This window comes from Lysobacter sp. 5GHs7-4, from assembly GCF_021284765.1.
Taxonomy (GTDB): Bacteria; Pseudomonadota; Gammaproteobacteria; order Xanthomonadales; family Xanthomonadaceae; genus Lysobacter.
The window spans coordinates 3410336-3639745 of the sequence record NZ_CP089924.1 but is presented as its reverse complement, the minus strand read 5'-3'; the positions used below and the strand labels follow the sequence as shown (position 1 = coordinate 3639745).

Sequence of the window (229410 nt, the reverse complement as noted above, 5' to 3'; positions counted from 1 at the left end):
TAGTCGATCGCGTTGACCTGGAACACGTCGTTGGCGCCGGCGGTGCGCAGGGTCATGCGCGTGCCGACCGTCAGGCGGAAGCGCGGCAGTTGCCGGCCCTGCAGCATCGCGGGCAGGCGCGGGCGCGAGCTGCCCAGGCTCCAGCGCACGCGCGCGTTCGCGCTTTCGGCGGCTTCCACGCGGGCCAGGAACACACGGCCGTCGGCCAGCGTCGCCGCGGCCGGATGCGCGACCGCGGCATCGTCGCCAGGGCGCGTGGCCAACAGCCGCGTGGCGCCGCGCCACTGGCCGGCGTCCCAGGTCTTGCAGACCAGGCCGCCGTAGGGCGCGCGTTCGCCCTCGCGCTGGTCGGGATCGGGCGCCGATGCGGCGTCGCTGGCGAACACGCGCACGCGTCCCAGCGCATCGGCCGCGGCGGCGATGCGATCGGCGCCGGCGGCATCCAAGGTCAGCGCTTCGCTCTCGCGCGCGCCGACGCTGATCTGCGCGTCCGGCCCGACGCTGCGCGTGCGCAGGCGCACCTGGCCGCCGACGGCGTCGGCGACGATGTCGCTGGCGACCGCGGCGATCGCCGCCGCGACTTCGGCCGCGGTGGCCGCGGCCGGATTGGCGAAGCTGGCTGCGCCCAGGCGCACGCGGAACGCCGCGCCGCCATCGACGGCGATGCTGAGCTCGGCACCGGCAAAGATCGCATACGGGCCGGCGATGTTGCCGACCAGGGTCGCGGGGGCCGGACCGATGCCGAAGGCCTCGTCGTTGCCGGCGCCGAAGCCGAGCAGCGCGGCGGCATCCAGCGGCGAGCGCCAGCCCGCGCCGGCCGGCACGCTGACATGCAGTTGATAGCGCGGCGCATGATTGCTGCGCGCCAGGTGCTGCACGAATTCGGCGGTGCGCGTGGTCCAGCCGGTGTAGCGCGTGACCAGGGCGCCGACCGCGGTCACCGTGCCCACCGATTCGTACAAACGCGGTGTGGCCTTGAGTTCGTTGCGCGCCAGCGGCAGCGCGTCGGCATCGCCCAGGCGCCAGCCCAGCCAACCGGCGAGCTGCGGCAGACGGCGGCCGTCGACGCGGTCGATGTCGTGCAGGTCCCACAAGTTCTCGGCCGAACTGCGCGCGCTGTCCATGGCCGAGCCGTAGACGTCCAGCAGGCGCCGCAGCTGGCCCGAGCGCGCGGCCATTTCCGGAATCGCGTCGGAGCCCGGCGTGGTCGGACGCAGGTTGACGTCGAACTGGCGATGCACCGCCGGCAGCAGGTCGTACATGCTGCGGTTGAGGCCGTGCGGCGCGGCCGGCGTGGCGATCGCGCGATGGCGCTGCGCCTCGACCGGGTCGAAGGCGGCGCTGAACAATTGGTAGTAGCAGGCGTCGCCCGGCGTCAGCGACAGCGGCGCGTCGCCGCCATCGACGATCTCGATCTGGCGCCGCAACGGCTGGCCGTCGCTGCCGTAGTAAGTGGCGACGATGCGGCGCATGCGCTCCAGCGGTTGGCCGCCGACGTCCTGGGCGACGCTGATCGCTTCGTAGACGATGCGTTCGGCGCCGTCGCGCTCTTCCCACGGCGGCAGGTCGATCACGCTGATGCCGCCGCCGGGGATCGGCGGGAACGCGGCGCTGTCGTAGACCAGGTACGGGTCCGGCGCCAGCGGAGGTTGCGGGAATTCGAAGTCGCGCGTCTTGCGCCGCAGGGTCTGCCGCGGCGCGTCGGCCAGCGTCTCGCCCGGTCCCGGCGTCAACGTCCAGGCCACCCGCACGCGGCGGGCGACCAGGTCGGATTCTGCGTTGAAGCGGTCGATGATCACGCCGGTCTCCTCAACCTATCTGCAGGCTGAGTTCGAGCTGCGACAGCACCGGCAGCTCGTAAGGACCGACATCGACGCGGCTGGCGACCGCGCTGCGCGAGATCAGCGCGTTGCGGATGAAGTCGGGCAGCTCGGCCATCGACGGCAGGTCGTAACGGCGCAGGTCCTCGTCCAGGGTGGAGGCCGGCTGGTCGGCGCGGTTGAAGCGGTAGATGTCCAGCGACAGCACGCCGGGTATGGCTTCGATCAGCGCGAACAGATCGCTGGGGTACAGCGCCTGGCCAAAGTCGACGGCGTCGTAGGCGAGGTAGCGCGCGACGGTGTCGGCGATCTGCTGGCGCAGCGGATCGGCCTGGTAGCGCGCGTCGTAGCGCACCGTCATGGCGATCGCCACCGGTGCCGGGCTGGCGTCGAGCACGCGCAGCTGCGTGCCGGCCATGCGCTTGTCCTCGAAGTAGGCCAGCAAGGCGGTGCGCAGCGCTTCGGGCACCGGCCGCCAGCTGTCGCCCTGCGGGGCGACGATCAAGTCGATCTGGTTCCAGTTGCGGCTGCGCGCGCGCGCCTTGGCCACGCCGCCGGCGTGATGGGCCAGCGCGACGCAGTCGTCGGGCGTGACCGCGCGGCGGCCGCTGCGGTAGACCATGGGCCCGTTGCGCACCGCGATCTCGCTGCTCTCCGCCTCGCTGCCGCCCGCGGCCGGGGCCGGGTTGGTCACCGCCAGCAGGTTGGGCAGCACCGTCACCGCGCGGGTGATGGTGTTGGCGCCGACGTTTGCGCGCACGCCGCCGCCGACACGGCAGGTGGCGCGCACGTTGTTGGTTCCGCGCGGCGGCACGCGTCCGAACACGTTGTCGCCGAACAAGATGCTGCAGGCGTCGTTCTCGTCGAACTGGCAGATGTAGTCGCGCGAGTCGCGCGTGGACAGCAGGGTGCGGCCGTCGGGGCCGGTGCTGTAGAGGAAGTTGTCGCGCCGGTCCCAACGCACCCAGCCCGCGCCTTCGTCGACTTCGACGATCAGGCTTTCCAGGATCGGCGGCTTGTGCGGCAGGCGGAAGCTCTGGTTGGGCTCGCCGCTGGACGAGCCCAGCAAGGTCGGCGGCAGGCTGCGGCTGTGCGACACCGGCAGCACGAACTGGGCCTGGCCCGCGACCGCGCCGGGCAGCACCTGATCCGAGTGCAGATCGATCGACAGCGCCGGGCCGAGGTATTCGAAGGTCGGCGGATCGTCGCTGGGCTGGCTGGCGATGAACTGCGCGCCGCTGGGGATCACGATCACCGCCGGGCCCACCGGCACCGAGAAGGTCAGCAGCAGATCGGCGCGCGCCGGCAGCGGCGGCGTCGGGTCGTAGCCGACCAGACGCAGCAGCTGCAGCACGCTGCGGCGTTCGCGCGCGGTGCCCGGAAACAGTTCGCTGGCGATGCGGTCCTGGTAGTACAGGATCACGTCGCCGACATAGGCGACCATGTCGGTGAGCACCACGCCCAGGTCGGACGGCGTGTGGTCGGTCCATTCCGGCAGGCGCAGGCGCGCCAGGTCGAGCATGGCGCGACGCAGCGATGCGTAGTCCTTGTTGGTGTAGTCGATCGCCGGGGGCGAGGGATCGGTGACGGCCATGATCGGACGCTCCTTGCTCAGGCCAGCGGAACCAGCAGGGAATCCGTGCTGGGTTCGCTGGTGTGGGTGTAGTCGAGGCGCACGTACAGCTCGGCCTCGCGGCGTTCGAAGGAAACGTTGGTGACCAGCACGCGCGGTTCCCAGGCCAGCAGGCATTCCTGCAACTGGCGCTTGACCAGGGTGGCCATGACCTCGTCGTTGGGGTCGTGCACCAGCGAATGGATGCGGGTGCCGTATTCGCGCAACATCACGCGCTCGCCGAAACGCGTGGCCAGCAGCGCGCGGATGTTCTGGCGGATCTTGTCCTGGCCGTTGGCGCGCTGCACGCCGCCATCGCTCAGGGCGAAAGGAAAAGCGAAACCCATGACGTTGTCCATGTCGTCGATGCTCCTCAGCTCAGTCCGACATCGCCGGTCTGGGTGGCGGTTCCTATGACCGCGTTGCCGTTATCACGTACTTGCGAAGCCACACCGGTCACGCGCGCGGCGCTGACGTAGGCGTGCACCACATCGGCGATCGCCTTGGCCATCGCGTTGGCGGCGTCGTCGCCGCTCCATTCCTCGTTCACGCCCTTTTGGAAATTGGTGCGCAGCGTGGCGGCCAGCGTCGATTCCAGCGTGTTGCGGTCCAGGGCCATGGCGTCAGTCCAGGGGGCAGGGCGGCAGGGTGGGCAGGGCCGGCAGCGCAGGCAGCGCGGGCGGAATCGGCAACGGCGGCAACGGCGGCAAAGTGATCGCGATCGGCAGCGTCGGCAGGGTCAGGCCCGGCAGATCGGGCAAGGCCGGCAGTTCCGGCAGCGACGGCAGCGACGGCGGCACCGGCAACGGCGGCAGCGGCGGCAAGCTGATCGCGATCGGCAGCGTCGGCAGGGTCAGGCCCGGCAACGACGGCAAGGCCGGCAGCGCGGGCATGCTCGGCAGCGACGGCGGCACCGGCAGCGGCGGCAACGGCGGCAGCGACAGCGGGATCGGCAGCTCGGGGAAGGTGCAACGGCTCATGCGTGCGCGCTCCTCACTTCACCAGCACCGAAGCGCTGAAGTGCTGCTGCGGCACCAGCAAGGCCGGCGGCGTGGCCGGACCGGTCGGGCCCATCGCCGAAGGGTGGGTGTGGAACATGAACTGCTTCCACAGGATGTCGAACTGCTTGGCCAGCAAGGTCGGTTCGCTGGCGCCGCTGCCCACCGACACCGTGGTGCCTTCCAGCAGGATGTTGGCGGCGGTGATGCGCACGGTGTCGCCGGTGAGGTCGAGGCTGGCGCCGTCCTTGTTCATCAGCACCACGCCGTCGGCGTTCATCGCCAGCACGTGGCCCTGCTCGGACATCAGCGAGGCCTCGCCCTTGTCGGCGTTGAGGTAGAGCGTCGAACCGCTCTTGTTGGACACCACCACGCTGCCCTTGTCGTCGATGGCGAGGAAGGAGTTGTCCTTGTGGCGGATCACCACGCGCGCTTTGTCGTCGGTGTCGTTGAGCTCGATGGTGTGGCCGCTGGCGGTCTGGATCACGCGGTTGTCCGGCGGCGACACGCGGCTCTCCTGCGGCGTCGCCGTCTTCGGGTACCAGGTGCCGACCCAGATCGGAAACTCGGGGTCGCCGCCTTCGAACTCGACCCACACCTTGGCCCCCACCGGCGGCACGAAGAAGTGGCCGTACGGGAAGCAGGGCCGCGCCTTGACCGCCAGTTCGGCGCCGAAAATGCTGGGCACCGTGACCATGACGCAGCCTTGCTGGTCGTCGTCTTCGTTGGCGGTGACGGTGCCGCTGTACTTGCCGTACCAGCGTTCGGCGTGGCGGTGAATGGCGTTCATGCGGGTCCTAACGGGTGAGCTCGAATTCGGAGGTGTAGCCCGGCGACATGCCGCCGCCGGACGAGGTGCGCACCGTGTGCTTGACCTTGCGCACGTACCAGCGGCCCGCGCCCCAGCCGCTGATGCCGGTGACGTCGACCGCGCCCTTGGCGCGCAACATCACCGTGCCCACGCAGGCGCCGCGGGCAGTGAAGCCCAGCGCCATGGTCGGGTCCTGGGCGGCGTCGCTGGTGGCGCGCGCGGCGCTGGAGGGCGTGCCGGGGGTGAAGGTTTCCGGGCGCTGGCTCTGCGGCGTTTCGGTGGCTTCGGCGGCGACGCTCAAGGCGCTGTCCAGCGGCGCGCCGCCGGCTTCGGCCACGGTCTCGCTGGGCGCGTGCGCGGGTTCGGCGGGCGCCGGCGGCGCGGTGGTGGTGACGGTGTCGCCGGTCAGCGGGTCCACCGCCGCGGTGGTGCGTCGCGGCGAGGCCGAGCTGGCGGTGCGCTCGTAGGAGAAGCGGGTGATGCGCCCGGCCATGCCGGTGGCGGCCAGGGTGCCCATGGCCTCGCCCTCGGTAAGGCGCGCGATCGGAATGAAGTAGAACTTGGACGCACCGCCGTTGTACTCGACGAAGGCGCGGCAGTTGTAGCGCCGCGCCAGCAGCACGATGAAATCCCAGTCGTTCTGCGTGGTCTGGCGCAACGGCGCGGCCTCGGTGAACTCCGGGTCCGGGCTGGGTTCGATCTGGCCTACGGCGATGCCGGTGGTGGGCTCGCGGGTGACGATGGTGCGCAGGATCGAGCTCAGCGAGCCGACGTGATGGGTGGCGCGGAACGGACGCTTGCGGATCCGGTACGACAGGTCCAGCGCGGTGATGGTCAGCTGCTTGGGATTGCAGCCGGCGGCCGCGTTGGCGATCTGGGTGACCTCGCCCTCGAACATGACCGCGTGATTCTCGCCCCAGCCCAGGTCCACCAGCAGCGTGTTGCCCTCGCGCGGCGCTTCGCTGCCGCTGCCGTTGGGGTCGTTGAGCACCACCACCGCCTTGTCGATCAGGCGATCGTTGTCCTCGACCTCGGCACTGCGCACGTTGGCGCTGATGTCGATGCCCTGCAGGTGCACGCGCTTGTACGGCTGGCGGCTGTCGCTCATGACCGGTCCTCAGAAGCGACGGTCGCGTTCGACCAGGCCCGGCGCGCTGCCGCCGGAAGCGACGTCGAGCTTGTCGCCCGGGCGCCATTCCAGCGGGAAGCGCAGCGGATTGGCGTCGGCCAGACGCCACCAGCCTTCGCTGGAGCCCTGGTAACGCCAGGCCAGGTATTCCAGCGATTCGGCGCCGGTGACCAGGTGCGCGTAACGCGCCGAACTGGCCGGCACGCCCTCGTGGCGGCGGATCGGCAGCGCGGTGCGCGGCTCGCCGTCGGCGTCGGGGGCCTGCATCGGCGCCATTCGGGCGTAACGCGATCGTGCGGAAACGGGCATGCGCGCTTGCTCCTCAGAGATCGAAGATGTGTTTGATGACGGACGCGCCCGGCAGCACGTTGACGTAGTCCATGCCGTAGCCGGAGCGGCCCATGGTGCGGGCGACGTTGACGTAGCGTTCGATGGTTTCCACCAGCGGCGAGATCGCCTTGGTCTGCTGCTTGAGGCTGACGCTGATCTCCGCGCGCGCCGGCGAGGTGTCGGCGTTGAAGCGGGTGATCTTGATGCTGAGGTTTTCCATCACGCAGTCGGTGTTGATGCCGCCGTAGATCAGCGTGCACAGCGGCGGCGAGAAGGTTTTCTCGAAGCCGCTGCTGATCCATTCGACCAGGCTGCCCACGTCCACGCCGGGATTGACGAAGGAGCGCAGCAGGGCCAGATCGGGCGAGATGTCGCCGTCGTAAAGGTTGCCCACGTCGGAGGTCGCGCCTTCCGGGCGCACCGCGCCGTCGAGCACGAAGTCCAGGGCGAAGGTGCGCGGCTCGCCGCAGCCGGCTTCCAGCGGATGCGTGCGCACCAGCTGCGGACCGAATTCCTTCAAGTCCTCCAATGCGCCGGCCGGCGCGGTGGCCAGCTTCACGTACCAGGGTTGGCTGGCGCTGAGCGCGGCCGAGGTCTTGTCGAAGGCCCAGTTGCCGAAGTTTTCGACGTCGGTGTACTTGTAGCCGCGCTTCTCGGTCAGCGACTCGGGATTGAACTGGAAGCGGAACACCAGCGGCGGCAGGCTGTTCCAGCAGGCGAGGTATCCGTAGGCCATGGCGCGTCTCCGGTTCCGTGGGCTCAGGCGGTGATCAGGGCGGGGTCGTCGGAGCCGCGCTGGGCCAGCTCGCGCTGGTAGGCCAGCAACTGCGCGTACAGCACTTCCGGCGCGGGCAGCGCCGCGACCGCGTCGTCGCCGGTGGCGACGGTGGCGGCGGTCAGGTCGATGATCACTTCCTGGATTTCGATCGAGGCGCGCGGGCGGTCGACCGCCTCGCCGACGATGCGGCCGGGGATCGAGTCGCCGGCGGTGGCCGCGGTGGAGGAGAACTGCGCGGTGATCTGGTCCAGCAGGGTGCGCAAACCGCTGCCGGCGAGCCATTGCTCGTACGCGGTCGCGATCGCCTCCATGCCGGTTTCGGGGCGTTCGCGCACCGCGCGTTCGGCTTCGGCGAAGGCGGCGGCGAACTCGGTCGAGCGCGCGCGCACCGCTTCCAGGTTGGCGGCGTAGTCGCTGCGGCTGCGGTCCAGCTCGGTGGAGATCATCGAGTCGAAGCGCGCCGACAAGGCGGCGAAACCGGTGGCGACGCTGCCGGTGAGCGCCTGCACGCCGTCCAGCAGGCCGGTGCGCAGGTCGTTCATCTGCGCGCGCAAGGTCGCCAGCGCCGCCGGCGGCGCGACCAGCGCGGCCGGATCGGGCATGGCCGGCAGCAGCGACGAAGGCAGCGCCGTGGACGCGGTGACCGGTGGCGGCAGCGGCAAGCGCGCGGCGGCGCTGAGGTCGGACAACTGGGTGGAGGTAAGCGGCGCGCTGATCGGCGAGCCGGTGGCGGGGTCGATGTCCTTGTTGCGCAGCAGTTCGTACAGCGGCGGCAGCACCGCCGGCATCACCTGGATCAGGTGGGTGATCAGGCGGAACACGCGCAGGTCGCCGAAGCGCGCCAGGGCGATGAACAAGGTGTCCACCAGCCAGCGCAGCATGCCGTTGACGACGCGTTGCAGGCCGCCGGCGAGGAACTGGAACACCGCCAGCGCGCCCTCCAGCACCGTGCCGGCGATGTCGAACAGGCTGGTCAGAATGCCCTGCAGCATTTCGCCTATGACCTGGGCCAGACCCGCGGCCAGGCGCGCGACCACGCCCAGCAGGTCGAACACCGTCACCAGCACCACGCCGCGCAACAGCAATACGTTGCGCACCAGGAACTGCAGGATCTCGACGATGGCCAGCTTGAACGTATCCAGCTTGTCGAACAGCAGCGCCAGGCTGCCCACCACCATCGGCACCAGGATGATCAGGCCGTTGACGATGCGGGTGACGCCGCCGACGATGTTCTCGACCGAGCGCAGCAGCGCCATCCAGCGCTCCTGCTGCGGAGTCAGCGAGGCTTGCAGGCGTTCCTGGGCGCGCGTGCCGCCGCCGCCGCCGCCGCTGCCCGCGGCTTCGAACAGGCCGGTCAGCAGGTCCAGGATGTCGCGCAGTTCGCCGATCTGATCGGTGAGCGGCGCGCCGGCGACCGTCGCGGTAGGGTCGGGTTCGCTGACGGCTTCGGTCGGCGTGGTCGCCTTGCCTTTGCCTTTCTTGCCCGTGTCGGGTTTTTTCCCGCCTATGCCCAGCCGGACCAGGATGTCCTGCAGCTTGGAGACGATGGATTCGATCTTCCAGATCATCAGCGGCAGCGTCACGCCGGCGATGGTGCCGCCGATCAATCCTCCGAACAGGCCGCCGAAGAAGCGGCCGATGCCGCCCAGCAGGCCTTCGAAGAAGCCGCCGATGCCGCTGCTGGCGACCAGGTCGCGCAAGTTGCTGACGTGCACCAGCAAGGCGCCGCCGCGCATCGGCGGCGCGCCGAAGCGGCCGCCGGGCGTGAACGCTTCGGCGAACGCGAAGCCGGCGTAGCGCGTGGTCGCCTGGGCGACCTGATCCAGCGTGCCGCGCAGGCCCTTCATCTGGGTCAGCATCAGGCCCATCTGGGTCACGATCTCGTCGCGGACGTCGTCGTCGGCCATGGCTCAGTGCGCTCCCGCCGCGATCTGGTCGAACTGGCGCCGGCCTTCGGCGTAGGCCTCGCCCACCGCTTCGCGGAAACGCTGGGCCAGTTCGCGCACCAGCGGTTCGTCGTGGGCGCGGCCCTGCGCGTGCAGGGTCAGGCGCGGCACGCGCACGCGGCCCAGGCGCGCGCGGCGCGCCAGAATGTGCGGCGAGGTCGGGGTGAATTCCACGTAGTTCTCTTCGCCGGCCATGGCGCGATCGCGCCACCACTGCCGCATCTGCGCGACGTACATCGGGATCGCCGCGCCGATCAGCTGGAAGCCGTTGCCGGCCAGCCAGCGCTCCCAGGCGCCGATCGGCGTGACGCGGACGCGGTCGCCCAGCGCGCGCAGCTGGCCGTCGTACAGTCCGTTGGCCAGTTCGGCCGATTCGCGCGCGAAGCGGCGCATGCGTCCGGCCGGTCCGGTGCGAGCGAAATCGGTGGCGGTGCGCGAGAACACCTCGCCCAGATGCGCCAGCGTGCGCGAGATGTTCTCGAACAGGCCGCGCACGTTCAATCCCAGGGCGCGGCCGAAACTGCCCATTTCCCGGCCCAGTTCGCCCGGCCGCACGCCGATCAGCATGTCGTAGAAGTTGGGCATGCGCGGAATGCGCGGGCGCGCGGTCTCCCGCATGGGGCCGCCGGTGTTGCGGAACAGCGCGTCGACGATTTCCTCGATCAGCCCCAGGTTGTGCAGCAGGCTCGCGCGCAGCGCATCGAGCTTGGAGCCGACCCAAGGCAGGTCGTTGATCACCGGCAGGAAATCGCTGGACACGATGGTGCCGCGCGCGGCCAGGATGGCGGCCTTGAGCGACAGGTACAGCGCCGTGTTGAGGGCCGCGCCGGTCAGATCCAGCACCTGCCTGACCGGCAGCTTGATCCCGATCATGTCGATCAGCATCGCGGTCGGGCCCAGGAAGGGCTTGATCAGCTCCAGCAGATCGAAGTTCATGATCGCGTCGATCGCGGCGAGCACGTAGTCGATGATGATGATGACTTCGTTGACCTGGCGCTGCAGGTCACGCAGGAACACGGTCAGCGAGAACAGCACCGTTTCCAGGTAGATGCGCGCGATCGCCGAGAAATAGTTGATGCTCCATTGCAGCATCGTGCCCAGCGCGCCGACCAGCGCCGGCACTTCGCGCAACATCGTCGGCAGCGTCTCGAAGAAGAACGACAGCACCTCGCGGCGCGCCCGGAACACCCGCGCCTCGATCCTGCGCAGCACCTCCACCACGGTCAGGCGCAGGCGCAGCCACAGCGCGGTGGCGAGGGTGCGAATCCAGCCGGGAATGATCGGCAGCACCAGCATCGCCGCGGTCATGCCGCGCAACACCAGGTCCATCGGGTCGCTGCCGAAGCCCGGGCCGGCGGTGTCGGCGCGGGTCGCCACGGCCTCGGCGGGCGTGGCCGGCGCGGCCGGGCCGTCGTGGGCGGCCGCCGGCGTCGCGAACAGCGCCATCGCCTTGCCCATGTCGCCGACCATGATGCGCAACTGGCCGGTGCTGGTGGTCAGGCCGCGCCAGGCCATGGCCAGCAGGCCGAACAGATCGCCGGCGCGCGCGTTGCGCGGATCGAAGCTGGTCGGCCGCGGCTCGATCAGGCGCTCGATCGAGCCGGCGATGCCGGACACGATGTTCTCGACCATGCCGATCAGGTTCGGCAGCACCATCTCGTCCTCGACCGCCTGCGGTATGCGGGTGAAGCCGCGGCCGAAGGCGACGAACGGCGCCGCCCAGGCCTGGCCGGCGTTGCGGTAGGGGCGCAGCGCGCCGTGCTGCTGCGGGTCGATGGCCAGCGACAGCGCGCGGCCTTCGAAGGCGAAGATCGGGAACGCGCGGGTGCGCCGCTCGAGTTCGCTCATGCGGCTCAGGCGTTCGGTCAGCCAGCGTTGCAACGCCGCCGACAGCCCGCCGATGCGGCGGCGCTGGTTGTCGAAATCGGCGAACCAGTCGGAGGTGATGGGCAGGAAGTCGATCGGCATGTCCGTCACTCCGCCGGCGCCAGGTAGGTCTGCTCGCGCAGCAGGCGGGTCAGATCGTTGGCGATGTTGCGCACCGACACGGGATCGGCGCCGGGCGCGCGCACGGTGATCCGCCGCACCACCGGGCGCAGGCGGCCGTTGTCGGGCAGGTCGCGCACCGGGAATTCGGGGTCGCGCGTGGGCACGTCGCGGCCGTAGATATGGCGGTCCAGCGCGTCGAACGCATCCAGCAGCATCGGGATGCGGATCTGGATTTCCGGCGGCAGGATGCGCGCGGCCACGGTGTAGATCACATCGCGATAGCGCAGCTCGTCGGTGCGCAGCCGGTCGAACGCGGCGTCGGGCGTGTCCACGCCGAACTCGGCCACCATCATTGGGATTTCGCCGCGGAACACGCTGGGCGGCTCGGCCATCAGTTGCTGTGCGAGCGCGTCGGTGGCCGGGTCCAGCGCGAACGGCGCGGCCATGTCGGTGTCGAAGTCCGGGCCCCAGGGATTCTCGACGACGGTGCCGCCACGCGCGGTGTCGACCATGCGGCGGGCCAGGTCCAGGCTGGGCGTGGGCGGGACCACCAGCAGGCTGGTGAGCGCGCGGCCGCGGCCCACGCCGGTGCTGACCGCGCCGCCCAGACCGCCGCCCGAGGACGGCGGCGGCGCCGCCGGCGGCGTCGACGACCCGATGCCCGAGGACGCGAAGATGCCGCGCACCACCGTCACCATCCGCGCGGTCGCGCGGAACATCCGGATCATCGGCAGATCTTCGATCAGCGAACGCGCCATGGACACGGTCGTCTCGATCTCGGCCCGGGTACGGTCGGCGATCGAGCCGAAGCCGTACTTCAGCGAGACCACCATCTCCGACAACATCGCGCCGGCGATCTCGATCAGGCGGCGGGCGACGGCCATGACGTGATCGATCAGGCGCATCAGGATCGCCAGCGGCGACGCTTCCGGATCGGCGCCTTGCAGTGCGGCCAGGGTGCCCTGGCCGATGCGGTCGACCACGTCCCAGATCGCCTTGGCGAAATCGATCAGGGCGCGGAACTGCATCGCCGTGGGCAACAGCATCCTGCCGAAGCGGGTCACCAGCCAGGCCGCGGCGCCGACCAGCTGCGCGAACAGTGCGGCGATGCGGTCGACCAGTTCGAGGATGCCCCGCAACAGCGGATTGCGGATCGCCTCACGCGGGCCCATCAGCAGGTTGATGAAGCGGGTCAGCGCCTGGATGGCGCGGGTGGCGTCGCCGAGCAGTTCGTAGGCCAGCACCATCGAGCTGTTCGGCCCGGAGGCCGCGGCGACGATGCCGGCGACGAAGCCGCCGATCAGCACCAGCGGGAACGCGACCGCGGCCACCGCGGTGCCCAGGCCGGTGATCTCGGCCAGGAAGATCGGGCTGTACAGAATGGTGAGCAGGCTGGAGACGATCGCGCCGGCGGATTCGCGCAGGCAGGTGTACAGATACATCAGCGAGCCGCTGGGGCTGATGAACATGCCCACCGCCATGCCGGCCATGCCGGCCAGCGGTTCGAGCAGATTGGGGCCGGTCTGGCCCCCCTTGGATTGCGCGCGCGCCTCGCGATACCGCTCGCCCAGCGCGACGATGTTGCTGATCACCACGCGCAGGCGGCTGTCCAGACGCGGCAGCCGTGCACCGAACCACTCCACCAGGAACGCACCGCGCGCGCGGTCGATCACCACGGCTTCCAGCCGCAGCACCGCGTTCCATCGCTCGAACGCCGTGGCCATGCCGGCCAACGGCGTCGACAGCGATGTCAGTAGCAGCCCGATGGGCATTCAACCGCTCCTGGTTGCGAAGGCAGGGGTCAGCGACCCCTGGACGATTCGATTTCGGCGTTTTCCCGCTCGATCTGCTCGATCAGCAGACGCGCGAAGCTGCGTCGGTCCTCGGTGGGCATATCCATCAACTCGGCGTGCGGCCAGTGAAGGTGGTACGCCAGAAAGAACACCTCGCGACGCAAATCCTCGAGCGTCAGTCCAATGCCAAAAAATGGGACAGATCCAGGCTGGCCTTGAACTCGTGGCCGCAGGCCGGGCATTCCAGCGCGCGGATCAGGTCGACGCCGGGCGCGGCCGAGTTGAGCGCCCGGTCGATCAGGCGCCGGTCGGTCATGGTCAGCTCGGCCAGCAGCTTCGGCCCGATCGCGTTGAGCCGGTGCTGCGGTACGTCGCCCAGCGACTTCAGGCAGCGCGCGAGCAATGCGTTCTTGCCCAGCGAGGCGTTCTTGCGCATCTGCGGCGCCACCGCCGATTCGTCGGCGCCGGTCGGCAGGCGCATCACCATCGCGTGGTGCGCGACGCCCTGGTTGTCGATGTAGCCGTCCTCCAGGCGGATGCGGATCTCGCCGGCCGACTCCTCTTCGCCCATGCGCCGCACCGGCAGCGCGTCGAGCTCCTCGGTGACCTCGTGGCTGTGGCCGCAGGACGGGCACTTGTAGGTCGCCTGCAGCTCGTTGCCGAAAGTCGCGCCGCGCAGGCGCAACAGCAGGTAGTTGCGGTCGGCCGAGTACATCTCCGAGACCACGCCCGGGCCGGTGGACTTGAGTTCGCCCAGGCCGACGATGCAGCTGGCCAGCAGTTCGGTGACCAGCTTGCCGCCGTTACGCTGGTTCTGCGGATCGGCCAGGATCGCCTCGTCGCGTCCGGTCATCTTGCGCAGCATGCCGTGACGGTGCAGGCGGCCCTCGTCGTCGTAGACGCCGATCGGAAGTTCGAACTCGTAGGTGCGGTGGGTCGTGCTCGGCGGCGGCGCCAGCGGGACCTCGCGCAGTGCGGTGGCTTGGTTGCTCATTCGACACGCTCCAGTCCTTCGTGCTCGAGGACGATGGTTTGCTTGAAGTGGTTGGTGGACCCGGCTTCCAGGTCGGTGAACTTCGACGACTTCACCCAGGCGCCGTAGAAGGCGAAGGTCAGCACGTCGGCGCCGTTATGGCGCTTGACGATCATTCCGTCGCGGCGCGGCACCGAGCCGCCCTGGTCGTCGCGATTGAGCTTGAAGCACTCCTGGAACCAGTCCTTGAAACGCTGGTCCTCCGGACTGCCGTCGACGTAGCGCTCGATCGTGAGCGAGTCGAACTTGACCTTCGCGCCGGCGGTCTTGAACACGCGGAACGAACCGCCGTGCGGTTGCTCCACGGTCTCGATCTCGCCTTCGCTGAGTCCGCCGATCTTGCTCACGCCGGGGCTTTCGCGCCCGTCGATCACCAGTACGAACTCGCTTGCGCGGTAACTTTCCCAAATGTCTCCGACTTGTGGCATGACGCCCTCCTGCGTGCGCTAGTGATGAATTCAGCCTTCGGACGCCGACGCCCCGGAGGGCTGCTGGCCGACGGTGATGACGATGGTTTCCGCCGGCTTGGACGGATAGAAATAGACCTCGACGTTGAGCAGGCCCTGATCGACCTGGTCCGGCGGGTTGTTGGAGGCGTCGCAGATGACGGTGAACACCTCTTCCGGCGAACCGGTGCCGAACGCGCCCTGTCGCCACAGGCCCAGCAGGAACGGGTTCACGGCGTTGAACTTGACCGCGTTCCACAGCGACTGGCGGTTGGGTTCCTGACGGACCCAGCGCAGGCCGTTCTTCAGGCTGCTCTTGACGAAGTTGAAGAGCAGGCGCACGCCGACGTACATCCAGCGCGGATCGGTGCTCAGCGTGCGCGAGGAATCGATGACGATGCCGGCGCGCGGAATCGCGCGGATGCCGTTGACGCTGCCGTCCTTGACCAGTTGCGTGTGCTCGGCGTCGGTGAGGCGGTAGGTCACGTCGAGCACGCCGGCCAGGTTGGCCTCGTCGCCCGCGGGCGCCTTCCACACGCCGCGCGTGCGTTCCACGCGCGCGTACACGCCCAGCACGTGGCCGACCGGCGGGATGTTGCGGCGCGGGTTGTCGCCGACGCCGGCCGGATCGGCGATGGTGATCCACGGCGCGTACAGCGCGCCATAGGCCTTCTTGGCCTGGAACGACTGGCCGTAGGCGACCGCCTGACCGGCCTCGGTGAAGCCCTCCGGCACCGCGCCCACGTACATGCAGTCGCCGCGGTTCTCGCAGTAGGCCAGGGCCGCGGCGACGATCGCCGGATCGGTGCGCTCGCAGGTCAGCAGCTGCACGTCGTGCGGATCGAAGGCGAACAAGCCGCTGCGCTGCGCCGGATCGCCGTTGAAGTGCGCCGACGTCGGCGTGCCGTCGCGGCCGGCCGCCAGCGGCGTCCAGGCCAGCACCGCCGGACGATCGGCGCCGACCGCGCTGGCGCTGAGCAGATCTTCGGCGACGATGTAGCGCGAACCGCGGATGGCGTCGTTGATGCGTGCCGGCGCGTAGTTCGGGGTGTCGGCTTCCATCGACAGGTCCGACCAGGTCTCGCGCACGTTCTCGGCCTCGGTGCCGCCCTCGGCGACGGTCACGCTGAAGCGCAGGTTGCGCACGCGGATGTTCTGCGCGGTCCAGGCGGCGATGCCGGCGATCGGCGGGCCCCAGGTGACCGCGCCGGTCAGCGGGTTGCGCGACAGCAGCTTGACCATGGCGGTGTTGGCCGGCACGGTCGGGTCGAACACTTCGATCGCGTCGCCGAGGTCGAAGTCCTCGGTGCGGCGCAGGGTGGCGCCGTTGGTGGCGACCGCGCTGGCGGTGCCCGGCACCGCCGCGGCGATCGCGAAGCCCAGGGTGGCGTTGGCGGCGATCACCTGGATCGAGGTCCAGCCGTCGCTCATGCGCGCGACTTCGCCGGTCGAGGTCAGCACCAGGTTGCCGGGGCCGGTCAGCGAGGCGACCACGCGGCTCTGACGGCCGTTGATCGCGTCGCGGATCTGCGCCGGCGTGGCGTTGGCCGCGCCGCCCGGGAAATCCGCGGGCAGGAAGGTGATCACGGTGTTGTCCAGCGAGCCGTCGACGCGGATGGTCAGGCTGGGCAGCGTGCTCATGTCGACGGGCGCGACCAGCGCCACGGTGCCGGTGATGGTGGCCGCGGCGGCTTCGCGCAGACGCGTGGTGGTCGGCGTGGAACGCGCGACCTGCACCTGCAAGCCGTTGCCCCAACTGCCCGGATCCTCGTTGCCGCGGAAGCCGGCCGAGATCCGCAGCGTGTCGGCGGGACTGGTGTCGCGCAGCGCCAGCGTGCCCGGCGCATGGCCGGTGGCGGGATCGTCGGAGACCACCCGGTTGACGTAGGCGACCTGGCCGCCGTTGTCGAAATAGCCCTTGACGAGGTACGCGCCCAGGCCTCCCGGGAAATAGCCGCCGAACCGCTCGACGAAGCGAGCGTAGGAATCGACCATCACGGCCTGATTCGGCGTGCCGCGCCGGGTCAGGATGTTGAAGCCCGCGATGGAGGTGGGCGCGGCGGCCAGTACCGGCGCGCCCGTTCCGTCGACTTCCCGCACATTGATGCCGATGAAGCTCATGATCCTTTCTTCCTCTTGGGTGGTTGCGGGGGCCGCGCGGTTCCTTCGGCGGCTCCCTGGCCGCGCTTGCGCGGAGTGGTTGCGATAGCGGCGGCCTGATCGGCCTCCGAGGGCGTTGCGCTGCGTACCGCCAGCGCCTTACGAGCGAGCAGGTGGGCCAGCTGCGGCGACGCCAGCGCGGCGGTGTCGAGCTCGACGCTCTGTCCCGACGCGAGCACGTGCACCGACGAGCCCAGGTGCAGCTCGACCGGCTGCGAACGCGTGTTGATCAGGCGCACGCGTTCGCTCGCCTTGTCTTCAGCCATGGCCGGACTCCTTCCAATCGACGTGGTTGACCAGGCCTTCCACCGGCTGCACGGACGCCGGCGCGTCCTGGTCCTGCCACGCGTAGACGCGGCAGTACAGCCGCTGGCGCGGCGCGGGGTTGAGGTTGGGGTTGAACTCGTAGGCGGGCGGCGTCTGGGTCTCGAACGACCAGGCGTGCGCGGCCACGCGCAACATGCCGCGCGGGGCGATCTCGCGCAGCAGGAAATCCATCAGCGCGCCTTGATCGGCGCGGTCGGCGGCGACCGCCTCGATGGCATAGCAGGCCTCGTACGCGGTCGGCGCCGTGCGCACGCGATAACCGTCGGCGACGAAGTCGCAGCGCTGCGCGCCGCCTACGCTGCGCTCGGGCAGGTTGCGCACGTCCATCGGCACGATCGCGATGCAGGGCGTGGTCGCGGGCCAGGCGCCGCCGGCCGTCACCAGCTCGGCCGGCACCAAGGCGCCGGACAGGCTGGTGCGCTCGTGCAGGCGCGCGAGCAACGATTGCTCCAGGTCGGCGAGCATGCTCGGCCGCACCGCCAGCGCTTCGTCGATGACGATGGCGTAGCCCTGACTGGCATCGATGCACTGCAGCTGCGCGACCGTGACCGCGCCGCGCACCGCCGGCGGAAGGTCGGCCAGCGAGAACCGCACCACGTCCCAGCCCGCGCCGCCGCTCACCGGCACGCGACGGTGCCAGCTGTTGCCGGGCGCGCCGATCGGCAGCGCGACGCTGCCCAGGCGCAGTTCCAGGTAGAACCCCGCCGCGGAGCTGCGCTCGCCGCGCAGCACCAGCCGTAGCTCGTCGTAGTCGTCCAGGTCGGTCGCGGCCAGCGGGCGGCGCGCGATGTGGTCCAGCGACGCGTTCGAATAGGTCAGCGTCAGGCTGCGGCTGTCGCCGCTGGGCGTGGCGCCCAGCAGATCCTCGGCGATCGCGATCGCCGCCGACGGCGTCACGCCGTCGGCCTGCAGCGCCTGCCAGCCGGCGGGTTGGGTGAAGGCGGCGAGCGTCAGCGACGGCACGGGCGTTCCTCCAGCGTCCTTGCGTGGGCGCGCGTCATGTCAGGCGGCGCCTCGACAGCTCATGCAGCACGCCGTCCAGCTCGTCGGCGCTGGCGATGCAGCGGTAGCGTTCGCCGGTGCTGTTGGCGCTGAGCATTTCGACCAGGCCGCGTGCGCGCATCCAATCCAGTGCGTCGAGCAGCGCGCGTCCGTCCACCACGGTCTGCTCGCGGAACCACCACGTGGCGATTCCTTCCGCGGTATCGGAACTGTTCGGGTTCGCCCGCAGGTAGCGGGCGAGCGCTCTGACCATCGCTAGCATTTCGGGGTAGTCGTCCATGCGTCCCAGCCTTGGACTGAAGAGCGCAAGTCGCGTGCCAAGTCGTTCGCACGCGCAAGTGATTGATTCCGTTCGCGCCGACAGCGGCGACTGCGATCGCTGCGGTTGCGCTTTGTCCTGCGTGCCTGGGGTCGCGATGCAGCGAAACCGCGCTGCGACGGGCTGCGCGCGATAGGGCGTTTTTGTCCTGGCGAGCGGACGATTCGGTCCGCGCGCGACGCGCGTGGCAGTGTCCGGCGCACGCACGACGGCGGTCGCGTCGAATGCGTGGCGCAGCGCGTTGCCGGCGCTGGGCGCCGTGGCGGTCGGATCGGGCTTCATCAGGAGGCGTCGTTGAAGCGGCGCGTGTCGATGTGGTGCTTGCGCACCAGTTCGAAGAACGCGCGCCGGTTTTTCTTGGCCGCTTGCGCGGCATGGGTGAGGTTGCCGTGGTGCAGGGCCAGCAGGGTCTCGATGTATTGGCGTTCGAAACGCTCGACCACGCGCTTCTTGGCCGATTGGAAGGATTCGCCGGCGATGCCGTCGGGCGGCGCGTCCGCTCCGGAATCGGCGTCGAGATCGGCATCGATGGCGATATCGTCGGCGTCGATGCGCTCGCCCGCGGCCAGCAGCACCGAGCGTTCGATCACGTGGCGCAGCTCGCGCACGTTGCCGGGCCAGTCGTAGGCCAGCAGCTTCTGCAGCGCTTCGGAGGTGAGCCTGCGGCCACGTCCGCCATGGGCCTGATCGAACAGTTGCACGAAATGGCCGGCCAGCAGGGCGATGTCCTCGCGGCGCTCGCGCAGCGGCGGCAAGGCGATCGGCAGCACGTTGAGGCGGAAATACAAGTCCTGACGGAAGCTGTTCTGCCGCACCATCAAGCGCAGGTCGCGATTGCTGGCCGCGATCACGCGCACGTCGGAGCGCTGCATGGCGTTGCAGCCGACCGGGCGGTACTCCTGCTGCTGCAGGAAGCGCAGCAGCTTGCCCTGCGCCAGCAACGGCAGGCAGTCGATGTCGTCGAGGAACATGGTGCCGCCCTCGGCCTCCTTGACCAGGCCGTGGCGGGAATTGTGGGCGGTGGTGAACGCGCCTTTGACGTGACCGAACAGCTCGCTTTCGATCAGTTCCACCGGCACCGCGGCGCAATTGACCGCGACCCAGGGCCCGGCCGAACGCCGCGACAGATAGTGCAGCGCCTGCGCGCAGATCTCCTTGCCGGTGCCGGTCTCGCCGACGATCAGTACGCTGGAATCGCTGCCCGCGATCACCGGCAAACGCTCCGCGACCTTCGCGCAGGCATCGCTGGCGTAGAGGAATCCGCGAATGTGGGGCGATCGTCCTAGCGTTTCGCCGTAAGGCATACATCACTCCTTCCCTGGGTCGCCGAACCCGTACAGCGTGGTCGCTGCCGGCCTGCCTGGCCGTCGGTGGTTCGGGGTACTGGGAAGAGAACGGCGATGGAACGCGCGACCGGACAAAGATTTTCTTCGTACGTGCGCGTCCTGCATCGCATCGGTCTTACGTACGCGCGCAACGTGCGCGTACGACCGCGCGATGATGCGTCGCGTTCCCTTGGGATGCGCTGCGACGATGCCGCTAACGTGTTAGCGCGCATGCGCGCAAGCGCAGTCGCGAGCGACATCGCGGCGCGAGGGCGATCGTCGCGCGAGTCGCGGCGACGCGTGAGCCGGTGTGCGTCGTCGCGTCCCGGTGGTTCGCGAGGTCGTGTTTGAAGCCGTGTTCGCGAGCGCATCGTCGGCAACCGCGCGGTGCGTCCAGTCGCCGTTATCGAACCGGTGGCCGCGGGTCGGAGAAGCCGGCGGGGCGGGCGAGAAGGGGTTGCGGCGCGAGCGTGGGTCGCGCCTGGGACGGCGCGCCCCGGCCCGGCGACGCTCGCCGGCGCGGGTATCGGTGGTGCGGAAGGAAGGCCGCCGGAGACGGGGCGGGCCGGGCGGCATTGACCGGGTCGGCGGGCTCCGGATCGGAGCCTGAACGCCCCAAAGCGCGCCACAGCGGCCTTTCAGGCGGCGCCGACGGCCCCGGCCTACCCCTGGGTGCGGCATTTTCCGACACGGCCCTGAGCCACCGGCCGACGGTCAGGGGCCGGCGGGTATACTTAACTATCTATCGCCCGCTTTCGGCGACAACTAAAGAAGGACCCGCATCCTCATGGCACGTGGCATCAATAAGGTCATCCTGGTCGGCAACCTCGGCAACGACCCCGAAACCAAGTACACCCAGGGCGGCATGGCCGTGACCACGCTCAGCCTGGCCACCACCAGCGTCCGCAAGGACAAGGACGGCAACACCCAGGAGCGCACCGAGTGGCACCGGGTCAAGCTGTTCGGCAAGCTCGGCGAGATCGCCGGCGAGTACCTGCGCAAGGGCCGTCAGGTCTATATCGAAGGCTCGATCCGTTACGACAAGTTCACCGGTCAGGACGGCGTCGAGAAGTATTTCACCGACATCGTCGCCGACGACATGCAGATGCTGGGCGGTCCGGGCGGTGAAGGCGGCGGTGGCGGCGGTGGCGGTCGCGAATTCCGCGGCGGTGGTGGTGGCGGCGATCGCGCCCCGCGTCAATCCGGCGGCGGTGGCGGCGGCGGGTACAGCGGCGGTGGCCGTCAGGACTCGGGCCCGCGTCGCGATGCGCCGCCGGCCAAGTCCAACGACTTCGGCAGCGATTTCGCCGACGACGACATCCCGTTCTGATTCGCCGCGCGGCTCGCGCGGTACGCTAGTCGAGATGGCAGGGGCCTGCGGGTTCCCTGCCATTTTTTTTTGCGACGAGGTTCGGCGGTCGGGACGCGCACGGTTCGGGCAGGCGCGCCCTGTGGCTTGCCGCTGCAAGTCGGACGTAGCCAGCTGGCATCGATACGTACCCGGCCGCGTTCCTTGCGCGACCGCGGCGATGCCGATTTATCGTTGCCCGACGCGCTCGATGTAAGCCAGGAACATGTCGGACATGGCATCCGCATACGCCTTGATCTCCGGCGCGGTGCGCGGCGATTCCGAGAACTGCTTACCCACGCTGCTCAGGGTCGTGCCGATCAGGTCGCCGGCCCGCTGACGGGCGGCCCTGGGCGTATGCGGCAGCACTTCGCGCATGAACGCCTGCAATGTGCGTTCACCGTTGGCGCGCGCTTGCTTCGCCTCCGGCGCATCGCGATACAGCGGCGCCGCGTCGTTGAGCGCGACCCGCATCTGCGCTTCGTCGCACTCGGAACGCACGAAGGCGTGGACCAAGGTGCGCAAGCGCTCATGCGGCGGCTTGGCGGTGTCTTTCAGGATCGCGCTGAGCAGGTCGGTGGTCTGCCGCCATTCGTCGCTCTGCAGCCGGAACAGGATGGCCGCCTTGTTGGGGAAGTACTGGTACAGCGAGCCCACGCTGACGCCGGCCCGCTCGGCCACGCGCGCGGTGGTGAAGCGCTGCGCGCCTTCCTTGGCCAAAACCTGAGCAGCCGCTTCCAAAACCGCGCTCACGAGCTGATTCGAGCGTGCCTGTTTGGGCTGTTTTCGCGAGGAAATCCTGGGTGTTTTGCGAGTCGTCATGGGGCGCTCCGCCAATGCGAATACGAAATATGACGAATTATTCGTATTGTGTCGACACGCGATTCACGTACGCGACCCCACCCACTCGAGGCATGCATATGAACACCCTTACCATCGAACCCTTGGCGTCCCTGATCGGCCGCCTCTTCGACGAAGCCGACGCGGCGACCAGCCCCGCCCTGGCCGAAATGCCCGGCGACGAGCGCTTGCGGCTGATGACCAGCAAGACCGAGTACCGGGAGTTTTACGAGCGTGCGAAAGACCTGTGGCTGCCGGTCTCGCGCGAGACGGGCCGTCTGCTCTACCTGCTCGCGCGTTCGTCGTCGGCGCGCACGGTCGTCGAATTCGGCACCTCGTTCGGCATTTCGACGCTGCATCTGGCCGCGGCGGTTCGCGACAACGGTGGCGGCCGCATCATCACCACCGAGTTCGAACCGGCCAAGGTCGTGCGCGCCAGGCAGCACATCGCCGAAGGCGGGCTGCTCGACCTGGTGGAGGTGAGGGCCGGAGACGCGCTGCAGACCCTGGCCTCGGATCTGCCCGAATCGATCGACCTGCTGTTGCTGGACGGCGCCAAATCGCTCTATCCCGAGGTGCTGGCGCTGGTCGAGGGCCGCTTGCGGCCGGGCGCGTTGATCGTGGCCGACAACGCCGACTACAGCCCCGACTACCTCGCGCGGGTGCGCGCGCCGGGATCGGGCTATCTGTCCGTGCCTTTTGCCGACGATGTAGAGCTGTCGATGCGGATCGGCTGAGTCCGGCGTTCGACCCAAGGCCGCGGCAGGATCGTCGTGCCGCGGCCGTTCATTCCTTGGCGTCGTTCGTCGTCGCGGCGCGCTCGCGCCCCGCCACCACGCCCGTCGCCGCGATATCGCCGGTGACATTGCCCAAGGTCGCGAACACGTCCGGAATGGTGTCGACCGCCAGCAGCAGGCCCATCGGTTCCACCGGCAAGCCGGCGGCCTGCACCACCGGCATGTTGGTCGCCATGAAACTGACCTGCCCGGGCAGGCCCACCGAGCCCAGGCTGATCACCACCGCCAACGCGGCGCAACCGGCCAGCTGCGCCGCGCTCAGGTCGACGCCGTAGATCCAGGCCACGAACGCCGTCACGCCGATGTACTGGATCGGGCTGGTCATGCGGAACAGCGAAACCGCCATCGGCAGCACCAGCGAGGCGATCTCCAGGGGATAGCCCAGGCGTACGCGCGCGCTGTCGACCATCGCCGGCAGGGAGGCCAGCGAGGATTGGGTGCTGGCGGCGATGGTCTGCGCCGGCAGCACGCCGGCGGCGAAGCGCCGCAGCGGTGTGCCCGAGGCGGCCGCGACCAGATACAGCATCAAGGTCACCGAGATGTACAACGTGCATTGCAGGGCGATGTAGTAGCCGACCGCGCCCAGCATGCCCACGCCGACATGCGCGCAGACGGCGAACATCAGCGCGAACACGCCCACCGGCGCGATCCACAGCAGCCAGCGCACGATCACGATCATGGTGTCGGCGATGGCCTGAAACAGTTCGACCAGGCGCGCGCGCCGGGCCGGCTCGATACGCGTCAGGGCGAAGCCGAAGAACAGCGCGAACACCACCAGCGGCAGCATCGCGCTGGCCGCGGCGGCGGCGATCACGTTGCTGGGGATCACCGCCGCGAACCAGTCGCCCAAGGCCGGCGGCGTGGTGGCCGGCGCCGAGGTCGCGGTGCGGAACGCATCGACCAGGGCCGCGTCGCGCGGCAGCAGCGACAGCAGCGCCGGCGCGGCGATCGCGGCGAAGGCCGCACCCAGGCTCAGCAGCACGATGAACACCACCATCGCGCGCCGCGCCGTGCGCCCGGAGGCGGCGGCGTCGCTGGCCGAGGTCACGCCGATCACCACCAGCGACACCACCAACGGCACCACCGTCATCTGCAGCGCGTTGAGCCAGAGCTTGCCGATCGGCTGCATCACCGCCGCGGCGCTGTGGGCGGCGTCGGGCGCCAGCGCGACCAGGATCAGGCCGGCAGCGGCGCCCGCGATCAGGGCGAGCAGGACGCGGGTGGTCATCGACATGCGGACGGGACTCTGTGCGTGAAGTGCGGACAGCGTGGATCAGGGCGCCGGCAGATGCCAGTCGCGGCCCAGGCGGCGCAGTTCGGCCTCGGGCAACAGCACGAACACCGGATGCCGCGCTGGGCTCAGCCAGGCCAGCAATTGCTCCATGGCCGGATCGGCCATCGCGGTGCAGCCCGCGGTCGGCTCGCCCGGCGCCTTCCACAGATGGGCGAAGATGCAGCTGCCCGCGCCCGGACGGCGTTGCGGGTTGTGCTCGATCACCAGGCCCAGCCGGTAGCGCTGGTCGCCGCCCGCGTGCAGGTCGCGGCGCATGGGCTCGGTGGAGCCGGCCACCGCGGCCTGGCCGACGGCGCCGGCATCGACGATGCGGTTGTACAGCGGCGATTCGTTGACGTCGATGCAATAGTCGTCCGCGCCCATGGACTGGTAGGGCATGGGCGTGGCCGCGCTGGCCCCGTAGCCGAACGCAGTGCCCAGCGCGAACACGCCGGCCGGCGCGCGGCCGTCGCCTTCGCGCTTCTGCGGCCCGTCGTTCTGGTCCGGGTGCAGGCCCAGGCCCCAGGCGCTGCCGTTACGTCCCACGGTCACCGACGTCGCCGTGCCGACCTCGCGCCAGCCGCCGCCGTCGCGCTCGTAGCGGCGCAGGCGGCCCTGGCTCGCATCCCAGCCGTCGGTGGTCACCAGCACCAGCTGGCGCGCATTGCTCCAGGGCACGGCGGCGGTCGGCGGCCGACTGGCGCAGGCGGCCAGGGCGAGCAGGGCGGTGATCAGCAGGGCGGTGCGGAGTGGCGTGCGCATGCGGCCTCGAAATCAGCTGTCGAGCAGATCCTGCATGCGCTCGAGGTTGTGGTCGAGCTGGCGGCGCCGGTGGTCGCTGGCGTCGCACAGCAGTACGAAGATCAGGTCCAGCAGGTGCTGCAGCGCCGACTGGTACAGCAACGGCTCGATATGCCGGCGCTCGTCGTGCGCCGACACCACCAGCGCGGTGTCGGCGTGCGCGCGCAGCGGGTTGGGCGTGTGGCGGGTCACGGTGATGACTTGGCCGACGCGCTCGCGGAAACGTCGGCCGATCTGGCACAGCGCCGGCTGCCGGCCGTGCTCGGAGAACACCAGCAGCACGTCGCCGGCGGCGGCGCTGGAGATGCCGGCCTGCATCAGCATCGCATCGACGTAATGCACGGTGACGATGCCCAGCATCGACAGCCGCGTCGCGAACGCGCGCGCCGGAATGCCGTCCTCGCCCAGGCCGATGATGTAGACCTTGCCCGCGCGTTCGATGGTGGCGGCGATCGCGTCGATGCGGTCGGCCGGATTGATCAGCCGCGTTTCGGCTTCGGCCAGGGCCTTGAGATGCCACAGGTCTTCGGCCAGCGCGGTGTGCGGATCGTCGGCGCCGGCCGCGGTGGGCGCATGGTCCTCGCCATTGCCGTTGCCGCGCGCGACCGCCTCGCCGATCGAGTACTTGAGGTCGGGATAGCCCTTGAAACCGAGCTTCTGGCTGAACTTGACCACGCTGGACTGGCTGATGCCCAGCGCATTGGCCAACTGCTGCGACGAGTAGTCGCGCAGCAGGTGGGCGTTGTCGAGCAGGAAATCGGCGATGCGGCGCTCGATCGCCGACATGCGGTCGCGCTCGGCGCGGATTTTCAACAACGGCGACATGGGCGGGGCGGTCCTGGGCTCAGCCGGGCAGGGGTTCGAGGCCGCGGATCTCGCGGATCCCCAGGCCGGGCGCGTCGGTGATCGAGATCTCCGACTCGTTGAAGTTGACGCCGCCGTCGACCGGATCGAACGCGCACAGCGACGGCCCGTCCAGGTCGACCTTGGTGATCACGCTGGCCTTGGCCACCGCCACGTGCACGGCCGCGGCCACGCTGATGCTGGTCTCTATCATGCAGCCGATCATGCACTCGACCCCGTACAGCGAGGCGATGTCGGCGATGCGGATGGCGTTGGAAATGCCGCCGGTCTTCATCAGTTTGATGTTGATGATGTCGGCGGCGCGCATGCGGATCAGATCGATGACCTCGGTGGGGCCGAACACGCTCTCGTCGGCCATGATCGGAGTATGCACGCGCTCGGTCACGTACTTCATGCCGTCCAGGTCCTGGGCCTTGACCGGCTGCTCGACCAGCTCCAGGCGCACCCCGGCGTCCTCCAGCTGCTGGATCGCGTACACCGCCTGCTTGGCGGTCCAGCCCTGATTGGCGTCCAGGCGCAGCAGGGCGCGGCCCTCGACCGCGGCGTAGATGGCCTTGACCCGTTCGATGTCGACGCCGATGTCCTTGCCGACCTTGATCTTCAGCGATTCGAAGCCGCGTTCGACCGCGCTCATCGAGTCGGCCACCATCTTGTCGATGTAGTCCACGCTGATGGTGATGTCGGTGGTGATGACCGGGTCGCCGCCGCCCAGCATCTTGTACAGCGGCGCGCCATAGAGTTGCCCCCACAGGTCGTAGAGGGCGATCTCGACCGCGGCCTTGGCGCTGGTGTTCTTCTCCAGCGCGCCCTGCACCAGCTGGGTCAGGCGGTTGAGGTCGGCGATGTCCTCGCCGATCAGGCGCGGGGCGATGAACTTGCGTACCGCCTCGATGATGGAGCCGTGGGTGTCGCCGGTGATCACCGCGGTGGCCGCGGCCTCGCCGTAGCCGACGTTGCCGCTGTCGGTGTGCACGGACACGACGATGTCCTCGACCGTGTCGACGGTGCGCAGCGCGGTCTTGAACGGCGTCTTCAACGGAACGCGCAGCATGCCGAACCGGATATCGGTGATTTTCATGGAGGTCCGATGGCTAGAAGGGAAGGGCGCTCAGGGGCGGATGCGTTGGATGTTGGTGATGCGGTCGACGTAGCTGTGGGCCTCGTCGAACAGCAGCGGCGTCAGCGGCGACACCGAGACCGCGTTGAGGTGGGCGCGCGTCATGCGGCCCTGGGCGTCGCGGTAGCTGATGCCCAGGGTGTCGTGGATCACGTAGGGCTCGCCGTCGCGTTCGCCTATGACCATCATCACGTGGCCGGGGATGTAGATCAGGTCGCCGACCTGCAGCTCGCGCACTACTTTCATGCGCGCCGCGCGGTCGTCCTGTTCGCCAAAAGCGATGCGATTCAGCGCCGGGCTCACCGCCTGATCGCGCGTGTTGCGCGGCAGTTGCACGCCGAAGCTGCGGTACACGTCCGACACGAAGCCGCTGCAGTCGCGCGCGTTGTAGGAGTGGCCCCAGCCGTAGCGCTCGCCGAGGAACTTGAAGCTCTGGCGCAGCAGGTTGGCCTTGGTCAGCGGCAGATAGGCCGGCGCGGTGTCCTGGGTCTTGGGCAACAGCGCCGGTGCGAAGCTCAGGCGGCCGTCGTCGCCGCGCATCGGCAGTTCGACCACGTTCGCGGTGTAGGGGTGCTGGCCGTTGACCGGACGGTCCGCCGGCCAGTCGCTCAGCAGGGGCACGCGCACGCCCATGTCCAGCTGCAGCTGCGACAGGCGCGGTTGTTCCGGCGTGTACACGGTGCGTGCGGTGGCGCCGGTGACGATCAGTTGCGGCGTGCGCCGGCCGTAGCCGAACACCGCCGCGGCGTCGCCCTCGGCGACGTAGCGTTTCTCGACCCACGCCGTGTAGGCCGGGCTGACCACGAACCACCATTGACGGTCGCGGCTTTCGTGCGCGATCACGACCGGGTCGCCGGGAAACAGGCCGCTCTCCTGGAAACGGTCGATGTCGTGGTCGTCGGGCGAGTTGAACACGCGCAGCCGGGTCGGGAATGCGCGCAGGTCGGCGCGCTGCACGATCAGGCCGTAGCGCAGCGGCTGTTGCGCCGGTATCGCGTCCAGATCCAGCGTGGTCGGCAAGGCGTCCAGCACGCTGGCCGCGATGGCTTGGCCGCGCTCGTCGTACAGCGCCTGGGCGGGACGTTCGGACACCGAGGCTATCCACTCGCGGACCTGTTCGCGCGTGGCCGTCTTCGGCAGCGCTTCCAGATCGTGCACCGAGGGGTCGAGTTCGCGCAGCTTGAGGTTCTGCGCCGCGATCGCGGCGCCGTTCAACACCACGCGATCCGCGCGCGCCTGCCGGTCGATCCAGTAATCCGCATTCAATTGGCGTTCCTCCACGCCGATCACGCCATGGGCGGGGATGGGAAACGCGGCGGGCGGCGCCGCCGCCAGCGGCTGCGACGCCGCGGCGAGCAGGGCGGCCGCGGTAAGCAGGAGGTGGAGCGCGCGCATCGGATCAGACTCCCGTGGGCGAAAGGCCGGACAGCACGCCGGCCATGAACAGTCCGATGCCGGTGCCCAGCACCAGGCCCAGCATCGCCAACAACACCGCCGCCGGCACCAACGCGCGCGAGTAGGTCGCCGCCAACACCGGCGCGGTCGCCATGCCGCCGATCTGCGCCAGCGAGGAAATCCCGCACAGGTACAGATCGAAACGGAACAGCCGCGCGGCCAGCGCGAACAGGCCCACGTGCAGCACCAGCACGGTGAAGCCCACCAGCACGAACAGCGGCGCGGCCGACATGCCGGCGAAGTTGCTCTGCGATGCCAGCACCGCGACCAGGCAGGCCAGCAAGGCGCCGGCCAGCGGCGCCGGCACCGGCGAAGCCGCCAGCGGCGTGCGCGCCAGCACCAAACCAACGACGGTCGCGATCAGCACCGTCCAGGCGGTGACGGTGAGAAAGCCCTGCGCCGGCAGCCAGGCCGCCAAGGCCATCGCGCCGTTGCCGACCAGCAGGGCGACGCCCAGCCACAGCAGCACACCGCCGGCGCTGGATTCGCCGCCGGCCTGCGGCGCAGCGGCGACGGGCAGGGCGCGTTCGTCGGCGCGGGTCCAGCGATTGAACGCGGGCGCGAAGCGTACCGCCGAGAACAACAGCACCACCCACACCGAATAGCACAGCGCGTCGGCCAGCAGCACCGGCGGCAACAGCGCGTCGGGCAGGCCGATCGATTGCTGCACCGCGACCAGGTTGGCCGAACCGCCGGTCCAGGTCGCGCTGAGCGCGGCCAGCATCTTCCAGCCGTCGGCGGGCAGCGCGTTGCGGTAGATCAGGTAGGCCAGCACGATCGCGGCGAGGATGCTGGCCATCGCGCAGGCGAACACCGCCAGCATGCGCGGGCCCAGGGCGAGGATCGCGCGCAGGTCGCAGCCGACCATCAGCAGGAACAGCAGGGCGGGCAGCAGTTGCGTGGTGAGCTGACGCTGCGCGTTGGCGATCTCGGGCGTGGCGCGCCACAGGCCGCCCACCGCCAGCGCGGTGACGAACAGATAGGTCAGCACGATCGGCGGCAGCACCGAGAACAGGCGCCAGCGGTAGCGCCGCTCCAGCGACGGGAACAGGCCGGCCGCCAGCAACACCACCGCCAGATAAGGCCAGACCGTTTCGATCATCGCGTCCCCTCGTGGGCGCCGCTCGCGTCGCGACCGGCTCAGTGGGAATACATACTTCACAAACGGAATTTGTCAAGAATAAATTATTGACCAGCCCGTCCGGCCATGTTACACAGCCGTGACTGGGTCCTTAGAGGGTCGGCTGCGACGTGGAACGTTCGGTGCTTGCGCTCGATTCGACGACGCCCGCGGCCCGTGCCCCGCGCAGAGCTGTGCCAGCGTTGTGCCTGGCTGCTTTGTTGTTTGTGCCGGCTGCGGCCGTGGCCGGTTACGACCGCGGTCCCGCCCCGATCGTGGCGCTGATCGACGCCGGACGCTTTCGCGAAGCCGCGGATGCTATCGATGCCGCATTGAAGCAGCCGGCCCTGAGCGGAGAGGCGCGCGCGGCGTTGGAGTTCCAGCGCGAGCGCATGCGCCGCATCCGTCTGGACTTCCCGCTCAGCGAGGCCGACGCCCGCAGCAAGCTCGCCGAACTGGTGCCGGACTTGCGCGACGAGGATTTCGCCGCCTGGAAGCGCGCCAACGTGCTCGAACATCTGGATATCGACGGCCAGTCGCGTTACTTCACGCGCGCCGTGTCCAACCTGTTCCTGCTCGATCCCGCGGCCGACGCGCGCCGTCGTCCGCAGCGCACGCCCAACAGCGGCCCGATGGAAAGCGCCAACGCCTATCACGACGAAGCCTTGCGCGAAGCGCGCGCCACCGGCAAGAGCAGCGTCGCCCCGCGCCGCGTGCGCGTGACCCAGTCCATCGTGGTCGATGCCGACGCCGTACCCAGCGGCGAAACCGTGCGCGCGTGGATCCCGTACCCGCGCCTGCGGCCCGGCCAGCAGGAAGATCTCGTGCTCCTGCGCAGTGCGCCCGCCGCGCACCGGGTCGCACCCGAATCCACCTTGCAGCGTACGGTCTATCTGGAGCAGGTCGCAAAGGCGGGCCAGCCGACCACGTTCTCGATCGACTACGAACTCACCGTCTACGGCCAGGTGCACCGCCTCGATCCGGAGAAAGTCCAGGCGCTGGGCGAGCGGCCGGAGCTGGCGCCCTACCTGGGCGAGCGAGCGCCGCACATCGTCTACACGCAGGCCCTGCGCCGCTACTCGCGCGACGTCGTCGGCGACGAGACCAACCCCGCACGCATCGCGCAGAAACTTTTTACGGCCGTCGACCGCATCCCCTGGGCCGGCGCGCGCGAGTACTCCACGCTGTCCAACATCAGCGATTACGCGCTGCACGCCGGCCACGCCGATTGCGGCCAGCAGACGCTGCTGCTGATGGCCTTGCTGCGTTTGAACGGCATCCCCGCGCGCTGGCAGTCGGGCATGGTTTATTCCGACGGCGCCTACGACAACCTGCACGACTGGGGCTGGCTGTACCTGGCGCCCTACGGCTGGGTGCCGATGGACGTGACCACCGGACGCTTCGCGGGCGCCAAGGATCCGGGCGTGGAGTGGTTCTATTTCGGCGGACTCGATGCCTACCGCATCGCGTTCAACGACGACTACGGGACCGAGCTGGTCCCGGCCAAACGGCACTTCCGTTCGGAAACCGTGGATTCGCAACGCGGCGAAGTGGAGTGGGCAGGGGGCAACCTCTACTTCGACCAGTGGGACTACCGATTCAACGCACAGGTACTGCCGCTGTCCGGCGACAAGCCGTAGCGGCAGCTCACTCGGCCATGCTCTAGGGGAAAGGGAAACATGCGCGCAACAACGATGAGGAAGACCGCGCTCTGCATCGCGATGGGGCTTTGCTTCGGCACGATGGCCATGAGCGCGTCGGCGGCCAATAACGACGGTTCGCTGGCCGGCCGCACCACGCCCGGCGCCGATGTCACGATCCGCAGCCCGGACACCGGCTTCACCCGCACCATCAAGGCCGACGAACAGGGCAACTACCGCTTCCCGTTCCTGCCGGTGGGCCGCTACACGCTGCAGACCACGAGCGACGGCGCGGCCAGCGAGCCGACGCCGGTCACGGTCTCGCTGGGCACCACCACCAACGTCAACGTCGGCGCCCAGGCGGCGACGGATTTGGCCGCGGTGCAGGTGGTGGGGACGCGAGGGATCAGTCCGGTGGATGTGTCTTCGACGGAGATCGCGACCAATATCACCCGTGAGCAGATCGACGTGCTGCCGGTCGAGCGTGACGTGGTGTCGGTGGCGCTGCTGGCCCCGGGCGTGGTCAAGGGCAAAGGTTCCCTGGGCGGGCAGGGGCTGTCTTTCGGCGGCTCGTCGGTGGCGGAGAACACCGTCTACATCAACGGTCTCAACGTCACCGACTTCTACAACCGGGTCGGGTTCTCGTCGGTACCTTTCAATTTCTACAAGGAATTCCAGGTCAAGACCGGCGGCTACTCGGTCGAGTTCGGTCGCAGCACCGGCGGCGTGATCAACGCCGTGACGCGCTCGGGAGGCAACGAGTTCCGCGCAGGCGTTGAGCTGAACTTCGAGCCGCGAGCCTGGCAGTCTTCGTCCAAGAACCGTTTTGGGATCGACGGCGAGCGTTACCTGGCCGCCAGCGAGGACGACTACAGCCGCACCACGCTCAATGCGTTTGCCTCCGGTGCCCTGATCAAGGATCGTTTGTTCTTCTTCGGCATGTACGAGGCGCGCGACTATACGCCTCGCAACACTAACGATGCGGGCACCTTCTACAACACGGGCAAGGCTGACGATCCGTTCTGGGGCGGGAAGCTGGACTGGCAGATCAACGACGATCATTTGTTGTCAGTATTCGGGTTTTCGGACAAGAGCCGGACCACAACAGACGTCTACGAATACGTGTTCGAGACCCGTAGCCGCGGAGATCGAACGAACCAGATATACAACGACAGCGGCGGCACCAACTGGGCGGCTTCGTACTCAGGCTATCTGAGCGATAGCTTCTCGATGAAGCTGCTCTACGGCGAGAATGAACGCGAGCGCGCGCAGAGCAGTCTCAACGACATCACCTGCAATCGAGTGTTCGAGAACCGCTCGCTGGCGCAGGGAGTTCCCGTCAATATGCAAGGAGATCGCGGCTGCACATCCAGCTCTTTGATCGAGAACGCGATTGACAATCGTAAAGCCGCGCGCGCGGATTTCGAGTGGCAGATCGGGGATCATCGGCTGCGATTCGGCATGGATCGCGAGGAAAACACTTCCGACTATCAGCGCTACTACCCCGGGCCCAGTGGCTACAGGTACGACGTGTATTACCGGAATCCAGGCACATCGCTGAACGGCGGAGTGGTCCCGGCCAGCGGGCTGGTGGTCCGCACGCGCCGACTTGAAGTGGATGGAAGCTTTGAAACTCTTAACACAGCCTACTACCTCGAGGACAACTGGTCCGTCACCCCCAACCTTCTGTTGAACCTCGGCGTGCGCCTGGAGGCGTTCGACAACAAAGGCGCCGACGGAGGGAGCTACATCAAGATCGACGACATGCTCGCCCCCCGCTTCGGCTTCTCATGGGATATGAAGGGCGACGGCACCACCAAGCTGTTCGGCAATGTCGGCCGCTACTTCCTGCCCGTGGCCAATGTCATCAATATCAAGCAGGCAGGCGGATTTCTCGACGAGCGCACTTGGTACGAATTCCTTGGCTATGGAGCGGGTCCGGGGAATATTCCGATTTTGGGTGGTCAGATCGGGCCGGTGGATAACTCACAGGGCGACGGTACGGTGCCGGACCTAAAGGCCGAAGTGAATCGTGATATGGAGCCGGTCTATCAGGATGAGGCCATTCTTGGCTTTCAACAGATGCTCGGAGACCATTGGTCATGGGGCGTCACCGGTACCTATCGCAAGTTGCACGATGCGATCGATGACATGAACATCACGGCGACTGGGCGCTGCGGGCCGATTGATGGCGTTTGGATCATGGGCAACCCCGGTAGGGTCAATACGGTGTGGGGCGACACCGATTGCGACGGCAGCAATGACGGCTGGATCGATATCGACACCTCGCGCGAGGGCTGGGCGATGTACGACAGCCTGGGTAATTACCTGGGACAGAGAGGCTGGGTGAAGCCGCGTCGTACTTACAAAGCTGTGGAGTTGCAACTGGATCGCGCTTGGGACGGGAAATGGGCGTTCAACGCGTCTTACACCTATTCCAAGAACGAAGGCAATGCAGAGGGGCCGGTGAACTCGGATACGGATTTTGCCGATAGTGGGCGCACCGAGAATTTCGACAATCCGTGGGTCAATTACAACGGGTTTGGATACCTGGCGAACGATAGGCGACACCAGCTGAAGCTGCGTGGCGCCTATGCCGTCGGCGATCATTGGCTATTCGGTGCGACGCTCGACGTGAAGTCGGGCTCGCCGATTACCGGCTTCGGTGCGGGAAATCCGTTTGATGAGACCGACTTCCACAGCTACTACATTTGCGTGCAGAACTGCAAAGGAATTTCGTCTCAACGGGTGTACGTACTGTCGCCGCGCGGTGGTTACGGACGCACCGATTGGACCTACGACCTCAGCGCGAGCGTGACTTACCAAGCCAAGATGGGGCGTGCTGACCTCAAAGTTAAGTTCGCGCTATACAACCTCTTCAATCAACAGCGTGAACTGGCAGTCGATCAAGATCTCGAGCCGCAGGACAGCATCGGCACGCCCGGGGAGCGGTTCGGCTTGGGTACCAGCTTCCAGGAACCCAGGCATGCGCAGCTGACGGTCTCGTTGAACTTCTAAGTCCCCTCGCCGGCGGTCCGCGCTCGCGCGTACCGCCGGATCTTTCCCGCGGTCCTCTACGGATCGTTCGGACACCTGATGATCGATACTCCCCCGCGCCTCGACGGCGTCGACCTCCATGCGCTCGCCGCTCAGGTTGGAACGCCGACCTACGTCTATTCGGCCAGCGCGATTCGCGACCGTATCCAGGCCTTGCAGCACGCGCTGAAGGGCCTGGATACCCGAGTCTGCTACGCCGTGAAAGCCAACGCCAACCTCGCCGTGCTGCAGCTGATGGCCGAGCAGGGCGTGGGGGCGGATATCGTTTCCGTGGGCGAGCTGCGCCGCGCCTTGCGCGCCGGCATCCCCGCATCGCGCATCGTGTACTCGGGCGTGGGCAAGACCGCCGACGAGATCGCCGAAGCCATCGGCATGGGCGTGTGGCGCTACAACGTCGAATCCCATGACGAGCTGCGAACTTTGCAGGCGGTGGCTGCGGGGCGGGGCGCCACGGTGCGGGCGTCGGCGCGGATCAACCCGGATGTAGACGCGGGAACGCACGCCAAGATTTCCACCGGCAAATCGGAGAATAAGTTCGGCGTGTCCATCGACGAGGCCAGACACTGGTTCGCCGAGGCCGCGCAGTACCCCAACGTTCGGCTGGACGGCCTGCATGCGCATATCGGCTCGCAGATTCTGAGCATCAAGCCGTTCCGGCTGGCGCTGCAGCGCGTGGCCGCCTTCGCGCGGGAGCTGGCCGGCCAGGGGCGGGAGTTGAACTGCATCGATGTGGGCGGCGGCTTGGGCGTGCGCTATCGGCAGGATCAAGCCCCGCCGCTGACCCCGGACCAGTACGCGGCGATGCTGCGCGAGACCTTCGCCGACTTCCATGGTCGCCTGATTCTGGAACCCGGCCGCTATCTGGTCGCCGAAGCCGGCTGGCTGTTGACGCGCGTGATCCGGGTCAAGCCGGGGCAGCAGCGCGCGTTCCTGGTCGTCGATGCGGCCATGAACGACCTGCTGCGCCCCGCGTTGTACGACGCCTGGCACGACATCGTGCCCTTGCACGGGCGCGACGCGGAGACGGTCGAGTACGACGTGGTCGGCCCGGTCTGCGAGACCGGCGACACCTTCGCGGTGCGCCGGCCGATGCCGGCCTGCCGCGCCGGCGACCTGATCGCGATCGCGGGCGCGGGTGCGTACGGCGCCGCGATGGCGTCGACTTACAACTCGCGCCCCTTGCCTGCCGAGGTGCTGCTGGATCGCGACCGCTACGCGGTAGTGCGGCGCCGTCAGGACTACGATGCGATGATCGCCGACGAATGTCCCGTCCAGGAGTGGTCGACCGCATGAAGCGCATCGGGCTCGCCTTGCTCGCGGCGATCGCCGCCTTGCCTGCATTCGCGCAGACGCCCACGGTGGCGCCGGCGGAGCTGGACGCCATCGTCGACGACGTGGTCGCGCGCTACCGGCTGCCGGGGCTTGCGATCGGCGTGGTCGAGCACGGCCAGGTGGTGTACCGCCGCAGCTTGGGCGAGCGCGTCGCGGGCGGCGGCGAACCCGTTACGCCGCAGACGCTGTTCAAGATCGCCTCCAACAGCAAATCCATGACCACCGCCCTGCTGGCGCGCCTGGTCGATGCCGGCAAGCTGCGCTGGGACGATCCTGTCGTCAAACATTTGCCGCAGTTCCGCATGCACGACGATTGGGTCACACGCCAGATGCAGGTACGCGACCTGCTGATCCACAACAGCGGCCTGCGCGCCGGCGCCGGCGATCTGATGCTGTGGCCGGAGCCGAACTCCTACACCCGCGCCGATGTCATCCACGGCCTGCGCTATCTCAAGCCCGTGCACAGCTTCCGCTCGCGCTACGACTACGACAATCTGATGTACATCGTCGCCGGCGAAGTCGCGGCCGCGGCCGGCGGGGCACCTTACGAAACCCTGCTGCGCCGCGAAGTGTTCGAGCCGTTGGGGCTGGCGCGCTGCCAGATCGGCGAGTGGAGCCGCGACCGCGTCGGCAACGTCGCCCAACCGCATCGGCGCGAGGACGGGCGCAATGTTCCCGTGCGCGAAGACGGCGCCATGATCGCCAATACCACCATGGCCGCGGCCGGCGGCGTGCGCTGCAGCCTGGACGATATGCTGACTTGGGTCGGCACCTGGCTGCAGCCCGACGGCTCCGTCGCGTCCTGGCTGTCGCCCGAGCAGCGCCGCGCGCTGTGGTCGCCGCAGATGCCGATGCCGGTCTCGCAGCGCCAGCGCGACTGGGACGGCAGCCGTTTCAGCGCCTACGGCTACGGCTGGCGATTGGCCGATGTCGACGGCGAGTTCAAGGTCTCGCATACCGGCACCCTGATGGGCATGTACTCGGTGGTGACGATGCTGCCCGAGCGCGAAGTCGGCTTCGTGGTTTTGATCAACGGCGAGGCCGACGAAGCGCGCACGGTGCTGAACCAGGTCCTGGTCAAACGCTACACCGCGCCCGAGCCGCGCCGCGACGTCGCGTACTACGCGCAGGCGCTGCAGCGCGAGCGGGCGGGGACGCCGCCCGCGCAGCGTGCGCCCGACACTTCGGCGCGCGCGCCGGCCAGGGCCGAGGACCTGCGGGCTTGGCTGGGGCGGTACCGCGATCCCTGGTTCGGCGACGTGTCGCTGTGCGACCGGGCCGGGCAGGTGCGTTTTGTCGCGCAGAAGTCGCCGTTGCTGAGCGGCACCGTGCAGCGCGTCGGCGAACGCTGGCTGGTGGACTGGGACGACGCCAGCGTGGATGCCGAGGCCTGGCTGGAGTTCGCGGCACGTCCCGCGCCCGGCGGCGCCGGCTTGCGCATGGCCAAGGTCGATCCCGAAGCCGATTTCAGCTACGACTTTGAGGACTTGGCGTTCGCGCGCACCGCCGCTTGCGATTGAGCACTGCGCAAAAAAACGGCCGGCCGATGCGTCGATCCGGCCGACCGTGGGGTAGTGGGGGAGGCTAGTACGGCGGCCGGCCGCGGTCTGAACGCTCAGGTGTGCTTGGGCTTGTCCGGCGCGGGATTGATTCGGCCACGCGCCTCCAACGCTATCGCGATCAGCGAAAATGCCAGCACCAGCGCCATGAGGACTTTCATGGTGCGGTCGCTGTGCGGCGCCATCAGCACCGGGCCGCTGACCAGCACCCATAGCATCGCGGCGCAGACCAGCAGGGTCAGGGTGGACTCGGCGTGGCGCAGCAGTGGAGACCAGCGGCCGCGGATGGCGACGAAAGCGAGCAGCGGCAGGTACAGAGCGAGCAATCCGAACAGCCAGGGCGCCGGGCCGTGCCGGAACGCGTCGGTGTAGGTCATCGCCTGATATGCGGCCGGTGCCGCACGGCCGCCGAACGCCAAGTCCAGTACGCGCGTGGGCTCCATCAGCGCCCAAAGCCCGCAGGCGATGGCGACCGTGGCCATCGCCATGCCGAGGCGGCCGCCGTGGATGCGATCGGCCGAACGCGGCGTCCATTGCGCGGCCCGCGGCCTGCGCCGGCGCACCCAGCCTGCGATGGCGTAGCTCACCACCAACACGCCAGGCCACCACAGCGAGGGCAGGACGGCGCCGGTCCACCATTGCGCCAGTGCGCGCATCGGGGTCGAGCCGGGGGCGGTGGCCGCTTCCAGCAAGCCCAGGATCCAGATGATCGCCATGCCGAACGCGGTCGCGCGCAGGAACGCGTGCCCGTCGGCGGGATCGATGATGCTCAGCTGCGGGCGGTAGCGCGCGGCCACTTCGTCGGGCCGGCCGAACTGGCGCAGGAAGGCGACGGCCATGTCGGCATCGGCCGCGCGGCCGGCCTCTTCGGCGCGGTCCTGCAGGCCTTCGTCGATCAGGGCGCGCAGCTCGTAGGCGACGTCGTTGCGCTGCCTGCGCGGCAGCCGCGTCGCCACGTCGGCGACATAGGATTCGATCACGTCGTTGGCATTCATGCTTCAGTCCTCCCGCAGCAGTCGATGCATGGCGTCGTTCATCCCCTGCCATGAGTCGGTGAGTTTTACGAGCAACTTGCGGCCGTTCGCGTTGAGCGAGTAATAGCGCCGCGGCGGTCCGTCCTCGGTACGCCATTCGCTTTGCAGCAGGCCCTGGGTTTCCAGGCGGCGCAGCAGGGGATAGAGCGTCCCTTCCTCGATCGGCATGCCTTTTTCGGCCAGCGCCTGGCGCAGCTCGTAGCCGTAACGCGGCGCGCGCAGCTGCGACAGGGTGGCCAGGACGACCACGCCGCGGCGCAGTTCCAGTTCGAGCTTGCCGAAGGCGTCTGTGTCGACCATGTGGCGCACAGTACTGTGCGTTACACAGTAAGTCAAGCGCTACGCTTCGCAGCACCCTCCGGGCCTGGAATACGAAACAAAACCTATCGTTTGAACATGCCTGGGCTGTGCGCTCGCTATCTTTGCCTTGGCGCACACTGCCGGCCATGACTCAGACCACCCAGGTGCCGCCGGCGCATGCGTAGCAAACTGTTCGTGCCCGGAACGCGGCCGGAATTGTTCGCCAAGGCCTTGGCCGGCGACGCCGATGCGCTGTCGTTCGACCTGGAGGACGCGGTCGCGGCCGAGCGCAAAGATGCCGCGCGCGCCGCGGTCGCCGAGTTCGTCGGCTCCGACGCGCTGGCCGCCAGCACCAAGCTGGCGATCGTGCGCGTCAACGCGCCGGATTCGCCCTGGTTCGCGGCCGATCTGGCCGCGATCGCACGCCCGGGCGTGAACCTGATCAATCTGCCGAAAATCGAATCGGCGCCGGCTTTGCTGGCCGCCGTGGCCCAGCTCGAAGCGGCCGAGGCCGGCAACGGCGTCGGCCAGCCGATCGGCCTGCTGGTCAATATCGAAACCCCGCGCGCGCTCGCGGCCGCGGCGCAGATCGCGGCCGCGCATCCGCGCGTGGCCGGTTTGCAGCTGGGCCTAGGCGATCTGTTCGAACCCGAAGGCGTGGACCGGCGCGATCGCGCCAACGTGCACGCGGCGATGTTCGCCTTGCGCATGGCGGCGGCGCAGGCGGGCGTGTTCGCGCTCGACGGCGCCTATGCCGACCTGCAGGACGAGGCGGGGTATCGCGCCGAGGCGGAGATGGCGCGGCGCCTGGGCTTCCTGGGCAAGACCTGCGTGCATCCGCGCCAGATCGCGCTGGCCAACGCGGCCTTCGCCGCGACCGAGGCGGAACTGGAGGCGGCGCGGCGTATCGTCGAGGCGGCGGCGCAGGCGCCCGAGCGCGGTGTATTCGTGGTCGATGGCCGCATGGTCGATCTGCCATTCTTGAAACGCGCACAGGCGCTGCTGGCTGCTAAGGGGCGTCCATGAGCGCGCAGGCGATGCAATGGTCCGATAAGGCTGCGTGGGCACGGATGTCGTGGCGCGCGGTTGTGCTGTGTTTGCTGCTGATCGTGGTCGGTCCGCTGCACGCGGAGGCGCTGACGCCGATGCGCGCGGCGCCGTTGCCTAGCCTGAAGACGCAGTCGCCGCTGATCGGCATCGCGCGCGTGCAGGGGCGCGCGATCGCGCTCACGCAGGACACTGTCTGGTCGCTGGAGGAAGGTGCGCGCGCCTGGTCGCCGCTGGCTTGGCCCGAACAGGCGAAGTCCTCCGACGTCGTGTCGGTGGTGCAGGACGGCGAGCGCGCCTATCTGCTGTTGGGGCAGGGCGCGCAGCGCATGGCGACGCAAGTGGTGCAGCTGAACCTGCGCGACGGCGCGATCGCCCTGCAGCCGCTGGCGTCGTTGCCGGTCGCCTTGCGCGACGCGCGCGGCGCTTTGTCCGCGGAGGCCTTCTATGTGGCCGGCACCGCGGGCGACGGCACGCCGCGCCTGTTGCAATTGCGCTTCGAGGACGAGCGTCCGCATTGGGCGCCATTGACGCCCTGGCCCGGCGGCGGTGCGGCGAGTTCGCTGGTCGCGCAGACCAAGGCGCTGTTCGTGGTGGTGCCGTCCGCCAGCGGCGGCGACCGCGTGCTGCGCTGGTCGGCCGAGCCGGGCTGGACCGAACCCAGCCGCGCGCCCGGTCGCGTCGTGGCCGGCTCCGGCCGCGCCATCGGCCAGGCCCACATCCTATATCTGGTGGAAGAGGCCGCCGCGACCGGCGCCGCCAAGATCGCAACCTACCAGACCATCACCGCGAGCTGGGCGACCCTGCCCGGCGCGCAGGCCGCCCGCAGCATCGCCACGGCGGCTTGGCCCGACGGTCTGATCTGGGCGCAGGCCGGCGCGGACGGTCGCGAGATCGCGTTCGCCAGCGCCCAGGTGCAGTCCAGCAAGCTGCGCCTGCACTGGCTGGACTGGCTGGTGATCGTGGTCTACCTGATCGGCATGATCGGCATCGGCCTGTACTTCTACCTGCGCGAGAAGCGCAGCTCGACCTCCAACTTCTTCGTCGGCGGCCGCACCATTCCGTTCTGGGCCGCCGGCATCAGCCTGTACGCGGCCAACACCAGCTCGATCAGCTTCATCGCGATACCGGCCAAGGCCTTCGAGACCAATTGGCAGTACATGGCCAACAACGTCATCGCGGTGTTCGGCCTGATGTTCGTGGCGGTGTGGATCGTGCCGCTGCTGCGGCGCCTGGACCTGATGTCGGTGTTCTCCTACTTGGAAACCCGTTTCCACCCCTCGATCCGCATGCTCGCCAGCGCGCTGTGCGTGTTCGTGCAGATCGGCAGCCGCATGAGCGTGATCCTGTTCCTGCCCGCGCTGGCGATCGCCACCATCACCGGCATCAGCGTGTTCTGGAGCGTGATCCTGATGGGCGGCTTTACCATCATCTACACGGCGATGGGCGGCATGAAGGCGGTGATCTGGACCGACTTCGTGCAGGTGATCGTGAAGATGGGCGGTGCGGTTTTCGCCATCGGCTTCATGATCTGGAGTCTGCGCGGCGGTTTCGGCGAGTTCTGGTCGGCGGCGATGGCCGAGAACAAGATGCACACCTTCGATTTCAGCTTCGACCTGACCAAAGCCACGGTCTGGGGCTTCATCTTCCTGGTGCTGTTCGAAGTGGTGCTGACCTTCCCCAAGGACCAGGTGCTGATGCAGCGCACCCTGTCGACCAAGTCCGATCGCGAAGCCGGGCGGTCGATCTGGGCATTCGCGGCGATCATGATCCCGGGCGGCATCATCTTCTACACCATCGGCACGGCTCTGTTCGTCTACTACAAGGCCAACCCGGAGCGAATGAACCCGCTGCTGCCCATCGACGCGACCTTCCCGATGTTCATCGCCGCCGAATTGCCGGTGGGCGTGACCGGGCTGATCATCGCCGGCATCTTCGCCGCGGCCATGGCGACCTTGTCGGGCATCATGAACTCGGTCGCGACCCTAATATCGGTCGACTTCTACGAGAAGCTGGCCAAGAACCGCACGCCCAAGCAGAGCGTGTTCTTCGCCGAGATCATGACCGTGGTGGTGGGCCTGGTCGGCATCGCCACCGCGCTGGTGCTGTCGCGCTTCGACATCCATTCGCTGTTCGACGTCTCGATCGAGCTGGCCGGTCTGCTCGGCGGCGGCTTCGCGGGCGCTTACACCCTGGGCATGTTCACCCGGCGCGCCAACTCGCCGGGCGTGGCGATCGGCATAGGCGCCAGCATCGTGCTGACCCTGGTGATCTGGTCATTCGACATGGTGCACCCGTACTTCTATCTGGCGATCTCGATCCTGCTATGCATCGTGATCGGCTACCTCGCCAGCCTGTTCTTCCCGGCGCCGACGCGCTCGCTGGAGGGGCTGACGATCTATCGCAGCAGGACCGAGCCGACCGCGGCCGCCGAAGCCGCGCCGCCCTGAGCGCGCTCGCGCCCGTGCGAGCCCTCGTGTAGCCTGCCGGACAGCAGCAGCGAGCCGACGTGGAAACCCAGTTCCTCCATACCTTCGTAACCGTCGTCGACCAGGGCTCCATGGCCGCTGCGGCGCGCGTGCTGGGCATCACCCCGGCCGCGGTCGCGCAGCAGATCCGCACCCTGGAGCGTGAGATCGGCGCGCCGCTGATCGCGCGCGTGGGCCGCACCGTCAGCGTCACCGAGGAGGGGTCGCGCATCCTGCAGCGCACCCGCGAATTGCTGCGCAACGTCGCCGACCTGCGCAGCGTGGCCAACGAGAGCGGCGTATCGGGCGAGTTGCGCCTGGGCGCCTGTCCGACCGCGCTGGCCGGCATGCTGCCGGACGTGCTGGCGCGCATGGTCGAGACCTTTCCGCAGATCAACGTGTTCATCAAGCCGGGGTACTCGGCCGATCTGTACCACGCGGTGGAGAAGGGCGACCTGGACGCCGCGGTGGTGCTGCAGGCGCCGTTTCCGCTGCCCAAGACCTGCGAATGGCAGCTGCTGCGCGAGGAGCCGCTGATCGTGCTGGCGCCGCAGAGCATGGCCGGCCGCGACCCGCACGAGTTGTTGTCGACCCAGCCGCTGATCCGCTACGACCGTCACCAATGGGGCGGGCGCCAGGCCGACGAATACCTGCGCGCGGCCAACATCGTTCCGCGCGAACGTTTCGAGCTCAACGCGCTCAATGCCATCGCGGTGATGGTCGATCGCGGCCTGGGCGTGTCGCTGGTTCCGGACTGGGCCAAGCCCTGGCCGGAAGGCCTGAAACTGGTGCGCATCGCGCTGCCCGACGCCTCGGCCACGCGCCGCATCGGCATCGTCTGGTCGCGATCCAGCGTGCGCGTGCGTTTGGTGACGGTGTTTCTGCAGGAAAGCCGCAAGGCCATGCAGGCCGCACAGCAGGCCTGAGCGATCGGCCGCGCACTGCCGCGGCCGATCGAATGCTGCGATGCGTCATTTTTCCTGCGCACTCAAGCAACAAAACCTAGTCTCTGAACATAGCCCGCGGCGGTTCTATGCCCGCGGCGAAGCGCATACGCTCGCCTGAAACATCCACCAGCCGGGGCGTCGGGGAGCGCCGCCAGAGCGTAGCGCGCACACCGCGCGGTTCCACCCAGCATCGATCACGCAGCGTGCCGCGACGGCGCGGTGCGCCATCCGAACCCATCACGAGACACGACATGGTCAAGCCACTCAGCGCCGCGATCAGCAGCATCCTGCTGCTCTCCGTCATCTCCGGAAATGCCCGCGCGCAGGATGCCGAAGCGGTTGCCGACAGCGAAACCAAGGACAGCGCCGCGGTCGATCTGGACAACGTGGTCGTCACCGGCACGCGCAGCCCGAAGGCGGTGGACAAGATCCCCGGCGCGATCACCCTGGTGTCGAAGGAAGAAGTGCAGCGCAGCCTGGTGCTGACCGAGGACGCGACCGCCGTGTTGGCGCGCTCGGTGCCCGGCTATGCCGAATCCTCGCAGGCGATGAGCAACACCGGCGAGAACCTGCGCGGCCGCGTCGCGCTGCGTTTGTTCGACGGCGTGCCGCAGGGCTCGCCGCTACGCGAGGGCACCCGCAACGCCACCTTCACCGACATGGGCATCGTCGGCCGCATCGAGGTCATCAACGGCCCCTCGGCCTCCGAGGGCATCGGCGCGGCGGGCGGCATCATCAACTACCTGTCCGCGGCGCCGACCAAGGAAGGCAACGAGGTCACCCTGATCACGCGCTATTCCACCCAGTTCGCCGACGACAGCGACGGCTGGAAGCTGGGCCTGAACTTCGCCCGCAAGGACGGCGATTTCGACATGCTGGCCAGCGCCTCGATCATCGACCGCGGCATCAGCTACGACGCCGACGGGCGCCGGGTCGGCATGAACACCAGCGGCTCGGTGGCCGATTCCGAGGCGCGCAACCTGTTCCTCAAGGCCGGCTACAACTTCGGCACCGACGGCAGCCAGCGCATCGAAGGTTCGGTCAGCCATTTCAAGATCGAGGGCAAGGCCAACTACATCCAGGTGCTGGGCTGCCGTCCGGAAGAATTCGCGATCTGCGGCGAGACCCGCACCAACACCTCCGAGCGCGGGCAGATCTTCGGCTCCAAGGCCGCGTTCAACGATTTCAAGCAGTACCAGCTGACCTACAGCCACTTCGATTTCTTCGGCGGCACGCTGGTGGTCAACGGCTACAAGGCCGATCAGGCCATGCGCTATCTGGTGGAGAATTCCTCCGACCGCCAGGACCCGCTGATCGCGCCGATCGGCACCATCTACGACCAGTCCGAAATCCTCACCGACAAGCAGGGCCTGCGCACCTCGTGGACGCGACCCTCGCTGTTCTCGGTGGAAGGGCTGGAGCTGCGCGCCGGCCTGGACCTGGTGAAGGACACCGCCGAGCAGCGCCTGGCCCTGACCAACCGGGTCTGGGTGCCGCCGATGGAGTACAAGAGCCGGGCGCCGTGGCTGCAGCTGTCCTGGGACGTGGGCCCGCTGACCTTCAGCGGCGGCATCCGCCGCGAGGACGGCGAACTGCACGTGGACGATTACACCACCACCTGGTTCCGCGACCGCCGCTTCGTGCAAGGCGGCACGCTCGACTACCAGGAGAACCTGGTCAATGCCGGCGTGGTCTGGCGCATCAACGAAGGCTTCTCGGTGTTCGGTTCCTACGGCGAGGGCTTCACCCTGGCCAACGTCGGCATCCCGCTGCGCAATATTCAGTGCTCCAACGACAGCCCGGAAGGCACCCAGCCCGACGGCTGCCCGAACGATCCGCAGATCAGCGTCGGCGACCTCCTCGACCTCAACGCGATCGTGGTCGACAACACCGAGTTCGGCTTCACCTGGCGCGGCAGCCGCGGCTCGCTGAGCGGCTCGCACTACGACTCCAAGTCCGACTTCGGCCAGTCGCTGTCGATCGATCCGGCCACCAACGACTTCGTGCTGCTGCGCGCGCCGGTGCGGATCAAGGGGTACGAATTGTCCGGCGACTACCGCTTCTCGGAGAAGTGGAAGGCCAGCGCAGTCTACTCGCACACCCGCGGCAAGACCTCGTTCTGGTCCGCGGATGCGGCCGGCCGCTATCCGGCCGGCGGGCTCAACCGTCCCATGGGCGTGCTGGACATCAATCCCGACAAGTTCGCCTGGTCGGTGACCTGGAACTTCGTGCCGCGCGGCGACATCACCCTGGGCGCGACCACGCTGTTCTCGCGCAAGCTCTCGGGCACCGACGTGCGCGCCTTCGACGGCCAGCGCTTCAGCTTCACCGAGCAGACCCACGGCTACACCTTGGTCGATCTGGGCGTGAACTACGAGACCGAGCGCTGGGGCCGTTTCTCGCTGGGCATCGAGAACCTGCTGGACAAGCAGTACATCCTGAGCTGGTCGCAGCCGCCCGGCGGCTTCCAGAACTACTGGGCCGGCCGTGGCCGCATGGTTTCGCTTACCCACACCATCAAGTTCTGATTCGAAAAAGTGGCGCGTAACTCCCGAACTGCCGCCGCCGGTCCCGTGGCCCGCGGCGGCGCCTTTTTCTTCGCCGTTCGCGGACGCGCATGGCGATGCGGCTTGCTTGCGGGCTGTCTGCAGCTGGCGGCCGTGGCGGGAGAACCGCCGCTGCCGACGTCGGCGCCGTCCGAACAAGGCTATTCGGCGGCGCGCCTGCAACGCCTGCACGATTTCATGGGCAAGACCACGGACGCGCACGGCTACCTGGGCGGTGTGACGCTGATCGCGCGCAACGGCCGCATCGTCGACTGGCGCGCCTATGGCTATCGGGATCTGGCACGCAGCCGGCCCCTGCAACGCGACGACATTTTCCGCATCTACTCCATGAGCAAGACGGTCACCTCGGTGGCGGTGCTGATGCTGATGGAGGAGGGGCGGTTCGCACTGGACGATCCGATTTCGCGTTATCTGCCCGGCTTCGAGGCTCAGCAGGTGGTGGCCGGCGGCAGCGTCGACCGGCCGCAACTGCGCGCGCCGGCGCGGCCGATCACCATCCGTCACCTGCTGACCCACACCGCCGGCTTCGCCGCGGGGCGCCCCGGCGACGAGGTTGCGCTGGCGTTGCTGCAACGCGCCGATCCGCATGCCGCCACCGACTTGCGCGGCTTCGTGCAGCGCCTGAGCGCGGTGCCGCTGGCGGCGGACCCGGGCACCCGCTTCGGCTACGACGGCGCGGCGCTGGAAACCCTGGCGCGGCTGGTCGAAGTCGGCAGCGGCCTGAGTTTCGACGAGTTCCTGCAGCGACGCGTGTTCGCGCCGCTGCGCATGCGCGACACCGGATTCAGCGTGCCGGCCGCGCAACGCGAGCGCGTGGTCGACATCACCGTCATGGGCGCGGACGGCCGCCTGCACCTGGACGACGGCCCCAGCGCGAGCGAGCCCGGCGCGCCGCTCAATGCCTATCCCAGCGGCGCGGGCGGCCTGTATTCGACCGCCGGCGACTACGCGCGCTTTTGCCAGATGCTGCTCAACGGCGGCAGCCTGGACGGCGAGACCCTGCTGGGCCGCAAGACCGTCGAGCTGATGCTGCGCAATCATCTGACCATGCTGAGTCCGCCCGTGACCCAGTTCAGCGATGCCGAGGGTTTCGGGCTGGGCGGTTACGTGGTGCTGGATCCGGCGCTGCGCGGACAGCCCGGATCGGTGGGTCAGTTCGGCTGGTCGGGCGCGGCGTCCACCAGCTACACCATCGACCCGCAGGAGCGCCTGCTCGCGATCCTGCTGCTGCAGCACTTGCCGCGCGAGGATCGCGCCGACCTGCCGCGCGTCTCGCGACCGTTCTACGGCTTGGTCTACCAGGGCCTGACGCCATGAGCGCGCGTATCGGAACCGTGCTGGTGGCCGGCTCGGCCAACCTGGATTTCGTGGTCCGCGCCGCGCGTGTGCCGGCGCCGGGCGAAACCGTGCTCGGACGCGGGCTGGCGACCTATCCCGGCGGCAAGGGCGCCAATCAGGCGGTCGCCTGCGCCCGCGCCGGCGCGCCCACGCGCCTGCTGGCGGCGTTCGGCGACGATGCCTACGCCGCGCCCATCGAGGCTTCGCTGCGCACGGCCGGCGTCGACGTGCAGGCGCTGCGGGTCGCCGATCGCGCGACCGGCACCGCCTTCATCTGCGTGTCGGACGACGGCGAGAACGCCATCACCGTCGCGCCCGGCGCGAACGCCGCGCTGCGCGCCGAGCATTTGCCGGACTTGAGCGGCGTGGCCTGCCTGCTGCTGCAGTTGGAAACGCCGTTGGCGACGGTCGAGGCCTGGGCAAAGGCCGCGCGCGCGGCGGGCGTCAGAGTGCTGTTGAACGCCGCGCCCGCGCACGTGCTGTCGCCCTGTCTTTTGGGCGCGGTCGATGTGCTGATCGTCAATGAGGGCGAACTGGCCGCCATCACCGGCGTGCACGGCGACCTGGTCACGGCCCTGGCGAACCTGCAGCAGGTGCCCTGGGTGATCGTGACCCTGGGCGCGCGCGGGTGCTGCGCGCGCATCGACGGCGAGCTGCTGCATCAGGCCGCGTATCCGGTCGCGGCCATCGACACCACCGCCGCCGGCGACACGTTCTGCGGCACACTGGCGGCGGCCCTGGCCGCGGGCGAGGGCGCCGCGGCCGCGTTGCGCCGTGCCAGCGCGGCATCGGCGCTGGCCTGCACCCGGCCGGGCGCGCAATCCAGCGTGCCGGCGCGCGCCGAGGTCGATGCGTTGCTGGCCGGCGCTCACGCGCGCGACGCGCAAGTCGCGCCATCCTGAGCCTGCGACGGCGTCCTTTCCCCCTTCCGATCTCCCCTGCGATCCGATTCCGATGACTTCCAGCTCCGACCCCAACACCCCCGATCCCGCCGACGCCGACGAACGCCGTCCGGTACGCAACGAGTACAAGTTCTCGCACGTCACCACCCAGCGCTATCTGCCGGTGCCGGGCAAATCGCCGGGGTGGCCGTTCGCCGAGATCGGGCACTGGAAGATGGACGTGGACGGCAGCCTCGACGACTGGATCGCCGAGCTGGTCGATTGGCGCCGCGAGCACCTGACCCGCATCGGCTACGACGACGCCAATTACCGCCGGCCCGAGCTGCAATGGGCGCAGCGCAACTTCGTGCACGCGCAGATGATGGCCGAGGACCGTTACTTCTACGATCCGGTCGAGGGGCGCTATACCGTCGCGCGCTATCTGGACGATCTCAAGCAACGCTACGGCGGCATCGACAGCGTGCTGATCTGGCATGTGTATCCGAACATCGGCATCGACGACCGCAACCAGTTCGATCTGGCCGGCGACCTGCCGGGCGGACTGGACGGCTTGCGCGAGGCGATCGCCGAGTTCCACCGCCACGGCGTGCGCGTGCTGCTGCCGACCATGCCCTGGGACAACGGCACCCGCGACGACGGCCGCAGCGATTGGGAATCGATGGCCGAACTGGTCAAGGCGACGGGCGCGGACGGCATCAACGGCGATACCTACAACGGCGTGCCGCGCGCGTTCTTCGATGCCTGCGATGCACTCTGCCATCCGGTGGTGCTGCAGCCGGAGTCCACCATCAGCGCCGAGGAAGCGCTGATCTGGAACGTGCAAAGCTGGGGCAAGAAGGCGCCGAACGAACCGGTGCCGCCGGTGGCCAAGTTCAAGTGGCTGGAACCGCGCCACATGATCAACTACGAGAACCGCTGGGGCCGCGACCGCAACCACGACCTGCAGTACATCTTCTTCAACGGCGTCGGCTACAACGCCTGGGAAAACATCTGGGGCCTGTGGAACCAACTCACGCCGCGCGACGCCGAGAGCCTGCGCCGCATCGCCGCGATCGAGCGCCGCTACGCCGCGTGCATGGTCAGCCAGGATTGGCGCCCGTACGAGCGCACCTTGCAGGCCGGCGTGTTCGCCAGCCGGTTCCCGCATGCGGGCACGACGCTGTGGACGCTGGTCAACCGCAACGAGTACGAGGTGGCGGGCGAGCAGTTCGCGGTGCCGCATCGGGATGGGCGCCGCTATTTCGATGTCTGGAACGGCGTCGCGCTGGAGCCGCGCCTGCACGACGGACGCGCCGTGTTCGAGTTCGCCCTGGAAGGCCGGGGGTTCGGCGCGATCGCGGCGGTCGATGCGGGCGTCGAAGACGAGGGGTTCGACGCGTTCCTGGCCGGCATGGCCGAGCGCGCGGCCACGCCGCTGGGCGAGTACTCCAGCCGCTGGCGCGCGCTGACGCAGGAACTGGTGGCGATCGAGGCCACCGCGCCGGTATCGGCGGCGCCGGAGGGCATGATCGCGATCCCGGGCGGCGACTTCGATTTCGTCGTCGGCGGCGTGCAGATCGAGGGCCAGACCTGGGAAGGCGCGGACGTGCAGTATCCCTGGGAATCCAGCGCGCGCCGCAGTCACCGTCGGCGCATGCGCATGCGTGCGTTCCATATCGACCGCACGCCGGTCACCAACGCGCAATACCTGGAGTTCGTGCGGGCCAGCGGCTATCGGCCGCGCGACGACCACAACTATCTGCGCGACTGGATCGACGGCGCGCCGCCGCCGGGCTGGGGGCGCAAGCCGGTGACCTGGGTCGGGCTGGAGGACGCACGCGCTTACGCGCAGTGGGCAGGCAAGCGCCTGCCGCGCGAATGGGAGTGGCAGTACGCCGCGCAGGGCAGCGACGGCCGCCGCTATCCCTGGGGCGACGACTGGCGCGACGACGCCGTGCCTGCGACCCATCGCGGGCGCCGCCTGCGCGCGCCCGACGATGTCGACGCGCACCCGGCCGGCGCCAGCCCCTTCGGCGTGTTGGACCTGGTCGGCAACGTCTGGCAGTGGACCGACGAGTACCGCGACGAGCACACGCGCGCCGCGATCCTGCGCGGCGGCAGCTACTACCAGCCGCAAACCTCGCACTGGTATTTCCCGCAGGCGCACCGGCTGGACCAACACGGCAAGTATTTGCTGATGGCGCCGTGCAAGGACCGCTCCGGCTGCGTCGGTTTCCGCTGCGTCGTCGATGCGGTCTGACGCCATGACGAGCTCATCCGCCTCGGCCTCGGTGCGCTTGCAGGGCTTGCTGGGCGAGGCGCTGGACGCCAATCTGGCCGGCCGCCTGTCGCACTTCATCGTCGACGAGCGCAGCCCGGCGATCGCGATCTTCGCGCCCGAGGCGCGCGCCGGGAATCAAGAGGGCGATTGGTACGGCGAGCACGCCGGCAAGTGGCTGGTGGCCGCGGCCAAGGCTGCCGCGCGCTCGGGCGACGCCGAGCTGTTGGCGCGTGTGCGTCGCGTCTGCGATTTCCTGGTCGCCAGCCAGGAGGCCGACGGCTACCTGGGCACCTACGCGCCCGAGCGCCGCTTCATGCGCAAGCAGGCGCCCAAGCCGTTGAGCTGGGACGGCGCGCCCAGCCTGCGCACCTGGGACATCTGGACCCACGCTTATCTGATCCTGGGCTTGCTCGAAGTCCATCGCCATTTCCCCGAGCCGCGCTACCTGCAGGCCGCGCGCCGCATCGGCGACCTGTGCGCGCAGACGCTGGGCGAGGGCGGCATCGACATCACCGACCTGGGCAACCATCACGGCATGTCGGCGACGGTGCTGATGGACCCCGCGGTCGAGCTGTACTTCGCCACCGGCGAGCGCCGTTACCTGGATCTGGCCACGACCGTGCTGGAGCAGGCCGACCGGCATCCCGAACTCGCGCTGCTCAGCCGCGCTCTGGCGGGCGCGGACGCCGCCGAGATCGCCACCGGCAAGGCCTATCAGCTGTGCTGGAACCTGGTCGGCCTGGCCAAGCTGCATCGCGCCACCGGCGTCGCCGCGTACCGCGACGCGGTCGAGCGCCTGTGGCGCAGCATCCGCGACCATCACCTCAGCCTGGGCGGCGGCCCCTGGGGCGGCGTCGCCCACCGTTCGCGCGAAGTGTTCAACGCGCCCGGCGCGTTCAGCCCGCACGGCTACGTCGAAACCTGCTCCACGCTGGCCTGGATCCAGCTCAACCGCGAGCTGCTGGCGATCAGCGGCGAGGCGCGTTACGCCGAGGAGATCGAACGCTCGGCCTACAACGACCTGCTCGGCGCGCAGGCGCCCAACGGCGAGGACTGGTGCTACTACGTTTACCCGAACGGCCGCCGCGTGCACACCACCTACTGGCGCTGCTGCAAGTCCAGCGGCGCGATGGCGTTGGAGGAGCTGCCCGCGATCGCCTACCGGCACGACGGCGAGTCCGCCGTCGCGGTGAACCTGTACGGGCCGGGCCAGGCCGAGATCGCGCTGGGCGCGGCCGGCACGGTGCGCCTGCAGCAGATCACCGGCTATCCGTTCGAAGGCGAAGTGCGTCTGCGCGTGGGAGTGGAGCGCGAAGCGCGGTTCGCCTTGAAGTTGCGCCTGCCGTCCTGGACCGAAGGCGCGACCGTGCGCGTCAACGGCGACACGGTCGGCGCCGTGGTCGAGCACGGCGGTTACGCCGTGCTCGACCGCGTCTGGCGCGACGGCGACGAGGTCGCGGCGACGTTCCCGATGCGCCCGCACGGACACCGTGCGCTCAACCGCAACGTGCAGGAGTCGCGCGCGCCCGATGGCAGTCCGGTGCGCCAGGAAGTGCTGCGTCAGGAGTACCTGGGCATCACCTACGGGCCGCTGGTGTATGCCTGCGGCCTGATCGACGGATTCAAGACCGAGGAGACCCTGCGCCTGCCGATCGCGCCGCAGAGCGACTGGCTGCTGCCGGCGCTGGGGTCGGACGGCACGCCGGTCGTCGAGCTGCGCCTGGGCTACCGTTCGCCGCTGTTGTTCGAGCCGTACTACCGTGCCGGCGGCCGCGTCGACGGCGCCTGGCGCCTGACCTGGATGTCCTTGACGCCGGAGCCCGCGGCATGAGCGCGCGTGCCGCCGCCAAGCAATATTTTGTGGCGCCAGAACATATGCGGCCTGCCTGTTTCTTTTCGCGCGCAGCGCGCACAGTGCAGCGCACATCACGCCAGGAGCTACATGGACGCGCAGCGTATGGACGCATTCCGACCTGACCCCGGCGCCGGCCGCGCGACGCCCTCGGGTCCGCTGGCCGGCGTGCGCGTGCTCGATCTGAGCGCCTACATCGCCGGCCCCTACGGCTGCGCGCTGCTCGCCGACCAGGGCGCGGACGTGATCAAGATCGAGCCGCCCGACGGCGACAATCTGCGTCAATACCCGTCGACCCTGCCCAGCGAGAGCCGCGCCTTTCTCGGCGTGAACCGCAGCAAGCGCGGCATCGTGCTGGATCTCAAGCAGGCCGCCGATCACGCTGCGTTGTTGCGCCTGGTGCGCGAGGCCGACGTGCTGGTGCACAACTTCCGGCCCAGCGTGCCGCAGCGGCTGGGTATCGACTTCGAGCGCCTGAGCCTGATCAACCCGCGCCTGATCTACTGCGCGGTGACCGGCTACGGCGAGACCGGGCCGATGAAGGACAAGGCCGGTTACGACCAGGTACTGCAGACGATGACCGGCATGTGCGCGCTGCAGGGCCGGCGCGGCGGCCCGCCCGAGATCATCTACGGCTCGGTGGTCGACTACTACACCGCCGCCCTGTTGGCCGCGGGCGTGTCCTCGGCGCTGTACGAGCGCGAGCGCAGCGGCCTGGGCCAGTTCGTCGGCGTGTCGCTGCTGCGCAGCGCCCTGACCATGCAGTCGGCGCGCATGATCTGGGCCGAGGGCGAGTCGCTGGACATCGGCCGCGACATGCGCTCCGGCGGCGTCACCGGCATCCATCCCACCCGCGACGGCCACATCTACATTTCCGCGAACACGCCGCGGTTCTGGAAGGCCTTGTGCGAGAAAACCGGCCTGGACGACCTGGCCGCGCAACCGCGCTACGACAGCGTGCGCAAGCGCGCCGAGCATGCGGCCGAGATCGTGCCGCGCCTGCACGAGGCGCTAGGCCGGCGCGGCGCGATGGAATGGGAGACGCTGTTCGGCGACGAGGTGCCGTGCGCGGCCGCGCGCCGCATCGAAGACATGTTCGAGCATCCGCAGGTGCAGGCCGAAGGCATCGTCGGCACCCTGGAGCACCCGCGTGTGGGCCGCTATCGCGCGGTCGCGCAGTCGATCAAGTTCGGCCGCACGCCGGGCCCGGTGCCGTTCGCGGCGCCGATGCTGGGCCAGCACACCGAGGCGGTGCGGGCCGCGATCGAATCGGACGCGGACGCCGACTGAGCGCGATCCTGCGCGGCCTGGACGTCACTGCCCCGCCGACCGGGAGTACGAACCGCGATGGCCGTCGCGGTTTGATGGCCGTGCCGATGGCTCATCGAGCCGCCCACGAGGCCGCGCCCGCCGAGATTTGATGCGCCCAGCCCCGTTTGCGCTGTCGTCGCGGCCCGCAAACCGGCCCGCACGAACGCCGTGCGTGCGGCGCAGGTCATTGGCGGGAAAGGGATTGCCCCAAGCACCCTGCCTGAACGGGCCCGTCCGGCCGTCCTGAAGCCCCGCCCGTGGGCCGCCCTCGGCAAAGAACGTATTAGAATCATCCGCTTGCATAGCTTCGGCGGCGTCCGATGCCAGCCGGCGGCGCGGGCGTGAGTGTCCCTTCAGCTCGCCTCCCGTATGGTGCGGGCGGCTCCGATATCCGGTTCGACCGGCTCGGGGCCGGTCTGGGTCATCGGATTGGCGACGGCGTGCGGTTTACTTTCTTCATCAGGGAGTGTCTGAGTGTCTACTTGGTTGGTGACCGGCGGCGCCGGTTTCATTGGCGGTAATTTCGTACTCGAAGCGGTGCAGCGCGGTATCAAGGTGATCAACCTCGACGCGCTGACCTATGCCGGCAACCTGGACACCCTGAGCCCGCTGGACGGCGACGAACGCCACGTGTTCGCGCAGGGCGACATCGGCGATGCGCAGCTGGTCGCGCGCTTGCTCGCCGAACACCGCCCCGACGCGGTGATCAACTTCGCCGCCGAAAGCCACGTCGATCGCTCGATCGACGGCCCGGCGGCGTTCGTGCATACCAACGTGGTCGGCACCCTGAGCCTGCTCGAACAAAGCCGCGATTACTGGAAGTCGCTGGACGCGGCCGGCCGCGATGCGTTCCGCTTCCTGCACGTGTCCACCGACGAGGTCTACGGCAGCCTCGGCGACAGCGGCAAGTTCAGCGAAACCACGCCCTACGCGCCGAACTCGCCTTACTCGGCGTCCAAGGCGGCATCCGACCATCTGGTGCGCGCGTTCCACCACACCTACGGGCTGCCGGTGCTGACCACCAACTGCTCGAACAATTACGGCCCGTACCAGTTCCCGGAAAAGCTGATCCCGCTGATCATCGCCAAGGCGCTGGCCGGCGAACCGTTGCCGGTCTACGGCGACGGCCTCAACGTGCGCGACTGGCTGTACGTCGGCGACCACTGCGCAGCGATCCGGCGCGTGCTCGAAGCCGGCCGCCTGGGCGAGACCTACAACGTCGGCGGCGACGCCGAACGCCAGAACATCGTCGTGGTCAAGACGATCTGCGCGCTGCTCGATCAGCGCCGTCCGCTCGCCGACGGCCGCGCTCGCGAATCGCTGATCACCTACGTCAAGGACCGCCCCGGCCACGACCGCCGTTACGCCATCGACGCCTCCAAGCTGCAGGGCGAACTGGGCTGGGCGCCGACGGTGACCTTCGAGGAAGGCATGGCGCGCACGGTCGACTGGTACCTGCAGCATCAGCCGTGGGTGCAGCGCGTGCTGGACGGCAGCTATCGCTTGGAACGCATCGGCCAGGCTTGAGGACGACCATGAATCGCAAAGGCATCATCCTCGCCGGCGGCTCCGGCACCCGGCTGTATCCGATCACCCAGGCGATCAGCAAGCAGCTGTTGCCGGTGTACGACAAGCCGATGATCTACTACCCGCTCAGCGTGCTGATGCTGGCGGGCATCCGCGACGTGCTGATCATCAATACGCCGCACGAGCAGGCGCTGTTCCGCCACCTGCTGGGCGACGGTTCGCGCTGGGGCATGAACATCGAGTACGCGGCGCAGCCCAGTCCGGACGGCCTGGCCCAGGCGTTCCTGATCGGACGCGAATTCCTCGCCGGCGGCCCCAGCTGCCTGGTGCTGGGCGACAACATCTTCCACGGCCCCGGCCTGACCGCGATGCTCAAGCGCGCCGGCCAGCGCGAGCAGGGCGCCACCGTGTTCGGCTACTGGGTCAACGATCCGGAACGCTACGGCGTGGCCGAGTTCGACGGCGAGGGCCGGGTGATCGGCTTGGAAGAGAAGCCCGCGCAACCGCGCTCCAACTACGCCGTCACCGGCCTGTACTTCTACGACGGCCGCGCCAGCGACTTCGCCGCCGAGCTCAAGCCGTCGCCGCGCGGCGAGTTGGAGATCACCGATCTCAATCGCCGCTACCTGGACGAAGGTTCGCTGCATCTGGAACAGCTCGGTCGCGGCTATGCCTGGCTCGACACCGGCACCCATCAGTCGCTGCTGGAAGCGTCCAACTTCATCGAGACCATCGAGGCGCGCCAGGGCCTGCGCATCTGCTGCCCCGAGGAAATCGCCTGGAACAACGGCTGGATCGACGGCGACCGCCTGACCGAACTGGCCGCGCCGCTGGCCAAGAACGGTTATGGCCAGTATCTGCTGGGCCTGGCCAAGCGGGGGTTCGTGCCGTGAAGCTAATCGAGACCGATCTGCCGGGTTGCGTGGTGATCGAGCCGCAGGTGTTCGGCGACGCGCGCGGCTACTTCTTCGAGTCCTTCAACCGCGACAAGCTCGCGGCGCACGGACTGACGCCCAACTTCGTCCAGGGCAACGTGTCTTCCTCGGCGCGCGGCGTGCTGCGCGGCCTGCACTACCAATGGCCCAATCCGCAGGGCAAGTACGTGTCGGTGATCGAAGGCGAGGTCTGGGACGTGGCCGTGGACATCCGCCGCGGCTCGCCGCACTACGGCCGCTGGACCGCGGTGCTGCTCAGCGCCGAGAACAAGCGCCATTTCTGGATACCGGAAGGGTTCGCGCACGGCTTCTGCGTGCTCAGCGAACGGGCGGTGTTCACCTATCTGTGCACCGAAACCTACGACGCCAAGGCCGACGCCGGCATCCGCTGGGACGACCCCGCGCTGGCGATCGACTGGCCGCTGAGCGAGCCCTCGCTGTCCGACAAGGACGCGCGCGCGCCGCTGCTGGCCGAGGTGGCCGAAGAGCGGTTGCCCCTCTACACGGCATGAGTTCGCAGGGATGAAGATTCTGCTGCTGGGCGCCAACGGCCAGGTCGGCCAGGAACTGCGGCGCAGCCTGGCGCCGCTGGGCGAGGTCGTCGCGACCACGCGCACGGGCGCGCTGCCGGATGGCGGACGCTGCGAGGCGCTGGACGTGAACGACCTGGATGCGATCGCGCCGTTGGTCGAGCGCGTCCGGGCCGACGTGATCGTCAACGCCACCGCGCACACCGCCGTGGACCGCGCCGAGGACGAGCCGGAAGCGGCGTTCCGCGCCAATGCGCAAGCGCCCGGGCGGCTGGCCGAAGCCTGCGCCGCGCAGGGCGCGACCCTGCTGCATTACTCGACCGACTACGTCTTCGACGGCAGCGGCACGCGTCCGTATCGCGAAGACGATCCGACCGCGCCGTTGGGCGTGTACGGCGCCAGCAAGCTCGCCGGCGAGCAGGCCATCGCGGCCAGCGGCGCGCGCCATCTGATCCTGCGCACGGCCTGGGTCTACGCCACCCACGGCGCCAATTTCCTGCGCACCATGCTGCGCGTGGGCGCCGAGCGCGACGAGTTGCGGGTGGTGGCCGATCAGGTCGGTTGCCCGACGCCGGCGTGGCTGATCGCCGACGTCAGCGCCGAAATCCTGCGCCAGGGCATCGCCGAATCGGGCGTGCGCCATCTGGTCGCCGCTGGCGAAACCACCTGGCATGGCTTCGCCGAAGCGATCTTCGAGCGCGCGTACGCGCTGGACTTGATCGCGCGCAAACCGTTAGTGCACCCGATCGCGACCGCGGACTACCCCACACGCGCGCGCCGCCCGGCGTACTCGGTGCTGGACACGACGCGCCTGCGTGGAGAATTCGGGGTGACGCTACCGGACTGGCGCAGCGCGCTGGACAGCACCCTGACGACCGATTCGGCAAAGTCGCAAGCCTGATCCGGCCACGGGTAGGGGCCTGTATGCCCTTACCCGTTGGATGGGTTAGGCTAGGCGCGAGCCGTTTTTTCGCGTCGCTTTAGGGGATAACCGAAATGAAAAAGCTGCACCTCGCGGTGCTGGGCCTGGCGCTGTGCGCGGCCTCAGCGCAAGCCGCCGATGCGCCGTCCGGCGCGCCTTCGATCGCCGACTTCGTGCGCCATCCGACCTACAGCGGCGCCAAGATCTCGCCTAGCGGCGAGTATCTGGCGATGACGGTCGATCGTGGCGATCAGGACGTGCTGACCGTGCTGCGCACCAAGGACCTGAGCGTGGTCAAGGTCAATCAGCTGCCCGACGAGAAGAGCGTCGGCCAGTTCGAATGGGTCAGCCCGGAACGGCTGATCTTCAATTCCGTACGTAAGCTCGGCCGCTACGCGCAGCCCTTCGGCACCGGCGAATGGTACGGCGTCAACGCCGACGGCACGCAGCCGCGCCCGCTGGTGTTCTACGGCACCCGCGATGCCACTCAGCGCGGCAAGCAGGTCGGCAACGAGCGCTTCCAACTGCTCGACACGCTGCCCGACGACGACGTCAACGTGATCATGACCGTGACCTCGCCGCGCTCCAGCGAAGGCGTGGGCACCGAGCTGGTCCTGTTCGACACCCTGACGGGCCGTCGCAAGTCGCTGGCGCGCGCGCCGCGCGAGAATTGCGAGATCGCGCTCGATGCCGCCAAGGCGCCGCGCTTCGCGATCTGCTACGACGACGAAGACGCGCAGGGCAACTTCGACAGCCAGAACGAACTCTACCGCCGCGGCGACGACGGCAAGTGGACCCTGGTCAACAGCTCCAAGAGCTCGGGTAAGCACCTGAGCGTGATCGGCACGTCCACCGACGGCCTGATCTACGCCAACCAGAGCGACGGCAAGAAGCCCGAGGCGCTGGGCACCATCGATCCGACCACCGGCGCGTTCAAGACCCTGTTCGAAGATGCGGTGTCCGATCCGGCCGGTTACATCACCTCGGCCGACGGCGACACCATCCTGGGCGTGATCACCGAGGCCGGTGCGCCGCGCGTGACCATGGTCGACGAGAAGCACGCCGATGCCGAGATCTACGCCTCGCTCGCGGGTGCGTTCCCGGGCCAGCTGGTGCGCTTCTCCAGCGCCACCAAGGACGGCAAGAAGATCGTCGTCTCGGTGGTCAGCGACAAGAACCCGGGCGAGCTGTACTTGTACGACCGCGACACCGGCAAGGCGCGCTTCCTGATGCAGGGCCGCAAGTGGCTGGACCCGAAGAAGATGGCCAGCGTCAAGCCGTTCTCGATGACCACCCGCGACGGTCTCAAGATTTACGGCTACCTGACCATTCCTAACGGTTCCGACGGCAAGAACCTGCCGATGATCGTCAACGTGCACGGCGGCCCGATGGGCCCGCGCGACGACTGGGCGTTCAATTGGGAAACCCAGCTGCTGGCCAGCCGCGGCTACCTGGTGATGCAGATCAACTACCGCGGTTCGGGCGGCTTCGGCAAGGAATTCCAGGACAAGGGCTACGGCACCTGGGCCACCGGCATCATGAACGACATCATCGATGCCACGAAGTGGACCATCAACCAGGGCTACGCCGACGGAGACCGCGTCTGCATTTACGGCGGCAGCTTCGGCGGCTACGCCTCGCTGATGGCGCCGACCATCGACCAGAAGCTGTTCAAGTGTGCGTTCGGCTATGTCGGCGCCTACGACATCGACGTGCAGCTGACCAAGAGCGACACCTCCGAGCGCGAGTCCGGCCGTCGCTACATGGCGCGCGCCTTCGGCAAGACCAAGGCCGAGCAGGACGCCATGTCGCCGGTCAAGCATGCCGACAAGTTCAAGATTCCGGTCTACCTGGCTGCCGGCGCACGCGATCCGCGCTGCCCGCCGGAGAACACCGAGTCGATGAACAAGGCGCTGATCGCGGCCGGCAATCCGCCGGAGGGCATGATCATCCAGTCCGGCGAGATGCACGGCTTCTACAAGGAGGAGAACAACCAGCGCCTGTACGGCGAGATGCTGGGCTTCTTCGACCGCCACATCGGCGGCAAGGTCAACGTGGGCGGGGCATCGAAAGCGAACTGAGTTTCGCCCGTCCCAGGTAAGCGGTAATCTGCGGCCACCTTCGGGTGGCCGCAGCTGTTTTGGGGGCAAGGTGCCATCGGGCACCAGAAATATCGGATTCAGGGGGAAGCATGAAGAAGTGGGTATGCACCGCGGCCCTGGCCGTGGGGTTGGTGCTGGCCGTGCCGGCCTTGGCCGCGGTCAATGTGGACCTGTTCGTACGGCGGGACCGCTTCAACGAGATCAAGCTGTCGCCCAATGGCGAGTACCTGGCGGCGACCGTCCCCATGGAGGACCACACGCTACTGGTGGTGATACGGCGCTCCGACGGCAAGATCACGGCGGATTTCCGCTTGCAGAAGAACACGCATGTCTACGATTTCTGGTGGGTGAACGCCGATCGGGTGTTGCTGACCATGACCCGGACGCACGGCGATATCGATACGCCGGCCCGGGACGGCAACCTGTTCGCGATCAATGCCGACGGATCGGAGGCGGAGTTGCTGGTGGGGCAATCGGTCAAGGGGGAGGGGCTCAGGACGCGAATTCAGCCGAAGAAGGTCGAGGCCGTGATGGCGGAACTCACCGACGACCTGCGCCAGGACGATAAGAACGTCATTGTTTCGGTGTCGCATTTCGGCTACGACACTTACGCGCGAGCCGAGAAAATGGACGTTTATACAGGGCGTCGCGTTCCGATGGCGCGTGCGCCGATCAACAATGCGCACTTCGTGACGGACAATCGCGGCGTCGTGCGGTTTGCCTACGGTTTCGACACCGACAATCAGCGCAAGCTGTTTTATCGTGCCGAGCAGGATGGTGCCTGGAAGCAGATCGGCGACGAGCAGGGCCCCGAGGGGGCGGAACAGCCGCTCGGGTTTTCGCAGGACGACAAGCTCGCCTACTTTCTGGCGGAGCGTAAGGAGGGTCCGGACGCGATCGTGTCCTACGATCCGGCGACCGGACAGCGCGAGCAGGTCCTGCGCGATGCGGCGCTGGACCCGGATGAAATCATCTATCAGCAGGGAACGATTCCGGTAGGTGCGTTCTTCGTGGGTGCCAGGCGCGAAGCCAGGTTCTTCGTACCCGGAACGCTCGAGGCGGAGATCTATCGAGTCTTGAGCCCATCGTTCGCAGACGACTCCATACGCATCACCTCGATGACCGACGATCGCAAGCTCGCGCTGGTCGAGGTCGGCGGCGGGCGAAATCCCGGCGATTTCTACCTCTACGATGTCGCGGCCAAGAAGGCCGATCATGTGATGAGTCGTAGGAGCTGGTTCGATCCCGCGCAAATGGCCGAGAAGCGCGAGATCGCGCTCAAGGCCCGCGACGGATTGGAACTGCGCGGCTACCTGACGCTCCCCAGGGGCAGCTCCGGCAAAAGCCTGCCAATGGTGGTGCTGCCCCATGGCGGCCCGTTCGGGGTTAAGACGCCTTGGGGCTTCGATGCTGAGCCGCAGATGCTGGCTTCGGCCGGTTATGCCGTGCTCCAGGTCGATTTTCGCGGATCCGGCGGCTACGGCCGCGCCTTCGAATGGGCCGGCGCGCGCGAGTGGGGCGGCAAGATGCAGGACGATGTGACCGATGCCACCCGCTGGGCGATGCAACAAGGAATCGCCGATCCCGCGAGGATCTGCATCTACGGCACCAGCTACGGCGCATACGCCGCCCTGATGGGCGCGGCCAAGGAGCCGGGGTTGTACAAATGCGCGGCCGGCTACGCCGGCGTGTACGATCTGCCGGCCTTGCACGTCTCGGGCGCCATCCAACGGCGCGAATCCGGCGAGGCTTACCTGCGCGACTGGGTGGGCCCGCGCGATGCGCTCGCCTCCGTATCGCCGATCCATATGGCCGATCGGATCAAGGTGCCGGTGTTCCTGGCCGCGGGCGGCCGAGACATGCTGGCACCGATCGAACACAGCATCGCCATGGAAGGCGCGCTCAAGAGGGCGGGCGTACCGGTCGAAACGCTGTACTACGACATGGAAGGCCATGGGTTCTATACGGCGGAACATAGGTTGGAGTACTACACGAAGCTGCTGGCGTTCTTGGCCCGCAATCTCGGCGGCGAGGTCGCGATGCCGGCGCCAAAGAAGAAGTGATGTGAAATGAAAGATCGAATTCGGTTGTTCTTAACAGCGTTACACAGGGGATCATGATGATGAGGCGGAGTTTCGGAGTAATGGTGCTGTGCGCGGCCGCGTTCGCTGCGCCGACGGCAGTGCCGGCGGCGGTCAACGTCGACGCCTATATCAAGAAAGACCAGTTCGAAGACGTGAAGCTGTCGCCCAACGGCGATTACCTGGCGGCGACGGTGCCGTTCGAGGACAAGACCGCGCTGGTGATCCTGCGTCGCTCGGACAACAAGGTCACCGCCAATTTCCGGCTCGAGAAGAACACCCACGTCGCGGGCTTTTGGTGGGTCGGTCCGGAACGCGTGGTGATCAGCATGTCGCGCAAGTTCGGGTCGCTGGACGAGCCGCTGCTGGACGGCAACCTTTATGCGATCAACGCTGACGGCACCCAAGCGGGTCTGTTGGTTGGGCAGAGCGTGCAGGGCGCAGGCCTAGGAACCAAGATCCAACCTAAGAAGGTCGAGCAAATCGCCGCTTTCCTTGTGGACGATCTGCCGGCGGACGACAAGAACGTGATTATCTCGGTCTCGCCGTTCAGCCAGGATCCCTATACCCGTGCCGAGAGGCTCGACGTTTTCACCGGTCGCCGTGCGCAGTTGGCGCGTGCACCCGTGCGCAATGCGGATTTCATCACCGATAACCAGGGAGTTGTTCGCTTCGCCACCGGTGTGGGAGCGGATAACGTTCGGAAGCTCTACTACCGAACCGGCGATGGCACGGAGTGGAAGCTGATCAGCGACGAATTGGTTGCGGACGGCGTTGAATGGCCGATCGGATTCTCTGCCGACGACAAAATCGCCTACTTGCAGGTCGATCACAAGGAAGGCCCCGATGCGATCGTTTCATTCGATATTGCGTCGGAGACACGTAAGGAAGTAGTGCGCGACAAGGTGGTTGATCCCGATTCGATCATCTACCAAGGCGCGACATCGATCCCCGTTGGCGTGATGTTCGCCGACGGTAAGCCGCGCAGTGTGTTCTTCGATACGGCTGCACCGGAGGCGAGGCTGTACCGCAGTCTGGAGGCGGCATTCGGAGGGGATGTCGTCCATATCACTTCAAAGACCTCGGATGGGCGACTGTTGCTGGTGCAGGTATGGAGCGACCGAAATCCAGGCGATTTCTACCTATTCGACACCGTGGCGAAGAAGGCCGAGCATCTGTTGAGCCGACGTGACTGGTTCGATCCGGCGGGAATGTCCGAGATGCGTCCGATCAAGTACACGGCACGCGATGGATTGGAGATCCATGGGCTTCTGACCGTGCCGCATGGATCGAGCGGTAAGCAATTGCCCCTGATCGTAATGCCGCATGGCGGGCCTTTCGGCATCAAGGACGAATGGGGCTTTCAGACCGATTCGCAGATTTTGGCGGCCGCAGGTTACGCCGTGCTGCAGGTCAACTATCGCGGCTCCGGTGGGTATGGCCGCGCCTTCCAGGTAGCGGGCGCCAAACAGTGGGGCGGCACGATGCAGGACGACCTGACCGACGCCACGCGCTGGGCGATCAAGGAGGGTGCAGCTGATCCGTCCAGGATCTGCCTGTATGGCGCCAGCTACGGTGCCTACGCTTCGCTGATGGGCGTGGCCAAGGAGCCGACTTTGTATAGGTGCGCGGTCGGCTACGTCGGCGTTTACGACTTGCCGGCGATGATCAAGGAGGATACCCCGGGCGGTACTGACCGTAACAAGATCTGGTCCGCCGAATGGGTGGGCGATGATCCCGCCAAGCTCGCGGCCGTTTCGCCGAACCGCATCGCGGAGCGCATCAAGGTTCCCGTGTTTTTGGTTGCCGGCGGCGAAGATAAGGTTGCGCCGATAGAGCACAGCAAAATGATGGAGCGAGCCCTTGTGAAGGCAGGAGCTTCAGTCGAAACGCTGTACTACGACACCGAGGGCCACGGCTTCTACACCCAGCAGCATCGGCGCGAGTACTACACGCGCTTGCTGGCCTTCCTGTCGCGTCACCTCGGCGGGCAAGCCGCTGCGGCGCCGGCAGCAGCCGGCGGCAAGTAAAGCCGTTCTGTTGCGCGGCCACGTGCCGCCTCAGCGGGAAAAGAAACGGCGCCGAAAGGCGCCGTTTCTTCTTGAGCGACACGGGGCCTCACTTCACCCCGTGCATCCACTTGCGCAGCAGCGGCGACAGCACGAAGTACAGCACGCCCGAGCCGATGCCGATCCACATCATCAGCTGGAACAGCTCGCCGTACTTGGCGCTGGCGGCGGCGAAGTCGACCGCGGCGCCCTCCGGCAGGTCCAGCGAGGCCAGCTTGCCGAACTGCGCGGCCAGCACTTCCGAGTACGCCGTCGCCAGCCAGAAGCCGCCCATCATCAGGCCGACCACGCGCGCCACCGACAGCTGGGTGACCGCGGACAGGCCGATCGGCGACAGGCACATCTCGCCGACTTCGAGCACGAAGTAGGCCAGCACCAGCCACCACACGCTGGCCATGGTGCCGCCGGCGGTGGCCTGCGCGGCCATCATCAGCGGCACGAACGCCAGGCCGGCCACGATCAGGCCGATGGCGATCTTGGCCGGCTTGCTCGGGTTGAGGCCGCGCCGCTCCAGCCACGGCCACAGCCAGGCGAAGATCGGCGACAACACGATGATGAAGAACGCGCCCAGGAAGGTCAGCGAACCGGCGGTCTGCGGTTTCAGCACCACGTCGTGGAAGCAGGCCACCGCCAGCCCCAGGCCCAGCAGGCCGACCATGGTCTTGGCCAGGCCGGCATTGCCGCGGTCGCTGGCCTTGAGCGCCGCGATCATCAGGAACGGGCTGGCCGCCAGCAGGAACAGCGACCACGGCAGCGCACCGCTGCTGAAACCGCTGAGGCTGGGGAACATGTCCTTGGTCAGCAAGCGGTCGCTGAAGGTGATCCAGCTGCCGTAGGTCTGCTCGTACAGGGTGAAGAACACCAGCACGCCGACGATCATCAACAGCAGCGAGATCATCTGCTCACGTTGCACCTTGGTGCATTGCGTGACCAGGAAGTAGACGAACCACAGGCCGAAACCGGCCGCGATCAGGTGCATGGCGCCATGCACGGTCTCGGTGCGCTGGATCAGCTGCCACACCACGGCCACGCCGGCGAACGAGCCGATGTAGATCCACCACTCGCGCGGCAGGCCGGCGACGCGTTCGCGCAGTACGGCGGGATTGGAGGGATCGGCATGGCCGTACAGGTATTTCTGGCCCCAGATGAACATGATCAGGCCGGCCACCATGCCGACGCCGGCGGCGCCGAAGCCGTACTTCCAGCCGTAGGTTTCGCCCAGGAAGGCGCAGATCAGGCTGGCGAACATCGCGCCGACGTTGATGCCGGCGTAGAACAGGGTGAAGCCGGAATCGCGGCGCGGATCGTTCTCGGGATAGAGCTTGCCGACGATGGTGGAGATGTTGGGCTTGAGAAAGCCCACGCCCATGATGATCAGCGACAGCGAGAGGTAGAACACCTGCAGCGCGCCCTGGTCGCGCTGGATCGTGCCGTCGGCCAGGCGGGTGGCCGCATGGCCCTCGTAGGCCATGCCCATGTGGCCCAGCACCAGCAGCACGCCGCCCAGTACCACCGCCTTGCGCATGCCCAGGTAGCGGTCGGCCAGCAGGCCGCCGATCACCGGCATGGCGTAGACCAGGCCGCCGTAGGCGCCCAGCAGGTCGTAGCCGGCGTCGTCGGTGAACAGGTGGTACTTCAGCAGGTACAGCAGCAGCAGCGCCTTCATGCCGTAGAAGGAGAAGCGCTCCCACATCTCGGTGAAGAAGCACACGTACAGGCCCTTGGGATGGCCGAAGAACTCGCCGTTGGCCGGCGTCGATGCGGTTGCGGGTACGGTCACAACGGGCTCCGTAGGGAGGGCATTCGGGACAATCGGGGGAGTATAGCGGCGTCGGCCCGGGCGGCCGGCCCGGGCCGGAGCGGGCCGGGGCGGACCTTGGGCCTTTGCGGCCCCCGGCCCGGACCCCTACCATCGGCGTTTTGGTCCCGCCCGGAGTTGCCATGAACCTGCGTCACGCCGTCCTGCCGCTGCTGATCGCGGCCGCGTTGCCCGCCACCGCCACCGCCGCGCCGCGCGGTTTCGAGGTGCGCGACATGGCCACCATGGACCGCGTGTCCTCGCCGACCGTGTCGCCGGACGGGCGCCGGCTGGTGTTCGCCAAGCGCAAGGTCGACTTCGCCGGCAACAAATCCAGCACCGGCCTGTTCGTGGAGGATCTGTTCGCGCGCGATGCGGCGCCGCCGCAGCCGCTCACGCCCGCCGGCTGGAGCGTGAACTCGCCGGCGTTCTCGCCCGACGGCCGCACCGTCTACTTCCTGAGCGCCAAGTCCGGCAGCCAGCAGCTGTATTCGATCGCGGCCAGCGGCGGCACGCCCAAGCAACTGACCGCGTTCGCGGCCGATGTCGGCAGCTACCAGCTCTCGCCCGACGGCAAGCGCGTGGCGTTCAGCGCCGAGACCTATGTGGATTGCGCTTCCGATCTCAACTGCAGCAAGAAGCGCGTCGACGAGCGCGCCGCCAGCAAGGCCAGCGGCGTGGTCTTCGACCGCATGTTCGTGCGCCATTGGGACGCCTGGAACGACGGCCGCCTGAACCGTCTGTTCGTGACCGCCTTGCCGGTGGCGAATAAGCAGGGCGCGATCAAGCCCGTCGCCAGCGCGACCCTGGTCGGCGGCGACGTGATCGGCGACGTGCCCTCGCGTCCGTTCGGCGACAGCGGCGAGTACACCTGGGCGCCGGACGGTCAGTCGCTGGTGCTGAGCGCGCGTCAGGCCGATGCCAAGGAGCCGTGGTCGACCAACTTCGATCTGTACCGCGTCAGCGCCGACGGCAGCGGCACGGCGCGCAACCTCACGCCCGACAATCCGGCCTGGGACACCGGCCCGGTGTTCAGCGACGACGGCAACACGCTGTACTACCGCGCGATGAAGCGTCCGGGCTTCGAAGCCGACCGCTTCGGCCTGATGGCGTTGGACCTGGGCAGCGGCCAGCGCCGCGAGATCGCGGCGAAGTGGGACCGTTCGGCCGATGGCATCGTGCTGTCCGCCGACGGCAAGACGATCTACACCACTGCGCAGGACATGGGCCAGCTGCCGGTGTTCGGCGTGGACATCGCCAACGGCAGCGCCACCCGCCTGATCGGCGACGGCAGCGTGTCCTCGCTGGTGCGTGGCGGCCCGACGTTCGCCTTCACCCGCAACAGCCTCAAGAGCGGCGACCAGGTCTTCGTCGGCGGCATCGACGGCGCGCCGGTGCGCGCGATCACGCCCAGCGCCAGCGAAATGCTCAAGGACGTGAGCTTCGGCGACTACGAGCAGTTCGAGTTCAAGGGTTGGAACGGCGACACCGTGCGCGGCTACGTGGTCAAGCCCTGGAACTATCAGGAAGGCCAGCGCTATCCGGTCGCGTTCCTGATCCACGGCGGCCCGCAGGGCAGCTTCGGCGACGGCTGGAGCTACCGCTGGAATCCGCAGACCTACGCCGGCCAGGGCTATGCGGTGGTCATGATCGACTTCCACGGTTCCACCGGCTACGGCCAGGCCTTCACCGACGCGATCAGCCAGCATTGGGGCGACCGTCCGCTGGAGGATCTGCAGAAGGGCTGGGCGGCGGCGCAGAAGAAGTACAGCTTCCTCAACGGCGACAAGGCCTGCGCGCTGGGCGCGTCCTACGGCGGCTTCATGGTCAACTGGATCGCCGGCAACTGGAACCAGCCGTGGAAGTGCCTGGTCAATCACGACGGCGTGTTCGATCAGCGCATGATGGGTTACGCCACCGAGGAGCTGTGGTTCACCGAGTGGGAGCAGGGCGGCACGCCGTACGAGGTGCCGAAGAACTACGAGCGCTTCAACCCGGTCAATCACGTCGACAAGTGGCGCGTGCCGATGCTGGTGGTGCACGGCCAGCAGGACTTCCGCATCCCGGTCGAGCAGGGCCTGGCCGCGTTCACCGCGCTGCAGCGTCAGGGCATCGCGTCCAAGTTCCTGTATTTCCCCAACGAGAACCATTGGGTGCTCAAGCCGCAGAACAGCGTGCTGTGGCACGACACGGTCAACGGCTGGCTGAAGCAGCATATCGGTCAGTGAGGCGTCGGGCCGCGCGCGCGGCGATGCTGCGTAGCAGGCAAAGGCCGCCTTCGGGCGGCCTTTTTTGTCGGCTCCCTCCTTTGAAAAAGAAGGGTTGGGGAGGATTCGCTTTCGACCTCAGGCGATGCGGATGGCAAAGCGAATCCCCCTCAGTCCCCCTTTTCCAAAGGGGGAGGCGGAAGCCCAAGCGGCCGTAGAATTCGGTAAGCCGTAGGCGCACCGCATCATGCGCGTCACCGAGCATGGCAATGATGCGGTTGTCACCGCACCCTACGAAAGAAAAAGGCCGCCCTTGGCGGCCTTTGTTTAGTGCATTAGGCTTCAACAACAACGCGAACGCCCCTTGCCGTAGCGCGCCATCATGCGTTCGTGGAAGAAAGCGTCGCGCGACATCGGCTCCAGCCCCGGATGCGCGCGCTGCATGTGCTCGACGTAGTAATCGTAGTCCGGTATCCCGATCGCCAGGCGCGCGGTCTGCGCCGCCGTGCGCCACCAGCGCAGCAGCAGCGACGCGGCCAATGCGCCGCCGTCAACGAGCCAGCGTGTCCAGCGCGACATAGTCGCTCTCCTTGGCCGTGGCCGTGTTGGCGCGACGCGCGGCGAAGGCCGCGCGCAGACCGAAGAACACCGTCGCGATCACCACCGCCACGAACAGCGCGGTCAGCCCGGCGTCGAGGTAGTTGTTGAACACCACCCGCTGCATCTCCTCGACCGACTTGGCCGGCGCCAGCACCTCGCCGCGCGCGGCGGCCTCGGCGAACTTGCGGGCGTTGGCGATGAAGCCGATCTTGGGATTGGGATCGAACAGCTTCTGCCAGCCCGCGGTGAGCGTGCAGATCAGCAGCCAGACGGTGGGAATCAGCGGAATCCACAGATACTTCTCGCGCTTCATCTTCACCATCACCACGCAGCAGAACACCAGTGCCAGGCCCGCGAGCATCTGGTTGGCGATGCCGAACAGCGGCCACAGCGTGTTGATGCCGCCCAAGGGATCGACCACGCCCTGGTAGAGGAAGTAGCCCCACATCGACACCGCGAGCAGAGTACTGGCGATGTTGGCGGCCCAGCTGTCGGTGCGCTGGAACGGCGTGTAAGCCAGGCCGATCAACTCCTGGATCATGAAGCGCGCCACGCGCGTGCCGGCATCGATGGTGGTCAGGATGAACAGCGCTTCGAACAGGATCGCGTAGTGGTACCAGAACGCCATCATGCCTTCGCCCGGAATCAGCCCGTGCAGGATCTGCGCCATGCCCACGGCCAGGGTCGGCGCGCCGCCGGTGCGGGACAGGATGGTGCTCTCGCCGATTTCCTTGGCGGTGGCGGTCAACACGTCGGGCGTGATCACGAAGCCCCAGTTGGAGATCGCGGCGGCGGCCGATTCGGCGGTGGTGCCGATCAGCGCGCCGGGTGCGTTCATCGCGAAGTACACGCCCGGCTGCAACACGCAGGCGGCGATCAGGGCCATGATCGCGACAAAGGCCTCCATCAGCATGCCGCCGTAGCCGACCAGGCGCACATCGCCTTCGTTGGAGATCATCTTGGGCGTGGTGCCCGAGGAGATCAGCGCATGGAAGCCGGACACCGCGCCGCAGGCGATGGTGATGAACAGGAATGGGAACAGCTTGCCGGAGAACACCGGTCCGGTGCCGTCGACGAATTGGGTCATCGCCGGCATCTGCAGTTGCGGCGCCGCGATCACGATCGCCAGCGCCAGCACCAGCACGGTGCCGATCTTGAGGAAGGTCGACAGGTAATCGCGCGGCGCCAGCAGGAACCACACCGGCAGCACCGAGGCGATGAAGCCGTAACCGATCATCAGCCAGGCCAGGGTGGTGCCCTTGAGGTGGAACATCTCGCCCCAGGTCGGATGCGCGGCGACCTGGCCGCCCAGCCAGATCGCCAGCAGCAGCAGGACGAAGCCGATCACCGACACTTCCAGGATGCGGCCCGGGCGGAAGTAGCGCAGGTACACGCCCATGAGGATCGCGATGGGGATGGTCATGGCGACGGTGAAGGTGCCCCAGGGGCTTTCCGCCAGCGCCTTGACCACCACCAGCGCCAGCACCGCCAGCAGAATCACCATGATCATCAGGATGCCGATCATCGAGATCACGCCCGCGGCCGGGCCCATCTCGGCGCGGATCATTTCGCCCAGCGAGCGGCCGTCGCGGCGGGTGGAGAAGAACAGCACCAGCATGTCCTGCACCGCGCCGGCCAGGACCACGCCGAACAGGATCCACAAGGTGCCGGGCAGGTAACCCATCTGCGCGGCCAGCACCGGACCGACCAGCGGGCCGGCGCCGGCGATGGCGGCGAAGTGGTGGCCGAACACGACGCTCTTTTCGGTCGGTACGTAGTCCAGGCCGTCGTTGCGGCGCCAGGCCGGGGTCGCGCGGCTGGGGTCGACGCCCAACGCGCGCTGGGCGATGTAGCGGCCGTAGAAACGGTAGGCGATGGTGAACGTGGAGACCGCCGCCACCACCAGCCACATCGCGCTGATGGATTCGCCGCGGTGCAGGGCCACGGTGCCCAGGCAGAACGCCGCCAGCACCGCCAACAGGCCCCAGCCGAGCCAGGACAAACCTTTCATATCGCGCCTCCGAATGGACCTGAGCAGCGTCGCCCCTGGGTCCGCCCGGGGTCAATGCGCAGTGCGGCATCGGGGCTAGTACTTTGGTCTAAGGGCCGGTGTCGGCGGCTGTTCATGGTTGCGACGCGGTCGTGGCGGCGCCGGGCTGGTCGTCGCGCCGTCGTGTCGGAGGAAGCGAGATCAAAATGGGTTCCGGCGTTCGCCGGAATGACGGGTGTGGGGATCCGGCGACGAGCGTCGCCGACACGCGCGGCTTTGGGGTAGGAGCGGCGTGAGCCGCGACCGCGTCGTGGCCGGAGCTGCGTGGTCGCGGCTTGCGCCGCTCCTGCCCCGAAGCGGTTAGAGCCCCGCCGCTATAGCCACTTCGCGCGTCGCAGGAACCCGAACAGCACGATGCAGATCACCACCGTCACACCGATCAGGATCCAGTAGCTGTGTTCGCCGGCCAGTTCCGGCATGTGCACGAAGTTCATGCCGTACCAGCTGGCGATCAGGGTCGGCGCGGCCAGCAGCGAGGCCCAGCCGGCCAGGCGCTTGACGATCTCGCCCTGGCGGATGGTCACCAGCGACAGGTTGACGCTCATCGCCGCGGTCAGCATCTCGCGCAAGGTGTCGGTGGTTTCGTTGATGCGCACCGCATGGTCGAGCACGTCGCGGAAATAGAGCTGGCTTTCCTCGTCGATCAGCGCGCTGCGCGAGCGTGCGAGCTGGCCGAGAATGTCCTGCAGCGGCGCCACCGCCATGCGCAGGCGGGTCAGCTCGCGCTTGAGGTCGTAGAGTTTTTCGACCGTGCCCTTGCGGAAGTCGTCGGCGAAGACGTCCTTCTCCAGCTCGTTGAGCTCCTGGCTGAACTCGTCGACGATGGGCGTGAAGTTGTCGACCACCATGTCCAGCACCACGTACAGCGCCGAGGCCGGCCCGTGGCGCAGTTCCTCGGATTCGCGCTCCAGCCGCAGGCGCGCGGCGGCGTAGCTGCTGGAGGCGCCGTGGCGCACGGTGACCAGGTAGCGCGGGCCCACGAACAGGTGGGTCTCGCCGAAACGGATATGGCTGTCCACGCTCTGCGCGGTGTGCACGACGATGAACAGCGAATTGCCGTAGGTTTCGATCTTGGGGCGCTGGTGCGCGTTGTGCGCGTCCTCGATGGCCAGATCGTGCAGGCAGAATTCTTCCTGCAGTTTTTCCAGGATGCCTTCGTCGGGCTCGTACAGGCCGACCCAGACGAAACTGCCGTCGTCCACCGCCAGCACGTCGCTGATGCGGTCCAGGCTGATGTCTGTGCGCACGCCTTCGCGGCTGTAGGCCGCGCAGTTGATCACGCATTGGGGCAGGTTAGGGTCTTTCATCGCTCGCATCGTGCCCGTGCGCGGCTTGGCGGGCAAGCCGCGCGCGCGTGCTCAGCGCCCGCGGAATCCCAGCCAAAGGCCCAGGTGCAGCGGCAGCAGCAGGCTGATCCAGTGCACGTTGCGCTGCGGCTGCACCGGCAGCCAGTGCGCGAACAGCGCCAGCACCGCGCAGGCCACCACCACGCCCAGCAAACGCCCGAACCAGGGGCCGGCCTCGCGCCCGCGCAGCACGCGCCAGCCGCCCAGCCACAGCAGCCAGCACAGCGGATTGAACAGCAGCAGGTTCTGGTTGGCCCAGCCGTAGGTGTGTTGGGTGCCGAACCAGATGAACAGCATCAGCGCCGACAGCACGCCGCACAGCGTCCACAGCGGCAGCGCGATCGCCGCCAACACGCGTGGACGGCGGCGGCCCAGCCAGGCCAGGGCCAGGCCCAGCACGATGCCCGACAAGGCCCACGGCACCCAGTTGATCGGCATGTCCGGCGGCTCGGGCGCGATCCGATGCGGCAGGATCTGCTGCTCGGACAGCACCAGCGGCCGGCCCTGGGTGTTCTTGCTCTCGCGCAGGGCCGCGGCCAGGCGCATCGGCACGTACGACTCCTTCCACACCGGCAGCGGCAGGTCGGCCGACGGCCCCAGGCCGATGTCGAAACCCAGCCACATCCACGGCGCCGGCGAGGCCAGCCGCACCGCTTCGCTGCGGAACGTACTGCCGTGCGAGCGGCTCTCGATCTGGCGCCGCAAGGCGCCGCCGAGCGCGCGGTCGATGGCGTCGCGTACGCGGGTGGCGCAGTTGTCGTCGAAGTACTGGTAGCGGTAGTAGGCGTTCTCGGGCTTGGCGTTCTCGGCCAGGGTCGCGGCCAGCGTGCGCGCCTGGTCGTCGTCCAGGTCCAGCCACTGGATCGATACGCCGCGGCCTTCCTCGCGGTATAGCGCCAGGTCCTGCTCCAGCGGCAACGCGGCCAGGCGGTAGCGCATGTCGTTGCGCACGAAGCGGGCGATGAAGTCCGGCGCTTCCGGATCGAAGAAGCCGAAGTTGTACGAGGTCGCCGCGCCGGTGACGGGGTCCAGGACCACGATCGAGTCGTGGCCGAAGCGCTCCCAGAAAATCTCGCCGGGCTGCATGGTGGCCATGCCGATGCGCGGCGGTGCCGCGGCGTGAACGGTCGCGGCGGGCGTCGGCGTCGCGGTGTCCAGCGGTGCGGGTCCGGTCGCGTCCAGGGCTTGCGCGTACGCGGCGGCGATGCACAGCCACAGCGCGGCAGTGGCGGACAAGCGGAGCAGGGCGCGGCGTATCGAATTCAAGGCAGGCAGCCGGTCGTCGGGTCGGGCCATTCTAAGCGGCGACGTCCGTGCGGATATGACCGAATCGGTGGGCGAGTCGGCCCGACCGCGAGCGGGCGACGCCGCGAGCGGCACCCGCCGTGCTCAATCCTTGCCCAGCACGCCGACGTGGAAGGCGTGCACGCGGCGCGCATCGGCGCTGGCGACGCGGAACACGAAGCGACCCAGCGTGAGTTCCTCGCCGGCCTCGGGCAGGTGTCCGATCGCGGCCGTGACCAGGCCGCCGATGGTGTCGTACTCGTCGTCGTCGAAATCGGCGCCGAAACGTTCGTTGAAATCGGCGATCGGCGTCAGCGCGTCGACCACGTACTGGCCGTCGGCCTGGGCCGCGATCAGTGCGTTGGGATCTTCGGCGTCGTCGTGCTCGTCGTCGATCTCGCCGACGATCTGTTCCAGCACGTCCTCGATGGTCAGCAGGCCGGCGACGCCGCCGTGCTCGTCGATCACGATCGCCATGTGGTTGCGCGACTGGCGGAACTCGCGCAGCAGCACGTCCAGGCGCTTGGACTCGGGTATCAGCACCGCCGGACGCAGCAGCTCGTGGATGCTGCCGGGTCCGTTGTCGGCGACCACGCCGCGCAACAGGTCCTTGGCCAACAGCACGCCGAGGATCTCGTCCTTGTCGTCGCCGTGCACCGGGAAGCGCGAGTGGCCGGATTCGACCACCTGCTTCATCAGGTCCAGGAACTTACCGTCGGCCGGCAGCACCACCATCTGCGAGCGCGGAATCATCACGTCGCCCACGGTGAGGTCGGACACGGCGATCGCGCCTTCCATCATGCGCAGGGTATCGGCGGCGATCAGCCCATCGGCCTGGGCGTCGCGCAGCAGCTCGACCAGGTCTTCACGAGTGGTAGGTTCGCCGGACAGCGCCGAGCTGATCCGCTCCAGCCAGGAGCGTCGTTTCTCCGGATGTTCGCTGTGTTGACTACTGTCGTCCTCGGACATGCGATGCGTGCATTAGGCCCTTGGGGGCAGGGCGAGACCGTCAGTCTAACCCGGATACCCGGCCGCGGCTCGGGAGGCGACTGGCGGGCGGGCCCCCAGGCCCCCAGGCGATGAGCGCTGTGGGGCGGGGTTCCGAGGCACTCTCCGGTCCGGCTTGGCGGGCTGGGCTCCGGACCGCCGTTACGGACAGGGGCGGCCCAGCGGCTCGTCATGCTCGGCGAAGCGGAATCGGCCCGCATTGGACAGGACCAGTACGCCGATTTCGCCGATATCGGGCGAACAGACCGTGAAGGAGGCGTTGCTGCCCTCGTTGCCGCCGTCGGTCTGAAACACCAGGCGGTCCCGGCCCTGCGTGCTGTACAGGCGCAGGCCTCCGGTGGGCGGCGAGGCGCGATGGACCACCGTATCCGGGCCGCCGTGGCGGCGATCGCCGTCTATGTCCGCGTACACCAGCCAGCCGCGGCTCCAGTCCGTGCCTTCCTGGCAGTCGCCGCGTTCGGTCACCGGGCATACCACCATGGCGCTGCCGGTGGTCACCGCCAGCCGGGTCGAGGTGAGGAAGGTTTCGGTCATGGACGCGGCGACATCGCCCATGCGTACGCGGGCGCTCGCTCGCACGACGGTGGGGACGGTCAGGGCAAGTACTAACGAAAGAACGATGAGCCCGAGTATCGCGTCGATAAGGGTGAATCCTTGCGAACGGTGCATGCGCCGTATTCCTGGAAAGGGATGCTTAGTGTTTCCCGCGACCGCGCAGTCGCGCCGTCGGGAAACGACGCGATGCCGAGTAGGAATTCGGCTCGATCGAATGGAGGCGGTGGCTTACGGCTTCAAGGCATTTTGTAAGTGCCTTCGTGGTGAGTGTTTGATTCAAATAGTGCGCAAAACTGCGAAAAAAAGCGCTCTTGTGGCTATTTATCACCAGTTTTACGCAATGGTTTTGTAGTGCTGGTGGAGCGGTCGCCGTTCGCTCCCCGCGGCATGCCTTTGGTCGCAAAAAGCTTCGTGGTGCATGCGCTTGGCTGGATAGGATCGCGCCGGATTCGGGCTGCGCATGTCCGGGCGGGGAAGGGTATGGCTACGACGCGATCGGATGGCTTCACCTTGATGGAACTGATGATCGCCATCGCCATCCTGGGCATATTGCTGGCGTTGGCCTGGCCCTCGTTCTCGGCCGCTTTGGCCTCCAACCGCCTGGCTGCGGCCTCCAACTCGATGATCGCCGGGGTCAATCTGGCGCGCAGCGAGGGCGTTCGCAGTAAACGCGCCGGTGGCATGTGCCCAAGCGCGGACGGTACCGTCTGCGGCGGCGATTGGAGCGCCGGCTGGCTGGTGTGGAACGACGCCAACCAGGACGGCGCCAAGGGCGACGACGAGCCGGCGATCCGCTACTTTCAGGGCAACCCGGCGCAACTGCGCGTGACCGCCGCGGCAGCGGTGCCGGTCATCGTCTTCGATCGCCGCGGCCGCATGACCGCGCCGGCCGTCAACGCGCAATTCAGCGCCCATGCCGCCGATTGCGCGGCCGGTGCCGCGGGCAGGCAACGCAATCTCACCGTCACGCGTGCCGGTCAGGTACGCGTGCAGAAGGCGGATTGCGCATGAGCCGGTCGATTTCGCGGCTCCGGCAGCCGATGGCGCGCTCCGTCGCCGGCTTTTCCCTGATCGAGGTGCTGATCGCGCTGTTGGTGCTGGCCTTCGGCCTGCTCGGACTGGCTTTCCTGCAGACGCTCAACATCCGCTATACGCAGAGCGCCAACCATCGCACCACGGCCGTCGATCTGTCGCATCAGGTGCTGGACATGATGCGCACCCATCGCGTGGTCGCCCGGCAGTACGCCACGCTGACGTTCGATAGTTTCCCCGCCAGCGCCAACAAGAACGGCTGCGCGCGCGCCGCGACGATCGACTACAAGGCCAGCATGGATCTGTGGCGCTGCGAAGTGAGCACCGGCCTTCCGGGCGGGCAGGGCCAAGTGACCTTCAACGGCGATGAGGTCACGGTGACGCTGCGCTGGAGCGACGACCTCAACCCCGCGACCCGCGGCTCCGGCCAATCCATCTACGCGGTGACCAGCCAGCTATGAACGCACGAGCACGCAAGCATGGGCAGGCGCAGCGCGGCCTGTCGCTGGTGGAACTGATGGTCGCGCTTGCGATCGGCATGCTGCTGATGCTGGGCCTGGTGCAGGTCATGTCGGCATCGCGCGCGGCCTATCGTCTGGCCGAAGGCATCGGGCGCGCGCAGGAGAACGCACGCTTCGCGATGGACTCGCTGGAGCGCGACCTGCGCATGGCGGGACACCTGGGCTGCGTCAGCGATTCGGCGCTGCTGCTGTCGCCGGGTCCGGCCGAGGCCGGTCTGAACCTGCTGTTTCTGAGCCAGGCCAACCGCGTGGCCGGCAACTTCGCCGCGGCGCCTTATCCGTTGCGCTTCGACGTCGGTTTGCAGGGCTTCGAGGCGCTGGGTACTACGCCGGGCAGCACCGTCACGCTGGCCCAAGGCGAGCCCGCGCTAGGCAACGCCAACCAGTGGAGTCCTTCCTTGCCGGCCGAATTGGTCGCGCTGCAGCCGGTCCAGAACAGCGACATCGTCGTGATGCGCTACTTCGCGCCGGACAGCACCGGCATCACCGCGTTCAATACCGGGTCCGGTGCCGGCTCGATCGCTCCGGCCCGGAAGCAGACGGTCACCGATACGGCGGCCAGCGGTCTGTTCGGCCTGTCCGACTGCCTGCGCGCCAGCGTGTTTGCCGGCACCGTGGATGCCGGCAGCGGCACCGTCACGGTCGCTTCGGGCGGTGGCCAGCTCAATCAGTCCGATTTCATGGGCGACCGGGACCTTTACGACCTCCACCGCACCATGCTCTACCGCGCCGAAGTGGTGGTGTATTACGTCGGTCGCGGCGAGGGCAGCGGCGCCACCGGCGTCCGTGCGCCCTCGTTGTTCCGCGCCCGTTTCGTGCGCGGATCGACCGGCGCATTGGACACCGTGCGGGAGGAACTCGTCGAAGGCGTCGAGTCCCTGCAACTGCTGTATGGGCAGGACCGGGTGACCGCGGCCGGTCAGCCGCCGTCGGGCTACATCACCACCAGTTGGACCGGCAATGAGATCGGTGGTGGCGTGGTCAACCCCAGCGCCGCCAACGCCGCGCTGTGGCGCCGCGTGGGCCTGGCTCAGATCGGACTGGTGATGCGCAGCTCCGAAGGCGCCGTGTCGGCGCAGCGCGATCCGGCGATCCAGCAATTGTCGGTGCTGGGAACGCAGGTGAATCCGCAGAACGACGGCTACTACCGGTCGGTCTACGAAACCAGCGTGGCCCAGCGCAACCGCCTGTTCGAGAACTGAGGAGACAGGCCATGAATCGTTCCGGCTTCCACGGTCCACGCAAGCAACGAGGCGCGGCCCTCTACGTGGCGCTGATCTTCCTGGTCATCATGGCCCTGCTAGGCGTCACCGGCATGCAGATCGCTGCGATGCAGGAGCGCATGTCCAGCAGCTATCAAGCCACCAACGCGGCTTTTCAGCGCGCGGAAGCGGCGGCCAGGCAGGCCGAAGCCGCCATTCGCAGCGATCCCGCCTCGGTGCACCCTGACGACGAGTGCGGCAACTACGATCCGGTCGGCTTCGGCGCGCAGGCCGCCATTGCGAGCGAGCGATCCGACGCGAAGGATCCGCTGCCGCGCATCGTCAACATCGATGCCTGCGTGCCCGCGAACGACATCGGCGTCTACGGCGGCGCACCCGCCAGCGAGAAAGTGTTCTCGAATTTTCGCGTCACGGTCTATCGCGGGGATCGCGCCGGTCAGCCCAATTCCGATGCCGTCGTCGACACCATTTTCATCCTGCCTTGAGCGGCCCGGCCATGAATACCTACCGCATACTGTTTACCGTCGTCGCGACCGGTCTGGTCGCACTCGGCCTGCGGGCCCCCTTGTCCGGCGCCAATGTCGACACGCAGGGGGCGGGCGTTCTCGCGCAGGCGCCCTTGAGCTTAGGCGGCGAGGGCGTTCCGCCCGCGTTCGTGATGACGGTGGACGATTCGCGATCCATGGCATTCCAGACGTTGTTCCCGGGGCCGGACGGAGCCGTGTGCTTCGGTTCGGACGATGGCAGGACCTTCGGCATTTTCTCGTCGGCCGCCACGCCCCGCACCACCGGCGCTTGCGACTACTACTACGTAATGGCGGGCAACCGTGCCCGCGACGCGAGCGGCGTCGTAGTGAGCGCGTGGCGCCTCCTGCCGCCGCTCGACTCGTTCGGCGCGGCTCGCTCGCCGGACTTCAATCCGGCCTATTTCGATCCCAATGTGACCTACGAGCCTTGGTTGGCGGCGAGCGTGCCGCCGGCCAAGCTGCCGTACGACTACAGCCTGCTCAATCCCGAAGGAAACGCTTCGGTCTCTTCGACCAAAATGGATCCGCGCAACGCGGACACAGTGAACCTGGCGGCGGACCGATACAGCACCGCGGACATCTTCACGGTGCGCGATGGCATGTTTCTTCCTGCAGGAACCAAGGTCCGCCGCGTAGGCGCCGCCAGCGATGTCGCCATCGGTCCGGGCGGTATGACTTGGAGCGGCGGCGGCGCCGAAGTCTATATGCAGTACTACCCGGCCACGTTTTACATGCGTACCACCACTGCGGCCGCGAGACAGCCGCAGGGCTACAAGACGAGTGCGCGGCAGGTCGTCGCCAATGCCTGCGGGACCGGCTGCGACCTGTGGAAGTACACCATCGCGTCGGACAACTTCAACTCGGCGGCCAACTACAACGCGATGCTGCAGAACTTCGCCAACTGGTTCAGCTACTACGGGAATCGCAACCGCGCGATGATCGCGGGCATGACTCGGGCGATGGCCGATGTGCGCAACCTTCGCATCGGGTACTTCACCATCAATTCCTTCGCCAGCTATGACGATCCGGCTACGGAGCGTGTCGCCATGCGCGACATGTCCGTGCTGGACGACAGGCGCGCCTTGTATACGAGCATGCTGTCCTTGCAGGCCAGCGATACCGCTCAGGGCACGCCGAATCTGCAGGCGGTGAGCGCGGCCGCGGGTCAGTTCGTGCGCACCGATGCCGCCACCGGAAATAGCCGCGGCGCGCCGGTGCAGCGCGCATGCCAAAAAAATGCGGTCCTGCTGTTCACCGATGGGTATACCAACATCAGCACCACCACGCCGGCGACGCCCGGCAATGTGGATGGCAAGATGGGGGCGCCGTTTCAGGACGGCTACTCGAACACCATGGCCGATATCGTCAGTCGCTACTACCTCGATGTCGCCAGCGGCGGAGTGGTGCCGCTGCGCTCTGACGGCGGCTTCGCGCTGGCTGGCGGCGCGGGCCAGGTGCCCGTGCCGGAAGAGTGCGCCAGCGCTTCGCCGAGCAAGAAATTGGATTGCGAGCGCAGGCTGCATCTGAACTTCTACGGCATCACACTGGGCGCGCGCGGTACTCTTTTCGATCCCAATCAGCCGAAGGATCCGTTCGTGGAAAGTCCCGCCTGGGCGGGTTGGCAGGACGGTACGCCCAGCACGGTCGACGACATCTGGCATGCCACCATCAACACCCGGGGCGAATACGTCAATGCCAAGGCGCCCGCCGACATAACCGCGGCGTTGCGTCGCGTGTTGGCGGCGGTGTCCACAGGCGCCAGTCCTTCCGGCAGTGCGGGTTTGAGCGGTGCGCGTATTTCCAGCAACTCGCTGTCGGTCGAGCCGTTCTTCGAGTCCAGGAACAACGGCACCGATTGGTATGGGCGTTTGCGGGGCTCCACGGTCGGTGTGGACAAGGACGGGCAGGTCGTCTTGACGCGCAAATGGGACGTCGGCGAAAGCTTGCCCCGGACCGGACGCAACCTTCTGTTCGCCGCCAGTGCCGGCGGCAGCGTGAATCCTACGGTCCGCGCATTCACCGCGGGCAATCTGAAAAACGTGTTCGCCCGGCTCTGCAGCGATGCTTTGGCCGTCTGCAGCGAGCTGTCGGCGACGCTGCTGGGTGTGAGCGAGGCCGAAGCCGTGGCCTACCTGGCGGGCCAGGATTCCGGCGAGAAGAAAAACGGCGGCAAATTGCGCGACCGGACCACCCGGCTGGGCGATATCGTCAATTCTTCGCCGGTGGTTTCGTCGCCCACGGACAATTATGGATTCACCAGCCTGCGCGGCGCCAAGTCCAGCGACTACGATCCCTACGATTACGCGGCGTACCTGAAGCAGAAAAGCGCGCGCCCGACGATGGTCTATGTGGGGGCCAACGACGGCATGCTGCACGGTTTTCGCGGCGACAGCGGCGCCGAGACCTTCGGTTTCATCCCCGATACCTCGCTCGGGCATATGGGCAACTTGCTGTTTCCATACGATCCGGATCGCAAGGGCGACCAGATCTTCCAGCATCGCTACTACGTGGACGGCCCCGTGACCGTCTCCGACGCCTACGCCGGCAGCGCATGGAAGACGGTGTTGGTCGGCACGGCCGGGGCCGGCGGCCGGGGGGCCTTCGCCTTGGATGTGACGGACCCGACCTCGTTCAGCAGCGGTAGCGTGCTGTGGGAGCTCAACGACAAGGTCAGCGGTGCGGTCGGCGAGCAAATCGGTCACGTGCTGGGCAAGCCCCTGATCGCGCCGGTACGCACGGCTGCGGGCACGCAATGGAAAGCGATCTTCGGCAACGGCTACGGCAGCAAGAACGGCAAGGCGTCCTTGTTCGTGGTGGACCTGGCGACGGGCGCTGCCTCCACCATCGAGGTGGCCGAGACGGCGGGCACCGGCGTGCCGACGGATTCCAACGGATTGGGCAATGTGGTTCTGCTGGACCGCTACAGTTATGACGGCAGCAAGTTCGTCGCCGGCAGCGACGGCTACGTCGATACCGTGTACGGCGGCGATCTGCATGGCAACATCTGGAAGTTCGACCTGCGCACGAATACGCCGGCCCTGGGTGCGAACCAGCCGCTGTTCACGGCCAAGGACGCTGCGGGTAAGCGCCAGCCGATCACCGGCGCGTTGAATGCGGTGGCGGGGCCCTCCAACGGTGTGATGATCCTGTTCGGCACCGGCAGCTATTCCTTCGGCGGCGACGCCGAGAACAAGGACATGCAATCCGCCTACGGCGTGGTCGACCGTGGCGTTCGCATCACTGGGGCGCGCGACACCGTCCTGCAGCAGCAGGTGCTGAGCAACGACAACAGCGACGGTGTTCGTGAAGTCACCCAGAACTCGGTCAACTTCACCGGGAAATCCGGCTGGTTCCTCGACCTGGCGGTGAAGACCGGGACGGCGGCGCCGGTGCAGGCCGGCGAGCGGATGGTCGGTCGTCCGCGCGTTCAGGGCGGCACCTTCTTCTTCCCCACATTCGAGCCGACCATGGCCGGTTCCAAGAACCAGGCGCTGGCCGGTTGCGCCATGGGCGGAACCAATTGGCTGTACGGCCTAAGCGCGCTCAGCGGTAGCGCCTACATGGACAGCGTGCGTGCCGGCTCGCCCACGGCCACGCCTAGCCCCGCCGGTTCCGGTGCGTTCGAGCTCAAGACGGACAGCAAGGGGCCGGTCACCGATGTCGACGTCATGAGCGCGCCGCCCCTTTCGCCGTTGGGCGAAGACGCGACCGAGGACGACATCAAGGCGCGGCTTGCCGCGCAGGGCCAGCAATGCATGCGCATCATCAAGGCCGCGGGCGGTCCCCCGCTGTACAAGGGCGGCATGTGCGGCCGTCAGTCGTGGCGTCAGGTTCGTTGATCGCATTGAGGAGTGTTCGAAATCATGAGCCGCACCGAAGCACGAGGATTCACCTTGATCGAGTTGATGATCGCGGTCGCGATCGCAGGCATTCTGGTCGCCGTTGCCGTGCCGGCTTATCAGGACAGCGTTCGGAAAGCGCGGCGCGGCCAGGCCAAAGCCGACCTGATGGAAATCTCTCAACAGGCCGAGCGCTTCCGCACCGTCAACGGAACCTATGTGGGGTTCGACATCCCGACCGGGATGGGGGTGTCGCCCCGACAAGGCACGGCGTATTACACGATCGCCATCGAGAATCGCACGGTCAACGGATACACGCTCACTGCGACGCCGCAAGGTTCGCAGGTGCAGGACAGCTTGTGCGGAGCCTTGGGGTTGAATGCCGCGGGCACGAAGAGCGCAGCCAGCTCCGATATCTCGCGCTGCTGGTAGGCGGTTGCGCTGAACTGCCCGCCGCGTGCAAGCCGACTCGTCAACAAAGCCAGGTCGACTGCGGGCGAGACATTGGGGTCTGGGATTTGCACTACGAATCTTTGGGATAAATCCGACAAGACATCGGCCAGTACACCGATAACGACGGGGCCGGCGCTTGGTTAGCGTGGTGATGCCCCGGTTGGCGGGGTCGCTATTCAAGGAGGAATGTCTATGCGCGGTTTGTCGAAGCGCTTGGCCGTACGCAGGATCGTGGCTTCGATCGTTGTGGCGGCGTCTACGTCCGTCTGCACCACGGCGGCGGCCGCCGCCGAGTACGTGGATGCCGGCAGCTACCTGCGCAGCGACGCGGAGTACGAGGCCTGGTATCGCGTGGTGCACGGTCTGCGGCGGGATTTCGACGAAATCTGCGGCGACACCTTCTGCGAGGGCGAGTACAGCAACCTGGAATCGCTGCGCTTCGTGTGTTCGGTGGAGCGCGTGAGCGGCGTCATCGCCCAGTGCGTCTGGGTGTTCGCCGGCAGCCAGGAGGAGATCGATCCGGCTACCGGTAGGGTGCAGGTGCAGGCGCGCTCGTGGCGCTGCAAGGCGCCGCTGGCGCCGCGCACCACGATCGAGGCCCTGCTGGCGGCGCTGGACGGCGATACGCCCTTGCGTGCGCCGCTGCCCGCGACGCAGCGCAGCATTTACGACGGCCTGGCCGATTGTCTGTAAGGGTGAACCGGCCGAGGCGCGACGGCGCGCGCAGGCGCGGTCTTCCCGCCTGCGCGAGGCCGGTCGGATCGCTACGGCCGGCTTCAGATCTCTTCGGCTGATGGACTTCGGGGTACCCCTTGGCCGCTGCGATAGGTGCCGGTGACCACGTCCGTGGTCGCGATGTTGTTGGCCGTCGCGTAGGCGGCGATCGCGTCGGTGGTGAACTGGCCGGATTCGCTGTGGCTGACGTGCGGCTTCGATTGCTTGCGGTAGTACATGATGACGGGCAGAGTCCCCGAACTCATGCTTTGGGTCATGTAAGGCATGCGTGTCTCCTGGTCGTTGGGCGACGTAGGCCGCGTCGCCTCGCGTTCGCACTTGGTTCAACGCTCGCAGGGCCGGGGTGTGAAGGAGGGCGCGCGCCTGCCGAATCGCAACGGCAGCGGTCCGCGTAAAGGGCGTGCAACCGGGCTTGCGGGGGCGATCCATCGTGCCGGGCGGGGATGTGCCGGGCTGGGCTGGGCGCGGGCACCGACCCGCCGTGGCGGCCCGGGGTTCGATCCGGCGGGCGGTGCGTCCAAACTGGCAGGTCCAGCATGGCCCGGCCCGGTTCCGCGGCTCGTGTCGCCTCGTTGCCCGTGGCGCAACCGCGGCGGCGAGGGTCGTAGCCCGAGGTTCGCGCCGCGGTCCTACCCGTGCCCTTTGGCCCAGGACGCCCCGCCGGGGCGCTGCTAGCGTGCGCTTGGGGAACTCTCGGGCAGGGTGCAGGCGCGATGGCGCGGGCGACTGCGTGCGGGGCCCTATCCCGTTCGCTGCCACCGGTACCGACCATGCGCCGATCTCCGATCCTGTTCCTGCTGATGGCCGCCCTGGCGGCTCCCGCTGCGTGGGCCGCCGCGCCGACCGTGCCCGACGTAGACAGCCTGCGCATCAAGCACGAACGCATCGTGCTGCCCAACGGCCTGACCGTGCTGGTGCACGAGGATCACAGCGTGCCGCTGGTCGCGGTCAACGTCTGGTACCACGTGGGTTCGCGCGACGAACGCCGCGGGCGCACCGGCTTCGCGCATCTGTTCGAGCACTTCTTCTTCAATGGCAGCCAGAACTATCCGCACGGCTTCCGCGAAGCGATGGACGATTTGGGCGCCAACAACCGCAACGGCACCACCAACACCGATCGCACCAACTTCTTCGAGGACGTGCCGGTCTCGGGCCTGGAGCGCACCTTGTACCTGGAGGCCGACCGCATGGGCTTCCTGGCCGGCAACATCAATCAGGAAATGTTGGAGCGCGAGCGCGGCGTGGTCCAGAACGAGAAGCGCCAGGGCGAGAACCAGCCCTACGGCCGCGTGTTCGACCGCATGGTGCAGTTGATCTATCCGTATTCGCACCCCTACAGCTGGCCGACCATCGGCAGCATGGAAGACCTGCAGGCGGCCAAGCTCGACGACATCAAGCAGTGGTACGCCACCTACTATGGTCCGAGCAACGCGGTGCTGGCGCTGGCCGGCGACATCACCGTCGAGCAGGCGCGCGCGCTGGCGACCAAATACTTCGGCGCGATTCCGCCCGGCCCGCCGCTGCCGCGCCTGCAGGCCTGGGTGCCGGTGCTGGAGCAGGACCTGCGCGACAGCGTGCAGGACCGCGTGCCGCAGCATCGCATCTACCGCGCCTGGCATCTGCCGCCGATGGGCGAGCGCGACACTCACGCCATGGAACTCTTCGCCAGCGTGCTGGCCGGCAGCGAGAGCGCGCCGCTGAGCCGCCGCCTGGTGTTCGACCGCAAGCTGGCCACCGACGTGTCGGCCTCGGTGTGGGACAAGCAGCTGACCAGCACCTTCATCGTCACCGTCGACGTCAAGCCGGGCGTGGACCCGGCCGAGGCTGAGCGCGAACTCGACGCGGTGCTGGCGCGCGCGCTCGCGCAGGCGCCGGCCGCGCCCGACCTGCAGCGCGCGCGCAGCCGCTACCTGGCCGACTTCGCGCGCAATAGCCAGCGCCTGGGCGGCTTCGGCGGACGCTCGGACGTGCTGGCCGAAAGCGAGACCTACTTCGGCGATCCGGAAGCCTATCTGCGCCGCCTGCGCGACCTGTCCACGCTGACGCCGGCGCAGGTGCAGGCCAGCGCGCGCGAGTGGCTGGGCCGCCACCACGCCACCCTGACCGTGGCGCCGGCACCGGAGCTGCGCGCGGGCAAGGACGAGTTCGATCGCAAGCTGCTGCCGGCGCTGGGCGCGCCGCCGCAGGTCGATTTCCCGAAGCTGCAACGCACCACGCTGTCCAACGGCCTCAAGGTGATGCTGCTGGAGCGCCACTCCGCGCCGCTGGTCAGCGTGGCCCTGGCGGTCGATGCCGGCGTGAGCGCCGATCCGGCCGACGCGCCGGGCACCTCGCGCTTCGCTCTGGACCTGTTGCTCAAGGGCACGGCCACGCGCGACGCGTTCCGCCTGGCCGACGAGCGCGACGCCCTCGGCGCGACCTTGAACGTCGGCAATTCGCTGGACCAATCCCTGGTCTACCTGACCGCGCTGCGCCCGAACCTGGGCGGTTCGCTGGATCTGCTGGCGGACGTGGCGCGCAATCCGGCCTTCCCCGAGGACATGGTCGAGATCCAGCGCAAGCAGCAGCTGGCCGCGATCGAGCAGCAGCGCGCCAGCCCGACCGGCGCCGCCACGCGCACCCTGCCGCCGCTGCTGTACGGGCCCGGCCACGCCTACGGCAATGCCGGCGGCAGCCTGGGCCGCGAGACGACCATTTCGGCGCTGCCGCGCTCGGCGCTGCAGGCCTGGCATGCGCGTTGGTTCGTGCCCGGCAACGCCACCCTGATCGTCGCCGGCGACGTCACGCTGGACGCGCTCAAACCCGAACTGGAACGCGCATTCGGCGGCTGGGCAGGCGGCACCGCGCCCAGCAAACGCCTGAGCGCGCCGAGCTCGCCCGGACGCGGCAAGGTGGTGCTGATCGACCGGCCGGACGCGCCGCAGTCGGTGATCCTGGCCGCGCACCTGGGGCCCACCGGCGCCAGCGACGACGATCTGGCGCTGGAAACGGTGATGCGCAATTTCGGCGGCATGGCCACCTCGCGCCTCAATCGCAACCTGCGTCTGGAAAAGCATTGGTCCTACGGCACCTCGGGCGGCCTGTCCGGCGCGCGTGGCCCGCGCAGCTTCGTGGTGGTGGCGCCGGTGCAGACCGACAAGACCAAGGAGTCCATGGTCGAGGTGCTCAAGGAAATCCGCGGCGTCGCCGGTGCGCGGCCGCTGGTGGGCGAGGAGTACGAGAGCATCATGCGCAGCCAGGTCGCGCGCCTGCCGGGACGCTTCGAGACCCTGGATTCGCTGGTCGCCGCCGCGACCGACATCGCCAACACCGGTCGCGCGCCCGAGTACTACTACGACTACGCCCAGCGCCTGCGCGCGTTGGATGCCGACGCGCTGGCGCGCGCCGGCAAGACGGTCAAGCCCGACGAGCTGGTGTGGATCGTGGTCGGCGACCTGAAGAAGATCGAAGCCGGCGTGCGCGAGCTCAACTACGGCGAGGTCGTGAAAGCGCAAGCGGACTGAGCGAGTCCGGCCGTAGGATGCGGTGAGCCAAAGGCGAACCGCATTCTGCGGGTGCTTCGCGGGTTCAAACGCGCGACGGATTGGTCGAGCCAACACCCCGCGTAGGATGTGGTGAGCCAAAGGCGAGCCGCATCGTCGCGACGATCCGAGCCCGCGCGACGATGCGGTTGTCACCGCACCCTGCGGCGGCGTCTTCGACGCCGACGAAGCCGCGTACTCAGGCGACCTCAATCCTCAAGATAAGGATCGGCGATCCCCAGGCCCGCGAGGATCTCGCGCTCCAGCTGTTCCATGCACTCGGCCTCGCGCTCGTCCTCGTGATCCCAGCCCAGCAGGTGCAGCGCGCCGTGGACGGTGAGATGGGCGTAGTGCGCGGCCAGCGGCTTCTTCTGCTCGCGCGCCTCGCGCGCGACCACGGGTGCGCAGATCACCAGGTCGCCCAGCAGCGGGAATTTGACGCCCTTGGGCAGGCCTTCGGGCACTTCGGCCGGGAAGCTGAGCACGTTGGTCGCGTAGTCGCGGCCGCGGTAGTGGCGGTTGAGCGCGCGGCCTTCCTTGGTGCCGACGATGCGGATCGCCAGGTCGGCTTCGCGGATGCGGCTGTCCAGCGCGGCCGCGACCCAGCGGCGGAAGCTCACCGCGGCCGGTATGCCGGTGCGCGGCACCGCATAGCTGATCGCGACATCGAGACGGACGGGGCCTTTGGTCATCGGGGCGTCGGAATAAGGTTAGGGCGGGTCAGGCGGAGGGGCCGGTCTGGACGTCCTGCGCGTCGCGGGCGTCGTAGGCGCTGACGATGCGCGAGACCAGCGGATGGCGGACCACGTCGCGCGCCTCGAAGAAGGTGAAGCTGATGCCGTCGACGTTGCGCAGCACGTCCAGCGCATCGCGCAGCCCGGACTTCACATGCTTGGGCAGGTCGATCTGGGTGAGGTCGCCGGTGACCACGGCGGTGCTGCCATAGCCGATGCGGGTCAGGAACATCTTCATCTGCTCGATCGTGGTGTTCTGCGCCTCGTCGAGGATCACATAGGCATCGTTAAGCGTGCGTCCGCGCATGTAGGCCAGTGGCGCGATCTCGATCACATTCTTTTCCAACAGCTTGACCACCTTCTCCACGCCCAGCATTTCGTAGAGCGCGTCGTAGAGCGGGCGCAGGTAGGGGTCGACCTTCTGGCTCAGGTCGCCGGGCAGGAAGCCGAGCTTCTCGCCGGCCTCCACCGCGGGGCGCACCAGGATCAGGCGCTGCACGCGCGCCTCGTTCAAGGCCTCGACCGCGCTGGCCACGGCCAGGAAGGTCTTGCCGGTGCCGGCCGGGCCGATGCCGAAATTGATGTCGTGGCCGGCGATCGCGTGCAGGTACTTGGCCTGGTTGGCGCCGCGGCCGCGGATGGTGCCGCGCTTGACCCGGATCGCGACTTCCTGCGGTTCGATGTCGTCGTTGACCAGCTGTTCGGCGTCGAACTCGGTCAGGGCGAGGTGGATCGCGCCGTCGTCCAGGGTTTCCTCGGCGGCGTCGCGCCACAGTCGCCGCAACAGGCGTTCGGCCTTGCCGACCGCGAGCTGCGGGCCGACCACGCGGAACACGTTGCCGCGGTTGGCGATCTCCACACCCAGGCGCAGTTCGATCTGGCGCAGGTGGCCGTCGAACGGGCCGCTGAGGTTGGCTAGGCGTTCGGTGTCGGCCGGTTCGAGTACGAATTCGGAGGCGGTACGGGCTTGCATCGGGGGAGGGATCTTCCATGGACCGCGCGCACGATCGCGCGCCGGGTGTGTCAGCTTGCGCCCGACGGCGCGGTTTCGCAAAGGCGGGCGAGGGCGGCGTTCAGTCGTCGACGCGCTCGCGCATCGACCGCGCCGCGCGCACGACCACGACCGCGCCCGCGAGCAGGATCAGCGCCGAGCCGATCAGCCACACCCAGGTGACGGCGTCGGCGGCGAAGGGGCCGTGACGGAACGCGCGCATCGCGCCGCGCAGCAAGCCCAGCGCACCCAGGCCCAGAAACCAGAAGCCGACGGCGCCGCGCGAAAGCAGGCTGGATGTGGGAGCGGTGGGCATCGCGGCGCCTTCGGGTGCGTTGGCGCGCAGCTTAGCCCGCGCGGGATCGGCGCGACGTGCGGAGTCGGGCGTCGTCGATGGGATTCGGTCGCGGGCGCTGACGCGTTCGCGACGGGGCCGATGGCAATACGTTTCCTAACGGCCGGTTGCTCAGGCGCGATACGCGTCACCGACGGGCGGCGCCGGGCGCCGTCGGCGGCTCGGCGCGCACTCCGTCGCGGGCGGATCCGGCGGGCAAGCCACGCCGGCTTTCCTCATGTCGGCGCGGCTCCGTCTGTCGCGCACCGGCCGTTCGTCGGATCGTGCTTGCGAACTAATTAAATGTTGAATTAAATAAGCGTATGAGCATCGATCCGCCTTCCGGCGCGCCCCGCCGCCCCCGCAAAACCGCCGCCACCCGTCGCGCCCCGGGGCGCCCGGCCGCGGACGGTCCCGATCTGCGCTCGCGCCTGCTGGACGCGGCCATCGTCTGCTACACCCGCCAGGGCATCGCCGCCACCGCGCTGCGCAGCATCGCGATCGAGGCGGGTGTGAATCCGGCGCTGCTGCACTACTACTTCGGCGACCGCGAGCAGCTGCAGGCGGCGGTGATCCAGGAGCGGGTGATGCCGGCCATCGCCAGCCTCGCCGGCCATCTGCAGGCCGCCGGCGACGACAGCGCGCGGCTGATCGCCGCCTTCGTGCGCGGCGTCGGCGACACCGTGGCGCAGTACCCGTGGTTCCCGTCGCTGTGGGTGCGCGAGGTGCTGTGCGAGGGCGGCGCGCTGCGCGATCTGCTGGTGGACCAGATCGGTCCGCAACTGCCGCAGATGCTGGCGCAGCGGTTCGCGCTGGCGCAGCGCGACGGCCGCCTCAACGCCGATCTCGATCCGCGCCTGCTGGTGGTGTCCCTGGTCGGTCTGACGCTGTTCCCGATCGCCGGCGCACCGGTCTGGCAACGCGTATTCGGCATCGAGACGTTCGACAACCAGGCCCTGCGCGAACACACCATCGCCTTGCTCGACCGCGGCCTGGCCTGCGGCTGATTCCGCCCTACCTGATCCCGCCACTTCCACATCCAGTGTTTCCGGAGCAATCCGATGAGCCGTCCCTCCCCATCGCTTTCCCGCTGGACCGCGCCGCTGCTGCTGGCGCTGGCCGTGTCCGCCTGCGGCGACGATCGTCCGCAGGCCCTGGGCACCTTGGAATGGGACCGCATCAGCCTGCCGGCGCCCGCCGCGGAGAAAGTGCTGCGCATCGACGTGCGCGAAGGCGAGCGCGTCGCCGCCGGCGCGCAGCTGCTGCAACTGGAGCCCGACCGCACCCAGTCGCAACTGGCGGCCTTGCAGGCGCAAGCACGCCAGGCCGGCGAGGCCCTGGCCGAACTGCAGGCCGGGCCGCGCAGCGAGGCGATCGCGCAGGCGCGCGCGAACCTGGCTGCAACGCAGGCGCAGGCGGCCGACGCGCGCGCCTACTACACGCGCCTGCAGCCGCTGGGCCGGCAGAAGCTGGTCGCCGCCTCCGATGTCGATCGCGCGCGCGCGGCCGCCGGCAACGCCGAGGCGCAGGTGCGCGCGGCGCAGGCCGCCTTGCTGGAGCTGGAACACGGCACCCGCAGCGAGCAGATCGCGCAGGGCCGGTCCGCGCTGGCCGCGGCCCAAGCCCAGGCCGCCGCACAGCAGGTGAGCCTGCAGAAACTGGACGTGGTCGCGCCGCGCGCGGGTGTGGTCGACAGCCTGCCGTACCGGCTCGGCGACCAGGCGCCGGTGGGCGCGCCGCTGGCGGTGATGCTAGTCGGCGACGCGCCGTACGCGCGCGTCTACGTGCCCGAGACGATCCGCGCCAACGTCCGCGTCGGCCAGGGCGCACGCGTCTACATCGACGGTCGAGAACAGGCCCTGGGCGGGCGCGTGCGCGCGATCCGCAGCGATCCCAACTTCACGCCGTACTACGCGTTGACCGGCGACGACGCCGCGCGCCTGAGCTATCTGGCCGAAGTGGAGCTGACCGACAAGACCGCCGCGCAGTTGCCTGCGGGCCTGCCGGTGCGGGTGGAGTTCGATGAGGCGCAGCCGTGAACGCCGACGCCCATGCGTTGCGCGCCCGCCCTGAGGCGGCGGCCGCCGAACCCGCGATCCGCGCGCGCGGCCTGAGCAAACAGTTCGGCGCCCTGACGGCGGTAGATCGTGTCGACCTCACCGTACCGCGCGCCCACGTCTACGGATTCCTTGGGCCCAACGGCTCGGGCAAGTCCACGACCATCCGCATGCTCTGCGGCCTGCTCACGCCCAGCGCCGGCGAGATCGAGGTGCTGGGACTGCGCATCCCGGAGCAGGCCGAGGAACTGCGCAAGCGCATCGGCTACATGACCCAGAAGTTCTCGCTGTTTGAAGACCTCACGGTGCGCGAGAACCTGGAATTCCTGGCTGCGGTGCAGGACATCCCGCGCAACGAGGCGCGCAAGCGCATCGACGAGCTGGTCGAGCAATACCATTTCCAGGACCGCCAGCAGCAGTTGGCCGGCACCATGAGCGGCGGCCAGAAGCAGCGCCTGGCGCTGGCCGGCGCGGTGATCCAGAAGCCCGAGCTGCTGTTCCTGGACGAACCCACCAGCGCGGTCGATCCCGAATCGCGCCGCGACTTCTGGGAGAAATTGTTCGACCTGGCCGACGCCGGCACCACCTTGCTGGTGTCCACCCACTACATGGACGAGGCCGAGCGCTGCCATCGCATCGCCATCCTCGACCGCGGCGTGCTGGTGGCCGACGGCACGCCGCTGGAACTCACCGGCGAGTTGGCCGGGCGCACGGTGGAAGTGCTGGCGCCGCAGCCGCGGCGCGCGCAGCAGGCGCTGGTGGCGGTGCCCGGCGTGCTCAGCGTGGCGCAGATCGGCAACAGCCTGCGCGTGCTGGCCGACGCCGACGGCGACACCGCCGGGCGCCTGCGCGGCGTGCTCGCCCAGGCCGGCATCGATGCCCAGGTCGAGCCTTCGCAGCCCAATCTGGAAGACGTGTTCGTCTCGGCCACGCGCGGCCGCGACGACGCGGCGCTCAAGGAGCGTGCCGCATGAACCTGCGCCGCCTGTTCGCGATCGTGCTGAAGGAACTGCGGCAGATGCGCCGCGACCGCGTGACGCTGGCCATGATCGTCGGCATCCCGGTGATGCAGCTGGTGCTGTTCGGCTATGCGATCAATCTCAATCTGCGCGGCCTGCAGACCGGCGTCGCCGACCAGGCCAATACCGCCGCCTCGCGCGCGCTGGTGATGGACATGGTCGCGACCGGTGTGATCGACCCGAGCGTCGCCGCGCGCACGCCCGAGGAGCTGATGCAGCGCCTGCGCCGCGGCGAGATCAGCGTGGGCGTGGTGATCCCGCCCGATTTCGAGCGTCGCCGCTACGAAGGCCGCGAGGCGGTGCAGGTGCTGGTGGACGGCAGCGACACCTCGGTGCAGGCCGCGGCCGCGCAGCTGGCGCAACTGCCCTTGAACACGGCGCCCACCGCCAACGACCGGCCGTTGCGCGCGGGTCCGGGGCAGGGCGGCGGCCAGATCGGCGTGGTCGCGTTCTACAACCCCGAGCGGCGCTCGGCGGTGAACATCGTGCCCGGGCTGATCGGCATCATCCTGACCATGACCATGGTGATGTTCACCGCGGTGGCGGTGGTGCGCGAACGCGAGCGCGGCAACATGGAGCTGCTGATCGCCACGCCGCTGAGCCGCAGCGAGCTGATGGTCGGCAAGGTACTGCCCTATGCCGGCATCGGCCTGATCCAGACCACCCTGGTGATCCTGCTGGGGCTGTGGCTGTTCGAGGTGCCGATCCGCGGCAGCGTGTTCGACGTCTATTGGGCGGCGGTGCTGCTGATCATCGCCAACCTCAGCCTGGGCCTGCTGATCTCGACCAAGGCGCAGTCGCAGTTCCAGGCCATGCAGATGACTTTCTTCATCTTCCTGCCCTCGATCCTGCTGTCGGGCTTCATGTTCCCGTTCGCGGGCATGCCCAAGCTGGTGCAGTGGCTGGCCGAGGTCTTGCCGCTGACCCATTTCCTGCGCCTGATCCGCGGCGTCATGCTGCGTGGCGCGTCCCTGTGGGAACTGTGGCCGGACGTGCTGGCGCTGCTGGGCTTCATCGCGGTGATGATGACGCTGGCGATCGCGCGCTTCCGCAAACGGCTGGATTGAGCCTGTCATACCGGTGCGCCGACGCGGCGCGCCGTGGCGACGTGGCACCGTAACGATGAACATCGCGGCGACAAGCATCGCAGCGACAAACATCGTAGCCCGACCACCCACTTGCCGCGTACCCCCAGAGCCGTCATCCCCGCGCAGGCGGGGATCCAGTGACTTCAGCGTCATCCCCCTTTGGCCCGCGCACCGTCCCTGCGTTGACGATCGATTCCAGGCTGCGGACGATCAACAACACACCATCGATAGCGTTCCCGATGCGGTCGCGCCGCCCACGAGCGGACGCCGCGCCCGACGTCCGCTCGCATCGGCGCGATCGCCGGTCACTTCTTGCGGCGAGGCTGGTCGGCGCTCAGACCTTTCTCGCTGATGCTCTTGGACGCCGGCTCGACCGCGGCACCGACGCCGCTGTCCGGTTTGGCGGCGCGTACGCCCTGCTCGCTGATGCTCTTGTCCGCCGGTTCGGCCGCGGTCTCGACACGGTGCTGCGCCCCGGACGCGCGGACGCCCTTCTCGCTGATGCTCCGGGATGCGGGTTCTGCCGCGGCGTCGACCGTGCGCCCCGGCTTGGTGGAGCTGACGCCCTTGGTGCTGATGCTCTTGGCCGCGGCTTCGTCCACGGCGCCGGGTTCGGCGGCGGTCTTGGCGTCGAAGGCGGCGCCGGCATAGTCGTTGGCGCGCGACGCCTCCTGCTGCTGGGCCCAGGCCGTACCGCTCGCGAGGGCCAGCGACACCGCGATCGACAGCATTGCGTTCCTGCTCATGGCGTTCTTCCTTAACACTGCGGAGGGTGTGGGGTGGACGTGTTCTAGCACCCTCGCGCGCCGCAACATGGAGTGGCCGCAGATCTTGTTAATTTATAGTTAACGGCGCGGACAGCCTGGGTTCACCCTGGAGGCGATGCGGCTATGCGTTTTGTTGGCGTGGGCGTTGAACATTCTTGGCTTCGGTCGCAGCGATCGAAGCGACGACTCCGGCAGCGTCTTGGCGCGACGCGTTTCCTCGCATCGCTATCGCGACCGTCGTCGCCAATCAAGTCGATCTCTCTCGAACGCGCATCGATTAATGTGCGTGCTATCAAAATTCTGCGCATTCAGGCGCGTTAGCATCACCGCCGATCGAGGAGCAGGGGCGGCTGCATGAGATGGATCGCGTTGCGCGCGGGATGGGCGACCGTCTGGCCGCGCTTGTTGGTGCTGTTGTTGGTGTTGGGCATGGTGTCGGTACCCGATCGCTGGTGGCGCGCCTTGTCGCCGCCGTCCGCGCCGAAGGCGGTCGCCAACGCAGCCAAGCCGGCGCCGCCCAAATCGAAACCGTTGCCGGCGCAGCTCGTGATCGACGACGCGGCCGCCGCGAACTTCCTCGCGCAGGCGACCTTCGGCCCGACCTGGGACGACATCGCCCGCGTCCAGCAACTGGGTTACACCGGCTGGATAGACGAGCAGGTCGCCGCGCCGCTGTCTTCGCAGCTGCGTTTCGTGCATGCGGCCAGCGCTGCCAGCGGCGGCGACATGCGCCGCGAATGGCGCATAGACGCGTGGTTCCTGCACGCCATGGGCGGTCGCGATCCGTTCGACCCGCAAGTGGTGCACCGCGACCAGCTGCGCCAGCGCGTGGCGTTCGCGCTCAGCGAGATCCTGGTGATCTCCGACGCCAACTCCGACCTGCTAGGCAACGCGCCGCATTCGGTCACCGATTACTACGACACGCTCGCGCGCGGCGCCTTCGGCAACTTCCGCCAGCTGCTGCAGGACGTGACCCTGCACCCGTCGATGGGCCTGTACCTGTCGATGATGCAGAACCAGAAGCCCGACCCGGTGCGCAACATCCGACCGGACGAAAACTACGCGCGCGAAGTGCTGCAGTTGTTCAGCGTGGGCCTGCTGCGGCTGAATCCCGACGGCACGCCGCTGCTGGAAAACGGCCGCACCGTGCCGACCTACAGCCAGGAAACGGTGAAGGGCTTCGCCCATGTGTTCACCGGCTGGACCTTCGACGGCTGCCGCGAGTTCGACTGCTACTACTACGATTCCGACGCGCCGGCGTGGGTCAAGCCGATGCAGAACCACGCGGCCTACCACGCCTCGGCGCAGGCCAAGCAGTTGCTGGACTATCCGGGCGTGGCCCTGGCAGGCGGCGTGCTGCCGGCCGGCGGCGACGGTCCCTCGGATCTGCGCGCCGCGCTGGACAACATATTCCAGCACCCCAACGTCGGCCCCTACATCGGCCGGCAGCTGATCCAGCGCCTGGTGACCAGCAATCCTAGCCCGGCCTACGTCGGTCGCGTCTCCGCGCGCTTCAACAACAACGGCCAGGGCGTGCGCGGCGACATGAAGGCGGTGGTCAGCGCGATCCTGCTCGACCCCGAGGCGCGCGACGCCGGGCAGCGGCCCGCGCATTTCGGCAAGGTGCGCGAGCCCTTGCTGCGCCTGACCCATCTGTGGCGCGCGCTGAAGGCACGCTCGGAGTCGGGCTTCATGGACGAGTTCTGGACCATCGGCTACGGCATGGGCCAGGCGCCGCTGTACTCGCCGTCGGTGTTCAACTTCTTCAGCCCGACCTACTCGCCGGTCGGCGAGCCCGCGCAGCAGGGGCTGGCCGCGCCGGAGCTGCAACTGGCGACCGACTACATGCTGCCGGGCAACGAGGGCTACCTGGGCACCAAGATCTACGAGATCTTCGTCGGCGTGCCTGACCTGAGCCCGCACGAGGTCGCGATCGACCTCAGCAGCGAACTGCCCTACGCCACGCGCCCGGCCGACCTGATCCAGCGCCTCAACATCCTGTTCCTGTCGGGGCAGATGTCCTCGCGCATGCGCACCGTGCTGGTGCAGCGCTTGAACGGCATGCCCGCCGACACCGCCGAGGAACGCCGCGTGCGGGTGCAGGAGGCGCTGTACATCATTTTCAACTCGCCCGAATACGTGGTGCAGAAATGAACCTCCGAGGAGACGGCCTTGAAGCGTCGTGATTTCCTGAGCCGCGCCATCCTCGCTGGCCTCGGCGGCGCCGGGCTGTATTCGGCGCGCGGCAATCTGCGTCTGCTGGAATCGGCGACGCGCGCCTACGGGCCCAACGCGTTTTCCGATTACAAGGCGCTGGTGTGCGTGTTCCTGTTCGGCGGCAACGACGGCCTGAACATGGTGGTGCCGCGCAGCGCCACGCATTACCAGCGCTACGCGCAGGCGCGCGCGACCCTGGCGGTGCCGCAGGCGCGGCTGCTGGCGCTGACGCCGCAGGCCGGCGGCGGCGCGTCGGACGGCGCCGACTACGGCTTGCAGGCCTCGACCCAGGGCACCGACACGATCGGCATGAGCGGCCTGCAAGGGCTGTTCAACAGCGGGCGTGCCGCGATCCTGGGCAACGTCGGCACGCTGGTGCGGCCGGTGACCCGGGCGCAGTACCAGGCCGGCGGGGCGGACGTGCCGCCGCAGTTGTTCTCGCACAACGACCAGCAGTCGTACTGGCAGGTCTCGCGCGCCAACGACGGCAGCGGGCTAGGCTGGGGCGGGCGCATCGCCGATCTGCTGCACGACGCCAATCCCGGCGCTTTCATTCCGATGAGCATCGCCCTGAATTTCGAGAGCGTGCTCAACCGCAGTCAGAACGGCAGCCAGTACGTGATCGGCAGCGACGGCCCGCGCCGGTTCAGTTATTTCGAATGGGACGGCGACACCCGCCAGGCGGTGCTGGAGCTGGCGCGGCAGGGCACGCAGAGCCACGTGTTCGAGCGCAGCTACGCCGATGCCTTGCGGCGCGCGCGCGAGAACGCCGAGGCCGTGTCCACCGCGCTGGAAAGCTCGACGCCGCTGACCACCACGTTCCCCGACAACGATCTGGCGCGGCAATTGAAGATGGTCGCGCGGCTGATCAAGGTACGCAGCGTGCTGGGCCTGAAGCGTCAGGTGTACTTCGTGTCGATGGGCGGTTTCGACCACCACGACCGCCTGCTGGCCGAGCAGCCGGTGCTGCTGTCGCAGATGTCGCAGGCGCTGACCGCGTTCTACCAGTCCACGGTGGAGCTGGGCGTGGCCAACAACGTCACCGCCTTCACCGCCTCGGACTTCGGCCGCACCCTGTCGTCCAACGGCGACGGTTCCGATCACGGCTGGGGCAGCCACCACTTCGCGATCGGCGGCGCGGTGCGCGGCGGGCGTTTCGTCGGCACCATGCCGGCCCTGCAGAACGACGGGCCGGACGACGCCGGCTGGGGCCAGATCATTCCCAGCACTTCGGTGGATCAGTACGGCGCGACGCTGGCGCGCTGGTTCGGCGTGGCCGATACCGAGCTGGACCTGATCTTCCCGAACCTGCGCAACTTCCCGGCGCGCGATCTGGGCTTCATGACCTGACGCGCGCCGTCGCGATGGCGCGCGTTACAGCATGCGGTGCATCACGTACACGTCCACCAGGCCCAGGTGGACGTGGCGGAACGCGCCGGGGATCTGGCCGACGATCTGGAAGCCGTGCTTGAGCCACAGGTGCACGGCCGGCGCGTTGCTGCTGACGACGTAGTTGAACTGCATGGCCTGGTAGCCGGCCTGGCTGGCCTGGGCCAGCGAGTGTTCGCACAGCGCCGAGCCCACGCCCTGGCCCCAGTAGCGCTCGGCGACCATGTAGCTGGCGTTGGCGATGTGGTCGCCGCGGCCGGCGTAGTTGGGGCCCAGTTTGTAGGCGCCCAGGATCTCGCCGTCGTCGCCCTCGGCGATGAAGCAGCGGTAGGGCGGGGAGGTCCACATCTCCTGCGCGCGCTCCAGCGACAGTTCGGCGGGGTAGTTGTAGCTTTCGCCGCGCGCCAGCACCTCGTGGAAGATCGGCCAGACCCGTTCGAACTCGTCGGGGCCGATCTCGCGGATGTTGAAGTCGCGGTCCATGCGTGGGCGGTTCCTGTCAGACGTCTGGGGTCGGGTCGGTCTGCACGCGACCGCGCAGGGAGTTGGACAGAGCCTGGGTGATGACCACGTCGACGAACTGTCCGATCAGGCGCTTGGGCGCCGGAAAATTCACTGAGCGCATGTTCTCGGTCTTGCCGGTGAGCTCGTTGGGATCCTTGCGCGAGGGGCCTTCCACCAGCACCGTCTGCACGCTGCCGACCATGGCTTCGGAAATGCGCATCGCGTTGGCGTTGATGGTCGCCTGCAGGCGCGACAGGCGCGCGTGCTTCTCGTCGTCGCCGACGCTGTCCTCCAGGTCGGCGGCGGGCGTGCCCGGGCGGCGCGAATAGATGAAGGAGAACGACTGGTCGAAGCCGACGTCCTCGATCAGCTTCATGGTCTTCTCGAAATCGGCCTCGGTCTCGCCGGGGAAGCCGACGATGAAGTCGGAAGAGATCGAGATGTCCGGGCGCACCGCGCGCAGCTTGCGGATCTTCTGCTTGAACTCCAGCGCGGTGTAGCCGCGCTTCATCGCCGCCAGCACGCGGTCGCTGCCGGCCTGCACCGGCAGGTGCAGGTAGTTGGCCAGCTGCGGCACGTCGCGATAGGCCTCGACCAGCGAGTCGCTGAACTCCAGCGGGTGCGAGGTGGTGAAGCGGATGCGGTCGATGCCGTCGATCTCGGCGATGGTGCGGATCAGCAGGCCCAGGTCGGCGACTTCGCCGTCCTCGCCGTAGGGTCCGCGATAGGCATTCACGTTCTGCCCCAGCAGATTGACCTCACGCACGCCCTGGGCGGCGAGTTGGGCGACCTCGACCAGCACGTCCTCGAACGGGCGGCTGACTTCCTCGCCGCGGGTGTAGGGCACCACGCAGAACGAGCAGTACTTGCTGCAGCCTTCCATGATCGAGACGAAGGCGCTGGGGCCCTCGGCTCGCGGCTCGGGCAGGCGGTCGAACTTCTCGATCTCGGGGAAGCTGATATCGACCTGCGGCTGGCCGGTGGCGCGCTTGGCCGCGATCAGTTCGGGCAGGCGGTGCAGGGTCTGCGGGCCGAACACCAGGTCGACGTAGGGCGCGCGCTTGACGATGGCCGCGCCTTCCTGCGAGGCGACGCAGCCGCCGACGCCGATGATCACCGGTCGGTCGCCCTGCTTGTGCTGCTTCCAGCGGCCGAGCTGGCTGAACACCTTCTCCTGGGCCTTCTCGCGGATCGAGCAGGTGTTGATCAGGATGACGTCGGCCTGGGCCGCATCGGTGGTGAGTTCCAGGCCTTCGCTGGCGGCGAGCACGTCGGCCATCTTGGCCGAGTCGTACTCGTTCATCTGGCAGCCGTGGGTCTCGATGAAGAGCTTGCCGCGTGGGGTCACGGCGGCGGGCGCCTGCGCGTCGGGCAGGGCGGGGGTGGCGATGTCGGTCATGGCGGTCTGGCTGTGTCCGGGGAGGGCGGCGGTTAATCCGCGCCGGAAGGGGCGCCAGTTTAGCGCCCCCGAGGCCGGTCGCGGGCAGCCGTCACGTTTTCGAATCAAGGACTTGGCAACCTGAGCGCGAAGGGGGACACTCGCCGCCATGAGGGGGGGCTCGCTACTGCTGGGGATCGTCTGCCTGTGGGCCACCGCGCCTGCGCAGGCCGGCACCGTGTACCGCTGCGACGGCGCGGGCGGCGAACGCAGCTACGTGAGCAAGCGCGTGCCCGGCGCCAAGTGCACCGTGGTCAGCCAGTTCCGGCCCAGCCGGGCAGCGCCGTACGTGCCCGCGCGCGCGCCGGCCGGCGCAGGCAGCGCCACGCCGGCCAACCCGGTCGCCGGCTCGCCGGCGTCCATCCATTCCAACCCGCCGGCGACCTTCATGGGCACGCCGGCGGTCGCCGCGCCCACCGCGGCCGCGACCGAGCTAGCGGCGCCCGCCCCGGTCGTGCAGACGCCGGCCGCGCCTTCGGCACCGGCCTCGCGCCTGGTCCAGGGCCAGGTCTACTCCTATATCAAGGACGGCGTCCGCCACTACACCAGCAAGCGTCCCAAGGGCCTGGCCAACGCCACGGCGGTGCGGACGATCAAGTACAGCTTCATGGAGACCTGCTACGCCTGCTCGGCGCGGCCGGGGGTCAATTTCGGCTCGATCCGCCTGAACATGGACGCCTACCGCGACGAGATCGCGGCCGCGGCGCGCCAGCACGGGGTCGAGGAGGCGATCGTGCGCGCGATCATCCACGCCGAGTCGGCCTACAACCCCAACGCCCTGTCGCGGGTGGGCGCGCAAGGCCTGATGCAGCTGATGCCGGCCACCGCGCGCCGCTTCGGCGTGTCCAACGCCTTCGATGCCAGCCAGAACATCCAGGGCGGGGTGCAATACCTGGCCTGGCTGCTCAAGCGCTTCAACGGCGACCTGACCCTGGCCGCGGCCGGCTACAACGCCGGCGAGGGCGCGGTCGACAAGTACAAGGGCGTGCCGCCCTACAGCGAAACCCAGCGCTACGTGCAGCGCGTGGCCCTGCTGGCGCAGCGTTACCGCGCCGGCCCCGTGGTGCGCTGATCCCCGTCCCCAATGCGGTTGCGGTGCCGATCGCGGCGCGATCGGCGCGGTGTCCCTGCGCGCGCGCCGCACCCGGACGGGCGGCTCGGGATGTGCCGGGGGCCCGGTTTCGCGGCGCTGGCGGATTGTCGGGCCGTTAACCGTTCCGTTACACTTCCCCGTCTTTTGAGCCGCGAGCCGTCGCCAGTGGCGGCGTGCTGTGCGGCGTAACTTCGAATTGCAGCTTTGCGGAGTGAGTGCCGGATGGCCAACCAAGGGGTCAACGATCCTATCAATACGGGCCGCCGTCGGTTCCTGACGGCGACCACGGCAGTGGTCGGCGCAGTCGGGGCCGGTTTTGCGGCGGTGCCTTTCATCAAGTCCTGGAACCCCAGCGCGCGCGCCAAGCTCGCCGGCGCTCCGGTGACCGCCGACATCAGCGCCTTGGAAGAAGGTCAGCGCCTGGTTTACGAATGGCGCGGTCAGCCGATCTGGATCGTTAAGCGCTCCGCGGCCGTGCTGGCGGCGCTGCCGACCCTGGACAGCCACCTGCGCGATCCCAAGTCGGACAACAAGGACCAGCAGCCGTCCTACATCAGCGGCGAAGGCCGCTCGATCAAGAAGGACATCTCGGTCCTGGTCGGCCTGTGCACCCATCTGGGCTGCTCGCCGGAAATGAAGGCCGAGATCCGCCCCGAGCCGTTCGATCCGGAGTGGAAGGGCGGTTACTTCTGCCCCTGCCACAAGTCGCGCTTCGACATGGCCGGCCGCGTGTTCCAGGGCGTCCCGGCGCCGACCAACCTGCTGGTGCCGCCGCACCACTACGAAAACGACACGACGATCATCATCGGCGTGGATCCGAAGGGAGCGGCGTAAGTCATGTCCAACATCATTACCCGCACCGCCAACGGCGTCTGGGATTGGGTCAACGCGCGCGCGCCCGGCATGATGCCGGTCTACCGCAAGCACATGACCGAGTACTACGCGCCGAAGAATTTCAATGTCTGGTACTACTTCGGTTCGCTGGCGCTGCTGGTGCTGGTCAACCAGATCCTGACCGGCATCTTCCTGACGATGCACTTCAAGCCGTCCGCGGCCGAAGCGTTCTCGTCGGTCGAATACATCATGCGCGACGTGGAGTGGGGCTGGCTGATCCGCTACATGCACAGCACCGGCGCCTCGCTGTTCTTCATCGTCGTGTACCTGCACATGTTCCGCGGCCTGCTGTACGGCTCGTATCAGAAGCCGCGCGAGCTGGTGTGGATCCTGGGCATGCTGATCTACCTGGTGCTGATGGCCGAAGCCTTCATGGGCTACGTGCTGCCGTGGGGCCAGATGTCGTTCTGGGGCGCCAAGGTGATCATCTCGCTGTTCGGCGCGATCCCGGTGATCGGCAACGGCCTGACCGAGTGGATCATGGGCGACTACCTGCCCGGCGACGCCACCCTCAATCGCTTCTTCGCCCTGCACGTGATCGCGCTGCCGCTGGTGCTGCTGCTGCTGGTCGTGCTGCACCTGGGCGCGCTGCACGAGGTCGGTTCCAACAACCCCGACGGCGTGGACATCAAGAAGGGTCCCAAGGGCAACCGTTGGGATGCCAACAAGCCCAAGGACGGCATTCCGTTCCACCCGTACTACACGGTCAAGGATCTGGTGGGCGTCGGCTTCTTCCTGATCGTGGCCGCGTTCATCATCTTCTTCGCGCCGGCGTTCGGCGGCTGGTTCCTGGAGCACGACAACTTCACCGAGGCCAACCGCCTGGTGACGCCGGAGCACATCAAGCCGGTGTGGTACTACACGCCGTACTACGCGATGTTGCGCGTGATCCCGCACAAGCTGTCGGGCGTGCTGGTGATGTTCGGCGCGATCGCGATCCTGTTCCTGGTGCCGTGGCTGGACCGCGCCAAGGTCAAGTCCTACCGCTACCGCGGCCTGCTGTCCAAGCTGCTGCTGGGCGTGTTCGCGCTGAGCTTCGTGTGGCTGGGCAAGATCGGCGCCGGTCCGGGTACCGACCCGGTCGAGACCATCGTCGGCCGCGTGTTGACCTTCCTGTACTTCGCCTTCTTCATCACCATGCCGCTGTGGACCAAGTTCGACAAGACCAAGCCGGTGCCGGAACGGGTGACGATGCATGACTAAGACCAGCCAGCCTCGGATGAAGAACCGACTCGTGAAGAAGCTCGCCACTCTCGCCGCCGGTCTGCTCGTGTCGGCCTCCGCCTTCGCTTCCGGCGGCGGCAACCTGATGCAGGCGGGTACCGACCTGGGCGACCGCGCGTCGCTGCAGCGCGGCGCCCAGCTGTACATGAACTACTGCTCGGGCTGCCACTCGCTGAAGTACCTGCGTTACTCGCGCATCGCCGAGGACCTGGGCCTGAGCGAAGACGAGGTGATGAACAACCTCAACTTCACCGGCGCCAAGTTCGGCGAGCAGATCCAGGTCAGCCTGACCCCGGAACACGCCAACCAGTGGTTCGGCAAGATGCCGCCGGACCTGAGCGTGATCGCGCGCGTGCGCGGCAGCGATTGGATCTACACCTACCTCAAGTCCTTCTACCTGGACGAGGCGCGTCCGCTGGGCTGGAACAACGCCCTGTTCCCGAACGCGTCCATGCCCAACCCGCTGTGGCAGATGCAGGGCACGCAGACGCCGCAGTTCACCGACAAGAAGCCGGCGCACGGCATGTTCGGTGAGAAGAAGGACGAGAAGGGCAAGCCGATCATGGAATGCCCGCACGGTACCAGCGAGATCGACGGCAAGTGCTTCACCAAGTTCGAGGCCGGCGCCGCCGGCACGCTCGAGCCGGAGCAGTTCAACCAGTCGGTGCGCGATATCACCGCTTTCCTCGAGTACGCCGGCGAACCGGCCGCCCTCAAGCGCCAGAGCCTGGGCGTGTGGGTGATCCTGTTCCTGGCCGTGTTCACCTTCCTGGCCTACTTGCTCAAGAGCGAGTACTGGCGAGACGTCGAGCACTAAGCGATTTCCCCGAACGGCCCGCGCAGCGATGCGCGGGCCTTCTTCGTAAGGCCGGCCGGGATGCCGGAGTCTTTCGCGGAAGGGGGGAAACCGCATACGCTCGGGGACCGTGACGACCGCCCACACGGGGTGGGGGGCGTCTTGCGACCGGCGGATTCCGGTCGTTGGAGAGGTCGATGATGGCGGCGAGTCCACGTATGCGTAATGCCCTGACCCTGTTTTCCTCCACCGACTGCGTGCTGTGCCATCGCGTGCGGCTGGTGCTGGCGGCCAAGGGCGTCACCTACGATCTGATCGCGGTCGACCCGCAGAATCCCCCCGAAGATCTGGTCGACCTCAACCCTTACCACTCGGTGCCGACCCTGGTCGAGCGCGACCTGGTGCTGTACGCGGCCAGCGTGGTCAGCGAATACCTGGACGAGCGCTATCCGCATCCGCCGCTGATGCCGGTCGATCCGCTCTCCCGCGCGCGCCTGCGCCTGGCCACGCTGCGTCTGGAGCACGACTGGGTGCCGCAGGTGCAGGCGATCCAGCTGGGCAACAAGGCCCAGGCCGAGGCCGCGCGCAAGCGCCTGAAGGAGCTGCTGACCGCGTCGGTGCCGCTGTTCAAGGCCAGCAAGTTCTTCCTGAACCCGGAAATGAGCTTGGCCGACTGCGCGATGGCGCCGATCATCTGGCGCCTGGAATCGCTGGGCGTGCCGCTGCCCAAGGACGGCAAGGCGATCGAGGATTACGGCAACCGCATCTTCCGCAATCCGGGCTTCACCCGCAGCCTGACTGACCAGGAACGCAAGCTGCGCGAGATGCCGGCGTAAGCGGGCATCGCGGCCCTGCGCGGTCCGGCGTGGCCGGATCGCGGACGGCTGGCACGTCAGGATCGCCGGCCAGGCGCTAAACTGCCGGGCATGAGTGATGAGAACGCCTCCAGCATGACCAGCCACCGCCCGTACCTGCTGCGGGCGCTGTACGAGTGGATCGCCGACAACGGCATGACCCCGCACCTGCTGGTCGACGCCACCCGGCCGCAGGTCCAGGTGCCGACCCATGCGGTGAAGGACGGCAAGATCGTGCTCAACGTGGCCGAGCGCGCGGTGTCGCGCCTGGAGATGGGCAACGACACCATCCGTTTCAGCGCGCGTTTCGGCGGCGTCAGCCATCCGGTCTCGGTGCCAGTGGGCGCGGTGCTGGCGATCTACGCCCGCGAAACCGGCCAGGGCATGGCCCTGCCGGACGAGGCGACCACCACCGAGGGCGGTCACGACGACCCGGCCGAGGACTTCGACGAGCCGATGTCGCCGACCCACGCGCCGCTGAGCGCGGTGCCCAGCGAACCGCTGCCCGACGGCGACGACGACGGCCCGGGTTCGCACACGCCCACGCCGCGCCGCGGCGGGCATCTGCGGGTGGTGAAGTAAGGTCCTGCGGTTCGGCGCCCGCCGCCGCGCCCAGGCTTTGGGGTAGGAGCGGCGTAAGCCGCGACCGCGTCACCGCGCCTGCGTCGCGCGTCCGATTCCGATGGCCGCTCGGCGACGACGCCACCCGCCGCCTTCTGTGGGAGCGGCATGAGCCGCGATTGCTCCACCCGGGCAGCGCCGCCGCACGCATTGACGCGGTCGCGGCTTACGCTGCTCCTACAGGAGCATCGCCTCGGCAACCTGAGGCTCTGCCTTGGGGTAGGAGCGGCGTAAGCCGCGACCGCTCAACCGCGCTTGCGTCGTGCGTCTGATTCCGATGGCCGCTCGCCGACGTCGCCGCCCGCCGCCTTCTGTGGGAGCGGCGTGAGCCGCGATTGCTCCATCGAGTCGGCGCCGCCGCAGGCATGGACGCGGTCGCGGCTTACGTCGTTCTGCAGGACCGGTCGCTGCAACAGGGCTTGTTCGCCCTTCAGTGCAACTGCGTGGGCTCCCGCGTCACCGGCCCGCTGAACGCGATCAGGCGCTCGCCGCGCAGCACCATGCGGCCGATATGGCGGTCCTCGCCGTCCAGCGAATAGTCGAAGCGGAAGGTCCGTTCCAGCCCCAGCCAGCCGTTGTCGTGGCGGCACAGGCGCATGCCGGTGGCGTGCACGCTCTGGTCCAGCCACTGCACGCCGGCGGCGCGGCAGGCGTCGCGGCCGAGGGCCTCGGCGCGCTCGGCGGCGGCACGCCCGGCGCTCCAGAACGAGAACGCGGCGGCACCCAGGATCATTAACAGAATCAAAGTAGGCATGGATTTAATGTGGCCTCGGTATGCCCAACTCGCAAGGGTTATGCCCTACGCTGTCGCGCATCAGGGGAAAACGCACATTCTATGAAACTGGTCTTTCCGGATGGCGAGCATCCGCAGGTATTGCTGGGCCACGGCATCAACCGGGTCGGTTCCGATCCCGAATCCACCATCGTGCTCGACCGCCCCGGGGTCATGCCCCAGCACTGCCAGCTGCACGTAAGCGCGCAGGGCGTGATGCTGGACGTGCCGCCCGGCGCGCAGGTGCGCGTCAACGGCCGCCAGGTCGCGGCCGGCCTGATCGCCTTGCGCCCTGGCGACGACGTCAGTTTCGACGAGGTGCGCGCGCGCCTGGCGGCGATCGGGCCGTCGGCGGTGCGCCACCAGGGCGGCGTCGCCGGCGTGCTGCCGCCGTCGGCCAACGACGACCCCGGCGTGACCGCGGTGCGGCCGGTGCTGCCGCGCTACGTGTTGCGCGGGGTGTCTGGCGACCTGTTCGGACGCAGCTTTCCGCTGCTGGCGGCGACCGTGGTGGGGCGCGCGCCCGACTGCGGCCTGCAGCTGGACCAGACCGGCCTGTCGCGCCAGCACGCGCGTTTGATCCCGACCCACGACGGCCTGCAGATCGAGGATCTGGGTTCGACCAACGGCACCACCGTCAACGGCCGCCGCGTGCTGCGCGCGATCGCCCAGCCCGGCGACGAGATCGGTTTCGACCAACTGCGTTTCCGCTTGACCGGGTCGATGCAGGAGGCGCCGGTGGTGGAGGGCGAGGCGGCGACGCCGCCGGTCGGTCCGCCGATCAGGCTCGGCCGGCCGGCCTGGCCTTGGTTGGCGTTGGCGGGCGCGGTGTTGATCGGGTTGGTGGGGTTCGTGTTGCTGCGCTGAGCGCGCGCGCAGCGTGGCGATGCGGTTCGCTGCGCTCACCGCATCCTACGAACGTCTGGGATTTGTGTGGCTGCGCTAGCGGCCGCCGCCGCCGGTAAAGCACGCGGGGCTGCAATCGCGGCGTGAAGCCGCGCCAAACCACCGGTACAACCTCAACCCGGCGGCGGACCCAGCTTCAGCGACAGGTCGATCGCGCGCACGTGCTTGGTCAGGCCGCCGATGGAAATGCAGTCCACGCCGTCTTCGGCGATCGCGCGCAGGCCGGCCAGGTCGACGCCGCCGGAGACTTCCAGCGGGATGCGGCCGTCGTACGGCGCGCCCGACGCGATGCGCACCGCTTCGCGGCGAGTATCGGCGTCGAAATCGTCGATCAGGATGCGGTCGCAGCCCTGTTCCAGCGCCTCGCGCAGTTGCGCGATGGATTCGACCTCGACGATCAGCGGCAGGTCGGGGTGCATCGCGCGCGCGGCACCGATCGCCGCGGTCAGCGAGCCGGCGGCGCGCACGTGGTTTTCCTTCAGCATCACCGTGTCGTACAGGCCGATGCGGTGGTTCACGCCACCGCCCACGCGCACCGCGTATTTCTGCGCCAGGCGCAGGCCGGGAATGGTCTTGCGGGTGTCGAGGATCTGGGCGCGGGTGCCGCGCACGGCCTCGACGTAGCTGGCAGTGACGGTGGCGGTGGCCGACAGCGTCTGCATGAAATTCAGCGAGGCGCGCTCGGCGCTGACCAGCGCGCGCGCGCGGCCCTGCAGCGTGGCCAGTACGGTGCCGGCGGCGACGCGGTCGCCTTCGGCCACGCGCCAGTCGATGCGCACGTCCGGGTCCAGGGCGCGGTGGCAGGCGTCGAACCAGGGCCGGCCGCAGACCACCGCCGGCTCCTTGCACAGCAGGTAGGCGCTGTCGGCCACGTCCGGCAGCAGGGCGGCGGTGACGTCGCCGCTGCCGAGGTCTTCGGCCAGGGCCTGGGCGACGTCGGCCTCGACCTGCTCGGCCGGCGGCGGCGCGAAACGCGCGCTCATGCCGACGGGAAGCCGTCGAGCTGGGCGGTGGCGATGGCATCCTCGGTCAGCAGCACCGGGATGCCGTCGTCGATGCGGTAGACGGTCTTGCGGTCGCGGGTGATCAGCGCCTCGCGCAGCGCCTGGCTCTGCGCGTCGCCGTCGCCGCGGACCACGCCGCCGGCGGCGATCGCGGCGTTGAGCGCCTGCAGGCCGCGGTTGTCCAGGGGCAGCAGGGGCTGGCGGGTGAGGGGGCAGACCAGCAGGTCCAGCAATTTACGATCCATACGGTGCGGTGCCGATACGACGGGACAGGGCGTTAGAATACGTCTTTGCGCCAAGGCCCGACCAATGTCCGTAACCGGTACGCCCGGATCCGCTCAGGATTCCTCGCCCGCCTCCGCCGCGCCGCTGGTCGGCATCGTCATGGGCTCGCGCTCGGACTGGGAGACCATGCAGCACGCCGCGGCCAAGCTGGAGGCCCTGGGCGTGCCGCACGAGGTGCGCGTGGTGTCGGCGCATCGCACGCCGGACGTGCTGTTCGAGTACGCCGACACGGCGGCCGCGCGCGGCCTGCGCGCGATCATCGCCGGCGCCGGCGGCGCCGCGCACCTGCCGGGCATGCTGGCGGCCAAGACCGCGGTGCCGGTGCTGGGCGTGCCGGTGCAGTCCAAGGCGCTCAACGGCATGGATTCGCTGCTGTCGATCGTGCAGATGCCGGCCGGCATCCCGGTGGCGACGTTCGCCATCGGCAACGCCGGCGCCGCCAACGCCGCGCTGTTCGCCGCCGCGTTGCTGGCGCCGCAACACGCCGCGATCGGCCAGGCGTTGGATGCGTTCCGCGCCAAGCAGACCGACGACGTGCTCGCCAACGACGATCCGCGCCGATGACCACCGTCGGTATCCTGGGAGGCGGGCAGCTGGCCCGCATGCTGGCGCTGTCGGGCGCGCCGCTGGGTCTGCGCTTCCTGGTCATGGACAGCGCCAGCGACGCCTGCGCCAGCCAGTTCGCGCCGATGGTGGTGGGCGATTACACCGATCAGGCCGCGCTGGCCGAATTCGCGTCCAAGATCGACGTGGCCACCTTCGATTTCGAGAATGTGCCGGCCGAGTCCGGCCAATGGCTGGCGCAGCGCGTGCCGGTGTTTCCCAGCCCGCGCGCGCTGGCGGTGGCGCAGGACCGGCTGGCCGAGAAGACCCTGTTCCGCGAACTGGGCATCCCGGTGCCGGAATTCGCCGACGTGCCCACGCGCGCGGCGCTGGACGCGGCGATCGCCGCGATCGGCACGCCCTGCATCCTCAAGACGCGCCGCCTGGGTTACGACGGCAAGGGCCAGTTCCGCATCAAGACGCCGGCCGACGCCGACGCGGCCTGGGCCGCGCTGGGCGCGCAGGCGGCCACGGTGGGGCTGATCCTGGAAGGCTTCGTGCGCTTCGAGCGCGAGCTGTCGGTGGTCGCCGTGCGCGGCCGCGACGGCGAATTCCGCGCCTGGCCGCTTACCGAGAACTGGCATGTCGACGGCGTGCTGTCGGCCAGCCTGGCGCCGGCGCAGGTCGACGACGCGCTCGCCGACACCGCGCATGCGTATGCGCGCAAGCTCGCCGAGGCGCTGGACTACGTCGGCGTGTTCGCGCTGGAGCTGTTCTGCCGCGAAGGCGAACTGCTGGCCAACGAACTCGCGCCGCGCGTGCACAACTCCGGCCACTGGACCATAGAAGGCAGCGAGACCTCGCAGTTCCAGAACCACCTGCGCGCCGTGCTCGGCCTGCCGCTGGGCGACACCCGCATGCTCGGTCGGGCCTGCATGCTCAACTGGATCGGCGAGATGCCGGCCGCCGCGCCGGTATTGAACGAAGCCGGCGGGCATTGGCACGACTACGGCAAGTCTTCGCGCGCGGGGCGTAAGGTCGGGCATGCGACCTTGCGCGCCGACGATGCGCGGGAGCTGGCGGCGGCGTTGGAGCGCGTGGGCGCGGCCTTGGGCCGCGAAGATCAGGTCGCACCGGCGATCGAACGCCTGCGCGCTTCGTAAATCGGGCGGTCTGCGGTCGCATGCGGCGCGCTGCGCCGGCATGCGCCGCTCAAGTAAAAAAGGGGGATGCAGGGATGCACAAGCTGCTGTTGCTCGTCGTGTTGCTGGCCGGGTGTTCGGAAGCGAGCGGCGCCAAAACCGTGCTGGAACGGGCGAAAGAGGACAGCGTGACCGAGGTCGCGACCGGCGATCCCGCGATGAACGCCGCCTTCGCCAAGGCGCGCGCGTCGCTGGACGGTTTTCTGAAGCTGGAGAAGAACCCGCCGCCGCAGCTGTCGTCCTTCTCGGTCAAGGTCGGTATCGAGCAGGATGGCTACACCGAATTTTTCTGGCTGTCCGATCTGGAGGAGACCGCCCAGGGCTACTCCGCCATCATCGACAACCAGCCCGAACGCGTGCACCGCGTGCGCATGGGCCAGCGTTACGCGTTCGCGCGCGACGAGATCGTCGACTGGACTTACCGCGACAGCAGCGGCGCGGCGCACGGCAACTTCACGGCCTGCGCGCTGCTGAGCCATGAACCGCCGGAGCAGGCGGAGGCGTTCAAACAGGAGTTCGGATTGAGTTGCGACTAGGCGTGCACGCCTACGACATTGCGTTCGCGGACGTCGCGCGGCGCAGGCAACGAAAAACGGCCGGGTCTCCCCGGCCGTTTCGCTTACTGCATGAGCGAGTCGCTTACTTCAGGTTCGACGCCACGAAGTCCCAGTTGACCAGGTTCCAGAACGACTCGACGTACTTCGGACGGGCGTTGCGGTAGTCGATGTAGTAGGCGTGCTCCCACACGTCGCAGGTCAGCAGCGGGGTGTCCTCGCCGGTCAGCGGGGTGGCGGCGTTGGAGGTGCTGACCAGGGCCAGCGAACCGTCCGGACGCTGCACCAGCCAGCCCCAGCCCGAACCGAAGGTGCCGACGGTGACCTTGGTGAACTCGTCCTTGAACTTGGCGAAGTCGCCGAAGGACTTGGCGATCAGCTCGCCCAGCTTGCCGCTCGGCTCGCCGCCGCCCTTGGGGGACAGGCAGTTCCAGTAGAAGGTGTGGTTCCAGATCTGCGCCGCGTTGTTGAACACACCGCCCTGCGACTTGCGGATGATCTCCTCCAGCGACATGTCGGCGAACTCGGTGCCGGGGATCATGTTGTTGAGGTTGGTCACGTAGGCCTGGTGGTGCTTGCCGTAGTGGAAGTCGATGGTTTCGCCGGAGATGTGCGGCTCGAGCGCGGTGCGGTCGTAGGGCAGGGCGGGCAGTTCGATGGCCATTGGCGGGCTCCTTGCTGGATTCTGGGGGCTGGCTAGGGGGAGGCGTCGGCCCGCTTACCGCTGCCGGGTCGCGTGTCCGCTGCCGTGAAGGCTTACAATTGCGCATTCTATCCCCACGCCCTGTTGCCTGAACGTATACGGCGCAACAGAGCATTGCAGGAGTTGCCCCCATGTCCGTTATGGAGCGGATCCAGGCCGAAGTCGAAGGCCACCCGATCGTTCTTTTCATGAAGGGAACCGCGCAGTTCCCGATGTGCGGCTTTTCCAGCCGCGCGGTGCAGGCGCTCAAGTCCGCCGGCGCGACCGTGCTGCACACGGTCAACGTGCTGGAGGATCCGGAGATCCGCGCCAACCTGCCGCGCTATTCCAACTGGCCGACCTTCCCGCAGCTGTTCATCCACGGCGAGCTGATCGGCGGCTGCGACATCACCCTGGAGCTGTTCGAGTCCGGCGAGCTGGCGCGCATGATCAGCGAGACCCAGCGCCAGTGAGCGCGCTCGCGGCACCCGCAGGCGAGCAGGCCCTGGCCGATCGCGTCGTGCTGGTCAGCGGCGCCCAGGGCGGCCTCGGCGCCGCCGCGGCGCAAGCCTGCGCGCGCGCCGGCGCCACCGTGATCCTGCTGGGGCGCAAGCCGGCCAAGTTGAACCGCGTCTACGATGCGCTGGCCAAGGTCGGGCCGGAGCCGGTGCTGTATCCGCTGGACCTGGAAGGCGCCGCGCCGGACGACTACGCCGAACTGGCGCAGCGCATTGGCGACGAGTTCGGCCGCCTCGACGGCGTGCTGCACTGCGCCGCCGACTTCCCCGGTCTGACCCCGCTGCTGCAGACCGATCCGGCGGCGTTCGCGCGCGCGATCCACGTCAACCTCACCGCGCGCTGGTGGCTGTCGCAGGCCTGCCTGCCGCTGCTGTCGCAGGCGCCGGATTCGGCGCTGGTGTTCGCGCTGGACGACACCGCCCGCGTCGGCCGCGCTTACTGGGGCGGTTATGGCCTGGCCCAGCATTCGTTGGCGGCGATGATCGGCATGCTGCATGCCGAACTGGCCAACTCGCCGGTGCGCGTGGCCGGCCTGCAGCCCGGGCCGATGCGCACCCCGCTGCGCGGCAAGGCCTATGTCGAAGAAAACGACCGCGAGGCGCGCGATCCGGCCGAGTACGCCGCCGCCTGCGTGACCCTGTTGTCGCCGGCCGGCGCCGCCCACCGCGGCCAGGTCTGGCATCCGTTGCCGGAGCGCGTGACGCCGTGACCATTGCGTCCGCCGCGCTGTTGCTGTTCCTGATCCTGGACCCGCTGGGCAATATCCCGGTGTTCCTGAGCCTGCTGCGCGGGCTGCCGCCCAAGCGCCAGCGCATCGTGCTGGCGCGCGAACTGCTGATCGCGCTGGGCGTGCTGATGCTGTTCCTGTGGGGCGGCAAGTACGCCCTGGAGCTGATGCACTTGCGCCAGGAATCGGTCTCGATCGCCGGCGGCATCGTCCTGTTCCTGATCGGCATCCGCATGATCTTCCCGCCGCCGGAAGGCCTGATGGGCGAGATCCCCGACGGCGAACCCTTCATCGTGCCGATGGCGATCCCGCTGGTCGCCGGCCCCTCGGGCATGGCCGCGGTGATGCTGATGGGCAGCAACGAGCCCACGCGCCTGGGCGACTGGAGCCTGGCGCTGATGATCGCCTGGGGCGCCACTGCCGCGATCCTGTTCTCGGCCACCTTGCTCTACAAGCTGTTGGGCCGGCGCGCGCTGACCGCGATCGAACGCCTGATGGGCATGCTGCTGGTGGCGATCTCGGTGCAGATGTTCCTGGACGGTCTGGGCACCTATCTGCAGATTTCGCCGCCCTGAGGCCGTGCCGCCGCGGGCATCCGCAGCGCACCGCTCAGTAGCGCTTGTCGATACTCAACTGCAGGCTGCGATCGCTGTCGCCGCCGCTGCCCAGCAGCGTGTCGTAGCCGATCCGGAACGACCAGTCGTTGCGTAGAGCGAAGCTGCCGCCCAGACCGAGCAGCAGCCGGTTGCGATCGAAGTCGCCCAGCCGCGCCACGTAGTATGGCCCCGACATCAGGTCCGCATAGCGGATCGTCGCCAGGCCGTTGCCTTGGAAATCGCGCTGGTACTCCAGGCGCAGCTGCGGCGAGAACGTGCCCCAGGCCGCCTGATGGCGGTAGTCCAGGCGCAGGCCCAGGTTCGCGGTGGACGTCTTCACCGTCAGATCTTCGTAAGCCAGCGCGTAGATCGGATCGCCGCGTTCGGCGTAGGCGTCCAGCCGCGCGCGCGCCAGGTCCAGCCGCGCGTACGGCACGAACGACAGTTCGCCGCGACGCAGCTCGGCGCCCGCCGAGATCGAGCCGAACCACTGGCTGCCGTCGCGATCGCCACGGACCAGCGCGCCGTTCGCGGTCACCCGCCGGCGCAGTTCGTAGGACAGGTGCTGATAGCCCAGCAGGCCGTCGACGAAGTAGGTATCGCCCGGGGCATAGCTGGCGTACAGCGCCAAGGTCAGCGCCTTCGCCCGGCTGCGGCTGTCCTGGTCGCCGACTTCGCTGTCGTCGCGTCCGTAGCCGAGGCCGGCGCCGAAGGCTAGGTCGTCGCGATAGCGGTAGTCGGCGCCCAAGCTAACGCCGTCGCTTTCGAAATCGGTGCCTGCGCTGCCGTCGCGGCCTTCACGGTCGCCGCGGCGGATGCTGCCGGCGGTCCACAGGCCCAGCGCGCTGTCGGGCTTTGCCGCGGTGGCCTGCGGCGCATCCGCGGCGCCGGCGCTGCCCACGGCGGCGGTGGCGTCGGCCGACGAACGCGCGCGATCGCAGGCCGGGCCCGACCAGGGGCTGTCGATCTGCGCGCAAGCCGATGGGGCGCTCAGGCTCAGACCGTTGCTGAAACCGCCGGCGTCGCCGCGGTGCAGGCGCGACAGGCGCTGTTGGAAGTTGCCGATCTGGGAACTGGCGAAGCGGCGCGCGCTATCGGCCTGCGCCCGCAGCAGGCCGCGGACCTCGGCGTCCTGGCCGGGGTTGGGGCGTGGCGCCACGTTGAAGGTGATACTGCCCGGCGACGAAACGGCGGCTCCCGCATTGAGCGTGTAGCGCAGCGTCGCGACGCCGGAAAAGTAGGCGTCCGGCGTGAACGTCAGGGCGAAGCGCGCCGCCGCGCCGCTGCCGATCTGCACGATCTGAGCGCTGCCCGCTTGGGTCGGCGCGATCGACACTACGCTGGCCGCGGTGAACGGCCCGCCGGTCGCGCCGTCGGTCAGCATCACCGTGGTCGGTGCCCCGGCTACGGCGTTCACGCTAAGCGACGCGGCGGTGGCGCCAGCTTCGATTACGATCGGGTACAGGCGCGAGATCGAGGCTCCGCGCGGTCCGGACTCGACCGACAGCACCTGCAGGTAATGCGTGCCGGCCCGGGTCGGTATACCGCTCAGACGGCCACTCTCGCTCAGGCTCAATCCGTCGACCCTATAGACGAGATGGTCGGCGTAGTAGCGGTAAGGCGCGTTGCCGCCGCTGGTCTCCAACTGCAGATCGTAGGGCGCGCCGACCCGGCCTTTGGGGAGCTCGCTGGGCGACAAAGTCAGTACATGCGGCTCGATACGGATACGGACACTTTGGTATCCCCCGCGCAGGCCGCTCCAGAGCCCGCCGCTGAGCGGGCCGGTCCACCCGTTGTCCAAGACCAGAAAGTAGATGGTGAAGTCGCCGAAGGTGGTGGGCGTACCGGTAATCAGCCCGTTGGACTCCAGGCGCAGTCCTGCGGGCAACTGATTGGGCTGTCCGGCGCTCCAGAAGTTGGCGCAACCCGAGGACGGCGTACTGTGCGGGCCGCAGGCGCTGCCCACCGACACGAAGTGGTAAGGGGCCAGGCCGCCGGAGGCGACCAGCATCTGCGAATAGGGCTGGCCTTGCGTCGCCGCCGGCAGCACGGCGGGGGAGATGGCCACGGGTGCCAAACCCACCTCGATCTGATAGACGGTGCGGGTGGTCGCACCGTTGGCGTCGGTGGCCAATACAGCGAACTGCGAGGTGCCCGTATGCGGAATATCCCGGATCGTGCCGCTAATGACGCCCCCGCTGCTCAGCGTCAGCCCGAACGGCATCGCGTAAGGGAAGGGATTCTCCAGCGCGAAGGAGTAGGGCGGCGTGCCCCCGCTACCGCTCAGCGTGGCCGAGTAGGGGCGGCCCGCGGTGCCGGCGGGCAACGGGGTCAGGGACTGCGCATGGGCGCTGGCGGCCAGGCACGAAGCCAGCAGGGCCAGGGCTAGCAGCCAGAGGCGCGCAGACGAAAGAAATACGTTCACTTGGCCGATCCGCCCCCTCAGATTCGACGGGAGTATGGGGGAAGGGCGGGTGCGGCTTCACCCGGTTCGGCGCATCGCCGGGCGCGTTGCGGCGTGGCTACGCAACGTCGGCACATTTATAGCGCTTGCGTTGTGCAGATTCGCCCCGCCGCAGGGACGGGCCACTGGCCGCCGGAACCCCGGCGCCTCGGTCAGTTTCGTTCATGTTTGTGATCGGCCAAACCGGGCAAAGATCACGCTGTGACAAGGTTTGACGTTGGTCACGTCTCTGTCACATAGCCCCTCTAGCCTGTTAAACTGCTGTTAACCCGGCGGGGCCGCATGCGCTGCACCCGGGTAGGGGCGGAACACCACCAATCTTCGGCGTATGGCGCATGGCGCCCGCCGACACTCGCCACGAATTCCACGTCTTCCAAGCTCACGAGGCCATCGTAATGACCCATCCGAATAGCGTCCGGTTGTCCAAGCTCACGCTTGGTCTGCTCGCCGTTCTCGCCACCGCGCCCGTATTCGCGCAGAGCACGTCCGCCGGCGTCGCCGGTCGCGTGGTCGGCGCAGATGGTCAACCCGTCGTGGGCGCCGAAGTCACGATCACCCACACCGAATCGGGCACCGTCAGCCGCGCCACCACCGATGCCGACGGCCGCTACAACGCGCGCGGTCTGCGCGTCGGCGGTCCGTACGTCATCACCACCAGCAAGGAAGGCGCCGGCACGGGCTCGCAGGACGGCGTGTTCCTGAACCTCGACAAGGTCAACAACGTCGACGTGTCCTTGAACAACTCGGTCACCACGCTGGAATCGGTGCAGGCCGTTTCCTACGGCGGCTCGGAAGTGTTCAGCGCGACCAAGATGGGCGCCGGCTCCAACGTGACCCGCCAGCAGCTGGAATCGTTCCCGTCGATCAACCGCAACCTGCAGGACTACGTCCGCCTCGACCCGCGCGTGACGCAGACCGACAAGTCGCGTAACGAAATCTCGGTCGGCGGCCAGAACCCGCGCTACAACGTGGTCCGCGTCGACGGCATCAGCACCGCCGACTCCTTCGGCCTGGAATCCAACAGCCTGCCGACCCCGCGCCAGCCGTTCTCGATGGACACCATCGACGAAGTGGCGGTCGACGTCGCCAACTACGACGTCACCATCTCCGGCGGCACCGGCGGCGTGATCAACGCCGTGACCAAGTCGGGCACCAACGAGTTCCACGGCTCGCTCTACGGCATCTACCGCGACGGCGACTGGTCGGGCAAGAACCGCAACAACACCCGTCCGAAGCTGTTCGACAACGAGACCACCTACGGTGCGACCTTCGGCGGTCCGCTGATCAAGGACAAGCTGTTCTTCTTCGCCAACTACGAGAACTACAAGGGCAAGGGCCTGTTCACCGGTAACTCCGGTTTCGGTCCGCGCGACTCGGGCGAGGCCAACATCGTCAACATCACCCAGGCGCAGATCGATGAAGTCATCCGCCTCGCCGGCCTCAAGGGCTTCAATCCGGGCACGCTGGCCAAGCCGGCGCTGAACTCGGAAGCCGAAGAGTACGGCATCAAGATCGACTGGAACATCAACGACGCCCACCGCGCCAGCTTCCGCTACAGCAAGTCTGAGCAGAACACCGCCAACCTGCAGGGTTTCGGCAACACCACGCTTGCGCTGAACACCTACCACTACGTGCGCGACTTCGAGCTGGAGTCGTACACCGCGCAGCTGTTCAGCGACTGGACCGACAACTTCTCCACCGAAGCCAAGATCTCGTACCGCGACTACTCGGCCGTGCGCAATCCGCTGGCCGACCTGCCGGCGATCGCGATCCGCATCGGTTCGGCCACCCTGAACCTGGGTACCGAAGAGAACACCCACGCCAACGTGCTGGAGACCACCACGAAGAACGCGTTCTTCGCCGGTAACCTGTTCCTGGGCGACCACACCCTGAAGTTCGGTGTGGATTACGAAGAGAACGAGGTTTACAACCTGTTCGGCCGCCGTACCAACGGCGTCTACACCTTCGACTGCATCAACACGGCCAGCGGTCCGCTCGGTGCCGGCTGCGCCAAGTCGTTCGAGAGCGGTATCTCCAGCCGTTATCAGCTGTTCTATCCGCGCGGCGGCGACATCAACAACATGGCCGCTGAGTTCAAGCTCAAGAATCTGGGCCTGTTCGTGCAGGACAGCTGGGCGGTCAACAACAACCTGACCCTGACCTTCGGCCTGCGTTACGACGAGCCGATGGTCGATCAGAAGCCGACCTACAACGCCGCTGCGTCCACCGCGTTCGGCGTGCGCAACGACAACACCATCGACGGCAACGGCCTGCTGTCGCCGCGCTTCGGCTTCAACTACACCTTCGACAGCGAGCGCCCGACCCAGCTGCGCGGCGGTATCGGCCTGTTCCAGGGCTCGGCCGCGACCGTGTGGCTGGCCAACCCGTACGCCAACAACGGCGTGTCGTACACCGACTACTTCTTCTCCAACGGCATCACCCGCTTCGATCCGGATCCGGCCGACCAGCTGAACCAGTTCACCCCGGGTACCGGCGGTACGCAGTCGGTCGATTTCATCGATAAGGACCTGGGCCAGCCGTCGGTGTGGAAGGCCAACCTGGCATTCGATACCGAGCTGCCGTGGTGGGGCGTGGTCGGTGCGGCTGAGGTCGTGCTGACCTCGGTCAAGGAAGGCATCTACTACCAGCAGCTGAACCTCGGCAACCCGACCTACATCGGTCAGGACGGCCGCGCGATCTTCTGGAACAGCACCGGCGCCAACAACGGCCTGCGTCCGAACAGCTGGAATCAGCTGGGCGTGGGTACTGGTACGGATGCGCGTTCGGGCCGTAACCGCGGTTACAACGACGCGATCATCGCCCGTTCGACCAGCAAGGGCGAAAGCCAGCAGCTGACCCTGTCCTTGAACAAGCCGTTCAACGACAGCGACTGGTCCTGGTTGCTCGCTTACACCTACACCAACGCCAACGAAGTCAGCCCGCTGACCAGCTCGACCTCGGGCTCGCAGCTGGGCAACGTGGCGGTGTTCCAGTCCAACGAAGAGGTGTCGGCCACCTCCAGCTACGAGATCAAGAACCGCTTCACCGCGGCGATCAGCTGGAAGCACGCCTTCTTCGGCGACTACAACACCAGCGTGTCGATGTTCTACGAAGGCCGTTCGGGTCGCCCGTACAGCTACACCTTCGACAACGACGCTAACGGCGACGGCCGCGCCAACGACCTGCTGTACATCCCGAAGGATCTGACCGACGTGGTGTTCGGCAGCGCCGCCGAGGCCGCTGGCTTCTGGGCCTTCGTCAACTCGAACGACTACCTCAAGCAGCACCTGGGCGAAGTCGCCGAGCGCAACGCCGCGCGCGGCCGCTGGGTCAACCAGTTCGATATGCGCATCTCGCAGGAGATCCCGGGCTTCATGGAAGGCCACAAGGCCGAAATCGCCCTGGACATCCTCAACGTCGGCAACCTGCTCAACAAGAAGTGGGGCAGCGTCGAGGAAATGGGCTTCCCGGGCTACCGCGGCATCGTCGAGTACGGCGGCATCTGCGGCGCCGGCGGCGCTCCGCTGACCGGCACCTGCGTCGGCAATGCCGGCAAGTACGTGTACCGCTACAACGGTCCGGACGCGCTGAACATCTACGACGACAAGGGCATCTCCCGTTGGGCCGCCCAGGTGAGCTTCCGCTACAAGTTCTAAGCGGAAACCCGCCATTGCGACACCAGGAAACGGCCGGGGAAACCCGGCCGTTTTCTTTTATGGGGACCCCTGCGCTAGAGTCACTGTCCAAAATCGACGATGAACACCCAAGAGAAGGCACGCATGACCGCAACCATCACCACCGCCCTGCCGACGGTGAACGCACGTATCTATCCCAAGGGCGGGCTGGACGTCCTGTCCCGCGACGAGGTCGCGCGTCTGCGCGACGCCTCCACCGGCATGCACGACCTGCTGCGCCGCTGCGCGCTGGCCGTGCTGACCAGCGGCAGCGCCTCCGACGATCCGCGCGCGGCGCGGGAGCTGTATCCGGACTTCGACATCCAGGTCCATCAGCAGGACCGCGGCGTGCGCATCGATCTGGCGCACGCGCCGGCCATGGCCTTCGTCGACGGCGAGATCATCCGCGGTGTGGCCGAGCTGCTGTTCGCGGTGGTCCGCGACCTGGCCTACACGGCGATCGAGCTGGCGGCCGACGGCGGCCGCGACCTCAAGAGCAGCGACGGCATCACCGACGCGGTGTTCGGCCTGCTGCGCAACGCGCGCATCCTGCATCCGGCCGATCCCAACCTGGTGGTCTGCTGGGGCGGCCATTCGATCTCGCGCGACGAGTACATCTACACCAAGCAAGTAGGCTACGAGCTGGGCCTGCGCGGCTTGGACATCTGCACGGGCTGCGGCCCGGGCGCGATGAAGGGGCCGATGAAGGGCGCCACCATCGCCCACGCCAAGCAGCGCAAGCGCCGCATGCGCTACATCGGCATCACCGAGCCGGGCATCATCGCGGCCGAGTCGCCGAACCCGATCGTGAATCACCTGGTGATCATGCCGGACATCGAAAAGCGCCTGGAGGCCTTCGTGCGCCTGGGCCACGGCATCATCGTGTTCCCGGGCGGCGTCGGCACGGCCGAGGAGATCCTGTACCTGCTGGGCATCCTGCTGCGCGAGGAGAACGCGCATCTGCCGTTCCCGCTGATCCTGACCGGCCCGACCGCGTCGGCGCCGTATTTCGAGCAGATCGACCGCTTCCTGCGCCTCACCCTGGGCGAGGCGGCGACTTCGCGCTACGAGATCATCGTCGGCGACCCGGAAGCGGTGGCCAAGCGCATGTCGCAGGGCATCCGCAAGGTGCGCGAGCACCGCATCGCGCAGAAGGACTCGTTCTACTTCAACTGGTCGATCGACATCCCGGTCGAGTTCCAGCGCCCGTTCGTGCCCACGCACGAGGCGATGGCGGGGCTGGACCTGCACCACGGCCGCAAGCCGCACGAACTGGCGGCCGATCTGCGGCGCGCGTTCTCGGGCATCGTCGCCGGCAACGTGAAGGAAGACGGCATGCGCCGCATCGAGGAGTTCGGCCCGTTCGAGATCCACGGCGACGCCGACATGATGCAGTCGCTGGACGCGCTGCTGCGCGCGTTCGTCGAACAGCGCCGCATGAAGATCGCCGGCGAGTACCGGCCCTGCTATCGGGTCGTGACCTGAGGCAAGGGCAGCGACGGCCCGGTGCGATGCATCGGGCCGTTGCCGTTTAAGCCCCGTTGCCACGTGCGCGCGGGGCAGGGCGGACGCATCCGGCAAACCGTGTTGTGCCCGCAGTACATGGGCGGCACCGGTCGTTCCGCCGCCGCCGCCGCCGTTCGTGCGTGCGGCATTCTCAAGGCGCCATGAGGCGCTAACATTGCGCGAAGTCGGCACGCCACATGTGCCAGCATGATTTGTGTTTCGCAGCCACTCGCTAAGGGCGCGTGTTGTCCGCGTGCCACATTCGCGCCCTCCCCAGTCGACGGCGACCAACGGCAGCGAGCCGCGCATTTCGGGCATCGTGCCGCGACGCTTCGGATTCAGGTCGCATTTGTGCGCCGTTCGTCGTCACAAATTGACGCCGCCTGGCACGCCCATACCCACCGCTCGACCGCCTGTCCGGTCAAGACTTGCTACTTAAAAGCGCTCCTTTAGCATCGTTTTTGTGAATGCTGGGGAGAGAGCATGTCCAAGATAAGTGCCAATCGGGGCTTCACCCTGATGGAATTGATGATTGCGATCGCCGTCCTCGGCGTGTTGCTGGCCTTGGCGTGGCCGTCCTTCACCGAGGCCTTGAACAACAACCGTCTGGCCACGGCGTCCAATTCGATGATCGCCGGCGTCAATCTGGCCCGCAGCGAGGCCATGCGCAGCAACCGCGCCGGCGGCGTCTGCCCCAGTGCCGACGGCGCCACCTGCGGCAACAACTGGAGCGCCGGCTGGCTGGTCTGGAACGACGCCAACGTCGACGGCGCCAAGGCCGCCGACGAACCGGCGATCCGCTACTTCCAGGGCAATCCGGCGCAGGTGGCCCTGGCCTCGGCCGGCGCCGCGGTGCCGGTGATCGTCTTCGACCGCCGCGGCCGCATGACCGCGCCGGCGGCGAACGCCATCTTCACCTCGCACTCCGTGGACTGCGCCGCCGGTGCGGCCAACAAGCAGCGCCGCCTGACGGTCAGCCGTGCGGGCCAGGTGCGCATCCAGAAGGAAAGCTGCTCATGATCCGGTCCCTCTCGCGCGCCCGGGCGCCGTCGCGGCGCGCCGTCGGCGGTTTCTCCCTGATCGAGGTGCTGATCGCACTGTTGGTGCTGGCCTTCGGCCTGCTCGGCCTGGCCTTCCTGCAGACGCTCAACATCCGCTACACCCAGAGCGCCAACCACCGCACCACCGCGGTCAACCTGTCGCATCAGGTCATCGACATGATGCGCAGCAACCGCGTGGTCTCGCGCCAGTACACGGCGCTGACCTTCAACAGCTTCCCGACCGCGCCGGCCACCGGCGGCTGCGGCCGCGGCGCGGCGATCGACTTCAACGCCAACATGAACGTGTGGCGCTGCGAAGTCAGCTCCAGCCTGCCGGGCGGGCAGGGGCAGGTGGTGTTCAACGGCGACCTGGTGACCGTGACCCTGCGCTGGGCCGACGACCTCAGCCAGGCCGCCCTGGGCCAGGCCCAATCGACTTACGTGGTGACCACACGGCTATGACTCGTCAATCGCATATTTCCGAGCGCTCCCAGCAGGGTCTGTCGCTGGTCGAGCTGATGGTCGCGCTGGCGATCGGCATGATCCTGATGCTGGGCCTGGTGCAGGTGATGTCGGCCTCGCGCTCGGCCTACCGCCTGGCCGAGGGCATCGGCCGCGCGCAGGAGAACGCGCGCTTCGCCATGGATTCGCTGGAACGCGACCTGCGCATGGCCGGGCACCTGGGCTGCGTCAACGACACCGCGCTGCTGCAGGCGGCGGTGCCGGCCGAGGAAGGCCTGAACCTGCTGTTCCTGAATCAGGCCGACCGCATCGCCGGAAACTTCCAGAACGCGCCCTACATGCTGCGCTTCGACGTCGGCATGCAGGGGTTCGAGGCGGTCAGCACCTCGCCGGGTGACACCATCAACCTCGCCACCGGCGCGCCGGTGCTGGGCAACGTGAACCAGTGGAATCCGGCGCTGCCGGCCGAGATCGGCGGTCTGCAGCCGGTGGCGGGCAGCGACATCCTGGTGCTGCGCTATTTCTGGCCGATCGGCACGGCCATGACCAACTTCACCGGCGGCGATCCGACCAGCACGGTCACGCCGGCGACCACCGACGTCACCACCGGCGGCTCCGGTCTGTTCGGTATCGGCGACTGCCGGCGCGCCAGCGTGTTTGCCGGCGCGGTGAACCCCGGCACCGGCGCCATCACCGTGAACTCGGCGGCCGACCCGCTGAACCGCTCCAACTTCATGGGCGATCGCGACTTCTACGACGCCACCAAGTCGACCTTGTACCGCGCCGAAGTCGTGGTCTATTTCGTCGGCATCGGCGCCGGCACCGGCAATACCGGCACCACCGGCCCCTCGCTGTATCGCGCGCGCTTCGTGCGCAATGCCGCCGGCGGCCTGGACGCGGCTGGCGCAGACCGCCGCGAAGAACTGGTCGAAGGCGTGGAATCGCTGCAGCTGCTGTACGGCCAGGACCGCGTCGTGGCCGCCAACCAGCCGCCCAGCGGTTACGTCACCACCAGCTGGACCGCCAACCAGGTCGGCGGCGGCGTGGCCAATCCCAACGGCAACAACGCCGCGCTGTGGCGCCGCATCGGCACGGTCCAGGTCGGCCTGGTGATGCGCAGTTCCGAGGGCGCCGTGTCGGCGCAGATGGACCCGGCGGTGCAGCGCATGTCGGTGCTGGGCACGCTGGTGACCCCGCAGAACGACGGCTTCTACCGCACCGTCTACGAAACCACCGTTGCCCAGCGCAACCGCCTGTTCGAAAACTGAGGACACAGGCCCATGACCCGTTCCGGATTCCACGGTCCGCGCAAGCAACGAGGCGCCGCCCTCTACGTCGCGCTGATCTTCCTGATCATCCTGGCCCTGCTCGGCATCACGGGCATGCAGGTGGCGACCATGCAGGAGCGCATGTCGGCCAACTATCTGGCCACCAACGTGGCGTTCCAGCGCGCCGAAGCGCTGGCGCGCGAAGGCGAGGCGCAGGCCAACGCATCGGCGCGCCGCGAGGACTGCGGCAATTTCGATCCGGCCGTCTTCGGCCAGCAGGCCGCGATCCAGCCGGCGGGTTCTCCGGAAACGCCGGTGCGCGTGCGCAACATCGACCAATGCATCGGCGGCGGTCAGTTGAACATCGGCGAGTTCCCGGCCAGCGAGAAGGTGTTCCAGCCTTTCCGCATCACCGCCTATCGCGGCGACCGCGCCTCCGAACCGTCGTCCGACGCCGTCGTCGACACCATTTTCATCGGCCGTTGAGGGCCCAGGCCATGAACGCGAACCGCATCCTTCTTACCGTCGCCGCGACCGGCTTGGTCGTGCTCGGCATCCGCACGCCGTTCCTGAGCGCCAACACCACCACTCAGGGTGCCGGCACGCTCGCCCAGGCGCCGTTGAACCTGGGCGGCGACGGCGTGCCGCCGGCCTTCATGATGGCGGTGGACGACTCGGGCTCGATGACGTTCCAGACCATGTTCCCGGGTCAGGACGGCGAGGTCTGTTTCGGCCGCGACAGCAGCAGCGAGCCCTACGGCCTGTTCTACACCACCGGCGCCAATGCCGGTAAGCCGCGCACCGACGGCGGCTGCGACCACTTCTATCTGTTGCCCGGCCCGCGCGCGGGCGGCGGCTTCCTTGGCCTGCCGCCGCTGGATTCGCTGGGCGCGGCGCGTTCGCCGGACTACAACCCCTCGTTCTACGACCCGAACGTCAAGTACGAAGCCTGGCTGACCTCGTCGATGCCGCCGACCAAGGTGCCGTACGACTACAGCGTGGCCAACCCGAACGGCAACGCCTCGGTCGCGGCCACCAAGATCGACCCGCGCAACACCGGCACGGTCAACCTGGCGGCCAACCGCTACACCACGGCCGAAATCTTCACGATGCGCAACGGCATGTTCATGCCGGCCGGCACCAACTATCAGATCGTCAACGGCAACTCCTTCACCGTGGGCACCGGCGGCCAGACCTGGAACGGCGGCACCACCACCGTGTACATGCAGTACTACCCGGCGACCTTCTACTTGAAGACGACCACGCCGGCGGCCGAGCAGCCGGTGGGTTACAAGACCGACGCCACGTCGCGCCCGGTGATTTCCAACGCCTGCGGCACCGGCTGCAACCTGTGGAAGTACACCATCGCCGCGGGCAACTTCGACACCACCGCGAACTTCAACGCGCAGCTGCAGAACTTCGCCAACTGGTTCAGCTATTACGGCAACCGCAACCGCGCGATGGTGGCGGGCATGAGCCGTTCGCTGGCCGACATCAAGGACATGCGCGTCGGCTTCTTCCCGATCAACTCCAACGGCAGCTTCAACGACCCGATCGGCAACGCCAACGAACGCGTCTACATGCAGGACATGAGCGTGCAGGCCCGTCGCGACGACCTGTATACCAACGGCGTGTTCGCGCTCGGCGCCAGCGGCGGCACGCCGAACCGCCAGGCGGTCAGCGCGGCGGCCAGCCAGTTCCGGCGTACCGACGCGGTCGCCGACGGCAAGGGCGGCGCTCCGGTCCAGCGCGTTTGCCAGAAGAACGCGGTGATGCTGTTCACCGACGGCTACAGCAACGGCGGCACCATCACCACCGGCAACATCGACGGCAACATGGGCGCGCCGTTCGCCGACAGCAACTCCGACACCATGGCCGACATCGTCAGCCAGTACTACCTCGGCACCGAGGCCGGCGGCGTGGTGCCGCTGCGCACCGACGGCAACTTCGCACTCGGCGCCAACGGCGGCCGCGTGCCGGTGCCCGACGAGTGCAAGAACGCCTCGCCCAGCAAGAAGCTGGATTGCGAACGCCGCCTGCACATCAATTTCTACGGCATCACCCTGGGCGCGCGCGGCACCATCTTCAATCCCGACGTCGCGCAGGATCCGTTCGTGACCAATCCGGCCTGGCCCGGCTGGCAGAACGACAACCCGACCACCGTCGACGATATCTGGCACGCCTCGGTCAACACCCGTGGCGAGTACATCAACGCCCGCACGCCGGCCGACATCACCGCCGCCATGCGCCGCGTGCTGGCCTCGGTCGCCGGCGGCGCCAGCCCGTCGGGCAGCACCGGCCTGAGCGGCGCGCGCATCTCGGCCAATTCGCTGTCGGTGGTGCCGTTCTACGAATCCAAGAACAACAACACCGACTGGTACAGCCGCCTCAACGGCTCTTCGGTGAGCGTGAACGCCGCCGGCCAGATCGTCTTCACCGCCAAGTGGGAGGCCAGCGCGCAGCTGGCGCGTACCGGCCGCAACCTGCTGTTCGGTACGACCACCGGCGGCGCGATCAAGCCGGTGGTGAAGTCGTTCTCGTCCGGCAATCTAGGCGACGTGTTCACGACCCTGTGTTCGGACACGCTGGCGACCTGCACCAAGGCGGCGGTGACCACGCTGGGCGTGAGCGAATCCGAAGCCGTGGCCTACCTGGCCGGCCAGGACACGGGCGAGAAGAAGAACGGCGGCAAGCTGCGCGACCGCACCACCCGCCTGGGCGACATCATCAATTCGTCGCCGGTGGTGTCGTCGGGTTTCGACAACTACGGCTACACCACGCTGCGCGGCAACAACGCCACCGACTACGACCCGTACAACTACGAAGCCTACCTGACGGCGAAGAAGACCCGCCTGCCGATGGTCTACGTCGGCGCCAACGACGGCATGCTGCACGGCATCCGTGGCGACGACGGCGGCGAGTCGTTCGGCTACATCCCGTCGACCTCCGTCAGTCACATGGGCAACCTGCTGTTCCCGTACGACCCGGACCGCAAGGGCGATCAGATCTTCCAGCACCGCTACTTTGTCGACGGCCCGGTCACCGTGTCCGACGCCTACAGCGGCACCGGCTGGTCCACCGTCCTGGTCGGCGCCTCAGGCGCGGGCGGACGCAGCGTGTTCGGCCTCAACGTGACCGATCCCAGCCTGTTCAACTCCGGCAGCGTGCTGTGGGAGGTCAACGACAAGGTCACCGGCACCACCGGCCAACGCATCGGTCACGTGCTGGGCAAGCCGCTGGTCGTGCCGGTGCGCACCTCGGCCGGCACCCGCTGGAAGGCGATCTTCGGCAACGGCTACGGCAGCATCAGCGGCAAGGCGTCGCTGTTCGTGGTCGACGTGCTCGACGGTACCGTGGTCACCATCGAAGTCGCCGAAGCCGCCGGCACCGGCGTGCCCACCGATCCCAACGGCATGGGCAACGTGATGGCGCTGGACCGTTACGTCTACGACGCGGCCGGTGGCGGCACCTTCACCGCCGGCAGCGACGGCTACGTCGACACCGTCTACGGCGGCGATCTGCACGGCAACATCTGGAAGTTCGACCTGCGCACCAACACGGTCGCGTTCGGCGCCGACAAGCCCTTCTTCACCGCCAAGGACGCCAACGGCAAGCGCCAGCCCATCACCGGCGGCCTCAACGCCGTGGCTGGTCCGTCCAGCGGCGTGATGATCCTGTTCGGTACCGGTGCTTATTCCTTCGGTGGCGACTCCGACAACAAGGACATGCAGTCGGTCTACGGCGTGGTCGACAACGGCACCCGCGTCACCGCGGCGCGCGCCACCGCGCTGGTCCAGCAGGTGCTCAGCAACGACACCAACGACGGCATCCGCGAGGTCACGCAGAACTCGGTGAACTTCCTGACCAAGTCCGGCTGGTTCCTGGACCTGGCGGTGAAGACCGGCGCGGCGGCGCCCGTGCAGACCGGCGAGCGCATGGTCGGACGTCCGCGCATCCAGGACGGCACCTTCTTCTTCCCGACCTTCGAACCTATCGTTTCCAGCAGCGCCAACGCGGCCGAGACCGGCTGCGCGGCGGGCGGCACCAACTGGCTCTATGGCCTGAGCGCACTCAGCGGCAGCGCCTACATGAGCAGCGTGCGGCCTGGGTCGCCCACGGCCGATCCGATGTCCGGCAACTCCGGCGCCTTGAAGCTGGACGCCGACACCAGCGGTCCGATCACCGACGTGAACATCTTCAGCCCGCCGCCGCCGCCGGATCTGCCGGCCAACGCGACCGCCGCGGAGATCGCTGCGCGTCTGGGCATGCCGGCTTGTTCGCGCATCGTCCAGGCCGCCGGTGGCCCGCCGCTGTACAAGTGGGGCATGTGCGGACGTCAGTCGTGGCGTCAGGTCCGTTAACGCAATCAGGAAGCGCGCAGACATGAATCGTTCCAACGCCATCCGAGGCTTCACCCTGATCGAGCTGATGATCGCGATCGCGATCGTCGGCATCCTGGTCGCCGTCGCCGTCCCCGCGTACCAGGACAGCGTGCGCAAGGCCCGTCGCGGCCAGGCCAAGGCCGATCTGGTCGAGATCGCCCAGCTCGCCGAGCGTTTCCGCACGGTCAACAGTACCTACGTGGGCTTCGCGCTCCCGGCCGGCATGAACGTCTCGCCGCGCCAGGGCACCGCGTACTACAACATCGCCATCGCCAACCAGACCGTCAACACCTTCACTCTGACGGCCACGCCGCAAGGGCCGCAGACGCAGGACACCCTGTGCGGCAGCCTGGGGCTCAACGCCGCCGGCGTGAAAACGGCGGCGACTTCGGATATCGCGCGCTGCTGGTAAGGTCCAGGTAGACCGATACGCGAACAGGGCTGCGGGAAACCGCGGCCCTGTTTGTTTGTGGGGATGCGCCGAGCCGTGGTGCCCGGTTGAAACCGACGCGCCCGTCTTCTGAGAAGATGGGCAACATGGCGGCGATGGAGCGGGGGAGCATGGACAGCGATCAGGGGGGATGGGGCAGGGACGGCGGAGCCACGATGCGCTGTAGCTGCAAGGGCTTCGTCGCGCGTTTGGTCGCAGGCGCCCGAACCTCATGCTGACCGGCGTCGTTCTGGCCTTCGCCGGCGCGTCCTCGTCCTGGGCCGTGATCGATCCGCCGCAATCGGGCGTGGAATGGCACTGCACCAGCATGGTCCAGCGGCAGTGGAGCGCGCGCGTGAGCGGGGGCCAGTTGACGTTTACGCCGCACGAGTCCGGGGCCAAGATCCGCGACCTGGTGTGGGCGATCGGCAAGCGCGGTCAATTGGTCGGCCGCAACCACGGGCTGGCCGGCGGGTCGCTGGAGTGGGTCACCGATGCCGGGCGGCAGCGGCGCACGTTGCTGGACAGCAAGCCGGTCGCGTTCGCGCATCATCGCGGCGACATCTTCGTCGCGTCCGACCTGTCCGATCGCGCGGCCGGTGGCGGCGCCATCTACCGGCTGCGTGCGCGCGACACCGGTCAGTGGCAGATCGAGCAGGTGCTCAAGCTCGACGAGGCGCCGCTGGCCGGCTACACGCGCGGCGGCAGTCTGTATCTGGTGTCGGTGATGGGCGTGAACCGTCTGGACCTGCGCACGCTGCAGACCGCGCGCCTGCATCGCAACATGCAGTGGTGGCGGCTGATGCCGTCCAGCATCGTCGAACACCGCGGGCGCTGGTACATCGGCGCCGTGCGCGGCGTGATCCGGCTGACCCCGGACACCGAGGGTTATCGCGAGCAATGGGTGGTGCCTGCGAGCTGCAAGACTTTCGCCGGCGATTGCGAGTGCGCGTCCTGAACACGCCGAGCTGCCGGCTCTGCGATCCGGCGCCTATCGTCGCGGCATCCTGAGCCGACGCAAAAATCGGGCGCAAAAAAAGACCCGCGATCGAAATCGCGGGTCTTTCAGTATTTGGCGCCCGAAGTTGGACTCGAACAATATGGCTGGACCAGTCTCCCAAAATAGAGACTGCATCAGCCAAGAAGTCCCGCTCTTTCTGCGGTTCCCCGTCGAATTTTGGCGGTATTTTTACACTCTCGTTCCGCCTTGAATATCAGATAGTCGGTGTGATCGACTACTCCGGCCGAAGGTGCGGCTAAGTTGGGGTCATACGGACATGAAGAAACTTTGGAAGGCGGCCGGAGTGGCCGTATTACTTGCGACGGTATTCAACGGCCCGGCTAGAGCCGGCGACGGCGGCGGCGACAACTGGGAACACGAAAATCCGATTGACGTGCCGGTGTTCGAGCTTGATCGACTCTACACAGCCCAAAACGGGATAACTAGGCAGACCACGATAACAATTGGCGATGGGAGCCAATTGATCAATGTGGTCTACGATGCTCCTACGGATCGGGTGTATGTGAGCAATTCGCTCGGCGAAGCTGATGCACCTCTCCAACAGGTCGCAATGGCATACGCGGGAAACAACATTCAAGCGGCAAATGCATTTGCGGACTCCGTGCGGGCGGCCGCAAACCGTCCTGGCGGTTGGGAGCGTGTAATCGGCCCCACCGAGTGGCGCCCTCCGAGCGGTGCCGGTGGCCCTTGCGAGTTGTCTCCGTGTGGTGCCGACTACTTCAAGCCCGACTACCAAGTGGGCGATTTCTCTCGCCAAATGGGCATTCGCGGCTTCGACTATCACGACAACTGGTACTCCCTGACTTACGACCCCGGAACAATCGCGCAAGATAAGCACTACTTCGAAGTATGGCGAAGGGGCGAATGCGACACCGCCAATGATGAGGACGTAGATGGCATGCTCGCAGTGGGCGGAATTATCGCTACATGCCCGCTAGCAGAGACTGGCTTGGGCGCAGTGGGCTGCGGGCTGGCTGTAGGGGCACTAATACGCTCCGGAGGCAGCGGCCACGACCAGCGACACAGGAATTGCAATCAGAGCTATCCTGGCCCGACGCGTTGGGGGTTCTAAGCTGCCATGCCGAGAGAGATTCTATTCGCCATCATGTATTGCCTCGCGATGCTCTCTGTCGCGCTGGCCCTCTACTTCATCAAGGACAAACGACAACGCATGATTGTGCTGACGCCGGTTGTCTTGGCGATCCTGCTTCACTTTTTGAAAGGCGTCCTGTACTGACTGAGTGCAGCCGTCTGCAGTAAGCACCTTACACGGACAGTTTGCCGGCGGTTTTTTTGGTGTGACGGTGGTCGGTGTTGTTGCACCTGTCGCAGGCAGTAGTGAGCTCATGCAGCGCCGCCGCAACTGCGGGCCAGCGCATGGGCTGAGGCCATAATCGACTTGGTACTGACCATCGCCGGCACTGGCGGTGATCGCGCTGCAGCGCCGTCGACCTGCTGCTAGCCAGCGCCGCGGATGGCGGCCGCTATCACCGCAGCCACAGCCGCTGCCGTGCATCGATCGGCTGCCGGCCAGCGGGGCCAGGCGCCTGCGCGAACAGCGAGCGCGAGGGCCGGCATCTTGTAGTCGCACGAGAGCCAATGAGGCAGGAGCGAGCTTTGGCTCAAAGTCGAGCTTGAGTGCAGCGATGTCTCGTCTCTTCGTTTGTGAGACGAATTTTACGTCGGACGTAAAATTAAAGGCCTACGCATTGCTGCGTAAGTCTTTGAATTTTGGCGCCCGAAGTTGGACTCGAACCAACGACCCCCTGATTAACAGTTCTAGCCGCTGAGCTTTAAAAGCAATAGGTTAGTGGGAGTGCTTTTCCCGCCATCTCCTATGGAATGCCTGGTGCGTCGTGGTCGGTGCTCAATTTTCCCGGCTCTTAAGATCGATGCGGGTGCTGCCGTTTGCCGCCCGGGTTGCTTTCGTACACCACTTTCCCATCGTGTCAGCGTTCGACCAGGAGCACGCGCTGAGGAACGCCTGAGTTGAACGAAATGTTAGGCGCACCCTACATGTCTCCTGGACCATGCATGATCATCATGCCGTCTCTGCCTGCCCGCGTGACGTCGGCAAGGCTGCTGCCCGCCAGCCCGGGAATTGGCAGTTGAATTGCATGGGATAGCATTGAGCCATAGCCATGGTCCGTGGGGCCATCGGAATCCGACAAGCCCATGCTCGCGACACCATGCACATAGATTCCCTCATGATCAAAGATCGGGCTGCCGCTCATGCCAGGTGGCAGCGGCAGAGATGCGGAAAAGCAAGGGCCGGGAGAGGGTGATGCGCGACTAATGGCGTTGTCTGCAAAGTGTTCCAGTATGACGCCTGTTGAAATGTTTAGCTGAAACGGAAGGTCGCAATGAACTTGATCCCCATCAATCTTGAGCTGGATGTGATCTTTCATCTCGCCGTAGCCAATAGCGGTAGCATTCTTTCCAATGACGGCTCCAAAACCTCGGATTCCCTTCTGAATTAGGGCCAAAGGCTGATACGGGACTCGCGCATCTGGTTGTCGGACTTTGCAAATGGCAATGTCCGCGTTTAGCTTGAGGTGCGAACGCCGGAAAGGAAGCGGAGAGTCGGTCTTTTCAGCTAGAAAGGTGGCCCACTCAAGGTGACGAAAGACATATCCACTAGCTTCCATGATGGGGTTCGTAGGGATCATCACCCCAAGTGTCACGGCATCTGATTGCCACGTGGAATTGGACACTTCTCGGGATGCTGCATAGTCACTCTCGATTGGGTCGGCGATCACGTGTGCTGCGGTAACGAGTAGCCCAGAGCAGCTAACGAAGAACCCTGTGCCGATGCACTTCATCCACGACAGATCGTTCGACATTGCGACTATGGGAACGACGCTCTGACCCAAGTAATACGAGATCGGGCCGAAGGAGGTTTGCCCTGCAAGGTGGACACCGTCCCTGACCCGTGAAAGGCCGAACTCTTGAGCGGTTACAGGATTTGCTTGAAGCGAACCTAATGCGACGATTTGCCATTTGGCTCCCGGCTCTCTAGGGCCGTATGTCGCTTTTAGAACTTCCACTATGCGTCTTGCTCCGTGTGTGCTCTATCGCCTGAACTATGCCGACCTGCGAAGCGAGTTGGGCTTGAGTAAATTGTTAGCGGTCACCCCGCGACCTGGCGTCCACTCTTGGTAATGCCTCCAACAACCACTGTGTCGTAGTAGTCATTGCCGCTATCCGACTCTTGATGGGGAATGACATCGGTTACGTAGCCAAACTCTTCGGCTTTGAGTATCAGTGCTGCGACAAGCTGAAAGTCGCGGAGGGCTGCCTCCGAATCACTGGATGGATCAAAGCTGGTCTGGCCTGCAACGACTTTTTGTAGGAATTGCTGCATATTCATGGTGTGAGCCCAAACTACCTAATAACTAGAGCCTGGTGTCCGGCCATACGGCTTATCCGCAGCGCGCCGTATGGGGCGCTATCCCTATGTTACTAATCGATCTTAGGACTGCCGGCTACTGCTAACAAGCTGGCATATAACCGGGCTCAGCGATCAGGCGATCTGAGGGCGGCAGCGAGTCATGTCCCGAATCTGGCAGTGGATCTCGACGAGGTTGCCAGATGCGTCCGTGAGTAAGGTTTCTACGCTGGCGGCCCAGCGTACGTCACTCCAGTTGCTCGCTGTGAAGTCATTGAGTCAAACCGAATTTTCCTGCCTGCAGGCAACAAAAAAGGCCTGCGAAGATCGCAAGCCTTTGATGTATCTGGCGCCCGAAGTTGGACTCGAACCAACGACCCCCTGATTAACAGTCAAGTGCTCTAACCGGCTGAGCTATTCGGGCGGGGACGCATATCCTAGGGGGAGCCTCCCGGAGGGTCAAGCCCTGGACGCGTGTTTGCGCACCTGTTTCACGGCGGCGGGCAGCGTGAGGGGTGTTTGGGCAGCGTGGTGCGCGCCCGGCCCGCGGCGTCGATGCGCAGGGCGCCGAGCAGGGCGTCGCCGCGGCAGGCCAGCAGCAGTTGGCCGCGGCCGGGATCATTGCTGCCGCGGCCGTAGCGCAGCAGTGGGCGGCCGTACGTGGAGCGCAGGCTGAGCGTGGGGCGCGCGAACACGACCTCACGCAGCGGCGCGTCGTCGTCGGGGCGGCGATCGCCGTCGCGGTCCACGAACACCAGCCAGCCCGATTCCCAGCGCCCGTTCGGACGGCAGCGGCCGTCCGCGGCGCGTGGGCACAGCACGACTTGAGTCCGCAGGGTCGCGGCCGCATCTCTGGCATAGGCGACGTCGGCGCCGAAGGAGTGCAGGGTGCTGGACAGCGTATGGCGCTCCGGTGCGTCCTCGATGAGCGGCGCACCCAGGCCGAGACCGCCGCTGAGCAGGCCCAGGCCGAGCAAATACTCCACTGCCGCATGGCCGCGCGCACGCCGCCGTTGTCCTGTGTTCATGTCGTCCGATTCCATTCGGGGGAGACGACAGCGTCGGCGCTGGGCCGTAGCGGAACCATCGGAAATGTCCGTCGGTTCGCGTAGGAAAACCGCCCGATCGCGCCGCGCGCAGTCTGGGTACACTTGAGGATCAACCGCAGCCGATGGCCATGAACGAACTCATTCATCCCGCTGGTTTCCAACTGGTCGCGCCGTATTCGCCGGCTGGCGACCAACCCCTCGCGATCGAACGGCTGGTCGCCGGATTCGACAACGGACTGGCGCAGCAGACCCTGTTGGGCGTGACCGGTTCGGGCAAGACCTACACCATCGCCAACGTGATCCAGTCGGTGCAGAAGCCGACCCTGGTGATGGCGCCGAACAAGACCCTGGCCGCGCAGCTGTACGGCGAGTTCAAGGCGTTCTTCCCGCACAACGCGGTCGAGTACTTCGTCAGCTACTACGACTACTACCAGCCCGAGGCCTACGTTCCCTCCAGCGACACCTTCATCGAGAAGGACAGCTCGGTGAACGAACACATCGAGCAGATGCGTTTGTCGGCGACCAAGGCGCTGCTGGAACGCCGCGACACCATCATCGTGTGCACGGTCTCGGCGATCTACGGCCTGGGCGATCCCAACGAATACTTCCGCATGGTGCTGCACATGGTGCGCGGCGAGCGCATCGACCAGCGCGAGCTGATCCGCCGCCTGACCGAGATGCAGTACGCGCGCAACGACACCGAACTGCGCCGCGGCACCTATCGGGTGCGCGGCGAGGTCATCGACGTGCATCCGGCCGAATCGGAGATGGAGGCGGTGCGGGTCGAACTGTTCGACGGCGAGATAGAAAACCTGACCGCGTTCGATCCGCTCACCGGCGAGAGCCTGCGCAAGCTGCCGCGTTTCACCATCTATCCCAAATCGCATTACGTGACCACGCGCCGCACCGTGCTGGACGCGATCGACGCGATCAAGGACGAGTTGCGGGTGCGCCTGGAGCAGCTGTACGCGCAGAACAAGCTGGTCGAGGCGCAGCGCCTGGCCCAGCGCACCCAGTTCGATCTGGAGATGCTGGCCGAAGTCGGCTACTGCAACGGCATCGAGAACTACTCGCGCCATCTGACCGGGCACATGCCCGGCGAGCCGCCGCCGTGTCTGTTCGACTATCTCGCTCCGGACGCGCTGCTGGTGGTGGACGAGTCGCACGTGACCGTGCCGCAGATCGGCGCGATGTACAAAGGCGACCGTTCGCGCAAGGAAACCCTGGTCGAATTCGGTTTCCGCCTGCCGTCGGCGCTGGACAACCGGCCGCTGAAGTTCGAGGAATGGGAAGGCCGTTCGCCGCGCGCGATCTTCGTCTCGGCCACGCCCGGCCCTTACGAGTTGAACAAGTCCGAAGGCCAGATCACCGAACTGGTGGTGCGCCCGACCGGCCTGATCGATCCGGTGGTGGAGATCCGCCCGGTCGGCACCCAGGTCGACGACGTGCTGAGCGAGATCAACGAGCGCGTCGCCTTGGGCGACCGCGTGCTGATCACCACCCTGACCAAGCGCATGGCCGAGAATCTCACCGAGTACCTGGGCGAGCACGGCGTGCGCGTGCGCTACCTGCATTCGGACGTGGACACGGTGGAGCGCGTGGAGATCATCCGCGACCTGCGCCTGGGCAAGTTCGACGTGCTGGTGGGCATCAACCTGCTGCGCGAGGGCCTGGACATGCCGGAGGTGTCGCTGGTGGCGATTCTGGACGCGGACAAGGAGGGTTTCCTGCGTTCGACCGGTTCGCTGATCCAGACCATCGGCCGCGCCGCGCGCAACGTGCGCGGCAAGGCGATCCTGTACGCCGACAAGATCACCCGTTCGATGCAGGCGGCGATCGACGAGACCGACCGCCGCCGCGCGCGCCAGGTCGAGTACAACGCCGAGCACGGCATCACCCCGAAATCGGTGGCCAAGGCGGTGGTGGACCTGTTCGAGGGCGCGCGCGCCGATCCGTCGGAGACCGCGCGCGGGCGCGGCAAGACGCGCAAGGTCGCCGACACCCTGGCCGACTACGCCGCGCTCAGCCCGGCCCAGTTCTCGGCCAAGATCAAGGCGCTGGAGCAGCAGATGTACCAGCACGCGCGCGACCTGGAGTTCGAGGAGGCCGCGGCGGTGCGCGACCAGCTGCGCAAGCTCAAGGACGCGGGTTTCGCGGCCTGAGCGCGGCGCGCGGGGCGGTGCGCCCGCGGTGCCGCCGGGCGCGCGTTCGGCGCTTGTCGGCCGCGCGCCGCTGGGCTACACTGCGCGCCCCTCGCCGGGGAGTTCACGCCGGTAAGATCGGCAAGTTCGGCGACGGGCGATTAGCTCAGCGGTAGAGCACTACCTTGACATGGTAGGGGTCACAGGTTCGAACCCTGTATCGCCCACCAATTCGGTGACGAAAGGCCTGGCGCGAGCCGGGCCTTTCTGTTTTCGGCGTTCCGGGGCGTTCGGACCCGGCCTGGGCCCTGGCCCGCCCCCGCGTAGGCGCGTTCTCGTTGACTTGGCCCCGTTCGTCCCCAACTATTAGCGGTATCGACGCGGCATCCGGCCGCGTCCCGCGAATGAGGTGGCCCGCCCGACGGCTGGCCTAGCGTGCGACATGGACACTACCTGCGCCCATCGTTGAACCGTCCGAGGCTGCCGCCCACGCAGGCGCCCTCGCGGCGCTTTTTTCTTGCGTCCGGCTCGTCCGGTCCCCGTTTGCTCCATTCCGTCCCACTCCCGTAACGCAGCTCCGTCCCCGCACGTCGGGCGCCCGCGACTCAGGTCGCGTCTCCGCCGGCAGGCGACGGTTCGGCCTTAACGGGCGGCGACCTTCCCTAATCGAATCCAGATCCCGAACGCCATGATCGCCATTACGCTCCCCGACGGCAGCCGCCGCGAATTCGAACAGCCCGTATCCGTCATGGAGGTCGCCGCCTCGATCGGCGCCGGCCTGGCCAAGGCCACCGTCGCCGGCGAAGTCGACGGCAAGCTGGTCGACGCCAGCGACCGCATCGACCACGACGCCAAGCTGCGCATCATCACCCCCAAGGATCCGGAAGGCGTCGAGATCATCCGCCACTCCTGCGCGCACCTGGTCGGGCACGCGGTCAAGCAGCTGTATCCGAGCGCGAAGATGGTGATCGGCCCGGTGATCGAAGAAGGCTTCTACTACGACATCTGGTACGAGCGCCCGTTCACGCCCGAGGACCTGGCCGCGATCGAAGCGCGCATGGTCGAGCTGATCGACAAGGACTACGACGTGATCAAGAAGGTCACGCCGCGCGATGAGGTGATCGAAGTGTTCGCCTCGCGTGGCGAGGACTACAAGCTGCGCCTGGTCGAGGACATGCCCGAGGAGAAGTCCATGGGCCTGTACTACCACGAGGAATACGTGGACATGTGCCGCGGCCCGCACGTGCCCAACACGCGCTTCCTCAAGGCCTTCAAGCTGACCCGCATTTCCGGCGCCTACTGGCGCGGCGATTCCAAGAACGAGCAGCTGCAGCGCGTCTACGGCACCGCCTGGGCGGACAAGAAGCAGCTGTCGGCCTACATCCAGCGCATCGAGGAAGCCGAAAAGCGCGACCACCGCCGCATCGGCAAGCAGCAGGACCTGTTCCACCTGCAGGAAGAGGCGCCGGGCCTGGTGTTCTGGCACCCCAAGGGCTGGTCGATCTGGCAGGTGGTGGAGCAGTACATGCGCCGCGTCTACCGCGAAAGCGGCTACGGCGAGGTGCGTTGCCCGCAGATCCTGGACGTGTCGCTGTGGCAGAAATCCGGCCACTGGGACAACTACAAAGAGAACATGTTCTTCACCGAGTCGGAGAAGCGCACCTACGCGGTCAAGCCGATGAACTGCCCGGGTCACGTGCAGGTGTTCAACCAGGGCCTGCACAGCTACCGCGACCTGCCGATCCGCTACGGCGAGTTCGGTTCCTGCCACCGCAACGAGCCCTCCGGTGCGCTGCACGGCATCCTGCGCGTGCGCGGCTTCACCCAGGACGACGGCCATATCTTCTGCCTGGAGGACCAGATCGAGGCCGAAGTGACGGCCTTCCACCAGCAGGCGCTGGCGGTCTACGGCGACTTCGGCTTCGAGGACATCCAGATCAAGATCGCGCTGCGTCCGGACTCGCGCCTGGGCGACGACGCCACCTGGGACAAGGCCGAGGCCGCCCTGCGCAGCGCCCTGGGCGCCTGCGGGGTGGAATGGCAGGAGCTGCCCGGCGAGGGCGCGTTCTACGGCCCCAAGATCGAGTACCACCTCAAGGACGCGATCGGCCGGACCTGGCAGCTGGGCACGATGCAGGTCGATTTCATGATGCCCGGCCGCCTGGGCGCCGAGTACGTGGACGAGCACAGCCAGCGCCGGACCCCGGTGATGCTGCACCGGGCCATCGTCGGCTCGATGGAGCGTTTCATCGGCATTCTGATCGAGCACCACGCCGGCCAATTCCCGGCCTGGCTGGCCCCGATCCAGGCCACGGTCATGAACATCACCGACGCCCAGGCCGATTATGTGGATGAGGTCCGGAAACTCCTTGCAAATCAAGGGTTCCGGGTCCAGTCCGATTTGCGGAACGAAAAGATCGGCTATAAGATTCGCGAGCACACGCTGCAGCGCGTGCCGTACCTGCTCGTGGCCGGCGACCGCGAGAAGGAAAATGGCATGATTGCGGTACGCACTCGGGGAGGGGAGGACCTGGGGACGATGACCGTCGCCGAGTTCGCCTCGCGTTTGCAGGACGAGAGCGTCGCATAAGCGCGCAGCACGCAGTTTCAGACTCCGTCCCGGACAGTCCGGGACGGCCCGACACGGAACGCCGTGTCTATATTGGAGATGGCAACAATCAGTACCCCCGAGAAGCCGAACCGTAAGAACCAGGAAATCCGCGTACCGCGCGTGCGCGTGATCGGCAGCGATGGCGAAATGATCGGCGTGCTCACGCGCGACGAGGCGTTGCGCCAGGCCGAAGAGGAAGGCCTGGATCTGGTCGAAATCCAGCCCAACGCCGATCCGCCGGTCTGCAAGATCATGGATTTCGGCAAGTTCCGCTTCGAGCAGCAGAAGAAGGCCAACGAGGCCAAGAAGAAGCAGAAGCAGGTCGAGATCAAGGAACTCAAGTTCCGTCCGGTGACCGACGAAGGCGACTACCAGATCAAGCTGCGCAACATGCGCCGGTTCCTGGAAGAAGGCGACAAGGTCAAGGTCAACATCCGCTTCCGTGGCCGCGAAATGAGCCATCAGGAGCTGGGGCGCGAGATGGCGGCCCGGATCGAGGCCGACCTGGGCGACGAGATCGTGATCGAGTCGCGTCCGCGCCTGGAAGGGCGGCAGATGGTCATGATGATCGCGCCGAAGAAGAAGACCTGATCGCCCTGCAGTACCGGGCCGGTCCGAAAACCCCCGCCTTGCGCGGGGGTTTTTGTTGGCCGGGGCGGCAGCCGGGGGGCGGCTGGCGGGCCGGCGCAGGGCCGCGGGGCGGGTGTATCGTGGCCTTCGGAGGCCGGCGTAGCGGGCCCGGGCCGGCGCAGCGGCGAAGATGAACCGTGATGTCGTTCACGGATCGGGGCCGGGCGACGACTTGTTCCGGTCATGCCTACACGGCACCATGCGGTGGGGTAGGTGCGCGAGGGGCGCGCCGTGAGGTGCTGATGCGACTGGATCGCGCGAAGGCCCGAAGGATGGCGACCGCCATCTTGCTGTCAATCGCCGCAAGCGCGGCCTGTACGACTTGCGCCATGGAGACGAACGCAATGCTCGCAACCCAAGCGCGCCCTAGCGCGCAGGACATCTTTCCGGACCCGAAGGTCGCGGCGCTGGCCGAGGCGGTCGCCGACGGCGACGTCGCCGCCATCCGCACGCTGGCCGCGGGCGTCGATCTTTCGGCGCGCGGCGACAAGCAGGTGACCCTGCTGCAGTGGGCGCTGCTCAACCAGCGCCTGGACAGCCTGAAGGCGCTGCTCGACGCCGGCGCCGATCCCAAGCAACCGGGCGTGGACGGCGACACCGTGCTGCACATGGCCGCGGCCGCCAACGACGCGTCCTATCTGACCGAACTGCTGGCGCGCGGGGTCGATCCCAACGTGCGCAATCCCGAATCCGGCGCCGGCCCGCTGCGCGCGGCGCTGATGGGCGAGCGCGAGGCGCAGTTCCGCGCCCTGCTGGCGGCGGGCGCCGATCCCAACCTCGCCGACCGCCTGGGCAATACGCCGCTGCACATCGCCGGCCAGATCAACGAGCCGGCGCGTGCGCTGGACCTGCTGCAGGCCGGCTCGAACCCGACCGCGCGCAATGCCCAGGGCGTGACGTTCCAGCGCTACCTGTTCATGACCCGCGCGTCGTTGTTGAACGCGGAAACGCGCAAGCAGCGCGAAGCGGTCGAGGCCTGGCTGACCGGCCACGGCGTCGCGCTGGAAGGGCCGCGCTGAGCGCATAGCACACCACCGGGAACCGGCCGTGCGCGGCCGGCCCGTCCATAGCGGCAACACGCCGGTAAGTGGCAAGGGGAGCGTCAAGGATGAATGCACAGATCGATCCGGACCGCCTGCGCGATCAGGGCCCGCGGCCCTCGTTCGCCGACGAAGTGCGCGGGCAGAACGCGCAGCCGGTGGACATGACGTTGGCCAAGCTGATGCGCGACGTCTACGACTACGACCGCAACGGCCGCCAGGAAGGCGTCGGCGCGTGGAAGCCGATGGGCGAGGACGAGCTGCGCCAGGCCGGCATCGACCCGACCCTGCTCAAGAACCAGAGCAGCGGTTTCCTGGCGGTGATCTACGGCGACGGCCAGGGCCGTCACGTGCTGGCCTATAGCGGCACCGACGAGGCCAAGGACTGGCTGACCAACTTCGGCCAGGGCCTGGGCTTCGAGACCTCGCAGTACAACCAGGCGATGGCGCTGGCGCGCCAGGCCAAGGTCGCCTTCGGTCAGGACATGGTGATCACCGGCCACTCGCTGGGCGGCGGCCTGGCCGCGGCGGCGGCGGTGTCCACCGACACCCCGGCGATCACCTTCAACGCGTCCGGCGTGCACGACAAGACGCTGGAGCGCATCGGCCTGGACCCCGACGCGGTTAAGCGCGAAGCCGGCCAGGGCCTGATCCGCCGCTACGCGGTGGACAACGAAATCCTGACCGAGCTGCAGGAAAACAAGCCGATCATCCGCCACCTGATGCCGGACGCGCTGGGCCACAAGATCGAGCTGCCCGATCCGGATCCGCAGAGCTTCTGGCAGCGCCTGAACCCGGTGAAATCGATCAAGCACGGCGTCGAGATGCACTACATCGACGCGGTGATCGAGGCGCAGGAAAAGAAGTTCGGCAAGGACTTCGAAAACCGCGCCGAACACACGGCCGCGCGCATGAACGACCCCGCGCATCCGGCCAACCCGCTGTACCGGCAGTCCTACGACGGTGTGCAGGGCAGCGCGGTCGCGCGCGGCCTCAACGGCGGGCAGACCGAGCAGCTGGCGGGCGCGCTGGCGCTGGAAGCCCAGCGCGGCGGCCTGCAGCGCATCGACCAGGTGGTGTTCGGCGAGGACGGCCGGCGCGCGTTCGCGGTCGAAGGCCAGCGCCCGGAGTCGCAGCGCGTCGCCCATGTCGACGTCGCGGTCGCGCGCGAGCAGCCGCTGGCGCACAGCAGCGAACAGTCGTTGCAACTGGCCCAGCGCAATGCCGCCCAGGCCCAGCCGGGGCAGGGCCAGGAACCGCCCAGCGCCACCCGCGGCCGCTGAGGCGCCGCCGCCGCAGGGCGCCGATCCGCGCCGGGCACCGGCCCGGCAAATCCATGATTTGCATGGAAATTCGACCCGGCCGGGTTTGCAACCCGGGCCGGGTACGGGCATAATGCGCGGCCCGGTTCGCCGGGTTTGTTGTGCGCAACACTCAGGACCTGTTACTGATCTCGTTTTGGATCAATGACTTACAAGCCGGCAAGGGCAGGACGGAAAGAGTGGCTCAGCCACCGCCCAGGCCAGTGACATAACTCCGAAAGGACATCGCAATGCCCAAGATCAAGACCAATCGGGCGGCAGCCAAGCGCTTCCGGAAGACCGCTTCCGGCAAGTTCAAGTGCGGCCACGCCAACAAGAGCCACATCCTCACCAAGAAGGCCACCAAGCGGAAGCGCAACCTGCGGCAGACGAACCATGTTCGTCCCGAGGACGCAGGCCGTCTGGTCCGCATGCTGCCGTATCTCTGAGGAGGACTGAACAATGGCACGAGTCAAGCGTGGTGTTACGGCGCGCCGCCGTCACAAGAAAATCCTGAAGCAGGCCAAGGGCTACTATCACGCCCGCCGCAAAGTCTTCCGCGTCGCCAAGCAGGCGGTCACGAAGGCCCTGCAGTACGCCTACATCGGTCGTAAGCAGAAGAAGCGCAATTTCCGTTCGCTGTGGATCACCCGCATCAATGCGGCGGCCCGCATCAACGGCATGAGCTACAGCCGTTTCATGAACGGCCTGCTCAAGTCCGGCATCACCCTGGACCGCAAGGTGCTGGCGGATATCGCCGTGCACGATGCGACGGGTTTTGCGGCGCTGGCCGAAAAGGCGAAGAGCGCGCTCGCGGCGTAACCTGTTTCCATCCCCGTCCCGAGCCACGTGCCCCGCACTGGTTCGGTGCGAGGACAACGTGGTTAAGGCATGGGGAAGGGCGCAAGTCCTTCCCCATTGCCGTTTTTGGGCCTCGGTAATCCGCTCGTTGACGGGCGTTCCTACGAAAGGCGTACAGGAAGCAGATCCCCATGGGTGACATCGAACAACTCAGCCAGCATTCGCTGGCGCAGATCGCCGAGGCGAGCAGTTCCGACGCGGTCGAGGCCCTGCGCATCGCGCTGCTGGGCAAGTCGGGCAGCGTCACCGCGCAGCTCAAGCAACTGGGCGCGTTGCCGCCGGAACAGCGCAAGACCGCGGGCGAGGCGATCAACCGCGCGCGCGACCTGCTGACCGCCGCGCTCAACGAGCGCAAGCTGGCGCTGGACGATGCCGCGCTGGACGCGCGCCTGGCTTCGGAATCGATCGACGTGACCCTGCCCGGCCTGGACGCCGGCGTCGGCGGCCTGCATCCGGTCAGCCGCACCATGGAGCGCATCGCCGACATCTTCGGGCGTCTGGGCTTCGCGCTCAGCGACGGTCCCGAGATCGAGGACGACTGGCACAACTTCGAGGCGCTGAATTTCCCGCCGCACCATCCGGCGCGGGCGATGCACGACACCTTCTATTTCCCGCCTGATAACAGCGGGCCCGACAGCGCCGGCGTCGCGCGTTTGCTGCGCACCCACACCTCGGGCGTGCAGGTGCGCTACATGCTGCAGCACCAGCCGCCGCTGCGCATGATCGCGCTGGGAAAGGTCTACCGCAGCGACAGCGACCAGACCCACACGCCGATGTTCCACCAGTGCGAGGGCCTGCTGGTGGACGAGCACGCCAGTTTCGCCGATCTCAAGGGCACGCTGAGCGAGTTCGTGCGCGCGTTCTTCGAGCGTGATTTCGAGATGCGCTTCCGCCCCAGCTATTTCCCCTTCACCGAGCCCTCGGCCGAAGTCGACATCGCCTGGCAGCAGCCGGACGGTTCGACGCGCTGGCTGGAGGTGCTGGGCTGCGGCATGGTCCATCCCAGCGTGTTGCGCAACGTGGGCATCGATCCTGAGAAGTACACCGGCTACGCCTTCGGCCTGGGCGTGGAGCGCTTCGCGATGCTGCGTTACGGCGTCGACGATCTGCGCAGCTTCTTCGACAACGACGTGCGTTTTCTCAAGCAGTTCGCTTGAGCGGATGCGGCAGACGGTAAGCGCCGCGGCGACGGTGTCGTGTCGGTCCCTCATCCCCGCGTAGGCGGGGGTCCAGGGGTCGATCCGGGCATGACGCTGAAGTCTCTGGATCCCCGCTTTCGCGGGGATGACGAGCAAAGGCCGAAGCCGCACCGCTGCCATTTCCCAGTACCGAATACTGAAATCCAGCCTCTCAAACCCTAGATTCTCGCCCCCAGCCTCCCGAGCCTCTTATGAAATTCTCCGAAAACTGGCTGCGCCAGCACGTGCCCACCGACGCGAGCCGCGAGCAGCTGGCCGCGACGCTGACCGCGATCGGCCTGGAAGTCGAGGAAGTGACGGCGCTGGGCGATGGCCTGGACGGCGTGGTCGTGGGCCATATCCTCAGCGCGCAGAAGCATCCCGAGGCCGACCGCCTGCAGGTGTGCCAGGTCGAGATCGGCGACGGCGCCACCGTGCAGATCGTGTGCGGCGCGCCCAATGCGCGCGCCGGCCTCAAGGCGCCGCTGGCGACCGTCGGCGCGAACCTGCCCGGCGGCATCGCGATCAAGGCCGCCAAGCTGCGCGGCGTGGAGTCGTTCGGCATGCTGTGCTCGGCCAAGGAACTGGGCGTGGACCCGGACGCCTCCGGCCTGCTCGAACTGCCGGACGATGCGCCGGCCGGCGCGCCGCTGGCGCAGTACCTGGGGCTGCCCGACGCCAGCATCGAGATCAAGCTCACGCCCAATCGCGCCGACTGTTTCAGCGTGCGCGGCATCGCCTACGACGTCGCCGCCGCCTGTGGTTCGCAGGTGGTGGCGTTCGACGCCACGCCGATGCCGGCGCTGATCGACAGCGAACTGACCGTCGAGCTGGACGCCGAGGCCAAGGTGCCGCGCTTCGTCGGCCGCGTGATCGAAGGCGTCAACGCCGCCACGGTCACGCCGGTGTGGATGGTCGAGCGCCTGCGCCGCAGCGGCGTGCGCCCGATCAGCTTCCTGGTCGACGTGACCCAGTACGTGATGCTGGAACTCGGCCAGCCCATGCACGCCTTCGACCGCGACACTCTGACCGCGCCGATCGTGGTGCGTCCGGCGCGCGCCGGCGAACAGACCAAGCTGCTCGACGGCCGCACCGTCGCGCTGGATCCGGATTTCCTGGTGGTGTCCGACAGCCAGGGCGGCCGCGGCGCGCGCGCCGTGGCCCTGGGCGGCATCATGGGCGGCCACGACACGCGCGTCACCGACGCCACCCGCAACGTCTTCCTCGAGGCCGCGCACTGGATTCCGTCGGCCATCATCGGCCGCGGCCGCAAGCTCGGCCTGCACACCGACGCCGGCCACCGTTTCGAGCGCGGCGTGGACCCGCAGCTGCCGCGCCAGGCGGTGGAAGTGGCGACCCGCCTGATCGTCGAGATCGCCGGCGGCGCGCCCGGCCCGGTGACCGAAGCGGTGCTGCCGCAGCACCTGTCGCAGCCGCAGCCGGTGAGCCTGCGCCGCGAGCGCCTGGCGCGCGTGCTGGGCCTGCGCATCGCCGACGCCGAAGTCGAACGCATCCTCGTCGCGCTGGGCCTGACCGTCGAGAACGCGGCGGACGGTTGGCGCGTGACCGCGCCCAGCCGCCGCTTCGACATCGCGATCGAGGAAGACCTGATCGAGGAGATCGCGCGCATCCACGGCTACGACGCCATCCCGACCACGCTGCCGGGCGGCGCCACGCGTCTGGTCGCGCCCAGCGAAACCCGCGTCGAGGCGGGCGTGATGCGGCGCCAGCTGGCCGCGCGCGACTACCTGGAAACCGTCAACTACGCCTTCGTCGACGCCGACCTGCTGGCGACCTGGCAACTGCACGAGGGCGGCGTGGCGCTGGCCAATCCGCTCAGCGCCGAACTCGGCGTGATGCGCACCAGCCTGTTGCCGGGCCTGGTCGCCGCGCTGGGCCGCAATGCCGCGCGCCAGCAGTCGCGCCTGCGCCTGTTCGAACTCGGCAATGCGTTCGCCGCGCGCGCCGGCGAGGCGCCGCTGGAGACCCAGCGCATCGCCGCGGCCGCCTGCGGCGAGGTCGGCGGCGAGCAATGGAACGGCAAGGGCCGCGCGGTCGGCTTCCACGACCTCAAGGGCGACCTGGACAGCCTGGCCGCGCTGGCCGGCGCGCGCCTGGAGTACCGCCCCTCGCAGCCGGCCTGGGCCCATCCGGGCCGCTCGGCCGACGTCTATCGCGTCGATCAGGACGGGCAGGCCCGGCGCCTGGGCTGGATCGGCCAGTTGCACCCGCGCCTGCAGCGCGCGCTGGACCTGGACGTGGAGGTGGTCGCGTTCGAGCTGGATCTGGCACCGCTGTCGCAGCGCGCCGTGCCGCGCGCCGGCACCCTGTCCCGGTATCCGTCCGTCCGCCGCGACCTCGCGTTCGTCGTCGCGCAGGAGACGGCCTGGACGGCGATTTCGGCCTCCGTTCAGGCGGCCGCGGGCCCGTCCCTGCGCGATCTGGTGTTGTTCGACCGCTACCAGGGCAAGGGGGTGGAAACCGGATTCAAGAGTCTCGCTATGGGCTTGATTCTGCAGGATGAATCACGCACCCTGACCGACCGCGATGTGGAAGAAGTGGTGACGGCGGTGATGGCGGCGATCGAGCGCGACCACGGCGCCAAGATCCGCGCCTGAACGCGCATCGCGGCTGAGAACAGGGGAAACGATGTGGCATTGACCAAGGCGGAAATGGCGGAGCGTCTGTTCGACGAAGTCGGACTCAACAAGCGCGAAGCCAAGGAATTCGTCGACGCGTTCTTCGATGCGTTGCGCGAGGCGTTGGAGCACGGCCGGCAGGTCAAGCTGTCGGGTTTCGGCAATTTCGATCTGCGCCGCAAGAACCAGCGGCCGGGACGCAATCCGAAGACCGGCGAGGAAATTCCGATTTCGGCGCGGACGGTGGTGACCTTCCGTCCGGGACAGAAACTCAAGGAGCGGGTGGAGGCCTATGCTGGATCCGGGCAGTAATCGCGAACTTCCGCCGATCCCGGCGAAGCGCTACTTCACCATCGGTGAGGTCAGCGAGCTGTGCGACGTCAAGCCGCACGTGCTGCGTTACTGGGAAACCGAATTCCCCACCCTCAACCCGGTCAAGCGCCGCGGCAACCGTCGTTACTACCAGCGCCACGAAGTGCTGATGGTGCGCCAGATCCGCGGCCTGCTGTACGAACAGGGCTACACCATCGGCGGCGCGCGCCTGCGTCTGGAAGGCGAGGCCGCCAAGGACGAGTCGGCGCTGAGCTCGCAGATCATCCGCCAGGTGCGGATGGAACTGGAAGAAGTGCTGCAGCTGCTGCGGCGCTGAGTCTTTACGGCTATACTTGCCACCCGCTCGCGAGAGCGGGGACATCGCAACACGTTCGGGGCGTAGCGCAGCCTGGTAGCGCATCTGCCTGGGGGGCAGAGGGTCGTCGGTTCAAATCCGGCCGTCCCGACCATCCGATGTCATCGCAACGCCCGGCCCGTGCCGGGCGTTTTGCGTTTTGGGGTCGCGATGCGCGGCGTGGCGGCGGTGTCAGGCGCGGGCGGCCGCTTCGGCTTGCGCGGCCGGTCGCGGCGCCGATGCGGGTTTCAGCCGCAAGGCGGGTCGTTCGACGCAATGCCAGGACAGCCAGGCCAGCGGCAGGGTCGCCGTCACAGTCAGCGCCAGCATCGTCAGGTACGGGCGCTGCGCACCTAGCGCGAGTACCAGCAGTTGCTGGACCGGGAACGCGTACAGGTACAGGCCGTAGGACAGGTCGCCGTGGCGGCCGGCATGTTGCCACACCGGCCAGGCGCGCACGCCGATCTGGACGCTGAGCACGGCCGCGATCAGGGCGATGCCGAACGAAGGCTGGCTCAGGCGCCAGACCAGCGCGCCCAGGGCGAGCATGAGCAGCGTCGGCACCGGCCGCAGAAGGCGGGGACGTTCGTGCAGCAACACGCCGAAACCGAAGGCGATGCCGAAGGTAGCCAACTGGCCGTCGATCCAGGGCAGCTTCGCGAACGTGCCGGTGGCCCAGGCGATCAGCAGCAGGCCGATCATCAGCAGGCCGGTTCTGCGGGTCGTCATCGCCAGGAGCGCGAACAGCAGATAGCAGTCGATCTCCAGCGCGATCGTCCACAAGGAACCGTTCACCGCCGGCAGCGGGTTGTCTTCAAAACTCGCTATGCCCAGCCAGTACAGGGCCGCGACGGTCAGCAGTTGCAACACCACCAGCGCTGGCGCCACGCGCAGGAAGCGCCGCAGCGCAAAACGCAGCAGGTGCGAATCACGTTCCCAACTGCGTGCGATCAGATAGCCGCTGATCGCGAAGAACAACATCACACCCCAACGCCCCAAGGTGATGCCGGCCAGATGAGGTTCCCCGAGCCCGAGCACCGCGAACTGGTGACTGATCAGTACGGTCGCCGCGCCCAGCAGGCGCAAGCCGTCGAAGTTGTTGTGATGATGCATCCAGCGGACTCGCACACGCTTCCCTGCGGCCATTCTTGTCAGGCCGACGCCGCCCCTTCAAGACGGAAAATTTACGGCTCTTCTATGACATAGCCGCGCGCCTGCAGGCGCGCCAGATAACCGTCGGGCTTGAGCAGTTCGGCGATCGGCAGGCTGGCGAAGCTGACCCTGTTTTGGGTCAGGGCCTTGTCGGCGTTGCCCAGCCAGGTCTGGATCACGCGCTCGCGCAGGTCGCCGAAGCCCAGGCGCTGGGCCACGCCGGAGGCGGTCACCGCGCGCAGGCAGACCTCGTACTGATCGCCCTGCGGCAGGGCGCGCAGCGTCTCGATGTCGCCGATGGCCCAGGCGTTGGCGCGCGCGCGCATGGTCTCGATGTCGCCCTCGATGCGGCTCAGGGTCTTGGCGAAGCAGTCGGTGTCGCTGAGGGTGGTGTTGGCGAAATCCTTGAGCACCGCCTTGGGGTCCTTGATCTTCATCTCGATCGTGGACTCGGTGATCTTGACGTCGTGCTGCTTGGCGCTGCGCTCGACCACCGGCCAGACGATGCCCTTGAGCGAGAGGTCGGAACGGCGCATCGCCGCTTCGTAGAGTTCCTGCGCGGCGAACACCGGCCGCCATTTCTCGACGCCGCGGTCGCTGCCGATGTAGCGCGCCTTGAGCGGCAGCCAGCGCGCGTAGAGTTCGGCCGGCACCACCTCGCGCAAGGTCTTGTCGTCGGGGTTGCGGCGCGCCTTCAGCGCCGAGGGGATCAGCAGCATGCTGCGGAACATGCCCAGTTCGGTGCCGATCGACACCGACGGCGGTTGCAGCACTTCCTGCGCCTGCGCGATCGTCGCCTCGACGTCGCGCGACAGCCACTGCATGTTCTTCGGCACCGGGCTGAGGGTGCCCAGGATCCACAGCACGTGTTCGCCGCGGCTGACCTTCCACATCCCCGGGCCGGGTTGCACGCCGGAGACGACGACGGTGTCGATGTCGCGGATGGTTTCCTGCGCGGGCGCGATCGGCGGCGTTTGTGCGAATGCGGGTGCGACGAGCGCGAGCAGGCAGAGCGCGAGGCAGGTGTGCAGGGCAGGGCGCATCCGTTGCGTGTCCTTGGCGGGGGCAGAAGTGCGGAGCCTGCCAGATTCGCGGGCGACGACGCAGTGCGTTTCGAGCGACGCGCGCGCGCCGGTGGGGAATCCGTTCAGGCGGAGGTGACGGCTCAGTTTGCTAATGAGAACCATTAGCAATTAGACTGGCGATCCAGATTCGCCCACGCGGCGTCGGCCATGGCCGCGCGCCGCGCCGTACTTCCAGCCGGTCGCCGCATGAATACCGCCCACGCCCACGCCCCCGCCGCGCGCAAACCCAAGACCGTGCCCTTGCGCTATCGCATCGACGTCGCCGTGCGCGCGCTGGCGGCGGTGGTGGTCGGCTATCTGCTCGCCTACGGGTCGACCGCGTTCCTGACCCTGGTGCTGCCGTTTTCGCGCAGCGACCGCGTGGTCACCGCCAGCTTGTTGTGCTTCGCGGTGTGGTGCGCGGCGGCGATGTACGCGTTCGCGGCCAAGAGCGCGCTGCGCGCGGTGTTCGCGCCGCTGCTGCTGGCGCTGGCGTTGTACGGCGTGACCTTGATGTTCCCCGAATTCGCCGCCCGGCCATGAGCAAGCGCGCATGAAGAACAGCTTCTCGCAAGCGATGGCATGGCTGCACACCTGGGCCGGGCTGATCATCGGCTGGCTGCTGTTCGTGATTTTCGTCGGCGGCACGCTGGCCTGCTTCGACAAGGAAATCGGCGACTGGATGCGGCCGGCGCTGCACGATGCGCCGAGCGCGCCGCTGAGCTTCGCGCCCGCGGTGGCGGCCGCGCAGCGCGACGCAAAACCGCATGCGCATGCGTTTTACGTGCTGGCGCCCACCGAACGCGACCATGCGACCACGGCCTACGTCTATTACGACGACGGCAGTTTCGAAGAACGCTCGCTTAACCCAGCCACGGGCGCGCCGCTGCCCGCGACCGCCGGCGGCGATTTCTTCTTCACCCTGCACTACAACCTGCATGCGGGCACGATCGGCATGTACCTGGTCGGGATCGCGGGCATGTTCATGCTGGTCGCGATCGTCACCGGCATCGTGATCCACAAGCGCATCTTCAAGGACTTCTTCACCTTCCGACCCCAGGCCGGCGGCCAACGCGCCTGGCTGGACGGGCACAACCTCACCGGCGTACTCGGGTTGCCGTTCCATCTGATGATCGCCTACACCGGCGTGGCGATCTTCGTCGCTTCCTACATGTTCGCCGGGGTGCAGGTCGCCTATAACAGCGACGCGGAGAAGTTCTTCGCCGAGGCCGGCGACAGCTACGAGCGTCCCGAGACCGGCAAGCCGCTGGCCAGGCTGTATCCGGTCGACACGCTGATCGCCGATGCCACCCGCCGCCTGGGCATGGCGCCGACCTGGGTCAACGTGCATCACCCCGACGACAGCAGCGCGACCATCGCCTTCGGCGGCGATCACAGCCGCCATGTGGCCTGGAACTTCGATCAGGTCGTCTACGACGCCAACGACGGCCGGTTCCTGCACAGCTCCAAGCCCTCGGCCACCGGCTACAAGGTCTACACCTTCCTCGGCGGTCTGCACATGGCGCAGTGGGGCGGCAGCGCCTTGCGCTGGCTGTATTTCTTCATGGGCCTGGGCGGCTGCGTGATGCTGGCCAGCGGCATGCAGGTGTGGGTCAACAAGCGCGCCAAGAAGGTCGCCGAGGCCGGCGCGCTGTCGGGCTATGGCCTGGTGCAGAGCCTGAACCTGGGCGTGGTCGGCGGCATGCCGCTGGGCTGCGCGGCGTTGCTGATCGCCAATCGGCTGGTGCCGGCCGACGCGGCCGCGCGCGCGAGCTGGGAGATCGGCGCGTTTTGCGCGGTGTGGATCCTGGCTGCGCTGTACGCCTGCCTGCCGTCGGTGCGCAAGGCGGGGTGGCGGCGTTACTTCGCCTTGAATGCGATCGCGCTGACGGCGATTCCGCTGGTCAATCTGGCGACCGCGCCCAAGGGGCATCTGTTCGCCAGCCTCGCGCGCGGCGATTGGGCGCTGGCGGCGGTGGATCTGACCGCGCTGGGCCTGGCGCTGGCGTTCGCCGTCCTGGCGCTGCGCTCGCGCGCCGCGACGCGTCGTCCCGTCGCCGAACGCACGCGTGCGCGCGGCGGCGAGCGCGATGCCGCGCTGGCCGAGCGCTGAGGAGGGCGCGCATGTTGTGGTTGGGATTTTCGGTGTCGTTGCTGGCCTGGTGCCTGCTCAGCCTGGGCATGGAGAAGCATTACGCGCAGGCGTTTGCCGGTCGCTACGACCTGCGTCGCGCACGTCTGTGGCGCGGCTTGGGCTGGGCGCTGCACGTGGCGGCGTTCGCCGGTTTTGCGGCGTGGAAGGGCTGGGAGTTCGGGCCCGTCTTCTGGGCGGTGGTGCTGATGCTGTCGGCGCTGGCCTGGTCGTTGTGCCTGACGCTGTGGCCCAAGGTCAGCGCCAAGCTGGCCGTGATCGTGTTGCTCAGCGGCGTGGCGTCGGCGGTGCTGCTGGGCTGAGTGAGGCGTGGGCGATGCGGTTCGCTGCGCTCACCGCATCCTACGGCTCTTCGGCGCTAGGCTGAGGCGCCGACTTCCAGGAAGCGAAGATGCGCGATATCGATCTGATCATCCAGACATTGAAGGCGGCTCATCCGGATTTGATAGCCGAGCAGCTGAAGGTTCGGCATCCCGGTGACGACGATGGCCTTTGGTTCTTCCGTCACGCGTCCACCCCTTACGAGGTGCAATTGGAGTCGGGCGCAGGGAGTTGCCCATTTCTGTTCGAGACGGATGAGGACACCATCCGCCGCACGGCCGATACCGTCGCCGAAGCGATACGCCTGGTGGAGCGAGGCTTGGGTCTGGCCTAGATCCGGTTGCAGGTCATGCAACCCTTGCGCATGCATCGCTTCAGCGTGCGCTGCGCTGCGTCCAGCGCATCCTACGGCGCGTCGCCAGACGCGCCTGTGCTCAGAGCGCCGCGCTGCGCGGTGGCGCGTCCTGCAGCTCCGGCCAGCGCGCGAGCACGGCGCGGCGGATGCCGGCGGCGTCGAGGCCGGCTTCGGACAGCAGCTGTTCGCGGCTGGCGTGGTGCTGGAACTCGTCGGGCAGGCCCAGGTGCAGGACGGGCAGGACGATGCCTTCGGCCGCGAGCAACTCGGCCACGCCGCTGCCGGCGCCGCCGGCGACCACGTTGTCTTCCAGCGTCACGAAGCCGCGGTGGCTCTTGGCCAGTTCCAGGATCAGCGCGCGGTCCAGCGGTTTGACGAAGCGCATGTTGACCAGGCTCAGGCCGAACTCGGCCGCGACCTGTTCGGCCGCCGGCACGATCGCGCCGAACGCGAGCAGGGCGATGCGGCTGCCGTGGCGGCGCAGCTCGGCCTTGCCGATCGCCAGGGTGTCCAGGGTGGGCTGCACCGGCACGCCGGGGCCGGTGCCGCGCGGGTAGCGCACCGCGGCCGGGCCTTCGTAGCGGTGACCGGTGCTGAGCATCTTGCGGCACTCGTCCTCGTCGGCCGGCGCCATCACCACCATGTTGGGCACGCAGCGCAGGTAGGACAGATCGAGATTGCCGGCATGGGTGGCGCCGTCGGGGCCGACCACGCCGCCGCGGTCGATCGCGAACAGCACGTCCAGGTTCTGGATGGCGACGTCGTGCACCAGTTGGTCGTAGCCGCGCTGCAGGAAGGTCGAATAGATCGCCACCACCGGCTTGGCGCCTTCGCAGGCCATGCCCGCGGCCAGGGTGACCGCGTGCTGTTCGGCGATGGCGACGTCGAAGTAGCGCGTGGGGTATTCCTTGCTGAAACGCACCAGGCCGGAGCCTTCGCGCATCGCCGGCGTGATGCCCAGCAGCTTGTCGTCGTCGGCGGCCATGTCGCACAGCCATTCGCCGAACACGTCGGTGTAGGTCGGCTTCTTGGCGCCGGGCTTGCTGACCAGTCCCTTCTCCGGATCGAAGGGGCCGACGGCGTGGTAGCCGATCTGGTCGCCCTCGGCCAGTTCGTAGCCTTTGCCCTTGGTGGTGATGATGTGCAGCAGCTGCGGACCCTTGAGGGTCTTGAGCGTCTTCATCGCGCCGAGCAGGGCCGGCAGATCGTGCCCGTCGATCGGGCCGGTGTAGTGGAAGCCGACTTCCTCGAAGAAGGTCGAGGGCACGAACATGCCCTTCCAGTGTTCTTCCCAGCGGCGCACGAACTTGGCCGCCGGCTTGCGCTTGTCGCCGAGCAGCTTCTTGCCGCCTTCGCGCAGCGCGTTGAGGGTGCGGCTGCCGGTGAGGCGACCGAGCATGCGGGTGACGCCGCCGACGTTCTCCGAGATCGACATCTGGTTGTCGTTGAGGATCACCAGCAGGTTCGGCTCGGGATCGGTCATGCCGCCGGCGTGGGCCAGCGCCTCGAAGGCCATGCCGGCGGTCATCGCGCCGTCGCCGATCACCGCCACCACCTTGCGCTCGTCGCCGGCGCGCTGCAGCGCGATGGCCATGCCCAGCGCGGCCGAGATCGAGGTCGAGCTGTGGCCGACGCCGAAGGTGTCGTATTCGGATTCCTCGCGCTTGGGGAACGGCGCGACGCCGTCCTTCTGCTTGACGGTGTGGATCTCGTCGCGGCGGCCGGTGAGGATCTTGTGCGGATAGCACTGGTGGCCGACGTCCCAGACCAGGCGGTCGTTCGGCGTCTCGAACAGCCAGTGCAGGGCCACGGTCAGTTCGATCACGCCCAGGCCCGCACCGAAGTGGCCGCCGACCAGGGCGACCTGTTCGATCAGGTAGGCGCGCAATTCCTCGGCGATCGCCGGCAGTTCGTCTTCGCCGAACTGGCGCAGGTCGGCGGGCACGTGGATACGGGAAAGGCGTGGGTAGCGCTGCGGATCGATCATTACCGACGGATTCTGGCGTTCAGTCGGTCATTGTCCCGCCCCTGTGTGAGGTGGGCAAGAAGCGGCGGCATGCGGATTCAGGCGCGGCCGCTGCGGCCGCGCCTGGAGGGCTGGCGATCAGCGTCCGCGCAGGCGTCCGAACAGGCCGCCGGCCTTGGCCGGTTCGGCCGGATCGGGCTCGGCTTCGGGCTCGGCGAAGCCGGTGGCGAGGTTGGCGTTGACGAAGTCGGCGACGTCGGCCGCGGGCACGCCGCTGGCCTCGGTGATCTCGGCCAGCGTCGCCGGGCCCTTCATCATCACCGTGGCGATGCGGAAGTGCTTGGGGAACTCGCGCTCGGTCTGCGGCCACTTGACCATCTGGTAGCGGCGCTGCGGGTCGTAGCCGGGCGCCAGCGCGCCGTGGCCGGCGAGCAGGCTGCCGAACCAGACCAGGCGCGCGAGCGGCATGGCCTCGCCCAGCGGCGCGACGGTCATGGTCCAGGTCTTGTCGTCGACGGCGATGAAGTCGGCGGCGGTCGCGTTCTTCTCGAAATAGGCCGACAGCGGCTTCAGCGCCGAGGGGCCGTGGTACTGGCGCTGCTCGGCGTCGATCAGCAGCGGTTCGTCGCCGCGCAGGCGCACGCGGCCGCGCAGGCGGCCGGACGTCAGCCAGACCAGCAGCGACTCGCCGCTGGCGACGGCCGGCGCGGGTGTCGCAGGCGCAGGTGCCGGTGCGGGAGCGGGAGCGGGCGGGGCAGGTGCGGGTGCGGCAGGTGCGGCCGCGGCCACCGGTGCAGGCGCAGGGGCCGGTGCCGGTGCACGCACGGGCGCGGGCGCGGGCGCCGCAGGCGCGACGCCCAGCGGAATCTCGACTGCGCGATCCAGGGTGGCTTCGACCGGCGCGGGCGCCGGTGCCGGCTTGGGCGCGGCCGGCGCTGGGCTCGGCGCGGCGGGCGCGCTGGCGATCGCCGGTGCGGCGGATGCGGCCTCCAGCGGCTGGCCGGCCTGGGTCGCGATCTCGCGTAACAAATCGCCGATAGCCTGGGTGTCGAACGGCTGGCCGAGACGATAGTCGGCCTGCGTGCGCGGCGCGCCGGTCAGCGCGATCACGCTTTTGCCCGCGGCATGCAGACGCAGCCAGCTCATCGGGCCGTACATGCTGTCCATGTCCACGACGACGTAGTCGGCCTGGCTCTCGGGCAGCAGCTGCCAGCGGCCGCCGAGGCGGGCGTTGGCATCCTTGAAGGCCGCCTGCAGCGCGGTCTCCGTCGCCGGGTCCATGCCGGTCAGACCGAGGGTCAGAGCCATTTTTTCGTCCGTCGTTACTGAGGTGGACGAGTGTTGCGGACCGCAATGATGTCGTCAACGCGCGCAACGCGTCGCAAACCAGCGTTCTTCGGCAGGTGCCCACTCAGCTAGCCGGCAGATCGCGACCGGCGTCACGGCTTGCCGCGCAAAGTCGGCGCCAAACGCGGCTTCCGGCGCGGCCGGATCGGCTAAGGCGAACCCTGCGGATGCGGCGGTGCATGGCGCGGGCGTCACGGCGCGCGCCCGCGCGTGGCCGCGGCTCAGCCGGGCAGGCGCGAGTTCTTGGGCAGCTGGTTGCGCAGGAACGCCATCTGGTCGGCGAGGATGTTGCGGTTGGACAGGATCAAGTGCTCGACCCAGCTCGGGCGGTACGGCACGGCCAGCAGCGGCATGCCGGCCTGCTGCGGGGTGCGGTTACCCTTGCGCGAGTTGCAGTGGAAGCAGGCGGCGACCACGTTTTCCCAGATGTCGCGGCCGCCCTTGGACACCGGGACCACGTGATCGCGGGTCAGGTGCGGACGGTTGAAGTCGCGGCCGCAGTACAGGCACAGATAGTCGTCGCGCGCGAACAGCGCGGCGTTGGTCAGGGCCGGCGTGGGATCGAGCGCGTGGCTGCGCGCATGGCCGCGCGCGGCGACGATCGGATGCAGTTCGATCAGGCTTTGTTCGCCGCTGAGGCGGCTGGTGCCGCCGTGCACGCGCAGGCAGGGATCGCCCAGGGTCCAGGCCACCGCGCCGCGCACGTACAGACAGGTCGCTTCCTGCCAGTTCATCCAGTCCAGCACACGACCGTGCGCATCCAGCGACAGCAGTCGCACGGCGTTGAGGCGGTCGCTGGGAGGGCGGGGGTGCGCGTAGCGCTGGGCCAGGTCCAGGCCGGAGACACCGAGGATTTCCGGCTCACGCAGCAGTCGCTCTGCGTGGGTTCCGGTTCGGACCAAGCGTAGGTTCGCTCTATCGGTCTCCATCGGGATATCAGCTTATACCCGTTTGATGACGATTTGGGTAGCCGATGCGATGCGGGGCGCGGGTGCGTCCCAGTGCGCGGCCGTCCGTGGCCGCGCGGGTGTCGCGATGCGATCAGGCGTCGAAGGCTTCGGCGTCGAGCGCGGTCAGGCTGGACAGCGGTGCGGCGATGGCCTGCGCGTGGGCGCGGGTGCGCGGCAGCAGGCGCGCGAAATAGAAGCGCGCGGTTTCGCGCTTGCCGGCCTTGAAGCGCTCCGACTGCGACGAGGCTTCGCTGGCGGCGACGCTGCGCGCCCACCAGTAGGCCAGCGCGACATAGCCCGAGTACATCAGGTAGTCGTAGGCGGCTGCGCCCACTTCGTCGGCGTCGGCGACCGCGCGCTGGCCGATCTGCATGGTCAGCTGCTGCCATTGCGTGGCCTGCTCGCGCAGCGGCGCGATGAACTCGGCGACCGCGGCGTTGGCTTCGTTGGCGGCGCAGAAGGTTTCGATCTCCTCCAGCATCACGCGCAGGCCGGCGCCTTGCTGCTGCATGATCTTGCGGCCCAGCAGGTCCAGCGCCTGGATGCCGGTGGTGCCTTCGTACAAGGTGGTGATGCGGGCGTCGCGCGCGAGCTGTTCCATGCCGTGCTCGGCGATGTAGCCGTGGCCGCCGTAGCACTGCAGCGCGTGGTAGGTGCATTCCACGCCCCACTCGGTGAGGCAGGCCTTGACGATCGGCGTCATGAAGCCGACCCAGGCGTCGGCGCGCTCGCGCTCGGCGGCATCGTCGGCGTGGTGGGCGATGTCGACCAGCAGGGCGCCGTGGTAGCCCATCACGCGGCTGCCTTCGATCAGCGCCTTGCAGGTCAGCAGCATGCGCCGCACGTCGGGGTGGACGATGATCGGGTCGGCCGGCTTGTCGGGGAACTTCGCGCCCGACAGGGAGCGCATCTGCAGGCGCTCGCGCGCGTAGTTCAGCGCGTTCTGATAAGCGCGGTCCGACAGGCCCAGGCCTTGCAGGCCGACCGCGAGGCGGGCGGTGTTCATCATGGTGAACATGCCCATCAGGCCCTTGTGCGGCTGGCCGACCAGATAGCCCTGCGCACCGTCGAAATTCATCACGCAGGTGGCCGAGCCGTGGATGCCCATCTTGTGTTCCAGCGCGCCGCAGCGCACCGCGTTGGCGCCGCCGGTGCTGCCGTCGCGCGCGACGCGCACCTTGGGCACCACGAACAGCGAGATGCCCTTGCTGCCCGCGGGGGCGTCCGGCAGGCGCGCCAGCACCAGGTGGACGATGTTGTCGGTGAAGTCGTGCTCGCCGGCGGTGATGAAGATCTTGGTGCCGGTGATCGAATAGCTGCCGTCGTCCTGCGGTTCGGCGCGAGTCTTGAGCAGGCCCAGGTCGGTGCCGCAATGCGGTTCGGTGAGGCACATGGTGCCGGTCCAGCGGCCTTCGACCAGCGGCTTGAGGAACACCTCCTGCTGCCAGGCTTCGCCGTGGTGGATCAGCGCTTCGGTGGCGCCGTGCGAGAGCAGCGGGAAGTTGCCCCAGGCCAGGTTGGCCGCGTCGATCATTTCCTTCAGCGGCACGCCGGCCGCGTGCGGCAGGCCCTGGCCGCCGAACTCGCTGGGCGAGACCAGGCCGGCCCAGCCGCCGTCGACGTACTGCGCGTAGGCCTGCTTGAAGCCGGGCGGCGTGGTCACCGCGCCGCTGGCCTTGTCGTAGCTGCAGCCGATTTCGTCGCCGGCGCGGTTGAGCGGGGCCAGCACGGTTTCGGTGAAGCGCGCGCCTTCGTCTAGTACCGCGTCCAGCACATCGCGCGTGGCGTCGGCGAAGCCCATGCGTTGGAACGCGGCTTCGGCGCCGAGCACGTCGTACAGGGCGAAACGCATGTCGGCGAGGGGGGCTTTATAGGTGCTCATGGGCGGCGGTATTCGAATGGGAATGGGGAAGGGGCGGAGAAGAGACGGCTATCGATCAAGACGCAGCGGGATGCGAATCCCGAATCGCGGCGTTACCGCAGCACGCCGGGCAGGCCGGGCGCGGGGCTGAGCGCGCTGCTGCGGTCGATGGCGAAGTTGCGCGACTTCTTGGCTTCGTCCGGCGTCGCGTCGAGGCTGCCCTTGAGCGTGTACGTCAGGCTGCGGCCGCCGGCCAGCGCGTCGGCCACGGCCAGCTTGGCCGCGCCGCTGGGGCGCAGTTCGACCACGATCACGTCGGCGGACTCCGGGCCGATCGACAGCGCCGGCGTGCCTTGCAGGCGGCCGGCTTCGTCGCTACCCAGGCTCAGGGCCAGGTCGTAGCGGTCGAACACCATCGGGATGCTGCTGAAGTTCTCGATGCGCAGCTCGGCCGACCAGCTGCCGTCGGCGCGCACGGTGAGCTGCTGGATGCGCGCGGCCGGCTCGGACACGCGCCGCACCGGGCCGCCGATGCACGCGGCCAGCAACAGCACGCAGGCCGCCAGGGCCAGTCCACGAGTCCAACGCATCGCCTTCATGCTGCCGCTCCGCCGTATGCCGTAATGGGGCGTTGAGGATACTACGGCGTAGGGTGGGGCTGAGGGGCGGGGTGGGTTCGGGAAACAGAGACAAAAGCAAATCCCCCCTAGCCCCTCTAAAAAGGGGGGAATGCGCCGGCGAGTGCCGGGTGTTCGCGCGGACGCGGCAAACGCGAGCGGCAGGCGAAGCCACCGCAGCCGTGGTAGGCGACAAGCGAAGCAGGCGGGAAGCGAAGTGCGCGGCGAGCGAAGCAGGCGGGAAGCGAAGCGGGTGGTAGCGAAACAGGCGACCGAGCGAGGCGCGCGGCGATCGAGGCAGACGCAAGTTCGCTGCCGGCACTGCCGCCATTGCGCTTTTGTTCCCCCTTTGGAAAAGGGGGGCTAGGGGGGATTTGCTTTTGCTTTTGCCTTCCCCGCTACCGCCCGCCCCTCAATCCACCAAGCCCTTACGCAACGCATACCGCACCAGCTCCGCGGTGTTGCGCACGTCCAGCTTGGCCAGCACGCGGGCGCGGTGGTTCTCGGCGGTCTTGACGCTGATCGTCAGTTCGCGCGCGATTTCCTTGGTGGTGTGGCCTTCGGCGATCAGGTGGAACACCTCGCGCTCGCGCGCGGTCAGGCGGCCGTAGGGGTCGCCGAGGTCGCGTTCGGGGTGTTGCAACTGTTCGGCCAGCGCGCGCGCGGCCTGCGGGCCGAAGTAGCCGTGGCCGGCGTGCACGCCGCGCACCGCGGCCAGCAGTTCGGCGGCGGCGCTGTCCTTGACCATGTAGCCGGAGGCGCCGACGCGCACCGCCTGCAGCACGTATTCGTTTTCCTGGTGCATGGTCAGCACCAGCACGCGCGTGTCGGGCAGCGCTTCGCACAACCGGCGCACCACTTCGATGCCATTCAAACGCGGCATCGAGATGTCGGTGATGACCACGTCGGGCCGGGTCGCGACGGCTTTTTCCAGCGTTTCCAGGCCGTCGGCGGCTTGCGCCACGACCTGCACGTCGCCCTCGGCCTGCAGCAGGCCGACCAGGCTTTCCCGGACCATGGTGTGGTCGTCGGCGATCAGCACGCGCACGGTTTTGTTCCCCATGGTGCTTACGCTGCTCGTGTGTCCGACGCGCGTCAAGCGCCGGCGTTCAGGGTGGCGTCAACGGCACGCGCGCGCTCAGGCGCAAACCTTCGCCCGGCGCGCTGCGCAACTGCAACAGGCCGCCGTACAGGCGCAGGCGCTCGCGCATGCCGCCCAGGCCGCTGCCGCCGGTCTGCAGCGCCTGCTCCGGTTCGCAGCCGCGGCCGTCGTCGTGCACGCGCAACTGCAATCCTCCGTCGCGCGCGGTCAGTTGCACGTGAATATGCGCGGCCTGGGCATGCTTGGCGGCGTTGTTGAGCGCCTCCTGGGCGACCCGGAACAGCAGGGTCTGCAATTCGCCGTCCAGCGCCGGCAGCGGGTCGATGTCCAGGTCGATGCGCGCGCCGCAGGCCTCGGCCTGGCTGCGCACCAGCCAGCGCAGCGCCGCTTCCAGGCCGAGGTCGTCGAGGATGGGCGGACGCAGCAGGCGCGAGAGCTCGCGCGTGTCCTGCAGGGTGTCGCCGCACAGCGCCAGGGCGGTGGCCAGGGCGGCGCGGGCGTCGTCGCGGTCGGCGGGCAGGGCGTCGTCGAGCTGGCCCAGGCGGTGCTTGAGCACGGTCAGGTTCTGGCCGATACCGTCGTGCAGCTCGCGCGCCAGGCGGCGGCGTTCGTCCTCCTGCACGCGCCAGACCGCGCGCCCGAGACGGCGAAATTCGCGCTCGTTGCGCTCCAGCCGCTCCAGCAGTTCCTGGTATTGCCTGCGCAGGGTGGCCAGCTCGTCCATGGTGGCGGGGTCAGGGTTTGCGTACCGGATCGAGGCGGGCGATCTGCGGGGCGCTGTCGAAACCGCCGCGCAGCGGCGCGGGCAGGCGTTCGCGCACGCGCTGCAGCGCGGCCACGGCGTCGTCGCGCGCGCGCGCGGCGGCCGCGGCGTCGCCGGCCTGGGTCAGCGCCTGCGCGCCCAGCTCGTGCAGGCGGAACGCGCCGGCGTAGTCGCCGCGACGCAGCAGCGGCTGGATCTCGCGATAGCGTTTGACCGCGGCGCCGGCATCGCGCGCGCCCAGGTCCTGGACGATCGCGGCCTCGGCCCAGTCCAGGCGCAGGGCGACGTTGCCCAGCGCGGCGACTTCGGCGCCGATCGTGGCGGCGCCGGCGCCGGCCTTGATCGCTTCCAGGCCGACCTGCAGGCGCAGCAGACGCACGCCGGAGGCGTCGGCGTAGCGGCGCGCGGCGGCCAGGTGCTGCGCGGCGGCTTTGCCGTCGCCGCCCTGGCGCGCGAGTTCGGCGCGCAGCAGGGCATCGATGCCGCGCTGTTCGGCCGGGGCCTGCGCGACCGATGCGGCGATCGCGTCCAAGGCCTTGCCGGCGTCCGGCCGCGCGCCGGCCGCGATCAGGGTCTGCGCACGCAGCAGTCCGGCGTCGGCGATGCCGCGCGGATCCTGGCGCTGGCGGAACAGCGCCTCGGCCTTGCCGGCTTGATTCAGGGCCTCGTCGTAACGGCCTTGCAGCAGCGCCAGTTCGGCCAGATTGCGGCGGCTGACTGCGGCCTCCTCGACCATCTGTTCGCGTTCGGCATCGGCCAGCGCGCGCTGCAGCCGCTGCTCGGCGGCGTTCCATTGGCCGCGCGCGACCGCGAGCAGGCCCAGGTTCTGCGAGGTGCGGATGCGCCCGGTCTGGTCGCCCAGCTTGTCGTACGCGCCGGCCGACTGCGATAGGTAGGCCTGGGCGTCGTCGTAAGCGCCGAGCTGGTAATGGGCGAAGCCGATGTCGTTGAGCGCCTGCGCGGTGCCCTGGTCGTCGCCGGTCTGCTGCCAGCCCTGCAGCGCGAGCTTGAACGCGGCCAGCGCCGCCGGGTAGTCGCCGCGCTCCTCGGCGAGCAGGCCCAGTTCGCTGTCGACCGCGGCCAGGCCGTGGCGGTCGTCCAGCGCCAGGTGCAGTTTGCGCGCCTGTTCCAGGCTGGCCGCGGCTTCGTCGTAACGGCCCGACAGCGACAGCACGTTGCCCAGGTTGCGCAGGCTGGTCGCCAGGCCGCGGCGGTTGCCGACCGCGCCGCGCAGTTCGACCGCCTTGCGGTACTGCTCCTGGGCATGGTCGTTCTGGCCCAGACGGCTGTAGCCGATGCCCAGCGCGTTGACGGTTTCGGCCTCGCCGTAGCGGTTGCCGCTGCGCTTGTACAACACCAGCGCGCGCACCAGGTAGTCGTCTACCGCGCGCCGCGCCTGGCCGTGCAGGATCGAGAACTTGCCCAGTTCGTACCAAGCGCGCGGATCGTTGGCGTCGCGCGCGGTCAGGGTCTGCAGTTGCTTGACCGCGCCGGCCAGGTCGCCGCCGGCGCCGAGCGCGCGCGCCAGTTCGAGTTCGGCGCGGGTGTCGTCGGGCGTGGCCTGCAACTGCGCGCGCCATTCGCGCGCGGCGGCCTCGGCGTCGCCGTCGAGCAGGGCGCGTTCGGCAACGAAACGGCGGCGCAGCGTGGCCGGCGCGCCGGCGGTTACGCGCTGGCCGCGTTCGATGGCGTCGTAGGCCGCGTCGATGTCGCCGATGGCCTGCGCGGCTTCGGCCGCGCCCCACCACGCCGGCGCGAATTCCGGCGCCTGGTCGACCGCCTTGCGGAACGCGGCCAGCGCCTCCACCGGGGCGCTGTCCTGGCGTGCGCGCAGGCCTTCGCCATAGGCTTCCAGCACGCTCTCGGCGGGCAGGTGCAGCGGCAATGGCGCGCTCAGGCCGAGGTCGCGGCGGAACCCCGCATCGGCGGGCAGCGCGGCGAATGCGGCCAGCGGCGTGGCCCCCTTGCCGGCGCTGCGATGGGCGACGCCGCGCTCGTCGTCCAGTTCGGCATGGGCCAGCCAGTGCGCGCCCTCGCGGCGCAGCGCCACGTGCAGCACGCGATCGGCGCCGACGGTGCGGCGCAACGCGGCCGGATCGAGGATCGCGGTGCCGGTCGGGTCGAGCTGGCGCAGCGCCTGCTGGGTGCGGTCCTCGTCGACCACGGCCAGGCCGGGCGCACCGGACAGGGCGCCGCGCAGTTGCGCGGCCAGCGCGGCGCGGTGGGCGGGCATGAGATCGGCATCGTCGGGCGCGTACACCGGTAGCACCAGCAGGCGGTGCAGCGGCGCGACCGCGGCGACGCCCTCCGGCACCGGCGGCGTTTGCGCGCGCCACCACCACCAGGCGCCGCCGGCGGACAGCAGCGCGAGCATCGCCGCCAACGTCAGCCACGCGCCGCGGCGCGGGCGGTAGTCGCGCGCCAGCTTGCGTAGTTCCAGCGCGCGCACGACTTCGTCGGCGCTGCGCAGGCGGTGCGCGGGCTGCGGGCGCAGCAGGCGGTCGGTCAGGCGCGCCAGCCAGGCCGGCGTCTGCGGCCGCTGTTTGGTGACCGGCGCCGGCGCGCGCAGCATGCGTTGCGCCAATACTTCGTGCACGGTGCCGCCGGCGAAGGGCAGGGCGCCGGCGAGCATTTCGTAGAGGATCAGGCCCAGCGCGTAGAGATCGCTGCGCGCGTCGACGGTGTCGCCGCGCGCCTGTTCGGGCGAGAGATAGTCGGGCGTGCCGACCACGGCGCCGGATTGGGTCAGGCCGGTGCTGGCCAGCGAGCGGGCGACGCCGAAGTCGGTGATGTAAGCGTCGCCGGCGCGATCGATCAACACGTTGGCCGGCTTGAGATCGCGATGGATCACGCCGCGCGCGTGCGCCGCGCTCAGGCCCTGGGCGATCTGCTGCGCGATCCGCACCGCGTCGTCGATCGGCAGCGGGCCTTCGCGGTCTAGCTTGCGGTCCAGCGATTCGCCGTCGATGTAGTCCATGCCGATCAGCCATTGGCCGTCGTGCTGGGCGAGGTCGTGGATGCGCACCACGCGCGGGCTGGACACCTGCCGCGCCATCAGCAGTTCCTGGCGGAAGCGCTCGAAGGCGTCGGCGCGCGTGGCCAGTTCCGGGCGCAGCAGCTTGAGCGCTACCGGTACGTCCAAGGTGAGATCGGTGGCGCGATACACCACGCCCATGCCGCCGACCCCCAGCACCGCCTCGATCCGGAAGCGGCCGGCCAATAGCGTCCCCGGCGCCAGCCGCTGCTGTGCGTATAGCCCGGTAGCGGTGGCCGCGGAAGGATCGGTCATGGTGTGCTGCCGTGCGGGCCCGCCACTATCGTGCTCCAACGCGGCGCATCGTCCAATGCCTCCACCGCGCTGCGCGCGAGCAGCCACAGCGCGGCGCTTTCGGCGAACGCGCTCAGCAGCTCCAAGTCGAACTGGGTGATCGGCTCGCCCGGCGTGCGGCGGTCGGCGTAGATCGCGCCCAGGGTGCGCGGGCCGTCCAGCAAAGGCAGGCAGATCAGGCTTTTCAGACCGCTGTCGACGATGGACGCGCGCTCGGCCGCCCAGTCGCTGCGCGCGACCTCGTTGACCACCACCGGCTGGCGCTGCGCCAGCGCGCGTTCGACCGCGCCGATGCTGCCGGAGAACACCCGCGAGCGCAGCGCGGCCGGGTCCAGCACCACGCTGGCGCGCACGACGTAGTCGCCGCCGCTGGCCAGCAGCAGGAAGCCGCGGCTGCAGTCGGCCAGTTCGACCACGCCGCGCAGCACCTCGTCGGGCAGACGGGTGTGGTCGGCCTCGGCGCCGACGCGGCGGGTCAGGGCCAGCGAAAAATCCCGGCGTTGCTGCTGGCGCAGGCGCAGGCCGTTGCTCTGGGCGTCGTTGAATTCGGCCAGATCGCAGTGGACGTCGCCGAAGCGCAGCCAGCACGGCAGCGCCAGGGCAGCGTCGTCGATCGCGATGCCGTCGATGTGGCTGCCGTTCTTGCTGCCCAAGTCGCGCAGTTGCCAGCGCTGGCCGTCGTGGCTGAGTTCGGCGTGGACGCGCGACACCGAGGGGTGTTCCAGCACCAGGTCGCAGTCGGCGGCGCGGCCGATGCGCAAGCGTCCGCCCACTGCGATCCAGCGCGTGATCGCGGCGGTTTCGGGCGGGTAGGCGATCAGGCGCGCCGGCATGGGCGCATCTTAAGCGCGGCCGGCGGTCCTATTGCGAATGCGCATCACTGTCCGTAATCGCGCTGGTAGATCACGCTGAAGCGCAGGGTGGCGGCGCCGGCGATCAGTTCCCCAGCGTGGTTGGTGGTGCTCAGGTCGGCGCGCCATTCGTTGGGCAGGGTGGTGCCGGCCTGGGACTGGGCCAGGCTGCGGACGCCGTCGACGGCGGCGATCGCGGCCGGGTAGTCGTCGTTGTCCAGCGCGTCCTCGGTGTCGTCCAGCAGCGCGGTGTAGGCCGCTTGCTGCGGCGCCGGCAACAGGGCGACGCGGTTGCGCAGGCGCTGGATCTTCTCGTCGATGACCATGCCGGTCGGGCGCAGGTCGATCAGGATCAGGAACTGCGAGAAGCCGCCGTAGGTGCCGCGCGCGCGCACGCTGCCCTGGGCGATCTCGTCGGTGATGTCCTGGAACGGGCCGCCCAGCGGCGCCTTGAACAAGCGCAGCGAGCTGCCCAGCGCGTAGGGCAGCACGTGCGTATGCAGCTCGACCCGACCGGTGCCGGTGAAGCGCAGGCCGCCGTTGGCCGGCGGCTGCACGGTGATCAGGATCGGCAGGGCCGCGGTCAGCGAGGTCAGGTTGAGGCTGGGCAGCCGCCCCTGCAGCAGCGGGCTGAGCGGGCTGACCACCTTGGCGCCGATGCCCAGACTGTTCGCGTTCAGGCCCTGGGCGTTCTCGAACTCCAGGCTCAGGTCCAGGATGGTCAGGCCGGGCAGGCCGACGTAGGCGTTGGCCTCGTTGCCCGACACGGTGACGTTCACCGGCAGCGATTGCGCCCGGGCCGGTTCGGCCCCGCACCACAGCACCGCCGCCAGCAGCGCGCTCCACGCCCACTTCGCCATGTCACACCCCCCGTGGACCGTGGCCCAGGTCGGCGTCCGCCGTGGGCGCAGACAGAGCAACGGCATGCGCCGAGCGTACTCCGCGTGACCCGCCTGCGTCTCTAGGGATTTTCCCCCAGGGCGTTTGGGCGTTCATCCGGATGGCTGGACCCCGAAGCGGCCGGCCAAGGTGCGGGTGCCGGTCCCCCGCATCGCTCCGGCGCCGTTCGCAGACCCATGGAGAACCCACTGCATGCATCGCACCCGCCGTAACTTCCTCAAGCTGTCCGCGCTGGCCGTGGGCATGATGGCCAGCGGCATGGCCCTGGCCGGCGCTCATATCGATTCGGCCCTGAACCGCGTACTCGGCACCGTCGGCGCTCTGGACAAGCTAGAAGTCGTGGTGTCCTACGACCAGCGCAGCCCGGTCAGCGCGACCCAGCTGCAGGCGCTGCGCAGCCTGGGCATCGGCAAGGGCATCAGCATGCGCAACCTGCCGATCGCCGGCGCGCTGGCGACGCCGGCGCAGATCCGCGCCCTGGCGCAGCGCAGCGACGTGCGCGCGATCCACCTCAACCGCAACCTGGAGTACTACAACCAGGAGGCGCGCGAGCTGTCCGGGGTCAATCGGGTGCAGGCCAATCCTGGCGATTTCGGCCGCACCACGCCCTACACCGGGCGCGGCGTGACGGTGATGATCAACGACTCCGGCATCGACGCCACCCATGCCGACCTCAAGTACGGCGTGCGCGTGGTGCAGAACGTGCAGGCGCTGACCAACCTGCATTCGGTGCTGGATTTCCTGCCGGTGGTGGTGCTGGAGAACCAGCTCAACACCGATCTGGGCTCCGGCCACGGCACCCATTGCGCCGGCACCGTCGGCGGCAGCGGCGCGCAGTCGGCCGGCCTGTACCGCGGTGTCGCCACCGGCGCCGACCTGGTCGGCTACGGTTCCGGCGCGGTGATCTCGATCCTGGACGCGGTCGGCGGCTACGACTACGCGATCAGCAAGCAGAACAGCTTCGCCGCGCCGATCCGGGTGATCTCCAATTCCTGGGGCACCTCGGGCGCGTTCGATCCCACCGACCCGGTCAACGTCGCCAGCTACGAGGCCTACAAGCGCGGCATCGTCAGCGTGTTCGCGGCCGGCAACGACGGCCCCGGCGCGAATACCCACAACCCCTACGCGCAGGCGCCCTGGGTGATCTCGGTCGGCGCCGGCAACAAGGACGGCACCCTGGCCGACTTCTCCTCGCGCGGCAATCCGGGCGAGACCGGCAGCTTCAACATGGCCGACGGCAGCACCTGGACCTACACCAACCAGCCCAGCCTGGTGGCGACCGGCGTCGACATCGTCTCGACCCGCGCCTTGACCGGTGTGCTGCCGCTGCTGGCCGCGCAGCAGGATGCGTCGCTGGGCGCCAAGGCGCTGTTCTATACCCACATGAGCGGCACCTCGATGGCGACCCCGCACGTGGCCGGCATCGTCGCCCTGCTGCTGGAGGCCAATCCGGCGCTCACCCCGGCCGAGGTCAAGCAGATCCTGACCGCCACGGCCAATCCCATGGCCGGCCGTCTGCCGTTCGAGGTCGGCAGCGGCCATGTCGACGCCTACGAGGCCGCGCAGGTCGCGCAAGGCTATTGAATCCCCCCGGCTTTCCCGGCCAAGGACGGCACGGGAAGGCCAGTAGCGCTCCGGTTTCTTTCTCTCCGCAAGCTCTCTGCCGATTTATCGGGGGCATCCGGGTCGTAGCGGATGCCCGTTTTTTTGGCAGATCGTCCCGCCGCTCGCGTTCCCGCACCGCGTGGCCGCTCGTCGCGGCCGGCCGCGTTGGGGCCTTTAGAGCAGGCAGTGGAACTCACCGCATCCCCCTCGCCGTTCCGGCGAGACTGGCCCGGCCTTCGCCGGGCCCTCTTTTTGCCCGGCAACCGGGTTTCAGGGCGCGGCGGGCTCCGGCCAGACCTGCGGCACCTTGCGCAGGCCGTCCAGGGAGTAGCCCAGCTCGCGCAGGCGCGCCAGATGGGCCTGGTAATCCGCCTCGGACAGGGTCGGGCCGCGCGCCATGATCCAGGCGTAGTCGCGCTTGCTGCGCCCGATGATGGTCTGGGAGTAGTCAGGGCTCAGATAGACGACCACGTATTCGGCCTGGATCGGCCACACGAACTGCATGCCCCAGACCGCGTTGCCGGTGCCGGCCTTGACCGTGCCGACCGGGTGCATGGTCTCGACGGGACGATCGAATCCGCCGTCGCGATAGCGGAAGCGGGTCAGGATCCTGCCGTCGTCCGCGCGCCGGTAGTTCTCGATCGCGTTGTAAGCCTCGCGCTCAGGGCGCGAGGGGATATGGGCGATCACGTACCAGTCGCCCATGAAGCGATCCAGATCGACCTCCGCCACCGGTGCGATCGGGCGCACGTTGCCCGAGCAGCCGGCGATCAGACTGGCGAGGATCAGCGCAATTCGGTGTGCGGCCATGTCGACAGGCTCCTGGGCTCAAGCGGAGGGATCGCGTACGAAGCGGTAGTGGGCCACCAGCCATTCCTGCCCATCGGCATAGCCGAACATTTCCGCGCAAGCCATCCAGAACATGCGCCAACGCTGAAACCACAGTCCGGCCTGGGCGCCATAGGCCTCGCGCAGGACCGTCATGACCTCTTCGCGGCGCTGGTCCTGGTTGCGCAGCCAATGGTCGGCGGTGCGCTGGTAATGGCGGCCGTCGACCTGCCAGCGCTGTTCGATACGCAGCTCGTCCTGAAACCACAACAGGGTGTCGGCGGCGGGCATCAGACCGCCGGTGAAGAAATGACGGCCCATCCAGTTGTCCTCGCCCTGGGTCTCGAACGGATACAGCAGTTCGCGGTGGGCGAAGATATGCACGAACAACTTGCCGCCCGGCGCCAGCCAGCGCGAGATGCGCCGCATCAGCAGCTCGTAGTTGCGCATGTGCTCGAACATCTCCACCGACACGCAGCGGTCGTAGCGCTGCTCGGGCAGCTCCAGCCGGTTGACGTCCTGGGTCAGCACTTCGACGTTGAACAGCCCGCGTTGACGGCACTGCGCCTCGATATGCGCGCGCTGCGCCTGCGAGTTCGACACCGCGGTGATGCGCGCGTGCGGATAGCGCTCGGCCATCCACAGCGTCAGCGACCCCCAGCCGCAGCCGAGTTCGAGGATGCGCTGGCCGTCGCGCAACTCGGCGCGTTCGCCGTACAGCGCCAGCATGGCGTCCTCGGCCTGGTCCAGGCTCTCGTCGCCGCGCGCGTAGTAGCAGCCCGAGTACTTGAGCCGGCGTCCCAGGCACAGCTTGAAGAACGCCGGCGGCAGTTCGTAGTGCTGAGCATTGGCGGCATCGGTGTGGATGGCCACCGGACTGCGTCGCAGTTGTTCGATGCGCTGCTGGTAGCGATGCGCGCGTTGCTCAAGGCCGCCGCGCCGTTCCTCGCTAAGGCGCTGCGCGCACAAGCGGCGGATGCCGGCGCGCAGCAATGCGTCGGGCACTTTGCCGCGTTCGGCCCAGCCCAGCACGCCCGGGGCGGGCAGGTCGTGTTCGAGTTCGTCGGCGACGGCGCTGCGGTTCATGGGGCGGTCCTCTTGTCGTTGGCGTCGTTGCGCGGAAACCAGGGGATCAGCATCGGCGTGCTGCGTTGATAGGCGCGGTAGTCCTCGCCGCGCGTGCGCAGCGCCTGCGCTTCGGTGTAAGGCACGCCGCTGATCCAGCGCAGGAACAGGTACATCACCAGCGGGCCGCTCCAGGCCAGCCAGGCCCAGGGCGATCCCACCGCCAGCGCCACATAGGCGAACCAGTGCGTCCATTCGAAGAAGTAGTTGGGGTGGCGCGAGTAGCGCCACAAACCGGTCCGGCAGGTACGGCCGCGGTTGCCGGGATCGGCGCGAAAACGCGCCAGCTGGCGGTCGGCGATGGCTTCGCCGGCCACGCTCAGTCCCCAGATCGTCACGCCCAGCGCTGTCCACAGCGTGGGCGCGGCCACAGGATTGCGCGCCACCGCCGCGAACGGCAACGCGAACAGCACCACCAGCACGGCCTGGAACTGGAAGAACAGCCAGAACTTGCCCTGATGGCCCTGCCAGTGCGCGCGCAAATGGCGATAGCGGCCGTCCTCCGCTTCGCCGCGCACGCGCCGCCACAGATGCAGCGCCAGACGCAACCCCCAAACGCCGCCGAGCAGCGCGAGCAGCGCGCGCGGCAGCGGCGCGCCATCGCCCAGCACGGCCAGCAGCACCGCACTGCCTCCGACGCCCGCGGCCCAGATCGCATCGACGATGCCCGCGTTGTGTCGCTGGCGCTGCCAACGCCAGCCCACGCTCATCGCCAGCGCCGCGCCCAGCCAGACCATCGCCAGCGACCACCAGGGGTTCATCGTCGACTCCTTAGCACCGGCGCGGTGACCGCGCCGTCGGTGCGCCCCATCCGCTGGGCCAGGCGCGCCAACAGCGTCAGCGCCACGGCCCAGCCGATGGCCAGGGCCAGTACGCCGGGCCAGACCGGGGCGGCGAAGCTCACCGCCTGCCAACCGCGTGCCGCGCCCAGGTAGGCCAGCGGCGCGCCGATCGCGCCGAGCACGGCCGCCAGCCAGAGGCGTGCGCGCAGGGCCGACAGCGACTGGGTCAGGGTCAGCGCGAACGCCGACCACAGCGCCAGGATCCACAGCGGCGCGCCGCCGCCCGGCAGCGCCGGCCGCGCGGCCGCGTAATGCGCCAGACCCGACCAGGCCAGGGCGCCGTCGACCAGCGCCCCCGCGGCCACGGCCGCGACCAGCAAACGCCATTCGCGCGCGCGACCCGCGGACGACAGCTGCCAAGCGACGAACAACGCGGCGGCGATCGTGCCCGGCCACGGCGTGCCGCGCCCGGCGCCGATCACGGCGGCGAACCAGACCAGTTGATAGCCGATCAGGTTGCTCCAGAAGCTCACGCCGAGGCCTCCGTGCGCGCCGCGTCCGCGCCGATGCCCGGGCGTGCGAACAGCAACTGGGCGACGCCGATGGAGGCTTCGCGGAAACCGCCTTCGCAATAGACCAGGTAGTGCTCCCACATGCGGATGAAGCGCTCGTCGTGGCCTTGCGCGCGCACCTGCGCGAGCTGCGCGAGAAAGCGCTGGCGCCAGGCCTGCAGGGTGCGCGCGTACGAACTGCCGTAATCGTCCAGGCGGATCAGGGCCAGGTCGCTGGCGCGTGTCTTGGCCGCGAGCAGGGCCGCTATCGAAGGAATGAAACTGCCTGGGAATACGTGGCGCTTGATGAAGTCGACAGACTTCAGGGCCTGCGTATAGCGGTGATCCTCGATCGTGATGGCCTGGATCAGGGCGCGCCCGCCCGGGCGCAACAGCCGCCCGATCTGTGCGAAGTAGCTGTCGAGGTAGCTGGCGCCGATGGCCTCGACCATTTCGATCGAGACCAGCTTGTCGTATTGCCCGCGCAGATCGCGATAGTCCTGACGCAGCACCTCGACGCGATCGCCGAGGCCGGCCTCGGCGACGCGCGCCTGAGCCAGCGCGTACTGCTCGCCGGAGATCGTGGTGGTGGTGACGTGGCAGCCGTAGTGGCGCGCCGCATGCACGGCGAAACCGCCCCAGCCGCTGCCGATCTCGATCACGCGGTCGCCGGGGCGCAGATCCAGCTTGGCGCAGATCAGGTCCAGCTTGCGCCTGGACGCGGTTTCCAGGGTGTCGTCGCCGCCTTCCCACACCGCCGACGAGTACATGAGGTCTGACGACAGGAACAGGGCGAAGAATTCGTTGCCCAGGTCGTAGTGCGCGGCGATGTTGCGACGGCTGCCTGCGCGCGTGTTGCGGCGCAGGGCATGCCAGGCGCGCATCGCCCATCCGCCCAGACGCGCGCCGCCGCGCTCCATGGCGTCCAGGCGTTCGCGATTGCGCAGCAGCAGCCGGATCAGCGCGACCGGATCGTCGCAGTCCCAATAGCCGTCCATGTAGGCCTCGCCGGCGCCGACGCTGCCGTTGCTGGCGACCGCCTGATAGAAGCGCGGATCGCGCACGCTCAGATGAACTTGCAAAGCCGGGCGCTGCGCCGCCGGCAGGCCGAACTCGACCCTGCCGCAGGCGTCCTCCAGCACCAGGCGGCCGTGTTCCAGACCGCGCAGTCGCGCGAGCAGGCGCTTGCGCAGAAAGCGTACGCCGGCGCCGTAGCCCGCGGCCGGGCCTGCGAGTGCGGATGCGGTGGTGTTCATGGCGGTCCTCGTTGCAAATCGGGATGGTCGTGATCGGGATGGTCGTAAACCGGATTTCGCTTCAGCCAAAGGCGCAGGGCCTGCCAATGGATCGCGCCGACCACGCGCGCGGTCATCAGCGGATAGCGCCACAGCACGCGCGCGAGCGCGCCCGCGTCCAAGGCCTGGCGCTGCAGGTGCAGGCCGGCGTCGAACTCGACGCCGTGCGCGTCGCGTACCTGCATGCGCACGTGCAAGTCCTGGTCCGGCGGCGTGAACCGCCAGTCGTAGCGGCGCCGCATCGGCATGAAGGGCGAGACGTGGAAACGCTTGTCGAAGCCCCAGCTCAAGGCGCGCCCGTGCCGGCGCGCCTCGCGCACCGGCAGCACATAGGCGTGGCGCTCGCGCCAGGGCGTGTTGGTGATCTCGGCCAGCACGCAATCCAGCGCGCCGTCGGGGTCGTGGCAGTAGTAGAAGCTGACCGGGTTGAAGACATATCCGGCGTAACGCAGGTGGGTGAGCAGGCGGATCGGACCGAGCGGACGACGGCCGCTGATGTGCTCGACGCGCTGGCGCACCGCTTCGTCAAGCGGCAGGGAGGCCGGTCCGAGGTAATCGCTGCGCCGGAATTCGGCCAGATTGGGGCGGTCCACCGACCACAGCCGACGGCCCGCGAACACGCGGTCGAGTTCGGACAGGTCCAGATAGAGCTGGGCGATGCGGTACTCGAAGCGATGCGCATGCGGCCGAAAACGGCGATGGCGTACCACGCCCTCGTAGACGGCGCTGTGCAGCGGCGCGTCGGCGCGGTTCACGCGACCAACTCCGCCAGGCCGGGCGCTATGGCCGCGACCTCGGCCGCGGGCACCGTCGCCGTTTCCCAGGGGGCGTCCAAGGCCTGCGCGACCTCGACCGCGCTGCGCATGCCGTCCTCGTGGAAACCCCAGCCCCAGTAGGCGCCTGCGAACCAGGTGCGGCGCCGGCCCTGGATCTCGGGCTTGCGCGCCTGCGCGGCCACCGAGGCGTGACTGTAGACGGGATGCGCGTATTGCAGCCGGCGCAGCACGCGCGCGGGATCGATCGCGGCGGCGCGGTTGAGCGTGACCACGAAGGGGTCGGGCGCGTCGATGCCCTGCAGCAGGTTCATGCAGTAGCTGACGGAGCAGGCCTCGTTGGGATCGCGCGACACGCAGGCGTTCCATGCCGCCCAGGCCTTGCGCTGGCGCGGCAGCATCGCGGCATCGGTGTGCAGCACCGCTACATTGGCCTGGTAGGGAATCGCGCCGAGGATCTCGCGCTCGCGTGGATCGGCATCGGCGAGCAAGGCCAGCGCTTGATCGCTGTGGCAGGCCAGGACCGCGTGATCGTAGCGTTCGCTGCCATGCGCGCTCTCGATCTCGACGGCCTCGGCGTCGCGACGCAGCGTGCGTACCGCGCAGCCCAGGCGTTCCTGCACGCGCCAGCGCGCGCGCAGGGCATCGACGTAGCGCGCCGAGCCGCCGCGCACCACCGCCCATTGCGGGCGTCCGGCGACTTGCAGCATCTGGTGGTTGGCCATGAAGCGAACCAGGTAGCGCGCGGGGAAGGCCAGCACCGCGGCGCTGGGCGCCGACCACAAGGCCGATGCCATCGGCACCAGATGCTCGTCGCGGAAGGCGGCGCCGTAACGGTGTTCGCTCAGGTAGTCGCCCAGCGTGGGCCCGTCGCCGTCGCCGTCCAGCAAAGCCGGCGCCTGGCGGTAGAAGCGCAACAGGTCGGCGACCATGCCCAGGAAGCGCGGCGACGCCAGATTGCGGCGCTGGCAGAACAGCGCGTCCAGGGTCGAGGCGTTGTACTCCAGCCCGCTGGCCTCGTTGCGCACCGAGAAACTCATCGTGGTCGGCTGCGTCGCCACGCCGAGCTCGCGGAACAGGCGGGTAAGCAGCGGATAGTGACGCGGGTTGTGAACGATGAAGCCGCTGTCGATGGCGTAACGGCGGCCGTGCAATTCGATGTCGTGGGTATGGGTATGACCGCCGAGATAGCCGTTGCTCTCGAACAGGGTCACCTCGTGCCGGCGCGACAGCAGCCAGGCCGATGCCAAGCCGGCGATGCCCGATCCGATCACCGCGATGCGCATGGCTCAGCCCCGCGCCTTCGCCGCGACCCATTCGGGAATCGGCTTGAGATCGCGCACCAGGCCCAGCACGGCCATCGCGCGCAACGCGTACCAGGTCAGATCGACCTCCCACCAGCGGAAGCCTTGCCGGACCGTGCCGGGGAAGAAGTGATGGTTGTTGTGCCAGCCTTCGCCGAAGGTGATCAGCGCCAGCCAGAAATTATTGCGGCTGTCGTCAGCGGTATCGAAACGGCGCGTGCCGTAGCGGTGGGCGAGCGAGTTGATCGTCACCGTGCAGTGGAACAGCACCGTGGTCGAGACGAAGAAGCCCCAGACCAGCATCTGTCCGCCGCTGGTGCCCAGGGCCGGTGCATAACGCTCCAGCAACACGCCCGCGCCGTAAAGCGAGGCGGCCAGCGCGACGGGTACCGCGGTGTCGTACCGGTCCAACCAACGCAGTTCCGGATAGCGCGCCAGATCGGGCACGCGCGACAGATCCGTGCGGAACGCATGCGGGGTCAGGAACCAGCCGACATGGCTCCAAAGAAAGCCATGCACGCTGGGCGAATGCGGGTCCAGCGCGGTCTCGGTATGGCGATGGTGGTTGCGATGGTGCGCGGCCCACCACAACGGTCCGCGTTGCACGCAGGACGCGCCGATCAGGGCGAACAAAAATTGCACCGCGCGCGAGGTGCGGAACGTGCGGTGCGAAAAGTAGCGGTGATAGAACGCGGTCAGGGCGAACATGCGCAAGGCGTACAACGCCGCCGCCACCGCCAGCGCGATCGGCGACACGCCGACCCACAACACCGCCACGCAGGCCAAATGCATGGCCAGAAACGGCGAGGCGCGCAGCCAGTCGATGCGTTCCTCGTTGTCGCGCATGCCATCGCCGGGCATGCCGTCGTCGTCGCCGGCGCGGGTATCGACCCAGCGCCACAGCACCGACCAGCGACGGCGGCGCACGGGCCCGGCCGCCGCGACCGCGCTGGCGGAGGAGGGCGTGGACGGCGGCTGCGGCATGAAACTCTCCCGATGAGCGTGTCATCTGGAGGTACGGGGCCACGCCCGCGGCGGATGCACCGCCGCGATCAGATCGTCTGCAGACCGCCCTTGGCGACGATGGGGCCGGTCGGGACGCCCTGCGGCGCGCCGCCCGCGGGCTCCAGGGTGATCGCCAGGGTCGAGCCGGCCTTGAGCGCGCGCAGCAAGTCCTTGGGCACCGCGACCGTATGCGCCTTGTCGATCGACACCAGGCCCAGGGAGCGCGGCGCTTCGCCAGCCGGAATCAGCCACAGCTCGGGCACGCGGCCCTGGGCATCGGCGGGCGCGGGCACCGGCACCATCAGAACCTTGCCCTGTTTGATGTCCAGCGACGCCAGCCAGCCCGGCGTGCCGTCGTCGTGCGCCAGGGTGGTGACCGGCTTGGCCTGCTCGGCCGGTTCCACCGCGATCGGCGGCGTTACCGGCGGTGTCGGCGTCGGCGTCTGCGGCAGGCGGCCCACGAACACCGCCGCCAGCGCAGCCGCGGCGGCGACCGCGGTGGCGGTGCGCCAGAAACCAAGGTTCTGCCAGATCCCGCGAGCGGGCTCGCCTACCGGCGACCAGCCCAAACGGGTGCGCAGGCGTGGCCACAGATGCGCGGGCACGTCGACGGGCGCGATTTCGTCCAGGAGCGCGGCCAGGCGCCGCTCCCAATCCGTCACCGCGCGCGCGAACTCGGGATCGGCGGCGATGCGCGCCTGCGCCTGCAGACGCTGCCGCGCATCGAGCACGCCCAGCACGTACTCGGCGGCGTGCGTATCCGAATCCGGCGGCTCGGGCCCGGTCTCGTCGTCGAAGCGAGGGTCTTGGGCGCTCATGATTCCAGGCACGCCCGCAGTTGGCTCAGACCGCGACGGATCCAGCTCTTGACCGAGCCCAGCGGCGAACCGATCCGGGCCGCCAGTTCTTCATAGGTCGCGCCGTCGAAGAACGCGGTGCGGATCAGCGCGCGTCGGCGCGCTTCCAGACGCTGCATGCAGATTTCCAGCCGACTCTGATCGTTCGCGGCCTCCGCTTGCTGCAGCGGTGTGGCCGCGTGATCGGCGATTTCGTCGGCGAGCTCGATCGAGGCGGTGCGCTGCGGCGCCGGCAAGGCGCGGGCGCGATCGATGGCCTTGTTGCGCGCGATCATCGCCAGCCAGGTGATGGCGCTGGCGCGCTGCGCGTCGAACTGCACCGCCTTGCGCCAGACGCTGGCGTAGACCTCCTGCAGCACGTCCTCGGCCTCGGCGCGGTCGGGCAGCACGCGCAGGCATACGCCCAGCAGCTTGCCGGAAGTGGCGCGGTACAAGGCTTCGAAGGCCCCGCGATCGCCGCCGGCGACATCGCCCAAGAGGCCATCGAGGCGTTCGCTTTCCGGAGTGCGCTGGCGTTGCGGAGACTCGGGCATTCCTGCACCTGTGAGGACCAAGCGGGTAGGAGTCGCGGGGACGGCGGCAAGGCCTGACGGCATGCGACCCCAACGCGCGGCGACTATATGCCATCGGCGCCGCGCGCGTGGTGAAGGCAGGGCGGAGGGATGCGCCGAGACCGCGGACATGCGCTTCATACCGACGGCGATCCGGCGCCGCAGTTGCGCGCCAGCGGCATCGTGGTGGCGCGTTCGACCTCGGCGCGCGTCGCGTCATGGCTAACCGCATCGGCGGGGAAGGCGATGCGTACGTCGAGATGACGGCCGCGACGATCGCGGATCGTGCCTATGCCGCGGAACTCCAACAAGCGCCGGTCCGCGTCCGCGTAGGTGAGCTCGATGGCCGGTATCGCGAAGCCGTACCAGCGGTCCAGCGACATGCGCAGGCGTCGCGCGCCTCGGCCGTCCACACGCGCCGGTGCGGCCGCGGCGAGTTTCAGATCGAGGAAGTCGAAGCGGCTGGGCAGCAGGAACGGAACGGCGATCGCGCGGCCTGGCGAGAGCGCGTCCCAGCGTGCGCGCACCATGGCATCGAAACCGGCATCGATGACCGCGTCGCGCGGCAGGCTCAGGGCGCGGCTGCGCAGCGGCGCGCGCGCGCCGTCCTGCACGTAGACCTCGCGCCCGTCGCCGCGGCTGCGCACGCCTTCGCGGTAGCCGTCGCGGCCGTCGCTGAAATCGAAGTCGGGCGCCGCCGCGCTGGCGCCGTCGACCACGCGCTTGCGCGCGAACGCCTCGCCGCCCGGGCAGCGATAGAGCACGAGCCGATGCCCCACGCCCTGCTCGGCGTAGCGCCAATGGGTTTCCCGGTAGAGCAGGCGGGCGCCGTCGCGGGCATAGGCCAGGCCGTCGTAGCGCTCGACCGGGCCCGCGCCGGCCGCGCCCCAGACGCAGCACAACAGGCCGAACAGGGCGGCACGCCCGGTGGGGTGGGATTGACGGGCCATGGGCGCTCGCACGGTGGATGCCATGCGGACCTATACGAGGCGGGACCGGAAATTGATGCAGGCGGCGGGCAGGGCACCCGGACCGCGGATCGAAACAGGCGTCGCGGGCAGGCCGCGGGCCCTAAACAGAAAACCCCGCAGGGCGGGCGCCATGCGGGGTTGACGGTTCAAGGCTTGCGAAATGGTGGCCGGGGAGGGAATCGAACCCCCGACACGGGGATTTTCAATCCCCTGCTCTACCAACTGAGCTACCCGGCCATTTCACGGCAGGCCGTGATGAGGAGCGGGATGATACGGAGCGCCGAACGATCTGGCAAGCCGCCTGTGCGCTGAACGACGCGCGGCCGGGACCGCGCGGTGTGCCGGCAGCGGCGCATGATGGTGCCGGAGCCCATCGGTATGCACTCGCAGGCATGGACTGTACGCCTTCCTCAGGAGCCGTCATGAAACGCTATGTATTCGCCGTATCCGCCGCGCTGGCGCTGTTCGCGATGAGCGCCTGCGCGACCGACCCCAAGATGCGCGACGCCGACCGGCTGGCCTTGTACCGCGCCCACGCCGGCGCGCCGGTGCCGGCCTTCCAGTACTACGGCCGGCTGGACGGCTGGACCCCGCTGGGGGACAGCGCGCTGGCGGTGTGGACGCGTCCCAATCAGGCCTATCTGCTGGAACTGCAGGGGCGCTGCTCGGACCTGGATTTCGCCTCGGCGATCACGGTCAGCAATCAGGCCGGCCGGGTCTATGCGCGCTTCGACAAGGTGATGGTGCTGGGCCAGGGCGCGCTGCCGTTCCCCTGCCACATCGGTCAGATCCGTCCGCTGGACGTCAAGGCGATCAAGCAGGCGCAGCGCGACCGGCGTGAGGCCGGCACGGTGCCGGAATCGCGCGACGACGGCGTGACGCCGCAGGACGGCAAGTAAGCGGCTGCCGCGCCGGTCAGCTCTCCGGCGCGACGTAGCCGGCCGGCTTGTCGGCGCCGCCGCCGAACAGGAATTTCTCCATCTCCGTTTCCAGAAACGCGCGGTGCTTGGGGTCCAGCGGCGACAGCCGGTTCTCGTTGATCAGCATGGTCTGGTGCGCCAGCCAGGCCGCCCAGGCGGTCTTGCCGATGTGCGCGTAGACGCGCTTGCCCAGCGGGCCGGGCCAGGGCACGAAGTCCAGGCCGTCGGTGTCGCGGTGTTCGTATTCGCAATGGACGGTGCGGGGCATCGGAGTTCCTGTTGGCGGCTCGCGAGGTAAGCCGCGAGCGTGAAGTGTGGGCGATACGGAATCGCTAGCGGCTGCCTTCCAGCAGCTTGCGGATCGGCGCGGGGATGCCCAGTTCGGACAACTCCGCGCGCGCGACCCAGCGCAGGTCGGCATTGTCGCCCACCGCGTCGCTCAGGGCGATGCCGCGCCAGCGCAGCGGCTGCAGTTCCAGCTTGTAGTGGCTGAAGGCGTGCGCGATCGGCGCCAGCGCTTCGGCGGCGGCGAAATCGGCGCGCGTGTGCGCGCGCAGCCAGGCCTGCGCGGCGTCGGCGTCGTCGGCTTGCGGCAGGGTCCACAGCGAGGCCCAGATGCCGGCCGGCGGACGCTTCTGCAGCAGCACGCGGTCCTGCGCGTCGATCAGCCACAGCACCTGCGCATGACGCTGCGGCGCGACCTTGCCGGGCTTGGGCGTGGGCAGGTCGGCGACGCGGCCTTCGCGGCGTGCGACGCAGTCGTCTTGCAAGGGGCACAGCACGCAGGCCGGATCGGCGCGCGTGCACAGGGTCGCGCCCAGGTCCATCTGCGCCTGGGTGTAGTCGGCCATGCGCGCGTCGGGCAGATGCGACTGCGCCAGCGCCCACAGCTGTTTTTCGACTGCGGGCAGTCCGGGGTAACCGGCGACGCCGTGGTAGCGCGTGAGCACGCGCTTGACGTTGCCGTCGAGGATGGCGTGGCGGTCGCCCCAGGCCTGCGACAGGATCGCGGCGGCGGTGCTGCGGCCGATGCCGGGCAGGGCGGTCAGCGCATCCAGGTCGCGCGGCAGTTCGCCGCCGTGCAGTTCGACGCAGCGCTGCGCAGCGGCGTGCAGATTGCGCGCGCGGGCGTAGTAGCCCAGGCCCGACCACAGCGCCAGCACTTGGTCCTGCGGCGCCGCGGCCAGTGCGGACAGCGAGGGCAGGGCGGCGACGAAGCGTTCGAAATACGGCGCGGCGGTCTTGACCTGGGTCTGCTGCAGCATGATTTCCGACAGCCACACCCGGTAGGGCGTGCGCGGATGCTGCCAGGGCAGGTCATGGCGGCCGGACACGTCGAACCAGCGCAGCAGGCGGCTGGCGAATGCGTCGGTGTCGGTGTCCATGGTCATGGCGGCTGGCGCTTTAGCGCTGGCGGTTCGGCTCACGGCAGGTCCTCGTCGCCGAGCTCGACTTCCACACCTTCCAAGGTCGCGCCGGAGATTTCCAGCTTGGGCGTGCGCAGGCGCGCGCGCAGCGGCGGCAGCGGCGCGCCGCGGTTGCCGGTGTCGATCCAGGCCAGCATCGCGGGCAGGCGGAATTCGCTGTCGGCCTGGGTCTGGTCTTGGCTCAGGCGCAGGCCGACGGTTTCGGACAAATCGGGGCGGCCGACATAGCGCAGTTCGAACGGCAGCGGCGCGGTGGCGTCCAGCGGTGCCGGTAGCGCAGGCCAGGCCTGCGGCCAGGACGCGAGCCGGCCGTCCAGTTGCAGCACCAGGCGCCGGCCCAGGGCGAGCGCGCCTTGCGCGTCGAGGCTGGGAATCGGATTGTCCGCCGCGCCGCGCGCGCGCAGCGCCAGCGCGACCGGCTCCAGCGACCACACCGCTTCGTCGAACTTCAGCGGACCGTGCAGGCCCAACGCGAACGGCAGGCGGGTGTCGCCGGATTCGTAGCTCGCCGCCGCGCCCAGCCGCGCCGGCACGATGGTGAGTTCGTCGTCGCCGATGCGCAGCGGCCCGGACAGCGCCACCGTCGCCGGCAGGCGCCAGCCGGATTGCTCGATCGCAATGCGGCCGTTGGCGCCGAGCCCGGCCGCCGGCGCCGGTCGCGACAAGGCCACCGCCAGATCGAACGGAATCGCCAGCGGCGCGTCCAGATAACGGCCGCGCAGGCGCGCGCGCACCGGCCGGTCCGGATACAGCGCGGGCAGGTCGGCGTGGATGGCTTCGATGCGCCAGTCGTGATTGATCAGGCGCCCGTCGACGATGCGCAGGCCGTCGGTCAGCGTGGGGATGCGCGTCTGCGTCGACGGCGGGCGGCTCGCCAGCCAGTGCTGCAGCGCCGGCAGGTTCAGCAGCGGCGCGTCCAGTTCCACGCGCTCGACGGTGAGCGCATCGCCGGCGCTGCGGATCGTCGACCACGGCAGCGACAGCTGGATGCGGCGCGCGCTGAGCAGCGGCGTGGCCGCACCGGGTTCGCGCACGACCACGTCGCGCACCAGCAGCATCGGCGTGCCGCGCAAGCGGTACTCGCTGGCGCCGGCGGCGCTGATCTCCAGGCCCAGCGCGGCGCCGGCGCGGTCCAGGATCAGCGCGGCGGCGCGGTTCGGGCGCGAGACCCAGGCCAGCGCCAGTACCGCCAGCACGCCCAACAACGCGAGCGTCTTCAATAGCCGGCGCGCGCGTCTGCGCGGCGCCGGTCCGGCGGGCGTGGCGGTGTCGGCGACCATGCGCGCGCCGGCGGCCGGGATCAGGCGCCCAGCGCTTCGGGCAGCAGCGCGTCGACGAAGGCTTCGGCGTCGAACACGCGCAAATCTTCAGGGCGCTCGCCGATGCCGGCGTAGCGGATCGGGATGCCGAACTCGCGCGCCAGCGCGAACACCACGCCGCCCTTGGCGGTGCCGTCCAGTTTGGTCACCACCAGGCCGGTCACGCCGACCGCGGCATGGAACTGTCGCAGCTGCGACAAGGCGTTCTGGCCGGTGGTGCCGTCGATCACCATCAGCACTTCGTGCGGCGCGTCGGCATCGACCTTCTGCAGCACGCGCTTGATCTTGCCCAGTTCGGCCATCAGGCCCTGTTGGGTGTGCAGGCGGCCGGCGGTGTCGGCGATCAGTACTTCCATGCCGCGCGCCTTGGCCGCCTGCAGCGCGTCGAACGCGACCGAGGCCGCGTCGGCGTTTTGTCCCTGGGCGATCACCGGCACGCCGTTGCGCTCGCCCCAGGTCTGCAACTGCGCGACCGCGGCGGCGCGGAAGGTGTCGCCGGCGGCCAGCATCAGCGCGCGGTTCTCGTCGCGGTAGCGCTTGGCCAGCTTGCCGATGGTGGTGGTCTTGCCGACGCCGTTGACGCCGACGGTCAGCAGCACGAACGGGCGCGCGCCGGGATCGATGCGCAGCGGCTGCGCGACCGGACGCAGCAGCGCGATCAGCTCGGCGCGCAAGGCGGTGAGCAGGGCGGGCGCGTCGGCGAACTCGCGCGCCTTCATGCGTCGGCGCAGGCCTTCGACCAGTTGGCTGGTCGCGGTGACGCCGACGTCGGCGGTGATCAGCGCGGTTTCGATTTCGTCCAGCAGGTCGTCGTCGAGCTTGGGATTGCGCGAGAACAGTCCGCCCAGGCTGCGCGCGAAGGCGCTGCCGCGCAGGCGTTCGCGCCAGCCGGGCTTGCCGGCGGGGGCGGGCGCCGCTGTGGGCGCGTCGGCGACGAGGGCGTCGGCGGCCACGGCCTGTGCCGCTTGCGCATCGACCTCGAACGCGGCGGCGATCACCTCGGCCGGGACCGGTTCGGTGGCTGGAACGTCGGCCGGAAGCTCGGCGGCGGGCGATTCGACGACGGCTTCGGTCGCAGCCGGGGGCTGCGCCGACGGGGCCTGCGCCGATGGAAACGCGGCGGCCAGTTCCTCGGTGCTGAGGCGGGCTTCGCTGGCGGGAGTTTCGGGCTTCTTGCGGCGGAAAAAACCGATCATCAGGGGGAAGCGTCACGAATGCGCGAGAATGCGCACATGCTAGCACCGGCCTCGCCACGCTCCCGATGAACAAACCTTCCGCAGGCCGCACCGCCACGGCGCCCGGGCGCATCCGCATCATCGGCGGCCGCTGGCGCGGCACCCGCCTGGACGTGCCCGACGCGCCCGGCCTACGTCCGACCTCCGACCGGGTGCGCGAGACCTTGTTCAACTGGTTGATCCCGGCCCTGCCCGGCGCGCGCGTGCTGGACCTGTTCGCCGGTACCGGCGCGCTGGGGCTGGAGGCGCTGTCGCGCGGCGCGGCCGCCGCGACCTTGGTCGAACGCGACCCGGCCCTGGCCGCGGCCCTGCGTGCGACCGCTACGCGCCTGCCCGGCGGCGAGGCCGCGCAGGTGGTGCAGGCCGAGGCCCTGAGTTGGCTGGGCGGGCAGGCCGATGGCGGCTACGACCTGGCCTTCGTCGATCCGCCGTTCGCGGCCGGTCTGTGGGACGCGGTGTGGCCGGCGCTGTTGCCGAAACTGGCCGCCGGCGCCTGGCTCTATGTCGAGGCCCCGCGCGGCACCGTGCCGGCGCTGTCGCCGGACTGGCTGCGCCACCGCGAGGGCGGTACCCGCGAGGTCGATTACGCCTTGTATCGGCAGCGGCCGGCCGTGCCCTGACGCGCGGTCCGGGCCGATCGCGACCGGGGGCCGGCACGGCGTCGCAGCGGGCCCTGCGAAAGCGCGCGACTGCTACACTGCGCCCCGTCCCGACGGACACTCGCGACGGCAGCGTGACCCCTGGTCCGCGCCGCCGCCGGTCCGCCGCCACCCGCCAGCAGACGCGAACGATCACTCCATGAGCGTGGCCCGTACTCGAATCGCCGTCTATCCCGGCACCTTCGATCCGATCACCAACGGCCATATCGACCTCGTCGACCGTGCCGCTCCGCTGTTCGAACGCATGATCATCGGCGTGGCCGCCAGCCCCGGCAAAGGGCCGGCGCTGTCGCTGGAATTGCGCGTGGAACTGGCCCGCCAGGCCGTCGCCCATCATCCGCACATCGAGGTGCGCGGCTTCGACTGCCTGCTGGCGCATTTCGTCGACGAAGTCGGCGGCGGCGTGCTGCTGCGCGGCCTGCGCGCGGTGTCGGACTTCGAGTACGAGTTCCAGCTGGCCAGCATGAACCGGCACCTGATTCCGGAGGTGGAGACGCTGTTCCTCACCCCCGCCGAGCAGTACGGCTTCATTTCCTCGTCGTTGGTACGCGAGATCGCCCGCCTCGGCGGCGACGTCTCGGGGTTCGTACCCACGGCGGTAGCCGAAGCGTTGCAGGCCGAATGGCAGCGCAATCAGAAACGATGACTTCCAACACACGGGGATCCCGATGAACACCACCTCCCGCCTGATGCTGATCGCCTGCCTCGCGCTGCCCTTCGTGGCCGCGTGCAAGAAGGAAGAAGCCGCGCCGGCCGCCGCCGTGCAAGCCCCGCTGACCGCGCCCACCACCAGCGGCGACGCCGAGTGGAGCAAGTACCTGACCGACGTGGTCAAGCGCAAGGTCGACGCCGAAGGCATCACCGTCAGCCCGTACCTGTACTACCTGCCGGCCGAGAGCAGCGCCGACTTCCAGGGCTACTTCGAGCGCCAGACCGACAAGGCCAAGCTCGACGTCGCGCGCGGCATCGTCGAAGGCACCCTGCTGGCCTACGGCTCGCCGGCCTCGGCCAAGATGGCCGACCTGATCATCGCCGCCTTCCCGGCGCCGACCAAGGAAACCCCGCCGATGAAGGGCGTGAAGGTGCTGTTCATCGGCGCCGCCGCCGACAGCGAACGCGTCAAGGCCGCGGTCACCCCGTACGGCGTCGAGTATTCGTTTATTGAAGTGAAGTGACGATCCGGCGCGTGGCCGCCATCGGCGGCCACGCCTTTGCCGGATCGTCATCCCCGCGTAGGCGGGGGTGAGCGAGCGCGCTTACGAGCCACTGGCTCGTGCGCTCGCGAACGCCCTAGCGCTATGCGCTAGGGCTGGGCGGCCCAAATCGCTGGCATGGTCTCAAGCCAGCGACTCCGCGCAATGACAATACCCCTTAAAGCCGGTGCGCAAGGCGCGGCCACATTGTCGAGTCGCCGACGCCAGACGGTCATCGCCGTCCTTGGGCCTACCAGCGCCCATCACAGCATCCGCGCCCCTCTAGCAATACAGCATCCCGCCACGTCACCCGCCGGCCACCGCCCAAACGGCCCCAGCAATGCGAAAATCCCCGCATCGAGTGGCATAGTCCCCCCAATGTCCCTGCGCATCAACGAACTCTGCGTCAACTGCGACGTCTGCGAACCGGCCTGCCCGAATCAGGCGATCGCGCAGGGCGAAACCATTTACATGATCGATCCGGCGCGCTGCACCGAATGCGTCGGCCATTACGACGAGCCGCAGTGCGTGGTCGTCTGTCCGGTCGAATGCATCGACAACGATCCGGCCCATCCCGAATCCCACGAGCAGCTGCTGGCCAAGCTGCAGCGTTTGCAACAGGAGTGAACACGATGCGCAAGGCGTCCGCGGTGCACGCAGGTCTGTGGTCCCTGGTGTTGGCGAGCGCGGTCTCGCTGTTCGCGCCCGCGCAAGCCGCGCAGGCGCCGCAGACCGGCGCGGCGCATCCGCCGGGCGCGGCCATCGCCAGCGCGCACCAACTGTCCACCGACGCCGGCCTGGAAATCCTGCGCCAGGGCGGCAACGCCTTCGACGCGGCGGTCGCGGTGTCCTCGACGCTGTCGGTGGTCGAGCCGATCAGTTCCGGCATCGGCGGCGGCGGTTTCTTCCTGCTGCACGACGCCAAGAGCGGCCGCGACGTGTTCGTCGATGCGCGCGAGACCGCGCCGGCCGCCGCCACGCCGGCCGCCTATCTGGACAAGAACGGCCAGCTCGATCGCGACCGCGCCACCAACGGCCCGTGGTCGGCCGGCATTCCCGGCCTGCCGGCCGCGCTGGTGCATCTGGCCGAGCGCTACGGCAAGCTGCCGCTGAAGACCTCGCTGGCGCCGGCGATCCGTATCGCCAATGAAGGCTTCCCGATCTATCCGCGCCTGGAAAAGGGCTACGCCAGCCGCCGCGAAGTAATGGAACGCTACGCCGGCACGCGCGCGGTGTTCCTGGCCGACGGCGATCCGCCCAAGGCCGGCGAGATCCTCAAGCAGCCCGAACTCGCGCATACGCTGGAACTGCTGGCCGCCAAGGGCTACGACGGTTTCTATCGCGGCGAAGTCGCCAAGAAGCTGCTGGCCGCGGTCAAGCACGAGGGCGGCCAGTGGCGCGCCGACGAGCTGTCGGGCTACCAGGTGCGCGAACGCGAACCGCTGCGGCTGAAGTACCGCGGCTGGGACATCACCACCGCGCCGCCGCCGTCTTCGGGCGGCGTGGCCCTGGCCGAAATCCTGCAGATGCTGTCGGGCTGGGACCTGTCCAAGCTCGACGACGCCCACCGCGTGCACATCGTCGCCGAGGCCATGCGCCGCGCCTACCGCGACCGCACCCTGTACCTGGGCGATCCGGATTTCGTGAAGGTGCCGGTCGTGCGCCTGACCAGCCCCGACTACGCCGCCGGCCTGCGCGCCACCATCCATCCGCAGAAGGCCACGCCCAGCGATCTGCTGTCGGGCGAACCGGCGCCGCTGGAAGACGACGAGACCACCCACTTCTCGATCATCGACGCCGACGGCAACCGCGTGGCCGCCACCCAGACCGTGAACCTGCTGTACGGCTCGGGCATGGTCGCGCCGGGCACCGGCGTGCTGCTCAACAACGAAATGGACGATTTCGCGCTGCGCCCTGGCACGCCCAATGCGTTCGGCGTGATGGGTTTTTCGGCCAACGCGCCGGCGCCGGGCAAGCGCATGCTGAGTTCGATGACGCCCAGTTTCCTGGAGTCCAAGGACAAAGTGATCGCGGTCGGCGCGCCCGGCGGCAGCCGCATCATCACCCAGGTGCTGCTGGCGATCCTGGCCTACGACGCCGGCCTGGCGCCGCAGCAGGTCGCGGCGCTGCCGCGTTTCCACCACCAATGGATGCCCGATGCGATCTCGGCCGAGGCCGGCGCGCTGGCGCCCGACACGGTGACGGCGCTGCAGGCGATGGGGCACAAGGTCAACGCCGGCGAGGCGACCTGGGGCAATCTGCAGACGGTGATGTGGGACAAGACCGCGGGCACCTTGTCCGGCGGCACCGATCCGCGCAACCCGGTCGGCAAGGCGGCGGTGCTGGCGCAGCCCTGAGGCGGGAAGCGGGCAAGACGCGCGCCACGCTAGAGCCGTAGCGCGCGGTGCAGTAGATTTCGCCTACCACGGGCGATGCGATCAACAGGGGCGGACGGTGAGCGATCAACAGGACAAGCCCTGGTACACGCGTGTGCCGGCGATTTCGGTCGCGGTGCTCGCGTTTCTGGTCGGCCTGACCACGCTGGTCAACAACGTGCGCGACTGGATCGGCAGCGACGCGAAGACGCCGGCCACCGCTGTGCCGGCCAAGCCGGCCGCCGTGGCGCCCGCCTCCGCGCCGCAGGCGCCGCGCAAGACCGCGGTGCTGCTGACGCTCAAGCAGATCGAGGTCATCGACGACGGCACCGGCGGCAGCACCGCCTGGTCGTTCGAGATCGAGGGCGGCGGCGAAGGCCTGTTCTCGCTGGCCTCGCGCGATTACGTAGACACCGGCCCCGAGGCGATCGCGTTGCCGCGCCCCAGCGATCCGTCGATCGCGCGCGTGGTGCTGGTGCCGGGCCAGGAGATGCGCATCAAGATCACCGGGCATACCTCGGGCCTGATCAGCCGCAGCAGCGCCAGCGGCAGCGCCAAGCTGCGCCCCGACGGCAGCCTGGCGCCGATCCGGGTCACCGGCGACAACGGCAAGGCCGGCGAATTCGTGTTCCATTTCGCCACCGTGGCCACGCCGCAGGATTGAGCGGCGCACGCGTCGCGGCGCCGGCGCGCAAGCCGCGCAACGCAGCGTTGCCCGCGCTATCGCGGCGCTAACGCCGGCGGAGTTACCCTATAGCGGCGGCGCGCCCGGGTTTGCGGGATCGCAACGGCGCCCGCATCCGTGTCTCGTTCTTCCTGGGTGACGGCGATGAAACTTTGGTCGGTATTGGGTAACAGCCAGAAGCTCGACGGCGGCGCCATGTTCGGCAACGCGCCGCGCGCGATGTGGTCGAAGTGGTCGCCGCCGGACGAGCAGAACCGCATCGAGCTGGCCTGCCGCGCCTTGCTCGCCAGCCCGCTGGCCGGCAAGACCGTGTTGTTCGAGGCCGGCATCGGCGCTTTCTTCGAGCCCAAGCTGCGCGAGCGCTACGGCGTGGTCGAGGAGCGCCACGTGCTGCTGGATTCGCTGGCGCAGGCCGGTTTCGCGCCCGAAGACATCGACGTGGTGGTGCTGTCGCACCTGCATTTCGATCATGCCGGCGGCCTGCTCGCGCCCTGGGCCGAAGGCCAGGCGCCGCGGCTGCTGTTCCCCAACGCGAGCTACCTGGTCGGGCGCGCGCATTACGAGCGCGCGCTGCAGCCGCATGCGCGCGATCGCGCGAGCTTCATACCGGAGTTGCCGGGCCTGCTTGAGGCCACCGGCCGTCTGGAACTGGTCGAGGGCGAGTACTCCAAGACCCTGGGCCAGAGCGTGCGTTTCCATTACAGCGACGGCCACACGCCGGGGCTGATGCTGGCCGAGATCGTCGGGCCCGACACGGTCGCCGGGCATCCGCACGGCGGGGTGGTGTTCTGCGCCGACCTGATTCCGGGCCGGCCCTGGGTGCACGTGCCCATCACCATGGGCTACGACCGCAACGCCGAGTTGCTGATCGACGAGAAGAAGTCCTTCCTCGCCGACAAGCTGGAACGCAACGTGCATCTGTTCTTCACTCACGACCCGGGCTGCGCGCTGGCGCAGGTGGTGCGCGACGACAAGGGCAAGTTCGGCACCGCGCACGAAGTTCCGGTCCTGTACGCGCGGGCCCTGGCTGCATGAGGTCGATGCGGGCGGCGCTCCTGCTGCCGATCGCGTTGTTCGTCGCCGCGACCGCGGCGCAGACGCCCGCGCCCGCGCGCGACAGCGCCGCCCCGCCGGTCGCGACCGAGCCGGTGGGCGAGCCGCGCACCGCCGCCACGTTGCGCGACCGCGAGTTCGGCGTGAGCACGCGCCAGTTCGGTCTCGACCGCCAGGTCGAGATGTACCAATGGCGCGCCACCGCCGCCGGTTACGAGCGGGTGTGGAACGCCGGACGCATCGATTCGCAGGGCTATGCGCCCGGCCACGAGAATCCGCCGTCGCTGCCGCTGGAGAACCGGCGCTGGTGGTCGGACTCGGCCAGCCTGGACGGGCGACCGATCGAAGCCGCGGTGCTGCAGGGGCTGGGCGAGTGGCGGATGTTCCGGCCGAATTTCTCGCGCCTGCCGGCCAATCTGGCGGCGACGTTTCAGCCCGAAGGCGACGGTTTGGGCAGCGCGGAAAATCCGCTGGATCCGCAGATCGGCGATCTGCGCGTGAGCTGGCGCGAACTGCGCCTGCCGCCGCTGGAAGGCAAGGTGGAACTGGTCGACGGCCGCTGGCGGATGTCGGCGGCGACCGCGGCGGCGGCCTTGAACGCGGCGCCGGTGCCGGCGCCGGTGGCCGCCCCCGAAGCCGAGGGCGCGCATCGGATCTGGCCGTGGTTCGGCGGCGGCGCGCTGGTGATCGCGATCGCGCTGGTCGGGCGGCGCAGGCGCCGCGCCAAGGCGCGCGCGCTCGGGTCCGACGATAAGACGGCTTAAGACCGCGCGGCCATGCGCCGCGCACATCCCGCATCTCACCGCAGGAACGGCGCAAGCCGCGACCGCGTAGTAGCCATTCGCGGCGCAACCTGGGCTTTCTGAGGGAGCGGCGTGAGCCGCGATTGCCGCATCTGTGGTTAGAGCCGCGATCCCTTGTTCCGCGATTTCTGTGGGAGCGGCGTAAGCCGCGATTGCCGCGGCCTAGGTTGGAGCCACGGTCCATAGCGCGTCGGCCCATGGCAGGCCGACCGTGAGCGAAGCTCATCGCGACTCAGGTCGCTCCCACAGAAAGCAGGCGCTGCGGTGCTTGCGCGCTGCGTCGTAGTCGCGGCTTACGCCGCTCCTACCCCAAAGCCTTGGTGCTGCGATATCTGTGGGAGAGGCTTGAGCCTTGCGTGCCCTAGCGGTCCGGCGCTCAAGCCTCGTGCTTGGTGCCGAAGATCTTGTCGCCGGCGTCGCCCAGGCCGGGCAGGATGTAGCCGACCTCGTTGAGGCGCTCGTCGACCGAGGCGGTGTAGACCTCGACGTCGGGATGGCGGGCTTCCAGGGCGCGCAGGCCCTCCGGCGCGGCGACCAGGAACAGGCCCTTGATGCGGCGGCAGCCCGCGGCCTTGAGCATGTCCACGGTCGCGATCAGGGTGCCGCCGGTGGCCAGCATCGGGTCGAGGATCAGCGCGGTGCGCTCGTCCATGCGGCCGGTGAGTTTTTCGTAGTAGCCGACCGGCTGCAGGGTGCGTTCGTCACGCTGCAGGCCGACCACGCCGACCTTGGCCGAGGGGATCAGCTCCAGCACGCCGGTCAGCATGCCCAGACCGGCGCGCAGGATCGGCACCAGGGTGACCTTGGCGCCCTTGATGCGGCGGATGGTGACCGGGCCGGCCCAGCCTTCGATCACCGCTTCCTCGGTTTCCAGATCGGCGGTGGCTTCGTAGGTCAGCAGGGTCGCGACCTCGGATGCGAGTTCGCGGAATTCCTTGGTGCTGTTGCCGGCGCGGCGCATCAGGCCGAGCTTGTGCTGGACCAGCGGATGGCGGACTTCGACGATTTTCATGGGCGGCCTTGTTTGTGTTGCGCCGGCGGGGGCATGGCGCAAGCATTGACGGTAGTGCGACGCGAAGCAAGCCGCGCTTGGGTTGCGCCCTCAATAAAGGGGGAGCCGCGCGGCGCTTGGATTGGCCCCCTTTGGAAAAGGGGACGGCGGCGCGTAGCGACGCGGGGGGTGTTTTTGCTTTTGCTTTTGCGTTCGACGGTGGAGCAAAAGCAAATCCCCCCTAGCCCCCCCCCATTTTCAAAGGGGCAAGCTGCTCAATCGGCGCAAGCGTAGAGGTTATCGCCGTCGGCGAACGCGGCTTCCACGAAGTCCTGCAGCGCGCGCACCTGCGCCGGATCGGCGCAGCGCACGGCCACGCGCGCCAGTTCCGCATTCAGATCGCGCAGTTCGCCGAGCAGGAACGTGGTGTCGGCGTAGTAGTCGCGCATCTTGTGCAGCAAGGGATAGTCGGCGCGCGGTTGCGCGCCGGCCAGCAGCTGCGCGTGCAGGGATTCGTCGATGGCGAAACTGCGCTGCGAGTAGGGCGCGTCGCGGTCGTGCCGGGCCTGGATCAGATCGAGCGCCATGGGCGTGGCGAGTGTTCGCGAAGGACCGCGGCGTCGCCGCCGCGGCCGCTACGCGCGTCGGCTCAGGCCGTGCGCACGTACTGGATTTCGACGCCTTCGCCGCTGCCGATGGCCGCGCGCAGCACGGTGATCAGCGAGCCGGCGTTGAGATGGTCGATCTCGATCATGTCGACGGTGGCGTGGTCGATCCAGTAGTTCTGGTCCTTGCTGTCTTCTTCCTCCAGCGCGGCGACCAGGATCTGCAGTTCCTCTTCGCTGATCTCGCCGATGTCGGCGCCGGTGTCCTTGTTCGACAAACGGATCATTCCGCGTACTCCCATCAAGTCAGCGCTGAGTGTAGGCAAGCCCGCGGCGTGCGGGAAGCGGCCTGCGCGCGCTTTCCGCCGTTTGCGAGGCTCAGGCCGCGGCGGCCTGCTGCGCGCGCGGGCCTTCCTTGAGCGCGCGGCCCACCATCGACACCAGCAGGTCGATCTCTTCGCTGGTGATGGTGAAGTTGGGCGTGAAGCGCAGCGAATTGACGCCGCCGTGGATCACGCCGATGCCGCGCTCGCGCAGCCATTCCTCGGTGGAGCCGGCGCCGAAGCACTTGAACTGCGGCGCCAGCTCGCAGGAGAACAGCAAGCCGGTGCCCTGGACCTTGGTGATCAGGCCGCCGAGTTCGCCCTTGAGCTTCTCCAGCTTCTGCAGCGCCTCGGCGCCGCGCGCGCGGATGTTCTCGCGCAGCTCCGGCGTCACCTGCGACAGCACCGTCACCGCCACGTCCAGCGCGCGCGGATTGGTGGTCATGGTGTTGCCGTACAAACCCTTGCGGTACAGCGAGGCGGCGCGTTCGCCGACCGCCAGCACCGACAGCGGGTACTGGCCGGCGTTGAGCGCCTTGGAGTAGGTCTCCATGTCCGGCGCGTCCAGGCCTTCGAAGCCCGGGTAGTCGATGATCGACAGCACGCCGTGCGCGCGCAGGCCGGCCTGGATCGAGTCGATCAGCAGCAGCGAGCCGTGATCGCGGGTGAGCGCGCGCGCGGCGGCGTAGAACCCCGGCGGCACGCCGCGGCCCGGGTCGCCTTCGCCCATCACCGGCTCCAGGAACATCGCCTCGATGAACCAGCCGTTGGCGTCGGCGTCGGCGAAGACCTTGTTGAGCGCGTCGATGTCGTAGGGCTCGACGGTGATCACCGAGTCCTCGTTGCGGAAGCTGGCCAGGTACTGCACGTAGGCCTTGCGCGAGGAATCCGAATACAGCGCCGGGCGCTCGGTGCGGCCGTGGAAGCTGCCCTTGACCACCACGCGCTTGATCGCGCGGCCGGCGTACTTGGCGCCCGGGTCGGTCATCAGCTTGGTGTTGACGTCGGCGATGCGCGCGGCCAGCGACACCGATTCCGAACCCGAGTTCAGGCACAGGAAGCGCGCGTAGGGGCAGCCGCCGCGCTCGACGCCGATGGCGCCGCGCAGGGCGCGCTCGAAGCGCAGCTGCGACAGCGACGGGGTCATGATGTTGGCCATCGCCTGCGGCTTGGCCATGGCCGCGATCACCGCGCCCGGGGTGTGGCCGAAACCGAGCATGCCGTAGCCGCCGGAGTCGTGCAGCACCGCGCCCTTGAGGGTGACGATCCACGGGCCGCGCGCGACCAGCGCGACGTAGGGGTTGACGCCGTCGTCGGTGTAGAAATTGACGTAGCCGCCCTGGATGGCGCGGATCTGCGCGTCTTCGTCCAGGTCCAGCAGGTCGGCGATGTCGGCGCGCACGGCCTCGTATTCGGCGGCGGCGGCCTCGATGGCTTCGATCAGCTCCGGATGGCTGGCGGCGAAGCGCGCCACGGTGGCGTCGTCCAGGCCGGTGGTGCGGCGCGCGCCGGCATGGGCACGCAGCGGCGCGAGAGGGCTGAGCAGGGTCATCGCAAGATCTCCAATGGTCGTCGGCAGTCCGGCCGAAGCATCGTGGGATGAAGAACAGGCCCGGCCTCCGTGGCCGGGCGCTCGCAGTTGCAGCGCCCCGGGTTTGTTGTCGGGTCGCCAAGCGCCGCCCTTCATGCAGGTCGAAACACGCATGGGCTGAAACGAGTAAACCCGCAGCGGCCTGCCAAGGCAGGCGGCGCCGTGAGTGTTTTTCGTTTCAATTCAATAGCTTGGGTGAGTTTACCACGTCCGCGGCACGGCGATAACCCCCTAAGCGCCCGGGCCGGGTGACAGCTGTCATGGGGCCCCGGTGACGGCGTCCACTGCCGGGCCGCGGGGCGGATCGCGACAGTGAGCGCACCCCGAAGCCGGCCGCGCCGGCCCCCATGGAGCTGCAGATGAACCTTCCCAAACCCCGTTGGCTGAGCGTGCTGGTGCTGGTCGCCCTGAGCGGCGCCGCTGGCGCTGCCGAGCCGGCCGGCGACGGCGGCGACGACGTCGCCATCCGCGACGTGCGCGTGTTCGACGGCCAGCGCATGCTGCCGACCACCACCGTGCTGGTGCGCGACGGCCGCATCGCCGCGATCGGCCCGAAGCTGGCGATTCCGGCCGGCGTGCCGGTGGTGGAGGGCGCTGGCGGCACCCTGCTGCCCGGTCTGATCGACGCCCATACCCACAGCTACGGCGAGGCGCGCCGCGATGCCCTGCGCTTCGGCGTCACCACCGAGCTGGACATGTTCACCGACCACCGCCTGATCGCCGAGGCGCGCAAGGAGCGCGAGGGCCACGCGCGCAGCGACCGCGCCGACCTGTGGTCGGCCGGCACCCTGGTCACCGCCAAGGGCGGCCACGGCACCGAGTACGGCCTGGCGATCCCGACCCTGGACGATCCCGCCCAGGCCGAGGGCTTCGTGCGCGACCGCATCGGCGAGGGCTCGGACTACATCAAGCTGGTGGTCGACGACGGCGCCGCCTACAGCGGCAAGCCGCGCATCCCGACCCTGTCGGACGCGTCCGTGCAGGCCACGATCGCCGCCGCGCACCGGCAAAAGAAGCTGGCGATGGTGCACGTGGCCCAGGTCAAAGACGCGCAGAAGGTGATCGATGCCGGCGCCGACGGCCTGATCCACGTCTACAGCGACCGCGTTGCGGACGAGACCCTGGTCGCGGCGATCAAGCGCCGTGGCGCCTTCGTCACGCCGACCCTGAGCGTGATGGCGACCCTGTCGCGCGCGGGCGAGGGCGCCAAGCTGGCGGCCGATCCGCGTATCGCGCCGATGCTGCAGCCGGCGCAGAAGGACGCGCTGAACCAGACCTTCCCCTTGCCCAAGGACATCGACCAGCACCTGCCCAACGCGCTGGAGAACGTGCGCCGTCTGCATGCGGCCGGCGTGACGCTGTTGGCCGGCACCGATGCCGGCAATCCCGGCACCACCCACGGCGCCAGCCAGCACGCCGAACTGGCCCTGTTGGTGCAGGCCGGCCTGAGCCCGCTGGAAGCGCTGCGCGCGGCGACCTCGGCGCCGGCCGAACGCTTCGGCCTGAGCGATCGCGGCCGCATCGCGCCCGGGCTGCGCGCCGACCTGGTGCTGGTCGACGGCGATCCCGGCACCGACATCACCGCCACACGCGCGATCCGCACGGTGTGGAAGAACGGCTACAGCGTGGCGCGCGTGGCCGACAAGCCGATGCCGCGCGTCGGCGTCGGCGCGGTCGAGCTGTCGCGCGACGGCCAGCCGTCGCCGAACTGGTCGGCGACCACCGACCAAATGATCGGCGGCCGCTCGCAATCCAAGCTGGCCGTCGGCCGCGGTCGCGACGGCGGTGCGGCGCTGGAAGTGGCCGGCGAAGTCGTCGCCGGGTCGCCCAACGCCTGGGCCGGCGCGATCCTGTTCCCGGGCGTCGAGCCGATGGCCGCCACCGATGCCGGCGGCGTGCGCGAACTGGTGCTGCGCGTGCGCGGCGACGGCAAGCCGCTGACCCTGCTGGTGTTCTCCGGCGCCGACATGTACGGCCGCCCGGGCATGCAGCAGGTCGAAACCGGGAGCGAGTGGCGCGAAATCAAGGTGCCGCTGGCCAGCCTGCCCAACGTCGACCTGAGCCGCTTGCGCGGCATCTCGCTGGCGGCGGCCGCGCCGGGCCCGTTCGCCTTCGCCATCGAGGCGGTGGAACTGCGCTGAGCCGTGGCACCGGTCGCGCGCGTCGGGTCCGCCTCCCTCGGCCCGCCGCGCGCGACCGGTTTTTTGCGTTTCGCAACGCGCCACCCTGAACTTTTGGCGCCGGATTACTTACAGTCGCGGCAGCGAAGGAAACACCGAATGCGCATCAAGGCCCTGATCCAAGCCCACGAACACCCGCCGGTCTGGCGTTGGGTGTCGTTGCTGTATCTGATCTTCGCGTTCGTGCCGTTGTTCTATTGGCCGGTGGTGCCGCTGCGCGCGGTGGCCGTCTTCGTCGGCGCGGCGCTGGTGTTCGTGGCGCTGTACTTCGCCCATCACTACGCGGTCTCGCGGCGCCGGCGCCTGGCGCTGACGCTGGCGGTGGCGGCGCTGGGCTTCCTCACCATGCCGATGGGGTCCGGTGCGGCCTACGTGATCTACGCCGTCGGCATGGGCGCGGCCAGCCTGCCGCCGGTGCGCGCGCTGGCGCTGACCGTGACGCTGATGGCGATCGAGGGGCTGTGCTTCTACCGGTTCCTGCCGGCCGAGGCGATGCCGGTGTCGACCTACGTGATCAACGTGATCGTGGCCACGCTGGTGCTGGTGGGCGTGGTCAGCATCCGCAACCGCGAGCTGCGCAACGCCGAGCTGCGCCTGACCCAGGACGAAGTTCGGCGCCTGGCCAGTCTGGCCGAACGCGAGCGCATCGGCCGCGATCTGCACGACGTGCTCGGCCACACCCTGTCGCTGGTGGTGCTGAAGACGCAACTGGCCGCGCGCCTGTTCGAACGCGATCCGCAGGGCGCGCGCGCCCAGATCGGCGAGGTCGAACGGGTCGCGCGCGAAGCGCTGACCCAGGTGCGCGAGGCGGTGGCCGGGATCCGCGCCAGCGGCCTGCAGGCCGAACTGGCGGCCGCGCGCCTGGCGCTGCTCGGCGCCGAGATCAGCCTCGACCATCGGCTGGCGCCGGTGGAGATTCCGGAAAAGCTGGAGACCGCGCTGACCCTGGCGTTGCGCGAGTCGGTGACCAATGTGCTGCGCCATGCCGGCGCGACCCGGGTCGAGGTGGAGCTGATCGACGAGGCGCGCGGCGGCCTGAGCCTGCTGATTGCCGACGACGGCCGCGGCGGCGCCGGCCGTGAAGGCCACGGCCTGACCGGCATGCGCGAGCGCCTGCGCGCGGTCGGCGGCAGCGTCGAAGTCGACAGTCCGCCCGGCGCCGGCACGCGCCTGCGCCTGGTCCTGCCGCGCGAGGCGTTGGCCGCCGCGCGCCGCGGCGACGACGCGCCGGCGCTGGCGCGCACTTTCAACGAACGGGGAGCGGCATGATCCGACTGGTGCTGGCCGAGGATCAGGCGATGGTGCGCGGCGCCCTGGCGGCGCTGCTGAACCTGGAGTCCGACCTCGAAGTCGTGGCCGCGGTCGGCGACGGCGAAGCGGCCTGGGCGGCGGTGCAGCGGCTGCAGCCGGACTTGCTGGTGACCGATATCGAAATGCCGCGCATGACGGGCATCGAGCTGGCCCAGCGCATGCGCGAATCCGGCCTGGACACGCGCGTGGTGATCGTCACCACCTTCGGCCGCAGCGGTTACCTGCGCCGCGCGCTGGACGCCGGCGTGCGCGGTTACCTGCTCAAGGACGCGCCGGCCGAACAGCTCGCCGACGCTCTGCGCCAGGTCCATCGCGGCGGCCGCGCCATCGATCCGCAGTTGGCGGTGGCGGCCTGGGGCGAGGAAGACCCGCTGACCGAGCGCGAGCGCCAGGTGCTGCGCCTGGCGGGCGAGGGCGTGACCACGGCCGAGATCGGCCAGCGCCTGCACTTGAGCCAGGGTACGGTGCGTAACTACCTGTCCGAGGCGATCGGCAAGCTCGGCGCCGGCAACCGCATCGAGGCCTATCGGCAGGCGCGTCAGAACGGCTGGTTGTAGGGCCAGACCGGTTCCGGCTATCGCGCCTATCCGGCTCCGATGGCCTTCAAGCTCCTGCGTCGCGCTTTTAGCTCCCTCCTTTGGAAAAGGGTGAAGCCGTGCGTTTACGAACCGTAGGTTCGTGTACGGCTAAACGCCGGCAGGCTGTGCCTGTTGGCCAGGCGGGTTGGGGAAGATTCGCTCTTGCTGTTGTTTCTGCTGCTTCTGACCGAAGGTCGAAGGCGTCCGCCTGCTGCGCATGCACGCCCCATTCTCTTGCTCGCGCTCTCTGTAGGAGCGGCGTAAGCCGCGACCGCGAATCCCGGCTATCGAGCCTATCCGGTTCCGATGGCCTCCAGATCCCGGCGTTGCGCTTTTAGCTCCCTCCTTTGACAAAGGAGGGTTGGGGAGGATTTGCTGTTGCTGTTGTTTCGCTGCTTCTGACCGAAGGTCAACGGCTTCCGCCTGCTGCGCATGCGGGTCACTTTCTCTTGCCGGCGCTCTCTGTAGGAGCGGCGTGAGCCGCGACCGCGAATCCCGGCTATCGAGCCTATCCGGTTCCGATGGCCTCCAGATCCCGGCGTTGCGCTTTTAGCTCCCTCCTTTGACAAAGGGTGAAGCCGTGCGTTTACGAACCGCAGGTTCGTGCACGGGTGAACGACAACAGGCTGTGCCTGTTGGCCGGGCGGGTTGGGGAGGATTTGCTCTTGCTGTTGTTTCTGCTTCTTTTGACCGAAGGTCAAAGGCTTCCGCCTGCTGCGCATGCGGGTCACTTTCTCTTGCTGACCCAAGAGAAAGTAACCAAAGAGAAGGGTCCGAGCCAGGAGCTCCCGTGTGGCTTCGGTTCTGGCGCCGGGATTTTTCGATAAGACATCCCTGTCTTATCGAAAAACGGCGCGCGTCCTGCGCGCCGCCCTTCGGGTCTGGGAGTGGTCGTGTGGCTTCGGTTCTATGGACTTCAATGCCGGAGCAAACTCAACGGCAACGGCAACGGCAACGGCAACGGCAACGGCAACGGCAACGGCAACGGCGTCCGTCAGGCTTGGTCAGGGCGGCTCGCCCTCCTCAGACTCCCCTCATCCGCTCTGCCTGGCCGCTGTCCAGGCGCGCGGGCGGGCGTTTTTTGCCCCCAGGCCCCTAAGCGGCCGATAATGGCGGTCGCGACGCCGGTGCCTGCCGTCGTCCCTGGCGCCCGGCCGGCTGGCCCGGCCGTACTTCTTCCCCAGACCCGATCGCGGCCTACGCCGCCGACCGAGACGACCCGTTTGAAAAAATCCGATTTCCATTACGAGCTGCCGCCGGAACTGATCGCCCAGGCCCCGCTCGCCGAGCGCTCCGCCAGCCGCCTATTGCAGGTGCCGCGCGCGCCGGCTGCGTTCGAGGACCGCGCCTTCGGCGAACTGCCGCAGTTGCTGGCGCCGGGCGACCTGCTGGTGTTCAACGACACCCGGGTGATTCCGGCCCGGCTGTACGGCCACAAGAGCAGCGGCGGCCGCGTCGAGATCCTGATCGAGCGTCTGCTCGCGGGCGCCCAGGCGCGCGCGCAGCTGGGCGTGAGCAAGTCGCCCAAGGCCGGCGCGCGCATCGCCCTGGACGCCGGCGGCGAAGCCGAGGTGCTGGGCCGCGAGGGCGAGTTCTATCTGCTGCAGTTCCACCTGCACGATCAGCCGCATGGCGATTCGCTGGAAAGCTGGCTGCTGCACGCCGGCCGCCTGCCGTTGCCGCCTTACATCCAGCGCGAGCCCGGCCGCGACGACGACGAGCGCTACCAGACCGTGTTCGCGCGCGAGGTCGGCGCCGTGGCCGCGCCCACCGCCGGCCTGCATTTCGACGAGGCCCTGCTGCAGCGCCTGCGCGAACGCGGCATCGAATTCGGCCACGTCACCCTGCACGTCGGCGCCGGCACCTTCCAGCCGGTGCGCGTGGACAGCCTCGACCAGCACGTGATGCACAGCGAGTGGCTCAACGTCGGCGCCGGTCTGGTCGAGCAGGTGCGGCGCACGCGCGCGGCCGGCGGCCGGGTGATCGCGGTGGGTACGACGGTGGTGCGCGCGCTGGAATCGGCGATGCGCGACGGCGAACTGCAGCCCTACGCCGGCGAGACCCGGCTGTTCATCCTGCCGGGCTACCGGATCCGTTCGGTCGACGCGATGGTCACCAACTTCCATCTGCCGGAAAGCACGCTGCTGATGATGGTGTCGGCCTTCGCCGGCCAGCAGCGCGTGTTCGACGCCTATGCGCATGCGATCGCGCAGCGCTACCGCTTCTTCTCCTACGGCGACGCCATGCTGCTGTGGCCGCAGGCGTGATGCGGCAGGCGTCCGACGCATTCGTTCCGATACGCAGCCCGGACGCCATGGGCCGTTCCGGAGCGCGGCGATACCCCCATGACGGGATAGGGGAGAGGCGTTACGAAATCGCCATGTTCCATCAACCCGCACGCGCCGACCTGCGCATCACCTACACCTCAGGAACCCGCGCATGAGCCGCATGTCTTTCCAACTGCTGGGCAACGACGGCGCCGCGCGCCGCGGCCGCCTCACGTTCCCGCGCGGCACGGTCGAAACGCCGGCCTTCATGCCGGTCGGCACCTACGGTTCGGTCAAGGGCATCATGCCCGAGCACGTGCGCGATCTCGGCGCCGAGATCATCCTCGGCAACACCTTCCACCTGTACCTGCGCCCGGGCCTGGACGTGATCGGCGACCACGGCGGCCTGCACGGCTTCGCGCGCTGGAACGGCCCGATCCTGACCGACTCCGGCGGTTTCCAGGTGTTTTCGCTCGCGCACCGCCGCAAGATCACCGAGCAGGGCGTGACCTTCGCCTCGCCGGTGGACGGCAGCAAGGTGTTCCTGGGGCCGGAGGAGAGCATGAATATCCAGCGCGTGCTGGATTCGGACATCGTGATGATCTTCGACGAGTGCACGCCGTACCCGGCCACCGAGGAGGTCGCGCGCAAGTCGATGGAGCTGAGCCTGCGCTGGGCCGAGCGCTCCAAGAAGGCCCACGAGGGCAACGACGCGGCGCTGTTCGGCATCGTCCAGGGCGGCGTGCACCACGAGCTGCGCACGCGTTCGGCAGCCGGTTTGAAGGAGCTGGGCTTCGACGGCTACGCGGTCGGCGGCCTGGCCGTGGGCGAGCCCGAGGCCGAGCGCAACGCGATGCTTGAACACACCTGCCCGCAGCTGCCGCAGGACCGTCCGCGCTATCTGATGGGCGTGGGCCGGCCCGAGGACCTGGTGGAGTCGGTGGCGCGCGGGGTCGACATGTTCGACTGCGTGATGCCGACCCGCAACGCCCGCAACGGCCACTACTTCACCGCCCAGGGCACCGTGCGGGTGCGCAACGCGCAGTACGAACGCGACCTGCGCCCGATCGAGGAAGGCTGCGACTGCTATGCCTGCGCCAACGGCTTCAGCCGCGCCTACCTGCGCCATCTGGACCGCTGCAACGAGATGCTGGGGCCGATGCTGGGCACCCTGCACAACCTGCGCTACTACCAGCGCCTGATGGCGCAGATGCGCGCGGCGATCGAGCAGGGAACCTTTGCCGCCTTCCGCGACTCCTTCTACGCCGCAAGGCTTTAAGAGATCGTCCGCCCGCATAGCGGGCGGACTCTTTGCCCCCCTCTCCCGCGCAGCGGGGTGAGGGGCCGCGTTTGCGAGCCACTGGCTCGCGCGGCACCGAACGCCCGACCGCTCTGCGGTCGGGCCGGGGTGGGCAGGGGTGAGGGCCCCCGCGCAACCCCGACCTTTCCGTTCGGGGGCGCACGCTCTGGTGCCAAAGCCTATTCCAAGGCCTTCGCACCCGAGCCGGCCAGGCTCTCCACCCCAAAAACCGTGCGCCAGGGCCCATTCCGGGCCCGCCCATGGCCCCGATCCGGCCGTGGCATAATCCCCGGCTATTTTCGTTTCAGGACTTTCGTACATGAACCTGCTCGACCTTCTGATCGCTCCCGCTCACGCCCAGGCTGCGGCCGGCGCGCCCGCCGGCGGCGGACTGTTCGGCGGCGGCCTCGGCGGCCTGCTGATGCCCATCATCCTGATCGCGATCATGTACTTCCTGATGATCCGCCCGCAGATGAAGCGCGCCAAGGAACACCGCGGCATGCTGGAAAAGCTCGCCAAGGGCGACGAAGTGCTGACCAACGGCGGCATCGCCGGCACCGTGACGGACATCGGCGAGAGCTTCATCACCATCGAAGTCGCCGACAACGTGCGCATCCGCGTGCAGAAGGGCGCGATCGGTAACGTACTGCCCAAGGGCACCTTGAAGTCGGCCTGAGCCGGCGCCACGACACTTTGAAGCACGGCGGCCGGGGTGGCCGCCGCAGGGGCAATCGATGCTGACTTACTCGCGCTGGAAATATCTGGCCATCCTCGTAGTCTTGCTGCTCAGCGCGCTGTATGCGTTGCCTAACGTGTTTCCGCAGGATCCGTCGGTGCAGGTCACCTCGGCCCGCGGCGCGGCCGTGGACGAAGCGCTGCGCAAGCGCATCGTCGACACGCTGGGCAAGGCGGGCGTGCCGACCAAGTCGGTGGCGATCGAAAAGGAAGGCAACCTGCTGGTCCGCCTGACCAACAACGACAGCCAGACCAAGGTCGCCGACTTGCTGCGCGATCCGCTCGGCAGCGACTACGTGGTCGCGCTGAACCTGGCCTCGACCGTGCCGGGCTGGCTGGAGACGATCAAGGCCAAGCCCATGCAGTTGGGCCTGGACTTGCAGGGCGGCGTGCACTTCCTGATGCAGGTCGACCAGAAGTCCGCGCTGGACAAGCGCCTGGACGCCACCGCCGAAGACGTGCGGGTCAGCCTGCGCGACGGCCGCGTGCGTTACGAGTCGGTCGAGCGCCGCGCCAACAACAGCATCGTCGTCACCGTCGCCAATGCGGCCGACGCCGACAAGGCGCGCGAGATCGTCGCCAAGGGCCAGCCGCTGCTGGTCCAGAACGTGGTCGGCAACACCGTCGAGATCCAGGTGCCGGAGGCCGAGCTGCTGCGCATGCAGGCCGAGGCGGTGGAGCAGAACGTCGGTACCCTGCGCAACCGCGTCAATCAGCTCGGCGTGGCCGAGCCGATCATCCAGCGCCAGGGCAACGACCGCATCGTGGTCCAGCTGCCCGGCATCCAGGACACCGCCCAGGCCAAGCGCATTCTCGGCGCCACCGCCACGCTGGAATACCGCGGCGTGGTCGAGGGCGACGCCCAGGAAGCCCTGCGCAGCGGCAGCGTGCCGCCGGAAGCGCGCATCTACTTCCGTCGCGAGACCGGTCCGGACGGCAAGCCGATCCCGATCCTGCTCAACAAGCGCGTGATCGCCTCCGGCGACCAGCTGATCGGCGCCACCGCCGCGTTCGACTCGCAAAGCGGCACGCCCGCGGTGCAGATCCGCCTGAACGGCGTCGGCGGCCAGCGCATGTTCGACTACACCACCGAGCACGTCGGCAAGCCGATGGCGGTGGTCTACATCGAGCGCATCCCCGAGGTGCGCACGGTCGACGGCAAGGAAGTGCGTTCGACCCGCATCAGCGAGGAAGTGATCAACGTCGCCACCATCCAGGGCGTCTTCAGCAAGGAATTCAACACCAACGGCCTGGGCAGCCAGCAGGAAGCCTCCGACCTGGCCCTGCTGCTGCGCGCCGGTTCGCTGGCCGCGCCGATGGACTTCATCGAAGAGCGCGTGGTCGGCCCCAGCCTGGGCGCCGAGAACGTCGCGCGCGGCTTGAAGGCGGTCAGCTTCTCGTTCGCCTTCGCGCTGATCTTCTTCCTGGTCTACTACCGCATGTTCGGCGTGATCACCTGCCTGGCGCTGCTGATCAACCTACTGATGGTGGTCGCGCTGATGTCGCTGTTCGGCGCCACCATGACCCTGCCGGGCCTGGCCGGCATCGCGCTGACGGTGGGCATGTCGGTCGACGCCAACGTGCTGATCAACGAACGAATAAGAGAGGAGTTGCGTGCCGGCCTGCCCGCGCAGGCGGCGATCGCCAGCGGCTACGAACACGCCTCGGGCACCATCATCGACGCCAACGTCACCGCCTTCCTCGCCGGTCTGGCGATGGCGGTGTTCGGCACCGGTCCGCTGCGCGGTTTCGGTATCACCCTGATGCTCGGCATCGCCACCTCCGCCTACACGGCGGTATCCGTGTCGCGTGGCATCGCGACGCTGATCTACGGCGGTCGTCGCAAGCTGAAATCGATCGCGATCTGACGGAGCACGCGACATGAAACCCTTCAACGTGTTCCCTTACGGCAGCAACATCGATTTCCTGCGCCTGCGCTGGGTCTCGATGGTGGTCGCCGCCCTGATGATGTTCGTCGCGATCGGCGCCATTGCGGTCAAGGGCTTCAACTTCGCCCTGGACTTCACCGGCGGCACCAGCGTCGAGCTCAGCTTCGCCAAGCCGGTCGACGTCGACGGCATCCGCTCGCGCCTGGACGCGGCCGGCTACACCAGCGCCCAGGTGCAGACCTTCGGCACCGGCAACGAGCTGCTGATCCGTCTGCAGCCCAAGGGCGGCGGCGACGGCAAGGTCGCCGGCAACACCATCAACGAAGTCCAGTCGATCGCGTCCACGGCCGACAATCCCGGCAAGATCAAGGGCGGCGGCTACGTCGGCCCGCAGGTCGGCCGCGACCTGGCGGCCAACGGCATCTGGGCGCTGCTGTTCGTGGTGGTCGGCTTCCTGATCTACATCTCGTTCCGCTTCGAGAAGAAGTTCGCGGTCGCCGCGGTGCTGACCACCCTGCACGACGTGATCGTGGTGGCGGGCTGGTTCGCGCTGTTCGGCCACGAGTTCGACCTGACCGTGCTGGCCGGCATCCTGTCGGTGATGGGCTACTCGATCAACGACACCATCGTGGTGTTCGACCGCGTGCGCGAGAACTTCCGCACCATGCGCGCCGATCCGGAAACCATCCTCAACAAGTCGATCAACCAGACGCTGTCGCGTACGGTGATCACCTCGTTCGTGGCGTTCCTGACCGTGTTCGCGCTGTACCTGTACGGCGGCGGTTCGCTGGAAGGCATGGCGATTTCGCAGATGCTGGGCATCATCATCGGCACCCTGTCGTCGATCTTCGTCGCCTGCCCGCTGCTGACCATGGGCTGGCTGAAGGTGAGCAAGCAGGACTTGATGCCCAAGGCCAAGGACGAGGCGGCGCTGGCGCGCCGTCCCTGAGTCCGGTCGCTTACGGGGCTACGGCCCCGGGCACGAAGAGGCCGCGCGATGCGCGGCCTTTTTCGTTGCTGCCGGGTCCGCCTGTTTTCGCTTTCTGTGGGAGCGGCGTGAGCCGCGATTACCCCATTCGAGCCAGATCCCGCGAGTTCGGAGCGAATCTCGGCTCACGCCGCTCCCACAGAAAGCTGAGGGCTCCCCAGCAAAAAGCCGCGCATGAGCGCGGCTTTTTTTGACGCGGCCTGCCGCCGGGGAGGCGACTCCACTCAGTCGAACGCGGCCGCGTACCCGGTGTTGACGATGCGGTTCTGCAGCGCATCGCAGACCTTGAGGTTGCCGGCGACCAATTGGCGGCCGGCGAGGCCGCGCGAATCCATGGGGCCGGTGCCGCGGCCGCGGAAATCGCTGACCTTGCCGCCGGCCTCGCGCACCATCAGCGCGCCCGCGGCGATGTCCCAGGGCTTCACTCCGGCTTCGAAATAGGCGTCGGCGCGGCCGCAGGCCACATAGGCCAGGTCCAGCGCGGCCGAACCGGTGCGGCGGATGTCCTCGGCCTCGGTCAGCAGCGAATCCACGCACTTGAGGTGGGCGCTGGCGCGCGGGCGCTCGCGCGGCGGGAAGCCGGTGACGATCATGGTGCCGTTGAGATCCTTGCGGTCGGCCACGCGCACGCGCTTTTCGTTGAGCTGGGTGCCGCTGCCGCGGCTGGCGGTGAACAGCTCGTTGCGCAGCGGATCGAAGATCACGCCGTGGACCGGCTCGCCGGCCTCGACCAGGGCGATGGACACGCAGAAGTGCGGAATGCCGCGCAGGTAGTTGCTGGTGCCGTCCAGCGGGTCGATGACCCAGGTGAAACGGCCGCTGCCGATCGAGCCGTTCTCCTCGCCCAGGATGGCGTAGTCGGGCGTGGAACGGCGGAATTCCTTGATGATCTCGGCCTCGGCCAGGCTGTCGACTTCGCTGGCGTAGTCCATCCGGTCCTTCTCGACCACGTTCAGCGCGTCCAGGCGGTACATGTGGCGGAGCAACACGTTACCGGCGGCGCGGGCGGCCTTGACCATGAGGGTGACGGCGGGTTTCTGCATGGCGAACGGCCTCGGAACGGAGGTGGGGGACGGGCTGGCGGGCTGAAAGAACGAACCGGCGCTATGGCCGGGGCGGGGAGTTTACCATTGCGCATGGCGAACGATCCCAAACCCGACCCAACCGACCTCTCGCGGCTGCGCATCGTGCTGGTGGGCACCCAGCATCCCGGCAATATCGGCTCCGCGGCCCGCGCGATGAAGACCATGGGCCTGTCCCGGCTGTTCCTGGTGGCGCCGGAGAAGGCGCCCAACCACGAATCGGCGGCCCTGGCCGCCGGCGCCGACGACGTGCTGGCGGCCGCGACCATAGTCCCGACCCTGACCGAGGCGCTGAGCGACTGCCGTCTGGTGCTGGGCTGCACCGCGCGCAGCCGCCGGGTGCAGCTGGAGCAGCACGATCCGCGTGAGGCCGCCGGCCGCCTGCTGGCCGAGGCCGCGGGCGGGGCCGAAGTGGCGCTGGTGTTCGGGCGCGAGCGCACCGGCCTGGAGAACGAGGAGCTGCAGCTGTGCCACGCGGCCGTGCACATCCCGGCCAATCCCGACTACAGCTCCCTGAACCTGGCCGCGGCGGTGCAGGTGCTGGCCTACGAGCTGCGCATGAGCGCGCTGGCGGCCGCGCCGGCCGCGGCGGCGCCGGTCCGCGACGATCCGCCGGCTTCGCACGCGCAGCTGGAGGGCTTCTTCACCCAGTTGGGCGAGACCCTGGACGCGATCGACTTCCACAAGGGGCGCGCGCCGGAATCGGCCATGCGCAAGCTGCGCCGGCTGTACCTGCGCGCCGAGCTGGACGAGCGCGAGGTGCGCCTGTTGCGCGGCATCCTCGCCGACGCCGAGCGCATGGCGATGCTGGCCGGTCAGCGCCGTTGAGCGCGTGCGGCGGGGCGCAACGCCCGGACCGTGCGAAGTGGTATCGGCCGGCCCCGGTTTCGATTACGCTGCGGCGGGCAGTCCCGACGAGTCACTTTCTTGATCGCTAGCGCGCGTTGCATCGCTGTCCTGCTCGGGCTCGCGCTGGCGGCCGCGGGGCTGTCGGTGCCGGTCCCGGCGCAGTCGGCCGACAGCGATCCCGGGGCGGTGCTGGTGCTGGGCCGGATCAGCGACGATCCCAAGGCCCATTACGAACAACTCAAGCCGCTGCTGGATTACGTGGTCCCGCGCATGGCCAACGTCGGCATCCGCGAAGGCCGGATCCTGATGGCCAAGGACTCGCAGCAGATGGCCAGCTACCTGCGCCGCGGCCGGGTCGACTGGGTCACCGAGACCGCCGGCACGGCGATGCTGCTCAAGCAGCGCGCCGATGCCCAGCCCTTGCTGCTGACCGAGCGCGACGGCACCAGCCATTACCACAGCGTGTTCTTCGCCCGCCGCGACAGCGGCCTGCGCTCGCTGGACGATCTGCGCGGCCACAGCGTGGCCTTCCAGCGCCCGTCCTCGACCAGCGCCTACTTCGTGCCTGTGGCCGAACTGCTGGACCGCGGCCTGAGCCTGGAAATCCTGCTGTCGCCGACCGACCGCATCCAGCACGGCGAGGTCGGCTACCTGTTCGCGCGCTCGGAGCTCAATATCTCCACCTGGGTCCACAAACGCCTCGTCGACGTGGGCGTGATGAGCAACCTGGACTGGGACAATCCGCGGCGCATGCCGCCGGCGTTCCGTCGCGACATGATCGAGATCGGCCGCACCGGCGACTACCCGCGCGCGGTCGAGGTGGTGCGCGGCGACATCGACCCCAAGGTCGAGGCGCGCTTGCGCGAAGTGCTGCTGGACGCGGCCGGCGACCCCGACGCGGGCGAGGCATTGTTGCGCTTCTTCAAGACCACCCGCTTCATGCCGATCGATCCGGCGTCGGCCAAGGCGCTGCAGCGCATCGGCACCGGCGTCGCCCAGGTCCGGTCGGAGGTCGAATGAAGCTGCGCTTCGGCTTGCAGGCCAAGTTCCTGGCCATGATGGCCGTGGCCCTGCTGGTGGTGCTGGCGCTGATCGTGCTGCTGCTCAACCGTCAGGAAAGCATGCAGCGCGAAGTGGTCGGGGTCAGCCGCCAGGCCATGAGCGGCATGATCGCCGACAACCTCAAGCGCCACAGCGAGGGCATGGTCTCGCAGCTGGCCGAATCGCTGGCCAACCCGCTGTACTACTTCGATCTGGACGCGGTCGGCGTGCTCAGCCGCGCGACCCTGCGCAATCCCGGGATCAGCTACGTGCTGGTCTACGACAACGAAGGCAACATCGTCCACGACGGCAGCGAGGAGATCCCGAGCTACGGCAAGCGCATGGACGACCCGATGGCGTTCGAGGTGATCGCCGCGCGCAAGCTGCACACCCAGTCCAGCGAGACCGTGATGGACGTGTCGGCGCCGATCATGATCGGCGACGAGCGCCTGGGCGGCGTGCGCGTGGGCTACGACCTCAAGACCGTGCACCAGTTCCAGGACCAGGCGCTGGGCAGCCTGCGCGGCCGCCTGGACGCGCTGGCCCAGCAGCACATGCTGTGGATCGGCCTGCTCGCCGCCGGTCTGCTCGCGCTGGGCGCGCTGATGGTCTACCTGATCCAGCGCTTCCTGGTGCAGCCGATCCGCCAGCTCGCCGACGCGTCGATGGAAATCGAGGCCGGCCATTTCGATACCAGCACGCCGGCCAGCAACCGCCACGACGAAGTCGGCGACCTGATGCGCGCGTTCGGGCGCATGAGCCAGAGCCTGGCGCGCCACGACCGCGACATCCGGCGCATGGCCTACACCGATGCGCTGACCGGCCTGGCCAACCGCCTGGCGTTCCGCGAAAGCCTGGACCAGCGTCTGCTGCAGTTGCGCGGCGCCGGCCGCCAGCTGGGGCTGCTGTTCGCCGACATCGACGATTTCAAGCGCGTCAACGACACCCTCGGCCACGACGCCGGCGACGACGTGCTGCTGCAGTTCGCCAACCGCATCCAGGAAACCGTGACCCGCCTGGGCGGCGAGGACGCGCTGCTGGCGCGCTTCGGCGGCGACGAGTTCGTGATCCTGGTGCAGGACGGCGACGGCCACGAGGGCGGGGTGCGCGCGCGCGCCAGCCATCTGGCCGACGTGCTGGTGGCCGAGCTGGGTCAGCCGATCGTGGTCCACGACCGCCAGGTGTTCCTGGGCACCTCGATCGGCGTGACCTTGTTCCCCGAGGACGCGTCCGGCGCGACCGCGCTGATGAAGAACGGCGACATCGCCATGTACCAGGCCAAGGTGGCCGGCAAGAACTGCTACCGCTTCTACAGCCGCGCCATGGACCAGGCGGTGGAACGCCGCGTGCATCTGGAGCACGAATTGCGCGGTGCCTGGGACCGCGGCGAGCTCAGCCTGGTCTACCAGCCGGTGTACCGCCTCGGCGACGGCGCCATGGTCGGCGCCGAAGCATTGCTGCGCTGGAAGCATCCCGAGCAGGGCCTGGTCGCGCCGTCGGTGTTCATCGACGTGGCCGAGCAGAGCGGCCTGATCGAAACCCTGGGCCCGCAGGTGCTGCGCGCGGCCTGCCAGGACGCGGTGACCTGGCAGCAGGCGCGTCCGGGCGCGGAGCCCTTGTTCGTGTCGGTCAACGTGTCGCCGCGTCAGCTGCGCAGCGGCGACCTGCCCAACGTGGTCGCGGCCTGCCTGCACGAAACCGGCCTGACCGCGAACCGCCTGCATCTGGAACTCACCGAGACCGCGGTGATCGGCGACGAGGCCCATGCCAGCAGCCTGCTGGCGCGTCTGCGCGCGAGCGGTGTGAAGGTGTGGCTGGACGATTTCGGCACCGGTTTCTCCGGCCTCAGCCACCTGCGCCGGGTGCCGGTGGACGGCGTGAAGATCGACCGCAGCTTCATCGCCGACGTGCTGCGCGATCCCGACGACCTGGCGCTGACCACGGCGATCATCGCCATGGCGCATTCGCTGGGCATCACCGTGGTCGCCGAGGGCGTGGAGAAGGAAGGCCAGTACGCGGTGCTGCGCGAGCGCGGCTGCGACCTCGCCCAGGGCTATTGGCTGGGCCATCCGGTCGCCGGCGAAGAGTTCCTGACCCTGCTGGGCTAACGCGTCGTTCTGCCTTGGGGTAGGAGCGGCGTGAGCCGCGACCGCGAACCTCGGCATTCCGTGCAACTGCCTATCCCGTCGCCGCCGCGGCCGCGACGTCTTGCCGAGGGCTCCGCCGGCCCTTCGTTGGCGCGGTCGCGGCTCACGCCGCTCCTACCCCAATGCACGGGCTTCTGTTTTCTGTGGGAGCGGCGTCAGGTCAGCCTATCGATCCAGCCGCCGATCAGGGTCGCCAGGCTGCCGGACAGCACGCCGAACACCGCCACCGCGATCGAGCCCACGCCCCAGGCCACGGCCATCAGGCGGCCGTCGCGCTCCAGCAGGGCGAACGCGAACAGCAGCAGCAGCGCGCCGAACAGGAAGTTGGTGAACGGGATCGGCAGCGACAGCAGCACGCCCAGCAGCACCAGCAGCAGGCCGGTGAACGCGCTGGCCAGACGGTGGTCGAGCAGGGCCGGCGAGCGCGGGCGCACCAGCTTTTCCAACCGCGTCAGCCACGGCGAAAGCAGATTGCGGAAACGCGCCATGGCGTGGCGATGCGGGCCGCGCCGGGCCAAAAAACCGGGCAGCCAAGGCTTGCGCAGCCCGACCAGCAGCTGCAGGCCGATCAGGATCACCAGCGGGCCGCTGACCGCGCCACCGACGCCCGGGATCGGGATGAAGGCCGGGATGGTGGAGACGAACAGCAGCATGCCGAACGAGCGCTCGCCCAGGCCCGACAGCACGTCGCCCAGGCGCAGCACCTGCGTCGGGTCGCCGGAGGCGAACTCGTCCAGCAGCGCGCGTGTGCCGGCCTCGGGCGCCGGCGGCTCGCGGTCAGCCGGAGGCGTCATCGGCCACCGGTTCCTGGGCGTCCTCGCGCGGCGCGGCGATGCGCTGCAACAGCAGCTTGTCGATGCGCGGTCCGTCCAGGTCGACCACCTCGATGCGCCACACGCCGCTCCAGTCGAAATGCTCGCCCACGTGCGGGATGCGGCCGAAATGCGCGATCACCATGCCGGCGGCGGTGTGGAAGTCGTGCTCGTCCTCGTCCGGCAGACGGCCGCCGCCGACCAGTTCGCGCAGGTCTTCCAGCGCCAGCGAACCGTCCAGCAGGTAGGAGCCGTCGGCGCGCTCGACCACCGGTGCGGCGTCGTCGTCGGTCTCGTTGGTCTGGATGCGTCCGATCACCGCGCCCATCAGGTCGTTGACCGTGACCAGGCCGGTGACGTCGCCGTACTCGTCCACCACCAGCGCCAGCGACTGCTGCTCCTCGCGGAAGATCTCCAGCAGCTTCAGCGCGTGGGTGGACTCGGACACGAACAGCGGCGGGCGCAGGTCGGGGAACAGGTCCGGCGCGGTCTGGTCCAGACGGTCCAGCAGCGACTTCACCTCGAGCACGCCCAGCACGTCGCTGTCGTTGTCGCGATAGACCGGGTAGCGCGAATACGCGTGCTCGCGCATGGTCGCCAGGTTCTCGGCGAAGTCCACGCCGGCGTCCAGCCAGGCGATGCGCGTGCGCGGCGTCATCAGGCTTTCGGCGGTGCGGTCGCCCAGGCTGAGCACGCGGTTCATCATCTTGCGTTCGTCGGCGTCGATCACGCCCTGCTCGTGGCTTTCGGTCACCAGCAGGCGGATTTCCTCTTCGCTGATCTCGCTGCGGGCGTCGTCCTTGATGCCCAGGATGCGCAGCACCAGGCGGTTGATCGACCCCAGGGCGGCCACCACTGGTCGCGCCACGCGCGACAGGCCGTACAGCGGGATCGCGACCGCGCTGGCGATGCGTTCGGGATTGGTCAGGGCCAGGCGCTTGGGAATCAGCTCGCCGAAGATCACGCTGGCGGCGGTGATCAGCGTGATCGCGGTGCCGATGCCGATGGTGCGCGCGTATTCGGCCGCGCCGGGGACGATGTGGCCGATCCAGCCGGCGATGGCCAGACCGATCGATTCGCCGCCGAAGGTGCCGGTCAGCACGCCGATCGCGGTGATGCCGATCTGCACGGTCGACAGCAGGTTGTCCGGGTGTTCGGCCAGGGCCAGCGCCATGCGCGCGCCGCGGCTGGTCTCCGCCATCTGCTTGAGGCGCAGCTTGCGCGAGGTCATCAAGGCCATCTCCGACAGCGCGAAGAAGGCGTTGAGCACGATCAGGCCCAAGACGATCAGCAGTTCCAGCATGCGGACTGCTCCATCGGGTTGGACGTGGGGATGCCAGGGGCGTGAGCGGTGTGCCGCGGGCCAGGCAGGGAGGCCGCGGTAGCGCGGGCGGGCGAAGTTGGGTCGTCGTCCATGGAATAGGGTGGCGGGGGGATGCGCGGTGCCGATCTTAACAGGCGCCGCCGCGCCGGCCGCGTGAGTGGCGGCGCCGGGGCCGGAATCGGAGGGGGAGCGGTCGGTTTCGGGCCCGGAATGGCCGCAAGACGGGCGCAGCTGACACCAAACGGTCATAATCTCGCCCGCAGATCCACCCCCGGACCGTCCGCGGCCGGCACCTAGAGGCTTTCACGCATGTTTTCCCTGCAGACCATCTTCGGCTCCGGCCAGCAGTTCTACACCCTGCTAGACGAGGCCGCCCAGGCCGCCTACGACAGCACCAAGGCCCTGCACGGCATGATGAAGGCCAGCGACCGCCAGCCGGCCCTGGACGCCTTCAAGCTGGCCCGCCAGCGCGAGCGCGCCGCCTCGGACAAGATCGGCCACGCCCTGGTCGACAGCTTCATCACCCCGATCGAGCGCGAGGACATCGAGGCGCTGGGCTCGGCCCTGTACAAGATCCCCAAGCAGGTCGAGAAGTTCGCCGACCGCTACTCGCTGGCCGTCCAGCACCTGGAAGGCATCGACTTCGCGCCGCGCGCGGCGATGCTGGAGCAGGCCGCCTCGGTGGTGGTGGACATGGTCCACGATCTGCGCAACATGAACATCGATCGCATGACGGCGCTCAACGAAAAGCTGCGCGCGCTGGAGAACGAGGCCGACCGCCTGATGCTGGAGCTGTACCGCGACATCTACTCCGGCCGCCTCGACAACCTGCAGATGTTCCTGCTCAAGGAGTTCTTCGAGATCCTGGAGAAGGCCATCGACCGTTGCCGCGAGGCCGGCGTGGTCGCGTACCAGATCGTGCTGAAGAACAGCTGAGGTTCGCCAGATGCTGACTCTGGTCCTGATCGTGATCCTGGCTGCGCTCGTCTTCGAGTTCATCAACGGGTTCCACGACACCGCCAACTCCATCGCCACCGTGGTGGCGACCAAGGTGCTGACGCCCGGTCAGGCGATCATGCTGGCCGCCAGCACCAACCTGATCGGCGCGTTCATGGGCACCGCGGTCGCCAAGACCATCGCCTCGGGCCTGGTCGACACCGACGTGGTCAACGTGACCTCGCAGGTGCTGATCTGCACCCTGCTGGGCGCGATCATCTGGAACCTGATCACCTGGTGGCGCGGCCTGCCGTCCTCGTCCTCGCACGCGCTGATCGGCGGCCTGTGCGGCGCGGCGCTGGCGGCGTCGCAGAACAACTGGACCGCGCTGATCTGGTCCAAGGCCGGCGATGCCGACTGGACCACCAACAAGGGCCTGCTGTGGAAGGTGGTGCTGCCGATGATCACCTCGCCGCTGGCGGGCTTCCTGCTCGGCATCGGCATCATCACCCTGCTGTACCTGATCATCGCCTCGCTGATGAAGGCCGGCGGCCCGCTGGCGCGCATGGCCAAGCCGCGCTGGGTCAACGCCTTCTTCGGCAAGGCGCAGCTGGTGTCGGCGGCCTACATGGGCTTCGCCCACGGCCGCCAGGACGCGCAGAAGACCATGGGCATCATCGCCCTGTCGATCTTCGGCGCGCAGTCGGCCGGCATCCTCGACGACCTGCCGACCTGGCTGGCCTTCCTGCATCCGGACGGCGGCAAGGACGACATCGACAAGTGGGTGATCGCGACCTGCGCCCTGGTCATGGCGGCGGGCACCGCCGCCGGCGGCTGGCGCATCATCAAGACCCTGGGCCACAAGATGGTGAAGCTGCAGACCATCGACGGCTTCGCCGCGGAAACCGCCTCGGCGACCATCCTGGTCACCGCCGCGCACTTCGGCATGCCGGTGTCGACCACCCACAGCATCTCCACCGCCATCATGGGCGTGGGCTTCGCCAAGAACCCGCGTAAGCTCAAGCTGGGCGTGATCGAGCGCATCGTGTGGGCGTGGATCCTCACCATCCCCGCCGCCGGCGGCATCGCCTACGGCCTGTGGCGCCTGATCGACGCGCTGGGCTGGTCCTGAGACAAGCGCAAGCGCCCAATAAGAAAGCCCGCAGCGATGCGGGCTTTTTTGTTGTCTGCACATCGACGAGGTTGCTGCTCTCTGCTTTCTGTGGGAGCGGCGTAAGCCGCGATTGGCTCCGATCTCGCGGAGTACCTCGGTGTGTGGGGTAATCGCGGCTTACGCCGCTCCCACAGAAAGCCGCTCCGACAGATCGTAGGATGCGGCGACAACCGCATCGTCGCGGCCCTGCACCTGCGCCGCGCTGGCACCGATCGCACGCGACGGGAACCTGCCCCGCCGCGCGTCGCTGGCCTTGCCTTACAGCAAGTCCCCATCCGCCGACAGCATGCGCTCCATGCGATCGCCCAGGCCGCCGATTTCAAGCACCAGCCGGTCGATTTCGGCCGCGGCCAGGCCTTCCAGCGGACGGTTCTCGCACAGCTGCAGGTAAGGCACGCCGTCGAGGTCGCCGATGGCCAGATAGCCGACATGGCTCTGCCAGTTGAAGATCAGCGCGCGGCGCGCGTCCAGGCCGGTGGTCGGCGCGATCGCGGTGCTCACGCGCAGGAACGGACGCTGGTCGTCGTCCTCCAGCTCGGACAGGAAGATCGCCTGATGGCGCGTGCCCTGTTCCAGCGACAGTTCGATGCACAGCACCCCTTCGTCGTGCAGGGTGAGGTGGAAGCCGGACTGGGTAAGGTGCTTGCGGATTTGTTCGAATTTCATGGGTCTGCTCCCTGCGGGCTTCTTTGTTCGTACGGCCAGATAGCGCGTCGTGCCATTGGCGGGTAAAAACGCTGCAACGGACACGACAGCCTCTATGCTAACCCCCATGGACTCCGAGGTCGCCGCCCAACGCATCCTCGCCGCGATCCGCGCCATTCCCAAGGGCGAGGTCGCTGGCTATGGCGAAGTCGCGCGCCGCGCCGGCCTGCCCGGGCGGGCGCGCCTGGTCGCGCGCCTGCTCAGCCAGAACGAGGACCGCACGCTGCCCTGGCATCGGGTGCTGCGTTCAGACGGCCGCATCGCCCTGCCGGAGGGCTCCAAGGGCTACCGCGAGCAATGCCAGCGCCTGCGCGCCGAGGGCCTGCGCGTGGAAGCCGGGCGGGTGCTCGGCGTTCGCGCCGCCGCGACGCTGGACGCGCAAATCTGGGGGCCGCCGGACTGAATCCGGCGCTGCGTGCGCGCGCCGTTCCAGGACGCCGCGCGCGCGCAACGGCTACCATAGCCGCATCCCCCGGGAGTACCGATGTTCTCCAATCTGCCGCCCGTCACCAAGGCCTTGTTGATCGCCAACGGCCTGATGTTCCTGTTGCAACTTGGACTCGGCGAAGCCGCCTTCGCTCCTTTCATGCTGTGGCCGCCAGGTGCGGAGAGCGATCCCTACGCCGGCTACGGTTTCATGCCGTGGCAGGTGGTGAGTTACGCCTTCCTGCACGGCAACTTCCCGCACCTGTTGTTCAACATGCTCACCTTGCTGATGTTCGGCGCGCAGCTCGAGCACGTGTGGGGACCGCGTCGTTATCTCACCTACTACCTGGTATGCGTGGTCGGTGCGGCCTTGTGCCAGCTCGCGGTCGGCTACTGGAACATGGCGCAGGGCGGGCAGGCGTATCCCACGCTGGGCGCTTCGGGCGGCATCTTCGGTCTGCTGCTGGCCTATGGAATGCTGTTCCCGAACCAACGCGTGATGCTGCTGATTCCGCCGATCCCGATGAAGGCGCGCACGCTGGTGATCATCTACGGCGTGGTCGAGTTGATGCTGGGCATCACCGGCCAGCAGCCCGGCGTGGCCCATTTCGCCCATCTGGGCGGCATGCTGTTCGGCTGGCTGCTGATCCGTTACTGGCGCGGGCAGCCGCCGTTCGGCAAGCCGAAACCGCCACGGCCGCGGCTGGTGCGCTGACCGCAGGGCGATGGCCCGGCAAAGAAAAACGGCGCGGAATCCGCGCCGTTTTTTTATGTCGCCGCGCCATGCCGGCGCCGCGATCGATCACGGGAAAATCGTGATCCGCTGTTCCGGCTTGGCCTGCATCGGCTGGCCGGGCTTGCAGGTGTAGGCCTCGCCGAAGCTGGGCTGGTTGAACAGCGGCCCGTTGGTGCGCCACTGGCCGGGCGCGTGGACGCTGGTCGCGGCGCGCTGGGTGTAGACCTCGTTGGTGGCCTGCTGCGCCCACAGCCCCGCCCAGGCGCGGTAGAACGACTGGTCGGCGTCCTTGGACGGGGTCGGCACTTCGTTGCGGAAGGTCTTCCACGCCAGTTCGACGCCGGCGATGTCGGCGATGTTCTCGTCGCGGGTCTGCTGGCCGTTGACCTTCACGTTCTTCAGGCCGGGGTACTCGTACGCGCCGTACTGCGCGGCGACGCGGTTGCCCAGCGCTTCCCAGGCCGCGGTTTCGGTCGGGGTCCACCAGTCGCGCACTTCCTGATTGGCGTTGACCAGGCGGCCGCGGCTGTCGAAGCCGTGGCTGAGTTCGTGGCCGACCAGGGCGCCGAAGGAACCGTATTGCGAGGCGGCGTCCTTGCTCATGTCCAGCACCGGCGCCTGCAGCACTGCGGCGGTCACAATCAGGCGGTTCTGGGCGATGTCGTAGGCCAGCGCCGGATCTTGCGGCAGCACGTCCCAGCGGCGGTCGGCGTTGCCGCGGCCGATGCGCTTCATCTCTTCGCGATGGCGCCAGGTCGAGGCGATCAGCATGTTGCTGCCGAAGCTGCCGCGGCCCATCGGCTGCACGGAGTAGTCCAGGTCGCGGTGCGGGGTGCCGACTTCGATCTTGAGCTTGGCCAGCTTGGCGCGCGCCTCGGTCTTGGCCGATTCGCTGAAACGGGTTTCGGCGTCGATCGCCTTGCCCAGCGTCGCCAGCACCTGCGAGGCGATTTCCTCGGCGCGCTTGTCGGTGGCGGCCGGCAGGTACTTGGCGGCGTATTCGCGGCCGATCATCGGGCCGGCGGCGAGGTTCATCGCGTCCAGCACGGCCTGCTGACGCGACGGCGGCGCGCTGCCGCGCAGGATGCGGCCGTGGAAGTCGTACTGGGCGTCGCGGAAGGGCTTGGCCAGGTAGGGCGCCATCGAGTCGCCGACGCGCCAGCGCAGGTAGACCTTCCACTGCTCGGGCTTGAGGGTGCCGACCAGGTTGTCGAGTTCGGTGAACAGCTTGGCGTTGCCGATCGAGACGCTGTCGTCCTTGACGCCCTGGGCCTTGAGGAAGTCGCCCAGCTGCAGGCGCTTGTACTGCTTGGCCAGCGCGGCGACCTGCACCGGCGCGTAGTGGCTGCGCAGCTGGCGCAGTTCCGGCAGCGACTGCGAGGCGCGCGCGATGCGCGTCTCCAGGTCGATCACCAGCTGCGACTCGGCCGCCAGCTGCGCCTGCGGCGTGCCGGTCAGGGCCAGGATCTTCTGCACGTAGTTGTTGTAGTAGCCCAGCAGCTGGTGGGTCTCGGCGTCGCTGCGGGTGTAGTAGGCCGGATCGGGCAGGCCCAGGCCGCCCTGGCCGAAGTAGCCGATGTGGCGGTTGAGATCCTGCAGGTCGACGTCGGCGGCGAAGCTGAACGCCACCGGGATACCGACCTGGTGCAGGGCGGCGATCGAGGCCGGTACGTCCTTGGCCTTCTTGATCGCGGCGATGCGCGACAGCAGCGGCGCGATCGGCTGGGCGCCGTCGCGTTCGACCGCGACCTCGTCCAGGCCGCTGGCCCAGAAGTCGCCCAGCAGCTTCTGCACGTTGCCCTGCGGCGCGGTCATGGCGCCGTTGAGCAGGTCCAGGGTCTGCTGGCGGGTGCGCGCGTCCAGCAGCTCCAGGGCCGACACCGAGCCGGCGCCGGAGGGCAGGGGGTTGCCGCGCAGCCAGTCGGCGTTGGCGTTGGCGTAGAAGTCGGTGCAGGCGGTGGCGACGGCGGCGGCCTTGGGCTTGGCGGGTGCGCGCTTCTTCTTGGCGGCGTCGGCGGTCGGCAGGGTCAGGCCGGCGATCAGGCTGAGGGCGAGGGCGCAGGTAAGCGGGCGTAGGGTCGTCATCGCGGATTCCGTCCTGGTGATCGGGCCAGTTTAACAAGCGCCCGGCGCTTGCCTATGAACGGGTTTCGCGGTTGCGGAAGCTGGCGGCGGCCTGGGCGCGTTCCGGCCCGAAAAAAGCGAAGGCCCGGGAAACCCGGGCCTTCGCGCCTGCCGACGAGGGCAAGTACCACGTACCGGTGCCGCCGCGTACGGCGGCGCCGGGATTTACCAGATCACGACCTGCTTATCGCCCTCGCGCACCATCGGCGCGCCCGGCTTGCACGAGAACGCCGCGGCGAAGGCCGGCAGGTTCGACGGCGCGCCGATCGCGCGGAAGTTGGCCGGCGCGTGCGGATCGGTGGCCAGGCGCACCTTCAGCTCTTCGGGCTTGAAGTTGCGGCGCCACACGGTGCCCCAGTTGAGGAAGAAGCGCTGGTCGCGGGTCAGGCCGTCGGTCTTCGGGTCCGGCTGGCCGGCGGTGGCCTTGACCATCGCGTCGTAGGCCGTGGCCAGGCCGCCCAGGTCGGCGATGTTCTCGCCCAGGGTCAGCTTGCCGTTGACCTTGGCGCCTGGCATGGCTTCGTAGCCGTTGAACTGCGCGATCAGCTTGTCGGTACGGCCGGTGAAGCCCTTGGCGTCGGCCGGTTGCCACCAGTTCTCGAAGTTGCCGGTTGCGCCGAAGCGGCTGCCCTGGTCGTCGTAACCGTGGGTCATCTCGTGGCCGATCACCGCGCCGATGCCGCCGTAGTTGGTGGCGTCGTCGGCGTTGGGGTCGAAGAACGGCGGCTGCAGGATGGCGGCCGGGAACACGATCTCGTTCTGCAGCGGGTTGTAGTAGGCGTTCACCATCTGCGGCGGCATGCCCCACTCGGTGCGATCGACCGGCTTGCCGACCTTGCTCAGGTTCCACTTGTAGTTGAACTCGACCGCGGCCATCACGTTGCCGTAGTAGCTGTCGCGGTTGGTCTGCAGGCCGGCCCAGTCGCGCCACTTGTCGGGGTAGCCGATCTTGGGCGTGAAGGCGGCCCACTTGTCCATGGCCTTCTTCTTGGTCTCCGGGCTCATCCAGTCCAGCTTCTCGATGCGGACCTTGAGCGCCTCGCTGAGGTTCTTGACCAGGGTCTCCATGCGCGCCTTGGACTCCGGCGAGAACGCGACCTTGACGTACATCTGGCCCAGGGCTTCGCCGACCTGCTCCTCGACGGTGTCGAGCACGCGCTTGCTGCGCTCCTTCAGCTCGGCCTGGCCGCGCAGCGTCTTGCGGTAGAACTCGAAGTTTTCCTTGACGAAGTCGTCCGACAGGTAGGGCGAGGCGCTATCGACGGTGTGGAAACGCAGGTAGCTCTGCCACTGCGCGGCCGGCACGTCGCCGAGCATGTTGCTGACTTCCTTGTGGAAGTCGGGCATCGCCAGCGAGAACATCTTCGGCACGGCCACGCCCTGCGACTCGATGAACTTGGTCCAGGGGAAGTTCGGCGCCAGCTTGTCGGCGTCGGCCGGGCTGACCGGGTTGTAGTACAGGCCGGCGTCGCGCGAGAGCTGCTCGCTGGTCTTGGAGACCTTGGCCAGACGCGTCTCGAACGCGATCACGTCCTTGGCCTGCTTGGCCGCGTCGGCGGCGGCGATGCCGCTGAGCTGCAGCACGTTGGCGATGTGGGTCTCGTACGCGGCCAGCTTGTCCTTCTTCTCCGCCGAGGTGTAGTAGGTCGGGTCCGGCAGGCCCAGGCCGCCCTGCGAGGCGTAGGCGATGTTGTTCTTGGAGTCCTTGAAATCGGCCTCGGCGCCGAAGCCGAACAGCACGTTCTGGCCCTTGGCGGCGCTGCTGCGCAGGTAGTCGGCGATCTGGTCCTTGTTCTCGAGCTTGGCGATCGCGTCGAGGTCGGCCTTGATCGGGCTGATGCCCTGCGAGTTGATCTTGCCCGCGTCCATGCCGCTGGCGTAGAAGTCGCCGACGATCTTGTCCACGCCGGTGGCGTTGGGCAGCTCGGCGGCCTTCTCGGCCAGCTGCTTCTGCACCGCGGTGGAGCGCTCGTCCAGCATTTCGAACGCGCCCCACGAGGTGCGGTCGCCGGGGATGGCGTTGGCGGCCAGCCACTTGCCGTTGACGTAGCCGCCGAAGTCGGTGCACGCGTCCTTGCTGGTGTCCAGATCGCTGACCTGGAAGCGGTTCACGCCCGGCAGCTTGCTGTCGTCGATCTTCACCGCGCCGGCATCGGCGGTGGGCTTGGCGGCGTCGGCGGCCGGCGCGGCCTCGTCCTTCTTGGTGCAGGCGACCATCGCGGTGGTGATGGCGAGGGTCAGCAGCAGAATTTGGGGTTTCTTCAGGGTCACAACGGGCTCCGGCCTGACGGCGTTTGGGAGTAGGGCAATGGCGACCGCCCCGGCCGGGGCGTGGCAGGACAATAGACCCCTTCGGCGCCGCAAGGGGGTGTCGAAGGTCATGGCGGGGGCTTGCGGCGTCCTGCGTTGCCGCTGGCGCGGGCCCGCGCGCGGCCGCCGCCGTGCCGGCCCCGCCGGCCGCCAGCTTCGGCATAACTTTTGCTCGCTCCCCGGCATACTCTGGCCCGGACGCGATCAACTCGCGGCACCGGGCAGGGAGCCAGGGCGGTTCCCCCCCGCGCGTCGCGCCGGAGGGATTCGATGAAGAAGCTGATGTTCACCGCGGCGGCCGTAGCGCTGGCCGCCCCTTTGCTGTTGGCGGCCGGGGCCGTGCGCGGCGCCGATGGCGAGGGCTATTCGCCGCGCGGCGAGCTGGTCTATCGGATCGTGCGCAAGTGGGGGCCGCACGTGCAGGAGGCCTACCGCACCGATCTGGGCCAATGGGCGCGGCAGATGGGGCCGGTATTCGCCAAGTCGCCGATGAGCGCGCTGCAGCGAGCCGCCGACGCGCGCGATTTCGAAAGCATGAACGACGCGCTGCTGGGCAAGGCCGGTCTGCGCTCGGCGGGCCAAGTCACGCCCACCGCCATCGGCAACCCTACCGCCGATCTGACCTTCGTGCCGATCGCGCCCTGCCGCATCCTCGACACGCGTCTGGCCGGCGGTCCGATCCTGGCCAACAGCACGCGCGACTTCGATGTCGCCTCGGTGGTCGACTACAGCGGCCAGGGCGGCGCGGCGGGCAACTGCAACGGCGTCGGCGCGGTCGGCGGGTTCGCCGCGGCCATGGTCAACTTCGCCGTGGTCACGCCCGGTTCGGCCGGTTACATCACCGCGTATCCCTACCAAAGCGCGCGCCCGGTGGCCTCCAACGTCAACTACGCCGGCGGCGACATCGTCGGCAATCTGGCGGTGGTGACCTTGGATACCAGCGCGGCCGCCGCCGACATGACGGTGTACTCGTATGCGCAGACGCATCTGGTGGCGGACATCGTCGGCTACTTCATCGCGCCCACGCCGACGCCGCTGCAATGCACGACGGTGCAGACCATCAGCACCATGAACGGCAGCGCGTCGTTCACCGGCACCTCGCCGGTCTGCCCGGCCGGTTACACCAAGATGGGCGGCTACTGTCAGGCCACCGGCAACGCCGGTCGCGTGGTCGCGTCCTATCCCAACGGCACGCTGCACCAATGCGTGTTCACCAACGAAAGCCCCACTGCCATGCAGGTGATCGTGTACGCGGAGTGTTGCCGTCTGCCCGGGCGTTGACCGGTTGCGGCAGGATTTTGCGTGTAGTCGAAAAGCCCGCCGCGTGCGGGCTTTTCGCTTTCGTAGGATGCGCCGGCACGCTGTGAGGGTAATCGCCTAGGCCGTCCTATCTCAGCGATGCGCGTGTAAGCGATTTTTCGCCTCTTTGCGCTTCTGTCGTTAGGCATTACCCCTAAGAAGTACGCGAGCGATTCCTCCAAGTGATGCGGCTGAAAGTGTGACGTGTGTCCTATTTCGCCACGGGTTCTCGTCCTTCTCGATAGTCGGCGATCGAGTCCACGGGGGACCCGGCCCGCGAATCTAAAGGGGATACACGATGAACAAGTTGATTCTGGCCGCCGGTCTGTTCGCGCTTGCGCCCATGCTGTCGCAGCCGGCCGATGCCGCCGGTCGCGGCGCGCGCGGCGAACTCGTCTATCAGGTCGTCAAGAAGTGGGCGCCGCACGTGCAGGAGGCCTATCGCGCCGACATGGGCACGTGGGCGCAGAACATGGGTCCGACCTTCGCCAAGGCCTCCATGGATCAGTTGCAGCGCGCCGCTGACGCGGACAGCTTCGATGCGATGAACAGCGCGCTGACGCCGCAGTCCGGCGTGGCCAAGGCCAAGGCCGACGTCTCGCCGATGGCGCTGGGCGATCCCGCGACCGATCTGGTGTTCGTGCCGGTCTCGCCTTGCCGCCTGTTCGATACCCGTCTGGCCGGCGGCGCGATCGCGGCCAACACCGTACGCAGCTTCGACGTCACCGCGGTGTCGGACTACAGCTTCCAGGGCGGTAGCGCCAGCAACTGCAATGGCGCGGGCGCGGCCGGTTCCTTCGCCGCGGCGGTCATCAACCTGACGGTGGTGACGCCCTCCGGCGCCGGCTACATCACGGCGTTCCCGTTCGGTGGCACCCAGCCGTTGTCGTCGAACGTGAACTACACCGCCGGCGCCATCGTCGCCAACCTGGCCACGGTGGCTTTGGACCAGGGCGCTTCGGCCAATGAGATGTCGGTGTATACCTTCGCCCAGACCCATCTGATCGGCGACATCGTCGGTTACTTCATCAACCCGCAGGCGACCGCGCTGCAGTGCGTCGAAGTCGACGGCTCGGTGCTGAACCTCGCGGCGGGTGCTGCCGGCAATGCCTTTGCGGGTACCTGCCCTGCAGGGTATACCGCGGTCGAAACGCAGTGCCGTCCTTCGATCTTCGGCATGCGCGTGGCGGGCAGCTGGACCTCGCATTGCAATATGGTCAACGACAGTGCCTCGGCTGGAACGGTCACCGCGACGGCGCGTTGCTGCCGCGTGCCCGGTCGCTGAGTCGACGCTCCCAGGCGTAATCTCCGAAGGCCCGCCTCGCGCGGGCCTTCGCTCTTGTGGAGCCCGCGCGCATGCGCGAAGGTGCGGACTTGGGCCGGACACGGCCGCCGCTATCGGAGCGTCGCGATGAAGGTGCATTTCCACGGAGCCGCCGGCGAGGTCACCGGTTCGCTGCACGAGGTCGAGGCCGCCGGCCATCGCCTGCTGCTCGACTGCGGCATGATCCAGGGCAGTCCCGAGGCCGAGGCGCGCAACGCCGATCCGTTTCCCTTCGACGTCGCCACGCTGGACGCGCTGGTGATCAGCCATGCCCATATCGACCATATCGGCCGCGTGCCCTTGCTGGTGCGGCGAGGATTCGCCGGTGCGATCTACGCTCAGGCCGCGACCGCCGAACTGATGCGGATCATGCTGCTGGATTCGGCCCATATCGCCGAGAGCGAGGCCGAACGCGGCAACCGGCGTCGCCGCGCCGGCGAAGCCGAGGCGGTGCCGCTGTACACGCAGGCCGACGTCGAAGCCGCCATGGCGCGCGTGCGGCCGCTGCCTTACGACCGGCGCGAGACGATCCTTCCGGGCGTGGAGATCGCCTTCCGCGAAGCCGGACACATCCTCGGCTCGGCCTCGGTCGAGGTGCATGCCGACGGCCGCGCGCTGGTGTTCTCCGGCGACCTCGGCCCCAAGGGCACGCCGATCCTGCGCGATCCGGCGCGCATCGAGCAGGCCGACCTGGTGCTGATGGAGTCGACTTACGGCGACCGCCTGCACCGCGATCGCGCCGAGACCATACGCGAGCTCGGGCGCATCCTAGACGAGACCTGGCGCGACGGCGGCAACGTGCTGATTCCGGCGTTCGCGGTCGGGCGCAGCCAGGAGCTGCTGTACTGGTTCGCCAAGCATTGGGACGAGTGGCAGATGGCGCGCTGGCAGATTTTTCTGGACAGCCCGATGGCGGCCAAAGTGGTCGGCGTGTACGACCGCCATGCCGACCTGTTCGACGAAGACGCGCAGCAGGTCTGGCGCGACAAGCCCAACCCGTTCCGCCTGCCGAACCTGCGCCTGACCGAATCGAGCGAAGAGTCGATCGCCATCAACAGTGTGGAGCGCGGCGCGATCGTGATCGCCGGGTCCGGCATGGCCAACGCCGGCCGCATCCTGCACCACTTCCGTCATCGCCTGGACGATCCGAAGACGCGCGTGGTGTTCGTCGGCTACCAGGGCGAGGGCACGCTGGGGCGGCGCCTGGTGGACGGCGCCAAGTGGGCGCGCATCCACGGCCGCGACGTGCGCGTCAATGCGCAGCGCCACACCGTCGGCGGCTTGTCGGCGCATACCGACCAGCGCGGGCTGATGGAGTGGTACGGCGCGATCGCCGGACATCCGCCGCTGGCCTTGGTGCACGGCGAGGACAAGGCGCGCGAGGCGCTGGCGGGCGAGGTCGGCGAGCGTTATGGCGTCAAGCCGGTGCTTGTGCGGCCGGGCATGCGCCTGGACGTGTAGCCCACGGTCTGGCGCATCGGCGCGCGCGGCGCCTTGCCGCCCATGCCCCGTTTGCGTAGCGTGGCGCCGGAACCTGGGGAGCCGAGTATGCGTATCGTGTTGGCGGCCTGCGTGGCCGCGGTGTGCGCCTATGCGCCGGTGCAGGCGCGCGAGTTGCTCAAGAGCGGGCCGATCTGGGAAAAGAGCATCCTGGCCAAGTCGGGCCAGGAACGCGGCTGCTTCTTTGCCACGGTGTCGCGCAGGGAGGGCGGTGTCTACCTGGTATCGACCTTGAATCTGTACTTCCGGCGCGAGCCCGAAGATAAGCGCTACTCCACCGCGCAATTTTCCATGGATAGCTACGACCGCAGGCTATTGGTATGGGGAAAGAATGATTTCGTCGTGGAAGGCGATACCGGCGACGTGCTCGAAGCCTGCGTCGCGCCGGGCCGTTACGCACTATCCAATTTCAGCTTCTACGCCGGCTCCACGATCGTCACGCCTATCGCGTTCGAGCCGATCGCGTTCGAGGTCGAAGCCGGGCGCGATTATTACCTGGGCAACTTCCATATGGAGCCGGGTAAGGAGCGGCGCGTGCTGGTGCGCGATCGCTTGCAGCGCGACGCGGCGCTGATCCGCCAGCACGCCAAGCGCGCGCCGGCGACCGAACTGCTGGCGACCGTGTTGCGCGGAAAGCACGGCGATGGCGGACTGATGCCGAACCGGCTCGAGGTGCTGCGCCGGATTCTGGATGGGTCCATGGACGCGGGCTTGGTCCCGGGCACGCCCTTGCCGGTGCCTCCGCCTCCGCCTGCGCAGTACCGCCGTCCGGCCGCGATCAGTGCGCCGCCGGCGGCACCGCGCGCCGCAGCGCCAGCCACTCCCACAGCGCCACCAGCACCAGGATCGCAGTGGTGGCGACGCCAAGCGCCAGCGCCGACAGGTGCAGGGGATGCGCCGCCGCCGTCAGCGCCAGCAGCGCGGCCAGACCCGCCAGATGCGACAGAGGCGGCGTCCGACGGTCGTTCGTCGTCCACTTGAACAGCGCGTTGCCGAGCAGGTACAGGGCCGGTCCGCCCAGGATCGCGGCGAGGCCGGCTTGGTCGACGTGGCCGGGATGCATCAGCACGATTTCGTCGGCGACCGCGCAGACGATGATGCCGCCCACGATCAGCAGGTGCTGGTAGGTGTAGGCCATGCGCGCCTGCCGGCCCGGATCGGCGGCCTGGGCGATGCGATGGCTGGCGCGTTCGGCGCCACTGTCGAAGTAGATCCACCACATCGCCACGCTGCCGACGAAGGCGCTCACGAACGCGGCGCCGTGCACGCCGTCGAAGGGCAGTTGCGAAAAGGTAGCGCCGGTGACCAGGATCGACTCGCCCAGGGCGATGATCACGAACAAAGCGCAGCGCTCGGCCAGATGCCCGCCGTCCACGTCCCAATCGGCGATGGTCGAGCGACCCAGTCCCGGCACCCAGAAGAAGGCGAACGGGCCGATGTACTCGATCAGCAGCGCGCCCAGCCACCAGGCGTAGCGTGCCTCGCCCTGCGCCAGGCCGCCGGCGATCCATAGCGTCGCCGAGACCAGCAGCCAGACGCCGATACGGGCGAAGTTGCGGAACAGGGCGGCGTTGCGTCCGCGCAGCGCATACATCATGAAAGCGGTGCGTCCGACCTGCATGGCCGCATAGGCGCAGGCGAACAGCAGGCCGCGTTCGCCGAACGCCCGTGGCAGCGAGCTCGACAACAGCAGCCCGCCCAGCATCAGCGCGAACAGCATCAGCCGCACCGGCGGGGTTTCCGGGTCCAGCCAGTTGGTGCACCAGGAGGTGTAGATCCACACCCACCACACCGCGAAGAACAGCAGCAGCGTCTGCAGCGCGCCGGCCGGGGTGAGGTGTTCGAGCAAGGTGTGCGACAGCTGGGTGACCGCGAACACGAACACCAGGTCGAAGAACAGCTCGACCATGGTCACGCGGCCGTGCTGGTGGCCGCTGCGGTTGCGCAACAGGGTGCGGGCGGAAGCGCTCATGTGGCCCGCTCAGCGTCGCGGCGGGTGGCCGGCGTGGGCGATCAGCAGCAGCAAGCCGCCGATCAGGCCCACGTTCTTCATGAAATGCAGCAACTGCGCGCCGCGCTCCGCGCCGGCCAGGCTCCAGAACGGATGCGACATCGCCGCGTCCACGGTCATCAGCAAGGCGGCCAGGCCGGCGGTCCAGCGCAGTTTCCAGCCGCTGGCGATCAGCAGGCCCAGCACTAGCTCCACCGCGCTGAAGGCGAGGGTCGCCGGCGGTGTGGCCACGCCGCTCCAGGCGTTGAGCAGGCGATACAGGCCCAGCACGATGAAGACGCTCGCCATGAGCGTGCGCGCGGTGGTGGCGAGATTGCGGTTGTCCATGGCCCGCTCCCCAGGCTGGTCGGATGCGGCTGCGATGCGTCCGGCCGAGACGGATCCCGCAGCGATGGATGCGCTCGTCTTGGCGTGGCCGCGTGCCCGCCGGGCGCTAAGGCCCTTTCTACCAGCCCGCGCGCGATCCTGCATGGCCCTGCACGCTGCGGCGCCTACCGGTGCACGACGTACCCGGCGGCGGAAAACCGGCCGATCGCGCCGGCGAGCCTCACCGTCGCTGGTGCTCGCCGACCCTCGGAATTTAGGGGGCATTCAAGCCGGAGGCGCGTCTGCCCCGCAGGCGGCAGACCCGCGCGGAGCGGGTCGGGCGGACGCCGGGCCGCATCTACGGCGGCAGAACCGGCCTGAAGCTCCTCGCGGGCGCGTCTCGCCGGGTCGGCCGTTTTTTCCTGCCCACACAATAATTTAGCTGGCGGAACCCGACGCTTTCGCGTAAAGTGGCCCCTGTTCAGCGCACGGCTGCCTCCCCCGCAAGGGGTACGTTTCCCAGGTTGCCTGCCGCATCGCAATGAGTCCCAAGACTCGCCGATCGGCTTTATCCCGCACGTCTTTCGTAGCGCCGACACGGTCCGGAGCATCCGGTACCGTCATTTCGATTACTCGCAGCGCGGTTTTAGGGAACGCTCCGAGTGACTCCGCGACTTCGGTCGGCGGATCATCAGTACTTGGAGTTTCACATGACGTTTGAATCCCTCGGGCTTGCGCCCGCGTTGCTGCGCGCGCTCGCCGAGCAGAATTACGACACCCCGACCCCGATCCAGGCCGAAGCGATCCCGCTGGCCATGGCCGGGCACGACCTGCTGGGCGGCGCCCAGACCGGCACCGGCAAGACCGCCGCGTTCGGCCTGCCGCTGCTGAACCGCCTGTCCAAGCTCACCGCCGCCAATGGCCCGCGCAAGCCGCGCGCGCTGGTGCTGGTGCCGACGCGCGAACTGGCGGTGCAGGTCAACGACAGCCTGCGAAGCTACGCCAAGCACCTGCGCCTGAGCATCTGCTCGATCTACGGCGGCGCCGGCATGGGCCCGCAGGTCGACATGCTGCGTCGCGGCGTCGACGTGCTGGTCGCCACCCCGGGCCGCCTGATCGATCACATGGAGCGCGGCACCGCCAAGCTCGACGCGATCGAAGTGCTGGTGCTGGACGAAGCCGACCGCATGCTCGACATGGGCTTCCTGCCCGCGATCAAGCGCATCCTCGGCCGCGTCCCGCCGCAGCGCCAGACCCTGCTGTTCTCGGCCACCTTCGAGGCCGAGATCAAGAAGCTGGCGCTGGAGTTCATGCGCGAGCCGCAGCAGGTGCAGGTGGCCGCCAACAACACCATCGCCGACACCATCGCCCACAAGGCGCATCCGGTCGACGGCGGCCGCAAGCGCGACTTGCTGATCCGCATCCTCGGCGAGCGCAGCACCGACCAGGTGCTGGTGTTCGGCCGCACCAAGCACGGCTGCAACCGTCTGGCCGAACAGCTGGAAGACGCCGGCCTCAAGGCCGTCGCCATCCACGGCAACAAGAGCCAGGCCCAGCGCCAGAAAGCCCTGCGCGACTTCAAGGCCAACAAGGCCCGCGTGCTGGTCGCCACCGACGTCGCCGCGCGCGGTCTGGACATCCCCAACCTGCCGCTGGTCATCAACTTCGACCTGCCCATGGTCGCCGAGGACTACGTCCACCGCATCGGCCGCACCGGCCGCAACGGCGCGACCGGCGAAGCCCTGTCGCTGGTGTCGCCGGACGAAGGCGGCCTGCTGCGTCAGATCCAGCGCATCCTCAAGGACGACATCCAGATGGTCACGGTGGCCGGCTTCGAGCCCAGCCGTCCGATCCGCATGGGTTCCGATGCGCCGGGCGCGCGCCGCCCCGGCGGTCAGCGTCCGGGCGGCAACAACGGCCCGCGCAAGCCCTCGCACCGTCCGCACGGCAAGCCCGCTCCGCGTCACGCCCACGCCGGTGCCCAGCACCGCGGCGGCGGCCGCAACGGCGGTGGCGGTCAGCGTCGCGGTGAAGGCGCGTAAGCGTTTCGCAGCGTCGATGAAAAAGGCCGGCCATCGCCGGCCTTTTTTTTTGGCGGTGACCAAGTTCCGGCGCTAGGATGGTCGCGACGTCGGGCTTGGGGGAGTCATGAAGTTTCATCTTGCGGCGAGCGTCGCGGTGCTCGCCTTGAGCAGCCTTGGTGTTGCGCCAGCGACCGCCGCCAGGCGCGCGATGACCCCGGTGCCCGCGAACGCGGGTTATTGCGCCAACCCCGGCGACGGCAGGTGCTACGAGTGGAAAATCGAGGCCGATCCCAGCCTGCGCGTGATCGCCTACGGCTTCGAAGACGGAATCGACTATTCCTTCTATCGGCGCGACCGCAAGGGCCGTTATCGGCGCATCGTCGATTTCCATCCGGCCATGCAGGATTCGACGCGTCCGGGCCAGCTGTTCTGGGGCTATGCCTGGGATGTCCACGACATCGTCCTGGCACCCGACGGCAAGTCGTTTCAGGCGACCTTCGACCACACCATCGTCATAGATGGCAACGGCGATCCGATGCCTGGGCAAAAGCGCACGCCGGCGGTGCTGTTCGTCGGCCGCACCACGCAGCCCGATATGAAGGTGGAAGCGCTGCGTTTCCAAGACAACTCCATCGACGCCCTGCGGATCGGTGCGGGCTTGAGGAGTCGTTAGGCGCGCCGGCGCGCCGCGAACCGCGCCGAGCGTTCAAGGGCAAGCAAAAACGAGGGTCGCATGGACTATCTGTTCCCTATCTTGTTTCTCGGGATCGTCGCCTACCTCATCCTGCGCTACGCGCGTAGTGGCAGTCTCACCGGTGCATTGCTGGGCGGCACCATCAAGCGCGAAGTGGGTAAGGTCGAACTGACCGCAGGCACCTTGACCTCGCAGACGCTCAACGTGATCCGTATGGAGGACTCCGATGGGCAGGGCTTCGTGGCGCTGTCGGTGGTATCCAAGGCGCCGCTGGCGATCAGCATGGTGCCTTACCGGCTGACTAAGTCGCAGGCCCTGGAAGTGGCGAAGTTGCTGCAGCAGGCGGCGCTTTAAGCCCGATACGGCCCGCATATCGATCCCACGCTCGCGTCCGATCAGCGCAGGCAGGGGCAAGGCCACGATTCAGCAATCGCGTTCGAATATGGACCAATTCTTGCGCATGCTACTAGGATAATCGCATGACCAATCTCGTCGCCATCGCCTATCGCAGCATCGCGGCGCGGCCGCTATCGGCTTTCGAGCTGGACGCCCTGCTGGTGGACGCGCGCGTGTTCAACGCCGCGGTGGGCGTGACCGGCGTGCTGTTCCATCACGACGGGCGCTTCTTCCAGTACATCGAAGGCGAGGCGGCCGGCATGAATCAGGTCTACGAGCGCATCCGCGGCGCGCGTGCGCATCAGGAGCTGGTCGAACTCTTGCGCGGTCCCGTGAGCCAGCGTCAATTCGAGCGTTGGCACATGGGCTTCTGCCAGGCGCCGGAGAGCACCTTGCAGGAACTGTCGAACGCGGCCTGGATCGAGGCCATGCCGATCACCCGCGTCAGCGACAAGGCGTCCGAGGGCGTCGGCCTGGCGCTGTACCACTGGAGCAAGTGGCTGGCGGAGCAGCCGGGCGGCGTTTCGGTCTCGGGCTAGCCACGCGGCTGGCGGTTCGTCGTCATCCATCAGCCGCTTGGCCTGCGATGCCGCGCCAGCGCGGTTTCATTCTTCCGCTGCCGCCGCCTCGCGCCCCTGCTGACGGATCAGCGCTTCCTCGCGCGCATCGTTGATCGCATCGCGCACGCTGCCCAGGTCCACCGTCGATTCGTCGTGCACGAATATGCCGGTGAGTTCGCTGTCGGGGTGCAGGTCGCCGGCTTCGAACAGGGCCCACATTTCCTCGGCGTACCAGGTATCCAGCAGGTCCGGCGCCCAGGCGCCGAGGCTGGCGGTGAGGTTGTTGACGTCGCGCAGCAGCATCTGGCGCGCGGCGTTGTTGCCGGCGGCGCTGACGACTTGCGGGAAGTCGATGATGACCGGGCCGTCGGGCGCGACCAGCACGTTGTATTCGGACAGATCGCCGTGGATCAGGCCGACGCTGAGCATCTTCACCACCTGGCGGACCAGGAAGCGGTGGAAGCCGCGCGCCTGATCGGGCGCCAGCTCGACCTCGCCCAGGCGCGGCGCGGAGTGGCCGTCGGCGTCGGTCACCAGCTCCATCACCAGCACGCCGTGGAAGTAGCCGTAGGGTTCGGGCACGCGCACGCCGGCTTCGCGCAGTTGGTACAGCGCGTCGACCTCGGTGTTCTTCCAGGCGATTTCCTGCTGCTTACGCCCGTACTTGCTGGCCTTGCCGATCGCGCGCGCCTCGCGGCTGCCGCGCACCTTGCGGCCCTCCTGGTACTGCACGCGCTGCTGGAAGCTGCGCTGGGCCATGTCCTTGTAGACCTTGGCGCAACGCACCTCGTTGCCGGAACGGACCACGTACACCGCCGCTTCCTTGCCGCTTTTCAGCGGACGCATCACTTCGTCGATCACGCCGTCGTCGATCAGCGCCTGTAGTCCCGCGGGAGTCTTCATGTAGTCCTGTATCGAATCGGTCCGGCCGGGGTGCCGCCGGATAGGGGCGTATCTTTACACTTACCGCCTTTCCCGCCGACTTTTCCCATGTCCGAGCCCCAACGCCTAGATAAATGCGTCGCAGAATCGACGGGCTGTTCGCGCGCGCAAGCCCAGCAGTACATCGAGGGCGGTTGGGTGCGGGTCGACGGCCAGACGGTCGAGGAGCCGCAGACGCCGATCACGAATCAGCGCGTCGAGCTGGACCCGGAGGCGCGCCTGGAGCCGGCCGAGCCGGCGACGATGCTGCTGCACAAGCCGGCCGGCGTGGAGTTCAAGGACGCGCCCGCGCTGGCGCTGGCCGCGGCGCACGCCGAAGGCGATCTGTCCGGCGTGCGCATGCTCAAGCGCCATTTCCAGCATCTGACGCCGTTGATGCCGATCGACGCCGAGGCCTCCGGCCTGATGGTG

Annotated in this window: 199 protein-coding genes and 4 tRNA genes (2 of these 203 only partly in view); 111 read left to right on the top strand and 92 right to left on the bottom strand. The window is 68.3% G+C overall.

Features of this window, described 5'->3' with window-relative positions:
* The 19 genes from LVB77_RS16450 to LVB77_RS16360 form a co-directional block, all read right to left on the bottom strand.
* Positions 1-1799 carry the start of a hypothetical protein gene (locus LVB77_RS16450; RefSeq protein ID WP_232907158.1) on the bottom strand. 2275 nt of this gene lie to the left of the window's left edge, so 1799 of the gene's 4074 nt are visible here — the first part of the coding sequence; it begins with the start codon at positions 1797-1799; the stop codon falls past the left edge of the window.
* A gap of 10 nt (positions 1800-1809) precedes the next feature.
* Positions 1810-3414, bottom strand: coding sequence for a baseplate J/gp47 family protein (locus LVB77_RS16445; protein WP_232907157.1), 1605 nt, complete (start codon positions 3412-3414; stop codon positions 1810-1812).
* Between the two features lie 17 nt (positions 3415-3431).
* Positions 3432-3791 (bottom strand): GPW/gp25 family protein, encoded by a 360-nt coding sequence (locus LVB77_RS16440; RefSeq protein WP_232907156.1) that lies wholly within the window; start codon positions 3789-3791, stop codon positions 3432-3434.
* A gap of 14 nt (positions 3792-3805) precedes the next feature.
* The gene (locus tag LVB77_RS16435) at positions 3806-4051 is read right to left on the bottom strand and encodes a hypothetical protein (RefSeq protein ID WP_232907155.1); all 246 of its coding nucleotides are present in this window, start codon (positions 4049-4051) and stop codon (positions 3806-3808) included.
* 4 nt (positions 4052-4055) lie between these two features.
* Positions 4056-4412, bottom strand: a complete 357-nt coding sequence (locus LVB77_RS16430; protein WP_232907154.1) for a hypothetical protein — start codon at positions 4410-4412, stop codon at positions 4056-4058.
* A gap of 13 nt (positions 4413-4425) precedes the next feature.
* Positions 4426-5220 (bottom strand): phage baseplate assembly protein V, encoded by a 795-nt coding sequence (locus LVB77_RS16425; RefSeq protein WP_232907153.1) that lies wholly within the window; start codon positions 5218-5220, stop codon positions 4426-4428.
* 7 nt (positions 5221-5227) lie between these two features.
* Entirely contained in the window at positions 5228-6349 is a 1122-nt protein-coding gene (locus tag LVB77_RS16420; protein ID WP_232907152.1) for a hypothetical protein, read from the bottom strand.
* Between the two features lie 9 nt (positions 6350-6358).
* A complete protein-coding gene (locus LVB77_RS16415) occupies positions 6359-6637 on the bottom strand; it encodes a hypothetical protein (RefSeq protein ID WP_232907151.1) in 279 nt (92 codons plus the stop codon).
* Positions 6638-6692: 55 nt separating this feature from the next.
* Complete coding sequence (locus LVB77_RS16410; RefSeq protein ID WP_232907150.1) at positions 6693-7436, bottom strand: hypothetical protein; 744 nt, start codon at positions 7434-7436, stop codon at positions 6693-6695.
* A gap of 23 nt (positions 7437-7459) precedes the next feature.
* A complete protein-coding gene (locus LVB77_RS16405) occupies positions 7460-9385 on the bottom strand; it encodes a hypothetical protein (RefSeq protein ID WP_232907149.1) in 1926 nt (641 codons plus the stop codon).
* Positions 9386-9388: 3 nt separating this feature from the next.
* Complete coding sequence (locus LVB77_RS16400) at positions 9389-11392, bottom strand: hypothetical protein (protein WP_232907148.1); 2004 nt, start codon at positions 11390-11392, stop codon at positions 9389-9391.
* 5 nt (positions 11393-11397) lie between these two features.
* Positions 11398-13185 carry a hypothetical protein gene (locus tag LVB77_RS16395; protein WP_232907147.1) on the bottom strand — a complete coding sequence of 596 codons (1788 nt, stop codon included), beginning with the start codon at positions 13183-13185 and terminating at the stop codon, positions 11398-11400.
* Between the two features lie 196 nt (positions 13186-13381).
* On the bottom strand, positions 13382-14200 hold the full coding sequence (locus tag LVB77_RS16390; protein WP_232907146.1) for a hypothetical protein: 819 nt from the start codon (positions 14198-14200) through the stop codon (positions 13382-13384).
* A complete protein-coding gene (locus LVB77_RS16385; RefSeq protein WP_056183152.1) occupies positions 14197-14667 on the bottom strand; it encodes a phage tail protein in 471 nt (156 codons plus the stop codon). The genes LVB77_RS16390 and LVB77_RS16385 overlap by 4 nt, the downstream gene beginning before the upstream one ends.
* A gap of 30 nt (positions 14668-14697) precedes the next feature.
* Complete coding sequence (locus LVB77_RS16380; RefSeq protein ID WP_232907145.1) at positions 14698-16806, bottom strand: phage tail sheath subtilisin-like domain-containing protein; 2109 nt, start codon at positions 16804-16806, stop codon at positions 14698-14700.
* Positions 16803-17111, bottom strand: coding sequence for a hypothetical protein (locus tag LVB77_RS16375; protein ID WP_232907144.1), 309 nt, complete (start codon positions 17109-17111; stop codon positions 16803-16805). Before LVB77_RS16375 ends, LVB77_RS16380 begins: the two co-directional genes overlap by 4 nt.
* Complete coding sequence (locus LVB77_RS16370; protein ID WP_232907143.1) at positions 17104-18135, bottom strand: hypothetical protein; 1032 nt, start codon at positions 18133-18135, stop codon at positions 17104-17106. Before LVB77_RS16370 ends, LVB77_RS16375 begins: the two co-directional genes overlap by 8 nt.
* A gap of 34 nt (positions 18136-18169) precedes the next feature.
* Positions 18170-18775 carry a hypothetical protein gene (locus LVB77_RS16365; protein WP_232907142.1) on the bottom strand — a complete coding sequence of 202 codons (606 nt, stop codon included), beginning with the start codon at positions 18773-18775 and terminating at the stop codon, positions 18170-18172.
* Complete coding sequence (locus LVB77_RS16360; RefSeq protein ID WP_232907141.1) at positions 18775-19797, bottom strand: sigma-54 dependent transcriptional regulator; 1023 nt, start codon at positions 19795-19797, stop codon at positions 18775-18777. Before LVB77_RS16360 ends, LVB77_RS16365 begins: the two co-directional genes overlap by 1 nt.
* Before the next feature lie 808 nt (positions 19798-20605).
* Here LVB77_RS16360 and ssb point away from each other — a divergent pair.
* Positions 20606-21148, top strand: coding sequence for a single-stranded DNA-binding protein (ssb, locus tag LVB77_RS16355; protein ID WP_232907140.1), 543 nt, complete (start codon positions 20606-20608; stop codon positions 21146-21148).
* 207 nt (positions 21149-21355) lie between these two features.
* Here ssb and LVB77_RS16350 read toward each other — a convergent pair whose 3' ends face one another.
* Entirely contained in the window at positions 21356-22003 is a 648-nt protein-coding gene (locus tag LVB77_RS16350; protein ID WP_232907139.1) for a TetR family transcriptional regulator, read from the bottom strand.
* A gap of 107 nt (positions 22004-22110) precedes the next feature.
* On the opposite strand from LVB77_RS16350, the gene LVB77_RS16345 reads away from it, so the two are divergent.
* Positions 22111-22743 (top strand): class I SAM-dependent methyltransferase, encoded by a 633-nt coding sequence (locus LVB77_RS16345; RefSeq protein ID WP_232907138.1) that lies wholly within the window; start codon positions 22111-22113, stop codon positions 22741-22743.
* Positions 22744-22792: 49 nt separating this feature from the next.
* Here the strand turns inward: LVB77_RS16345 and LVB77_RS16340 are convergent, their stop codons facing one another.
* Genes LVB77_RS16340 through LVB77_RS16315 form a run of 6 tightly spaced genes read right to left on the bottom strand, consistent with a single transcriptional unit; the run spans position 22793 to position 29415 of the window.
* The gene (locus tag LVB77_RS16340) at positions 22793-24037 is read right to left on the bottom strand and encodes a cation:dicarboxylase symporter family transporter (RefSeq protein WP_232907137.1); all 1245 of its coding nucleotides are present in this window, start codon (positions 24035-24037) and stop codon (positions 22793-22795) included.
* Positions 24038-24076: 39 nt separating this feature from the next.
* Positions 24077-24838 carry a L,D-transpeptidase family protein gene (locus tag LVB77_RS16335; protein ID WP_232907136.1) on the bottom strand — a complete coding sequence of 254 codons (762 nt, stop codon included), beginning with the start codon at positions 24836-24838 and terminating at the stop codon, positions 24077-24079.
* 12 nt (positions 24839-24850) lie between these two features.
* The gene (locus LVB77_RS16330) at positions 24851-25702 is read right to left on the bottom strand and encodes a MurR/RpiR family transcriptional regulator (protein ID WP_232907135.1); all 852 of its coding nucleotides are present in this window, start codon (positions 25700-25702) and stop codon (positions 24851-24853) included.
* Positions 25703-25721: 19 nt separating this feature from the next.
* Positions 25722-26819, bottom strand: a complete 1098-nt coding sequence (locus LVB77_RS16325) for a dipeptide epimerase (RefSeq protein WP_232907134.1) — start codon at positions 26817-26819, stop codon at positions 25722-25724.
* 30 nt (positions 26820-26849) lie between these two features.
* Positions 26850-28253: an SH3 domain-containing protein gene (locus LVB77_RS16320; RefSeq protein ID WP_232907133.1), complete on the bottom strand. Its 1404-nt coding sequence runs from the start codon at positions 28251-28253 to the stop codon at positions 26850-26852.
* Positions 28254-28257: 4 nt separating this feature from the next.
* On the bottom strand, positions 28258-29415 hold the full coding sequence (locus LVB77_RS16315) for a DUF819 family protein (protein ID WP_232907132.1): 1158 nt from the start codon (positions 29413-29415) through the stop codon (positions 28258-28260).
* Between the two features lie 260 nt (positions 29416-29675).
* Between LVB77_RS16315 and LVB77_RS16310 the strand changes: the two genes are divergently transcribed.
* The 4 genes from LVB77_RS16310 to LVB77_RS16295 all read left to right on the top strand — a co-directional run bounded on the left by LVB77_RS16310 (position 29676) and on the right by LVB77_RS16295 (position 36982).
* Positions 29676-31073, top strand: coding sequence for a transglutaminase-like domain-containing protein (locus LVB77_RS16310; protein WP_232907131.1), 1398 nt, complete (start codon positions 29676-29678; stop codon positions 31071-31073).
* A 39-nt stretch (positions 31074-31112) separates the two neighbouring features.
* Positions 31113-34091 carry a TonB-dependent receptor gene (locus LVB77_RS16305; protein ID WP_232907130.1) on the top strand — a complete coding sequence of 993 codons (2979 nt, stop codon included), beginning with the start codon at positions 31113-31115 and terminating at the stop codon, positions 34089-34091.
* Between the two features lie 78 nt (positions 34092-34169).
* Positions 34170-35423: a diaminopimelate decarboxylase gene (lysA, locus tag LVB77_RS16300; RefSeq protein WP_232907129.1), complete on the top strand. Its 1254-nt coding sequence runs from the start codon at positions 34170-34172 to the stop codon at positions 35421-35423.
* Positions 35393-36982, top strand: a complete 1590-nt coding sequence (locus LVB77_RS16295; RefSeq protein WP_232907128.1) for a serine hydrolase — start codon at positions 35393-35395, stop codon at positions 36980-36982. Before lysA ends, LVB77_RS16295 begins: the two co-directional genes overlap by 31 nt.
* A 95-nt stretch (positions 36983-37077) precedes the next feature.
* Here the strand turns inward: LVB77_RS16295 and LVB77_RS16290 are convergent, their stop codons facing one another.
* Both LVB77_RS16290 and LVB77_RS16285 read right to left on the bottom strand, forming a co-directional pair.
* A complete protein-coding gene (locus LVB77_RS16290) occupies positions 37078-38016 on the bottom strand; it encodes a hypothetical protein (RefSeq protein WP_232907127.1) in 939 nt (312 codons plus the stop codon).
* A 3-nt stretch (positions 38017-38019) separates the two neighbouring features.
* Complete coding sequence (locus LVB77_RS16285) at positions 38020-38355, bottom strand: helix-turn-helix transcriptional regulator (protein WP_232907126.1); 336 nt, start codon at positions 38353-38355, stop codon at positions 38020-38022.
* Between the two features lie 177 nt (positions 38356-38532).
* Here LVB77_RS16285 and LVB77_RS16280 point away from each other — a divergent pair, with 177 nt between their 5' ends.
* From LVB77_RS16280 to LVB77_RS16205, 16 genes are all read left to right on the top strand, one after another.
* The gene (locus LVB77_RS16280) at positions 38533-39381 is read left to right on the top strand and encodes a CoA ester lyase (protein ID WP_232907125.1); all 849 of its coding nucleotides are present in this window, start codon (positions 38533-38535) and stop codon (positions 39379-39381) included.
* A gap of 62 nt (positions 39382-39443) precedes the next feature.
* The gene (locus LVB77_RS16275) at positions 39444-41852 is read left to right on the top strand and encodes a sodium:solute symporter (RefSeq protein WP_232907124.1); all 2409 of its coding nucleotides are present in this window, start codon (positions 39444-39446) and stop codon (positions 41850-41852) included.
* Between the two features lie 59 nt (positions 41853-41911).
* Entirely contained in the window at positions 41912-42796 is an 885-nt protein-coding gene (locus LVB77_RS16270; protein WP_232907123.1) for a LysR family transcriptional regulator, read from the top strand.
* Between the two features lie 272 nt (positions 42797-43068).
* Entirely contained in the window at positions 43069-45345 is a 2277-nt protein-coding gene (locus tag LVB77_RS16265) for a TonB-dependent receptor (RefSeq protein ID WP_232907122.1), read from the top strand.
* Positions 45346-45447: 102 nt separating this feature from the next.
* Positions 45448-46701: a serine hydrolase domain-containing protein gene (locus tag LVB77_RS16260; protein WP_232907121.1), complete on the top strand. Its 1254-nt coding sequence runs from the start codon at positions 45448-45450 to the stop codon at positions 46699-46701.
* Positions 46698-47624: a ribokinase gene (locus LVB77_RS16255; protein ID WP_232907120.1), complete on the top strand. Its 927-nt coding sequence runs from the start codon at positions 46698-46700 to the stop codon at positions 47622-47624. The genes LVB77_RS16260 and LVB77_RS16255 overlap by 4 nt, the downstream gene beginning before the upstream one ends.
* A gap of 52 nt (positions 47625-47676) precedes the next feature.
* Positions 47677-49863 (top strand): SUMF1/EgtB/PvdO family nonheme iron enzyme, encoded by a 2187-nt coding sequence (locus LVB77_RS16250; RefSeq protein ID WP_232907119.1) that lies wholly within the window; start codon positions 47677-47679, stop codon positions 49861-49863.
* 4 nt (positions 49864-49867) lie between these two features.
* Positions 49868-51715 (top strand): beta-L-arabinofuranosidase domain-containing protein, encoded by a 1848-nt coding sequence (locus LVB77_RS16245; protein ID WP_232907118.1) that lies wholly within the window; start codon positions 49868-49870, stop codon positions 51713-51715.
* A 111-nt stretch (positions 51716-51826) separates the two neighbouring features.
* Entirely contained in the window at positions 51827-53026 is a 1200-nt protein-coding gene (locus tag LVB77_RS16240) for a CoA transferase (protein WP_232907117.1), read from the top strand.
* A 495-nt stretch (positions 53027-53521) separates the two neighbouring features.
* Complete coding sequence (gene rfbB, locus LVB77_RS16235) at positions 53522-54574, top strand: dTDP-glucose 4,6-dehydratase (protein WP_232907116.1); 1053 nt, start codon at positions 53522-53524, stop codon at positions 54572-54574.
* Positions 54575-54582: 8 nt separating this feature from the next.
* Positions 54583-55467, top strand: coding sequence for a glucose-1-phosphate thymidylyltransferase RfbA (gene rfbA, locus LVB77_RS16230; RefSeq protein WP_232907115.1), 885 nt, complete (start codon positions 54583-54585; stop codon positions 55465-55467).
* Positions 55464-56021: a dTDP-4-dehydrorhamnose 3,5-epimerase gene (gene rfbC / locus LVB77_RS16225; protein WP_232907114.1), complete on the top strand. Its 558-nt coding sequence runs from the start codon at positions 55464-55466 to the stop codon at positions 56019-56021. Before rfbA ends, rfbC begins: the two co-directional genes overlap by 4 nt.
* Before the next feature lie 10 nt (positions 56022-56031).
* The gene (gene rfbD, locus LVB77_RS16220; RefSeq protein WP_232907113.1) at positions 56032-56940 is read left to right on the top strand and encodes a dTDP-4-dehydrorhamnose reductase; all 909 of its coding nucleotides are present in this window, start codon (positions 56032-56034) and stop codon (positions 56938-56940) included.
* A gap of 95 nt (positions 56941-57035) precedes the next feature.
* Positions 57036-59042, top strand: coding sequence for a S9 family peptidase (locus LVB77_RS16215; protein ID WP_232907112.1), 2007 nt, complete (start codon positions 57036-57038; stop codon positions 59040-59042).
* A gap of 110 nt (positions 59043-59152) precedes the next feature.
* Entirely contained in the window at positions 59153-61126 is a 1974-nt protein-coding gene (locus LVB77_RS16210) for a S9 family peptidase (RefSeq protein ID WP_232907111.1), read from the top strand.
* Between the two features lie 335 nt (positions 61127-61461).
* Positions 61462-63174: a S9 family peptidase gene (locus tag LVB77_RS16205; protein WP_232907110.1), complete on the top strand. Its 1713-nt coding sequence runs from the start codon at positions 61462-61464 to the stop codon at positions 63172-63174.
* An 88-nt stretch (positions 63175-63262) separates the two neighbouring features.
* Here LVB77_RS16205 and LVB77_RS16200 read toward each other — a convergent pair whose 3' ends face one another.
* The gene (locus LVB77_RS16200; RefSeq protein WP_232907109.1) at positions 63263-64993 is read right to left on the bottom strand and encodes an oligopeptide:H+ symporter; all 1731 of its coding nucleotides are present in this window, start codon (positions 64991-64993) and stop codon (positions 63263-63265) included.
* 161 nt (positions 64994-65154) lie between these two features.
* Between LVB77_RS16200 and LVB77_RS16195 the strand changes: the two genes are divergently transcribed.
* On the top strand, positions 65155-67239 hold the full coding sequence (locus LVB77_RS16195; protein ID WP_232907108.1) for a S9 family peptidase: 2085 nt from the start codon (positions 65155-65157) through the stop codon (positions 67237-67239).
* 321 nt (positions 67240-67560) lie between these two features.
* Here the strand turns inward: LVB77_RS16195 and LVB77_RS16190 are convergent, their stop codons facing one another.
* The 6 genes from LVB77_RS16190 to LVB77_RS16165 form a co-directional block, all read right to left on the bottom strand.
* A complete protein-coding gene (locus LVB77_RS16190; protein WP_343226207.1) occupies positions 67561-67797 on the bottom strand; it encodes a YbdD/YjiX family protein in 237 nt (78 codons plus the stop codon).
* Positions 67769-69829 (bottom strand): carbon starvation CstA family protein, encoded by a 2061-nt coding sequence (locus tag LVB77_RS16185; protein ID WP_232907107.1) that lies wholly within the window; start codon positions 69827-69829, stop codon positions 67769-67771. Before LVB77_RS16185 ends, LVB77_RS16190 begins: the two co-directional genes overlap by 29 nt.
* A 353-nt stretch (positions 69830-70182) precedes the next feature.
* Positions 70183-71184: a magnesium/cobalt transporter CorA gene (gene corA / locus LVB77_RS16180; RefSeq protein WP_232907106.1), complete on the bottom strand. Its 1002-nt coding sequence runs from the start codon at positions 71182-71184 to the stop codon at positions 70183-70185.
* A gap of 42 nt (positions 71185-71226) precedes the next feature.
* A complete protein-coding gene (locus LVB77_RS16175; protein WP_232907105.1) occupies positions 71227-72510 on the bottom strand; it encodes a DUF4105 domain-containing protein in 1284 nt (427 codons plus the stop codon).
* A gap of 93 nt (positions 72511-72603) precedes the next feature.
* Complete coding sequence (locus LVB77_RS16170) at positions 72604-73467, bottom strand: transporter associated domain-containing protein (RefSeq protein ID WP_232907104.1); 864 nt, start codon at positions 73465-73467, stop codon at positions 72604-72606.
* A 180-nt stretch (positions 73468-73647) separates the two neighbouring features.
* A complete protein-coding gene (locus tag LVB77_RS16165) occupies positions 73648-74175 on the bottom strand; it encodes a GspH/FimT family pseudopilin (RefSeq protein ID WP_232907103.1) in 528 nt (175 codons plus the stop codon).
* A gap of 273 nt (positions 74176-74448) precedes the next feature.
* Between LVB77_RS16165 and LVB77_RS16160 the strand changes: the two genes are divergently transcribed.
* From LVB77_RS16160 to LVB77_RS16130, 7 genes are all read left to right on the top strand, one after another.
* Positions 74449-75072: a GspH/FimT family pseudopilin gene (locus LVB77_RS16160; protein WP_232907102.1), complete on the top strand. Its 624-nt coding sequence runs from the start codon at positions 74449-74451 to the stop codon at positions 75070-75072.
* Positions 75069-75554, top strand: coding sequence for a type IV pilus modification protein PilV (gene pilV / locus LVB77_RS16155; protein WP_232907101.1), 486 nt, complete (start codon positions 75069-75071; stop codon positions 75552-75554). Before LVB77_RS16160 ends, pilV (LVB77_RS16155) begins: the two co-directional genes overlap by 4 nt.
* Positions 75551-76816 (top strand): PilW family protein, encoded by a 1266-nt coding sequence (locus LVB77_RS16150; RefSeq protein ID WP_232907100.1) that lies wholly within the window; start codon positions 75551-75553, stop codon positions 76814-76816. Before pilV (LVB77_RS16155) ends, LVB77_RS16150 begins: the two co-directional genes overlap by 4 nt.
* Positions 76817-76827: 11 nt before the next feature.
* On the top strand, positions 76828-77322 hold the full coding sequence (locus LVB77_RS16145; protein ID WP_232907099.1) for a PilX N-terminal domain-containing pilus assembly protein: 495 nt from the start codon (positions 76828-76830) through the stop codon (positions 77320-77322).
* A gap of 11 nt (positions 77323-77333) precedes the next feature.
* Positions 77334-81203 (top strand): PilC/PilY family type IV pilus protein, encoded by a 3870-nt coding sequence (locus LVB77_RS16140; protein WP_232907098.1) that lies wholly within the window; start codon positions 77334-77336, stop codon positions 81201-81203.
* 24 nt (positions 81204-81227) lie between these two features.
* A complete protein-coding gene (locus tag LVB77_RS16135) occupies positions 81228-81635 on the top strand; it encodes a type IV pilin protein (protein WP_232907097.1) in 408 nt (135 codons plus the stop codon).
* 252 nt (positions 81636-81887) lie between these two features.
* Positions 81888-82349 carry a hypothetical protein gene (locus LVB77_RS16130; protein WP_232907096.1) on the top strand — a complete coding sequence of 154 codons (462 nt, stop codon included), beginning with the start codon at positions 81888-81890 and terminating at the stop codon, positions 82347-82349.
* An 83-nt stretch (positions 82350-82432) separates the two neighbouring features.
* Here LVB77_RS16130 and LVB77_RS16125 read toward each other — a convergent pair whose 3' ends face one another.
* Positions 82433-82657: a hypothetical protein gene (locus LVB77_RS16125; RefSeq protein WP_232907095.1), complete on the bottom strand. Its 225-nt coding sequence runs from the start codon at positions 82655-82657 to the stop codon at positions 82433-82435.
* A gap of 504 nt (positions 82658-83161) precedes the next feature.
* Between LVB77_RS16125 and LVB77_RS16120 the strand changes: the two genes are divergently transcribed.
* Positions 83162-85894, top strand: a complete 2733-nt coding sequence (locus tag LVB77_RS16120) for a pitrilysin family protein (protein WP_232907094.1) — start codon at positions 83162-83164, stop codon at positions 85892-85894.
* A gap of 227 nt (positions 85895-86121) precedes the next feature.
* Here the strand turns inward: LVB77_RS16120 and ybeY are convergent, their stop codons facing one another.
* The 3 genes from ybeY to LVB77_RS16105 all read right to left on the bottom strand — a co-directional run bounded on the left by ybeY (position 86122) and on the right by LVB77_RS16105 (position 87953).
* A complete protein-coding gene (gene ybeY, locus LVB77_RS16115; RefSeq protein ID WP_232907093.1) occupies positions 86122-86604 on the bottom strand; it encodes an rRNA maturation RNase YbeY in 483 nt (160 codons plus the stop codon).
* 28 nt (positions 86605-86632) lie between these two features.
* Entirely contained in the window at positions 86633-87619 is a 987-nt protein-coding gene (locus LVB77_RS16110) for a PhoH family protein (RefSeq protein ID WP_232907092.1), read from the bottom strand.
* 100 nt (positions 87620-87719) lie between these two features.
* The gene (locus LVB77_RS16105; protein ID WP_232907091.1) at positions 87720-87953 is read right to left on the bottom strand and encodes a hypothetical protein; all 234 of its coding nucleotides are present in this window, start codon (positions 87951-87953) and stop codon (positions 87720-87722) included.
* Between the two features lie 341 nt (positions 87954-88294).
* On the opposite strand from LVB77_RS16105, the gene LVB77_RS16100 reads away from it, so the two are divergent.
* From LVB77_RS16100 to LVB77_RS16085, 4 genes are read left to right on the top strand one after another with little or no spacing between them, the layout of a single operon-like run.
* Positions 88295-88978, top strand: a complete 684-nt coding sequence (locus LVB77_RS16100) for a TetR/AcrR family transcriptional regulator (protein ID WP_232907090.1) — start codon at positions 88295-88297, stop codon at positions 88976-88978.
* Positions 88979-89032: 54 nt separating this feature from the next.
* Positions 89033-90010 (top strand): HlyD family efflux transporter periplasmic adaptor subunit, encoded by a 978-nt coding sequence (locus LVB77_RS16095; protein WP_232907089.1) that lies wholly within the window; start codon positions 89033-89035, stop codon positions 90008-90010.
* Between the two features lie 56 nt (positions 90011-90066).
* Positions 90067-91002 (top strand): ABC transporter ATP-binding protein, encoded by a 936-nt coding sequence (locus LVB77_RS16090; protein ID WP_232910327.1) that lies wholly within the window; start codon positions 90067-90069, stop codon positions 91000-91002.
* The gene (locus LVB77_RS16085) at positions 90999-92114 is read left to right on the top strand and encodes an ABC transporter permease (protein ID WP_232907088.1); all 1116 of its coding nucleotides are present in this window, start codon (positions 90999-91001) and stop codon (positions 92112-92114) included. The genes LVB77_RS16090 and LVB77_RS16085 overlap by 4 nt, the downstream gene beginning before the upstream one ends.
* 326 nt (positions 92115-92440) lie before the next feature.
* Here the strand turns inward: LVB77_RS16085 and LVB77_RS16080 are convergent, their stop codons facing one another.
* Positions 92441-92881, bottom strand: a complete 441-nt coding sequence (locus LVB77_RS16080; protein ID WP_232907087.1) for a hypothetical protein — start codon at positions 92879-92881, stop codon at positions 92441-92443.
* Positions 92882-93256: 375 nt separating this feature from the next.
* Here LVB77_RS16080 and LVB77_RS16075 point away from each other — a divergent pair, with 375 nt between their 5' ends.
* Both LVB77_RS16075 and LVB77_RS16070 read left to right on the top strand, forming a co-directional pair.
* Positions 93257-95056 carry a DUF1800 domain-containing protein gene (locus LVB77_RS16075; protein ID WP_232907086.1) on the top strand — a complete coding sequence of 600 codons (1800 nt, stop codon included), beginning with the start codon at positions 93257-93259 and terminating at the stop codon, positions 95054-95056.
* Positions 95057-95074: 18 nt separating this feature from the next.
* Positions 95075-96469: a DUF1501 domain-containing protein gene (locus LVB77_RS16070; protein WP_232907085.1), complete on the top strand. Its 1395-nt coding sequence runs from the start codon at positions 95075-95077 to the stop codon at positions 96467-96469.
* Between the two features lie 24 nt (positions 96470-96493).
* Here the strand turns inward: LVB77_RS16070 and LVB77_RS16065 are convergent, their stop codons facing one another.
* Together LVB77_RS16065 and miaB are read right to left on the bottom strand one after the other, a co-directional pair.
* On the bottom strand, positions 96494-96991 hold the full coding sequence (locus LVB77_RS16065) for a GNAT family N-acetyltransferase (RefSeq protein WP_232907084.1): 498 nt from the start codon (positions 96989-96991) through the stop codon (positions 96494-96496).
* A 16-nt stretch (positions 96992-97007) separates the two neighbouring features.
* Positions 97008-98411, bottom strand: a complete 1404-nt coding sequence (gene miaB / locus LVB77_RS16060) for a tRNA (N6-isopentenyl adenosine(37)-C2)-methylthiotransferase MiaB (protein WP_232907083.1) — start codon at positions 98409-98411, stop codon at positions 97008-97010.
* A 148-nt stretch (positions 98412-98559) separates the two neighbouring features.
* Here miaB and LVB77_RS16055 point away from each other — a divergent pair, with 148 nt between their 5' ends.
* The 6 genes from LVB77_RS16055 (at position 98560) to LVB77_RS16030 (ending at position 103893) form a co-directional block, all read left to right on the top strand.
* Positions 98560-99522: a lytic transglycosylase domain-containing protein gene (locus LVB77_RS16055; protein ID WP_232907082.1), complete on the top strand. Its 963-nt coding sequence runs from the start codon at positions 98560-98562 to the stop codon at positions 99520-99522.
* Between the two features lie 243 nt (positions 99523-99765).
* Entirely contained in the window at positions 99766-100377 is a 612-nt protein-coding gene (petA, locus tag LVB77_RS16050; RefSeq protein WP_232907081.1) for a ubiquinol-cytochrome c reductase iron-sulfur subunit, read from the top strand.
* Positions 100378-100380: 3 nt separating this feature from the next.
* Positions 100381-101640: a cytochrome bc complex cytochrome b subunit gene (locus LVB77_RS16045; protein WP_232907080.1), complete on the top strand. Its 1260-nt coding sequence runs from the start codon at positions 100381-100383 to the stop codon at positions 101638-101640.
* 16 nt (positions 101641-101656) lie between these two features.
* Positions 101657-102478, top strand: coding sequence for a cytochrome c1 (locus LVB77_RS16040; RefSeq protein ID WP_232907079.1), 822 nt, complete (start codon positions 101657-101659; stop codon positions 102476-102478).
* Positions 102479-102657: 179 nt separating this feature from the next.
* Entirely contained in the window at positions 102658-103293 is a 636-nt protein-coding gene (locus LVB77_RS16035; RefSeq protein ID WP_232907078.1) for a glutathione S-transferase N-terminal domain-containing protein, read from the top strand.
* 90 nt (positions 103294-103383) lie between these two features.
* Positions 103384-103893, top strand: coding sequence for a ClpXP protease specificity-enhancing factor (locus tag LVB77_RS16030; RefSeq protein WP_343226206.1), 510 nt, complete (start codon positions 103384-103386; stop codon positions 103891-103893).
* A 469-nt stretch (positions 103894-104362) separates the two neighbouring features.
* Here the strand turns inward: LVB77_RS16030 and LVB77_RS16025 are convergent, their stop codons facing one another.
* Positions 104363-104686, bottom strand: coding sequence for a DUF3301 domain-containing protein (locus LVB77_RS16025; RefSeq protein WP_232907077.1), 324 nt, complete (start codon positions 104684-104686; stop codon positions 104363-104365).
* A gap of 81 nt (positions 104687-104767) precedes the next feature.
* On the opposite strand from LVB77_RS16025, the gene LVB77_RS16020 reads away from it, so the two are divergent.
* A complete protein-coding gene (locus tag LVB77_RS16020) occupies positions 104768-105571 on the top strand; it encodes an FHA domain-containing protein (RefSeq protein WP_232907076.1) in 804 nt (267 codons plus the stop codon).
* A gap of 152 nt (positions 105572-105723) precedes the next feature.
* On the opposite strand, the gene nadC is transcribed toward LVB77_RS16020, so the two are convergent.
* Together nadC and LVB77_RS16010 are read right to left on the bottom strand one after the other, a co-directional pair.
* The gene (nadC, locus tag LVB77_RS16015; protein WP_232907075.1) at positions 105724-106593 is read right to left on the bottom strand and encodes a carboxylating nicotinate-nucleotide diphosphorylase; all 870 of its coding nucleotides are present in this window, start codon (positions 106591-106593) and stop codon (positions 105724-105726) included.
* Entirely contained in the window at positions 106590-106859 is a 270-nt protein-coding gene (locus LVB77_RS16010; RefSeq protein ID WP_232907074.1) for a Trm112 family protein, read from the bottom strand. The genes nadC and LVB77_RS16010 overlap by 4 nt, the downstream gene beginning before the upstream one ends.
* A 64-nt stretch (positions 106860-106923) precedes the next feature.
* Between LVB77_RS16010 and purE the strand changes: the two genes are divergently transcribed.
* The 3 genes from purE to LVB77_RS15995 are packed head-to-tail and all read left to right on the top strand — an operon-like array spanning position 106924 to position 109180.
* Entirely contained in the window at positions 106924-107463 is a 540-nt protein-coding gene (gene purE / locus LVB77_RS16005; protein ID WP_232907073.1) for a 5-(carboxyamino)imidazole ribonucleotide mutase, read from the top strand.
* Positions 107460-108605, top strand: a complete 1146-nt coding sequence (locus tag LVB77_RS16000; protein ID WP_232907072.1) for a 5-(carboxyamino)imidazole ribonucleotide synthase — start codon at positions 107460-107462, stop codon at positions 108603-108605. Before purE ends, LVB77_RS16000 begins: the two co-directional genes overlap by 4 nt.
* A 20-nt stretch (positions 108606-108625) precedes the next feature.
* Complete coding sequence (locus LVB77_RS15995) at positions 108626-109180, top strand: DUF2314 domain-containing protein (RefSeq protein ID WP_232907071.1); 555 nt, start codon at positions 108626-108628, stop codon at positions 109178-109180.
* Between the two features lie 103 nt (positions 109181-109283).
* Here the strand turns inward: LVB77_RS15995 and LVB77_RS15990 are convergent, their stop codons facing one another.
* Entirely contained in the window at positions 109284-109862 is a 579-nt protein-coding gene (locus tag LVB77_RS15990; RefSeq protein WP_232907070.1) for a Fe-Mn family superoxide dismutase, read from the bottom strand.
* A 170-nt stretch (positions 109863-110032) separates the two neighbouring features.
* Between LVB77_RS15990 and grxD the strand changes: the two genes are divergently transcribed.
* Genes grxD through LVB77_RS15975 form a run of 3 tightly spaced genes read left to right on the top strand, consistent with a single transcriptional unit; the run spans position 110033 to position 111701 of the window.
* Entirely contained in the window at positions 110033-110353 is a 321-nt protein-coding gene (grxD, locus tag LVB77_RS15985) for a Grx4 family monothiol glutaredoxin (protein ID WP_055902796.1), read from the top strand.
* A complete protein-coding gene (locus LVB77_RS15980) occupies positions 110350-111108 on the top strand; it encodes an SDR family oxidoreductase (protein ID WP_232907069.1) in 759 nt (252 codons plus the stop codon). The genes grxD and LVB77_RS15980 overlap by 4 nt, the downstream gene beginning before the upstream one ends.
* The gene (locus LVB77_RS15975) at positions 111105-111701 is read left to right on the top strand and encodes a YhgN family NAAT transporter (RefSeq protein WP_232907068.1); all 597 of its coding nucleotides are present in this window, start codon (positions 111105-111107) and stop codon (positions 111699-111701) included. Before LVB77_RS15980 ends, LVB77_RS15975 begins: the two co-directional genes overlap by 4 nt.
* A 34-nt stretch (positions 111702-111735) precedes the next feature.
* Here the strand turns inward: LVB77_RS15975 and LVB77_RS15970 are convergent, their stop codons facing one another.
* On the bottom strand, positions 111736-114147 hold the full coding sequence (locus LVB77_RS15970) for an autotransporter domain-containing protein (RefSeq protein ID WP_232907067.1): 2412 nt from the start codon (positions 114145-114147) through the stop codon (positions 111736-111738).
* A 434-nt stretch (positions 114148-114581) separates the two neighbouring features.
* On the opposite strand from LVB77_RS15970, the gene LVB77_RS15965 reads away from it, so the two are divergent.
* The 11 genes from LVB77_RS15965 (at position 114582) to LVB77_RS15915 (ending at position 129206) form a co-directional block, all read left to right on the top strand.
* Positions 114582-117842, top strand: a complete 3261-nt coding sequence (locus LVB77_RS15965) for a TonB-dependent receptor (RefSeq protein ID WP_232907066.1) — start codon at positions 114582-114584, stop codon at positions 117840-117842.
* Between the two features lie 123 nt (positions 117843-117965).
* Positions 117966-119345 carry a nucleotide 5'-monophosphate nucleosidase PpnN gene (gene ppnN / locus LVB77_RS15960; RefSeq protein WP_232907065.1) on the top strand — a complete coding sequence of 460 codons (1380 nt, stop codon included), beginning with the start codon at positions 117966-117968 and terminating at the stop codon, positions 119343-119345.
* A 504-nt stretch (positions 119346-119849) separates the two neighbouring features.
* Positions 119850-120386 (top strand): GspH/FimT family pseudopilin, encoded by a 537-nt coding sequence (locus LVB77_RS15955; protein ID WP_232907064.1) that lies wholly within the window; start codon positions 119850-119852, stop codon positions 120384-120386.
* Complete coding sequence (gene pilV, locus LVB77_RS15950; protein ID WP_343226238.1) at positions 120386-120868, top strand: type IV pilus modification protein PilV; 483 nt, start codon at positions 120386-120388, stop codon at positions 120866-120868. The genes LVB77_RS15955 and pilV (LVB77_RS15950) overlap by 1 nt, the downstream gene beginning before the upstream one ends.
* On the top strand, positions 120865-122136 hold the full coding sequence (locus LVB77_RS15945) for a PilW family protein (RefSeq protein WP_232907062.1): 1272 nt from the start codon (positions 120865-120867) through the stop codon (positions 122134-122136). The genes pilV (LVB77_RS15950) and LVB77_RS15945 overlap by 4 nt, the downstream gene beginning before the upstream one ends.
* A 12-nt stretch (positions 122137-122148) precedes the next feature.
* Complete coding sequence (locus LVB77_RS15940) at positions 122149-122622, top strand: PilX N-terminal domain-containing pilus assembly protein (RefSeq protein WP_232907061.1); 474 nt, start codon at positions 122149-122151, stop codon at positions 122620-122622.
* Between the two features lie 11 nt (positions 122623-122633).
* Entirely contained in the window at positions 122634-126497 is a 3864-nt protein-coding gene (locus tag LVB77_RS15935; protein WP_232907060.1) for a PilC/PilY family type IV pilus protein, read from the top strand.
* A gap of 22 nt (positions 126498-126519) precedes the next feature.
* Positions 126520-126930, top strand: a complete 411-nt coding sequence (locus LVB77_RS15930; RefSeq protein WP_232907059.1) for a type IV pilin protein — start codon at positions 126520-126522, stop codon at positions 126928-126930.
* Positions 126931-127180: 250 nt separating this feature from the next.
* A complete protein-coding gene (locus LVB77_RS15925; RefSeq protein ID WP_232907058.1) occupies positions 127181-127906 on the top strand; it encodes a hypothetical protein in 726 nt (241 codons plus the stop codon).
* 319 nt (positions 127907-128225) lie between these two features.
* A complete protein-coding gene (locus LVB77_RS15920; protein WP_232907057.1) occupies positions 128226-129041 on the top strand; it encodes a hypothetical protein in 816 nt (271 codons plus the stop codon).
* A gap of 6 nt (positions 129042-129047) precedes the next feature.
* Positions 129048-129206, top strand: a complete 159-nt coding sequence (locus tag LVB77_RS15915) for a hypothetical protein (protein ID WP_232907056.1) — start codon at positions 129048-129050, stop codon at positions 129204-129206.
* A 775-nt stretch (positions 129207-129981) separates the two neighbouring features.
* Here LVB77_RS15915 and LVB77_RS15910 read toward each other — a convergent pair.
* The 4 genes from LVB77_RS15910 to LVB77_RS15895 all read right to left on the bottom strand — a co-directional run bounded on the left by LVB77_RS15910 (position 129982) and on the right by LVB77_RS15895 (position 132385).
* Positions 129982-130812 (bottom strand): serine protease, encoded by an 831-nt coding sequence (locus LVB77_RS15910; protein WP_232907055.1) that lies wholly within the window; start codon positions 130810-130812, stop codon positions 129982-129984.
* A 287-nt stretch (positions 130813-131099) separates the two neighbouring features.
* Positions 131100-131339 carry a hypothetical protein gene (locus LVB77_RS15905; RefSeq protein WP_232907054.1) on the bottom strand — a complete coding sequence of 80 codons (240 nt, stop codon included), beginning with the start codon at positions 131337-131339 and terminating at the stop codon, positions 131100-131102.
* Positions 131340-131704: 365 nt separating this feature from the next.
* Positions 131705-131781: transfer RNA gene (locus LVB77_RS15900), tRNA-Asn, on the bottom strand.
* A gap of 67 nt (positions 131782-131848) precedes the next feature.
* Positions 131849-132385, bottom strand: coding sequence for a GspH/FimT family pseudopilin (locus tag LVB77_RS15895; RefSeq protein WP_232907053.1), 537 nt, complete (start codon positions 132383-132385; stop codon positions 131849-131851).
* Between the two features lie 149 nt (positions 132386-132534).
* Between LVB77_RS15895 and uvrB the strand changes: the two genes are divergently transcribed.
* From uvrB to LVB77_RS15830, 13 genes are all read left to right on the top strand, one after another.
* Positions 132535-134568: an excinuclease ABC subunit UvrB gene (gene uvrB / locus LVB77_RS15890; protein WP_232907052.1), complete on the top strand. Its 2034-nt coding sequence runs from the start codon at positions 132535-132537 to the stop codon at positions 134566-134568.
* Between the two features lie 134 nt (positions 134569-134702).
* Positions 134703-134777 (top strand) — tRNA-Val (locus tag LVB77_RS15885).
* Between the two features lie 458 nt (positions 134778-135235).
* A complete protein-coding gene (thrS, locus tag LVB77_RS15880) occupies positions 135236-137137 on the top strand; it encodes a threonine--tRNA ligase (protein ID WP_232907051.1) in 1902 nt (633 codons plus the stop codon).
* A gap of 78 nt (positions 137138-137215) precedes the next feature.
* Positions 137216-137749, top strand: a complete 534-nt coding sequence (gene infC, locus LVB77_RS15875) for a translation initiation factor IF-3 (protein ID WP_232907050.1) — start codon at positions 137216-137218, stop codon at positions 137747-137749.
* Between the two features lie 383 nt (positions 137750-138132).
* Positions 138133-138807 (top strand): ankyrin repeat domain-containing protein, encoded by a 675-nt coding sequence (locus tag LVB77_RS15870; protein WP_232907049.1) that lies wholly within the window; start codon positions 138133-138135, stop codon positions 138805-138807.
* Between the two features lie 89 nt (positions 138808-138896).
* Complete coding sequence (locus tag LVB77_RS15865; RefSeq protein ID WP_232907048.1) at positions 138897-140111, top strand: XVIPCD domain-containing protein; 1215 nt, start codon at positions 138897-138899, stop codon at positions 140109-140111.
* 269 nt (positions 140112-140380) lie between these two features.
* Entirely contained in the window at positions 140381-140578 is a 198-nt protein-coding gene (gene rpmI / locus LVB77_RS15860; protein ID WP_055902747.1) for a 50S ribosomal protein L35, read from the top strand.
* Positions 140579-140591: 13 nt separating this feature from the next.
* Entirely contained in the window at positions 140592-140951 is a 360-nt protein-coding gene (gene rplT / locus LVB77_RS15855) for a 50S ribosomal protein L20 (protein WP_232907047.1), read from the top strand.
* Positions 140952-141121: 170 nt separating this feature from the next.
* Entirely contained in the window at positions 141122-142147 is a 1026-nt protein-coding gene (gene pheS / locus LVB77_RS15850) for a phenylalanine--tRNA ligase subunit alpha (RefSeq protein WP_232907046.1), read from the top strand.
* Positions 142148-142380: 233 nt separating this feature from the next.
* Entirely contained in the window at positions 142381-144786 is a 2406-nt protein-coding gene (gene pheT / locus LVB77_RS15845; RefSeq protein ID WP_232907045.1) for a phenylalanine--tRNA ligase subunit beta, read from the top strand.
* 33 nt (positions 144787-144819) lie between these two features.
* On the top strand, positions 144820-145119 hold the full coding sequence (ihfA, locus tag LVB77_RS15840) for an integration host factor subunit alpha (protein ID WP_055902738.1): 300 nt from the start codon (positions 144820-144822) through the stop codon (positions 145117-145119).
* Complete coding sequence (locus LVB77_RS15835) at positions 145100-145456, top strand: MerR family transcriptional regulator (RefSeq protein WP_055902735.1); 357 nt, start codon at positions 145100-145102, stop codon at positions 145454-145456. The genes ihfA and LVB77_RS15835 overlap by 20 nt, the downstream gene beginning before the upstream one ends.
* Before the next feature lie 56 nt (positions 145457-145512).
* Positions 145513-145589 (top strand) — tRNA-Pro (locus LVB77_RS15830).
* A gap of 77 nt (positions 145590-145666) precedes the next feature.
* Here LVB77_RS15830 and LVB77_RS15825 read toward each other — a convergent pair.
* Together LVB77_RS15825 and LVB77_RS15820 are read right to left on the bottom strand one after the other, a co-directional pair.
* A complete protein-coding gene (locus tag LVB77_RS15825; protein ID WP_232907044.1) occupies positions 145667-146587 on the bottom strand; it encodes an acyltransferase in 921 nt (306 codons plus the stop codon).
* Positions 146588-146658: 71 nt separating this feature from the next.
* Positions 146659-147669, bottom strand: a complete 1011-nt coding sequence (locus LVB77_RS15820; RefSeq protein WP_232907043.1) for a TraB/GumN family protein — start codon at positions 147667-147669, stop codon at positions 146659-146661.
* Positions 147670-147897: 228 nt separating this feature from the next.
* On the opposite strand from LVB77_RS15820, the gene LVB77_RS15815 reads away from it, so the two are divergent.
* The 4 genes from LVB77_RS15815 (at position 147898) to LVB77_RS15800 (ending at position 150497) form a co-directional block, all read left to right on the top strand.
* Complete coding sequence (locus LVB77_RS15815; RefSeq protein WP_232907042.1) at positions 147898-148233, top strand: DUF3649 domain-containing protein; 336 nt, start codon at positions 147898-147900, stop codon at positions 148231-148233.
* 10 nt (positions 148234-148243) lie between these two features.
* Positions 148244-149803, top strand: a complete 1560-nt coding sequence (locus LVB77_RS15810) for a PepSY-associated TM helix domain-containing protein (RefSeq protein WP_232907041.1) — start codon at positions 148244-148246, stop codon at positions 149801-149803.
* An 11-nt stretch (positions 149804-149814) separates the two neighbouring features.
* Positions 149815-150144, top strand: coding sequence for a DUF3325 domain-containing protein (locus LVB77_RS15805; RefSeq protein WP_232907040.1), 330 nt, complete (start codon positions 149815-149817; stop codon positions 150142-150144).
* A gap of 89 nt (positions 150145-150233) precedes the next feature.
* Positions 150234-150497 carry a hypothetical protein gene (locus tag LVB77_RS15800; protein WP_232907039.1) on the top strand — a complete coding sequence of 88 codons (264 nt, stop codon included), beginning with the start codon at positions 150234-150236 and terminating at the stop codon, positions 150495-150497.
* Between the two features lie 100 nt (positions 150498-150597).
* Here LVB77_RS15800 and dxs read toward each other — a convergent pair whose 3' ends face one another.
* From dxs to LVB77_RS15750, 10 genes are all read right to left on the bottom strand, one after another.
* On the bottom strand, positions 150598-152505 hold the full coding sequence (gene dxs / locus LVB77_RS15795; RefSeq protein ID WP_232907038.1) for a 1-deoxy-D-xylulose-5-phosphate synthase: 1908 nt from the start codon (positions 152503-152505) through the stop codon (positions 150598-150600).
* Between the two features lie 117 nt (positions 152506-152622).
* Positions 152623-153792 (bottom strand): hypothetical protein, encoded by a 1170-nt coding sequence (locus LVB77_RS15790; protein ID WP_232907037.1) that lies wholly within the window; start codon positions 153790-153792, stop codon positions 152623-152625.
* 260 nt (positions 153793-154052) lie between these two features.
* Positions 154053-154667, bottom strand: coding sequence for an HNH endonuclease (locus tag LVB77_RS15785; RefSeq protein ID WP_232910324.1), 615 nt, complete (start codon positions 154665-154667; stop codon positions 154053-154055).
* A 205-nt stretch (positions 154668-154872) separates the two neighbouring features.
* The gene (locus LVB77_RS15780; protein WP_232907036.1) at positions 154873-156663 is read right to left on the bottom strand and encodes an acyl-CoA dehydrogenase C-terminal domain-containing protein; all 1791 of its coding nucleotides are present in this window, start codon (positions 156661-156663) and stop codon (positions 154873-154875) included.
* 92 nt (positions 156664-156755) lie between these two features.
* On the bottom strand, positions 156756-157232 hold the full coding sequence (locus tag LVB77_RS15775; RefSeq protein WP_232910322.1) for an LEA type 2 family protein: 477 nt from the start codon (positions 157230-157232) through the stop codon (positions 156756-156758).
* A 439-nt stretch (positions 157233-157671) separates the two neighbouring features.
* Complete coding sequence (locus LVB77_RS15770) at positions 157672-158322, bottom strand: response regulator transcription factor (protein WP_232907035.1); 651 nt, start codon at positions 158320-158322, stop codon at positions 157672-157674.
* A 46-nt stretch (positions 158323-158368) separates the two neighbouring features.
* Entirely contained in the window at positions 158369-159085 is a 717-nt protein-coding gene (locus LVB77_RS15765) for a sensor histidine kinase (protein ID WP_232907034.1), read from the bottom strand.
* 10 nt (positions 159086-159095) lie between these two features.
* Complete coding sequence (locus LVB77_RS15760) at positions 159096-162413, bottom strand: serine/threonine-protein kinase (RefSeq protein ID WP_232907033.1); 3318 nt, start codon at positions 162411-162413, stop codon at positions 159096-159098.
* Positions 162410-163285: an FHA domain-containing protein gene (locus LVB77_RS15755; protein WP_232907032.1), complete on the bottom strand. Its 876-nt coding sequence runs from the start codon at positions 163283-163285 to the stop codon at positions 162410-162412. Before LVB77_RS15755 ends, LVB77_RS15760 begins: the two co-directional genes overlap by 4 nt.
* A 44-nt stretch (positions 163286-163329) precedes the next feature.
* Positions 163330-164163: a DUF6689 family protein gene (locus LVB77_RS15750; protein WP_232907031.1), complete on the bottom strand. Its 834-nt coding sequence runs from the start codon at positions 164161-164163 to the stop codon at positions 163330-163332.
* A 232-nt stretch (positions 164164-164395) separates the two neighbouring features.
* Between LVB77_RS15750 and LVB77_RS15745 the strand changes: the two genes are divergently transcribed.
* Entirely contained in the window at positions 164396-165787 is a 1392-nt protein-coding gene (locus LVB77_RS15745) for a S8 family serine peptidase (RefSeq protein WP_232907030.1), read from the top strand.
* Between the two features lie 291 nt (positions 165788-166078).
* Here LVB77_RS15745 and LVB77_RS15740 read toward each other — a convergent pair whose 3' ends face one another.
* The 12 genes from LVB77_RS15740 to LVB77_RS15685 all read right to left on the bottom strand — a co-directional run bounded on the left by LVB77_RS15740 (position 166079) and on the right by LVB77_RS15685 (position 176087).
* Complete coding sequence (locus LVB77_RS15740) at positions 166079-166618, bottom strand: lipocalin family protein (RefSeq protein WP_232907029.1); 540 nt, start codon at positions 166616-166618, stop codon at positions 166079-166081.
* A gap of 18 nt (positions 166619-166636) precedes the next feature.
* Positions 166637-167722, bottom strand: coding sequence for a cyclopropane-fatty-acyl-phospholipid synthase family protein (locus LVB77_RS15735; RefSeq protein WP_232907028.1), 1086 nt, complete (start codon positions 167720-167722; stop codon positions 166637-166639).
* Positions 167719-168522: a DUF1295 domain-containing protein gene (locus LVB77_RS15730; protein ID WP_232907027.1), complete on the bottom strand. Its 804-nt coding sequence runs from the start codon at positions 168520-168522 to the stop codon at positions 167719-167721. Before LVB77_RS15730 ends, LVB77_RS15735 begins: the two co-directional genes overlap by 4 nt.
* The gene (locus tag LVB77_RS15725) at positions 168519-169076 is read right to left on the bottom strand and encodes a DUF2878 domain-containing protein (RefSeq protein ID WP_232907026.1); all 558 of its coding nucleotides are present in this window, start codon (positions 169074-169076) and stop codon (positions 168519-168521) included. The genes LVB77_RS15730 and LVB77_RS15725 overlap by 4 nt, the downstream gene beginning before the upstream one ends.
* On the bottom strand, positions 169073-170350 hold the full coding sequence (locus tag LVB77_RS15720) for a cyclopropane-fatty-acyl-phospholipid synthase family protein (protein ID WP_232907025.1): 1278 nt from the start codon (positions 170348-170350) through the stop codon (positions 169073-169075). The genes LVB77_RS15725 and LVB77_RS15720 overlap by 4 nt, the downstream gene beginning before the upstream one ends.
* The gene (locus LVB77_RS15715; protein ID WP_232907024.1) at positions 170347-171144 is read right to left on the bottom strand and encodes a DUF1365 domain-containing protein; all 798 of its coding nucleotides are present in this window, start codon (positions 171142-171144) and stop codon (positions 170347-170349) included. The genes LVB77_RS15720 and LVB77_RS15715 overlap by 4 nt, the downstream gene beginning before the upstream one ends.
* Positions 171141-172448, bottom strand: a complete 1308-nt coding sequence (locus LVB77_RS15710) for an FAD-dependent oxidoreductase (RefSeq protein ID WP_232907023.1) — start codon at positions 172446-172448, stop codon at positions 171141-171143. The genes LVB77_RS15715 and LVB77_RS15710 overlap by 4 nt, the downstream gene beginning before the upstream one ends.
* A 3-nt stretch (positions 172449-172451) precedes the next feature.
* A complete protein-coding gene (locus LVB77_RS15705) occupies positions 172452-173327 on the bottom strand; it encodes an acyl-CoA desaturase (RefSeq protein WP_232910320.1) in 876 nt (291 codons plus the stop codon).
* A gap of 191 nt (positions 173328-173518) precedes the next feature.
* Positions 173519-174289: an anti-sigma factor gene (locus LVB77_RS15700; protein ID WP_232907022.1), complete on the bottom strand. Its 771-nt coding sequence runs from the start codon at positions 174287-174289 to the stop codon at positions 173519-173521.
* Entirely contained in the window at positions 174286-174861 is a 576-nt protein-coding gene (locus LVB77_RS15695; protein ID WP_232907021.1) for a sigma-70 family RNA polymerase sigma factor, read from the bottom strand. Before LVB77_RS15695 ends, LVB77_RS15700 begins: the two co-directional genes overlap by 4 nt.
* Before the next feature lie 155 nt (positions 174862-175016).
* Positions 175017-175829 carry a hypothetical protein gene (locus LVB77_RS15690; protein ID WP_232907020.1) on the bottom strand — a complete coding sequence of 271 codons (813 nt, stop codon included), beginning with the start codon at positions 175827-175829 and terminating at the stop codon, positions 175017-175019.
* A gap of 182 nt (positions 175830-176011) precedes the next feature.
* Positions 176012-176087: transfer RNA gene (locus LVB77_RS15685), tRNA-Phe, on the bottom strand.
* A 185-nt stretch (positions 176088-176272) separates the two neighbouring features.
* On the opposite strand from LVB77_RS15685, the gene LVB77_RS15680 reads away from it, so the two are divergent.
* Positions 176273-176749, top strand: coding sequence for a DUF6491 family protein (locus LVB77_RS15680; protein ID WP_232907019.1), 477 nt, complete (start codon positions 176273-176275; stop codon positions 176747-176749).
* 16 nt (positions 176750-176765) lie between these two features.
* On the opposite strand, the gene LVB77_RS15675 is transcribed toward LVB77_RS15680, so the two are convergent.
* From LVB77_RS15675 to ftsY, 4 genes are all read right to left on the bottom strand, one after another.
* On the bottom strand, positions 176766-177038 hold the full coding sequence (locus tag LVB77_RS15675; RefSeq protein ID WP_232907018.1) for an oxidative damage protection protein: 273 nt from the start codon (positions 177036-177038) through the stop codon (positions 176766-176768).
* 64 nt (positions 177039-177102) lie between these two features.
* The gene (gene mutY, locus LVB77_RS15670) at positions 177103-178155 is read right to left on the bottom strand and encodes an A/G-specific adenine glycosylase (RefSeq protein ID WP_232910318.1); all 1053 of its coding nucleotides are present in this window, start codon (positions 178153-178155) and stop codon (positions 177103-177105) included.
* A 38-nt stretch (positions 178156-178193) separates the two neighbouring features.
* Positions 178194-179477, bottom strand: coding sequence for a hypothetical protein (locus LVB77_RS15665; RefSeq protein ID WP_232907017.1), 1284 nt, complete (start codon positions 179475-179477; stop codon positions 178194-178196).
* 20 nt (positions 179478-179497) lie between these two features.
* A complete protein-coding gene (gene ftsY / locus LVB77_RS15660; RefSeq protein ID WP_232907016.1) occupies positions 179498-180712 on the bottom strand; it encodes a signal recognition particle-docking protein FtsY in 1215 nt (404 codons plus the stop codon).
* Positions 180713-180777: 65 nt separating this feature from the next.
* Between ftsY and rsmD the strand changes: the two genes are divergently transcribed.
* The 8 genes from rsmD to LVB77_RS15620 all read left to right on the top strand — a co-directional run bounded on the left by rsmD (position 180778) and on the right by LVB77_RS15620 (position 187480).
* Positions 180778-181371, top strand: a complete 594-nt coding sequence (gene rsmD, locus LVB77_RS15655; protein WP_232907015.1) for a 16S rRNA (guanine(966)-N(2))-methyltransferase RsmD — start codon at positions 180778-180780, stop codon at positions 181369-181371.
* A 178-nt stretch (positions 181372-181549) separates the two neighbouring features.
* Positions 181550-182056 carry a pantetheine-phosphate adenylyltransferase gene (gene coaD, locus LVB77_RS15650; protein ID WP_232907014.1) on the top strand — a complete coding sequence of 169 codons (507 nt, stop codon included), beginning with the start codon at positions 181550-181552 and terminating at the stop codon, positions 182054-182056.
* 22 nt (positions 182057-182078) lie between these two features.
* On the top strand, positions 182079-182585 hold the full coding sequence (locus LVB77_RS15645; RefSeq protein ID WP_232907013.1) for a hypothetical protein: 507 nt from the start codon (positions 182079-182081) through the stop codon (positions 182583-182585).
* A gap of 396 nt (positions 182586-182981) precedes the next feature.
* Positions 182982-183230, top strand: a complete 249-nt coding sequence (locus tag LVB77_RS15640; protein WP_232907012.1) for a YfhL family 4Fe-4S dicluster ferredoxin — start codon at positions 182982-182984, stop codon at positions 183228-183230.
* A gap of 5 nt (positions 183231-183235) precedes the next feature.
* Entirely contained in the window at positions 183236-184960 is a 1725-nt protein-coding gene (ggt, locus tag LVB77_RS15635; protein WP_232907011.1) for a gamma-glutamyltransferase, read from the top strand.
* 97 nt (positions 184961-185057) lie between these two features.
* On the top strand, positions 185058-185642 hold the full coding sequence (locus LVB77_RS15630) for a hypothetical protein (RefSeq protein ID WP_232907010.1): 585 nt from the start codon (positions 185058-185060) through the stop codon (positions 185640-185642).
* A 165-nt stretch (positions 185643-185807) separates the two neighbouring features.
* Positions 185808-186698 (top strand): MBL fold metallo-hydrolase, encoded by an 891-nt coding sequence (locus LVB77_RS15625; RefSeq protein WP_232907009.1) that lies wholly within the window; start codon positions 185808-185810, stop codon positions 186696-186698.
* A 5-nt stretch (positions 186699-186703) separates the two neighbouring features.
* Positions 186704-187480: a TMEM43 family protein gene (locus LVB77_RS15620; protein ID WP_232907008.1), complete on the top strand. Its 777-nt coding sequence runs from the start codon at positions 186704-186706 to the stop codon at positions 187478-187480.
* A 415-nt stretch (positions 187481-187895) separates the two neighbouring features.
* Here LVB77_RS15620 and upp read toward each other — a convergent pair whose 3' ends face one another.
* The 4 genes from upp to LVB77_RS15600 all read right to left on the bottom strand — a co-directional run bounded on the left by upp (position 187896) and on the right by LVB77_RS15600 (position 190990).
* Positions 187896-188531, bottom strand: a complete 636-nt coding sequence (upp, locus tag LVB77_RS15615; RefSeq protein ID WP_232907007.1) for a uracil phosphoribosyltransferase — start codon at positions 188529-188531, stop codon at positions 187896-187898.
* A 254-nt stretch (positions 188532-188785) separates the two neighbouring features.
* On the bottom strand, positions 188786-189097 hold the full coding sequence (locus LVB77_RS15610; protein ID WP_232907006.1) for a hypothetical protein: 312 nt from the start codon (positions 189095-189097) through the stop codon (positions 188786-188788).
* Between the two features lie 62 nt (positions 189098-189159).
* Positions 189160-189402 carry a hypothetical protein gene (locus LVB77_RS15605; protein ID WP_232907005.1) on the bottom strand — a complete coding sequence of 81 codons (243 nt, stop codon included), beginning with the start codon at positions 189400-189402 and terminating at the stop codon, positions 189160-189162.
* A 91-nt stretch (positions 189403-189493) separates the two neighbouring features.
* Positions 189494-190990: an aminotransferase class III-fold pyridoxal phosphate-dependent enzyme gene (locus LVB77_RS15600; protein ID WP_232907004.1), complete on the bottom strand. Its 1497-nt coding sequence runs from the start codon at positions 190988-190990 to the stop codon at positions 189494-189496.
* Between the two features lie 398 nt (positions 190991-191388).
* Here LVB77_RS15600 and LVB77_RS15595 point away from each other — a divergent pair, with 398 nt between their 5' ends.
* The 8 genes from LVB77_RS15595 to secF all read left to right on the top strand — a co-directional run bounded on the left by LVB77_RS15595 (position 191389) and on the right by secF (position 202238).
* On the top strand, positions 191389-193170 hold the full coding sequence (locus tag LVB77_RS15595; RefSeq protein WP_232907003.1) for a CIA30 family protein: 1782 nt from the start codon (positions 191389-191391) through the stop codon (positions 193168-193170).
* 138 nt (positions 193171-193308) lie between these two features.
* Entirely contained in the window at positions 193309-194478 is a 1170-nt protein-coding gene (locus tag LVB77_RS15590) for a sensor histidine kinase (protein ID WP_232907002.1), read from the top strand.
* Entirely contained in the window at positions 194475-195077 is a 603-nt protein-coding gene (locus LVB77_RS15585; protein WP_232907001.1) for a response regulator transcription factor, read from the top strand. Before LVB77_RS15590 ends, LVB77_RS15585 begins: the two co-directional genes overlap by 4 nt.
* 1244 nt (positions 195078-196321) lie before the next feature.
* Entirely contained in the window at positions 196322-197365 is a 1044-nt protein-coding gene (queA, locus tag LVB77_RS15580) for a tRNA preQ1(34) S-adenosylmethionine ribosyltransferase-isomerase QueA (RefSeq protein ID WP_232907000.1), read from the top strand.
* Between the two features lie 172 nt (positions 197366-197537).
* Positions 197538-198644, top strand: a complete 1107-nt coding sequence (gene tgt / locus LVB77_RS15575) for a tRNA guanosine(34) transglycosylase Tgt (RefSeq protein WP_232906999.1) — start codon at positions 197538-197540, stop codon at positions 198642-198644.
* A gap of 340 nt (positions 198645-198984) precedes the next feature.
* Positions 198985-199341 (top strand): preprotein translocase subunit YajC, encoded by a 357-nt coding sequence (gene yajC, locus LVB77_RS15570; protein ID WP_232906998.1) that lies wholly within the window; start codon positions 198985-198987, stop codon positions 199339-199341.
* 58 nt (positions 199342-199399) lie between these two features.
* Positions 199400-201268 (top strand): protein translocase subunit SecD, encoded by a 1869-nt coding sequence (gene secD / locus LVB77_RS15565; protein ID WP_232906997.1) that lies wholly within the window; start codon positions 199400-199402, stop codon positions 201266-201268.
* 13 nt (positions 201269-201281) lie between these two features.
* A complete protein-coding gene (gene secF, locus LVB77_RS15560; protein WP_232906996.1) occupies positions 201282-202238 on the top strand; it encodes a protein translocase subunit SecF in 957 nt (318 codons plus the stop codon).
* 263 nt (positions 202239-202501) lie between these two features.
* Here secF and LVB77_RS15555 read toward each other — a convergent pair whose 3' ends face one another.
* On the bottom strand, positions 202502-203320 hold the full coding sequence (locus LVB77_RS15555; protein WP_232906995.1) for an inositol monophosphatase family protein: 819 nt from the start codon (positions 203318-203320) through the stop codon (positions 202502-202504).
* Positions 203321-203413: 93 nt separating this feature from the next.
* Here LVB77_RS15555 and LVB77_RS15550 point away from each other — a divergent pair, with 93 nt between their 5' ends.
* The 3 genes from LVB77_RS15550 (at position 203414) to LVB77_RS15540 (ending at position 207357) form a co-directional block, all read left to right on the top strand.
* Positions 203414-204187, top strand: a complete 774-nt coding sequence (locus LVB77_RS15550; protein WP_232906994.1) for an RNA methyltransferase — start codon at positions 203414-203416, stop codon at positions 204185-204187.
* Positions 204188-204331: 144 nt separating this feature from the next.
* Entirely contained in the window at positions 204332-205228 is an 897-nt protein-coding gene (locus LVB77_RS15545; RefSeq protein WP_232910316.1) for a phosphate/phosphite/phosphonate ABC transporter substrate-binding protein, read from the top strand.
* Positions 205225-207357, top strand: a complete 2133-nt coding sequence (locus LVB77_RS15540) for an EAL domain-containing protein (protein ID WP_232906993.1) — start codon at positions 205225-205227, stop codon at positions 207355-207357. The genes LVB77_RS15545 and LVB77_RS15540 overlap by 4 nt, the downstream gene beginning before the upstream one ends.
* Positions 207358-207551: 194 nt before the next feature.
* Here the strand turns inward: LVB77_RS15540 and LVB77_RS15535 are convergent, their stop codons facing one another.
* Positions 207552-208190: an exopolysaccharide biosynthesis protein gene (locus LVB77_RS15535; protein ID WP_232906992.1), complete on the bottom strand. Its 639-nt coding sequence runs from the start codon at positions 208188-208190 to the stop codon at positions 207552-207554.
* Complete coding sequence (locus LVB77_RS15530) at positions 208174-209511, bottom strand: hemolysin family protein (protein WP_232906991.1); 1338 nt, start codon at positions 209509-209511, stop codon at positions 208174-208176. The genes LVB77_RS15535 and LVB77_RS15530 overlap by 17 nt, the downstream gene beginning before the upstream one ends.
* A gap of 330 nt (positions 209512-209841) precedes the next feature.
* Here LVB77_RS15530 and LVB77_RS15525 point away from each other — a divergent pair, with 330 nt between their 5' ends.
* Complete coding sequence (locus LVB77_RS15525) at positions 209842-210468, top strand: pit accessory protein (protein ID WP_232906990.1); 627 nt, start codon at positions 209842-209844, stop codon at positions 210466-210468.
* Positions 210469-210478: 10 nt separating this feature from the next.
* The gene (locus LVB77_RS15520) at positions 210479-211600 is read left to right on the top strand and encodes an inorganic phosphate transporter (RefSeq protein WP_232906989.1); all 1122 of its coding nucleotides are present in this window, start codon (positions 210479-210481) and stop codon (positions 211598-211600) included.
* Positions 211601-211900: 300 nt separating this feature from the next.
* Here LVB77_RS15520 and LVB77_RS15515 read toward each other — a convergent pair whose 3' ends face one another.
* On the bottom strand, positions 211901-212308 hold the full coding sequence (locus LVB77_RS15515) for a hypothetical protein (protein ID WP_232906988.1): 408 nt from the start codon (positions 212306-212308) through the stop codon (positions 211901-211903).
* Positions 212309-212402: 94 nt separating this feature from the next.
* On the opposite strand from LVB77_RS15515, the gene LVB77_RS15510 reads away from it, so the two are divergent.
* Together LVB77_RS15510 and LVB77_RS15505 are read left to right on the top strand one after the other, a co-directional pair.
* Entirely contained in the window at positions 212403-212750 is a 348-nt protein-coding gene (locus tag LVB77_RS15510) for an MGMT family protein (RefSeq protein WP_232906987.1), read from the top strand.
* An 81-nt stretch (positions 212751-212831) separates the two neighbouring features.
* The gene (locus tag LVB77_RS15505; protein ID WP_232906986.1) at positions 212832-213488 is read left to right on the top strand and encodes a rhomboid family intramembrane serine protease; all 657 of its coding nucleotides are present in this window, start codon (positions 212832-212834) and stop codon (positions 213486-213488) included.
* 87 nt (positions 213489-213575) lie between these two features.
* Here the strand turns inward: LVB77_RS15505 and LVB77_RS15500 are convergent, their stop codons facing one another.
* Together LVB77_RS15500 and LVB77_RS15495 are read right to left on the bottom strand one after the other, a co-directional pair.
* On the bottom strand, positions 213576-215594 hold the full coding sequence (locus LVB77_RS15500; protein ID WP_232906985.1) for a M13 family metallopeptidase: 2019 nt from the start codon (positions 215592-215594) through the stop codon (positions 213576-213578).
* Between the two features lie 204 nt (positions 215595-215798).
* Positions 215799-217850 (bottom strand): M13-type metalloendopeptidase, encoded by a 2052-nt coding sequence (locus LVB77_RS15495; RefSeq protein ID WP_232910314.1) that lies wholly within the window; start codon positions 217848-217850, stop codon positions 215799-215801.
* 363 nt (positions 217851-218213) lie between these two features.
* On the opposite strand from LVB77_RS15495, the gene LVB77_RS15490 reads away from it, so the two are divergent.
* From LVB77_RS15490 to LVB77_RS15480, 3 genes are all read left to right on the top strand, one after another.
* Positions 218214-219224, top strand: coding sequence for a hypothetical protein (locus LVB77_RS15490; protein ID WP_232906984.1), 1011 nt, complete (start codon positions 218214-218216; stop codon positions 219222-219224).
* A 316-nt stretch (positions 219225-219540) separates the two neighbouring features.
* Positions 219541-220527: a hypothetical protein gene (locus LVB77_RS15485; RefSeq protein ID WP_232906983.1), complete on the top strand. Its 987-nt coding sequence runs from the start codon at positions 219541-219543 to the stop codon at positions 220525-220527.
* A 126-nt stretch (positions 220528-220653) separates the two neighbouring features.
* Positions 220654-222027, top strand: a complete 1374-nt coding sequence (locus tag LVB77_RS15480; RefSeq protein ID WP_232906982.1) for an MBL fold metallo-hydrolase — start codon at positions 220654-220656, stop codon at positions 222025-222027.
* A gap of 817 nt (positions 222028-222844) precedes the next feature.
* On the opposite strand, the gene LVB77_RS15475 is transcribed toward LVB77_RS15480, so the two are convergent.
* A complete protein-coding gene (locus LVB77_RS15475; protein WP_232906981.1) occupies positions 222845-224038 on the bottom strand; it encodes a low temperature requirement protein A in 1194 nt (397 codons plus the stop codon).
* 9 nt (positions 224039-224047) lie between these two features.
* The gene (locus LVB77_RS15470) at positions 224048-224404 is read right to left on the bottom strand and encodes a DoxX family protein (RefSeq protein WP_232906980.1); all 357 of its coding nucleotides are present in this window, start codon (positions 224402-224404) and stop codon (positions 224048-224050) included.
* A gap of 689 nt (positions 224405-225093) precedes the next feature.
* On the opposite strand from LVB77_RS15470, the gene LVB77_RS15465 reads away from it, so the two are divergent.
* From LVB77_RS15465 to LVB77_RS15450, 4 genes are all read left to right on the top strand, one after another.
* Positions 225094-226425 carry a DEAD/DEAH box helicase gene (locus LVB77_RS15465; protein WP_232906979.1) on the top strand — a complete coding sequence of 444 codons (1332 nt, stop codon included), beginning with the start codon at positions 225094-225096 and terminating at the stop codon, positions 226423-226425.
* A gap of 106 nt (positions 226426-226531) precedes the next feature.
* Complete coding sequence (locus LVB77_RS15460; RefSeq protein WP_232906978.1) at positions 226532-227080, top strand: hypothetical protein; 549 nt, start codon at positions 226532-226534, stop codon at positions 227078-227080.
* A gap of 60 nt (positions 227081-227140) precedes the next feature.
* Positions 227141-227455 carry a hypothetical protein gene (locus tag LVB77_RS15455; protein ID WP_232906977.1) on the top strand — a complete coding sequence of 105 codons (315 nt, stop codon included), beginning with the start codon at positions 227141-227143 and terminating at the stop codon, positions 227453-227455.
* A 125-nt stretch (positions 227456-227580) separates the two neighbouring features.
* Positions 227581-228036 carry a BLUF domain-containing protein gene (locus LVB77_RS15450; protein WP_232906976.1) on the top strand — a complete coding sequence of 152 codons (456 nt, stop codon included), beginning with the start codon at positions 227581-227583 and terminating at the stop codon, positions 228034-228036.
* Between the two features lie 66 nt (positions 228037-228102).
* On the opposite strand, the gene LVB77_RS15445 is transcribed toward LVB77_RS15450, so the two are convergent.
* A complete protein-coding gene (locus LVB77_RS15445) occupies positions 228103-228960 on the bottom strand; it encodes a PA4780 family RIO1-like protein kinase (protein ID WP_232906975.1) in 858 nt (285 codons plus the stop codon).
* An 87-nt stretch (positions 228961-229047) separates the two neighbouring features.
* Here LVB77_RS15445 and LVB77_RS15440 point away from each other — a divergent pair, with 87 nt between their 5' ends.
* Positions 229048-229410, top strand: the 5' portion of a protein-coding gene (locus tag LVB77_RS15440) for an rRNA pseudouridine synthase (protein WP_232906974.1). Its footprint extends 348 nt past the window's final position; the window shows 363 of its 711 coding nt (coding positions 1-363); it begins with the start codon at positions 229048-229050; its stop codon lies off the right edge, out of view.

Excerpts from the sequence above, each read along its gene's own strand:
- LVB77_RS15470 (WP_232906980.1), bottom strand. The coding sequence starts at position 224,404 with ATGGACAACCGCAATCTCGCCACCACCGCGCGCACGCTCATGGCGAGC.
- LVB77_RS15525 (WP_232906990.1), top strand. The coding sequence starts at position 209,842 with ATGTTTTCCCTGCAGACCATCTTCGGCTCCGGCCAGCAGTTCTACACC.
- LVB77_RS16290 (WP_232907127.1), bottom strand. The coding sequence starts at position 38,016 with ATGAATGCCAACGACGTGATCGAATCCTATGTCGCCGACGTGGCGACG.
- LVB77_RS15645 (WP_232907013.1), top strand. The coding sequence starts at position 182,079 with ATGAACACCACCTCCCGCCTGATGCTGATCGCCTGCCTCGCGCTGCCC.
- LVB77_RS15965 (WP_232907066.1), top strand. The coding sequence starts at position 114,582 with ATGACCCATCCGAATAGCGTCCGGTTGTCCAAGCTCACGCTTGGTCTG.
- LVB77_RS16245 (WP_232907118.1), top strand. The coding sequence starts at position 49,868 with ATGACGAGCTCATCCGCCTCGGCCTCGGTGCGCTTGCAGGGCTTGCTG.
- LVB77_RS15620 (WP_232907008.1), top strand. The coding sequence starts at position 186,704 with ATGCGGGCGGCGCTCCTGCTGCCGATCGCGTTGTTCGTCGCCGCGACC.
- LVB77_RS15760 (WP_232907033.1), bottom strand. The coding sequence starts at position 162,413 with ATGACCGATCCTTCCGCGGCCACCGCTACCGGGCTATACGCACAGCAG.
- LVB77_RS16175 (WP_232907105.1), bottom strand. The coding sequence starts at position 72,510 with ATGGCCCGACCCGACGACCGGCTGCCTGCCTTGAATTCGATACGCCGC.
- LVB77_RS16445 (WP_232907157.1), bottom strand. The coding sequence starts at position 3,414 with ATGGCCGTCACCGATCCCTCGCCCCCGGCGATCGACTACACCAACAAG.
- LVB77_RS16330 (WP_232907135.1), bottom strand. The coding sequence starts at position 25,702 with ATGTCGCCGTTGTTGAAAATCCGCGCCGAGCGCGACCGCATGTCGGCG.
- LVB77_RS15955 (WP_232907064.1), top strand. The coding sequence starts at position 119,850 with ATGTCCAAGATAAGTGCCAATCGGGGCTTCACCCTGATGGAATTGATG.
- LVB77_RS16250 (WP_232907119.1), top strand. The coding sequence starts at position 47,677 with ATGACTTCCAGCTCCGACCCCAACACCCCCGATCCCGCCGACGCCGAC.
- LVB77_RS15865 (WP_232907048.1), top strand. The coding sequence starts at position 138,897 with ATGAATGCACAGATCGATCCGGACCGCCTGCGCGATCAGGGCCCGCGG.
- LVB77_RS15455 (WP_232906977.1), top strand. The coding sequence starts at position 227,141 with ATGGACTATCTGTTCCCTATCTTGTTTCTCGGGATCGTCGCCTACCTC.
- LVB77_RS16075 (WP_232907086.1), top strand. The coding sequence starts at position 93,257 with ATGAGATGGATCGCGTTGCGCGCGGGATGGGCGACCGTCTGGCCGCGC.
- LVB77_RS15530 (WP_232906991.1), bottom strand. The coding sequence starts at position 209,511 with ATGCTGGAACTGCTGATCGTCTTGGGCCTGATCGTGCTCAACGCCTTC.
- LVB77_RS15710 (WP_232907023.1), bottom strand. The coding sequence starts at position 172,448 with ATGCGCATCGCGGTGATCGGATCGGGCATCGCCGGCTTGGCATCGGCC.
- mutY (WP_232910318.1), bottom strand. The coding sequence starts at position 178,155 with ATGGACACCGACACCGACGCATTCGCCAGCCGCCTGCTGCGCTGGTTC.
- LVB77_RS16135 (WP_232907097.1), top strand. The coding sequence starts at position 81,228 with ATGAGCCGCACCGAAGCACGAGGATTCACCTTGATCGAGTTGATGATC.
- tgt (WP_232906999.1), top strand. The coding sequence starts at position 197,538 with ATGAGCCGCATGTCTTTCCAACTGCTGGGCAACGACGGCGCCGCGCGC.
- LVB77_RS16320 (WP_232907133.1), bottom strand. The coding sequence starts at position 28,253 with ATGCGCGCGCTCCACCTCCTGCTTACCGCGGCCGCCCTGCTCGCCGCG.
- LVB77_RS16080 (WP_232907087.1), bottom strand. The coding sequence starts at position 92,881 with ATGAGCAGGAACGCAATGCTGTCGATCGCGGTGTCGCTGGCCCTCGCG.
- LVB77_RS16105 (WP_232907091.1), bottom strand. The coding sequence starts at position 87,953 with ATGCCCACCGCTCCCACATCCAGCCTGCTTTCGCGCGGCGCCGTCGGC.
- LVB77_RS16045 (WP_232907080.1), top strand. The coding sequence starts at position 100,381 with ATGTCCAACATCATTACCCGCACCGCCAACGGCGTCTGGGATTGGGTC.
- dxs (WP_232907038.1), bottom strand. The coding sequence starts at position 152,505 with ATGATCGATCCGCAGCGCTACCCACGCCTTTCCCGTATCCACGTGCCC.
- LVB77_RS15910 (WP_232907055.1), bottom strand. The coding sequence starts at position 130,812 with ATGTCGAACGATCTGTCGTGGATGAAGTGCATCGGCACAGGGTTCTTC.
- LVB77_RS16095 (WP_232907089.1), top strand. The coding sequence starts at position 89,033 with ATGAGCCGTCCCTCCCCATCGCTTTCCCGCTGGACCGCGCCGCTGCTG.
- LVB77_RS16315 (WP_232907132.1), bottom strand. The coding sequence starts at position 29,415 with ATGATCGAAACGGTCTGGCCTTATCTGGCGGTGGTGTTGCTGGCGGCC.
- LVB77_RS15510 (WP_232906987.1), top strand. The coding sequence starts at position 212,403 with ATGCTAACCCCCATGGACTCCGAGGTCGCCGCCCAACGCATCCTCGCC.
- LVB77_RS15485 (WP_232906983.1), top strand. The coding sequence starts at position 219,541 with ATGAACAAGTTGATTCTGGCCGCCGGTCTGTTCGCGCTTGCGCCCATG.
- LVB77_RS16215 (WP_232907112.1), top strand. The coding sequence starts at position 57,036 with ATGAAAAAGCTGCACCTCGCGGTGCTGGGCCTGGCGCTGTGCGCGGCC.
- LVB77_RS16365 (WP_232907142.1), bottom strand. The coding sequence starts at position 18,775 with ATGAAGCCCGATCCGACCGCCACGGCGCCCAGCGCCGGCAACGCGCTG.
- LVB77_RS15765 (WP_232907034.1), bottom strand. The coding sequence starts at position 159,085 with ATGGACGAGCTGGCCACCCTGCGCAGGCAATACCAGGAACTGCTGGAG.
- LVB77_RS15495 (WP_232910314.1), bottom strand. The coding sequence starts at position 217,850 with ATGGTCGCCTGCACCAAGAAGGACGAGGCCGCGCCGGCCGCCGACGCC.
- LVB77_RS15930 (WP_232907059.1), top strand. The coding sequence starts at position 126,520 with ATGAATCGTTCCAACGCCATCCGAGGCTTCACCCTGATCGAGCTGATG.
- LVB77_RS16410 (WP_232907150.1), bottom strand. The coding sequence starts at position 7,436 with ATGGCCTACGGATACCTCGCCTGCTGGAACAGCCTGCCGCCGCTGGTG.
- LVB77_RS16305 (WP_232907130.1), top strand. The coding sequence starts at position 31,113 with ATGCGCGCAACAACGATGAGGAAGACCGCGCTCTGCATCGCGATGGGG.
- LVB77_RS16335 (WP_232907136.1), bottom strand. The coding sequence starts at position 24,838 with ATGCGCACGCCACTCCGCACCGCCCTGCTGATCACCGCCCTGCTCGCC.
- LVB77_RS15940 (WP_232907061.1), top strand. The coding sequence starts at position 122,149 with ATGACCCGTTCCGGATTCCACGGTCCGCGCAAGCAACGAGGCGCCGCC.
- LVB77_RS15815 (WP_232907042.1), top strand. The coding sequence starts at position 147,898 with ATGAATACCGCCCACGCCCACGCCCCCGCCGCGCGCAAACCCAAGACC.
- secF (WP_232906996.1), top strand. The coding sequence starts at position 201,282 with ATGAAACCCTTCAACGTGTTCCCTTACGGCAGCAACATCGATTTCCTG.
- LVB77_RS16210 (WP_232907111.1), top strand. The coding sequence starts at position 59,153 with ATGAAGAAGTGGGTATGCACCGCGGCCCTGGCCGTGGGGTTGGTGCTG.
- LVB77_RS16400 (WP_232907148.1), bottom strand. The coding sequence starts at position 11,392 with ATGCCGATCGACTTCCTGCCCATCACCTCCGACTGGTTCGCCGATTTC.
- LVB77_RS16120 (WP_232907094.1), top strand. The coding sequence starts at position 83,162 with ATGCGCCGATCTCCGATCCTGTTCCTGCTGATGGCCGCCCTGGCGGCT.
- coaD (WP_232907014.1), top strand. The coding sequence starts at position 181,550 with ATGAGCGTGGCCCGTACTCGAATCGCCGTCTATCCCGGCACCTTCGAT.
- LVB77_RS16185 (WP_232907107.1), bottom strand. The coding sequence starts at position 69,829 with ATGAAAGGTTTGTCCTGGCTCGGCTGGGGCCTGTTGGCGGTGCTGGCG.
- LVB77_RS16170 (WP_232907104.1), bottom strand. The coding sequence starts at position 73,467 with ATGTCCGAGGACGACAGTAGTCAACACAGCGAACATCCGGAGAAACGA.
- LVB77_RS15605 (WP_232907005.1), bottom strand. The coding sequence starts at position 189,402 with ATGATCCGTTTGTCGAACAAGGACACCGGCGCCGACATCGGCGAGATC.
- LVB77_RS16040 (WP_232907079.1), top strand. The coding sequence starts at position 101,657 with ATGAAGAACCGACTCGTGAAGAAGCTCGCCACTCTCGCCGCCGGTCTG.
- LVB77_RS16325 (WP_232907134.1), bottom strand. The coding sequence starts at position 26,819 with ATGAAAATCACCGATATCCGGTTCGGCATGCTGCGCGTTCCGTTGAAG.
- LVB77_RS16405 (WP_232907149.1), bottom strand. The coding sequence starts at position 9,385 with ATGGCCGACGACGACGTCCGCGACGAGATCGTGACCCAGATGGGCCTG.
- LVB77_RS15665 (WP_232907017.1), bottom strand. The coding sequence starts at position 179,477 with ATGGTCGCCGACACCGCCACGCCCGCCGGACCGGCGCCGCGCAGACGC.
- grxD (WP_055902796.1), top strand. The coding sequence starts at position 110,033 with ATGTCCGTTATGGAGCGGATCCAGGCCGAAGTCGAAGGCCACCCGATC.
- LVB77_RS15770 (WP_232907035.1), bottom strand. The coding sequence starts at position 158,322 with ATGGGGAACAAAACCGTGCGCGTGCTGATCGCCGACGACCACACCATG.
- LVB77_RS15945 (WP_232907062.1), top strand. The coding sequence starts at position 120,865 with ATGACTCGTCAATCGCATATTTCCGAGCGCTCCCAGCAGGGTCTGTCG.
- LVB77_RS16165 (WP_232907103.1), bottom strand. The coding sequence starts at position 74,175 with ATGCACCGTTCGCAAGGATTCACCCTTATCGACGCGATACTCGGGCTC.
- LVB77_RS15590 (WP_232907002.1), top strand. The coding sequence starts at position 193,309 with ATGCGCATCAAGGCCCTGATCCAAGCCCACGAACACCCGCCGGTCTGG.
- LVB77_RS15915 (WP_232907056.1), top strand. The coding sequence starts at position 129,048 with ATGCCGAGAGAGATTCTATTCGCCATCATGTATTGCCTCGCGATGCTC.
- LVB77_RS16100 (WP_232907090.1), top strand. The coding sequence starts at position 88,295 with ATGAGCATCGATCCGCCTTCCGGCGCGCCCCGCCGCCCCCGCAAAACC.
- LVB77_RS15460 (WP_232906978.1), top strand. The coding sequence starts at position 226,532 with ATGAAGTTTCATCTTGCGGCGAGCGTCGCGGTGCTCGCCTTGAGCAGC.
- LVB77_RS16140 (WP_232907098.1), top strand. The coding sequence starts at position 77,334 with ATGAATACCTACCGCATACTGTTTACCGTCGTCGCGACCGGTCTGGTC.
- LVB77_RS15500 (WP_232906985.1), bottom strand. The coding sequence starts at position 215,594 with ATGACGACCCTACGCCCGCTTACCTGCGCCCTCGCCCTCAGCCTGATC.
- uvrB (WP_232907052.1), top strand. The coding sequence starts at position 132,535 with ATGAACGAACTCATTCATCCCGCTGGTTTCCAACTGGTCGCGCCGTAT.
- LVB77_RS16380 (WP_232907145.1), bottom strand. The coding sequence starts at position 16,806 with ATGAGCTTCATCGGCATCAATGTGCGGGAAGTCGACGGAACGGGCGCG.
- LVB77_RS15905 (WP_232907054.1), bottom strand. The coding sequence starts at position 131,339 with ATGAATATGCAGCAATTCCTACAAAAAGTCGTTGCAGGCCAGACCAGC.
- ggt (WP_232907011.1), top strand. The coding sequence starts at position 183,236 with ATGCGCAAGGCGTCCGCGGTGCACGCAGGTCTGTGGTCCCTGGTGTTG.
- pheS (WP_232907046.1), top strand. The coding sequence starts at position 141,122 with ATGGGTGACATCGAACAACTCAGCCAGCATTCGCTGGCGCAGATCGCC.
- LVB77_RS15625 (WP_232907009.1), top strand. The coding sequence starts at position 185,808 with ATGAAACTTTGGTCGGTATTGGGTAACAGCCAGAAGCTCGACGGCGGC.
- LVB77_RS15755 (WP_232907032.1), bottom strand. The coding sequence starts at position 163,285 with ATGCCGGCGCGCCTGATCGCCTACCCGCCCGAAACCGCCGCGATCACG.
- LVB77_RS15895 (WP_232907053.1), bottom strand. The coding sequence starts at position 132,385 with ATGAACACAGGACAACGGCGGCGTGCGCGCGGCCATGCGGCAGTGGAG.
- ppnN (WP_232907065.1), top strand. The coding sequence starts at position 117,966 with ATGACCGCAACCATCACCACCGCCCTGCCGACGGTGAACGCACGTATC.
- ftsY (WP_232907016.1), bottom strand. The coding sequence starts at position 180,712 with ATGATCGGTTTTTTCCGCCGCAAGAAGCCCGAAACTCCCGCCAGCGAA.
- LVB77_RS15775 (WP_232910322.1), bottom strand. The coding sequence starts at position 157,232 with ATGCGTTGGACTCGTGGACTGGCCCTGGCGGCCTGCGTGCTGTTGCTG.
- LVB77_RS16240 (WP_232907117.1), top strand. The coding sequence starts at position 51,827 with ATGGACGCGCAGCGTATGGACGCATTCCGACCTGACCCCGGCGCCGGC.
- rfbD (WP_232907113.1), top strand. The coding sequence starts at position 56,032 with ATGAAGATTCTGCTGCTGGGCGCCAACGGCCAGGTCGGCCAGGAACTG.
- LVB77_RS15520 (WP_232906989.1), top strand. The coding sequence starts at position 210,479 with ATGCTGACTCTGGTCCTGATCGTGATCCTGGCTGCGCTCGTCTTCGAG.
- LVB77_RS15935 (WP_232907060.1), top strand. The coding sequence starts at position 122,634 with ATGAACGCGAACCGCATCCTTCTTACCGTCGCCGCGACCGGCTTGGTC.
- upp (WP_232907007.1), bottom strand. The coding sequence starts at position 188,531 with ATGAAAATCGTCGAAGTCCGCCATCCGCTGGTCCAGCACAAGCTCGGC.
- LVB77_RS15810 (WP_232907041.1), top strand. The coding sequence starts at position 148,244 with ATGAAGAACAGCTTCTCGCAAGCGATGGCATGGCTGCACACCTGGGCC.
- LVB77_RS15800 (WP_232907039.1), top strand. The coding sequence starts at position 150,234 with ATGCGCGATATCGATCTGATCATCCAGACATTGAAGGCGGCTCATCCG.
- miaB (WP_232907083.1), bottom strand. The coding sequence starts at position 98,411 with ATGACCGACATCGCCACCCCCGCCCTGCCCGACGCGCAGGCGCCCGCC.
- LVB77_RS16150 (WP_232907100.1), top strand. The coding sequence starts at position 75,551 with ATGAACGCACGAGCACGCAAGCATGGGCAGGCGCAGCGCGGCCTGTCG.
- petA (WP_232907081.1), top strand. The coding sequence starts at position 99,766 with ATGGCCAACCAAGGGGTCAACGATCCTATCAATACGGGCCGCCGTCGG.
- ybeY (WP_232907093.1), bottom strand. The coding sequence starts at position 86,604 with ATGACCAAAGGCCCCGTCCGTCTCGATGTCGCGATCAGCTATGCGGTG.
- LVB77_RS15610 (WP_232907006.1), bottom strand. The coding sequence starts at position 189,097 with ATGGCGCTCGATCTGATCCAGGCCCGGCACGACCGCGACGCGCCCTAC.
- LVB77_RS15870 (WP_232907049.1), top strand. The coding sequence starts at position 138,133 with ATGCTCGCAACCCAAGCGCGCCCTAGCGCGCAGGACATCTTTCCGGAC.
- LVB77_RS15490 (WP_232906984.1), top strand. The coding sequence starts at position 218,214 with ATGAAGAAGCTGATGTTCACCGCGGCGGCCGTAGCGCTGGCCGCCCCT.
- secD (WP_232906997.1), top strand. The coding sequence starts at position 199,400 with ATGCTGACTTACTCGCGCTGGAAATATCTGGCCATCCTCGTAGTCTTG.
- LVB77_RS15600 (WP_232907004.1), bottom strand. The coding sequence starts at position 190,990 with ATGACCCTGCTCAGCCCTCTCGCGCCGCTGCGTGCCCATGCCGGCGCG.
- LVB77_RS15730 (WP_232907027.1), bottom strand. The coding sequence starts at position 168,522 with ATGAACCCCTGGTGGTCGCTGGCGATGGTCTGGCTGGGCGCGGCGCTG.
- LVB77_RS15695 (WP_232907021.1), bottom strand. The coding sequence starts at position 174,861 with ATGCCCGAGTCTCCGCAACGCCAGCGCACTCCGGAAAGCGAACGCCTC.
- LVB77_RS15720 (WP_232907025.1), bottom strand. The coding sequence starts at position 170,350 with ATGAACACCACCGCATCCGCACTCGCAGGCCCGGCCGCGGGCTACGGC.
- LVB77_RS15990 (WP_232907070.1), bottom strand. The coding sequence starts at position 109,862 with ATGGCCATCGAACTGCCCGCCCTGCCCTACGACCGCACCGCGCTCGAG.
- LVB77_RS15790 (WP_232907037.1), bottom strand. The coding sequence starts at position 153,792 with ATGGCTCTGACCCTCGGTCTGACCGGCATGGACCCGGCGACGGAGACC.
- LVB77_RS16110 (WP_232907092.1), bottom strand. The coding sequence starts at position 87,619 with ATGCAAGCCCGTACCGCCTCCGAATTCGTACTCGAACCGGCCGACACC.
- LVB77_RS15745 (WP_232907030.1), top strand. The coding sequence starts at position 164,396 with ATGCATCGCACCCGCCGTAACTTCCTCAAGCTGTCCGCGCTGGCCGTG.
- LVB77_RS16190 (WP_343226207.1), bottom strand. The coding sequence starts at position 67,797 with ATGTCGCGCTGGACACGCTGGCTCGTTGACGGCGGCGCATTGGCCGCG.
- LVB77_RS16440 (WP_232907156.1), bottom strand. The coding sequence starts at position 3,791 with ATGGACAACGTCATGGGTTTCGCTTTTCCTTTCGCCCTGAGCGATGGC.
- LVB77_RS16145 (WP_232907099.1), top strand. The coding sequence starts at position 76,828 with ATGAATCGTTCCGGCTTCCACGGTCCACGCAAGCAACGAGGCGCGGCC.
- LVB77_RS15550 (WP_232906994.1), top strand. The coding sequence starts at position 203,414 with ATGGCGAACGATCCCAAACCCGACCCAACCGACCTCTCGCGGCTGCGC.
- LVB77_RS16025 (WP_232907077.1), bottom strand. The coding sequence starts at position 104,686 with ATGCCTACTTTGATTCTGTTAATGATCCTGGGTGCCGCCGCGTTCTCG.
- LVB77_RS15780 (WP_232907036.1), bottom strand. The coding sequence starts at position 156,663 with ATGAGCACCTATAAAGCCCCCCTCGCCGACATGCGTTTCGCCCTGTAC.
- pilV (WP_232907101.1), top strand. The coding sequence starts at position 75,069 with ATGAGCCGGTCGATTTCGCGGCTCCGGCAGCCGATGGCGCGCTCCGTC.
- LVB77_RS16265 (WP_232907122.1), top strand. The coding sequence starts at position 43,069 with ATGGTCAAGCCACTCAGCGCCGCGATCAGCAGCATCCTGCTGCTCTCC.
- corA (WP_232907106.1), bottom strand. The coding sequence starts at position 71,184 with ATGCGAGCGATGAAAGACCCTAACCTGCCCCAATGCGTGATCAACTGC.
- LVB77_RS16065 (WP_232907084.1), bottom strand. The coding sequence starts at position 96,991 with ATGGACCGCGACTTCAACATCCGCGAGATCGGCCCCGACGAGTTCGAA.
- LVB77_RS16385 (WP_056183152.1), bottom strand. The coding sequence starts at position 14,667 with ATGCCACAAGTCGGAGACATTTGGGAAAGTTACCGCGCAAGCGAGTTC.
- LVB77_RS16035 (WP_232907078.1), top strand. The coding sequence starts at position 102,658 with ATGGCGGCGAGTCCACGTATGCGTAATGCCCTGACCCTGTTTTCCTCC.
- rsmD (WP_232907015.1), top strand. The coding sequence starts at position 180,778 with ATGAACAAACCTTCCGCAGGCCGCACCGCCACGGCGCCCGGGCGCATC.
- rfbA (WP_232907115.1), top strand. The coding sequence starts at position 54,583 with ATGAATCGCAAAGGCATCATCCTCGCCGGCGGCTCCGGCACCCGGCTG.
- LVB77_RS15505 (WP_232906986.1), top strand. The coding sequence starts at position 212,832 with ATGTTCTCCAATCTGCCGCCCGTCACCAAGGCCTTGTTGATCGCCAAC.
- LVB77_RS15675 (WP_232907018.1), bottom strand. The coding sequence starts at position 177,038 with ATGCCCCGCACCGTCCATTGCGAATACGAACACCGCGACACCGACGGC.
- LVB77_RS16020 (WP_232907076.1), top strand. The coding sequence starts at position 104,768 with ATGAAACTGGTCTTTCCGGATGGCGAGCATCCGCAGGTATTGCTGGGC.
- LVB77_RS15450 (WP_232906976.1), top strand. The coding sequence starts at position 227,581 with ATGACCAATCTCGTCGCCATCGCCTATCGCAGCATCGCGGCGCGGCCG.
- LVB77_RS16000 (WP_232907072.1), top strand. The coding sequence starts at position 107,460 with ATGACCACCGTCGGTATCCTGGGAGGCGGGCAGCTGGCCCGCATGCTG.
- LVB77_RS15465 (WP_232906979.1), top strand. The coding sequence starts at position 225,094 with ATGACGTTTGAATCCCTCGGGCTTGCGCCCGCGTTGCTGCGCGCGCTC.
- LVB77_RS16255 (WP_232907120.1), top strand. The coding sequence starts at position 46,698 with ATGAGCGCGCGTATCGGAACCGTGCTGGTGGCCGGCTCGGCCAACCTG.
- LVB77_RS15680 (WP_232907019.1), top strand. The coding sequence starts at position 176,273 with ATGAAACGCTATGTATTCGCCGTATCCGCCGCGCTGGCGCTGTTCGCG.
- LVB77_RS16285 (WP_232907126.1), bottom strand. The coding sequence starts at position 38,355 with ATGGTCGACACAGACGCCTTCGGCAAGCTCGAACTGGAACTGCGCCGC.
- LVB77_RS15825 (WP_232907044.1), bottom strand. The coding sequence starts at position 146,587 with ATGCATCATCACAACAACTTCGACGGCTTGCGCCTGCTGGGCGCGGCG.
- LVB77_RS16195 (WP_232907108.1), top strand. The coding sequence starts at position 65,155 with ATGAACCTGCGTCACGCCGTCCTGCCGCTGCTGATCGCGGCCGCGTTG.
- LVB77_RS16425 (WP_232907153.1), bottom strand. The coding sequence starts at position 5,220 with ATGAACGCCATTCACCGCCACGCCGAACGCTGGTACGGCAAGTACAGC.
- LVB77_RS16340 (WP_232907137.1), bottom strand. The coding sequence starts at position 24,037 with ATGTCGATGACCACCCGCGTCCTGCTCGCCCTGATCGCGGGCGCCGCT.
- LVB77_RS16160 (WP_232907102.1), top strand. The coding sequence starts at position 74,449 with ATGCCTTTGGTCGCAAAAAGCTTCGTGGTGCATGCGCTTGGCTGGATA.
- LVB77_RS15835 (WP_055902735.1), top strand. The coding sequence starts at position 145,100 with ATGCTGGATCCGGGCAGTAATCGCGAACTTCCGCCGATCCCGGCGAAG.
- LVB77_RS15750 (WP_232907031.1), bottom strand. The coding sequence starts at position 164,163 with ATGGCGAAGTGGGCGTGGAGCGCGCTGCTGGCGGCGGTGCTGTGGTGC.
- purE (WP_232907073.1), top strand. The coding sequence starts at position 106,924 with ATGTCCGTAACCGGTACGCCCGGATCCGCTCAGGATTCCTCGCCCGCC.
- LVB77_RS15735 (WP_232907028.1), bottom strand. The coding sequence starts at position 167,722 with ATGAACCGCAGCGCCGTCGCCGACGAACTCGAACACGACCTGCCCGCC.
- LVB77_RS16395 (WP_232907147.1), bottom strand. The coding sequence starts at position 13,185 with ATGCCCATCGGGCTGCTACTGACATCGCTGTCGACGCCGTTGGCCGGC.
- LVB77_RS16010 (WP_232907074.1), bottom strand. The coding sequence starts at position 106,859 with ATGGATCGTAAATTGCTGGACCTGCTGGTCTGCCCCCTCACCCGCCAG.
- LVB77_RS15740 (WP_232907029.1), bottom strand. The coding sequence starts at position 166,618 with ATGGCCGCACACCGAATTGCGCTGATCCTCGCCAGTCTGATCGCCGGC.
- LVB77_RS16055 (WP_232907082.1), top strand. The coding sequence starts at position 98,560 with ATGAGGGGGGGCTCGCTACTGCTGGGGATCGTCTGCCTGTGGGCCACC.
- nadC (WP_232907075.1), bottom strand. The coding sequence starts at position 106,593 with ATGAGCGCGCGTTTCGCGCCGCCGCCGGCCGAGCAGGTCGAGGCCGAC.
- LVB77_RS15690 (WP_232907020.1), bottom strand. The coding sequence starts at position 175,829 with ATGGCCCGTCAATCCCACCCCACCGGGCGTGCCGCCCTGTTCGGCCTG.
- LVB77_RS15925 (WP_232907058.1), top strand. The coding sequence starts at position 127,181 with ATGCTGACCGGCGTCGTTCTGGCCTTCGCCGGCGCGTCCTCGTCCTGG.
- LVB77_RS16030 (WP_343226206.1), top strand. The coding sequence starts at position 103,384 with ATGAGTGATGAGAACGCCTCCAGCATGACCAGCCACCGCCCGTACCTG.
- LVB77_RS15805 (WP_232907040.1), top strand. The coding sequence starts at position 149,815 with ATGTTGTGGTTGGGATTTTCGGTGTCGTTGCTGGCCTGGTGCCTGCTC.
- LVB77_RS15535 (WP_232906992.1), bottom strand. The coding sequence starts at position 208,190 with ATGACGCCTCCGGCTGACCGCGAGCCGCCGGCGCCCGAGGCCGGCACA.
- LVB77_RS15640 (WP_232907012.1), top strand. The coding sequence starts at position 182,982 with ATGTCCCTGCGCATCAACGAACTCTGCGTCAACTGCGACGTCTGCGAA.
- LVB77_RS15920 (WP_232907057.1), top strand. The coding sequence starts at position 128,226 with ATGAAGAAACTTTGGAAGGCGGCCGGAGTGGCCGTATTACTTGCGACG.
- LVB77_RS16125 (WP_232907095.1), bottom strand. The coding sequence starts at position 82,657 with ATGCCTTACATGACCCAAAGCATGAGTTCGGGGACTCTGCCCGTCATC.
- LVB77_RS16390 (WP_232907146.1), bottom strand. The coding sequence starts at position 14,200 with ATGAGCAACCAAGCCACCGCACTGCGCGAGGTCCCGCTGGCGCCGCCG.
- LVB77_RS15445 (WP_232906975.1), bottom strand. The coding sequence starts at position 228,960 with ATGAAGACTCCCGCGGGACTACAGGCGCTGATCGACGACGGCGTGATC.
- LVB77_RS15475 (WP_232906981.1), bottom strand. The coding sequence starts at position 224,038 with ATGAGCGCTTCCGCCCGCACCCTGTTGCGCAACCGCAGCGGCCACCAG.
- LVB77_RS15700 (WP_232907022.1), bottom strand. The coding sequence starts at position 174,289 with ATGAGCGCCCAAGACCCTCGCTTCGACGACGAGACCGGGCCCGAGCCG.
- LVB77_RS16360 (WP_232907141.1), bottom strand. The coding sequence starts at position 19,797 with ATGCCTTACGGCGAAACGCTAGGACGATCGCCCCACATTCGCGGATTC.
- LVB77_RS16295 (WP_232907128.1), top strand. The coding sequence starts at position 35,393 with ATGTCCCGTCCAGGAGTGGTCGACCGCATGAAGCGCATCGGGCTCGCC.
- infC (WP_232907050.1), top strand. The coding sequence starts at position 137,216 with ATGGCAACAATCAGTACCCCCGAGAAGCCGAACCGTAAGAACCAGGAA.
- rplT (WP_232907047.1), top strand. The coding sequence starts at position 140,592 with ATGGCACGAGTCAAGCGTGGTGTTACGGCGCGCCGCCGTCACAAGAAA.
- LVB77_RS15705 (WP_232910320.1), bottom strand. The coding sequence starts at position 173,327 with ATGCCCGGCGATGGCATGCGCGACAACGAGGAACGCATCGACTGGCTG.
- ssb (WP_232907140.1), top strand. The coding sequence starts at position 20,606 with ATGGCACGTGGCATCAATAAGGTCATCCTGGTCGGCAACCTCGGCAAC.
- LVB77_RS16085 (WP_232907088.1), top strand. The coding sequence starts at position 90,999 with ATGAACCTGCGCCGCCTGTTCGCGATCGTGCTGAAGGAACTGCGGCAG.
- LVB77_RS15585 (WP_232907001.1), top strand. The coding sequence starts at position 194,475 with ATGATCCGACTGGTGCTGGCCGAGGATCAGGCGATGGTGCGCGGCGCC.
- pheT (WP_232907045.1), top strand. The coding sequence starts at position 142,381 with ATGAAATTCTCCGAAAACTGGCTGCGCCAGCACGTGCCCACCGACGCG.
- LVB77_RS15820 (WP_232907043.1), bottom strand. The coding sequence starts at position 147,669 with ATGCGCCCTGCCCTGCACACCTGCCTCGCGCTCTGCCTGCTCGCGCTC.
- LVB77_RS16420 (WP_232907152.1), bottom strand. The coding sequence starts at position 6,349 with ATGAGCGACAGCCGCCAGCCGTACAAGCGCGTGCACCTGCAGGGCATC.
- LVB77_RS15555 (WP_232906995.1), bottom strand. The coding sequence starts at position 203,320 with ATGCAGAAACCCGCCGTCACCCTCATGGTCAAGGCCGCCCGCGCCGCC.
- yajC (WP_232906998.1), top strand. The coding sequence starts at position 198,985 with ATGAACCTGCTCGACCTTCTGATCGCTCCCGCTCACGCCCAGGCTGCG.
- LVB77_RS16280 (WP_232907125.1), top strand. The coding sequence starts at position 38,533 with ATGCGTAGCAAACTGTTCGTGCCCGGAACGCGGCCGGAATTGTTCGCC.
- thrS (WP_232907051.1), top strand. The coding sequence starts at position 135,236 with ATGATCGCCATTACGCTCCCCGACGGCAGCCGCCGCGAATTCGAACAG.
- LVB77_RS15540 (WP_232906993.1), top strand. The coding sequence starts at position 205,225 with ATGAAGCTGCGCTTCGGCTTGCAGGCCAAGTTCCTGGCCATGATGGCC.
- LVB77_RS15595 (WP_232907003.1), top strand. The coding sequence starts at position 191,389 with ATGAACCTTCCCAAACCCCGTTGGCTGAGCGTGCTGGTGCTGGTCGCC.
- LVB77_RS15515 (WP_232906988.1), bottom strand. The coding sequence starts at position 212,308 with ATGAAATTCGAACAAATCCGCAAGCACCTTACCCAGTCCGGCTTCCAC.
- LVB77_RS15995 (WP_232907071.1), top strand. The coding sequence starts at position 108,626 with ATGCGGCGCGCTGCGCCGGCATGCGCCGCTCAAGTAAAAAAGGGGGAT.
- LVB77_RS15480 (WP_232906982.1), top strand. The coding sequence starts at position 220,654 with ATGAAGGTGCATTTCCACGGAGCCGCCGGCGAGGTCACCGGTTCGCTG.
- lysA (WP_232907129.1), top strand. The coding sequence starts at position 34,170 with ATGATCGATACTCCCCCGCGCCTCGACGGCGTCGACCTCCATGCGCTC.
- LVB77_RS16415 (WP_232907151.1), bottom strand. The coding sequence starts at position 6,637 with ATGCAGGCCCCCGACGCCGACGGCGAGCCGCGCACCGCGCTGCCGATC.
- LVB77_RS16430 (WP_232907154.1), bottom strand. The coding sequence starts at position 4,412 with ATGAGCCGTTGCACCTTCCCCGAGCTGCCGATCCCGCTGTCGCTGCCG.
- LVB77_RS16435 (WP_232907155.1), bottom strand. The coding sequence starts at position 4,051 with ATGGCCCTGGACCGCAACACGCTGGAATCGACGCTGGCCGCCACGCTG.
- LVB77_RS16375 (WP_232907144.1), bottom strand. The coding sequence starts at position 17,111 with ATGGCTGAAGACAAGGCGAGCGAACGCGTGCGCCTGATCAACACGCGT.
- rpmI (WP_055902747.1), top strand. The coding sequence starts at position 140,381 with ATGCCCAAGATCAAGACCAATCGGGCGGCAGCCAAGCGCTTCCGGAAG.